The sequence below is a fragment of the Limnohabitans parvus II-B4 genome, assembly GCF_003063455.1.
GTDB classification, from domain to species: Bacteria; Pseudomonadota; Gammaproteobacteria; order Burkholderiales; family Burkholderiaceae_C; genus Limnohabitans_A; species Limnohabitans_A parvus.
This window is the reverse complement of record NZ_NESN01000002.1, coordinates 113519-335609: the sequence shown is the minus strand read 5'-3', so window position 1 is coordinate 335609 and position 222091 is coordinate 113519. Positions and strand designations below refer to the sequence as shown.

At 59.7% G+C, this 222091-nt stretch carries 233 protein-coding genes, 7 tRNA genes and 1 riboswitch (2 of these 241 cut by a window edge); of the genes, 169 read left to right on the top strand and 71 right to left on the bottom strand.

Annotated features, from left to right (window positions below; all coding sequences use genetic code 11):
- The 7 genes from atpA to B9Z37_RS06255 form a co-directional block, all read left to right on the top strand.
- A protein-coding gene (gene atpA, locus B9Z37_RS06285) for a F0F1 ATP synthase subunit alpha (protein WP_108312157.1) crosses the window boundary here: on the top strand, positions 1 to 481 show its 3' portion. It extends 1073 nt beyond the left edge of the window; only the last 481 of its 1554 coding nucleotides appear in the window; the start codon falls outside the window, past its left edge; it ends in the stop codon at positions 479 to 481.
- Positions 482 to 508: 27 nt separating this feature from the next.
- On the top strand, positions 509 to 1396 hold the full coding sequence (gene atpG, locus B9Z37_RS06280) for a F0F1 ATP synthase subunit gamma (RefSeq protein ID WP_108312156.1): 888 nt from the start codon (positions 509 to 511) through the stop codon (positions 1394 to 1396).
- 38 nt (positions 1397 to 1434) lie between these two features.
- Complete coding sequence (atpD, locus tag B9Z37_RS06275; protein ID WP_108285753.1) at positions 1435 to 2838, top strand: F0F1 ATP synthase subunit beta; 1404 nt, start codon at positions 1435 to 1437, stop codon at positions 2836 to 2838.
- A gap of 70 nt (positions 2839 to 2908) precedes the next feature.
- A complete protein-coding gene (locus B9Z37_RS06270; RefSeq protein WP_019429181.1) occupies positions 2909 to 3322 on the top strand; it encodes a F0F1 ATP synthase subunit epsilon in 414 nt (137 codons plus the stop codon).
- Between the two features lie 117 nt (positions 3323 to 3439).
- A complete protein-coding gene (locus tag B9Z37_RS06265; RefSeq protein WP_108312155.1) occupies positions 3440 to 3889 on the top strand; it encodes a YybH family protein in 450 nt (149 codons plus the stop codon).
- A gap of 5 nt (positions 3890 to 3894) precedes the next feature.
- Positions 3895 to 4908: a YheT family hydrolase gene (locus tag B9Z37_RS06260; RefSeq protein ID WP_108312547.1), complete on the top strand. Its 1014-nt coding sequence runs from the start codon at positions 3895 to 3897 to the stop codon at positions 4906 to 4908.
- The gene (locus B9Z37_RS06255) at positions 4901 to 5446 is read left to right on the top strand and encodes a DUF2946 family protein (protein ID WP_108312154.1); all 546 of its coding nucleotides are present in this window, start codon (positions 4901 to 4903) and stop codon (positions 5444 to 5446) included. Before B9Z37_RS06260 ends, B9Z37_RS06255 begins: the two co-directional genes overlap by 8 nt.
- Positions 5447 to 5501: 55 nt before the next feature.
- Here the strand turns inward: B9Z37_RS06255 and B9Z37_RS06250 are convergent, their stop codons facing one another.
- On the bottom strand, positions 5502 to 6023 hold the full coding sequence (locus tag B9Z37_RS06250) for a c-type cytochrome (protein WP_108312153.1): 522 nt from the start codon (positions 6021 to 6023) through the stop codon (positions 5502 to 5504).
- A 139-nt stretch (positions 6024 to 6162) separates the two neighbouring features.
- Here B9Z37_RS06250 and B9Z37_RS06245 point away from each other — a divergent pair.
- Positions 6163 to 6238: transfer RNA gene (locus B9Z37_RS06245), tRNA-Arg, on the top strand.
- Positions 6239 to 6286: 48 nt separating this feature from the next.
- Here the strand turns inward: B9Z37_RS06245 and B9Z37_RS06240 are convergent.
- Both B9Z37_RS06240 and pyrE read right to left on the bottom strand, forming a co-directional pair.
- A complete protein-coding gene (locus B9Z37_RS06240; protein WP_108312152.1) occupies positions 6287 to 6808 on the bottom strand; it encodes a C40 family peptidase in 522 nt (173 codons plus the stop codon).
- Between the two features lie 181 nt (positions 6809 to 6989).
- Positions 6990 to 7694: an orotate phosphoribosyltransferase gene (gene pyrE / locus B9Z37_RS06235; protein WP_108312151.1), complete on the bottom strand. Its 705-nt coding sequence runs from the start codon at positions 7692 to 7694 to the stop codon at positions 6990 to 6992.
- Here pyrE and B9Z37_RS06230 point away from each other — a divergent pair.
- A complete protein-coding gene (locus B9Z37_RS06230) occupies positions 7693 to 8496 on the top strand; it encodes an exodeoxyribonuclease III (protein WP_205872553.1) in 804 nt (267 codons plus the stop codon). The genes pyrE and B9Z37_RS06230 overlap by 2 nt on opposite strands.
- Here the strand turns inward: B9Z37_RS06230 and B9Z37_RS06225 are convergent.
- The 3 genes from B9Z37_RS06225 to B9Z37_RS06215 form a co-directional block, all read right to left on the bottom strand.
- Positions 8485 to 9546, bottom strand: coding sequence for an oxidoreductase (locus B9Z37_RS06225; protein ID WP_108312150.1), 1062 nt, complete (start codon positions 9544 to 9546; stop codon positions 8485 to 8487). The two genes, B9Z37_RS06230 and B9Z37_RS06225, sit on opposite strands and share 12 nt — an antisense overlap.
- A 77-nt stretch (positions 9547 to 9623) precedes the next feature.
- Entirely contained in the window at positions 9624 to 10340 is a 717-nt protein-coding gene (locus B9Z37_RS06220; RefSeq protein WP_108312545.1) for a class I SAM-dependent methyltransferase, read from the bottom strand.
- Positions 10341 to 10474: 134 nt separating this feature from the next.
- Positions 10475 to 10957: a MarR family winged helix-turn-helix transcriptional regulator gene (locus B9Z37_RS06215; RefSeq protein ID WP_205872552.1), complete on the bottom strand. Its 483-nt coding sequence runs from the start codon at positions 10955 to 10957 to the stop codon at positions 10475 to 10477.
- A gap of 143 nt (positions 10958 to 11100) precedes the next feature.
- Between B9Z37_RS06215 and B9Z37_RS06210 the strand changes: the two genes are divergently transcribed.
- The 3 genes from B9Z37_RS06210 (at position 11101) to B9Z37_RS06200 (ending at position 13972) form a co-directional block, all read left to right on the top strand.
- Entirely contained in the window at positions 11101 to 12105 is a 1005-nt protein-coding gene (locus tag B9Z37_RS06210; protein WP_240606636.1) for an alpha/beta fold hydrolase, read from the top strand.
- Positions 12106 to 12216: 111 nt separating this feature from the next.
- On the top strand, positions 12217 to 13209 hold the full coding sequence (locus B9Z37_RS06205) for a Bug family tripartite tricarboxylate transporter substrate binding protein (RefSeq protein ID WP_108312148.1): 993 nt from the start codon (positions 12217 to 12219) through the stop codon (positions 13207 to 13209).
- A gap of 121 nt (positions 13210 to 13330) precedes the next feature.
- Positions 13331 to 13972 carry an MBL fold metallo-hydrolase gene (locus tag B9Z37_RS06200; RefSeq protein ID WP_108312147.1) on the top strand — a complete coding sequence of 214 codons (642 nt, stop codon included), beginning with the start codon at positions 13331 to 13333 and terminating at the stop codon, positions 13970 to 13972.
- A gap of 61 nt (positions 13973 to 14033) precedes the next feature.
- Here B9Z37_RS06200 and B9Z37_RS06195 read toward each other — a convergent pair whose 3' ends face one another.
- Positions 14034 to 14906, bottom strand: a complete 873-nt coding sequence (locus B9Z37_RS06195; RefSeq protein WP_108312146.1) for a M48 family metallopeptidase — start codon at positions 14904 to 14906, stop codon at positions 14034 to 14036.
- 73 nt (positions 14907 to 14979) lie between these two features.
- On the opposite strand from B9Z37_RS06195, the gene B9Z37_RS06190 reads away from it, so the two are divergent.
- The 3 genes from B9Z37_RS06190 (at position 14980) to B9Z37_RS06180 (ending at position 18411) form a co-directional block, all read left to right on the top strand.
- Positions 14980 to 16317 carry an AmpG family muropeptide MFS transporter gene (locus B9Z37_RS06190; RefSeq protein WP_108312145.1) on the top strand — a complete coding sequence of 446 codons (1338 nt, stop codon included), beginning with the start codon at positions 14980 to 14982 and terminating at the stop codon, positions 16315 to 16317.
- A gap of 66 nt (positions 16318 to 16383) precedes the next feature.
- Entirely contained in the window at positions 16384 to 17085 is a 702-nt protein-coding gene (locus B9Z37_RS06185; RefSeq protein WP_108312144.1) for a response regulator, read from the top strand.
- Between the two features lie 3 nt (positions 17086 to 17088).
- On the top strand, positions 17089 to 18411 hold the full coding sequence (locus tag B9Z37_RS06180; protein WP_108312143.1) for a sensor histidine kinase: 1323 nt from the start codon (positions 17089 to 17091) through the stop codon (positions 18409 to 18411).
- A gap of 51 nt (positions 18412 to 18462) precedes the next feature.
- On the opposite strand, the gene B9Z37_RS06175 is transcribed toward B9Z37_RS06180, so the two are convergent.
- The 5 genes from B9Z37_RS06175 to B9Z37_RS06155 form a co-directional block, all read right to left on the bottom strand.
- Positions 18463 to 18666 carry a zinc-finger domain-containing protein gene (locus B9Z37_RS06175; RefSeq protein ID WP_108312142.1) on the bottom strand — a complete coding sequence of 68 codons (204 nt, stop codon included), beginning with the start codon at positions 18664 to 18666 and terminating at the stop codon, positions 18463 to 18465.
- A gap of 11 nt (positions 18667 to 18677) precedes the next feature.
- Complete coding sequence (locus tag B9Z37_RS06170; protein ID WP_108312141.1) at positions 18678 to 19616, bottom strand: branched-chain amino acid transaminase; 939 nt, start codon at positions 19614 to 19616, stop codon at positions 18678 to 18680.
- 115 nt (positions 19617 to 19731) lie between these two features.
- The gene (locus tag B9Z37_RS06165) at positions 19732 to 20172 is read right to left on the bottom strand and encodes a glycerate kinase (RefSeq protein WP_108312140.1); all 441 of its coding nucleotides are present in this window, start codon (positions 20170 to 20172) and stop codon (positions 19732 to 19734) included.
- A gap of 45 nt (positions 20173 to 20217) precedes the next feature.
- On the bottom strand, positions 20218 to 21603 hold the full coding sequence (gene radA / locus B9Z37_RS06160; protein ID WP_108312139.1) for a DNA repair protein RadA: 1386 nt from the start codon (positions 21601 to 21603) through the stop codon (positions 20218 to 20220).
- 28 nt (positions 21604 to 21631) lie between these two features.
- Positions 21632 to 22681 (bottom strand): NAD(P)H-dependent flavin oxidoreductase, encoded by a 1050-nt coding sequence (locus tag B9Z37_RS06155; RefSeq protein WP_108312543.1) that lies wholly within the window; start codon positions 22679 to 22681, stop codon positions 21632 to 21634.
- An 82-nt stretch (positions 22682 to 22763) separates the two neighbouring features.
- Here B9Z37_RS06155 and hpaR point away from each other — a divergent pair, with 82 nt between their 5' ends.
- The 12 genes from hpaR (at position 22764) to B9Z37_RS06100 (ending at position 32736) form a co-directional block, all read left to right on the top strand.
- Positions 22764 to 23255 (top strand): homoprotocatechuate degradation operon regulator HpaR, encoded by a 492-nt coding sequence (gene hpaR, locus B9Z37_RS06150; RefSeq protein WP_108312138.1) that lies wholly within the window; start codon positions 22764 to 22766, stop codon positions 23253 to 23255.
- A 3-nt stretch (positions 23256 to 23258) separates the two neighbouring features.
- Complete coding sequence (locus tag B9Z37_RS06145; RefSeq protein WP_108312137.1) at positions 23259 to 23912, top strand: fumarylacetoacetate hydrolase family protein; 654 nt, start codon at positions 23259 to 23261, stop codon at positions 23910 to 23912.
- Positions 23909 to 24673 carry a fumarylacetoacetate hydrolase family protein gene (locus B9Z37_RS06140; protein ID WP_108312136.1) on the top strand — a complete coding sequence of 255 codons (765 nt, stop codon included), beginning with the start codon at positions 23909 to 23911 and terminating at the stop codon, positions 24671 to 24673. Before B9Z37_RS06145 ends, B9Z37_RS06140 begins: the two co-directional genes overlap by 4 nt.
- Positions 24674 to 24811: 138 nt before the next feature.
- Positions 24812 to 26281: a 5-carboxymethyl-2-hydroxymuconate semialdehyde dehydrogenase gene (gene hpaE, locus B9Z37_RS06135; protein ID WP_108312135.1), complete on the top strand. Its 1470-nt coding sequence runs from the start codon at positions 24812 to 24814 to the stop codon at positions 26279 to 26281.
- Between the two features lie 36 nt (positions 26282 to 26317).
- Positions 26318 to 27244 (top strand): 3,4-dihydroxyphenylacetate 2,3-dioxygenase, encoded by a 927-nt coding sequence (gene hpaD, locus B9Z37_RS06130; RefSeq protein WP_108312134.1) that lies wholly within the window; start codon positions 26318 to 26320, stop codon positions 27242 to 27244.
- Between the two features lie 134 nt (positions 27245 to 27378).
- Positions 27379 to 27810 (top strand): 5-carboxymethyl-2-hydroxymuconate Delta-isomerase, encoded by a 432-nt coding sequence (locus B9Z37_RS06125; protein ID WP_108312133.1) that lies wholly within the window; start codon positions 27379 to 27381, stop codon positions 27808 to 27810.
- 3 nt (positions 27811 to 27813) lie between these two features.
- Positions 27814 to 28635 carry a 2-oxo-hept-4-ene-1,7-dioate hydratase gene (gene hpaH, locus B9Z37_RS06120; protein WP_407067223.1) on the top strand — a complete coding sequence of 274 codons (822 nt, stop codon included), beginning with the start codon at positions 27814 to 27816 and terminating at the stop codon, positions 28633 to 28635.
- A gap of 143 nt (positions 28636 to 28778) precedes the next feature.
- Positions 28779 to 29594 carry an aldolase/citrate lyase family protein gene (locus B9Z37_RS06115; RefSeq protein ID WP_108312132.1) on the top strand — a complete coding sequence of 272 codons (816 nt, stop codon included), beginning with the start codon at positions 28779 to 28781 and terminating at the stop codon, positions 29592 to 29594.
- Between the two features lie 82 nt (positions 29595 to 29676).
- Positions 29677 to 30465, top strand: coding sequence for a class II aldolase/adducin family protein (locus B9Z37_RS06110; protein WP_108312541.1), 789 nt, complete (start codon positions 29677 to 29679; stop codon positions 30463 to 30465).
- 17 nt (positions 30466 to 30482) lie between these two features.
- Positions 30483 to 31478 carry a 2-dehydropantoate 2-reductase gene (locus B9Z37_RS06105; RefSeq protein ID WP_108312131.1) on the top strand — a complete coding sequence of 332 codons (996 nt, stop codon included), beginning with the start codon at positions 30483 to 30485 and terminating at the stop codon, positions 31476 to 31478.
- A 109-nt stretch (positions 31479 to 31587) separates the two neighbouring features.
- Positions 31588 to 31749 (top strand): hypothetical protein, encoded by a 162-nt coding sequence (locus B9Z37_RS14455; RefSeq protein ID WP_167394333.1) that lies wholly within the window; start codon positions 31588 to 31590, stop codon positions 31747 to 31749.
- 63 nt (positions 31750 to 31812) lie between these two features.
- Positions 31813 to 32736 (top strand): DMT family transporter, encoded by a 924-nt coding sequence (locus B9Z37_RS06100; RefSeq protein WP_108312130.1) that lies wholly within the window; start codon positions 31813 to 31815, stop codon positions 32734 to 32736.
- Between the two features lie 14 nt (positions 32737 to 32750).
- On the opposite strand, the gene rsmI is transcribed toward B9Z37_RS06100, so the two are convergent.
- Positions 32751 to 33650: a 16S rRNA (cytidine(1402)-2'-O)-methyltransferase gene (gene rsmI, locus B9Z37_RS06095; RefSeq protein ID WP_108312129.1), complete on the bottom strand. Its 900-nt coding sequence runs from the start codon at positions 33648 to 33650 to the stop codon at positions 32751 to 32753.
- A gap of 14 nt (positions 33651 to 33664) precedes the next feature.
- Here rsmI and B9Z37_RS06090 point away from each other — a divergent pair, with 14 nt between their 5' ends.
- The 3 genes from B9Z37_RS06090 (at position 33665) to B9Z37_RS06080 (ending at position 35359) form a co-directional block, all read left to right on the top strand.
- A complete protein-coding gene (locus tag B9Z37_RS06090) occupies positions 33665 to 34051 on the top strand; it encodes a YraN family protein (RefSeq protein ID WP_108312128.1) in 387 nt (128 codons plus the stop codon).
- 96 nt (positions 34052 to 34147) lie between these two features.
- A complete protein-coding gene (locus B9Z37_RS06085) occupies positions 34148 to 34732 on the top strand; it encodes an SIS domain-containing protein (RefSeq protein ID WP_108312127.1) in 585 nt (194 codons plus the stop codon).
- The gene (locus B9Z37_RS06080) at positions 34733 to 35359 is read left to right on the top strand and encodes a BON domain-containing protein (RefSeq protein WP_108312126.1); all 627 of its coding nucleotides are present in this window, start codon (positions 34733 to 34735) and stop codon (positions 35357 to 35359) included.
- Positions 35360 to 35435: 76 nt separating this feature from the next.
- Here B9Z37_RS06080 and B9Z37_RS06075 read toward each other — a convergent pair whose 3' ends face one another.
- Positions 35436 to 36341 (bottom strand): NAD(P)-dependent oxidoreductase, encoded by a 906-nt coding sequence (locus B9Z37_RS06075; RefSeq protein ID WP_108312125.1) that lies wholly within the window; start codon positions 36339 to 36341, stop codon positions 35436 to 35438.
- 144 nt (positions 36342 to 36485) lie between these two features.
- Here B9Z37_RS06075 and B9Z37_RS06070 point away from each other — a divergent pair, with 144 nt between their 5' ends.
- Positions 36486 to 37169, top strand: a complete 684-nt coding sequence (locus tag B9Z37_RS06070) for a YggS family pyridoxal phosphate-dependent enzyme (protein ID WP_108312124.1) — start codon at positions 36486 to 36488, stop codon at positions 37167 to 37169.
- 5 nt (positions 37170 to 37174) lie between these two features.
- Here B9Z37_RS06070 and B9Z37_RS06065 read toward each other — a convergent pair whose 3' ends face one another.
- Positions 37175 to 38191, bottom strand: coding sequence for an asparaginase (locus B9Z37_RS06065; RefSeq protein WP_108312123.1), 1017 nt, complete (start codon positions 38189 to 38191; stop codon positions 37175 to 37177).
- Positions 38192 to 38286: 95 nt separating this feature from the next.
- Here B9Z37_RS06065 and B9Z37_RS06060 point away from each other — a divergent pair, with 95 nt between their 5' ends.
- The gene (locus B9Z37_RS06060) at positions 38287 to 40116 is read left to right on the top strand and encodes a carboxyl transferase domain-containing protein (protein ID WP_338066587.1); all 1830 of its coding nucleotides are present in this window, start codon (positions 38287 to 38289) and stop codon (positions 40114 to 40116) included.
- 176 nt (positions 40117 to 40292) lie between these two features.
- On the opposite strand, the gene fahA is transcribed toward B9Z37_RS06060, so the two are convergent.
- From fahA to purU, 8 genes are all read right to left on the bottom strand, one after another.
- The gene (fahA, locus tag B9Z37_RS06055) at positions 40293 to 41648 is read right to left on the bottom strand and encodes a fumarylacetoacetase (RefSeq protein ID WP_108312121.1); all 1356 of its coding nucleotides are present in this window, start codon (positions 41646 to 41648) and stop codon (positions 40293 to 40295) included.
- A gap of 9 nt (positions 41649 to 41657) precedes the next feature.
- Positions 41658 to 42194: a VOC family protein gene (locus B9Z37_RS06050; RefSeq protein WP_108312120.1), complete on the bottom strand. Its 537-nt coding sequence runs from the start codon at positions 42192 to 42194 to the stop codon at positions 41658 to 41660.
- A 29-nt stretch (positions 42195 to 42223) separates the two neighbouring features.
- Positions 42224 to 42412, bottom strand: coding sequence for a DUF2783 domain-containing protein (locus B9Z37_RS06045; protein WP_108312119.1), 189 nt, complete (start codon positions 42410 to 42412; stop codon positions 42224 to 42226).
- A 9-nt stretch (positions 42413 to 42421) separates the two neighbouring features.
- Positions 42422 to 44110, bottom strand: a complete 1689-nt coding sequence (locus B9Z37_RS06040; RefSeq protein ID WP_108312118.1) for an FAD-dependent monooxygenase — start codon at positions 44108 to 44110, stop codon at positions 42422 to 42424.
- A gap of 21 nt (positions 44111 to 44131) precedes the next feature.
- Entirely contained in the window at positions 44132 to 44566 is a 435-nt protein-coding gene (locus tag B9Z37_RS06035) for a MarR family winged helix-turn-helix transcriptional regulator (protein ID WP_108312117.1), read from the bottom strand.
- Positions 44567 to 44721: 155 nt separating this feature from the next.
- Complete coding sequence (locus B9Z37_RS06030; RefSeq protein ID WP_108312116.1) at positions 44722 to 46230, bottom strand: FAD-linked oxidase C-terminal domain-containing protein; 1509 nt, start codon at positions 46228 to 46230, stop codon at positions 44722 to 44724.
- A 346-nt stretch (positions 46231 to 46576) separates the two neighbouring features.
- Positions 46577 to 47452 carry a LysR substrate-binding domain-containing protein gene (locus B9Z37_RS06025; RefSeq protein WP_108312115.1) on the bottom strand — a complete coding sequence of 292 codons (876 nt, stop codon included), beginning with the start codon at positions 47450 to 47452 and terminating at the stop codon, positions 46577 to 46579.
- A 47-nt stretch (positions 47453 to 47499) separates the two neighbouring features.
- Positions 47500 to 48348, bottom strand: coding sequence for a formyltetrahydrofolate deformylase (gene purU / locus B9Z37_RS06020; protein WP_108312114.1), 849 nt, complete (start codon positions 48346 to 48348; stop codon positions 47500 to 47502).
- 174 nt (positions 48349 to 48522) lie between these two features.
- Between purU and B9Z37_RS06015 the strand changes: the two genes are divergently transcribed.
- Complete coding sequence (locus tag B9Z37_RS06015; RefSeq protein WP_108312113.1) at positions 48523 to 49857, top strand: aminotransferase class III-fold pyridoxal phosphate-dependent enzyme; 1335 nt, start codon at positions 48523 to 48525, stop codon at positions 49855 to 49857.
- A gap of 57 nt (positions 49858 to 49914) precedes the next feature.
- On the top strand, positions 49915 to 51006 hold the full coding sequence (locus B9Z37_RS06010; RefSeq protein ID WP_108312112.1) for an AbrB family transcriptional regulator: 1092 nt from the start codon (positions 49915 to 49917) through the stop codon (positions 51004 to 51006).
- A 209-nt stretch (positions 51007 to 51215) separates the two neighbouring features.
- Here B9Z37_RS06010 and B9Z37_RS06005 read toward each other — a convergent pair whose 3' ends face one another.
- From B9Z37_RS06005 to B9Z37_RS05995, 3 genes are read right to left on the bottom strand one after another with little or no spacing between them, the layout of a single operon-like run.
- Positions 51216 to 51497, bottom strand: coding sequence for a BTH_I0359 family protein (locus B9Z37_RS06005; RefSeq protein ID WP_019429232.1), 282 nt, complete (start codon positions 51495 to 51497; stop codon positions 51216 to 51218).
- 53 nt (positions 51498 to 51550) lie between these two features.
- Positions 51551 to 52741 carry a DUF3108 domain-containing protein gene (locus B9Z37_RS06000; RefSeq protein ID WP_108312540.1) on the bottom strand — a complete coding sequence of 397 codons (1191 nt, stop codon included), beginning with the start codon at positions 52739 to 52741 and terminating at the stop codon, positions 51551 to 51553.
- Complete coding sequence (locus tag B9Z37_RS05995) at positions 52741 to 53568, bottom strand: IclR family transcriptional regulator (RefSeq protein WP_108312111.1); 828 nt, start codon at positions 53566 to 53568, stop codon at positions 52741 to 52743. Before B9Z37_RS05995 ends, B9Z37_RS06000 begins: the two co-directional genes overlap by 1 nt.
- A gap of 103 nt (positions 53569 to 53671) precedes the next feature.
- Between B9Z37_RS05995 and B9Z37_RS05990 the strand changes: the two genes are divergently transcribed.
- On the top strand, positions 53672 to 54685 hold the full coding sequence (locus B9Z37_RS05990; protein WP_108312110.1) for a fumarylacetoacetate hydrolase family protein: 1014 nt from the start codon (positions 53672 to 53674) through the stop codon (positions 54683 to 54685).
- 243 nt (positions 54686 to 54928) lie between these two features.
- Here B9Z37_RS05990 and gatB read toward each other — a convergent pair whose 3' ends face one another.
- From gatB to gatC, 3 genes are read right to left on the bottom strand one after another with little or no spacing between them, the layout of a single operon-like run.
- A complete protein-coding gene (gene gatB, locus B9Z37_RS05985; protein WP_108312109.1) occupies positions 54929 to 56428 on the bottom strand; it encodes an Asp-tRNA(Asn)/Glu-tRNA(Gln) amidotransferase subunit GatB in 1500 nt (499 codons plus the stop codon).
- A 4-nt stretch (positions 56429 to 56432) separates the two neighbouring features.
- Positions 56433 to 57914: an Asp-tRNA(Asn)/Glu-tRNA(Gln) amidotransferase subunit GatA gene (gene gatA / locus B9Z37_RS05980; RefSeq protein WP_108312108.1), complete on the bottom strand. Its 1482-nt coding sequence runs from the start codon at positions 57912 to 57914 to the stop codon at positions 56433 to 56435.
- A gap of 8 nt (positions 57915 to 57922) precedes the next feature.
- Positions 57923 to 58222, bottom strand: a complete 300-nt coding sequence (gatC, locus tag B9Z37_RS05975) for an Asp-tRNA(Asn)/Glu-tRNA(Gln) amidotransferase subunit GatC (RefSeq protein WP_108286170.1) — start codon at positions 58220 to 58222, stop codon at positions 57923 to 57925.
- A gap of 211 nt (positions 58223 to 58433) precedes the next feature.
- Between gatC and B9Z37_RS05970 the strand changes: the two genes are divergently transcribed.
- From B9Z37_RS05970 to mrdA, 4 genes are all read left to right on the top strand, one after another.
- Positions 58434 to 59477: a rod shape-determining protein gene (locus tag B9Z37_RS05970; RefSeq protein ID WP_108312107.1), complete on the top strand. Its 1044-nt coding sequence runs from the start codon at positions 58434 to 58436 to the stop codon at positions 59475 to 59477.
- A 72-nt stretch (positions 59478 to 59549) separates the two neighbouring features.
- Positions 59550 to 60503 (top strand): rod shape-determining protein MreC, encoded by a 954-nt coding sequence (gene mreC, locus B9Z37_RS05965; protein ID WP_108312106.1) that lies wholly within the window; start codon positions 59550 to 59552, stop codon positions 60501 to 60503.
- Positions 60500 to 61021 carry a rod shape-determining protein MreD gene (mreD, locus tag B9Z37_RS05960; protein ID WP_108312105.1) on the top strand — a complete coding sequence of 174 codons (522 nt, stop codon included), beginning with the start codon at positions 60500 to 60502 and terminating at the stop codon, positions 61019 to 61021. The genes mreC and mreD overlap by 4 nt, the downstream gene beginning before the upstream one ends.
- A 2-nt stretch (positions 61022 to 61023) precedes the next feature.
- Positions 61024 to 62997, top strand: coding sequence for a penicillin-binding protein 2 (gene mrdA, locus B9Z37_RS05955; protein WP_108312104.1), 1974 nt, complete (start codon positions 61024 to 61026; stop codon positions 62995 to 62997).
- 57 nt (positions 62998 to 63054) lie between these two features.
- Here mrdA and B9Z37_RS05950 read toward each other — a convergent pair whose 3' ends face one another.
- From B9Z37_RS05950 to B9Z37_RS05930, 5 genes are all read right to left on the bottom strand, one after another.
- Positions 63055 to 63654, bottom strand: a complete 600-nt coding sequence (locus B9Z37_RS05950; protein WP_108312103.1) for a MarC family protein — start codon at positions 63652 to 63654, stop codon at positions 63055 to 63057.
- A gap of 6 nt (positions 63655 to 63660) precedes the next feature.
- On the bottom strand, positions 63661 to 64074 hold the full coding sequence (locus B9Z37_RS05945; protein WP_167394347.1) for a VOC family protein: 414 nt from the start codon (positions 64072 to 64074) through the stop codon (positions 63661 to 63663).
- Positions 64075 to 64155: 81 nt separating this feature from the next.
- Complete coding sequence (locus B9Z37_RS05940) at positions 64156 to 64527, bottom strand: TraR/DksA family transcriptional regulator (RefSeq protein WP_167394332.1); 372 nt, start codon at positions 64525 to 64527, stop codon at positions 64156 to 64158.
- A 115-nt stretch (positions 64528 to 64642) separates the two neighbouring features.
- The gene (locus B9Z37_RS05935; RefSeq protein ID WP_108312101.1) at positions 64643 to 65293 is read right to left on the bottom strand and encodes a glutathione S-transferase family protein; all 651 of its coding nucleotides are present in this window, start codon (positions 65291 to 65293) and stop codon (positions 64643 to 64645) included.
- A 73-nt stretch (positions 65294 to 65366) separates the two neighbouring features.
- Positions 65367 to 67262: a sigma-54-dependent Fis family transcriptional regulator gene (locus B9Z37_RS05930; protein WP_108312100.1), complete on the bottom strand. Its 1896-nt coding sequence runs from the start codon at positions 67260 to 67262 to the stop codon at positions 65367 to 65369.
- Between the two features lie 331 nt (positions 67263 to 67593).
- On the opposite strand from B9Z37_RS05930, the gene adh reads away from it, so the two are divergent.
- The 18 genes from adh to B9Z37_RS05840 all read left to right on the top strand — a co-directional run bounded on the left by adh (position 67594) and on the right by B9Z37_RS05840 (position 83832).
- Positions 67594 to 69114 carry an aldehyde dehydrogenase gene (gene adh / locus B9Z37_RS05925; RefSeq protein WP_108312099.1) on the top strand — a complete coding sequence of 507 codons (1521 nt, stop codon included), beginning with the start codon at positions 67594 to 67596 and terminating at the stop codon, positions 69112 to 69114.
- Positions 69115 to 69187: 73 nt separating this feature from the next.
- Complete coding sequence (locus B9Z37_RS05920; protein WP_108312538.1) at positions 69188 to 69565, top strand: DUF779 domain-containing protein; 378 nt, start codon at positions 69188 to 69190, stop codon at positions 69563 to 69565.
- A 94-nt stretch (positions 69566 to 69659) separates the two neighbouring features.
- Positions 69660 to 70082: a BLUF domain-containing protein gene (locus tag B9Z37_RS05915; RefSeq protein WP_108312098.1), complete on the top strand. Its 423-nt coding sequence runs from the start codon at positions 69660 to 69662 to the stop codon at positions 70080 to 70082.
- A gap of 63 nt (positions 70083 to 70145) precedes the next feature.
- On the top strand, positions 70146 to 70511 hold the full coding sequence (locus tag B9Z37_RS05910) for a DUF2946 family protein (protein ID WP_108312097.1): 366 nt from the start codon (positions 70146 to 70148) through the stop codon (positions 70509 to 70511).
- A 132-nt stretch (positions 70512 to 70643) separates the two neighbouring features.
- Entirely contained in the window at positions 70644 to 71117 is a 474-nt protein-coding gene (locus B9Z37_RS05905; RefSeq protein WP_108312096.1) for a copper chaperone PCu(A)C, read from the top strand.
- Between the two features lie 26 nt (positions 71118 to 71143).
- Positions 71144 to 71530: a DUF2946 family protein gene (locus B9Z37_RS05900; protein WP_108312095.1), complete on the top strand. Its 387-nt coding sequence runs from the start codon at positions 71144 to 71146 to the stop codon at positions 71528 to 71530.
- A gap of 95 nt (positions 71531 to 71625) precedes the next feature.
- Positions 71626 to 72213, top strand: coding sequence for a Crp/Fnr family transcriptional regulator (locus B9Z37_RS05895; RefSeq protein ID WP_146179711.1), 588 nt, complete (start codon positions 71626 to 71628; stop codon positions 72211 to 72213).
- Positions 72214 to 72222: 9 nt separating this feature from the next.
- A complete protein-coding gene (locus B9Z37_RS05890; protein ID WP_240606635.1) occupies positions 72223 to 72768 on the top strand; it encodes a copper chaperone PCu(A)C in 546 nt (181 codons plus the stop codon).
- 20 nt (positions 72769 to 72788) lie between these two features.
- Entirely contained in the window at positions 72789 to 73673 is an 885-nt protein-coding gene (locus tag B9Z37_RS05885; protein ID WP_108312093.1) for an MbnP family copper-binding protein, read from the top strand.
- Between the two features lie 21 nt (positions 73674 to 73694).
- Positions 73695 to 74843, top strand: a complete 1149-nt coding sequence (locus B9Z37_RS05880) for a methanobactin export MATE transporter MbnM (RefSeq protein WP_108312092.1) — start codon at positions 73695 to 73697, stop codon at positions 74841 to 74843.
- Positions 74844 to 74852: 9 nt separating this feature from the next.
- Entirely contained in the window at positions 74853 to 75215 is a 363-nt protein-coding gene (locus tag B9Z37_RS05875) for a DUF2946 family protein (protein WP_108312091.1), read from the top strand.
- A gap of 95 nt (positions 75216 to 75310) precedes the next feature.
- A complete protein-coding gene (locus tag B9Z37_RS05870; RefSeq protein ID WP_108312090.1) occupies positions 75311 to 77191 on the top strand; it encodes a TonB-dependent receptor in 1881 nt (626 codons plus the stop codon).
- A 20-nt stretch (positions 77192 to 77211) separates the two neighbouring features.
- Complete coding sequence (locus tag B9Z37_RS05865; RefSeq protein ID WP_100120107.1) at positions 77212 to 77721, top strand: copper uptake system-associated protein; 510 nt, start codon at positions 77212 to 77214, stop codon at positions 77719 to 77721.
- A 105-nt stretch (positions 77722 to 77826) separates the two neighbouring features.
- Positions 77827 to 79962 (top strand): TonB-dependent siderophore receptor, encoded by a 2136-nt coding sequence (locus B9Z37_RS05860; RefSeq protein WP_108312089.1) that lies wholly within the window; start codon positions 77827 to 77829, stop codon positions 79960 to 79962.
- Between the two features lie 54 nt (positions 79963 to 80016).
- Positions 80017 to 80907, top strand: a complete 891-nt coding sequence (locus tag B9Z37_RS05855; protein WP_240606634.1) for a DJ-1/PfpI family protein — start codon at positions 80017 to 80019, stop codon at positions 80905 to 80907.
- A 39-nt stretch (positions 80908 to 80946) separates the two neighbouring features.
- Positions 80947 to 81816 (top strand): TauD/TfdA dioxygenase family protein, encoded by an 870-nt coding sequence (locus B9Z37_RS05850; protein ID WP_108312088.1) that lies wholly within the window; start codon positions 80947 to 80949, stop codon positions 81814 to 81816.
- A gap of 64 nt (positions 81817 to 81880) precedes the next feature.
- Entirely contained in the window at positions 81881 to 82591 is a 711-nt protein-coding gene (locus B9Z37_RS05845) for a PhaM family polyhydroxyalkanoate granule multifunctional regulatory protein (RefSeq protein WP_108312087.1), read from the top strand.
- Positions 82588 to 83832 (top strand): FIST signal transduction protein, encoded by a 1245-nt coding sequence (locus B9Z37_RS05840; protein ID WP_108312086.1) that lies wholly within the window; start codon positions 82588 to 82590, stop codon positions 83830 to 83832. Before B9Z37_RS05845 ends, B9Z37_RS05840 begins: the two co-directional genes overlap by 4 nt.
- On the opposite strand, the gene tgt is transcribed toward B9Z37_RS05840, so the two are convergent.
- Both tgt and queA read right to left on the bottom strand, forming a co-directional pair.
- Complete coding sequence (tgt, locus tag B9Z37_RS05835; RefSeq protein WP_108312085.1) at positions 83833 to 85005, bottom strand: tRNA guanosine(34) transglycosylase Tgt; 1173 nt, start codon at positions 85003 to 85005, stop codon at positions 83833 to 83835.
- A gap of 28 nt (positions 85006 to 85033) precedes the next feature.
- The gene (queA, locus tag B9Z37_RS05830; RefSeq protein WP_108312084.1) at positions 85034 to 86125 is read right to left on the bottom strand and encodes a tRNA preQ1(34) S-adenosylmethionine ribosyltransferase-isomerase QueA; all 1092 of its coding nucleotides are present in this window, start codon (positions 86123 to 86125) and stop codon (positions 85034 to 85036) included.
- A 214-nt stretch (positions 86126 to 86339) separates the two neighbouring features.
- Here queA and B9Z37_RS05825 point away from each other — a divergent pair, with 214 nt between their 5' ends.
- From B9Z37_RS05825 to ubiA, 6 genes are all read left to right on the top strand, one after another.
- On the top strand, positions 86340 to 87335 hold the full coding sequence (locus B9Z37_RS05825) for an ABC transporter substrate-binding protein (protein ID WP_240606660.1): 996 nt from the start codon (positions 86340 to 86342) through the stop codon (positions 87333 to 87335).
- Position 87336: 1 nt separating this feature from the next.
- The gene (locus tag B9Z37_RS05820) at positions 87337 to 88152 is read left to right on the top strand and encodes an ABC transporter ATP-binding protein (protein ID WP_108312082.1); all 816 of its coding nucleotides are present in this window, start codon (positions 87337 to 87339) and stop codon (positions 88150 to 88152) included.
- Between the two features lie 12 nt (positions 88153 to 88164).
- Positions 88165 to 89001: an ABC transporter permease gene (locus tag B9Z37_RS05815; RefSeq protein ID WP_108312535.1), complete on the top strand. Its 837-nt coding sequence runs from the start codon at positions 88165 to 88167 to the stop codon at positions 88999 to 89001.
- A 33-nt stretch (positions 89002 to 89034) separates the two neighbouring features.
- Complete coding sequence (recG, locus tag B9Z37_RS05810; RefSeq protein WP_205872551.1) at positions 89035 to 91104, top strand: ATP-dependent DNA helicase RecG; 2070 nt, start codon at positions 89035 to 89037, stop codon at positions 91102 to 91104.
- A gap of 16 nt (positions 91105 to 91120) precedes the next feature.
- Positions 91121 to 92083, top strand: coding sequence for a LysR substrate-binding domain-containing protein (locus B9Z37_RS05805; RefSeq protein WP_108312080.1), 963 nt, complete (start codon positions 91121 to 91123; stop codon positions 92081 to 92083).
- Positions 92084 to 92204: 121 nt separating this feature from the next.
- Complete coding sequence (ubiA, locus tag B9Z37_RS05800; protein WP_108312079.1) at positions 92205 to 93062, top strand: 4-hydroxybenzoate octaprenyltransferase; 858 nt, start codon at positions 92205 to 92207, stop codon at positions 93060 to 93062.
- 11 nt (positions 93063 to 93073) lie between these two features.
- Here the strand turns inward: ubiA and proC are convergent, their stop codons facing one another.
- A complete protein-coding gene (gene proC, locus B9Z37_RS05795) occupies positions 93074 to 93898 on the bottom strand; it encodes a pyrroline-5-carboxylate reductase (protein WP_108312078.1) in 825 nt (274 codons plus the stop codon).
- A gap of 88 nt (positions 93899 to 93986) precedes the next feature.
- Between proC and glpK the strand changes: the two genes are divergently transcribed.
- From glpK to B9Z37_RS05695, 20 genes are all read left to right on the top strand, one after another.
- Positions 93987 to 95489, top strand: coding sequence for a glycerol kinase GlpK (gene glpK / locus B9Z37_RS05790; RefSeq protein ID WP_108312077.1), 1503 nt, complete (start codon positions 93987 to 93989; stop codon positions 95487 to 95489).
- Between the two features lie 4 nt (positions 95490 to 95493).
- Positions 95494 to 97107 carry a glycerol-3-phosphate dehydrogenase/oxidase gene (locus B9Z37_RS05785; RefSeq protein ID WP_205872550.1) on the top strand — a complete coding sequence of 538 codons (1614 nt, stop codon included), beginning with the start codon at positions 95494 to 95496 and terminating at the stop codon, positions 97105 to 97107.
- Positions 97108 to 97380: 273 nt separating this feature from the next.
- A complete protein-coding gene (rplN, locus tag B9Z37_RS05780; protein ID WP_019427444.1) occupies positions 97381 to 97749 on the top strand; it encodes a 50S ribosomal protein L14 in 369 nt (122 codons plus the stop codon).
- A gap of 9 nt (positions 97750 to 97758) precedes the next feature.
- Positions 97759 to 98079, top strand: coding sequence for a 50S ribosomal protein L24 (gene rplX, locus B9Z37_RS05775; protein WP_108312076.1), 321 nt, complete (start codon positions 97759 to 97761; stop codon positions 98077 to 98079).
- Between the two features lie 2 nt (positions 98080 to 98081).
- Positions 98082 to 98621: a 50S ribosomal protein L5 gene (rplE, locus tag B9Z37_RS05770; protein ID WP_100174273.1), complete on the top strand. Its 540-nt coding sequence runs from the start codon at positions 98082 to 98084 to the stop codon at positions 98619 to 98621.
- 8 nt (positions 98622 to 98629) lie between these two features.
- Complete coding sequence (gene rpsN / locus B9Z37_RS05765; protein WP_090044604.1) at positions 98630 to 98935, top strand: 30S ribosomal protein S14; 306 nt, start codon at positions 98630 to 98632, stop codon at positions 98933 to 98935.
- 18 nt (positions 98936 to 98953) lie between these two features.
- Complete coding sequence (gene rpsH, locus B9Z37_RS05760; protein WP_108285857.1) at positions 98954 to 99349, top strand: 30S ribosomal protein S8; 396 nt, start codon at positions 98954 to 98956, stop codon at positions 99347 to 99349.
- Between the two features lie 13 nt (positions 99350 to 99362).
- Positions 99363 to 99896 carry a 50S ribosomal protein L6 gene (gene rplF, locus B9Z37_RS05755; protein WP_026036520.1) on the top strand — a complete coding sequence of 178 codons (534 nt, stop codon included), beginning with the start codon at positions 99363 to 99365 and terminating at the stop codon, positions 99894 to 99896.
- A gap of 11 nt (positions 99897 to 99907) precedes the next feature.
- Positions 99908 to 100273 carry a 50S ribosomal protein L18 gene (gene rplR / locus B9Z37_RS05750; RefSeq protein ID WP_019429273.1) on the top strand — a complete coding sequence of 122 codons (366 nt, stop codon included), beginning with the start codon at positions 99908 to 99910 and terminating at the stop codon, positions 100271 to 100273.
- Between the two features lie 17 nt (positions 100274 to 100290).
- Positions 100291 to 100809 carry a 30S ribosomal protein S5 gene (gene rpsE / locus B9Z37_RS05745; RefSeq protein WP_019429274.1) on the top strand — a complete coding sequence of 173 codons (519 nt, stop codon included), beginning with the start codon at positions 100291 to 100293 and terminating at the stop codon, positions 100807 to 100809.
- A gap of 14 nt (positions 100810 to 100823) precedes the next feature.
- Entirely contained in the window at positions 100824 to 101006 is a 183-nt protein-coding gene (gene rpmD / locus B9Z37_RS05740; RefSeq protein ID WP_019429275.1) for a 50S ribosomal protein L30, read from the top strand.
- A gap of 10 nt (positions 101007 to 101016) precedes the next feature.
- Positions 101017 to 101448 carry a 50S ribosomal protein L15 gene (gene rplO, locus B9Z37_RS05735; protein WP_108312075.1) on the top strand — a complete coding sequence of 144 codons (432 nt, stop codon included), beginning with the start codon at positions 101017 to 101019 and terminating at the stop codon, positions 101446 to 101448.
- A gap of 25 nt (positions 101449 to 101473) precedes the next feature.
- Positions 101474 to 102793: a preprotein translocase subunit SecY gene (gene secY / locus B9Z37_RS05730; protein WP_108312074.1), complete on the top strand. Its 1320-nt coding sequence runs from the start codon at positions 101474 to 101476 to the stop codon at positions 102791 to 102793.
- Positions 102794 to 102990: 197 nt separating this feature from the next.
- Positions 102991 to 103104: a 50S ribosomal protein L36 gene (gene rpmJ, locus B9Z37_RS05725; protein WP_011481465.1), complete on the top strand. Its 114-nt coding sequence runs from the start codon at positions 102991 to 102993 to the stop codon at positions 103102 to 103104.
- 24 nt (positions 103105 to 103128) lie between these two features.
- A complete protein-coding gene (gene rpsM / locus B9Z37_RS05720; RefSeq protein WP_062407210.1) occupies positions 103129 to 103494 on the top strand; it encodes a 30S ribosomal protein S13 in 366 nt (121 codons plus the stop codon).
- A gap of 19 nt (positions 103495 to 103513) precedes the next feature.
- Positions 103514 to 103918, top strand: coding sequence for a 30S ribosomal protein S11 (rpsK, locus tag B9Z37_RS05715; RefSeq protein WP_108285861.1), 405 nt, complete (start codon positions 103514 to 103516; stop codon positions 103916 to 103918).
- Positions 103919 to 104003: 85 nt separating this feature from the next.
- A complete protein-coding gene (gene rpsD / locus B9Z37_RS05710) occupies positions 104004 to 104627 on the top strand; it encodes a 30S ribosomal protein S4 (protein ID WP_100174230.1) in 624 nt (207 codons plus the stop codon).
- A gap of 104 nt (positions 104628 to 104731) precedes the next feature.
- Entirely contained in the window at positions 104732 to 105724 is a 993-nt protein-coding gene (locus B9Z37_RS05705; RefSeq protein ID WP_108285862.1) for a DNA-directed RNA polymerase subunit alpha, read from the top strand.
- An 80-nt stretch (positions 105725 to 105804) separates the two neighbouring features.
- Positions 105805 to 106191, top strand: a complete 387-nt coding sequence (gene rplQ / locus B9Z37_RS05700) for a 50S ribosomal protein L17 (protein ID WP_108312073.1) — start codon at positions 105805 to 105807, stop codon at positions 106189 to 106191.
- A gap of 18 nt (positions 106192 to 106209) precedes the next feature.
- A tRNA-Met gene (locus tag B9Z37_RS05695) sits at positions 106210 to 106286 on the top strand.
- 67 nt (positions 106287 to 106353) lie between these two features.
- On the opposite strand, the gene B9Z37_RS05690 is transcribed toward B9Z37_RS05695, so the two are convergent.
- Genes B9Z37_RS05690 through apaG form a run of 4 tightly spaced genes read right to left on the bottom strand, consistent with a single transcriptional unit; the run spans position 106354 to position 108748 of the window.
- Complete coding sequence (locus B9Z37_RS05690; protein WP_108312533.1) at positions 106354 to 106833, bottom strand: CinA family protein; 480 nt, start codon at positions 106831 to 106833, stop codon at positions 106354 to 106356.
- Positions 106833 to 107372 carry a phosphatidylglycerophosphatase A family protein gene (locus B9Z37_RS05685; protein ID WP_407067222.1) on the bottom strand — a complete coding sequence of 180 codons (540 nt, stop codon included), beginning with the start codon at positions 107370 to 107372 and terminating at the stop codon, positions 106833 to 106835. The genes B9Z37_RS05690 and B9Z37_RS05685 overlap by 1 nt, the downstream gene beginning before the upstream one ends.
- Complete coding sequence (thiL, locus tag B9Z37_RS05680) at positions 107369 to 108328, bottom strand: thiamine-phosphate kinase (RefSeq protein WP_108312071.1); 960 nt, start codon at positions 108326 to 108328, stop codon at positions 107369 to 107371. Before thiL ends, B9Z37_RS05685 begins: the two co-directional genes overlap by 4 nt.
- Before the next feature lie 27 nt (positions 108329 to 108355).
- Positions 108356 to 108748: a Co2+/Mg2+ efflux protein ApaG gene (gene apaG, locus B9Z37_RS05675; protein WP_108312070.1), complete on the bottom strand. Its 393-nt coding sequence runs from the start codon at positions 108746 to 108748 to the stop codon at positions 108356 to 108358.
- A gap of 29 nt (positions 108749 to 108777) precedes the next feature.
- Here apaG and rpe point away from each other — a divergent pair, with 29 nt between their 5' ends.
- The 34 genes from rpe to B9Z37_RS05510 all read left to right on the top strand — a co-directional run bounded on the left by rpe (position 108778) and on the right by B9Z37_RS05510 (position 141569).
- Entirely contained in the window at positions 108778 to 109458 is a 681-nt protein-coding gene (gene rpe, locus B9Z37_RS05670) for a ribulose-phosphate 3-epimerase (RefSeq protein ID WP_108312069.1), read from the top strand.
- Positions 109459 to 109460: 2 nt separating this feature from the next.
- A complete protein-coding gene (gene gph / locus B9Z37_RS05665; RefSeq protein WP_108312068.1) occupies positions 109461 to 110195 on the top strand; it encodes a phosphoglycolate phosphatase in 735 nt (244 codons plus the stop codon).
- A gap of 262 nt (positions 110196 to 110457) precedes the next feature.
- Entirely contained in the window at positions 110458 to 111957 is a 1500-nt protein-coding gene (trpE, locus tag B9Z37_RS05660; protein ID WP_108312067.1) for an anthranilate synthase component I, read from the top strand.
- A 2-nt stretch (positions 111958 to 111959) separates the two neighbouring features.
- Positions 111960 to 112541, top strand: coding sequence for an anthranilate synthase component II (locus B9Z37_RS05655; RefSeq protein ID WP_205872549.1), 582 nt, complete (start codon positions 111960 to 111962; stop codon positions 112539 to 112541).
- Positions 112538 to 113605: a low-specificity L-threonine aldolase gene (ltaE, locus tag B9Z37_RS05650; RefSeq protein ID WP_108312065.1), complete on the top strand. Its 1068-nt coding sequence runs from the start codon at positions 112538 to 112540 to the stop codon at positions 113603 to 113605. Before B9Z37_RS05655 ends, ltaE begins: the two co-directional genes overlap by 4 nt.
- Positions 113606 to 113617: 12 nt before the next feature.
- Positions 113618 to 114295, top strand: coding sequence for a LysE family translocator (locus B9Z37_RS05645; RefSeq protein ID WP_108312064.1), 678 nt, complete (start codon positions 113618 to 113620; stop codon positions 114293 to 114295).
- 37 nt (positions 114296 to 114332) lie between these two features.
- Complete coding sequence (trpD, locus tag B9Z37_RS05640; RefSeq protein WP_108312532.1) at positions 114333 to 115361, top strand: anthranilate phosphoribosyltransferase; 1029 nt, start codon at positions 114333 to 114335, stop codon at positions 115359 to 115361.
- A gap of 3 nt (positions 115362 to 115364) precedes the next feature.
- Positions 115365 to 115505, top strand: coding sequence for a hypothetical protein (locus B9Z37_RS14450; protein ID WP_167394331.1), 141 nt, complete (start codon positions 115365 to 115367; stop codon positions 115503 to 115505).
- Positions 115498 to 116286 (top strand): indole-3-glycerol phosphate synthase TrpC, encoded by a 789-nt coding sequence (gene trpC / locus B9Z37_RS05635; RefSeq protein WP_108312063.1) that lies wholly within the window; start codon positions 115498 to 115500, stop codon positions 116284 to 116286. Before B9Z37_RS14450 ends, trpC begins: the two co-directional genes overlap by 8 nt.
- Entirely contained in the window at positions 116286 to 117047 is a 762-nt protein-coding gene (locus B9Z37_RS05630) for a uracil-DNA glycosylase (RefSeq protein WP_108312062.1), read from the top strand. Before trpC ends, B9Z37_RS05630 begins: the two co-directional genes overlap by 1 nt.
- A gap of 62 nt (positions 117048 to 117109) precedes the next feature.
- Positions 117110 to 117195 (top strand) — tRNA-Tyr (locus tag B9Z37_RS05625).
- A gap of 86 nt (positions 117196 to 117281) precedes the next feature.
- A tRNA-Gly gene (locus B9Z37_RS05620) sits at positions 117282 to 117355 on the top strand.
- Between the two features lie 30 nt (positions 117356 to 117385).
- Positions 117386 to 117460, top strand: a tRNA-Thr gene (locus tag B9Z37_RS05615).
- Positions 117461 to 117538: 78 nt separating this feature from the next.
- Positions 117539 to 118729: an elongation factor Tu gene (gene tuf / locus B9Z37_RS05610; protein ID WP_108312061.1), complete on the top strand. Its 1191-nt coding sequence runs from the start codon at positions 117539 to 117541 to the stop codon at positions 118727 to 118729.
- A gap of 11 nt (positions 118730 to 118740) precedes the next feature.
- Positions 118741 to 118816, top strand: a tRNA-Trp gene (locus tag B9Z37_RS05605).
- A gap of 98 nt (positions 118817 to 118914) precedes the next feature.
- On the top strand, positions 118915 to 119298 hold the full coding sequence (gene secE, locus B9Z37_RS05600) for a preprotein translocase subunit SecE (protein ID WP_108312060.1): 384 nt from the start codon (positions 118915 to 118917) through the stop codon (positions 119296 to 119298).
- Positions 119298 to 119879, top strand: coding sequence for a transcription termination/antitermination protein NusG (gene nusG / locus B9Z37_RS05595; protein ID WP_108285878.1), 582 nt, complete (start codon positions 119298 to 119300; stop codon positions 119877 to 119879). Before secE ends, nusG begins: the two co-directional genes overlap by 1 nt.
- 121 nt (positions 119880 to 120000) lie before the next feature.
- Positions 120001 to 120432 (top strand): 50S ribosomal protein L11, encoded by a 432-nt coding sequence (gene rplK, locus B9Z37_RS05590; protein WP_019430860.1) that lies wholly within the window; start codon positions 120001 to 120003, stop codon positions 120430 to 120432.
- The gene (gene rplA / locus B9Z37_RS05585; protein ID WP_089951855.1) at positions 120433 to 121128 is read left to right on the top strand and encodes a 50S ribosomal protein L1; all 696 of its coding nucleotides are present in this window, start codon (positions 120433 to 120435) and stop codon (positions 121126 to 121128) included.
- Positions 121129 to 121386: 258 nt separating this feature from the next.
- Positions 121387 to 121893, top strand: a complete 507-nt coding sequence (gene rplJ / locus B9Z37_RS05580; RefSeq protein WP_108312059.1) for a 50S ribosomal protein L10 — start codon at positions 121387 to 121389, stop codon at positions 121891 to 121893.
- A 40-nt stretch (positions 121894 to 121933) separates the two neighbouring features.
- Positions 121934 to 122311 (top strand): 50S ribosomal protein L7/L12, encoded by a 378-nt coding sequence (gene rplL / locus B9Z37_RS05575; RefSeq protein WP_108312058.1) that lies wholly within the window; start codon positions 121934 to 121936, stop codon positions 122309 to 122311.
- Positions 122312 to 122563: 252 nt separating this feature from the next.
- Positions 122564 to 126688 carry a DNA-directed RNA polymerase subunit beta gene (gene rpoB, locus B9Z37_RS05570; RefSeq protein WP_108312057.1) on the top strand — a complete coding sequence of 1375 codons (4125 nt, stop codon included), beginning with the start codon at positions 122564 to 122566 and terminating at the stop codon, positions 126686 to 126688.
- A gap of 23 nt (positions 126689 to 126711) precedes the next feature.
- On the top strand, positions 126712 to 130926 hold the full coding sequence (gene rpoC / locus B9Z37_RS05565) for a DNA-directed RNA polymerase subunit beta' (protein WP_108312056.1): 4215 nt from the start codon (positions 126712 to 126714) through the stop codon (positions 130924 to 130926).
- A 100-nt stretch (positions 130927 to 131026) separates the two neighbouring features.
- Entirely contained in the window at positions 131027 to 131569 is a 543-nt protein-coding gene (locus B9Z37_RS05560) for a LemA family protein (protein ID WP_108312055.1), read from the top strand.
- A gap of 8 nt (positions 131570 to 131577) precedes the next feature.
- A complete protein-coding gene (gene rsmB, locus B9Z37_RS05555) occupies positions 131578 to 132933 on the top strand; it encodes a 16S rRNA (cytosine(967)-C(5))-methyltransferase RsmB (protein WP_108312054.1) in 1356 nt (451 codons plus the stop codon).
- Positions 132893 to 133528, top strand: coding sequence for a DUF4390 domain-containing protein (locus B9Z37_RS05550; protein ID WP_108312053.1), 636 nt, complete (start codon positions 132893 to 132895; stop codon positions 133526 to 133528). Before rsmB ends, B9Z37_RS05550 begins: the two co-directional genes overlap by 41 nt.
- Before the next feature lies 1 nt (position 133529).
- Complete coding sequence (locus B9Z37_RS05545; RefSeq protein ID WP_108312052.1) at positions 133530 to 135827, top strand: sensor histidine kinase; 2298 nt, start codon at positions 133530 to 133532, stop codon at positions 135825 to 135827.
- Positions 135828 to 135846: 19 nt separating this feature from the next.
- Positions 135847 to 136509, top strand: a complete 663-nt coding sequence (locus B9Z37_RS05540; RefSeq protein WP_108312051.1) for a response regulator — start codon at positions 135847 to 135849, stop codon at positions 136507 to 136509.
- Between the two features lie 53 nt (positions 136510 to 136562).
- Positions 136563 to 136638: transfer RNA gene (locus tag B9Z37_RS05535), tRNA-Phe, on the top strand.
- A 167-nt stretch (positions 136639 to 136805) separates the two neighbouring features.
- The gene (locus tag B9Z37_RS05530) at positions 136806 to 138008 is read left to right on the top strand and encodes a tyrosine-type recombinase/integrase (RefSeq protein ID WP_240606632.1); all 1203 of its coding nucleotides are present in this window, start codon (positions 136806 to 136808) and stop codon (positions 138006 to 138008) included.
- A gap of 66 nt (positions 138009 to 138074) precedes the next feature.
- Positions 138075 to 138767, top strand: coding sequence for a hypothetical protein (locus tag B9Z37_RS05525; protein WP_146179710.1), 693 nt, complete (start codon positions 138075 to 138077; stop codon positions 138765 to 138767).
- A gap of 204 nt (positions 138768 to 138971) precedes the next feature.
- Positions 138972 to 139451 (top strand): hypothetical protein, encoded by a 480-nt coding sequence (locus tag B9Z37_RS05520; RefSeq protein WP_146179709.1) that lies wholly within the window; start codon positions 138972 to 138974, stop codon positions 139449 to 139451.
- The gene (locus B9Z37_RS05515; RefSeq protein WP_108312047.1) at positions 139448 to 139720 is read left to right on the top strand and encodes a hypothetical protein; all 273 of its coding nucleotides are present in this window, start codon (positions 139448 to 139450) and stop codon (positions 139718 to 139720) included. The genes B9Z37_RS05520 and B9Z37_RS05515 overlap by 4 nt, the downstream gene beginning before the upstream one ends.
- 94 nt (positions 139721 to 139814) lie before the next feature.
- Positions 139815 to 141569: an ABC transporter transmembrane domain-containing protein gene (locus B9Z37_RS05510; RefSeq protein ID WP_108312046.1), complete on the top strand. Its 1755-nt coding sequence runs from the start codon at positions 139815 to 139817 to the stop codon at positions 141567 to 141569.
- A 70-nt stretch (positions 141570 to 141639) separates the two neighbouring features.
- On the opposite strand, the gene B9Z37_RS05505 is transcribed toward B9Z37_RS05510, so the two are convergent.
- The gene (locus tag B9Z37_RS05505; protein ID WP_108312045.1) at positions 141640 to 141933 is read right to left on the bottom strand and encodes an RNA recognition motif domain-containing protein; all 294 of its coding nucleotides are present in this window, start codon (positions 141931 to 141933) and stop codon (positions 141640 to 141642) included.
- 431 nt (positions 141934 to 142364) lie between these two features.
- Here B9Z37_RS05505 and B9Z37_RS05500 point away from each other — a divergent pair, with 431 nt between their 5' ends.
- Positions 142365 to 142694 carry a high-potential iron-sulfur protein gene (locus tag B9Z37_RS05500; RefSeq protein WP_407067221.1) on the top strand — a complete coding sequence of 110 codons (330 nt, stop codon included), beginning with the start codon at positions 142365 to 142367 and terminating at the stop codon, positions 142692 to 142694.
- Positions 142695 to 142766: 72 nt separating this feature from the next.
- Here B9Z37_RS05500 and B9Z37_RS05495 read toward each other — a convergent pair whose 3' ends face one another.
- Together B9Z37_RS05495 and B9Z37_RS05490 are read right to left on the bottom strand one after the other, a co-directional pair.
- The gene (locus B9Z37_RS05495; protein WP_108312044.1) at positions 142767 to 143690 is read right to left on the bottom strand and encodes an MBL fold metallo-hydrolase; all 924 of its coding nucleotides are present in this window, start codon (positions 143688 to 143690) and stop codon (positions 142767 to 142769) included.
- Positions 143691 to 143705: 15 nt separating this feature from the next.
- Positions 143706 to 145391, bottom strand: a complete 1686-nt coding sequence (locus B9Z37_RS05490) for an AMP-binding protein (protein WP_108312043.1) — start codon at positions 145389 to 145391, stop codon at positions 143706 to 143708.
- A 232-nt stretch (positions 145392 to 145623) separates the two neighbouring features.
- Here B9Z37_RS05490 and B9Z37_RS05485 point away from each other — a divergent pair, with 232 nt between their 5' ends.
- The 8 genes from B9Z37_RS05485 to B9Z37_RS05450 all read left to right on the top strand — a co-directional run bounded on the left by B9Z37_RS05485 (position 145624) and on the right by B9Z37_RS05450 (position 154361).
- Positions 145624 to 146292 carry a GNAT family N-acetyltransferase gene (locus tag B9Z37_RS05485; protein ID WP_240606658.1) on the top strand — a complete coding sequence of 223 codons (669 nt, stop codon included), beginning with the start codon at positions 145624 to 145626 and terminating at the stop codon, positions 146290 to 146292.
- 71 nt (positions 146293 to 146363) lie between these two features.
- Positions 146364 to 147257 (top strand): HlyC/CorC family transporter, encoded by an 894-nt coding sequence (locus tag B9Z37_RS05480; RefSeq protein ID WP_108312042.1) that lies wholly within the window; start codon positions 146364 to 146366, stop codon positions 147255 to 147257.
- A complete protein-coding gene (lnt, locus tag B9Z37_RS05475; protein ID WP_108312041.1) occupies positions 147254 to 148816 on the top strand; it encodes an apolipoprotein N-acyltransferase in 1563 nt (520 codons plus the stop codon). The genes B9Z37_RS05480 and lnt overlap by 4 nt, the downstream gene beginning before the upstream one ends.
- A gap of 176 nt (positions 148817 to 148992) precedes the next feature.
- Complete coding sequence (gene glyQ / locus B9Z37_RS05470; protein WP_089952531.1) at positions 148993 to 149898, top strand: glycine--tRNA ligase subunit alpha; 906 nt, start codon at positions 148993 to 148995, stop codon at positions 149896 to 149898.
- An 11-nt stretch (positions 149899 to 149909) separates the two neighbouring features.
- Positions 149910 to 152042 (top strand): glycine--tRNA ligase subunit beta, encoded by a 2133-nt coding sequence (gene glyS / locus B9Z37_RS05465; protein ID WP_108312040.1) that lies wholly within the window; start codon positions 149910 to 149912, stop codon positions 152040 to 152042.
- 13 nt (positions 152043 to 152055) lie between these two features.
- The gene (gene gmhB / locus B9Z37_RS05460; RefSeq protein WP_108312039.1) at positions 152056 to 152628 is read left to right on the top strand and encodes a D-glycero-beta-D-manno-heptose 1,7-bisphosphate 7-phosphatase; all 573 of its coding nucleotides are present in this window, start codon (positions 152056 to 152058) and stop codon (positions 152626 to 152628) included.
- Positions 152629 to 152641: 13 nt separating this feature from the next.
- On the top strand, positions 152642 to 153391 hold the full coding sequence (locus B9Z37_RS05455) for a lysophospholipid acyltransferase family protein (protein ID WP_108312038.1): 750 nt from the start codon (positions 152642 to 152644) through the stop codon (positions 153389 to 153391).
- Between the two features lie 73 nt (positions 153392 to 153464).
- The gene (locus tag B9Z37_RS05450; protein ID WP_338066581.1) at positions 153465 to 154361 is read left to right on the top strand and encodes a M48 family metallopeptidase; all 897 of its coding nucleotides are present in this window, start codon (positions 153465 to 153467) and stop codon (positions 154359 to 154361) included.
- On the opposite strand, the gene B9Z37_RS05445 is transcribed toward B9Z37_RS05450, so the two are convergent.
- Positions 154352 to 155476: an MBL fold metallo-hydrolase gene (locus B9Z37_RS05445; protein ID WP_108312036.1), complete on the bottom strand. Its 1125-nt coding sequence runs from the start codon at positions 155474 to 155476 to the stop codon at positions 154352 to 154354. The genes B9Z37_RS05450 and B9Z37_RS05445 overlap by 10 nt on opposite strands.
- A gap of 132 nt (positions 155477 to 155608) precedes the next feature.
- Here B9Z37_RS05445 and B9Z37_RS05440 point away from each other — a divergent pair, with 132 nt between their 5' ends.
- The 10 genes from B9Z37_RS05440 (at position 155609) to B9Z37_RS05395 (ending at position 163191) form a co-directional block, all read left to right on the top strand.
- Complete coding sequence (locus B9Z37_RS05440) at positions 155609 to 156013, top strand: MerR family transcriptional regulator (protein WP_108312035.1); 405 nt, start codon at positions 155609 to 155611, stop codon at positions 156011 to 156013.
- Between the two features lie 98 nt (positions 156014 to 156111).
- Entirely contained in the window at positions 156112 to 156546 is a 435-nt protein-coding gene (locus tag B9Z37_RS05435; protein WP_108312034.1) for a PaaI family thioesterase, read from the top strand.
- Between the two features lie 61 nt (positions 156547 to 156607).
- The gene (locus B9Z37_RS05430; protein WP_108312033.1) at positions 156608 to 157789 is read left to right on the top strand and encodes an isovaleryl-CoA dehydrogenase; all 1182 of its coding nucleotides are present in this window, start codon (positions 156608 to 156610) and stop codon (positions 157787 to 157789) included.
- 46 nt (positions 157790 to 157835) lie between these two features.
- Complete coding sequence (gene can / locus B9Z37_RS05425; RefSeq protein ID WP_108312529.1) at positions 157836 to 158492, top strand: carbonate dehydratase; 657 nt, start codon at positions 157836 to 157838, stop codon at positions 158490 to 158492.
- Between the two features lie 101 nt (positions 158493 to 158593).
- Positions 158594 to 159775 (top strand): acetyl-CoA C-acyltransferase, encoded by a 1182-nt coding sequence (locus B9Z37_RS05420; RefSeq protein WP_108312032.1) that lies wholly within the window; start codon positions 158594 to 158596, stop codon positions 159773 to 159775.
- A gap of 91 nt (positions 159776 to 159866) precedes the next feature.
- Positions 159867 to 160544, top strand: coding sequence for an SDR family oxidoreductase (locus B9Z37_RS05415; RefSeq protein ID WP_108312031.1), 678 nt, complete (start codon positions 159867 to 159869; stop codon positions 160542 to 160544).
- A 20-nt stretch (positions 160545 to 160564) separates the two neighbouring features.
- Positions 160565 to 161692, top strand: coding sequence for an acyl-CoA dehydrogenase family protein (locus B9Z37_RS05410; RefSeq protein WP_108312030.1), 1128 nt, complete (start codon positions 160565 to 160567; stop codon positions 161690 to 161692).
- Positions 161693 to 161704: 12 nt separating this feature from the next.
- A complete protein-coding gene (locus B9Z37_RS05405) occupies positions 161705 to 162136 on the top strand; it encodes a rhodanese-like domain-containing protein (RefSeq protein ID WP_108312029.1) in 432 nt (143 codons plus the stop codon).
- Positions 162136 to 162525, top strand: a complete 390-nt coding sequence (locus tag B9Z37_RS05400) for a YchJ family protein (protein ID WP_108312028.1) — start codon at positions 162136 to 162138, stop codon at positions 162523 to 162525. Before B9Z37_RS05405 ends, B9Z37_RS05400 begins: the two co-directional genes overlap by 1 nt.
- A gap of 18 nt (positions 162526 to 162543) precedes the next feature.
- Positions 162544 to 163191: an HAD family hydrolase gene (locus B9Z37_RS05395; RefSeq protein WP_108312528.1), complete on the top strand. Its 648-nt coding sequence runs from the start codon at positions 162544 to 162546 to the stop codon at positions 163189 to 163191.
- A 31-nt stretch (positions 163192 to 163222) separates the two neighbouring features.
- Here B9Z37_RS05395 and B9Z37_RS05390 read toward each other — a convergent pair whose 3' ends face one another.
- Positions 163223 to 164266, bottom strand: coding sequence for an AraC family transcriptional regulator (locus tag B9Z37_RS05390; RefSeq protein ID WP_108312027.1), 1044 nt, complete (start codon positions 164264 to 164266; stop codon positions 163223 to 163225).
- Between the two features lie 134 nt (positions 164267 to 164400).
- Here B9Z37_RS05390 and B9Z37_RS05385 point away from each other — a divergent pair, with 134 nt between their 5' ends.
- The 10 genes from B9Z37_RS05385 to B9Z37_RS05340 all read left to right on the top strand — a co-directional run bounded on the left by B9Z37_RS05385 (position 164401) and on the right by B9Z37_RS05340 (position 174560).
- Complete coding sequence (locus B9Z37_RS05385) at positions 164401 to 166008, top strand: carboxyl transferase domain-containing protein (protein ID WP_108312527.1); 1608 nt, start codon at positions 164401 to 164403, stop codon at positions 166006 to 166008.
- 10 nt (positions 166009 to 166018) lie between these two features.
- Positions 166019 to 166798 carry an enoyl-CoA hydratase/isomerase family protein gene (locus B9Z37_RS05380; protein ID WP_108312026.1) on the top strand — a complete coding sequence of 260 codons (780 nt, stop codon included), beginning with the start codon at positions 166019 to 166021 and terminating at the stop codon, positions 166796 to 166798.
- Positions 166799 to 166806: 8 nt separating this feature from the next.
- A complete protein-coding gene (locus B9Z37_RS05375) occupies positions 166807 to 168804 on the top strand; it encodes an acetyl-CoA carboxylase biotin carboxylase subunit (RefSeq protein ID WP_108312025.1) in 1998 nt (665 codons plus the stop codon).
- Positions 168805 to 168966: 162 nt separating this feature from the next.
- Positions 168967 to 169887 (top strand): 2-hydroxyacid dehydrogenase, encoded by a 921-nt coding sequence (locus tag B9Z37_RS05370; protein WP_108312024.1) that lies wholly within the window; start codon positions 168967 to 168969, stop codon positions 169885 to 169887.
- Between the two features lie 16 nt (positions 169888 to 169903).
- Entirely contained in the window at positions 169904 to 170812 is a 909-nt protein-coding gene (locus B9Z37_RS05365; RefSeq protein WP_108312023.1) for a hydroxymethylglutaryl-CoA lyase, read from the top strand.
- Positions 170813 to 170815: 3 nt separating this feature from the next.
- Positions 170816 to 171328: a YbaK/EbsC family protein gene (locus B9Z37_RS05360; RefSeq protein WP_108312022.1), complete on the top strand. Its 513-nt coding sequence runs from the start codon at positions 170816 to 170818 to the stop codon at positions 171326 to 171328.
- Positions 171325 to 171582: a DUF1289 domain-containing protein gene (locus B9Z37_RS05355; protein ID WP_108312021.1), complete on the top strand. Its 258-nt coding sequence runs from the start codon at positions 171325 to 171327 to the stop codon at positions 171580 to 171582. The genes B9Z37_RS05360 and B9Z37_RS05355 overlap by 4 nt, the downstream gene beginning before the upstream one ends.
- Before the next feature lie 33 nt (positions 171583 to 171615).
- Positions 171616 to 172257, top strand: coding sequence for a 2-hydroxychromene-2-carboxylate isomerase (locus B9Z37_RS05350; RefSeq protein WP_108312020.1), 642 nt, complete (start codon positions 171616 to 171618; stop codon positions 172255 to 172257).
- A gap of 99 nt (positions 172258 to 172356) precedes the next feature.
- The gene (locus B9Z37_RS05345) at positions 172357 to 173118 is read left to right on the top strand and encodes a metallophosphoesterase family protein (protein ID WP_108312019.1); all 762 of its coding nucleotides are present in this window, start codon (positions 172357 to 172359) and stop codon (positions 173116 to 173118) included.
- Positions 173115 to 174560: a serine/threonine protein kinase gene (locus B9Z37_RS05340; protein ID WP_108312018.1), complete on the top strand. Its 1446-nt coding sequence runs from the start codon at positions 173115 to 173117 to the stop codon at positions 174558 to 174560. Before B9Z37_RS05345 ends, B9Z37_RS05340 begins: the two co-directional genes overlap by 4 nt.
- Before the next feature lie 6 nt (positions 174561 to 174566).
- Here B9Z37_RS05340 and B9Z37_RS05335 read toward each other — a convergent pair whose 3' ends face one another.
- Entirely contained in the window at positions 174567 to 174839 is a 273-nt protein-coding gene (locus tag B9Z37_RS05335) for a DUF4212 domain-containing protein (protein ID WP_240606631.1), read from the bottom strand.
- Positions 174840 to 175062: 223 nt separating this feature from the next.
- Between B9Z37_RS05335 and B9Z37_RS05330 the strand changes: the two genes are divergently transcribed.
- From B9Z37_RS05330 to uvrA, 3 genes are all read left to right on the top strand, one after another.
- Complete coding sequence (locus B9Z37_RS05330) at positions 175063 to 176823, top strand: MFS transporter (RefSeq protein ID WP_108312016.1); 1761 nt, start codon at positions 175063 to 175065, stop codon at positions 176821 to 176823.
- Positions 176824 to 176912: 89 nt separating this feature from the next.
- On the top strand, positions 176913 to 177095 hold the full coding sequence (locus tag B9Z37_RS05325) for a hypothetical protein (protein ID WP_108312015.1): 183 nt from the start codon (positions 176913 to 176915) through the stop codon (positions 177093 to 177095).
- Positions 177096 to 177237: 142 nt separating this feature from the next.
- The gene (gene uvrA, locus B9Z37_RS05320) at positions 177238 to 183270 is read left to right on the top strand and encodes an excinuclease ABC subunit UvrA (protein ID WP_108312014.1); all 6033 of its coding nucleotides are present in this window, start codon (positions 177238 to 177240) and stop codon (positions 183268 to 183270) included.
- Here the strand turns inward: uvrA and B9Z37_RS05315 are convergent, their stop codons facing one another.
- From B9Z37_RS05315 to B9Z37_RS05305, 3 genes are all read right to left on the bottom strand, one after another.
- Complete coding sequence (locus tag B9Z37_RS05315; protein WP_108312526.1) at positions 183271 to 184434, bottom strand: methyltransferase; 1164 nt, start codon at positions 184432 to 184434, stop codon at positions 183271 to 183273.
- A gap of 63 nt (positions 184435 to 184497) precedes the next feature.
- Positions 184498 to 185283, bottom strand: coding sequence for an HAD-IIB family hydrolase (locus tag B9Z37_RS05310; protein ID WP_108312013.1), 786 nt, complete (start codon positions 185281 to 185283; stop codon positions 184498 to 184500).
- A 38-nt stretch (positions 185284 to 185321) separates the two neighbouring features.
- The gene (locus B9Z37_RS05305) at positions 185322 to 186950 is read right to left on the bottom strand and encodes a peptide chain release factor 3 (RefSeq protein WP_108312012.1); all 1629 of its coding nucleotides are present in this window, start codon (positions 186948 to 186950) and stop codon (positions 185322 to 185324) included.
- 148 nt (positions 186951 to 187098) lie between these two features.
- Positions 187099 to 187190, top strand: a riboswitch (S-adenosyl-L-homocysteine riboswitch).
- Positions 187191 to 187270: 80 nt separating this feature from the next.
- Here B9Z37_RS05305 and ahcY point away from each other — a divergent pair.
- From ahcY to B9Z37_RS05285, 4 genes are all read left to right on the top strand, one after another.
- On the top strand, positions 187271 to 188704 hold the full coding sequence (gene ahcY / locus B9Z37_RS05300) for an adenosylhomocysteinase (protein WP_108312011.1): 1434 nt from the start codon (positions 187271 to 187273) through the stop codon (positions 188702 to 188704).
- 180 nt (positions 188705 to 188884) lie between these two features.
- On the top strand, positions 188885 to 189733 hold the full coding sequence (locus B9Z37_RS05295; protein WP_108312010.1) for a TlyA family RNA methyltransferase: 849 nt from the start codon (positions 188885 to 188887) through the stop codon (positions 189731 to 189733).
- A 16-nt stretch (positions 189734 to 189749) separates the two neighbouring features.
- Positions 189750 to 190580: a methylenetetrahydrofolate reductase [NAD(P)H] gene (metF, locus tag B9Z37_RS05290; RefSeq protein WP_108312009.1), complete on the top strand. Its 831-nt coding sequence runs from the start codon at positions 189750 to 189752 to the stop codon at positions 190578 to 190580.
- Positions 190581 to 190746: 166 nt separating this feature from the next.
- On the top strand, positions 190747 to 191346 hold the full coding sequence (locus tag B9Z37_RS05285) for an OmpW/AlkL family protein (RefSeq protein WP_108312008.1): 600 nt from the start codon (positions 190747 to 190749) through the stop codon (positions 191344 to 191346).
- A 67-nt stretch (positions 191347 to 191413) separates the two neighbouring features.
- On the opposite strand, the gene paaE is transcribed toward B9Z37_RS05285, so the two are convergent.
- From paaE to B9Z37_RS05255, 6 genes are all read right to left on the bottom strand, one after another.
- A complete protein-coding gene (gene paaE, locus B9Z37_RS05280) occupies positions 191414 to 192517 on the bottom strand; it encodes a 1,2-phenylacetyl-CoA epoxidase subunit PaaE (RefSeq protein ID WP_108312007.1) in 1104 nt (367 codons plus the stop codon).
- 24 nt (positions 192518 to 192541) lie between these two features.
- Positions 192542 to 193099, bottom strand: a complete 558-nt coding sequence (gene paaD, locus B9Z37_RS05275) for a 1,2-phenylacetyl-CoA epoxidase subunit PaaD (RefSeq protein ID WP_407067220.1) — start codon at positions 193097 to 193099, stop codon at positions 192542 to 192544.
- Positions 193100 to 193102: 3 nt separating this feature from the next.
- A complete protein-coding gene (paaC, locus tag B9Z37_RS05270; protein ID WP_108312525.1) occupies positions 193103 to 193885 on the bottom strand; it encodes a 1,2-phenylacetyl-CoA epoxidase subunit PaaC in 783 nt (260 codons plus the stop codon).
- Positions 193886 to 193893: 8 nt separating this feature from the next.
- The gene (gene paaB / locus B9Z37_RS05265; RefSeq protein WP_108312005.1) at positions 193894 to 194190 is read right to left on the bottom strand and encodes a 1,2-phenylacetyl-CoA epoxidase subunit PaaB; all 297 of its coding nucleotides are present in this window, start codon (positions 194188 to 194190) and stop codon (positions 193894 to 193896) included.
- Positions 194187 to 195218 carry a 1,2-phenylacetyl-CoA epoxidase subunit PaaA gene (gene paaA / locus B9Z37_RS05260; RefSeq protein WP_108312004.1) on the bottom strand — a complete coding sequence of 344 codons (1032 nt, stop codon included), beginning with the start codon at positions 195216 to 195218 and terminating at the stop codon, positions 194187 to 194189. The genes paaB and paaA overlap by 4 nt, the downstream gene beginning before the upstream one ends.
- 127 nt (positions 195219 to 195345) lie before the next feature.
- Complete coding sequence (locus B9Z37_RS05255) at positions 195346 to 196236, bottom strand: 23S rRNA (adenine(2030)-N(6))-methyltransferase RlmJ (protein WP_108312003.1); 891 nt, start codon at positions 196234 to 196236, stop codon at positions 195346 to 195348.
- 197 nt (positions 196237 to 196433) lie between these two features.
- Here B9Z37_RS05255 and rplM point away from each other — a divergent pair, with 197 nt between their 5' ends.
- From rplM to erpA, 3 genes are all read left to right on the top strand, one after another.
- Entirely contained in the window at positions 196434 to 196865 is a 432-nt protein-coding gene (rplM, locus tag B9Z37_RS05250) for a 50S ribosomal protein L13 (protein WP_089953382.1), read from the top strand.
- A gap of 11 nt (positions 196866 to 196876) precedes the next feature.
- Positions 196877 to 197269: a 30S ribosomal protein S9 gene (gene rpsI / locus B9Z37_RS05245; RefSeq protein ID WP_108312002.1), complete on the top strand. Its 393-nt coding sequence runs from the start codon at positions 196877 to 196879 to the stop codon at positions 197267 to 197269.
- 168 nt (positions 197270 to 197437) lie between these two features.
- Positions 197438 to 197803, top strand: a complete 366-nt coding sequence (gene erpA, locus B9Z37_RS05240) for an iron-sulfur cluster insertion protein ErpA (protein WP_090137811.1) — start codon at positions 197438 to 197440, stop codon at positions 197801 to 197803.
- 32 nt (positions 197804 to 197835) lie between these two features.
- Here the strand turns inward: erpA and B9Z37_RS05235 are convergent, their stop codons facing one another.
- Both B9Z37_RS05235 and B9Z37_RS05230 read right to left on the bottom strand, forming a co-directional pair.
- Positions 197836 to 198972, bottom strand: coding sequence for an anhydro-N-acetylmuramic acid kinase (locus tag B9Z37_RS05235; RefSeq protein WP_108312001.1), 1137 nt, complete (start codon positions 198970 to 198972; stop codon positions 197836 to 197838).
- 91 nt (positions 198973 to 199063) lie between these two features.
- Positions 199064 to 200530 carry a M23 family metallopeptidase gene (locus B9Z37_RS05230; protein ID WP_108312000.1) on the bottom strand — a complete coding sequence of 489 codons (1467 nt, stop codon included), beginning with the start codon at positions 200528 to 200530 and terminating at the stop codon, positions 199064 to 199066.
- Positions 200531 to 200674: 144 nt separating this feature from the next.
- On the opposite strand from B9Z37_RS05230, the gene tyrS reads away from it, so the two are divergent.
- From tyrS to dbpA, 5 genes are all read left to right on the top strand, one after another.
- Positions 200675 to 201907: a tyrosine--tRNA ligase gene (tyrS, locus tag B9Z37_RS05225; protein WP_108311999.1), complete on the top strand. Its 1233-nt coding sequence runs from the start codon at positions 200675 to 200677 to the stop codon at positions 201905 to 201907.
- Between the two features lie 61 nt (positions 201908 to 201968).
- A complete protein-coding gene (locus tag B9Z37_RS05220; RefSeq protein ID WP_108311998.1) occupies positions 201969 to 202895 on the top strand; it encodes a cation diffusion facilitator family transporter in 927 nt (308 codons plus the stop codon).
- A complete protein-coding gene (dtd, locus tag B9Z37_RS05215; protein ID WP_108311997.1) occupies positions 202892 to 203344 on the top strand; it encodes a D-aminoacyl-tRNA deacylase in 453 nt (150 codons plus the stop codon). Before B9Z37_RS05220 ends, dtd begins: the two co-directional genes overlap by 4 nt.
- 38 nt (positions 203345 to 203382) lie before the next feature.
- Positions 203383 to 204633 carry a YncE family protein gene (locus B9Z37_RS05210; protein WP_167394330.1) on the top strand — a complete coding sequence of 417 codons (1251 nt, stop codon included), beginning with the start codon at positions 203383 to 203385 and terminating at the stop codon, positions 204631 to 204633.
- A 33-nt stretch (positions 204634 to 204666) separates the two neighbouring features.
- On the top strand, positions 204667 to 206076 hold the full coding sequence (gene dbpA, locus B9Z37_RS05205) for an ATP-dependent RNA helicase DbpA (protein ID WP_108311995.1): 1410 nt from the start codon (positions 204667 to 204669) through the stop codon (positions 206074 to 206076).
- A gap of 219 nt (positions 206077 to 206295) precedes the next feature.
- On the opposite strand, the gene ybeY is transcribed toward dbpA, so the two are convergent.
- On the bottom strand, positions 206296 to 206751 hold the full coding sequence (gene ybeY, locus B9Z37_RS05200; protein WP_108312524.1) for an rRNA maturation RNase YbeY: 456 nt from the start codon (positions 206749 to 206751) through the stop codon (positions 206296 to 206298).
- Between the two features lie 72 nt (positions 206752 to 206823).
- Positions 206824 to 207804 (bottom strand): PhoH family protein, encoded by a 981-nt coding sequence (locus tag B9Z37_RS05195; RefSeq protein ID WP_108312523.1) that lies wholly within the window; start codon positions 207802 to 207804, stop codon positions 206824 to 206826.
- 95 nt (positions 207805 to 207899) lie between these two features.
- Here B9Z37_RS05195 and ruvA point away from each other — a divergent pair, with 95 nt between their 5' ends.
- Complete coding sequence (gene ruvA / locus B9Z37_RS05190) at positions 207900 to 208475, top strand: Holliday junction branch migration protein RuvA (RefSeq protein WP_108311994.1); 576 nt, start codon at positions 207900 to 207902, stop codon at positions 208473 to 208475.
- Between the two features lie 14 nt (positions 208476 to 208489).
- On the top strand, positions 208490 to 209542 hold the full coding sequence (ruvB, locus tag B9Z37_RS05185; protein WP_090044825.1) for a Holliday junction branch migration DNA helicase RuvB: 1053 nt from the start codon (positions 208490 to 208492) through the stop codon (positions 209540 to 209542).
- Between the two features lie 44 nt (positions 209543 to 209586).
- Here ruvB and B9Z37_RS05180 read toward each other — a convergent pair whose 3' ends face one another.
- Genes B9Z37_RS05180 through B9Z37_RS05155 form a run of 6 tightly spaced genes read right to left on the bottom strand, consistent with a single transcriptional unit; the run spans position 209587 to position 213375 of the window.
- Complete coding sequence (locus B9Z37_RS05180; RefSeq protein ID WP_108311993.1) at positions 209587 to 210231, bottom strand: histidine phosphatase family protein; 645 nt, start codon at positions 210229 to 210231, stop codon at positions 209587 to 209589.
- 12 nt (positions 210232 to 210243) lie between these two features.
- Entirely contained in the window at positions 210244 to 210879 is a 636-nt protein-coding gene (locus B9Z37_RS05175) for a DUF4136 domain-containing protein (protein WP_108311992.1), read from the bottom strand.
- An 18-nt stretch (positions 210880 to 210897) separates the two neighbouring features.
- A complete protein-coding gene (gene ttcA / locus B9Z37_RS05170; protein ID WP_108311991.1) occupies positions 210898 to 211836 on the bottom strand; it encodes a tRNA 2-thiocytidine(32) synthetase TtcA in 939 nt (312 codons plus the stop codon).
- Positions 211837 to 211841: 5 nt separating this feature from the next.
- Complete coding sequence (locus tag B9Z37_RS05165) at positions 211842 to 212213, bottom strand: dihydroneopterin aldolase (RefSeq protein WP_108285955.1); 372 nt, start codon at positions 212211 to 212213, stop codon at positions 211842 to 211844.
- Complete coding sequence (locus tag B9Z37_RS05160; protein WP_108311990.1) at positions 212210 to 212605, bottom strand: dihydroneopterin aldolase; 396 nt, start codon at positions 212603 to 212605, stop codon at positions 212210 to 212212. The genes B9Z37_RS05165 and B9Z37_RS05160 overlap by 4 nt, the downstream gene beginning before the upstream one ends.
- Positions 212602 to 213375, bottom strand: coding sequence for an SDR family oxidoreductase (locus B9Z37_RS05155; protein ID WP_108312522.1), 774 nt, complete (start codon positions 213373 to 213375; stop codon positions 212602 to 212604). Before B9Z37_RS05155 ends, B9Z37_RS05160 begins: the two co-directional genes overlap by 4 nt.
- 207 nt (positions 213376 to 213582) lie before the next feature.
- Between B9Z37_RS05155 and B9Z37_RS05150 the strand changes: the two genes are divergently transcribed.
- From B9Z37_RS05150 to trxC, 5 genes are all read left to right on the top strand, one after another.
- The gene (locus tag B9Z37_RS05150; RefSeq protein WP_108311989.1) at positions 213583 to 214701 is read left to right on the top strand and encodes a class I SAM-dependent methyltransferase; all 1119 of its coding nucleotides are present in this window, start codon (positions 213583 to 213585) and stop codon (positions 214699 to 214701) included.
- Between the two features lie 18 nt (positions 214702 to 214719).
- Positions 214720 to 214914, top strand: a complete 195-nt coding sequence (locus tag B9Z37_RS05145; protein WP_108311988.1) for a DUF2905 domain-containing protein — start codon at positions 214720 to 214722, stop codon at positions 214912 to 214914.
- Positions 214915 to 215294: 380 nt separating this feature from the next.
- Positions 215295 to 215510, top strand: coding sequence for a hypothetical protein (locus tag B9Z37_RS05135; protein ID WP_240606630.1), 216 nt, complete (start codon positions 215295 to 215297; stop codon positions 215508 to 215510).
- A 14-nt stretch (positions 215511 to 215524) separates the two neighbouring features.
- On the top strand, positions 215525 to 215785 hold the full coding sequence (infA, locus tag B9Z37_RS05130; RefSeq protein WP_019426546.1) for a translation initiation factor IF-1: 261 nt from the start codon (positions 215525 to 215527) through the stop codon (positions 215783 to 215785).
- Positions 215786 to 215881: 96 nt separating this feature from the next.
- Positions 215882 to 216328 (top strand): thioredoxin TrxC, encoded by a 447-nt coding sequence (gene trxC, locus B9Z37_RS05125; RefSeq protein WP_108311985.1) that lies wholly within the window; start codon positions 215882 to 215884, stop codon positions 216326 to 216328.
- Positions 216329 to 216340: 12 nt separating this feature from the next.
- Here the strand turns inward: trxC and B9Z37_RS05120 are convergent, their stop codons facing one another.
- The 5 genes from B9Z37_RS05120 to B9Z37_RS05100 all read right to left on the bottom strand — a co-directional run bounded on the left by B9Z37_RS05120 (position 216341) and on the right by B9Z37_RS05100 (position 221701).
- Positions 216341 to 217591 carry a multifunctional CCA addition/repair protein gene (locus B9Z37_RS05120; protein ID WP_108311984.1) on the bottom strand — a complete coding sequence of 417 codons (1251 nt, stop codon included), beginning with the start codon at positions 217589 to 217591 and terminating at the stop codon, positions 216341 to 216343.
- Positions 217592 to 217604: 13 nt separating this feature from the next.
- Positions 217605 to 218288: a glutathione S-transferase family protein gene (locus B9Z37_RS05115; protein WP_108311983.1), complete on the bottom strand. Its 684-nt coding sequence runs from the start codon at positions 218286 to 218288 to the stop codon at positions 217605 to 217607.
- A 144-nt stretch (positions 218289 to 218432) separates the two neighbouring features.
- Positions 218433 to 219392, bottom strand: coding sequence for a complex I NDUFA9 subunit family protein (locus B9Z37_RS05110; RefSeq protein WP_108311982.1), 960 nt, complete (start codon positions 219390 to 219392; stop codon positions 218433 to 218435).
- Complete coding sequence (locus B9Z37_RS05105) at positions 219393 to 220478, bottom strand: M14 family metallopeptidase (protein ID WP_108311981.1); 1086 nt, start codon at positions 220476 to 220478, stop codon at positions 219393 to 219395. It lies immediately after the preceding gene.
- Between the two features lie 11 nt (positions 220479 to 220489).
- Complete coding sequence (locus tag B9Z37_RS05100; protein ID WP_108311980.1) at positions 220490 to 221701, bottom strand: M20 aminoacylase family protein; 1212 nt, start codon at positions 221699 to 221701, stop codon at positions 220490 to 220492.
- 144 nt (positions 221702 to 221845) lie between these two features.
- Between B9Z37_RS05100 and B9Z37_RS05095 the strand changes: the two genes are divergently transcribed.
- A protein-coding gene (locus B9Z37_RS05095) for a molybdopterin-containing oxidoreductase family protein (RefSeq protein WP_108311979.1) crosses the window boundary here: on the top strand, positions 221846 to 222091 show its 5' portion. Its footprint extends 1869 nt past the window's final position; 246 of the gene's 2115 nt are visible here — the first part of the coding sequence; it begins with the start codon at positions 221846 to 221848; the stop codon falls past the right edge of the window.

Sequence of the window (222091 nt, the reverse complement as noted above, 5' to 3'; positions counted from 1 at the left end):
CTTCTTGGAAACCTCGTTGTTCAACGCTGGTATCCGTCCTGCGATCAACGCCGGTATCTCGGTGTCTCGCGTGGGTAGCTCGGCTCAGACCAAGATCATCAAGGGCCAGTCCGGTGGTATTCGTACCGACTTGGCCCAGTACCGTGAATTGGCTGCGTTCGCGCAGTTCGCTTCCGATCTGGACGAGTCCACACGCAAGCAGTTGGACCGCGGTGCCCGCGTGACCGAATTGCTCAAGCAAGCCCAGTACAGCCCTCTGTCGATCAGCCTGATGGGTGCGAGCTTGTTTGCTGTGAACAAAGGCTTCATGGACGACATCGACGTCAAGAAAGTCCTGGCTTTCGAACACGGTTTGCACGCTTACCTCAAAGACAAGAGCGCAGCCCTGTTGGCCAAGATGGAAAGCTCGCAAGCACTGGACAAGGAAGCCGAGGCTGAATTGACCGCTGCCGTGGCTGCTTTCAAGAAAAGCTTTGCTTAATTTCTACCTGATCAAAAGGAGCCGCTGATGGCATCGGGCAAGGAACTACGCACCAAGATCAAATCGGTGGAAAACACCAAGAAGATCACCAAGGCCATGGAAATGATTTCCGTCTCCAAAATGCGCAAGGCGCAGGAGCGTATGCGCACGGCCCGGCCTTACAGCGAGAAGATTCGCACCATTGCGACTCATCTCGGGCAGGCCAACCCTGAGTACGTGCATGCCTTCATGAAGCAAAACGACGGCAAGTCCGTCGGCTTCATTGTCGTGACCACGGACAAAGGCTTGTGCGGTGGCTTGAACACCAACCTGCTGCGCGCCGTGACAGGTAAATTGCGTGAAACGCAGACTGAAGGCAAGACGCCTTTGGCCGTGGCCATTGGCGGCAAGGGTTTAGGTTTCCTGAACCGCGTCAATGCCAAAGTGGTGGCGCATGTGACCCATCTGGGCGACAAGCCGCATCTGGACAAGCTGATTGGCCCCGTCAAGGTGCTGCTCGACGCTTATGCCGCTGGTGAGGTGAGCGCTGTGTACCTGTGCTACAACAAGTTTGTCAGCACCATGGCACAAGTGCCCACCATCGACCAGTTGCTGCCACTGTCTTCTTCCGAGATGGAATCGGACACCAAGGCGGCAGGTGCTGTGGCCCATGGATGGGATTACATCTATGAGCCTGATGCCCAGTCGGTCATTGACGATTTGTTGATCCGTTATGCAGAGGCCCTGGCTTATCAAGCTGTGGCCGAAAACATGGCCTCAGAGCACGCTGCGCGCATGGTGGCCATGAAGGCCGCCACGGACAACGCTGGCAATGTGATTGGCGAGCTCAAGCTCGTTTACAACAAGACCCGTCAAGCAGCCATCACCAAAGAACTGTCGGAAATCGTCTCTGGCGCAGCTGCGATCAGCGGCTGATCCCCAGTTCAGCAAATTCAAATTATTTGGAGCGAAAAATGCAAGCCCAAGGAAAAATTGTTCAGTGTATTGGCGCTGTGGTCGACGTGGAATTTCCACGCAACCAGATGCCCAAGGTTTATGACGCACTCAAAATGGAAGGCTCTGCGCTGACCCTGGAAGTGCAGCAGCAACTCGGCGATGGCATCGTGCGCACCATTGCGCTCGGTTCTTCCGACGGTCTGCGTCGTGGCCTGATCGTGTCCAACACCGGTAAAGCCATCACCGTTCCAGTGGGCAAAGCCACACTGGGCCGAATCATGGACGTGTTGGGTGCGCCCATCGACGAACGTGGTCCTGTCAGCCAGGAACTCACTGCCTCCATTCACCGCAAAGCGCCTGCTTACGACGAACTGAGCCCATCCCAAGAACTGCTGGAAACCGGCATCAAGGTGATTGACCTGGTTTGCCCGTTCGCCAAAGGCGGTAAGGTCGGTCTGTTCGGTGGTGCCGGTGTGGGCAAGACTGTGAACATGATGGAACTCATCAACAACATCGCCAAGGCGCACAGCGGCTTGTCCGTGTTCGCCGGTGTGGGTGAGCGTACCCGTGAAGGCAACGACTTCTACCACGAGATGGCCGACTCTGGCGTCGTGAATTTGGAGAACCTGCCTGAGTCCAAAGTGGCCATGGTGTACGGTCAGATGAACGAGCCACCAGGCAACCGTTTGCGCGTCGCTTTGACCGGCCTGACCATCGCCGAATCCTTTCGTGACGAAGGCAAAGACGTGTTGTTCTTCGTGGACAACATCTACCGCTACACCTTGGCCGGTACCGAAGTGTCCGCCTTGTTGGGTCGTATGCCTTCTGCTGTGGGTTACCAGCCCACATTGGCCGAAGAAATGGGCCGTTTGCAAGAACGTATCACGTCGACCAAAGTCGGTTCGATCACTTCCATCCAGGCCGTTTACGTGCCAGCCGATGACTTGACCGACCCATCGCCAGCGACCACTTTCGCTCACTTGGACTCCACTGTCGTGTTGTCTCGTGACATCGCTTCGCTCGGTATCTACCCAGCGGTCGATCCACTGGACTCCACCAGCCGTCAGCTGGATCCATTGGTTGTGGGTCAAGATCACTACGAAACAGCCCGTGCTGTGCAGGGCACACTGCAGCGCTACCGTGAACTGCGCGACATCATCGCCATCATGGGCATGGACGACCTGGCCCCTGAAGACAAGCTCGCCGTGGCCCGTGCCCGCAAGATCCAGCGTTTCCTGTCGCAGCCATTCCACGTTGCTGAAGTGTTCACCGGCTCCCCTGGCAAGTACGTCACATTGGCCGAAACCATCCGTGGTTTCAAGATGATTGTGGCTGGCGAGTGCGATCACCTGCCAGAGCAAGCCTTCTACATGGTCGGCACCATCGACGAAGCTTTCGAAAAGGCCAAAAAGGCAGCGTAAAGCAGAGCCCCGGGGTGGCTGAATAAGCCGCCCCCTAGCCCGCTTCAACGCACCTTTTTAAGGAGTAAACATGAACACCATCCACGTTGATGTGGTCAGTGCCGAAGAGTCCATTTACTCGGGTGAAGCCCGGTTTGTGGCCTTGCCCGGCGAGTCTGGCGAACTGGGCATTTACCCACGCCACACCCCGCTGATCACCCGCATCAAAGCCGGTTCGGTTCGCATCGAGACGGCTGACGGCGGCGAGGAATTTGTTTTCGTTGCTGGTGGCATTCTGGAAGTGCAGCCCGACTGCGTGACCGTGCTGTCTGACACAGCCATTCGCGGTAAAGACCTCGACGAAGAGAAAGCCAATGCGGCCAAAGCAGCCGCAGAAGAAGCTTTGAAAAATGCCAAAAGCGAAATCGACTTGGCCCGTGCCCAGTCCGAATTGGCAGTTTTGGCGGCCCAGTTGTCGGCCTTGCGGAAATACCGCAAGAAATAAGACGCTGTTCAAAGCGGTGACTGCATCACAGCAGTCACATTCAAAACCCGGCGCAGCCATGTGGCCGGGTTTTTTGTTGCCCGGCGCACCATCGGCACGTGTAGACTTGGTTGCATCATGAAACGCGCCAAACTGCAAGCCGCCATCGTGGGTGGCACCCCCGACGATATTGAACAAAGCTTTTACGAGGCGCTTCACAACGCCGACATTGAGCAGCTCATGGCTTGTTGGGCAGAAGAAGACGACATCGTTTGCGTGCACCCGGGTGGCCCGCGCATCATCGGGCCTGGCGCCATTCGCGCTGCGTTTGAAGCCATGTTTGCCAATGGCAGTGTGCAAGCCCATCCGGAAAGAATTCATAAAGTGGTGTCGCTTGCGTGCGCCGTGCATCACCTTGTAGAGCGAGTTGAGGTGATCACACCGCAAGGGGCCAAACAGGCCTTTGTGATTGCCACCAATGTTTATCAAAAAATGCCACAGGGTTGGCGCATGGTGGCCCACCATGCCAGCCCCGGCACCCCAAATGACTCGGCTGATGTGGGCGTCAAGCCCACGGTATTGCACTGACGATGCTGCAATACCGAGCACCTGCATGGCTGCCCGGCGGGCATGCCCAGACCATTTGGCCTGCGCTGTATGCGCGCAGACGCTGGGGCCCGGCATTGCCAAAACAGCGCGAGCGCTGGCTCACACCGGACGCAGACTTCATCGATGTCGATCGACAAAACGCCAGCCGACAAGACCGCCCCATGCTGGTGCTGTTCCATGGCCTAGAAGGTTCATCGGACAGCCATTACGCGCAGGCCTTTGCCGACTGGGCGGCTGCGCATGACCTCAACTTCGCGTTGCCGCACTTTCGCGGCTGCAGTGGCGAACTCAATCACGCACCGCGTGCTTACCATTCAGGCGATCATCAGGAAATCGATTGGGTGTTGAGCCGTTTGCGCAAGCAGCACCAATCGGAAGGGGGTCAAACGCTGATCGCCGCAGGCGTGTCCTTGGGGGGCAATGCCTTGATGCGGTGGGCCGCAGAGCATGGCTCATCAGCCATGCAAACTGCAGATGCGATCGCTTCGATTTGTTCGCCGCTTGATTTGGTGCAAAGTGGGCACGCCATAGGGCGTGGTTTGAACCGACAAATTTATACGCGCATGTTTTTGCACAGCATGAAGCCAAAAGCCTTGGCCAAGTTGGCACAGCACCCGGGCTTGTTTGATCGACAGCGGCTCATGGCTGCGCGAGACTTGTACGAGTTTGACAATGTATTTACGGCACCATTGCATGGGTTCAAAAACACGGACGATTACTGGTCCCAAGCATCCGCCAAACCGTTGATGCAGAACATCCGCCTGCCAGCCTTGGCATTGAATGCACGCAACGACCCCTTTGTGCCGGCGAGCAGTTTGCCCCAAAAGACCGATGTATCGAGGTCGGTCACGCTTTGGCAGCCCGAGCACGGAGGGCATGTTGGATTTGCCGAAGGCGGTTGGCCGAGCCATGTCCGTGGGTTGCCTGATGCCGTGGGAGGCTGGCTCCTAGCGGTTACAGGGCAGCCGTTTCATGAAGGGCCTACGCCCCATGGATGACATCGTTCGCCAAGCCATGGCCAAGTGGCCGAATGTGCCTGACTGCTTTGGTTGGTTGGGTTTGGACAGTCGCGGGCAATGGCACATGCGCGATGATCAGGTGCAGCATTTGGGTGCGTTTCAAAGCGGTCAAACAGGCGCCAAGGGCTCGGTACTGAGGCATGAAAAACTGATTGACTTCATCCATCGTAACTACGATGCCGATGCGCAAGGCCGATGGTATTTTCAGAATGGGCCTCAACGGGTCTACATCGAGCTGGAAGTCGCGCCCTACATTTGGCGACTGAGCGAGACCTTCGAGCCAACCGCGCACACAGGGCAAGCCACGCAAGTGCTCGCCTGCCTGGTGGATGAAACAGGGCGGGTTTATTTGCAGACCACGGCGGGTTTTGGTTTGGTTCACACCCTAGATGTGGGTCTGGTCGCCGAAGCCATAGAAAAAGGTCTTTGGACGACTGAAGACTGCTTGTCGCGGGAATTGCCTGAGCGCTTTGGATTTGTCATCAGCCCACAGCAAGGCGAGATCACCAGCCCGTGAAACGGGCATAAAAAAACCGACCACAAGGATCGGTTTTTTTAAAAGCACTGGTGCTTTATTTCTTTTCGCCTTCGGCAGCAGGGGCCTTGGGTTCGTCAAACTTGCCACCGGCATTGTTGGCCATGTAGACCACTGCACGGGCAATCTCGATGTCGTTGAAATCGCCACCACCTTGCGCACCCATGGCCCCTTTGCCTTTGAGTGCAGAGGTGACCAAAGTTTCCAGACCTTGTTTGATGCGGACACCCCAAGCACCTGCATCGGCAAACTTGGGTGCACCTGCAGCACCAGTGGCATGGCACGCGGAACACTGTGCTTTGTAAACTTCTTCACCGCCTTTCAAAGGACGATTGGCGTCACGAACTTCAACGGTGCCGATTTTTTGAATGCGCTGGGCAACAGATCTTTCGGAGTCGCTGGCACCCGGAGCCGTCTTGTTGGCTGAGGTCACATAAAAAACCAAGCCGATGATGATGAACACCGGAATGATGAACGAAGCCAAACTCAGTAAAAGCATTTGCTTGGGCGTTTTCACTGGGCCGGTGTGTGCTTCGTGTTGATCGTGGTTGTCGCTCATGAGATCCTCTTGTTGGGCTTGGCCGTTAGGCCTGGGTGTTGACCGGAATCAACCCAAGATTATAGCGGCCCACCCTTCACCGGACTTGCAACTGCCAACGAGAAACGCAAGCCGTGACATAATCCGTGCAACATGCAGTGCGGCTGTAGCTCAGTGGATAGAGTATTGGCCTCCGAAGCCAAGGGTCGTGGGTTCGATCCCCGCCAGCCGCACCAAATTCAAGTTCGCCACCCTTTGCGGTGGCGTTTTTGTTGCTGTTTTATTCAGCGGTTGGCCGTATCAGCGGCGGGTGCTTCTTGAACCCGGCGTGCACCTGTGAACCGCTTGGTCCAGTAGGCGGCGCGCAAGTCGTCTACGCGCACGGATTTGCCTGTGCTGGGTGAATGGATGAATTTGCCATCGCCGATGTAGATGCCTACGTGGCTGAATGTGCGGCGCATGGTGTTGAAAAAGACCAGATCACCCGGGTGGAGGTCATTGCGGTCAATTTTGTCTGTCACCGCAGCTTGTTCTTCCGCGCGCCTTGGAAGCAAGCGACCAATCGACGTTTCATACATGTGGCGCACGAAGCCGCTGCAATCAAAGCCGGTTTCAACCGTACTTCCACCCCGCTTGTAGGGAACACCCAGCAAGGTCATGGCTTGGCCCAGCATCTGGTTGGTTTTTTCACCCACGCTGGTCTTCATCTGGTCACCCAACTGCATCAGGTTGACCAATTCAGACCCGCGCTTGACCCCGCCCGCTTGATCGTCTTCAGGTGCTGCATGAACCAAGGTGGCGGCCATCAGCAAACATGTTGCGATGGAAAGAAGCTTAAATTTCACAATATAAAAAACTGTTACTTAGCCCACCATAATACCCGCTCAAGCTGATTCGGCCAATAGCCTTTAAAAGCTTGTTACACCTTGGTGTTTTGAATGTCTTTTCTCTTGAAGGAGAAGGGGCTTGCGAGCTTGTGAGTCCGTGTCAAACGCCGTAACGGTCGCGGTAGGCCTGTACTCTTGGCAGATGGTCGCCGAGGGTATTTCCGCTTTGGCTTGATAAATAAGCCAGCAGGTCAGACAGTTGGGCAATGGTGCAGACCTGCATGCCCAGTGTACCGCGCACGTATTGCACAGCGCTATGGGGCACGTCTTGCACTGAGCCGTCGGCCTGTTTTTCGGTGGCCATTTCCTGGCGGTCCAGCGCAATGGCGATGGCATGGGGTGTGGCCCCTGCGGCCTGGATCAGCGCAATCGACTCGCGGGCGGCTGTGCCGGCGCTCATCACATCGTCCACGATCAGCACGCGACCCTTGAGAGGCGCGCCCACCAGCGAACCGCCTTCGCCGTGGTCTTTGGCTTCCTTGCGGTTGTAGGCAAAAGGCACGTTCTTGCCCAGGCGGGCCAGTTCGACCGCGACTGCAGCACCCAGCGGGATACCTTTGTAGGCTGGGCCAAAGATCATGTCGAACTCGATGCCGCTGGCCAACAAGGCTTTTGCATAGAATTGCGCGAGTCGACTCAGCTTGGCGCCGTCGTCAAACAGCCCGGCATTGAAGAAGTAAGGGCTCATGCGCCCGGCTTTGGTCTTGAATTCGCCAAAGCGCAGCACGCCCGAATCGACCGCAAACTGCACAAATTCCTGAGCGAGCGCCTGCATTTCGGCGCTGCTTGCCTGTCCTGTCACCATGGGGAAATCCTTGTTCAAACTCACCAGCCTCAACCTCAACGGCATCCGTTCAGCCACGACCAAAGGGGTCGAAGCCTGGTTGGCGCAAGAAAAGCTTGATTGTATTTGCGTGCAGGAGGTCAAGGCCCAAGCGCCCGATGTGGCGGGCAAGTTTGAGGAGCTTGCAGGACTCAAAGGGCATTTTCAGTTTGCCGAGAAAAAAGGCTATTCGGGTGTTGGCGTGTACACCCGGCATGAGCCCAGCGATGTGGTCATTGGCTTTGATGGCGGCGAGTTCGATGCAGAAGGGCGCTATGTGGAGTTGCGCTTTGATACACCGGCCCGCAAGTTGTCCATCATCAGCAGCTACTTCCCCAGCGGCTCGTCCGGGCCAGAACGGCAAGAGGCCAAGTTCCGTTTTCTGGACAAGATGTACCCGCACCTCATGGCCCTCAAAGCTGAGCGGGACTTCATTGTTTGCAGCGATGTGAACATCGCGCACCAGCAGGCCGACCTGAAAAATTGGAAGGGGAACCTCAAGAACAGTGGCTTTCTGCCTGAAGAGCGTGCTTGGATGACTCAGCTCACCACCGAAGGCGGTGTGGTCGATGTGTATCGCCGACTGAAGCCTGACGCCACAGAGGCTTGCTACACCTGGTGGAGCAATCGGGGGCAGGCTTATGCCAAGAATGTGGGCTGGCGTCTGGACTACCATTTGGCGACCCCAGCGTTGGCTGACAAAGCCCGAACCGAGTCCATCTACAAGGACGAAAAGTTCTCGGACCACGCCCCCTTCACAGTCGAGTACGACTTAGACCTGTGAGTCCCGTGCAGGGTTGACCCGTCTGCCTTCTTTGGCGCTGATGAAGCCCAGCTCGATCAGTTCCATGACCCTCAAGGCATCTTCTGCCGGGACCGGATTGGGCCCTCCTTGTTGCACCGCATCCCGAATGCCTTCGTAATACCGCATGTAATTGCCGGGCACGCAAACTTGCTGGCTTTCAGTCAGTTGCTGGTTGGTGTCAGACAGTGTCAGTAAAAGGGGGGTGGGGTCCTCGCCCCAGTTGGTTTGGGGTGGATACAGCCTTGATTTCAGCGCGGTTTCCTGAGTGTCCAGTCCGAACTTGGTCAGCGATCCGCTGGTGCCATGCACGGTAAATCTGGGTGCAACTTGGGCGGTGAGTGCGCTGGCATGCAGCACCACCCGCAATGGGTCGTAATGCAGCACGGCATGAAACCAGTCGTCGGCACGGCTGTTGTCGCGTTGTTGCGCCAAGTCCAGCGAAAGTGTTTGGGGCAGGCCAAACAACTGCAGCGCCTGGTCCAGCAGATGGGGGCCGAGGTCGTACCAAAGACCACTGCCAGGCTCACCGGAGTCACGCCAACGCTGTGGCACGACTGGGCGATAACGGTCAAAGTGCGACTCAAAGTACACGATTCGCCCCAAGGCTTGGCGCTTCAACAGCGCCTGAATCGACATGAAGTCCCCATCCCAGCGGCGATTGTGGAAGACCGATAACAAGCGTTGCTGTTGGTCGGCCAGTCCGATCAAGTCGCGAGCCTCTTGCACGTTCAGGGTAAAGGGCTTGTCGACCACCACGTGTTTGCCCGCCAGCAGCGCTTGAGTCGCGAGCGGAGCATGGGTGTTGTTGGGTGTGGCCACCACCACCAGGTCAATGTCAGACCTCGCGATCAGTTGTTCGGGCGTGTCGCAGACGGAGACACCAGGCCAGGCAGCGTGCACATTGTTTGGGCGGCTGCTGGAGATGGCCTTCAGCCGTAAACCGGGTACCGCAGCGATCAGTGGCGCGTGGAAGGTGGCCGCAGCGTAGCCAAAGCCCAAAAGGCCTACGTTCAAGGGGGTGGTTGTCATCGGGTTTTCAGTTGAGCCATCCAGAATGGATGGCTAGCTTAAACCACGCCATTTGACATGGTTCCCGGCCGTCCTGTTCAGCCCCGTGTATACGTCAGCATGCGCCCCTTGTAAGCCAATGCATCTTCATGTGCGGGTTGGTCCAGCACCTGCTCGTGCATGGCAAAACCCACGCGTGCCATGTGTTTGTGAAAGGCGGACCGGTTGCCTCGGTTCGGGTCCACCACCCAGATCTCCGAAACCCCTGCGGCATGGGCGTTGATGAAGCTGGCCAGTGTGCCTTCGTCGTCGCGCTCGTACAGGATGTCGCTGCCCACAATCAGGTCAAACAGCCCGCTGACGCCGTCGTCCTGTGCCGAAGTCAGCACCGGCAAACCGTCTTCGCGCAAAGCTGCGGTGCCCCATAAACCATGGCGGTAAGCCATCGGGGGCAGTCCGTTCAATCGGGTGTTTTCATCCAGAAAGGCATGGGTCAAAGGATGACAATCGCTGGCTGTGACGTTGGCACCGCGTCGATGCGCCACCAGGCTGGACAAACCTAAGCCACAGCCAATCTCCAAAATGCGCTCGCCAGTCACAGGCCGCTTGGCTATGCGCTCGGCCATGCGCTGACCCGAGGGCCACAACAAACCAAACAAAGGCCAAGTGGCTGAAGAAATGCCCAAATTCAGGGCCTCATCCAACGGGTCGTGGAACTGATTTTTGTCGAGCAGGGAGCGGATGAGCAGGTCATCCACGCCCAAAACTGCGATGCGTTCCTGTTTGGTCAGGTAGCCGGGAGATGAAAGGTGCAAAAGGGCAATCGTTGCAGCGCAAAAGCCGATGTTCAACAGCGCTGACTGGGGCTGACTGTACACCTTCGCCTCTGATGAGGTCTGGCCGCTTGCCACCCCTGCTGCGAATCAATGGCCAAGTGCGGATGGTTCAATCAGATGTGTTCAATATCCCGCCAGGATGCGGAGTTCGCACAAAGCTTCCTGAGCAAATTTTCCAGTGTGGCTTGCTCGTCCTTGCTGAGACACGCCATCATGGCGGCCTCACGTTTTTTGAGTCCAGGCATGAAGAGGTTGTGCATTTTCCGACCCTCTTTGGTAATTAACAGGACCAAGCGGCGTTGGTCTTTGGGGTGGGACTCTCTTTTGATGAGCGCTTTTTTTTCAAGAGCAGTGACCGCACGGCTGATGTTGTTTTTCAAGTGACCCGAAAAATCACAAATTTCACTGGCAGAAATACCATCACGGTGGTACAAAAAAATCAGTGTCAATATTTCAGGTCGAGTTAAACCAAATTTGGCTTCTATAGATCGAAATGACGGCTCCCTGTAAGAGTTGATCATGTAGCCCATCTTGTACGCAAATGGGATCGATACGCCGTCGATGATCTCACTCAGTGGGTTGGATGCTGTTGCCATGTCTGTCAAGTTCACTGTGGGTGCTTGAATGCTGAAAATCCAGCGTTCAAATGATGGTTTCGCATCCTACCAGTGCTGCTGCTTGTGAACGAAACAGATCTTCAGTCACGCTTTTTTGGGATTTTCAAGGGTTAATCCCAGTCTTGAATAAAGTTCCACTTGATACCATTCTGTTCCATATGGAACAGAATCCAACGAATGTTTTGAGCAGCTGGAGTGAAGAAGTGCAAAGCATTTCAGCGCCTTGGCCTGCTCAGTCGACGTTTGTCGCTGGGAGTCAAGGGCATCCCATCTCTGCGGTTGAGGTGTCCTCACCGCAAGCAGCCGGTGACAAGTTGCCCGTCATCATGATCCATGGTGGCTTTCATACGGGACAGGCGTATTTGGGCACACCGGACCATCGAAAAGGGTGGGCTCAATTGTTCGCAGAGCGCGGACATCGAGTTGTTGTGCCAGACTGGCCTGCACATGGCAAATCGCCGGGGCTGGAAAATATTCAGCGACTGCATACCCAGGATGTCGCACAAGCCATGGGCGAACTGGTGAGCGATGTCGGGCGATGCATTCTTGTGGCGCATTCTGCGGGTGGCCCACTGGCCTGGTGGTTGGCTGAAAATTTTCCACAACACATCGTTGCCATTGCAGGCATCGCGCCGGGGCCCCCTGCAAATATGCTTCCAGCGTTGCCCAATGATCCCATCGCCGTTAATGCGTTGCGGTTTGACTCGCAAGCAGGCTGCCCTGTTTATTCTGAACAAGGCAAGGCAGTGGTCGTCGATGCGCAATTCATCAAGGATTTTTGGGCCAACAGCTCTCGCTTTCCGCTGTCTCATTTTGATGAGTACGCACACACAGTCGTACCTGAGAGTCCGCTCATTCTCAATGAGCGGTTCAACATCGGTGGTGCAGGTTTGAAACTGAATTCGCCGCATGTTGTGGGTCGAAGGCCCATTTTGATCGTGACAGGTGAACACGATCTCAGGCACCCCAAACATGTGGACAGTGCTTTGGCCGATTATTTGGGTGCCAAGTTTATGTGGCTACCCGATGCCGGGGTTTGTGGAAACGGCCACATGCTGATGATTGAAGACAACAGCCATGCCATTGCACATCTGTTGCTGCAGTGGCTTGCCGAAGAGGGGCTGTGAAATGAGGCATGAAAACCCAACATGGCACATGGTGTTCTTTGTGCTTTTGAATTCCCGATATTTTTTCTCTAGCCCGTTCGAATATTTATCACCACTCCAAAGGAGATCATCATGAAACATCAAATTTCTCGCCGCACCTTGATTGCTGGCGTTACCGCTGGCGCATTGCTTCCGCTCAGCAGCTTGACGCAAGCGCAGTCAACTGCGTATCCCAATAGGCCTGTCAAGATCATCATGCCCTGGGCCGCAGGTGGCGGCGGGGATGTTCTGGTGCGAGCCATGACGTCGGCGTTGGCTCAACGACTTGGTCAGCCCGTGGTTGTAGAAAACCGACCGGGAGCAATTGGCACAATTGGTAGCCAGGCTGCAGCCCGCAGTGCTGCAGATGGCTACACCTTGGTCTACGGCACGGCGGATTCACACTCCATTGCGCCCCACATTTTGAAGTCCATTCCATACGATTCGCGCAAAGAATTCACGGCAGTGGCACCGATTGGTTTTACCCCTTTGGCTTTGGTCGTTCATTCGTCTCATCCAGCGAAAAGTTTTTCACAATTCCTGCAAATGGCCAAGCAAGCCAAACAGGCTTTGACATATGGCTCATGGGGGCAAGGCAGTTCTGGGCAGATCACGATGGAGGCCTTGAAGCAAAAGGCAAAGATTGATCTTTTGCATGCGCCCTACAACGGGACAGCGCCTTTGATGCAAGGGACGTTGGCCAATCAGCTGGATTGTGCGATCGTGCCAGTTTTGGTTGCCGATCAGCATGTGAAGGCAGGCAGTGTTCGCATGCTCGCGGTGACCGCGCGTGAGCGGTTGGCCGCCTTCCCTGATGTGCCGTTGATGAAGGAAGTGGGAGTCGAGATCGATATGGGGCCGTGGCTTGGATTCTTGGCACCTGCAGGCACGCCCAGCGATGTCGTTGAAAAACTCAACGCAGCCATCGCCGCTTCAATTGCAGAACCACAAGTGGCAGAAGTCATGAAAAAAATGACAATGGTCATCGACAAAATGTCACCTTCGGAATATCAAAAATTCGTTAATTCCGAATTCGATCGATGGGGTGCATACATCCGCACTGCCGGAGTCTCATTGGACCAGTAACGCGATCCTTTGGACAGGCGGGGCAATGCGATGTGCGTTGCCCCTGATCGCTAAGTCATGCGTGCATGAAAACAGCCATACCCGCAGAGTTCGATGCTGTGTTTTCAACTACCATTTGGGAATGCTGCAATACCAAACCATCCCCGTCACCCCCTTTCAGCAAAATTGCTCCCTGATCTGGGACGATCAGACCCGCCAGGCGGCGGTGGTCGATCCGGGGGGGGATCTTGATTTGATCCTCGGTGCGGTCAAGACGCTGGGCCTTCAGCTCGAACAAATCTGGATCACCCACGCCCATGTGGACCACGCCTCGGGCACGGCCGATCTGGCTGAGCAATTGGGTGGCTTGCCCATCATCGGGCCCCACCCGGCCGACCAGTTCTGGATCGATGGCTTGCCTGCCGCGGCGGCGGCCTATGGTTTCCCGCCAGCACGGGTCTTCAAGCCCACGCGCTGGCTGGCCGATGGCGACACCGTCACGCTGGGGGCGCACACTTTGCAGGTTCGCCACTGCCCAGGGCACACGCCGGGCCATGTGGTGTTTTATTCACCCGAAATCAAGCGTGCTTTTGTGGGCGATGTGCTGTTTGCCGGCAGCATTGGCCGCACCGATTTTCCGCAAGGCAACCACGATGATTTGATCGCCAGCATCACCCAGCGTCTGTGGCCCATGGGCAACGACACGGTGTTCATTCCCGGGCATGGCCCCGAGAGCACGTTCGGTCGTGAACGCCAGTCGAACCCCTATGTGCGGGATGTTTGAAGGCATGGATTCCCGATCAAGTCGGGAATGACAGCCACTGGGGCTGATGCGCTAGTCACACTCAGCCTTTGATGGCTTGCTGATACAGGTGTTGTACCTTGGGCAAGTTGGCTTCAAGTTCCTGAATGCGGTTGGCACCGCTCGGGTGCGTCGACAAGAATGACGGGCTGCCGTTGCCACTGGCTGCTTGCATTTTTTGCCACAGGCTCACACTGGCTTCGGGTTTGTAGCCGCCACGCGCGGCGATTTCCAGGCCCACCAGGTCCGACTCGGTTTCGTCGTCACGGCTGTATTTCAGGGTGAGCAATTGGGTGCCCACGTTGGCCGCGACATCGCCCAACGAGCCCAAGCCCAACAGTTGCGACGCAATCGACAGGCCGAGGCTTGTGGCCTGGCTTTTGGCCAGACGTTCGCGGGCGTGTTCACGCAAGGCATGCGCCATTTCGTGTCCCATGATCATGGCCGCTTCGTCATCGCTCAGTTTCAGCTGGTCCAGGATGCCGGTGTAGAACGCGATCTTGCCGCCGGGCATGCACCAGGCGTTGATTTGTTTGCTGCCAATCAGGTTGACCTGCCACTTCCAGTCGCGCGAACGCGGGTTCCACTGCGCGGTGTGCGGAATCAGTTTTTGGGCGATGGTGTGCAAGCGTTGCAGTTGCGGGTGGCCATCGGGGGCCAGCGCACCTTTGGACCGGGCATCTGCCAAAACCTGTGTGTATTGTTGCCGTGCCGAGGTTTCCAGCGTCTCGGCGGGGACCAGTTTGCGCAGGCCAGAGGATGAGCCTACATCCACCTGGGCCAAAACCGAGCCTGCGGCTGTGGCACCGGCCGCCAACATGAATGCGCGCCGGGCATGCCAGCGTGGCGCTGTCAGCTCGGGCGCGTCTGGGGCTGCATCGGCAGAGGGAGATTTGAGGTTGCAAATAAAGCACATGGTTTGCAAATGATAGCGAGTTGCCTGGATTCGAGGTGATCGATGCCCGGCGCAGGCATCCGATAATGGCCCCATGTCCGAAATTGCCCCTCCTTACGAGATGCCCCCCCGCACTGTGCGCACCTGGCGCGAGGCCTTGCGCTTGTATTTGCAGCCTGCCAGTTTGCGCATGTTGGCACTGGGCTTCGCGGCGGGCTTGCCGCTGCTGCTGGTGCTGGGCACGTTGAGCTTCAGGCTGCGTGAGGCGGGCATTGACCGCAGCACCATTGGTTACCTGAGTTGGGTGGGCTTGGCCTACGGGGTCAAATGGATGTGGGCGCCCTTGGTTGATCGCATGCCCATTCCTTGCCTCACACGCCGCTTGGGGCGTCGCCGCAGCTGGTTGTTGCTGTCGCAAACGGTCATCGCTTGCGGTTTGGTGGGCATGGCATTGAACGATCCCTCTCAACTCCTTGGCCCATTGGTGGCCTGTGCTTTGGCGGTGGCCGTGGCATCGGCCACGCAAGACATTGCACTGGACGCCTACCGCATCGAATCGGCCGAGGTGGATGCCCAAGCCGCCCTGGCCGCCAGCTACCAGACGGGCTATCGCTTGGCCATGATCTGGGCGGGCGCGGGTGTGCTGTGGATTGCTGCTTGGGCCCAAGGCGAACAAGCCACAGGCTATGCCCAAGCCGCATGGCAAGTGGCCTACTTGGTCATGGCGGCCAGCATGCTGCCAGGCATGCTCATGGTATTGGGCTCGCCTGAACCGGTGCCCGCACCGATCAAGCCTGCACGTAATTTGGTCGAGTGGTTGCAGGGAGCCTTGGTGGATCCTTTTGCAGACTTCTGGCGTCGTTACCGCTGGCAAGCACTGCTGGTGCTGGCCTTGATCGCGGTGTACCGCATCAGCGATGTGGTGATGGGCATCATGGCCAACCCGTTTTATGTGGACATGGGTTTCACCAAATCCGAGGTGGCCAGCGTGACCAAGGTGTATGGCGTGATCATGACCCTGGTGGGGGCTTTTGTGGGGGGCGTGCTGTCGGCGCGTTGGGGGGTCATGCGCATCCTCATGCTGGGGGCGGTCCTCAGTGCCGCCAGCAACATGTTGTTTGTCTGGCTCAGCGGTGTGGGGCACGATGTGAGTGCTTTGATCTGGGTGATTTCTGCCGACAACTTGGCCAGTGGCATTGCTTCAGCGGCGTTCATTGCTTATTTGTCATCGCTCACCAACATCAGTTATTCGGCCACGCAATACGCCTTGCTCAGCTCCATGATGCTGCTCTTGCCGAAATTCATTGCTGGTTTTTCAGGCGACTTCGTGGATGCCTACGGCTACGCCAGTTTCTTCACGGCCACAGCCTGGTTGGGGGTGCCGGTGTTGCTGCTGGTCGCGCTCGCATCACGCGTTCACGCCAGACCTTGAGGTCAGATTTACCGATCTTTACCCGAGCGACACGATGGGCCTTCAAACGCAGGCGATGATGATCCGATGCAACACATTTTGATGATCGAAGACGATGCCCGCCTGGCAGCCATGGTGTCTGACTATCTGGGTCAAAACGGCTTTGACGTGGCTCCCGCGCCGGATGCCCAAAGCGGCTTGGCCCGTCTGCAAACCGCAGGGGTTGATCTCGTCATTTTGGACTTGATGCTGCCCGACATGGATGGTTTGCAGGTTTGTCAGCGCATCCGTGCGTTGCCGGGTGCGCTGGGACAGGTGCCGGTGCTCATGTTGACGGCCAAAGGCGACCCTATGGACCGCATCATCGGGCTGGAAATGGGGGCGGATGACTATTTGCCCAAGCCCTTCGAGCCCCGAGAGTTGCTGGCCCGCATCAAGGCCATCTTGCGCCGCAAAGGCAGCCCGGCCGAAACCAGTGCGCAGGTGATGCAATTTGGCTCTCTCGAAATTGACCGGGACGCCCGCCGCGTCTCTGTGGCTGGGCAGGCCTGCGATTTGACCTCTTACCAATACGATGTGTTGGTGGCTTTGGCCGAACGTGCGGGCCGTGTGCTCACGCGAGACCAGATCATGGAAGCCGTGCGCGGGCGCGAACTGGAGGCGTTTGACCGCTCCATCGATGTCCACATGGGCCGCATCCGTGCCGCGATTGAGTCCGACCCGAAAGCGCCGCAACGTATCCTCACGGTGCGGGGCGTGGGCTATGTGTTTGCAAGGCAGCAGGACTGAAGCATGGCGCTCAAAGCTTTGTCGCGGCAGTGGTCACGCCATTTGTATTTGCGCATCTGGCTGGCGGTGGTGGCGGGCGTGGCTTTGCTCATGCTGGTGGTGGGCTGGGCCTGGCGTGCCAGTGTGGAGCACAACAGCCCGGCACCTGCACCACGTGAATGGGTGGTGCTCAATGCCGATGGCGAGGTGCTGGCCACCACGTCCCGACGCCCCGGACCCGGTGCCCCACTGGAGTTTGACCTGACGCTGCCCGATGGGCAACAGCTCCAGTTGCGTGTTCAGCGCAACGGGGAGCGCGCAGACCCACCCGACATGGGCCAGCCGCCTGGTGGGCGCATGTCGTCGCCCCACAGGGCTGCGCACCCCTCTGCGCATGTGCCGCCTCATGTGCGCAACGAGCCGCCTTGGTGGGCCAAGCCGCCCTACGGATTTTTCTGGATGCTGGGCTTGATCGGTTTGGCGGTGGCGCTGGGCTTGTACCCGGTGGTGCGGCGGCTGACCCTCAGGCTGGAGGGTTTGCAGCGCGGCGTGCAGCGCTGGGGCGATGGCGATTTGTCCGTGCGTGTGCCTGTGCAGGGCGACGATGAGGTGGCTGATTTGTCGCAGCGATTCAATGCCGCGGCTGAACGCATCGAAGGACTCATGGCCTCGCAAAAGTCCTTGTTGGCCAATGCTTCGCATGAGTTGCGCTCGCCTTTGGCCCGCATACGCATGGGTCTGGAGTTGATGGCGGCACCTGCCGCTGACGCAGCCGTGCAGCAGCGCACCCGCACAGAAATTCTGCGCAACATGAGCGAGCTGGATCAACTGATCGATGAAATCTTGCTGGCCAGCCGTCTGGATGCCAAGGAGGTGGACATCGGCAAGGTGGAGGCGGTGGACTTGGTGGGCCTGTGCGCGGAAGAGTGCGCACGCGTGGGGGCCATGCTGGAAGTACCCCAGGGCCTGGCCCAACTGGAGGTTCAGGGCGTTACCAAGTTGTTGCGTCGCATGGTCCGCAACCTGCTGGAAAACGCCAGGCGCTACGGTGCCGCCGGGGCAGATGGCGGTGACGTGGTGTTGTCTTTGGCGCAGCAAGGCCAACAGGTCCACATTCAGGTGAGCGACCAAGGGCCAGGGGTCCCCTTGGCTTGGCGTGACCGGATTTTTGAGCCCTTCTTCCGCTTGCCGGGTGCCAGTGAGCGCGTGGGTGGGGTGGGCTTGGGGCTCTCGCTCGTCAAATCGATTGCCGAGCGGCATGGCGGTGCCGTGCATTGTGCAGACCGTGCCGGTGGGGGGGCTTGTTTCGAGGTGGACTTGCCCCAAAGCAAAACGGCGAACACCTGAGTGTTCGCCGTTGGCTTGCCATGCCGTCGCCAGGGCGGCAGCGCTTGAATCTCAGTGGTGGTGGCCCACCACTTCGCCTGCTTTCAGTTTGTACACCGTGCCGCAATAAGGGCACTTGGCTTCGCTTGTTTTAGCCACATCTAGGTACACCTTGGGGTGGCTGTTCCAGAGTTTCATGTCGGCTTTGAGGCTGGGGCAAAAAACACCGCCCTGGGGGTTCAGGTCGGCGGCCAGCAGTTCAACGGTATTGCTCATTGTTTCTTTCCTTAAACCAGCGTCAGCCAGTGGGCGTATTTCGGGTTGCGGCCGTTGACGATGTCAAAGAACGCAGACTGGATTTTCTCGGTGATCGGGCCACGGCTGCCTGCGCCGAGTTCGATGCGGTCGAGCTCGCGAATCGGCGTGACTTCAGCGGCGGTGCCGGTGAAAAAGGCTTCGTCGGCAATGTAGACCTCGTCGCGGGTGATGCGCTTTTGCACGATCTCGAGGCCCAGGTCTTTGGCGATGTGGAACACCGTGTTGCGGGTGATGCCATTCAGCGCGCCAGCAGACAAGTCAGGGGTGTAGATCACGCCGTCCTTGACCACAAAGATGTTCTCGCCAGCACCTTCGGACACAAAGCCCGAGGTGTCGAGCAACAGGGCTTCGTCGTAACCTTCATCGGTCACTTCCATGTTGGCCAAGATGGAATTGGTGTAATTGCTCACCGCCTTGGCCTGCGTCATGGTGATGTTGACGTGGTGGCGGGTGTAGCTGCTGGTCTTGACGCGGATGCCGCGCTTCATGCCTTCCTCTCCTAGGTACGCGCCCCAGGTCCAGGCGGCCACCATCAGGTGGATGGTGTTGCCCTTGGGGCTGACGCCCAGTTTCTTGTCGCCGATCCAGGTCAGGGGGCGGATGTAGCCGCTTTCCAGCTTGTTCTCACGCACCACGGCGCGTTGGGCTTCGTTGACCTGGTCCTTGGTGAAGGGGATCGCCATGCGCAGGATCTTGGCGCTGTTGAACAGACGGTCGGTGTGCTCTTGCAGGCGGAAGATGGCGGTGCCTTGCTCGGTTTTGTAAGCGCGAACGCCTTCAAAAGCGCCGCAACCGTAATGCAGGGTATGGCTCAGCACGTGGATCTTGGCATCGCGCCAGTCAACCATCTGGCCGTCCATCCAGATTTTGCCGTCACGGTCTGACATCGAAGGAATGACAACGCTCATGAAAGTGTCCTTTAAAGAAGGGGCATTGAACAGTGCAAAAAAGTATTTTAAGGGCTCACACACGGCATCGCAGCCGCGTGGGGCGCTTGGATCGCGGCTTTAGGTGGGGCCGGTTTCAGTGGGCCGAGTTCGAGGCATTGGTGGGCGGTTCGTCCACGGTCTCTTCAGAAGCCGGGCGCTTCATCGCCCAATCGCTCAGTTTGCCGCCCACAAAGGTGCATGTCACGTGCGATTGGCCTGCATCGGTCCAGCGGTAGACCTCGGGCTGGGTGTCTTTTTCGCTCAGCAGTTCGCCCAAAGATTTGGTCATGGCGATCACATGCATCAAGGTCGCGCCTTTTTGGAGTTTGGCGTTGAGCATCACGGCGCTGGACACATGGCCGATAGGGCGGTTGGCCGCTTTTTTGAGGATCGTCACCATGCGGGTGAAGTGCAGCAAGATCCACATGACCACGCCGCCCGCAGCCAAGGCAATGCCAGCCCACTGAAAGGCGTGCCACGCACCCACTGTGAAAACCACGATGGCCACTGGGGCCAGTATTTTGTTGAAATTCATGGGGGCAGATTGTGCCTTGATTGCCCGGTCACTTTGTGCAGTGCTTCAGTCCAGCCCCCGCACCACCTGCATGGCTTCTTCGATGCGCTCGACCGGGTAGATGGTTAGGCCTTCAAAGGCCTTGTCGTTCTTCTTGGGCGCGTTGGCCTTGGGCACCACGGCCACCTTGAAGCCCAGTTTGGCCGCTTCTTTCAGCCGGTCTTGCCCACGCGGTGCGGGGCGCACTTCACCGGCCAGACCGACCTCGCCAAAGGCGATGAAGCCTTTGGGCAGGGGCTTGCCGCGCAGGCTGCTGGTAATCGCCAGCATCACCGCCAAGTCGGCGGCCGGTTCGCTGATGCGCACGCCACCCACCGCGTTCACAAACACGTCCTGGTCCATGCAGGCCACCCCCGCATGGCGGTGCAGCACTGCCAGCAGCATGGCCAGGCGGTCGCGGTCCAGACCCACGCTCAAACGGCGGGGCGATGGGCCACCGCTGTCCACCAGGGCCTGAATTTCGACCAACAGCGGGCGGGTGCCTTCGAGGGTGACCATCACGCAGCTGCCGGGCACGGGCTCGGCATGCTGGCTCAAGAAAATGGCACTGGGGTTGCTCACGCCCTTGAGGCCTTTTTCGGTCATGGCGAACACGCCGATCTCGTTGACGGCACCAAAGCGGTTTTTGATGGCGCGGATCAGGCGGAAGTTGGAGTGCGTGTCGCCCTCAAAGTAGAGCACCGTGTCCACCATGTGCTCCAGCACGCGGGGGCCGGCCAGCGCGCCTTCCTTGGTCACATGGCCGACCAGCACGATGGTGGTGCCGGTCGATTTGGCTGTGCGCGTCAGGTGCGCCGCACATTCGCGCACCTGCGCCACCGAGCCGGGGGCGCTGGTCAATTGGTCCGAATACACCGTCTGAATCGAGTCGATGATGGCGATGCCCGGTTGGCGTGATTGCAGGGTGTGCAGGATCTTTTCAAGCTGGATTTCGGGTAACACCGGCACTTGCGAGTCGGGCAAGCCGAGGCGTCTTGAGCGCATGGCCACTTGCGCGCCACTTTCTTCGCCCGTCACATACAGGGTGTTCATGCCGCTGCGTTGCAGGGCATCGACCGCTTGCAACAGCAAGGTCGATTTGCCGATGCCCGGGTCGCCGCCGATCAGCACCACGCCGCCTTCGACCATGCCCCCGCCCAGCACCCGGTCCAGCTCATCAATACCAGTGGGGTGGCGCTCGAAGTCGGCTGCCTCGATCTGAGCCAGCGGCAGCACTTCGGAGGTGGGGGCCAGCGAGGCATGCACCGAGCCAAAGCGGTTTTTGCCGCCTGCAGGTTCGGCAGAGGCTTCGATCAGGGTGTTCCAGGCATTGCAGCTGGGGCATTTGCCCATCCAGCGTGCGCTGGTGCCGCCGCATTCGGTGCAGGTGAATATCGATTTGTCTTTGGCCATAGGACGCAAGTGTGCCTGACAGTCGCACTCAGGCTGCGCGCCAGGCTTGCAGAAATTCGCTGGTGATGTCGCCTGCAGGCAGTGATCGGCAGTTGCTGGCGTTTTGGCCTGCCCACAAGGGCGTGAAGTCGCTGCTGCCCCGCGCTTCGGCGGCTGCGCGCAGTGGTGCCATGTCGGCGGTGGCCAGCGGAAAAGCCGGAGCTTGTGGGTGTATCGCCCCCAACTCGCGCATGGCGCGGTTCACGATGCCTCGTGCCGGACGCCCCGTGAACAAGTTGGTCAGCGCCGTGTGCTGCGCCGCACTGGACTGCAGGGCGGCTCGGTGCAAGGCGCTGGTTGTGGCCTCGTGGCTGCACAGGTAAGCGGTGCCAATTTGCACAGCTGCTGCGCCCAGTGCCTTGGCCGCAGCCACCCCCGATGGCGTGGCGATGCCTCCCGCTGCAATCACCGGCAGTCGCACGGCCTGCACGATTTGCGGCAGCAGTGCCAAGGTGCCGACTTGTGTGCTCAGGTCTTCGGTCAGGAACATGCCCCGGTGTCCGCCGGCCTCCAGACCTTGCGCAATGATGGCATCGGCCCCATGGGCTTGCAGCCACAGCGCTTCGGGCACCGTGGTAGCCGATGACAGCACCAGACTGCCCCAGCCTTTGACTCGGGCCAGCAAGTCAGCGGCGGGCAGGCCAAAGTGGAAGCTCACCACGGCCGGACGGAAGGCCTCCAGCACATCGGCCGCGTCATGGTTGAAGGGCACGCGCGCCACGCCATTGCTGGCCGTATTGGGTGCAAGCCCCATGGCTTGGTAATAAGGGGCCAATGTTTCTCGCCAAGCCGCCTGAGCTTGCGCATCGGGTGTGGGCGGGGTGTGGCAAAAAAAGTTGACGTTGTAAGGGCGTTGGGTGGCTTGTTGCAGGGCCTGCAGCTCGCTGTGCAGGTCGGCAGGGCTCCACATGGCCGCAGGCAGCGAGCCCAGACCACCTGCTTCGCAAACGGCGACGGCGAGCCGGTGGTTTTGTACCCCGGCCATGGGGGCTTGAATGATGGGGGCGTTCAGATCCAAGAGGTCAAAACATGTTGTCATGTGCAAACTGTAGCGGTTTGGGCCGGTGATCAGGGTTGTCCCGAGGACTGCGAGGAGGAAAATCATTTAATATATTAAATAAATGAAATCCCAACCTTCTTTTTTTCACCGCAACTTGCCCCGGCTCTTGCTTGAAGCACGCGAGGCGGTGATGCTTCACACCCGACCCAGCCTGCGTGAGCACGGCTTGTCGGACCAGCAGTGGCGCGTTTTGCGTGTGTTGGGCGAACATGCCGACGAGCCCGGTGGCATCGAAACCGGGCGCGTGGCGCGTGAGGCCTATTTGCTGGGTCCCAGCCTCACCGGTGTGCTGACCCGTATGGCGCGTGACGGCCTGATCGAGCGCCAGCGTTGCCCGCAGGATGCCCGCCGCACCGTGGTGCGGGCTACCACAGCGGGTCTGGCCAAAGTGCAAGCCCTGTCGCAAACCATCGAAGCGCATTACGTGTGGATGGAGCAGCAACTGGGCAAGGCGCGCCTGACGGCCTTGTATGACTTGCTGGACAAGGTGATTGCATTGGAAGTGCCTGAACCCGGCGCATCAGAAACTGAACAAGAGACCTTTGAGGAATAAGCGATGCAAACGACCCGAACGCCACACCAGCCCTGGCAACCCCAGGGAACGGTCTATGGCACCTTGCTCAACTTTCGCCGCGAGTGGGACCTGTGGATCCCTCGCATGACGCAAGACCCGCACAAGGCCGCGCCCAAAGAGCCCGTGCTCTATGTGAAAACCGCCAACACCTTCAGCCCCGCCGGGCAAGACCTTTTGCTGCAAGACGGCGTAACAGAAGTCGACATAGGCGCAACGCTGGGCCTGGTGATCGGGGGTGACGGCCAAGTGGCTGGCGCTGTGCTGCTGAATGACTGGAGCGTGCTGCACGCGAGCTATTACCGCCCGCCGGTCAAGTTCCGCTGCCGCGACGGCTTTCTGGCTTTGCCGCAGCAGGTCACGCCTGGTCAGGTGCAGGACTGGGCCACGATGCAGATCGCCGTGCGCCGCAATGGCGATCTGGTGCAGACCGTTGACCTGCGCGAGTTGATGCGCGCCATGCCTGAGCTGCTGGCCGATGTGGGTGAATTCATGACTTTGCAGCCCGGGGATGTGCTGATGGTCGGCACCGACTGCCTGGCCGATGGCACACGCCCACGCGCCAAGGCGGGGGATCGGGTGGAGATTTCTGCACCTGGCTTTGCTTCTGTTGTCACCATGGTTGGAGGTGCCGCATGAAGCACGCACGCATCGCCTGGTCCGGCGCCATTCAGCAAGCCGTTGAATCCGATGGCCAGCTGCTCATCACCCAAGGCCCGCACAAGGGCCGCCGCGTCGGTTTTGACGAGGTCGTCTGGCTGCCGCCGCTGGCCCCCGTGCCGCAGGCACGCACCGTGATCGCGCTCGGCCTGAACTATGCCGACCACGCCAAGGAACTCGCCTTCAAGGCGCCTGAAGAACCGCTGGCTTTCATGAAAGGGGAGGCTTCGCTGATCGGGCACAAGGCCTTCACGAAGCGCCCCGCTGAAGTGAAGTACATGCACTACGAGTGCGAGCTGGCCGTGGTTGTGGGCCGCACCGCCCGCCGCGTGAAAAAAGCCGATGCGTATGACTTCATCGCGGGCTACACCGTGGCCAACGACTACGCCATCCGCGACTACTTGGAAAACTGGTACCGCCCCAACCTGCGCGTGAAAAACCGCGACACCTGCACACCGATCGGCCCGTGGCTGGTCGATGCAGCGGATGTGCCCAACCCCATGGCCTTGAAGTTGCAGACCACCGTGAACGGCAAAGTCACGCAAAGCGGCAGCACCGCCGACATGATTTTTGACGTGCCCACGCTGATTGAGTACTTCAGCAGCTTCATGACGCTCAACCCCGGCGACCTGATCCTGACCGGCACGCCCGACGGCATCGTCGACTGCCAACCCGGCGACGTGATCGTCACCGAGATCGAAGGCATCGGGGCGCTGCACAACACCATCGTTGCTGCGTGAACATGACGAATACAGACGACAAACCACTTATCGTCATCCCCGCGCATGCGGGGATCCATGGTGTTGGCGCCATGCATGCATGGATTCCCGCCTGCGCGGGAATGACGGTGCCATGACGACAGCGACAGGAGACAGAACATGAAAATAGACCACCTCATCAACGGCAAAAGCGTCGCGGGCAGCGACTACTTTGAAACCATCAACCCCGCCACGCAAGAGGTGCTGGCCGAAGTCGCCTCGGGCGGCGAAGCCGAGGTCAATGCCGCCGTTGCCGCTGCCAAAGCCGCCTTCCCCAAGTGGGCCGCCACGCCTGCCACCGAGCGCGCCAAGATCATGCGCAAGCTGGGCGAGCTGATCGCGAAACATGTGCCTGAAATCTCGGAGACCGAGACAAAAGACTGCGGCCAAACCATCAGCCAGACCGGCAAACAGCTGGTGCCGCGTGCGGCCGACAACTTCCACTACTTTGCCGAGATGTGCACCCGTGTGGACGGTCACACCTACCCCACGCCCACGCACCTGAACTACACGCTGTTCCATCCGGTGGGCGTGTGCGCGCTCATCAGTCCCTGGAATGTGCCATTCATGACCGCCACCTGGAAGGTCGCGCCGTGCTTGGCCTTTGGCAACACCGCTGTGCTCAAGATGAGCGAGCTCTCACCCCTGACGGCCGCCCGCCTGGGCGAGCTGGCGCTGGAGGCGGGTGTGCCCGCTGGCGTGCTCAACCTGGTGCACGGCTACGGCAAGGTAGCGGGCGAACCGCTGGTCTCGCACCGCGATGTTCGCGCCATCAGCTTCACCGGCTCCACCGTCACGGGTAACCGCATCGTGCAAAGCGCGGGCCTCAAGAAGTTCAGCATGGAGCTTGGCGGCAAGAGCCCCTTCGTGATCTTTGAAGACGCTGACCTCGACCGCGCTCTGGACGCCGCCATCTTCATGATCTTCAGCAACAACGGCGAGCGCTGCACCGCTGGCAGCCGCATCTTGGTGCAGCAAAGCATCTACGCCGACTTTGCGGCCAAGTTCGCCGAGCGGGCCAAACGCATCACCGTGGGCGACCCGCTCGATGACAAAACCATCGTCGGCCCCATGATCTCCAAAGCGCACTTGGCCAAAGTGCGCAGCTACATCGAACTCGGCCCCAAAGAAGGCGCGACGATGCTGTGTGGCGGACTGGACCAGCCCGGCTACGCCGCAGACCTGCCCGCGCATGTGAAGCACGGCAACTTCGTTTGGCCTACGGTGTTTGCCGATGTCGACAACCGCATGCGCATCGCCCAAGAAGAAATCTTCGGCCCCGTGGCCTGCTTGATTCCCTTCAGAGACGAAGCCGACGCGATTGAAAAAGCCAACGACATCGAATACGGCCTCTCCAGCTACGTTTGGACCGAGAACCTGGGCAAGGCCCACCGCGTGGCGGCAGCTGTGGAAGCGGGCATGTGCTTCGTCAACAGCCAGAACGTGCGCGATCTGCGCCAACCCTTTGGCGGCACCAAAGCCAGCGGCACGGGGCGCGAAGGCGGCACCTGGAGCTACGAAGTGTTTTGCGAACCCAAAAACGTGGCGGTCTCAATGGGTTCGCACCACATTCCGCATTGGGGAGTTTGACCATGGGACAACTTGAAAACACCAGGAGTGCTCGCCATGGGTAAGCTCGCATTGGCCGCCAAAATCACCCACGTGCCCAGCATGTACCTGAGCGAAATCCCGGGGCCACGTTTTGGCACGCGGCAAAGCGCCATCGATGGTCACAAAGAGATCAGCCGCCGCTGCCGCGCCTTGGGGGTGGACACGCTGGTAGTGTTCGACACGCACTGGTTGGTCAACGCGAATTACCACATCAACTGCGCGCCGCACTTCAAAGGCAGCTACACCAGCAACGAGTTGCCGCACTTCATCAACCACATGGCTTTCGAGTCACCGGGCAATCCCGAGTTGGGCCACCTGCTGGCCAAAGTGGCCAACGAGCACGGGGTAGAAACCCTGGCGCACGACAACACCACGCTCGACCCGGAATACGGCACGCTCGTGCCGCTGCGCTACATGAACGAAGACCAGCACTTCAAGGTGGTCTCGGTGTCGGCTTTGTGCATGGTGCATTACCTGAACGACAGTGCCCGCCTGGGCTGGGCCATGCGCGAGGCGGTGGAAAAGCATTACGACGGCAAGGTGGCCTTTCTGGCCAGCGGCTCGCTCTCACACCGCTTTGCACAAAACGGTTTGGCCCCGGAGTTTGCCCACAAGATCTGGAGCCCGTTTCTGGAGCAGCTCGACAAACAGGTCCTGCAGATGTGGGGCAACCGCGAATGGAAGGCGTTTTGCGAGATGCTGCCCGAGTACGCCAGCAAAGGCCACGGCGAAGGCTTCATGCACGACACCGCCATGCTGATGGGCGCTTTGGGCTGGACGGGGTATGACGGCGGCGTGGACATGGTGACGCCGTACTTCGGCGCCAGCGGCACGGGCCAGCTCAACGCGATTTTTGAAGTCACACCGCAGGACGGCTCCAAAGTGCCCGAGGCCGTGGCCAGCCATGTCGAGGGTTACACGGCGGTGAGCACCAGGCTGTGAAATGAGCCAGCGGGATGTCTCTCCTTGTCATCCCGGACTGGATCCGGGATCCATCTTCGGTTCACCATGGATCCTCGGGTCAAGCCCGAGGATGACAAATTTGAAGCTTCAACGACAAAGTCAGAAGGCCCACCATGCCCCATCTTGTGATCCTCTACACCGGTCAGCTAGACGCTGAAGTCCACATGACCACGCTGTGCCGCCAGATGGCGGACGCCATGCTCACCGTGCAGGACGAGGAAGGCAAGCAAGTCTTCCCCACAGGTGGCACGCGTGTGCTGGCCTACCCGGCACCGCACTACGCCGTGGCCGATGGCGGTGCAGCAGGCCAGGCGGCGGGTGGCACAGGTGACTACGCTTTTGTGTACCTGAACCTGCGCATGGGCCGTGGCCGCAGCGAGGCCACCCAGCAAGGCGCTGGGCAGACTTTGCTCGAAGTAGCCAAAGCCTTTTTCGCGCCCGTGATGGCGCAGCGCCACATCGGCATCACGCTGCAGGTCGATGTCGGCCCCGAGGTGTTTGACGCCAAGCACAGCAATCTGCATCCACTTTTCAACAAGGTTTGAGCCATGTCCGTGTTCACCGAAGACCAGATCCAGCAGCTCGCGCACGAGCTCAATCAGTCCGAAAAATCCCGTGTGCAGATCGAGCACTTTTCCAAGCGCTATCCGGGCATGACGATCGAAGACGGCTACCGCATCAACCGCGCCTGGATGCAGATCAAGTTCGCCGAGGGGCGCACCATGATCGGCCACAAGATCGGCCTCACCAGCCGCGCCATGCAAGTCTCCAGCCAGATCGACGAGCCCGACTACGGCACGCTGCTGGACAACATGCGCTACGACTGCACGCCGGGCCAGGTGCTGGACATTCCACATGCCCATTTCATCGCGCCCCGTGTGGAAGTGGAGCTGGCCTTCATCCTCAAAAAAGAACTGCGCGGCCCCAACGTGACCGTGCAGCAGGTGCTGGAGGCGACCGACTACGTGACCCCTGCCATCGAGATCATCGACTCGCGTATCGAGCAGTTTGACCGCCACACCAAAGTCATGCGCAAGGTGTACGACACCATCAGCGACAACGCCGCCAACGCGGGCATTGTGCTCGGGGCCAAGCGGGTTGCCCCCTTGACCACCGACCTGCCCTGGTGCGGCGCGGTGCTGCGACAAAACGGCGTGGTCGAAGAGACGGGTCTCGCTGCGGGCGTGCAAGGACACCCGGCTGTGGGCATCGCCTGGTTGGCCAACAAACTCGCGCCCTGGGGTGAACACTTGCAAGCGGGCGAAATTGTGTTGGCGGGCTCGTTCACCAAACCGGCGCTGGCCAAAGTGGGTGATGTGTTTGACGTGGACTACGGACCTCTGGGCAAGTTGGCGTTCAGATTCATTTGACACCAGAACGCTTCGCACACCCACGCTGGTCGGGTCTGGCGGGCCTGGCTGGGCGATGTGGCAAAGCGAAGCGCCTCTGAGCCCGGGCAGGCCCGCCGGACACGAACAGCCTCCCCATCGAAGGCACAACACAAGGAACCATCATGCAAACTCCAAGCAATTTGTTCAAACAAGCCCTCAAAGACAAACGCCCCCAGATCGGCCTGTGGATGGGCCTGGCCAGTGATTACAGCGCCGAAATCTGTGCGCTGGCTGGCTTCGACTGGCTGGTCATCGACGGCGAACATTCACCCAACAACCTGAGCAGCATCATGGCTCAGCTCAAGACGCTCGCCGCTTACCCGGGCAGCCATGCGGTGTGCCGCGTGCCCGTGGGTGACACGGCGCTCATCAAACAGTATTTGGACCTGGGCGCGCAGAACATCCTGGTGCCCATGGTCGACACGCCCGAGCAGGCGGCCCAGCTGGTGCAAGCCATGCGCTACCCGCAGGACGATGGCCAAGGCGGGGTGCGCGGCATGGCAGGCGCCCGTGCGTCGCGCTGGGGCCACTACACCGACTATTTCCAGCGCGCCAACGAAGAGGTGTGCCTGCTGGTGCAAGTCGAGTCGCTCGATGCGCTGAAAAACCTCGACGCAATCGCTGCCACGCCCGGTGTGGACGGTGTGTTCATCGGCCCGGCCGACCTCTCGGCCAGCATGGGCCATGTGGGCAATGCCGCGCACCCCGATGTGCAGGCCGCGATTGCCGATGCGATTGCCCGCATCCTCCAAGCGGGCAAGGCCCCCGGCATCCTCACGCCGGATCGTCAATTGGCCGCTCAGTACCTGCAGCTGGGTGCGGTGTTCGTGGCGGTGGGCCTGGACACGCAAATCTTGATGCGCCAGACCACCGATCTGGCCGCGCACTTCAAAGCCGAGGTCACCGCCATCGCCCCCGCTAAAGGTGCGACATATTGACCGACGATGGACCAGGCCCCCTGTTTCCCTGCGGTGGCTCTCTCCCACATAAAAACCAACAGTCAATTGATAGGAGATCATGATGTTCCCCACTCCCCAACCCGTGGTGCCATCTTTGCAAGCACGTGTCCACCCAGACGAATGGCAGGCGCGGCTGCAGCTGGCGGCTTGCTACCGCGTGTTCGCCATGCTCGGCTGGACCGAGATGATCTACAACCACATCACCGTGCGCCTGCCCGACAGCGTGACCGGGGGTGATAAGCAGTTTTTAATCAACCCCTTTGGCCTGCATTACAGCGAGGTCACGGCCAGCAACCTGGTCAAAATCAACCTGCAAGGCGAGGTGCTGGACGGTTCGCCCTACAAGGTCAACCCGGCCGGGTTCGTGGTGCATGCCACGCTGCACGGTGGCATGGACGGCGCGCATTGCGTGATGCACACCCACACCACGGCGGGCGTGGCGGTGGCCTGCTTGCAAGACGGCCTGTCGCAAAGCAATTTCTATTCGGCCCAGCTGCACGGCATGGTGGCCTACCACGACTTCGAGGGCATCACCATCCACGCCGAAGAGGGCCCGCGTGTGCTGCAAAGCATTGGCAATAAGCCTGCGGTGATCTTGCGCAACCACGGCTTGCTGGCCTGGGGGCAAACGCTGCCGCAGACCTTTGCAATTTTGTGGACGCTGCAACGCGCCTGCGAAATCCAGTTGGCCACGCAAAGCATGGGTGCGCCGATTCCGGTGCCCGAGGCGATTGCGGCCAAATGCACCCGCGATGCCTTGCAGTTCAACCCGAACCACGGGGCAGGGCAAGACGTGTTCGAGGCGCTGGTGCGCCGGATGGACAAACAAGACACAGGCTGGCGCGCATGAGCTTGATGAACAACCCAATGACATTTAACAAAATTGCCATTGTTGGCGCAGGTGCCATCGGCGGCTGGATGGGTGTGCACTTGGCGCGAGCCGGGGCGCAGGTCAGTGTGCTTGCCCGTGGCGACACGCTTGCCGCCTTGCAAGCCCACGGCCTTCAACTTCACCAAGGGGGCGAGCTGCACACCCTGCCTGTGACCGCATCCAACGCCGCAGCCGCTTTGGGTGTGCAGGACTTGGTGGTGATCTCGGTCAAAGCGCCTGCATTGGCCTCGGTGGCGGCGCAAGTCGGTCCCCTGATCGGTCCGGACACCGTGGTGCTGACCGCCATGAACGGTGTGCCTTGGTGGTTTTTGCAAGGTTTTGGGGGGCCGGTGGCGGGCCGCTCGCTCGCCACGGTGGACCCTCAAGGCGCGATTGCCCTGGCCTTGCCCGCGACGCACATCGTGGGCTGCGTGGTGCATGCAAGCTGTTCAGTCGATTCGCCGGGCGTGATCCGCCACCACTTTGGTGATGGACTCATTGTGGGCGAGCCTTCCGGGCAGGCCACTGCGCGGGTGCAGGCCTTGCATGCGCTGCTGCAAAAGGCGGGCTTCAACGCCAGTGTTTCGGCGCAAATCCAGAAAGACATCTGGTACAAACTTTGGGGCAACATGACCGTGAACCCCATCAGCGCCATCACGGGTGCGACCACGGACCGCATCATGGACGACCCTTTGGTGCGCCAATTCATTTCCAGCGTCATGCTCGAAGCCAAAGCGATTGGCGAAAAAATCGGCATCCCCATCGACCAGCAACCCGAGGACCGCCATGCGGTGACCCGGAAACTGGGCGCATTCCGGACCTCTATGCTGCAAGACGTGGACGCCGGCAAGCCCGTCGAACTGGACGCTTTGGTCAGTGCCGTTCGCGAATTGGGGCAGCTGACCCATGTCGCCACACCGTTCACCGATGCTTTGCTGGGGCTCAGCCGTCTGCATGCGCAGGGCCGTGGGCTGTATGGGGTGACCGATTGAATCGCCAATGCCGAGACATCTAACAATTTTTAACAACCCTGCTGGGAATTTTCTCTCATAATCGCACCAACGGACAAATTTAAGTACTTCGGTATTAAAAGGAATTAACATGTTGATGCTGACAGTTTTTGCGATTATTTTGATGTTGGGTCTCGGCGTTTTGTATTTCAAAACGGTTCAAGACATTGAGCAGGACGACATCAATGAGGCCATGGCCCGCGCTCAGCGATTCAAAAACAAACGTGCTTCCAACGAGTGGGCCGGTGCCTGAGCCTTCAGGTCACCAGTCGCTTTCTTGTCATCTCCTAGGCGAATGGGGCGTTAAATTGCCCCCATGTCGTCTCACCCCACTCCCCCCGCTTCCTTTTCCCGCCTGAGCCTCACGGGGTTCCTGACGCTGCTGTTGATCGCCCTGATGATGGGTGCCAACCATGTTGCAGCCCGCACGGCTTTCAACCATGGCGTCGACGTGGTGACCGCAGTCACCTTTCGCAGCAGTGTCACGGCCTTTGTGGTGGCCTTGATTCTTTGGCAACAAAAAGTGTCGCTCCAGCTGTCGGGGCGGCACCAAAAAAACCTTCTGCTGATTGGCGCATTGATCGCCGTGCAAAGCGTTTGTCTGTATTCATCGGTCGCCCGACTGCCAGTGGCTTTGGCGTTGCTGGCGTTCAACACCTATCCATTGCTCACGGCGTTCTGGGCGCGGGTCTTGTATGGCCATCGTCCGGAGCGTGCCGTTTTGTTGGCCATGCCCGTGATGCTGTTGGGGTTGGCTTTGGCGCTGGATGTGCTGGGTGCCGCTTCAGGGCTGGGTGCTGCGCAGCAATGGGGGCAGATTGGTGCCGGTGTGGCCTTTGCACTGGCCGCATCCGCCACATTTGGTTTGGCGCTGGTCATCACCCAACATGAGGCGGCTGATGTGGATGGCCGTCTGCGCACATTCACCACCATGACCACTGTTGCCGTGCTGGCTGCCGTGGTGGCATCTACCCAAAGTGGCTTTCATTTGCCCACGGCGACGGCGGGCTGGTGGGGCTTGGGGGCACTCACCTTTTTGTATGGAACCGCCTTCACCATCATGTTCACCGTGTTGCCCAAGCTGGGTGTGGTGGGCAACTCGGCCATTATGAATGTGGAGCCGGTGTTTGCCCTGGTGCTGGCTTGGGCTGTGCTGGGGCAGTCGATTGCCCTGATGCAGCTGGTCGGTGCCTTGGTGGTGGTGGCCACCGTCATGTGGCTGGGTTTGCGCAGGCGCTGACGACTGAGGCGGGGTCAGGCTTTCTTCAGGGCCAGAGCCTTGTCATACAGCTCGTTTTTGGATTTCCCCGTGATTTCGGCTGCGAGTTTGACGGCGGTTTTCAGGGGCAATTCAGGCAGCAGCAGTTGCAACACGCGCAAGCCTTCGCCTGTGGATTCAGCCACTGGCGCATCGTGCAGCACCAGCACAAATTCACCGCGCTGGCGGTCTGGCTTTTCGGCCAGCCAGCCAGGCAAAGCCTGTGCCGTGACGGTTTCAATTTGTTCAAATTGCTTGGTCAACTCGCGCCCCACGGTGATGCGGCGCTCACCGAGCACCGACAGCGCTTGTGCCAAAGCCTCGATGCGGTGCGGCGCTTCCAGCAGCACCACGGCCCGGCTTTCTTGAGCCAGGGCCTGCACGGCGCGCTCGCGTTCACCCGATTTGCTCGGCAAAAAGCCTGAAAACACAAAACCATCTTCACCCGTCATGCCCGATGCACTGAGTGCGGTGGTCACACTGCTGGCGCCCGGCAAGGGCAGCACGCGGTAACTCGCTTGCCTGACGGCGGCCACCAGCCGTGCGCCCGGATCGCTGATGGCCGGGGTGCCTGCATCGCTCACGTAGGCCACGCGTTCACCTTGCGCCAAACGGGCGATCACGGTTTGTGCCGCCTCGGCTTCGTTGTGCTGGTGCACCGCCAGCAGCTGTGAGCCGGGGCGGTCCAGGCCATAGGCCCGCAACAGTTGTTGGGTGTGGCGTGTGTCTTCGCAGGCCACGGCGTCGACCTTGGCCAGCACATGCAGCGCACGCAGGCTGATGTCGGCGAGGTTGCCAATCGGTGTCGCCACGACATACAGTGTGCTGGCCGGGTTGTTTTGCGATCCGGCAGCGTCGTGCGCGGCCTCCAGGGCTTTGGCAAACGAGGCAGACAAGGGAGACGGAGTCAATGCAATTCCTCAAAAAGAACACGGTGGGCCAGACCACCAAAGCCCGGGGCGATGCGGGCGAAGACGAGGCGCTGGCTTATTTGCAAGCGCGCGGTTTGCGCTTGCTGCAGCGCAATTATCGGACGCCCGGCCGAGGGGGTGGCGAAATCGACCTGATCATGCAATCACCGGACGGCACGGTGGTGTTTGTCGAAGTCCGACAACGCAGCCGCACCGACCATGGCGGGGCAGCTGCCAGCATCGGGTATCAGAAGCAGCGGCGCATCATCTTTGCGGCGCAGCACTACTTGTTGCGCTGGCGCCGTTTGCCTCCGGCGCGATTTGATGTGGTCACCATTGAGGCCGCCGGGCCCGAATGGTTGCAAGCGGCTTTTGATGGCGCATGATGTGCACATCCAAAGGATGGAGCGGCCCCAAATAGCCGTGTAAATAACTGTTTTTCCGGGGCGATGCGGTGTTGTGGGGGTTATCATCGCCATCGCATGTTAGACCTCCGAATCCAACAACATTTCATCGACAGTGCCGATTTGCACTACCAGGTGGCCGAGACTTTGGCCAAGCCTGTGGACGCGGCTGTCCAGGCGGTCCTGGCGTGTGTCACGGGGGGCGGTAAGGTGCTCGCCGGTGGCATGGGTCCTTCGGCCGCATTGGCGCAATACTTGGTGAATCTGCTGGTGGGTGGCTTTGAGCGGGAGCGCCCGGGCTTGGCCGCCATGGCCTTGTCGTCGGATGCCTTGATGGCCAGCCGTTGGGCCGACGGCCAGGCTTTGGCCCGGCAGGTGCTGGCGCTGGGTCAAACCGGCGACGTGTTGGTGCTGATCAGCGTGGATGGCGGCGAGCCTGCTTTGGTAGAGGCGGTGCAAGCCGCCCATGACCGGGAAATGACCGTGCTGGCTTTGACCGGTCACCACGGCGGTGGTTTGGCTCGCCAGCTGCGCGAGACCGATGTGCATGTGTGCGTGCCGCATGAGCGGGCCGCCCGAATTCGTGAAGTGCAGCATTTGGTGCTGCACTGTCTGTGTGATGGAATCGACACCCAGCTTTTGGGTGAACAGGAGCCTCTTTAAATGAAACGCAATCTTCAATCTCTGGTTTTTTCGGGTGCTGTTTTGGCGGCGGCCTTGTCCAGCTTGTCTGCCTGCGCCCCCTTGTTGGTTGGCGGAGCGGTCATGACTGGCATCGTGGCCACCGACCGCCGCACCACGGGCGCTCAGGTCGAAGACGAGGGCATTGAGCTCAAAGTGGCCAGTGCCGTGCGTCAGGACCTGGGCGATCGGGTTCACCTGAACGTGACCAGCTTCAACCGCAAAGTGCTGCTCAGCGGCGAGGCGCGCTCACAGGCTGACAAAGACCGGGCCGAGAAGTTGGCGCAAAACCAGGAAAACGTTCAGTCTGTCGTGAACGATTTGGCTGTTGCGCCTGCCAGCAGCTTGACCCAGCGCTCCAAAGACACCGTGATCACCAGCCAAGCCAAAGCGGCCTTCATTGATGCGAAAGACCTGCAGGTCAACTCGATCAAGGTCGTGACCGAGCGCGGCATTGTGTATTTGATGGGCCGCGTGACAGCACGCGAAGCCAAACGCGCCAGCGACATCGTGCGTGGCATCGGAGGCGTGACCAAGGTGGTGCGCGTGTTTGATGAAATTTCTGAAGAAGAGCTCAAGCGCTTGAGCCAGCCACCTTTGTCCAAGTAAAGCCTTGCTGCTTCATGAAAAAGAGCGACCTTTGGGTCGCTCTTTTTCATGGTTGGCGTTTGAACGCCGTGGCCGTTTACCGCAAGCGGCGGATCAGGCTGGAGGTGTCCCAGCGGCCACCGCCCATTTTTTGCACATCGGCGTAAAACTGGTCTACCAAGGCCGTGACGGGCAGGCGAGCGCCGTTGCGCTTGGCTTCGTCCAGCACCAGGCCCAGGTCCTTGCGCATCCAGTCCACGGCAAAGCCAAACTCGAACTTGTCGTCGGCCATGGTCTTGCCCCGGTTGTCCAGCTGCCAGCTTTGCGCGGCACCTTTGCCGATCACGTCCAACACCTGGTGCATGTCCAGCCCCGCCTGCTGGCCAAAGGCCACGGCCTCAGACAAGCCCTGCACCAGCCCGGCGATGCAAATCTGGTTGACCATCTTGGCCAACTGGCCCGCGCCCGACTCGCCCAGCAGGGTGAAGGCACGCGAAAACGCCATGGCCGCAGGCTTGACGTTGTCAAAAGCCGCAGCGTCGCCGCCGCACATCACGGTGAGCATGCCGTTTTGTGCGCCTGCCTGGCCGCCAGAGACGGGGGCGTCGATGAACTGCAGCCCGAGCTTTTGCGCCTGGGCCGACAGCTCGCGCGCCACCGAAGCCGAAGCGGTGGTGTGGTCCACAAAGATCGCGCCGGGCTTCATGCCAGCAAAGGCACCGTCGGCGCCGAGCACCACGCTGCGCAGATCGTCGTCGTTGCCCACGCAGGCGAACACGATGTCGGCGCCCGCAGCCGCTTCGCGCGGGGTCGGGGCGCTGGCGTTGCCAGGGCACTCGGCCACCCAAGCAGCGGCTTTGGTGGCACTGCGGTTGTACACGGTGACATGGTGTCCCGCGCGGGCCAGGTGCCCGGCCATGGGGTAGCCCATGACGCCCAGGCCCAAAAAGGCCACTTTGCGGGCGGGTGCGGGTTCGTAGGTTTTCGCGGCGATTTGGCTCATCGGTGTCTCGGTTCAAAATGAATAAGCGGCTAATTTAGCAGCCTGGACAAGAGCCGGTGCGCACCGGGTGCTTTGGGTTGCCTGGTTGGCGACACCTGAATGAGCGCAAGGACGATTCGCGTCAGGTTTTGGTACGCTCAGGCCATGAACCTTTCCATTGCCGACAACCTTAAGCATGTCCAGGCGCAAATTGAGATGGCTTGCCGGGCGGCAGGTCGCCCGGTGGGCCGTGTGCGTTTGCTCGCTGTCTCCAAGACCTGGGGGCCAGAAGCCGTGCGGGCTGCCCACGCGGCCGGGCAAACCGCGTTTGGCGAAAACTACATCCAGGAAGCGGTGGACAAGATCACGGCCTTGCAGGATTTGCCACTGGAATGGCATTGCATTGGCCCGATCCAGAGCAATAAGACGCGCCTGGTGGCAGAGCACTTTGACTGGGTGCACAGCATCGATCGGCTCAAAATCGCGCAGCGCCTGTCTGAGCAGCGTCCCGCGCATTTGCCACCACTGCAGGTGTGCATTCAGGTCAACGTGGACGGGGGCGAGACCAAGTCGGGTGTGAGCCCGCAAGAGTTGCCTGCCTTGGCGCAGGCCGTTGCCGCCTTGCCGCGTCTTCAGCTGCGGGGGCTCATGACCATCCCCGAACCCGCCGAGACCGATGAACAGATGCGGGCTGTGCACCGGCAAGCCAAGCAGTTGTCCGAGGCATTGCGCCAGCAAGGCCTGCCGCTGGACACCTTGTCGATGGGCATGAGCGCCGATCTGGCCGCCGCCATTGCCGAAGGCAGCACCATGGTGCGGGTGGGCACGGCCATTTTTGGCAAGCGCTGAGGTCCTCAGCTGCGGGTGCCCGATTGCAGTTTGAACACGCTGCGCCGCGCGCCCACAGGGATGCCCGCCACGTTGAGCAGCGTGGCCGCTCGCCAAGGGACCAATTGCTGGCGTTGTGCCTCATCGAGCCAGCCCAATTGGTCCAGGGCCTCTACCGTGGCTGCAAACAGGGCGGCCTTGTTGCCGTCCATCACCTTGACCGCCAGGGCCTGTCCACGCGCACGGCTGGCCACCACCTGCACACCGTCGGCACCCACTTTGGTGACCCAGTCGCCCCGGCCTGCGCGCATGAAGTCGGCGTCGTTGCGGCCGGTGCCCGAGACCAGTTCGGGGTGGGTGCTCATGGCTTCGCCCAATTGCCGCAGGCTCTCGCCGTACAGGCCATCCGATTCGGGTTGTGCCAGGCGGGTATAACTGCGGGCCAGACGCGACAAGGGCATCGCGTAGTTGGGGGCCGAACAGCCGTCGATGCCCAGCGCCAGTTCTTCTTCGCTCAAGCCAGCCAGGTGCGCCACGGCCTGGCGAACCTGCTGCTGCAGTGGGTGGTCCACTTCGGTATACGTCTCAGTGGGCAGGCCGTGTTGCACGCAATACGCCAAAAAGCCGCTGTGCTTGCCGCTGCAGTTGTGGTGCCGCTCGTCGTAGGCAAAGCCTTCGGGCATGGGGCGGTCGAAAAACGTGAAGCGGTAGGGCACATGGCAGCCGCAGCGCATTTGCCTTGTGGTGGTGCCGCTTTTTCGCAAGATGGACGCAACTTGCTCGACATGCATCTCTTCGCCGTTGTGGCTGGCGCACATCATGGCCAGTTCCGACGGCGTGAAGCCAAAATGCGCCACGCCGCCGGACTGCACCAGTGGCAGCGCCTGCATGGCCTTGAGGGTGGATCGGGTGAAGCACAGCCAGTGCGGGTTGCCCACCTGGGCCAGCACACGGCCTTCGGTGTCGGTCACAGCAAGGGCGCCCAGATGCAGGCATTCCTGCACACCGTTGCGGGTCAGTTCGATCAGCGGTTCGAAGTTCATGGGTTTGTCTCTTGACTTGGAAAACCCAGTTTAAATTGTCCCGGACTTGACCTGCTGTCGCCGGGGCAGCACCTCACAATGGTCGCATGCAAAAAATTCATTCCCCCCTTCAGGCACAAGTGGTGCAGTGGCTGGTACAGACTGGCGATGCCGTGGCCGCAGGCGATGTGCTGGTGATTTTGGAGGCCATGAAGATGGAGCACGAAATCCGTGCGAGCCATGCAGGCCGCTTGGCCGAGCTGTATTTCCGGGCGGGTGAGACGGTGGCAGAGGGCGATGTGTTGGCGATGCTGTCTGCTGCCGATGCGCCCGTGAGCATGAGCGCAAGTGCTCCTGAGGGCGTACCTGCCGCACCTGCCGTGGCACCTGCGGCAGGCTCAGCGGCAGCCCCCGTGCAAACGCGCGCTGACCTGCACAAGCTGCAGGCGCGTCTGGCCTTCACGCAAGACGCCGCACGCCCGGAAGCCGTGGCCAAACGCCACGCCTTGGGGCTACGAACCGCCCGCGAAAACATCGCTGATCTCTGCGATCCCGATTCCTTTGTGGAATACGGTGCACTGGCCGTTGCCGCGCAAAGCCGCCGCCGCAGTGCCGATGATCTGATGCGCAACACGCCCGCCGACGGCATGGTCACCGGTATCGGTTGCATCCATGGCCAACGCGTCGTGGTCATGGCCTACGACTTCACCGTGCTGGCGGGCACACAAGGCATGCGCAACCACCAAAAGACCGACCGCATGCTGGGCGTTGCCTTGCAAAACAAGTTGCCCGTGGTGCTGTTCGCCGAAGGCGGCGGGGGCAGGCCGGGTGACGTGGACGTGGCCATCGTGGCGGGCCTGAACTTGGCCACTTTTGCATCATTTGCCAGGCTCAATGGCCGGGTGCCGGTGGTGGGCGTGGTGGCTGGGCGCTGCTTTGCGGGCAATGCCGCTTTGCTGGGCTGCTGCGACGTGATCATCGCGACACGCGGCAGCAACATCGGCATGGGCGGCCCGGCCATGGTCGAAGGCGGCGGCTTGGGCGTGTTCAAACCCGAGCAGATCGGCCCGAGCAACGTGCAGCACGGCAATGGTGTGATCGATGTGCTGGTCGATGACGAGGGGCAAGCGGTGGCGGCGGCTCGCCACTACCTGTCGTTTTTTCAGGGTGCAGCGCCCAGCTGGCAAGCGCCACGCGCCGAGGCCCTGCGCGACGTGGTGCCCGAGAACCGCCTGCGCGTGTACGACACCCGCGCCGCCATGCAGGGCGTGGCCGACGAAGGCAGCTTGCTGGCCCTTCGCACCGGGTTTGGCGCGGGCATCCACACGGCCCTTGCGCGCATCGCGGGCCGCCCGGTGGGTCTCATGGCCAACAACCCGCTGCATTTGGGCGGGGCGATCGATGCCGATGCTGCCGACAAGGCCGCACGCTTCATGCAGTTGTGCAACGCGCATGGGCTGCCCATTGTGAGCCTGGTGGACACGCCCGGCTTCATGGTCGGGCCCGACACCGAAGCCACGGCGCAGGTGCGCCATGTTTCGCGCCTGTTCGTGGCCGCCGCGCATCTGCGGGTGCCGCTGCTCAGCGTGGTTTTGCGCAAAGGCTATGGCCTGGGCGCGATGGCCATGACAGGCGGCGGCTTTCACGAAACCCTGGCCACAGTGGCCTGGCCCACGGGCGAGTTTGGCGGCATGGGCCTCGAAGGTGCGGTGCGACTGGGCTACCGCAAAGAGCTGGAGGCCGTGCCCGAAGGCCCCGAGCGCGAGGCCTTGTTTGACCAGCTGCTGGCGCAGCAATACGACAACGGCAGCGCCATCAACATGGCCGCCACGTTGGAAATTGACGCGGTGATCGACCCGGTCAGCACGCGTGAATGGTTGGTGGCGGGCTTGGAGGCTGGGCAGACCCGGCCCGCCGATGGCACCCTGGCCATCGACACTTGGTGATGGCCGTCATGGGCCCCCGATCAAGTCGGGGGCGACAAAGGTCTGTCATGCCCGCGCACGCGGGCATCCATGCACCACCGAAGGCATGGACACCCGATCAAGTCGGGCGTGACAAGTGGAACTGTCATACCCGCGAACGCGGGTATCCATGGTGATTGAAGGCATGGACCCCCGATCTAGTCGGGGGTGACAAGGGCCGATGTCGGACGTGACAAAGGTGCCCGCGCAGGCAGCACCGTGCCCACGCATTCGCCAAAGCCGATGCGAGCCGCGCCTTCGCGTTCGCACCAGCCGCGCAGCACCACGCTGTCGCCGTCTTCCAGCCAAGTGCGTTGCTCGCCGTTCGGCAAAGCAATCGGGTTCTTGCCGCCGGTGGTCAGCTCGATCAGGGCTGCGGCCTGGTCCAGCGAAGGGCCGGACAGTGTGCCGCTGCCAAACAGGTCGCCCGGCTGCAGGTTGCAGCCGTTGACCGTGTGGTGCGTGACCATTTGCGCCACCGTCCAGTAGGCATGGCGGTAGCTGGTGCGGCAGATGCTGGCCTCAAGCTGACCGTCTGCGCGCATCTTGGGCGTTTGCAGGCCCACTTGCAGCTGGATGTCGAACGCGCCTTCGGCCCGGTTGGCTGCTGAGTCCAGATAGGCCATGGGCTGCGGGTCACCCTCGGGCCGAGTGAAGGCTGTGCGGTAAGGGGCCAGGGCTTCCAGTGTCACCACCCAGGGCGAAACGGTGGATGCAAAGTTCTTCGACAAGAAGGGGCCGAGCGGCTGGTATTCCCAACCCTGAATGTCACGCGCCGACCAGTCGTTGAGCAGGCAGATGCCAAACACATGGTCTTCGGCTTCGGTGATGTCCACCGGCTCGCCCAAAGCGTTGCCGCTGCCGATGAAGATGCCCAGCTCCAGCTCGATGTCCAGCCGCTTGCAGGGGCCGAACGATGGGGCTTCTGCGCCCGGCGGCATGGTCTGGCCCACAGGGCGGCGGAACTGCTGGCCCGAGATGCCGATGCTGGACGCGCGGCCGTGGTAACCAATCGGCACCCATTTGTAGTTGGGCAACAGCGGGTTGTCAGGGCGGAACTGTTTGCCAATGTTGGTGGCGTGGTAGACCGAGGTGTAGAAGTCGGTGTAGTCGCCAATGCGGGCGGGCACGTCGTATTCGGCTTCGGGTTGGGGCACCAAGCAGGCTTGCAATCCAGCCTGCTCCGCCGAGCCTTCGCGCAGGGTGCGTGACAGTGCCAGGCGCAAGGCGCTCCAGGCGGCCGAGCCCAAGGCCATCAGGGCGTTGAGTTTGTCTTGCGCACCCGCTTGCGCAGCGTCAGCGGCTTCGCCTTTCAGGATGCCGGACTTGGCGACAGCCGCCAGGTCCACGATCTGGTCGCCAATGGCCACGCCGCCACGGAAGGCTTCGACTGAGCCCTTGCGGCGGAACACCGCGAACGGCAGGTTCTGGATCGGGAAGTCGCAGCCTGCGGTGTTGGCCGATGCGAGCCAGCTTTTGAGGGCCGGGTTGTGGGTTTCGTTGAGCAGGGTCATCGCCAATCCTCAGACCGCCATGCTGCCGTCGTGCATCCAGGCGGCGTGCTTGGGGGCGCGCTTGGTTTTGCTCCACTCTTCGAGCATGTCCCATTTCACATCGTCGAGCTTTTTCATCATCTCGGGCGTGCCGCAGTCGGCGGCCAGCTCCAGGCGGTGGCCGCTCGGGTCAAAGAAGTAGATGCTCTTGAAGATGGTGTGGTCCACCGGGCCGAGCACATCGATGCCGCCCGCGACCAGTTTGTCTTTGGCGGCCAGCAGCGTTTCCATGGAATCGACTTTCAGCGCCAGGTGCTGCACCCAAGCAGGGGTGTTCTGGTCGCGGTCCATCGGCGGCTGGCTGGGCAGCTCAAAGAAGGCCAGGATGTTGCCGTGGCCCGCATCGAGAAAGATGTGCATGTAAGGGTCCGGTGCTTTGGTCGAGGGCACTTCGTTTTCGGCAATGGCCAGCACGAATTTCATGTCGAGGTGCTTTTGGTACCACTCGACGGTTTCTTTGGCGTCTTTGCAGCGGTAAGCCACGTGGTGAACGGATTGAACAAGCATGGGAGTCTCCTGGTGAATGGTGTGGTGGATCAGAGGTCTTGCAGGGCAGCGGTGATTTGCTGCTGGAACAGGTGTTCGTCGGCCAGCGCGTTGGCGTTGAGCAAAGCGAGCTTGACGAGGAACAGCTGGGCCTTGTCGGCCCCGGCCTGGTCGATGGCGGTGGCCAGCGCGTCGTACACGGTTTCGAGGCCGTCGATGGTGAGGGCTTGTTGTGACATGGTGTGTCCTTATTGAGGCAAGGCGGTGGTCAGGGCGGCTTGCAAGCGGGTGGCGTCCAGCGTGAGCCAGCGGGCGCAGATGTGCTGGTCTGGGCGGAGCAAATAAGCGCCTCCGTTGGCAGGCACACCGTAGCGCTGGCGCAGGTGGCCGTCGGCATCGGGCAGGTGTTGGTCGGCCCCGGCCACAGCTTGGGTCGCGCCGACCGCGATCACGTTCAGGGGCATGCCTTGGGCGCGAGCGGTCTGGATGGCCTGTTGCAGCGCCTCGGGCAAGGCGGTGTCGGTGAAATACAGCAGGTCGAATCCGCCACCCAAGTGGTCGAGCAGGAAGTCATTCGCCGCCAAACGCACGTTTTGCGGCGGTGCCCCGTGGGCGGGGCCGCTCTTGAACAGGCCGTTGTCGTCGCCCGCACTGTTGAGCAGGGAGTGGGTGTACTCGTGCGGCCGCGAGGTGCGCCAGTGGTAGAGCGGGCGCACGAATTCTTGCGTGAGCGAGAGCGACAAGACCGCGTCGCGCAGCAACCTGAAACCCGGGCTGGGCGGGGCCATGAAGCGGGTGCTTTTCCCAGCTTCGGTGATGATTTCGCGGGCCGCGCCCACGCGCTCGGTGCTGTGGTTGGCCAGCAGCGTTGGGCCTGCCAGACCTTTGACCACAAAAGCCAGGTGCCAGCCCAGTGACTGCGCATCCTGGAAAGCGGTGTTGGCCCCGCGCACGCCAAAAATGGGCAGCAGGTGGGCTGCGTCGCCCGTGAAGATCACGCTGCCGTGCACAAAGTCGGGCAAGGTGAGTGTGCGGGCCGAGTAGACCGAAGACCAGTCCATCTCCCACTTCAGGCCCGCGTGGCCGATCATGGCCAGCTGCGCGTCGATGCGGGCCTTGAGCGATTCGGGGCGCAGCGCCTCTTCGGGCGTTTCGCCCGCAGGCAACTGGTAGTCCACGCGCCAAATGCCATTCGGTTCGCGGTGCATCAAGATGGTGTTGCCGGGGTTCCAGTCGGGGTCAAAATAGGCCAGGCGCTCGGTGGGCAAGGGCAGGTTAATTTTGATGTCGGCGATCACGAAAAAGCCTTCGTAGGACGCGCCTTCCATTTGCAAATTCAACGCAGTGCGGATGCCCGAGCGCCCACCGTCGGCGGCCACCACCCAGTCGCTTTCCACCGCGTAAGGGCCTTCGGGTGTGTCGACTTCGAGCACGGCGTAGCCGTCTTTCTGGTCCACCTTGTTGACCTTGTTGCCCCAGCGGAAATCAATCAGCGGGTTGGCTTTGCAGGCGTCGTGCAGGTATTCCTCCATGAACTGCTGCTGCACGTTGATGATCGGGAAGAAGCGGTCGTCAGCGTCGTGCGGCGCTTCCATGCGGAACACGCGCTGGCCCCGGTAAAACGAGTTGCCAAAACGCCAGGGCAGGCCGCCCTCGGTCATGCGCTCGGCCACGCCCACTTGTTGCAGGATTTCCATCGAACGGCGTGTGAAGCAAATCGCCCGGCTGCCTTGCGAGAACTGCAACTCGGCGCTCAGCACCACGCTGGCCACGCCGTGGCGGGCGAGTTCGAGCGCGGTCACCATGCCAGCCGGGCCAGAGCCGACGATCACGACTTTTTGGCGGTCTTGCTTGGGGTGCTCCGAGGCCAGCCAGGGCTTGAAAACTTCGTAGGTGTAGTAAATCGAAGGACGGGCTTCGGTGCTGGGGGTGTGCATGGTGTTGTCGTCGTGTGGGGTTCAGCGGGGACGTGCGTGCGATATCAAGCGGTCGAACAGGCCGCTCAATGTGGCTTGTTCCTTGTCGCTCAGGCAACCAAAAATGTCCTGATTGCGTTGGTGGACCATGGCCATGGCGCGCTCGAACACTTCGTGCCCGGTGGGCGTCAGCGTCAGCACCACGCCCCGGCCATCACCCGGGTGGTCGGCTTTGAGCACCAGTCCTTGATCGACCAGCGCCTGCGCGGCGCGGCTGGCCTGTCCTTTGTTCAGGTTGGCCTTGTCGGCCAGCTCTTTCACCGACAAAGGCTCAAAAGTGCCAATGGTTGTCAGGCACCGCCCGTCGCTCATCGACAGGCCCGTGCGCTCCGGATAGACCGACTGGCTGTCCATATCGGTCAGCTTGTGCAGTTGGTGCAGACGGTAGGTCAGCGTTCGGTCGAGTGGCTTTGGCATTCGGCTCTTCAGTCTGAAGGGGGTTGAAAGGACACCTGATCTTAGGTTGATTTGGTTGCGCGCGCAACTAAGTAGAAACACGGATGGTTGTGTACACAACCAAAATGGGCAAAAAAAGCCTGAGGACTGCTCAGGCTTTGTAGGGGCGCTTTAGATCAGAACCGTTCTAGGTCTGGGTGCTTGATCGCCCCCGCCCGCACCAGCATCTTGCCGTATTCGGCGCAGCGGTTCAGGGTCGGGATCACCTTGCCTGGGTTCAAAAGGCCTTGCGGATCAAAAGCGCGTTTGACGGCGAACATTTGTTCGTTTTCTTCGGCGGAAAACTGCACGCACATGCTGTTGACCTTCTCGATGCCCACACCGTGCTCGCCCGTCACCGTGCCGCCCATGGCCACGCTGGTTTCCAGAATCTCCGCACCAAACAGCTCGCAGCGGCGCAGCTGGTCGGCGTCGTTCGCATCGAACAAAATCAGCGGGTGCAGGTTGCCGTCGCCCGCATGGAACACGTTCAGGCAGCGCAGGGCGTATTTGGTTTCCATCTCACTGATGGCTTGCAGGATATCGGCCAGGCGCTTGCGCGGGATGGTCGAGTCCATGCACATGTAGTCGGGACTGATGCGCCCCGAGGCAGGGAAGGCGTTTTTGCGACCGCTCCAGAACTTCATGCGCTGGGCTTCGTCGCGGCTCACGGTGATGGCGGTGGCGCCGCAGCCGCGCAGCACCTCGCTCATGCGGCCGATTTCTTCTTCCACCTCTTCGGGCGTGCCGTCGCTCTCGCACAGCAAAATCGCCGCCGCACTCAGGTCGTAGCCCGCGTGCACAAAGTCTTCCACGGCAATCGTCATGGGGCCGTCCATCATCTCCAGCCCGGCGGGGATGATGCCTGCCGCGATCACGGCGGCCACGGCGTCACCGGCTTTGCGCACATCGTCAAAGCTGGCCATGATGCAGCGCGCCAGCATGGGTTTGGGCACCAGCTTGACGGTGACTTCGGTCGTCACGGCCAGCATGCCTTCGCTGCCGACCAGCACGGCCAGCAGGTCGTAGCCCGGGGTGTCCAGTGCATCGCTCCCAAGCTCGATTGGGTCGCCTTCGATGGTGAAGCCTTTGACCTTGAGAACGTTATGCACCGTCAGGCCGTATTTGAGGCAGTGCACGCCCCCAGAGTTTTCCGCCACGTTGCCGCCAATCGTGCAGGCGATCTGGCTCGACGGGTCGGGTGCGTAATACAGACCATAGGGCGCGGCCGCCTCGCTGATGGCCAGGTTGCGCACGCCACACTGCACCACGGCCGTGCGGCTGACCGGGTCCACGGTTTTGATTTGGTTGAAGCGGGCCATCGACAGGGTCACGCCCATGCGGTGGGGCATGGCCCCACCCGACAGGCCTGTGCCCGCACCGCGTGCCACCACCGGCACTTGCAGGGCGTGGCAGGCTTTCAACACGGCCTGCACTTCGCCTTCGGTTTCGGGCAGCGCCACCACCAGCGGCCGCTCGCGGTAGGCGGTCAGGCCGTCGCACTCGTAGGGCGTGGTGTCTTCCGGGGTGTAGAGGATGGACGACGCGGGCAAGACCTTGAGCAAGGCCTGCACCACGGCGCGTTGGCGCTCGGCACGTTCGGTGGCGGTCAGTTGCTGGGTTTCAACGGGGGTGCTGGCGCTCATGGCATTCAAAACCTGGAGTTAATGCCATCACTGTAAGCGCAAGGAGCGCGGGGCGGGCTGAAGAAACTTTGACGGCTGTGTGAATTTAGCCCCGCGCTTGTTGTGTGCAAGATGATTTTTGTGGGAGGCTGCCCCTGCAGCCGAATGCAGACCCTGCCAACGCAGACATTCGCAAGCAGGGGCTCGCTCCCACGGGGAATTTGTCACCCCCGACTTAGGCCTTTGTCACCCCCGACTTGGTCGGGGGTCCATGCCTTAGGGGTCATGGATACCCGGTCAAGCCGGGTATGACGGTGCAGGATTCAAGCCGGGTATGACGCGTGAGCCGGGTATCGCAAAGCGTTTGTCAGGCCAGCGCTTTTTTCAACCAGTCGGCAAAGGTGGCGCATTCCCAGCGTTCCATGGTGCCGGTGCGCCAGCACAGGTAATGGGCGTGGGGGCTGGGCACGCTGCGCTCGAACAATCGCACCAGTTGGCCGCTCTCCAGCCAAGGGGCACCCAGCTTGGTGCGGATCAGGCCCACGCCCAGGCCTTGGGCTGCGGCGTCGCACATCAGACCAATGTCGTTGAACGACGAGCCGTCTGTGGGCTCGGGCCAATCGAGGTCGTGCGCGGCAAACCAGGTGCGCCAGGGCTCCAGGGGGCTGCGCAGCAGCGCCACACCTTGCAGTTCTTCGGCGCTGGCAAAGGGGCCGTTTTCGCGCAACCAGGCGGGCGACGCCAAAGGCGTGACCTCGTCCTTGGCCAAGCAGACGTGCTCGACGTCCGAATAGCGCCCGGTACCAAAGCGCACCGTCAGGTCAGCGTCTTCGGCGACCACGTCCAAAAGCGGAATGCTCACTTGCAGCGTGATGTCGATTTCGGGGTAAGCGTCCAGAAAGTGTTTGAGGCGCGGCATCAAGACCGAGCGCGCAAAGGTGGGCGTGACCGCCAGGCGCAGTTTGCGCCGCCCCGGGGTGTTGCTGGCGCTCGGGAAACGCTGCAGAGATACCAGCCCTTCGCGCACATGCGCCAGGTATTCGATGCCTTCGGTGGTCAGTGAAAAATCGGCCCGACCAAACAGCTTGGTGCCGATGATTTGTTCCAGTTGCTTGACGCGGTGGCTCACCGCGCTGGGCGTCACGCACAACTCTTCGGCCGCTTGGGTCACGCTGCGCAAGCGCGCCAGTGCCTCAAAGGTCAACAGGCACTGGATGGGCGGGATGCGTGAGGTGGCGGACATGTTGAATCAGTTGGGGTCAGAGCTAAAGAGCTGTCCCGCAAGGTTATTTATTTGAAAATCACCGTCTTGTGACCGTTGATCAGCACGCGGTGTTCGCTGTGCCATTTGACAGCGCGGGCCAGCACTTGACTTTCGGTGTCGCGGCCAATCGTGGTCAGGTCTTCCACGGTTTTGCTGTGGTCCACGCGGGCCACGTCCTGCTCGATGATCGGGCCTTCGTCCAGGTCGGCCGTCACATAGTGGGCGGTGGCCCCAATCAGTTTCACACCCCGGTCGTGTGCCTGGTAATAAGGCTTGGCCCCCTTGAAGCTGGGCAAGAAGCTGTGGTGGATGTTGATGGCACGCCCGGCCAGTTTGCGGCACAGGTCGTCGCTCAGAATTTGCATGTATCGGGCCAACACCACCAGCTCGGCACCTTCGGCCTGGATGATCTCGTACTGTTTGGCCTCCGCTTGCGCCTTGTTGTCTTTGGTCACCGGGATGTGGTGAAACGGCACGTTGTAGCTGGCGGCGAGTTGGTAGAACTCGCGGTGGTTGCTCACGATGGCGCGGATGTCCAAAGGCAGCAGGCCGCTCTTCCAGCGGAACAGCAGGTCATTCAGGCAATGGCCTTCTTTGCTGACCATGAGCACGGTGCGCATGGGCTGGGTGGTGGCGTGCAGGTCCCACTTCATCTGGAAAGTCTGGGCAAACTCGCCCCATTGCGCGCTCAGTGCGGCGCCATCGGCTTGGCCGCACGCAAACTGCACACGCATGAAAAACAGACCCGTATCGTGGTCGTTGTATTGCGCCGCTTCTTCGATGTTGCCTCCCCGCTCCAGCAAAAAACCCGACACGGCATGCACGATGCCGGTGCGGTCAGGGCAAGAGAGGGTCAGGATGTAAGTCGTGGTCATGGGTAAAAGCTGCAGGTTTCGCCGTGCCCATTCAAGGGGTTGGGGTCGGGCATTTCTGGACTGGCTATTGTAGAGACACCCGTTTCTTTGTCGCCCGGCTTGTCGCGTGAGGGCGAACAGGGACCACTTTGCCCTTTAAACTGATCGGCTGGATCGATCTCAAGGAGTTTTGCCGTGGCCCACACCGACCTGAACATGGACAACCAGTGGTTGCCCTTCACGCCCAACCGCACTTTCAAACAGGACCCCCGCGTGTTCGTGGGCGCAGAGGGCATGCACTTCACCACGCACGACGGCAAAAAGGTGATCGACGGCATCTCCAGCCTGTGGTGTGTGGGCGCGGGCCACAACCGCAAACCCATCAACGAAGCCATCAAAAAGCAGCTCGATACGCTGGACTACGCCACGGCTTTTCAGGCCAGCAACGACAAGGCCTTCAAAGCCGCGCAGATGATCGCCGAGATGGCCCCCGGCGACCTGAACAAGGTGCTGTTTTGCAACTCCGGCTCAGAAGCCGCTGACACCGCCCTCAAAGTGGCGCTGGCCTACCACCGTGCTCGGGGCGAAGGCCACCGCACGGTGTTCATTGGCCGCGAAAAGGGTTACCACGGCGTCAACTTTGGCGGCATGAGCGTGGGCGGCCTGCCCGCCAACCGCAAAGCCTTTGGCGCGCAGCTGCTGCCCCGGGTGGACCACATGCGTTTCATCCACGACCCGGTGAACCACGCCTACATCCACCACGAAGAGCCTGTGTGGGCCGAAGACCCGCTGCTGGAGCTGGAAAACCGTATTCTGGTACTGCACGACCCGAGCAACATCGCGGCTGTGATCGTCGAGCCGATCGCTGGCAGCGCGGGCTGGTACATCCCACCGCAAGGCTATGTGAAACGCCTGCGCGAGATTTGCGACAAGCACGGCATCTTGCTGATTTTTGACGAGGTCATCACCGGCTTTGGCCGCTTGGGCGTGAACTTTGCCGCTGATTACTACGGCGTGGTGCCTGACATGCTGAACTTCGCCAAGGCGGTGACCAACGGCGTGATCCCGCTGGGTGGCGTGATCTGCCGCGACTTCATTTACGACGCGATGATGAACGCCAACTCGCCGCAGCACGCCATCGAGTTCTTCCACGGCTACACCTATTCGGGTCACCCTGTGGCTTGCGCGGCCGCCATTGCCACGCTCGATTTGATGAAAGAAGAAAACCTGTTTGCCCGTGCTGGGCAGCAAGGCCGCGTGTTGGGCGACGCGATGCACAGCGCCCTGAAAGGCCTGCCCAATGTGATCGGCATCCGCACGCTGGGCCTGGCTGGGGCGGTGGAGCTGGCCAGCATCGCGGGCTCGCCCGGCAAGCGGGCTTACGACATCTTCATGGACTGCTTCCACAAAGGCGTGTGGGTGCGTCCGGCAGGCGAGAACCTGGTGATTTGCCCGCCCTACATCGTGGAAGACAGCCACATCGATCAGATCGTGCAGACGGTGGCCGACAGCATCCGCCGCCACGCCTGAAGCGGCCTCTCTTGACTTGACCCCGACCGCCCGCGTGGGCGGTCTTTTTTTGACCCGATGAATTTTCGTGAACTGACCCGCACCGCGCTGACCTTGTTGGTGGCGCTGACTGCTGCCGAGCTGTGCGTCTGGCTGCACACGCCCATTCCCTGGATGTTGGGCCCGTTGCTGGCCACGGCGGTGGCATCGGTGTTGGGCGCGCCCACCCGCAGTGCAGCCTTGCTGCGCAATGGCGGGCAATGGGTGATCGGCGCGGCTTTGGGTTTGTATTTCACGCCGCAAGTGGCGGCCTTGGTGACCAGTCTGTGGTGGGCGATTGCGCTGGCCGTGGTCTGGGCGTTGGCCCTGGGGGCCTTGTTTGGCTTATGGCTGCAGCGCCAGCATGCCGCTGATTTTGCGCACCTGCCGCCGGGGGCCTGGCGGGCCACCAGCTACTTTGCCAGCGCGATTGGCGGCGCATCCGAGATGACTTTGCTGGCCGAGCGCCATGGTGCCCGCACCGATCTGGTGGCGGCCGCGCACAGCGTGCGGTTGGTGATCGTGGTGGTGTCGGTGCCTTTTGCCATGCAATGGGCGCAAAACCACTGGGGCTTGCAGGTCGATGCCCGCCTGTTGCCCGGGCCACGTGTGGCGCAGTGGCCTGGCTTGCTGTGGCTGGCGCTGGCCACCGCGGGCGGCGCGCTGCTCATGACTTGGCTCAAACGCACCAACCCTTGGTTCATGGGCGCTTTGCTGGTGTCGATGGGGCTCACCTTGTCGGGCGTGTACTGGTCGGCCGTGCCCACGGCCTTGTCGAACGCGGCGCAGCTGGTCATCGGTGTGAGCCTGGGCGTGCGCTTTCAGCGTGAGTTTGTGCACACCGCGCCGCGCTGGCTGGCCTCGGCGGCCACGGGCACGCTGGTCATGATGGTTCTGTCTGTGGGCTTTGGCCTGGCGCTGGCATGGGCCACGGGGCTGCATCCGGCCACCTTGATTTTGGGCACCTCACCGGGCGGCATTGCCGAAATGGCGATCACGGCCAAGGTCTTGCAGCTGGGCGTGCCGGTGGTCACGGCCTTTCAGGTTTGCCGTTTAGTGGCCGTGCTGATTTTGGTGGGGCCGATTTTCGAATGGATCGGTGGTGTCAGCGGACAAGAAAAAGCCGTCTGAAGTGGTAGGCGGCTGGTGGAAGGTGCGAAGATCGAGCGACAAGACCTGTCATGCCCGCGAATAAACCTGTCATGCCCGCGAATGCGGGTATCTACGGCTCGAACCACATGGATACCCGATCAAGTCGGGTATGACAAAACTGGGTCGGGTACGACAAAACCAAGTCGGTGTATGGCAAAAGAGCGAGTCAACGACGCCAACAAGCGGTGTCAGTGCACCACCACCGGCTGCTGTGCCAGGCCGGTGTAACCCTCGAGGGTGTCTTCGACTTCTTCTTGCGTCGGGGTGTGTTGCTGCCAAGCCTGGATTTGCTGCTGGAACATTTCTGCCCATGAGCCGTCTAAGTACACCTCTTTACCCGAACGTTTGTCCACGATTTCGAAACCATGGCGTTCCAGCATCGGCTTGCTGGTCACGGGGGCCGGTTCGGCAGGTGCGTTGGCCAGCACATGCATCACAGCAAAGGTCTCGGATTCGTACAGCAGGTTCATGTCTTCATTCTCCCTCAACTTGTGGTGAACACTTGGGGCTTTTTGGATGAACTTCAAGATGGTGTGGTTTTCTCGACGGGCAGATTTGTCGTGGGCAAGGGCGGTAGCGGCTCTTGCCCACTGAACATCAGGTCAATGTAGTCACCGCTGATCTGGGTGATGCGGATGCGCACGGGCATCCAGGCGTATTTTTCGGCCATCCAGAACTCCACCTTGGCGTCAAAACGGTTACGCGGTTGGCACACCCATTTGGCGGTGGGCAAGGTTTGCGCGTCCAGTTTCAGCGTTTCGGCAGGCCCCATGGTCAACAACCACGGCAAGGCGTCGCGTGTGGTGGCGGTCTGAATTTGCAGGCGCGTCCCCGGCTGAAAGCGCTGGGGCTCGCCCGCCATGGCCGCTGCCAGTTGCACATACAGGCTGATCTGGTCTTGTGCGCCCGGCTCCAGTGTGGCCACGGGCGCGTTGTTGCTGAAGACCACCCGGTTGTTTTCGCGGTCAAAGTGCGCAGCGCGTTCGTTGCGCCAGCTGTCTGAAAAGCGGGTAGGGGCCAGGCCGGAGGCGTTCACGGCACCCACGCTGCGCCAGTGCCGCGAGCCGAGCAAAAAGGCCTTGACCGACAAGTTCATGGCGTAAGCGCTGTCGTTGGCTTGCCAGCGCAGTTCGCCTGTGGCGTGGTACGTGAGGCCCTTGGCCAAACCCGTCAGTCGGTAGTTCAGCAAGCTCGAAGGGGGCAAGGCCCCCAGCGGAATGAGCGGCATGGCCGAGGTGGCCGTTTGCGCTGTGGCCTCGCTGGCGGGCGTGGCGGGAACCGGGGGTGTCAGCGCCTGGGTTGGTGCGCTTTCAACAGGTGCGGCCAAGGGAGCCGTCGGTGTGGGCTCCACGGCCGTGTTTGCTTGCTGTGGTGGGGGCAACTCCGCGGCTTCTGGTGAGGGTGCTGGGGTGTGTGCGGGTGTGTCTGTCGGTACAGTCGTTTCGGTGGCGATGCGGGTGCGCGGCTTGACCGTTTTCGGTCGGGGTTGTGCAGGTGCAGCAGCAGGCGGCGGCACCCAGCGCGTTTGCAGCGGGCCAGTCCGCACAGCGTCGTCGGCAGGCAAACGCAGATCCAGTGAGCCCGACACGCTCAACAGTGCCACAGCGTGCGCCACCAGCACGGCCAGCACCAAGGCCAGCAAAGCCCGGCGCGAGGGTGGCCCCGACAACGCGGCTTTGTCGTCAGCAGTGGGGGTGGCCAGCTTGGCGCGCATCAACCACGCCAGCCCAGATCGGCCGACAGTTGCCGTGCAAACTGGCGCAAGCTTTGGGCAATCGGCCCGTTCCATGCCGTGTCGAGTGTGGCGGACGAACCCAGCGCCACCACACCCAGCACCAAGTGCCCGTCGGCATCAAAAACCGGGGCACAAAAGCCCGAAATGCCGGGCAACAACACATTGACCACGCGGCCCAGGCCTTGTTGTCGCGTTTCTTTCACCATGGCCTGCAGTTGTGCGGGCGTGCTGGGCAAATCGCTGCGACCCACTTTGCGGGCCAAGGCCAATTCTTCTTCGATCATGGGGCCTGCTTTTTCGGCCGCACCACCATGGCTGTTGAAGGCGGCAAAGCACCGCCCCGTGGCCGAAGACAAAAGCGGCATCACATCGCCCAAGCGCAAGCTGACCGGCATGGCCAGTGGGGTTTCTTGCCAGTGCACCAGGGTTGGTCCCCGGTTGCCCCAGACGGCCAGGGCCATGGTGTGGCCGGTGGCTTCGATCAAAGCAGGCAAGCGCTCGCGGGCCATCTTGACGGCGTCCAGCCGCGACAAGGTGGCCAGGCCCAGACGCAAGGTGGCGGGGCCCAGCTCGTAGCGGGTGCTGGTGCTGTCTTGCACCACCAGGCCCAAGCGCTGGAAGCTGACCAGATACCGGTGGGCTTTGGCGGCGCTCATGTGGGCCGCGGCCGCGAGGTCTCGCAGCATCAAAGGGGCGGGCGCTTGCGCCAGGACATCGAGCAGCGCAAAACCGACCTCGACCGATTGAATGCCTGCGCGTTCCTTGTCACCGTCTTTGGGGTTGGAGGCTGTGCTGTCTGAGTCCATATCGCCTAGAATCTGGTTTCGTTTAGTTAAATGAGTTTAACAATGCGTAATTTCTCGCTGATGCACACTGTAGCGCATCGCGACCAGAACGGACACATTCAACATGAAATTGGCGACTTACAAAGACGGCTCACGCGACGGACAACTCGTGGTGGTCTCGCGCGACCTGAGCACCGCCCATTATGCGACCGGCATCGCCAGCAAACTGCAACAGGTGCTGGACGACTGGAACTTTCTGGCCCCCCAGCTCGAAGACCTCTACACCACACTGAACCAAGGCAAGTCCCGCCACGCTTTCCCGTTTGACCCGGCGCAATGCATGGCCCCGCTGCCCCGCGCTTACCAATGGGCCGACGGCTCAGCCTACCTCAACCATGTGGAGCTGGTCCGTGCGGCCCGCAGCTCGGAAGTGCCTTCCAGCTTTTATACCGACCCGCTGATGTACCAAGGCGGCAGCGACGACTTTATCGGCCCTTGCGACCCGGTGGTGTGCGCCAGCGAAGCCTTTGGCATCGACTTCGAGGCCGAAATCGCCGTCATCACCGGCGATGTGCCCATGCAAACCAGCGCCGACGACGCCATCGAAGGCGTGCGCCTGATCATGCTGGCCAACGACGTGAGCCTGCGCAACCTGATCCCGAACGAGCTGGCCAAAGGCTTTGGCTTCTTCCAGAGCAAACCCGCCACCGCCTTCAGTCCCGTGGCCGTGACGCCCGATGAACTGGGCGAAGCCTGGCAAGGCGGGCGCGTGCACCTGACGCTGCAATCGACCTGGAATGGCCGAAAAGTGGGCATGTGCGAGGCCGGGCCTGAGATGACCTTCCACTTCGGCCAGTTGATTGCCCACATTTGCAAGACTCGCAACGTGCGCGCCGGCTCCATCGTGGGCAGCGGCACCGTGAGCAACAAGAGCGTGGAAGTGAACGGCAAACCCGAGTGGCCCAAAGGCTACAGCTGCATCGCCGAGAAACGCGCCATCGAAACCATCCTGGATGGCAAGCCTTCAACCGAGTTCATGAAATACGGCGACACCATCCGCATCGAGATGAAGGGCCAAAACGGCGAGAGCTTGTTTGGGGCGATTGAGCAGGAAATTGTGCCGCTGAACCAGGCTTGAGTCGGTGGTGATTGGTCACCCAGCCCTGCGCTTTTTCACCCGACCTTTGTCATGTCACTCCTGACTTGATCGGGGGTCCATGCCTTCGCTCACCATGGATACCCGCGTTCGCGGGTATGACAACCACGACTGTGTCACCCCGTAATGGGGCTTGCACCCTTCACGCTCATTTTGACTTGAAGCGTAAAAAAGCCGTTTACGCTTCATCAATGAAGCGCAAACGGCGATGGTGGCAGAGGACGGTCAGCCCAGCTTCTTCATCAACAACGCATTCACCTGCCCCGGATTGGCCTTGCCCTTGCTGGCTTTCATGATCGGTCCCACCAAGCCGTTCAGGGCTTTGGTGTTGCCGGCCTTGAACTCTTCCACGTTCTTGGGGTTGGCGGCCAGCACCTCGTCGATGATCTTTTCCAGCTCGCCGGTGTCGTTCATCTGCTTGAGGCCTTTGGCTTCGATGATTTCATCGATTTCGGAAATCGCCCGTTCAACGTAGTCAGCACCAAGTGGTTCGCCAAGGATGCGGCCTGCAGCCCAGAGTAAATCGAAGATTTGCTTTGCCGCATTGTTGTTGATGGTTCCATCCTGAATTCTGGTGATCACGGCGGCCAGTTGGGCCGCGCTCACCGGTGCTTGCTCAATCGCCATCTCGCTCGCGTTCAAGCGGCGCGAGACTTCGCCCATGATCCAGTTGCTTGCCAGCTTGGGCTGGCCGCAGGCTTTGGCCGTGGCTTCAAAGTAGGCGGCAACCGCCTTGCTTTGCGTCAGCTGCGTGGCGTCGTATTCGGGCAGGGCGTAGTCTTTGACAAAGCGTTCGGCCATCACGCGAGGCAGCTCGGCCATCTCGCCTTTGACGCGCTCGACCCAGCCGCGGCCAATCACCAGCGGTGGCAGGTCCGGGTCAGGAAAATAACGGTAGTCGGCGGCGTCTTCCTTGGTGCGCATGGCGCGGGTCTCGCCCGTGTCGGGGTCGAACAGCACCGTGGCTTGCTGGATGGCGTGGCCGTCTTCGATCTGGTCGATCTGCCAGCGCACTTCGTAGTCGATGGCCTGCTGCATGAACTTGAAGCTGTTCAGGTTCTTGATCTCGCGGCGGGTGCCCAAAGGGCCACCGGGCTTGCGCACCGACACGTTGGCATCACACCGGAAGCTGCCTTCTTGCATGTTGCCGTCGCAGATGCCGACCCAGGTCACGATCTTGTGCAGCTCTTTGGCGTAGGCCACGGCCTCATCACTGCTGCGCATGTCGGGCTGGGTCACGATTTCCAGCAGGGGTGTGCCTGCGCGGTTGAGGTCAATGCCGCTCTGACCAATGAAATCCTCGTGCAGCGATTTGCCCGCGTCTTCTTCGAGGTGGGCGCGCTCCAGGCGCACGGTCTTGCGCACGGTCTCTTTGCCTTCTTCCAAGAAGAACGACACCTCGCCGCCTTGCACCACCGGGATCTCGAACTGGCTGATCTGGTAGCCCTTGGGCAGGTCGGGGTAAAAGTAGTTTTTGCGCGCAAAAATGCTGCGCTCGGCGATGTGCGCGTTGACGGCCAGGCCGAACTCGATGGCGCGTTCGACCGCGCCCACGTTCATCACGGGCAGTGTGCCGGGCAGGGCCATGTCCACCGCGCAGGCTTGCGTGTTGGGCTCGGCGCCAAACGCCACGGGGGCGCGGCTGAAAATCTTGCTCTGGGTCGAGAGTTGGGCGTGTGTTTCGAAGCCGATGACGACTTCGTAGCCTTGGACGAGTTTGCTCATGGTCTTAAACCCCCGCTGGTTTCTGGAGGTGGAAATCGGTCGCTTGTTGCAGGCGGTGCGCGGCGTTCAGCAACTGGGCTTCTTTGAAGTAGTTGCCGATCAGCTGCAAGCCCACGGGCATTCCCTGTGCGCCAAAGCCTGCGGGCAGGCTCATGCCGGGCAGGCCGGCCAGCGAGGCTGGCAGGGTGAAGATGTCGGCCAGGTAGTCGGCCACCGGGTCGTTGGCGTTTTCGCCAAACTTCCAAGCCACCGACGGGGCCACGGGGCCTGCGATCACGTCGCACTCAGTGAAAGCACGCTGGAAATCGTCGGCAATCATGCGGCGGATTTTTTGCGCTTGCAGGTAGTAGGCGTCGTAATAGCCGTGAGACAGCACATAAGCGCCCGTCATGATGCGGCGCTTGACCTCGTTGCCAAAGCCTTCTGCCCGGGTCTTTTTGTACATGTCCACCAAGTCGGTGTAGTCCTTGGCGCGGTGGCCGAACTTCACGCCGTCAAAGCGGCTGAGGTTGGAGCTGGCTTCGGCCGGGGCAATGATGTAGTACACCGGAATCGACAACTCGGTGCGCGGCAGGCTGATGGGCACCAGCTTGGCGCCGAGCTTTTCGTATTCGCGCAAAGCGCTGTCCACGGCGGCGCGCACATCGGCGGCCAGGCCTTCGCCAAAAAACTCTTTGGGAATGCCAATGCGCAGGCCTTCCAGGGATTGGTTCAGCGAAGCGGTGAAGTCTTCGGCTGCCACATCGAGCGAGGTCGAGTCGCGGTCCAGGTCCGGCCCGCACATGGCGCTGAGCAACAAGGCGCAGTCTTCGGCGTTGCGGGCCATGGGGCCGCCTTGGTCCAGGCTGGAGGCGTAGGCGATCATGCCGTAGCGGCTGGCGCGGCCATAGGTCGGCTTGATGCCGGTGATGCCGCAAAAGCTGGCGGGCTGGCGGATCGAGCCGCCGGTGTCGGTGCCTGTTGCGGCGGGCGTCAGGCGCGCAGCCACGGCGGCGGCGCTGCCGCCCGAGGAGCCGCCGGGCACGCGGGCTGTGTCCCAAGGGTTGGTCACTTTGCCAAAAGCCGAGTTTTCGTTGGACGAACCCATGGCGAACTCGTCGCAGTTGAGCTTGCCCAAAGACACCATGCCCGCGCCGCCTTGCGCGGATGCGCCGAGTTTTTGCACCAGGGTCGCGTCAAACGGCGAGCGGTAGCCGGTGAGGATTTTGGAGCCCGCAGTGGTGGCGAAGTCGCGGGTCACAAACACGTCTTTGTGCGCCACAGGCACGCCTTCGAGCAAGCCACCAGTGCCAGCGGCCAGTCGGGCGTCGCTGGCTTGCGCCTGGGCCAGCGTCACTTCGCTGTCGATGTCCAAAAACGTGTTGTGCGGGTTGCCGCCCAAACGGGCCAAAAAGCCGGTGGCCACTTCCACGGCGCTGACTTGTTTGGATTTCAAGGCTTGGGCCAGTTCGGCCACGGTCATGTCGTGCAGGTTGGATGTCGTCATGTTCCGGCTCACTCGATCACCTTGGGCACCAAAAACAGGCCGCGCTCGACGGCGGGGGCGCTGCGCTGGTTCAGGTCGCGTTGGTTGGGCTCGCTGGCCACGTCGGGGCGTAGGCGCAGCGTGATGTCCTGGATGGCGGCCACAGGGTGGGCCATGGGCTCGATGCCGGTGGTGTCCACCGCCTGCATGGCTTCGACGATGCCAAAAAAACCATTAATCTGTGTGAGCATGCGCTCACTCTCGTCGGGCTGCAGTTCCAGTCGGGCGAGGTTCGCGATGCGGGCAATATCCTGCGGGGTCAGGGACATGGTTTGAAAAGAGTTGTAAATGACGGGGTTTTCCAAGCTAAACGGGGCTTGAATGCACCTGTTTTGCCGGGGGATCGGGTATTATCCTGTGTTTGGCGCAGCTCACCGCACAGCCTCTGAGCCAGCCCTTACGACACACCAGATTTGACAGCCGCGCCGTCCCCGATATGCCCTCAGCGGGCCTTGGGTTTGAGCGTCAAAGGACTCCCTAATGTTTTCTTCATTTCGCCGTTATTTTTCCAGCGACCTGGCCATTGACCTGGGCACCGCCAACACCCTGATTTTTGTGCGCGACAAGGGCATCGTGCTCGATGAACCTTCTGTTGTGGCCATCCGCCACGAAGGTGGCCCTCAGGGCAAGAAAACCCTGCAAGCCGTTGGCCACGAAGCCAAGGCCATGCTGGGCAAGGTGCCTGGCAACATCGAAGCCATCCGCCCCATGAAGGACGGCGTGATCGCCGACTTCACCGTCACCGAGCAGATGCTCAAGCAGTTCATCCGCATGGTGCACCCGCGCAGCACTTTCCGCCCCAGCCCCCGCATCATCATTTGCGTGCCCTGTGGCTCCACCCAAGTCGAGCGCCGTGCCATCCGCGAATCGGCTTTGGGTGCAGGCGCATCTGAGGTGTATTTGATCGAAGAACCCATGGCCGCAGCGATTGGCGCAGGCTTGCCGGTGTCAGCAGCTTCGGGCTCCATGGTGGTGGACATCGGTGGTGGCACGACCGAAGTCGGTGTCATTTCCTTGGGCGGCATGGTCTACAAGGGCAGTGTGCGCGTGGGTGGCGACAAGTTTGACGAAGCCATCATCAGCTACATCCGCCGCAACTACGGCATGCTGATCGGCGAGCCCACCGCAGAAGCCATCAAGAAAAACATTGGCTCGGCCTTCCCCGGCAGCGAAGTCAAGGAGATGGAAGTCAAGGGCCGCAACCTGTCCGAAGGCGTGCCGCGCAGCTTCACCATCAGCTCCAACGAAATCCTCGAGGCATTGACAGATCCGCTCAACCAGATCGTCTCGGCCGTCAAAACCGCGCTGGAACACACGCCGCCTGAATTGGGTGCCGACATTGCCGAGCGCGGCATGATGCTGACCGGCGGTGGCGCACTGCTGCGCGACCTGGACCGCTTGCTGGCCGAAGAAACCGGCTTGCCCGTGCTGGTGGCCGAAGACCCGCTGACCTGCGTGGCCCGCGGTTGCGGCATGGTGCTGGAGCGCATGGACCAGCTGGGCAGCATCTTCACCAGCGAATAAGCGATGCACCTGGCTGCTTGCCCACGGCCAGGGTTCAAGCTTTACCCAACCTGAATCCGGCGCAACTCCTCCATGGCTCTGGATACCCTCGAACGCAGCGCACCCCCGATTTTTCGGCAGGGCCTGTCTGCGACCACCAAACTGGTGCTCTTGGCGCTGCTGTCGATTTTGTTGATGGCCTCGGACCACCGGTTCAAGATTTCTCAGCCGCTGCGCTCGGGCATCGCCATCGTGCTGGCTCCTTTGCAGTGGTTGTCCTTGCAACCCGCGCGGGCAGTCAACGGCTTGGGGCAATATTTCGGCAATCTCGAAGAGGCGCAAGATGCGGCACAAAACTTCCAGACCCGCACCATCGCGCAAGCCCAGCGTTTGCAGCAAGTCGAGCAGTTGACACAAGAAAACGCCCAGCTGCGGCAGTTGCTGGATCTGCGCAAGCAAATGGCGGGGCCATCCCAGGCGGTGGAGGTGCTTTACGACACCGCCGACCCCTATACCGATCGCGTGGTGGTGGACCGTGGACAGATCGGGGGCATCGTGCAAGGCGCTGCCGTCATCGATGCCGGAGGTGTAGTGGGGCAAGTGACGCGGGTGTACCCCTTGGTCAGTGAGGTGACTCTGCTGACGGACCGGGACCAAAGCATTCCCGTGATGAATGCCCGTACGGGCAGTCGGCATGTGGCGATGGGCGACCCGTCGATGCCAGGCGGGGCGCTGGAGCTGAAATTTGTACCGGCCAGCACCGATGTCAAGCAAGGTGACTTGCTCACGACCAGCGGCATTGACGGTGTGTATCCGCCGGGCCTGCATGTGGGCATCGTGAGCCAGATCGACCGCCGTGTGGATTCGTCATTTGCGCGGGTGCATGCCACCCCTGCAGCCAAAGCCCGCGGTCGGCATTTGCTGGTGCTGATGCCGGTCAAGGACTGGCCACCAGCGCCCGCTGCGCATCCTGAACCCAAGCGCAACGGCAAAGGCCGGTCGCCCGCGCCTTCTGCCGCACCCGCATCTTCAGGAGCCAAGCCATGATCATGCCCGCAGGCCGACCGCTGCTGCTGCCCGCCAATCCCCGCTTCATTGCCTTGACTTTGGTGGTGGGGCTGCTGATGAACATGTTGCTGGGTTTGACGGGGTGGCGCTGGCTGCCCGATGTCCTGGCCATCGTGGTGGTGTTCTGGAACGTGTACCAACCCCGGCGCGTGGGCTTGGTGTTGGCCTTTGTGCTGGGCTTGGCGCTGGATGTGCACGAGTCGGCCTTGCTGGGGCAAAACGCTTTGTCGTATGTGGTGCTGAGCAGCATGGCCATTGCCGTGCAACGGCGCTTGCTTTGGTTTCCGCTGCGCGAGCAGACCTTGCAAATTGCGCCGCTGTTCGTGATCGCTTCTTTGTTGGAGTGGGCGACCCGCCTGATCGTGCAGGATGCCTGGCCGCATTGGAGCCAGCTGTTTGCGCCCTTGATGCAGGCGGCCCTGTGGCCCATGATCGGCGCATTGCTGCTCGCACCCCAGCGGCGAGCGTTTGACCCTGACAACATCCGGCCTCTTTGACCATGTCACTGTGGCTGCCTTCACTTGCCGAGTTGCGTGATAACGAGGCCGATCTCTACCGGTTTCGCAGCCGTGTGCTCGTTGTTCAGGTGGTCGTGCTGGTGTGCTTTGTGCTGGTGGCGGTTCGTTTGTCTTATTTGCAAATCGTGCGCCATGAAGACCTGCTGGAGCAGGCTGAAAACAACCGCACGGCCGTGATTCCGACCGTCCCGCCACGCGGCACCATTTTGGACCGCAACGGTGTAGAACTGGCCAGCAATTACTCGGCTTACACGCTGGAAATCACGCCCTCCAAAGTGGCCGATCTGGAAGCCACGATCGATGCACTGGGCGAGCTGGTGGACATTCAGAGCAAAGACCGCCGCCGTTTCAAGCGCCTGCGAGAAGAGTCGCGCAGTTTTGACTCTTTGCCCATACGCACCCGCTTGAATGACGCAGAGGTGGCCCGTTTCAGTGCGCAGCGCTACCGGTTTCCGGGTGTTGAAATCAAGGCGCGCTTGTTCAGGCAGTACCCCTATGGCGAGTTGGCCAGCCATGTGGTGGGCTATATCGGTCGGATCAATGCACGCGAAAAAGAACGCATCGAAGACGACGACGATGTGGGCAATTACCGGGGCACGGAATACATTGGCAAGCTGGGTGTTGAGCAACGTTACGAACGGGAGTTGCATGGCATCACGGGCGTGAACCGGGTTGAAACCTCGGCCGGTGGTCGAGCCACGCGAAGCCTGTCCAGCCGTCTGGCCACGCCAGGGCAGAACGTGGTGTTGTCGATCGACATCCATCTTCAAAAGATGATCGAAGATTTGTTTGGCAATCGCCGTGGCGCACTGGTGGCGATGGACCCTGAAACGGGTGAGGTCTTGGCATTTGTCAGCAAGCCCACGTTCGATCCCAATTTGTTTGTCGAGGGCATTGATGTCGAGAGTTGGCAGTCCCTCAACGAGTCGCCCGACAAACCCTTGCTCAACCGCGCCTTGCGTGGCACCTATCCGCCTGGCTCGACCTACAAACCCTTCATGGCGCTAGGCGCATTGACCACAGGCAAACGCAGTGCCAGCACCATCATCAACGATGCGGGTTCGTGGTCTTATGGTGGGCACACTTTTCGAAGTCATGGCGATTCCGGGCTGGGGCCTGTTGACATGGTGCGTTCGATCACGCTGTCCAGCAACGTTTATTACTACTCGCTGGCCAATGAGATGGGGGTCGATGCGATCCATGACTTCATGAAGCCTTTGGGCTTTGGTCAGATCACTGGCATTGATTTGCCTGGTGAGGTGCGTGGTGTGCTGCCCAGCACCGAGTGGAAGCGCAACTATTACAAAAGGCCCGAGCAGAAAAAATGGTTCGGCGGCGAAACCATCTCGCTGGGCATTGGCCAGGGCTACAACGCTTTCACCATGGTGCAGCTGGCATCGGCCACCGCCACCATTGCCAGCGGGGGGCGCAAATTTGCCCCTCGCGTGGTGCGTGCCACGCAAGATGCCCTGACCCATGCCCAAGCGTCAACCACCACGACGGAGCCGGTGGAGTTGGGTTATGCGCCCGATCACATTGCGGTGGTGCGCAATGGCCTTGTCGGGGTGGTGACCTCGGGGACATCGGCACAGGTGTTTGCCGGTGCGGGCTACCAGAGCGCTGGCAAAACCGGTACGGCGCAAGCTGTCACCATTGGCCAAAAAGACAAATACAACGCCGCTAAACTGGCCGAGTACCAGCGCGACCATGCCTTGTACATGGCCTATGCGCCCGCTGATGCCCCCAAAATTGCGCTGGCGGTGGTGGTGGAGAACGCTGGTTTCGGCGCAGCGGCGGCGGCCCCCATTGCCCGGCGTGTTTTTGACTATTGGCTGTTGGGCCAATACCCCAGCGAAGAGGACATTGCTGCGACCCAAAAAGGCCAATCGGGCAGGCCGATTGGTACACCCCGATCCAAAAAGGATGTGCCACTGGAAAGCAGCAGGACGAACTGATCGCTGGCCTTTGTTCTGCGGGGGCGAGCTTCAGAACTCAGGGGCGGAACACTGGGTTCAGTGGGGCCAACTTTGCGCCAGAGACTTCAGGCCCCGGATCAGCATCTCCACCGAGATGGAGACCAGAATCAGCCCCATCAAGCGCTCAAAAGCCGAGACCACGCGCAAGCCCACCACGCGCTGCAAACGCTCGGCCAACAGCAGCACCACAGCACAGACGGCCATGGTCACGGTCAGGGCGGCTACCCACTCCAGCCGACGCTCGGGCGCTTGGCTGACCAACAACAACACGGTGGCCATGGCCGAAGGGCCGGCCAAGGCGGGAATGGCCAAGGGCACGATCAAGGGCTCAGCCAAAGGCACGGGGGAGTCTTGTGGCGGTGGCGGAAAGATCATGCGCAGTGCGATCAAAAACAGCACGACGGCCCCGCCAATTTGCAAAGACACATCCGACAGGCTCATGGCCTTCAAGAACGATTGCCCGACAAACATGAACGACAGCAGCAGGCCAAAGGCAATCAGCACTTCACGCACGATGACGCGGGCGCGCCGCTCAGGGGGCACGGCCCGCAAGGTGTTGACAAAAATGGGGATGTTGCCCAGCGGATCGGTGATCAACAGCAGCAAGATGGTGGCAGAAGCAAAAGTGTGTTCCATGACCGATCAGCTCGCGTAAACCGTGTTCAGGTCGGCAAAGCCTTTGACCTCGATCGGGTTGCCAAACGGGTCCATGAAGAACATCGTCCATTGCTCGCCCGGTTGTCCTGCAAAGCGCAGGTGGGGTTCGACCACAAATTGCATGTGTGCCGCTTGCAGGCGGTTGGCCAGTGCTTGCCAGTCGTCCTTTTGCAAGACCAGACCGAAGTGCGGCATCGGCACCAGATGCTCGCCGACATGGCCTGTCAGGGTGGTCTTGAAAGGCTCGCCCAGGTGCAGGGAAATCTGGTGCGTGAAAAAGTCAAAGTCCACCCAGGTGTGGGTAGAGCGACCCTCTTGGCAACCGAGCACGCCCCCATAAAACCGGCGGGCCTCGTCGAGGTCGGTGACGTGAAAAGCGAAGTGGAACAGGCTGTGCATGTCCGAAAGCATATCAGCGATCTTGAGCCCAAGATGGGCTTGAGCCATGCACAAGCTCAAGCAGGGGGCCTCCTTGCAAAGTCAGCGGTGTTGTTCTTTCAATGTCTGGCAATCGATGCAGCGCTTTGCGGTGGGATAGGCATTGAGCCGAGCGGACGGAATGCGCACGCCGCAGTCGGTGCACTGGCCATAGGTGCTCGCATCTATGCGTTCCAGTGCGGCTTCGATGTCTCCCAGCTCAGCCGTTTCGTGTTCGTTCATGGCGAACTCGTCATTGCGCTCGGAAATGGCTTGGGCCCGGTCGTCAAAACTCCGCACATCGTGTTCAGCGGCCATGTCGGCGCGAGAGACCAGACCGCCACGCTCTTGGGCGATGCGCTGCAACAGTTGCGTGCGCTCATGCAAAAGGCGCTCGCGGTGGGCGGAGAGGGAGGGTGGGTGGGATGAAGTCATGGCTTCATCCTAGGCGCCTCTTGTGGCGCGGTATTGATGTGGGTCAACCCCCGCTGCCGCGTGACATGAGCCACGGGCCGGGGTTGATCTGCATCAGGTGCTCAAGCGCACAGACTCAGCTCTTGGCTTTCATGCGCGACATCATCAAATCCATATTGGCTTTGCGGTCGGCGTTGACTTTTTGCATGTGCGGGCGCTCGCCCATCATTTTGAGGTAGTCACGTACCGGCAGATCGGCGAGGAAGTCTTTCCCGTAAACCAGCTTGGTGGCGCCCGAGACCAGAGGCAAATGCGTGACGGCGGCGCAATCGGCCAGCGTCAGGCTGTCGCCCGCTACAAAGGGGGCGAACTTGGCGAGTTTGGCAAAGGCCGCGACGTTTTTCTCAAGCTGCGCACCGACTTTTTCTTTGACCGAATCGCTCACCTTGCCGCCAAAAAAGGCTTCGGGGTAGAGGTTGCGTGCAACCAGTTCCAAGTGCAGGTCCAGAAACAGAGCCAGCTCACGCACCTTGGCGGCGGCAAAGGGATCGGCAGGGATCAGGGGGTTTTGCGGGTACTTTTGCTCGATGTACTCGAGCATCACAGCCGACTCGCACATCGCGCCATCGGGTGTCTTCAGGTAAGGCACTTTGCCCAAGGGGCTGGCCGAAGCGTCGGTGGCACCGACCCAGGCCAGTTCTTCTTCAAATGGCACGCCCTTTTCGAGCAAGGCGAATTTGACTTTGTTGTGGTAATTACTGGCTGCGAAGCCGCAGAGTGTGAGCATGGGAGTCTCCAAATAGTTCGCAGGCCAGTTTAAAGAAAGTGCATCAAAGGATCGGTCGCGCAGATGACCGAATTCATTGGAGCTTGCGGTACAGCGTTTGGCGGCTGATCCCCAGCTGCCTGGCCGCCGCTGAGACATTGCCCCTTGCATTTTCAAGGGCGTGCTCGATCGCTTTGAGCGACAGTGCATGCAGGTTTTGGGCAGGTGCCTGCGGCGTCAGGGTTTGGGCGCAGCGCTGTAAATCCTCGGCCAAATCGTCGGGCAAATGGACCCAGTTGATTTGTGTTTCATGCGGGTCCAACAAAGCAACAGCAGTACGCAAAACATGGCTAAGTTGCCGCAAATTTCCGGGCCAGTCGAATGCTGCCATGGCCGTGCTCACTTCAGGATGCAGGCTCAGATCAGCATCAGGGGCGAATTTTTGCAGGATCGTTTGCGTTAGCGTTTGCAGGTCGGTGCGTTCACGCAGGGCGGGCAGGTGCAAACTCAGACCGTTGATGCGATAGTACAAGTCACTACGGAAGCGTCCCTGATCGATGGCTTGACGCAAATTTTGGTGGGTCGCACCCATCAGCGCAAAGTCCACGGCAATGGCGGCACTGCTGCCCAAAGGCGTGACCGTGCGTTCTTGCAGCACTCTCAGCAAGCGCGTTTGCAAGCCCAGTGGCATGTCACCAATTTCATCCAGAAACAGGGTGCCGCCGTGGGCTTCGCGCAGTTTGCCGGGCATGCCGTTTTTGGCTGCGCCTGTGAATGCGCCTCCCACATAGCCGAAAAGTTCGGCTTCGATCAGGTGCTCAGGCACGGCTGCGCAATTGACGGCGATGAAAGGTTTGTCTTTGCGAGCAGAGCATTGGTGAACAGCTTGGGCAAAAAGCTCTTTGCCGACACCTGACTCACCCGTGATGAGCAAAGGGATGTTTTTATCCATGACTCTGCGAGCTTTGTCGGCCGCCTGCTGCCACAGAGGGTCACCGCTGTTCAGTTGGCTCAGTGCATCGCGAGTCGGGGCAAGGGTGATGGTGACACTTTGTTGGGCCTGGCTCTGACTGTGCAGTTGCGCATAAAAAATGCCGCCTTGCACGGTGTGCAGTTGGCTGGGGCGGCCTTTGTTGCGCTGTTGTGCGCTCAGCAATCGCTCGAAGGCTTCTTCAAACAACTGAGGCCAGCTGACGGTGTGCATGTCGGCATGGCGTAGACCGAGTAAATCGAGCGCTTTGCGGTTGGCCCCCACCAGCCAGCCATCTTCGGAGAAAGCCAGCACGCCTTGTGCAACGGTGCCAATGCCTTCCGCCTTGGCATGGAGTTGAACCAGTATTTGCTGACGACAAGAAGACAGGACCAGGCTGTTTTCGATCATGCGTGCAGCGGTCGAGACCAAACCCAAGGTGTGAGGATGTCGACTGCGATGATCGCCGGAAATATCCAGAATACCCATGAGCTTGCCTTGAGCCGACAGGATGGGTGCGGCCGCACACGTCAGAAAGCCATTGCGGTCGAGATAGTGTTCAGCGCCGTTGATTTCCACCTCATTGGCTTCTGCCAAGGCTGTCCCGATCGCGTTGGTGCCGCGTTGATTTTCTGCCCACGATGCGCCGCAACGCAGGGCCACACGATCTGCTTTGTTCAAGAAATCCAGGTCACCCAGTGTGTGCATCAACACCCCTTGGGCATCGGCCAGGATCACCATGCTGTGGCTCTGTCGCACTTGTTCGAACAAGTATTCCATGACCGGCTCTGAATGGCTGATCAAGTCGTGGTTGAGGGTCCGTGCACGTTGCAGGCTGCTGCCTGCCAGGTTGTCCAAGCAGTCCAGACGCCCGATGGGTGAAAGGCCTGCCGCCAAGCTGCGATGCCACGATCGGCTCACCAAGGCATCGATTTGCGCTGTCGGGGTAATGCCATGCTCGACCAGTTGTAGTCTGGCCTGCCTGAGTTGGGGGGTGGGCAATATGGCGTGGGTGCGCATGGCTTGTCTCCGTAGGCGTGTGGCCTCATTTTTTATGTCCTCAGTCTAGGGGCCAGTACCTGCAACGCAAGGACTCGCAGCAAAGACCGTGATCAAGTGTCTCAATTTGTGACAGGTGTCGCTGACAGCAGGCGGACAGTGGACATTGTTTAGCGCACTTTGTCTGGGCAATGGGGCGCTGTTTGACCTGTGTCAGCTCAATTTCAGTCTGGGCCTCGGTGAATACCCTGATGTGCGCCGTGTTGGCATTGCACTTGCAAAGAAGCAGGCGTGTGCAACACCCTGAGTGCTGCACCAAGTCTGAATCAAACATCTGAAACTGGAGACACACATGATTTACGCAGCACCCGGCGCCGCAGGCGCCAAAGTCCAATACAAAGCCCGTTACGACAACTTTATCGGCGGCAAGTTCGTGGCCCCGGTCAAAGGCCAATACTTTGATGTGATCACGCCCATCAGCGGCAAGGTCTACACACAGGCTGCGCGCTCAGACGCCGCTGACATCGAACTGGCACTGGACGCCGCCCACAAAGCCGCTGACGCTTGGGGCAAGACCGATGCGGCCACCCGCGCCAACATCTTGCTGAAAATTGCCGACCGCATTGAAGCCAATCTGGAAATGTTGGCTTACGCCGAAACCGTGGACAACGGCAAAGCGATTCGCGAAACGCTCAACGCCGACATTCCACTGACGGTGGACCACTTCCGTTACTTCGCCGGTTGCCTGCGTGCGCAAGAAGGCGCGCTGTCCAACATCGACGAGAACACCGTGGCTTATCACTTCCAGGAACCCCTGGGCGTGGTCGGTCAGATCATTCCTTGGAACTTCCCCATCTTGATGGCAGCCTGGAAACTGGCCCCCGCCATTGGTGCGGGCAACTGCGTGGTTTTGAAGCCCGCCGAGTCCACCCCTATCAGTATCTTGATCATGGCCGAGCTGATCGCTGACTTGCTGCCCCCCGGCGTGCTCAACATCGTCAACGGCTATGGCCGCGAAGCCGGCATGCCACTGGCCACCAGCAAGCGCATCGCCAAGATCGCCTTCACAGGTTCGACCTCCACAGGCCGTGTTATCGCCCAAGCCGCTGCCAACAACCTGATCCCCGCCACGCTCGAACTCGGCGGCAAGTCGCCCAACATTTTCTTTGCCGACATCATGGACAAAGACGATGGTTTCCTCGACAAAGCCATCGAAGGTTTGGTGTTGTTCGCGTTCAACCAAGGCGAGGTCTGCACTTGCCCATCGCGTGCCTTGATCCAAGAAAGCATCTACGACAAGTTCATGGAGCGTGTCTTGAAGCGCGTGGCCGCCATCAAGCACCAAAACCCACTCGACACCGACAGCATGATGGGCGCACAAGCGTCCAAAGAACAGCTGACCAAGATCTTGTCTTACCTGGACTTGGGCAAGCAAGAAGGCGCTGAAGTCTTGGCCGGTGGCTCACAAGCCCACTTGGGTGGTGACCTCGAAGGCGGCTACTACGTGCAGCCCACCTTGTTCAAAGGCCACAACAAAATGCGCATCTTCCAAGAAGAGATCTTTGGCCCCGTGTTGGCCGTGACCACCTTCAAGGACGAAGCCGAAGCCCTGGAAATCGCCAACGACACTTTGTATGGTTTGGGCGCTGGCGTGTGGAGCCGCAACGGCAACGTCGCCTACCGCATGGGTCGCGCCATCAAGGCCGGTCGTGTGTGGACCAACTGCTACCACGCTTACCCCGCACACGCTGCGTTTGGTGGCTACAAAGAGTCCGGCATCGGCCGCGAAACCCACAAGGTCATGCTCGACCACTACCAGCAAACCAAGAACCTCTTGGTCAGCTACAGCGAGAGCAAGCTGGGCTTCTTCTGATCGATTGAATCGGTCATCCTCACAGGGGCGGAGTGATCCGCCCCTTTTTGTCTTGGCATGTCAGGAGATGAACATGGTTGAACGTGTGGTGGTCACGCCCGAAGCGCTGGCCTTGATCGATGAACTCAAAGCCCAATACGGCGAGCTGATGTTTCACCAAAGTGGTGGCTGCTGCGACAACAGTGCGGCCAATTGCTATTTGCCCACCGACCTGACGATTGGGCCTTACGACGTGTTGTTGGGCCATGTGGGCGGGGTGCCTTTTTACATCAGCAAATCGCAATACGAGTACTGGAAGCACACCCAGCTGATCATCGATGTCATCGAAGGCTCGGGCGGTACCTTTTCGCTGGAAGGCAACACCGGCAAAGCGTTTCACACCCGTTCGCGGCTGTTTACCGACGAAGAGTGGGCCGCCATTGAGCCGCAGGTGTTGCGCGATTTGGCCTGATCACGGGGTGCGGGGTAAACCCTTAAGGGATGGATTTTTGTAAGGTTGGCATCAAGCCCGTCGACAAAAATGACCGGTTGGTCCTGGAGCCTATATGTTGGAACGACTTGTTTACCGTTCAAAAGCCACCCACAAACTGGGCAGTCTGCACCTGTTCAATTTGCTGGTGCAGTGCCGCAAACGCAACCTGAGCTTGGGCATCACGGGGCATTTGCTCTACACCGAGGAAATCTTCGTTCAGTGCATCGAAGGCCCCTCTGGCTCGATCGATGCTTTGTGGAAAAGCCTGCAGCGCGATGAGCGGCACCACAACGTAGAACTTTTGGCGCGAGGCCCTATCACCGATCGGCAGTTTTCAGATTGGGCCATGGCCTTTTCCTCCTATGCGCACTTCGATAAATACGACATTCCCGGTTTTTTCCCGGTGGATGCCCAAGGGATGTCCAGTGCGGCTGTTCGTTGCGCACAGTGGGCAACCGAACAATTACCAGGCGAAAAAGCCGATACAGCCATCTGAAAAGACGGGTGCATTGACCGCGTGTGCCCAGATGCCTCAGCCTTCGATGCCATAATTCCAAATATGTTCAGTCTGCAATCCCTGCGCAACGCCCCCCACCTCACCCGCCTCGTGCTGGTGTGGTTTGCGTTGTTTGTGGGGGTGGCCGTGGCTTCGCCGCTGGTTAACCCTGAGGGCGTGCAACTGGTGTGCACCACCGCGGGCAGCGTCAAGTTGCTCCAGCTCGATGCCGATGGCGAGGAAGCGCAAAGCAGCCACCAAGGCCTGCACTGCCCCTTGTGTTTGCCGGTGGCCGCGCCCCCGGTGTTGTCTGTTTCAGCGCCAGTCCACGTTGGGCTGTCTCATGCGCTGCGTCCTCTAGAGCAGGCCCGGCTGGCCTCGCTCATCGGTCTGCCTTGGCAGGCCCGCGCTCCCCCCTCTTTTTCCTGATCACGGCAGCTGTTTGACGGCCAAGTGCGGCGTGCCCGCGTGGGCCAGTCCACCTGCCCGTGATCCGGTGCGCTGGCTTGCAAGCGTCGCCACACCCTTTCCCCTCGTGTCTTTTTTTAACTGGAGTTCGCCATGAAACGCGTTGTTGTCTCTTTTGCCGTCCTGATGTCGGCCTTGTTCAGCCAGGCCCAAGCCCAAGTCACCGTCAAAGACGCTTGGGTACGTGCCACCGTGGCGCAACAAAAAGCCACGGGTGCTTTCATGCAACTGCAGTCGGCGCAAGACGCCAAGTTGATCTCGGCCCAGTCGCCTGTGGCGGGTGTGGTTGAGGTGCACGAAATGGCCATGGACGGCGGCGTCATGAAAATGCGCGCCATTCCCAGTTTGGCCTTGCCCGCTGGCAAAGCGGTGGACCTCAAGCCCGGCGGTTACCACGTCATGCTGATGGACCTCAAAGGTCAGGTCAAAGACGGTGACACCGTGCCTGTGACCCTGGTGGTCGAAGGCAAGGATGGCAAGCGTCAAAACATCGAAATCAAAGCCTCTGCCCGCACCGCTGCCGCGCCCGCCATGAAGCAGGGCGACGGCCACATGCACAAGCATTGATTTCGTGACTTTTTCCTGATCCATCCATGACTTGGACTTCTGCCCAACTGCGCAGGCTCAGCCTGTGGCTGCTGTGCGCGATGCTGCTGGCGGCTTTGGCCCCCACGGTCTCGCGTGCGCGGGCATGGAGCCAAGGCAGCGCCGTGCCATGGATGGAGGTGTGCACCACCGCAGGCGCTCAGCGCACGGCAGCCGACACGCCAAACGACGAAGCGCCACAGCCCGGGATGGGCATGCTCGACCATTGCGCTTTGTGCGTGCTGGCCAGCGACCGCTTGGCACCACCAAGCCCCGACTTTGTGTGGCAAGCGCAGCCGCAAGCGCCGCCCTTGCTGGCTCAGTTGGATCTTCGGGTCCCTGAAACCGTCCTGCACTGGACGGTCCACTCCCGCGCCCCACCTGTCCACGCCTGATTTCAGCCGTGGCAGGCCGGGCACATGCCCGACTGCTGTTTGCCAGATGTCCGCTTCTCATCGCGGGCACTGGCCCATTCAGTCCGGAGCATCGTGTGAAATTTTTGAATCCAATCCCGGTGGGTGAGCCCATCGAAGTCAAGCGCGGTCAATGCTTGTTGACCGCAGGTGGCGTAGGCCCAGTATGGCGCGTGACCCAGGGTGTCTTTAAATTAGAGCGCCAAGGCCAAGACGGTCCAATTCTGGTGCAGCTGGCCCAGGCCGGTGACCTGATCGGTGTGGAGGCCTTGTGTGCCGAGCCTTATGCCTTCACGTCCGTGGCCTTGGTGAATGCCCAAGCGGTACCCCACCCGGTGAGCCAAGATCTGGACCGCTACACCACCATGACGCAGGGCTTTATGCAGCAGCAACGTCAGACCTGCGACATGCACCGTTTGCGGACAGGCCCGATTGCGCAAAGACTGGCTTACTTGCTCACCATGCTGGGCAAGCAAGCCGACGGTCGCGTGCTGCCTTTGCCGCGCAAAGAACTCCCCACACTCAAAGAGATGGCCCGCGTGGTCGATTCCACCTTTGAAACCGTGTGCCGTGAGCTCAACACTTTGTTGCCCGAGCGCAAACAAGCCCGACCCGCCTCTACCGGTCTTTGGGCCGTGGGGCCGGCCTTTGCCATGGCGGTTTGAAAGCAAGACATGCAGCACTTGATTCTTAGACTCTGGCAAAGCGCACAAAAAACCGGCTTTGGCCTGGGCTTTGTGGCAGGCGGCTTGTTCATGGGGCTGGTAGCCCTGGCGCTGTTGGGCATGGGCTCTGCCCAAGCCCACGACTTTCGCCATGGCGATGTGGTGATAGACCACCCCTATGCCACGCCCAGCCTGGCAGGCACGACCACAGGCGCTGTGTATTTCAAGTCCATCCGAAACAAAGGTAAAACGCCTGACCGCCTGCTGTCGGCCCGCACCGCTGTGGCTGCGCGGGTCGAAATCCACCACATGCAGATGGACGGCAATGTCATGCGCATGCGCCAAGTGCCCGCCTTGGAGCTGCCCGCACAAACCGAAGTGTCCTTGCGGCACGGCGGCGCAGGCACGCATCACCTGATGCTGCTGGACATGGCCCAACCCCTCAAAGACGGTGACCGCTTCGATCTTGAGCTGGTCTTTGAAAAAGCAGGCACCCGGCGTGTGAACGTCTGGGTGCAAACACCGCGTGCAGGTGCGCCTGCGCACAAGCATTGATTTTTGAACTGGAGAACACGATGAAAAATCTTTTCACCCTGACGGCATTGGCCTTGACCGTGAGCGCCTGCAGCACCTTGCCCAGCCCACCCACTTCCCAAGCCGTTGAGCTGAAGTTTGCTGCCCAAATCAACGGCCAGCCCTTTGCCTGCGGCCAGCGTTACGAAGGCGTGGGCAGCACGCGCTCGACCATCACGCCCAGCGACTTTCGCATGTACGTGAGCGAGGTCAAGCTGGTGCGCCAAGACGGCAGCACCGTGCCCTTGCAACTCGCACAAGACGGCGTGTGGCAACAGCAATCGGTGGCGCTGCTGGACTTTGAAAACGGCGCAGGCCCTTGCCGCAATGGCACAGAAGCCACCAACACCAGCGTGCGCGGCCAAGCGCCTGTGGGCGAGTACACCGGGGTGGAACTCACTGTGGGCGTGCCCTTTGCACAAAATCACCAAGACCCCACGGTTGCACCCGCGCCACTCAATTCCACAGCCATGTTCTGGAACTGGCAAGGCGGCTACAAGTTCATCAAGTTCGACACCGCCAGCAGCGGCATCAGCACAGACAAACCCGCAGCAGCCAACGCCATGGGCCCGGTCACGCGCTACTCGGTGCACCTGGGCAGCACGGCATGCGCGGGCGAGAGCAAAACCCAGGCCCCCAGCGCTTGCCAAAACCCCAACCGCATGACGGTGCGCTTCGATGGCTTTGACCTGCGCAAAAACACCGTGGTGGCCGACATGGGCGCGGTGCTGGCACAGGCCAATGTGGACGTCAACGCCAAAGGCACATCGCCCGGCTGCATGAGCTTCCCCAAAGACGGCGACTGCCCACCTGTGATGCAGGCGCTGGGCCTGGCCTATGACGGCGTGGCCGCTGCAGGCCCTCAACGCCTTTTGTCCAAGCGCTGATCTGCACCCCAGAGCTCGACCATGAACCCTTTGCGCAAAACCCTGAGCACCTGCCTGCTGGCCCTGGCCGGTTGGGCTGTGCTCACGGGGAGTTCCACAGACGTTTTTCATTGGGACTTGCCTGCCTGGGTGCCACGCCCTATGGTGCCCGCAGGCAACCCGATGAGTTCGGCCAAGGTCGAGCTGGGGCGTCACCTGTTTTACGACCAGCGCCTGTCGGCTGACAGCAGCATGTCGTGCGCCACCTGCCACCACCAGGACAAGGCCTTCACCGACGGACTGGCCGTGGCCAAGGGCGTGACCGGGCAAGCGGGTCAACGCAGTGCCATGGCGCTGGCCAATGTGGCCTATCTGCCTGTGCTCACTTGGGCCAACCCCAACCTCACGGCTTTGGAGGTGCAGGCGCTCATTCCGCTGTTTGGCGAGCACCCGGTCGAGATGGGCATGGCTGGGCGAGAGAAAGAACTGTTTGCACGCCTGCAAGCCGATGCGCGTTACCGCGACTTGTTTGCCAAAGCCTTTCCGGTCGAAGCCGCAAAAGGCAGAGAGGCTTTGTATTCGCTGGGCACACTGACCAAAGCCTTGGCCAGTTTTCAGCGCAGCCTGCTCTCGTTTGACAGCCCGTATGACCGCTACAAATACGGCGGCCAGCCCACGGCCATATCCCCAGCGGCCAAGCGCGGAGAAAGCCTGTTCTTTGGCGAAAAGATGGAGTGCTACCACTGCCACGGCAGCTTCACCTTCACCGACAACATCCGCCACAGCAAGCTGCCATTGGCCGAGCGCGGCTTCCACAACACGGGCTTGCACAACCTGGATGGCCGGGGTGCTTACCCCGCAGACAACCCGGGCATCAGCGAGTTCACGGGCGACCCCGATGACATGGGCAAGTTCCGCACGCCCAGCCTGCGCAACATTGCGCTGACCGCGCCCTACATGCACGACGGCTCGATCGCCACGCTCGACCAAGTCATCCGCGCCCACTACGCGCAGGCCGGCCGCGCAGGCGGCACGGCCAACGGGTCCAGCCCCTTGCGCAGTTCATTGATCGCGGGCTTCGAGGTCAGCGAACAAGAAGTCAGCGACCTGGTCGCTTTCTTGAACACCTTGACCGACCACACGTTTGTTCACAACCCTCGCCACGCGAATCCGTGGACTGTCAGTCGTTGAGGCCTTGACATGCACCGTTCACACCCCCTCTTTCGCTCACTGAGCCGCCTCGTGCTGGTTTGGTACGTGCTGTTTGTGGGTGTGTCGGTTTTGGCTGCTACGCTGCAGCCCAAAACCATGGACGTGGTGTGTTCCACCATGGGCATCATGAAGGTGGTGGTGCAAGGCGAGGGGGAAGCCGCCGCCTTGAGCAGCAGCATGGACTGCCCGCTGTGCGCTCACGCCACACCCGCATTGCCGCCGCCCACGGTGGCGGCTTTGGCCCATGTGCCAGATGCACGCGCCTACATCGTGCAAGCCTTGCCCGAGGCGCTGCTGCTGGCCCGCACCGCGCCGCCTCTGCCTTCTCGCGGGCCACCTGATCTGATTTGAACGCCGTAAGGCGCATTTCCTCCGCTCGAGAAATCTCTTGGGCGTTGCTCTTTCGCGTGCACGGCAGCGCCTGCGCGCACAGATTTCATCAGACTATGCAAAAACAATTCAAATTCTCGCCCGTTGCAATCGCCCTGTGGGGCTTACTGCCTGCCGCAACGGTATGGGCGCAATCGCCGCAAAATGATGTGCTCATCATTGCGCCCGCCGTGATCGACAGCAACAGTGCCGATGACATGGCAGGTTTCCGAACGACAGTGACATCGCGTCAGATCGAAGACCTGAATGCGATCGATGCCGCCGCCGCATTACGCCGTACACCGGGCGTCAGCATTTCTCGCTTCAATCCAGTGGGCTCCTTCGGTGGTGAAGAAGGTGGTGCGGTTTATATCCGTGGCATGGGCTCCAGCCGCCCCGGCAGTGAAATCAAGACCTACATCGATGGCGTCCCTTTTTACATGGGCATCTGGAACCATCCTTTGCTGGACCTCTTGCCACTCAACGGCATGGCCCGATTGAATGTCATCAAAGGTCCGCAACTGCACGAATTTGGCAACACGTTTGGGGCCATTGCCCTGGAGCCCAAAAAGGCACGGGCCGCAGATGGCGTCTCGGGTGAGGTTAGTGTGCGTGGCGGGAGCTTTGGTACCGTGGCAGAGCAGTTGGATGTCAGCGGCCGGCAGGGCGACTGGAACTTCGCGTTGGCTCAGGGGCATGCTTCTTCCGATGGCCATCGGCCGGACGCCAAAGGTCGCTTGAACAATGTCATGGGCCAATTGGGTTACAGGATTGACAGCCAGTGGTCGATTCGCCTGCTGGCCATGAACAGCAGCAATACCGCGACCGATCCTGGCCATCAGGATACGCAGGCCAACAAGGGACAGACTTTCAATACCCGTGGCGATTTGTTGGCGTTGACTGTCGCACATCAGCATGACAAAGTTCAAGGCAGTTTCAAGGTGTACAGCACCGAAGGCTACGGGGAACAAAATCCTGGATTGAAGTCGAACTTCAAAACAACGGGCTTGCGTTGGCGTGAAAGCCTGCAGCCATGGCAAGGTGGGCAGGTGCAGGCAGGCCTGGATGTCGACAAGATCGGTGGTGATGTGCCTACCGTTGGGTTCGTGGCCGCTGATTTGCGCGTGAGCTCTCCCTTTGTGGCGGTCAGTCACAAGTTGGACTTGACTGGCGGCTGGTCGGCCACGCCGTCCGTGGGTGTGCGCCACTACAGCCACAATGTTTTGAAGTCAGAGTCCGCGCACCAGGCGGGCTTGGTACTGGCGCAGGGGGAACGTTTGGCATTGCGGGTTCAGATGTCGAAAGGGGTCAACTACCCAGGACTGGATGCCGCTGTGTTGTCGCACCTCATGGCTCCTGCGCTGGGAAATACTTGGAAATCCTTGGGCGCAGAACGGCTTGACCATCAGGAGTTGGGTGTGAGCTGGAAACCCTCGAGCGATACCTCGGTGGACTTGGCCCTGTTCAAAGACCGTGTCAAGGACCGTTACATTTTTGCTTTCCCTCCTGCAGTATCGGCCCCTGGTTTTGTCCACTTGGGCACCTATGACGTGACAGGGACAGAGCTCACCTGGGCTCAATCCATGGGCAAGTCTTGGCAGATGTTTGCGGGATGGACGCACCTGAACAGCAGCAAGTCAGATTTGCCGTATGCACCACAAGACAGCCTCAGTGTGGGCATCAATTGGCAAGAAGGCCCGTGGCGTGCCAGTGCTGATGCACAACACCAGACCCGCATGACGGTGTTGGGTCAAGCGCGTACGGTTAGCACCAATACCGTTCAGGTCAATGGATTCACTGTGGCCAATCTGCGCTTGGGATACAAGGTCCCGCAACTCGGACAGCGTGGCGAAGTCTTTGCAGCGATTGAGAATCTTTTGGATAAAACCTACACGTTTCGCGAGGGCTACCCCATGCCTGGACGTTCTTTGCAAGTGGGTGTGAAAGCCAGTTTCTGACGCCAAAAGGAATAAGTACCATGACAAAAATTTTCTTTTCCGCATTTTTGGCGGCTTGGTTGGCATCTGCCAGTGGCCATCAGGTTGCTGGGGATCATCACTCTTCCAAGGTCAGTCCGGCAAAAGACATGCAGACCATCGTGCATGTCATGAAGAAGCAGTTTGACCAACCCAAGTCTCCTTTGCAGGTCGCGCCTGTGGTTGTAGAGGGCGACTGGGCATTGGCGGGTTGGTTGCAAGGCGAACGCGGTGGGCGTGCGTTGCTGCAAAAACGGCACGCTCATTGGGTGATCGTGGTTTGTGCCGGGGATGGCCTGCGACAAGCAGACGCTTTGGTGCAAACCGGCATGCCCAACGATGTCGCGACTGCATTGTCGAAAAAGCTGCAAACGGCCGAAAGCCGACTGCCTGCTGACACTTTGAAGAAGTTCGCTTCCTTTGAGGGCATGTTGCGGGTGGATGGTGATGCCGGTCATGGCGCTCCACATGGGTCCCATGGGGCTCATCCCAAAAACAATTCACCGCGCTGAATTTGCGCACGGGAAAGGGACGCACTGCTTCGGGATCCAGCAGGCGTCAACACCTTGAGGGCTGCGCAGTCTTCTCGCCATCAATTCAATCTATGGAATAAAAAAATGTCTTTTCAAATTTCACGTCTTTCTCCTGTCGCGTTGGCCGCATGGGCTTGCTGCGCCGCTTTGGCGCAAGCCCAAACACAAACCATCGAAGTCACGGCTGACAAAGACCGATATCAGCCAGCCTTGACGCAAGCCGCCACCCGCTCAGCGGTGCCTGTCGAGCAGGTGCCTCAGTCCATCGTGAGCATTTCGCGTTCGGTCATCGAGGACCAGGGCAGCAAAACGGTTTCGGACGCCTTGCGCAATGTCAGCAATGTGAACGAAATCGATCCACGCGACAGCAACAACGTGGGCTTCAAAATCCGCGGTTTCAATGCGGCCATGGTGGTCGATGGTGTCTCGGTGCCAGGCTGGTTTCAGAATCAAGAGAGTCTGGTGGGCGTTCAGCAAATGGATGTGATCAAAGGCCCAGCGGGTGGCCTGTATGGCAGCGGCCAGGCGATTGGCAATTATTCGACGGTGGGCGGCACGATTGCCGTGACTACCAAAGACCCTGTTGCCAAGGCCTCGCGTGAAGTGGGTGTCAAGTTGGGTAACTTTGGCCGCCGCAATGCGCACGTTGATTTGAATCAGCCGATCAACGAGGCATGGGCGTTTCGGGTCAACGGCGAGCATGACCGCTCTGACAGCGAAACCCAAGGCGTGTTCTTCCGCAAGTCGGCGCTGAACCCGAGCCTGTCCTGGTCGGCCGATGCCAAAACCAAAGTGGTCATCAAGGCCCGCATGTTGGACAACACCACGGTGGATTATTCGGGCTTGCCACGCGCCAGCGCCTCGGCCACCGAGCCTGCTGCAGGCGTAGGCCGCAGCACCTTCGTCACCGCCACCGGCTTGCCCGACACCACACAAAAGTCACGCGGTCTGAATGTGCAGTGGACGCAAGTCTTGAACGATGACTGGACGCTGAAGGCCCTGGCTGCACACAACACGGCTGAGGTGGATCAGCGAGGGGCATTTCCATACCCATATGGCAGTGCTGGTAGCTTTGGTTCTTCGGTGAGTTTGTATGGAGTGCGTTTGTGGGAGAAGTTGACCTCGGACACCCTCCAAGTCAGCTTGAACACATCCATCAAATCAGGGAGTGCTTTGCACCGCATCAGTTTTGGCCTTGATCGAGACGAAACCCGTGACGATGCATTCATGGCTTACGCAGACCCTTATCCATTCGGGTATGGGTTTTCTCCTCTCGACGGGCTGACTCCAACGGACTTATCAAGCAACTTAAGGCCCGTTTGGTTTGAGCCCACGGTACCTAATGAATCAAACCGACAACATAACCGAAGCACTTCAACCGTGGCCTTTATTCAGGACCAAGTTCAGATCGGCAATTTGCATTTACACGGCAGCTTGCGTCACACCCGCACCACTGGGAAAGATTATTACGTTGACCCGGTCATGATGATCAACATCAACACCCCTCGCAGCAATAGCAAGGTCACGCCTCGCTTCGGAGCTGTTTTTGACGCCAGTGATGTCGTGTCCTTCTTTGGTGGTTACAGTGAAATGTCACGCGTACCCTTTGGCCTACGTTTTAGAACAGCACCCAAAATGGAGGAAGCCGTTCAAAAAGAATTGGGTCTTCGCATCAAGGGCTGGAATGGTCTAAGCGCCACTGCTGCAGTGTTTGATATTCAACGTAAAAACGCGGCAGTGTCTGACGGTATGTTTTCGGTGCAGACAGGTGTTCAGCAAGCAAAAGGCCTCGATGTTGACTTGCGCTGGCAAGCCGCACCTTCACTGGCATGGATTGCAGCCTATACGCACCAAACCGCAGAAATCACTCAGGACACCACGGACCTGGTGGGCAAACGCCTGTTCAATGTGCCTGAACAAACACTGCGCGTGGCAGCACGTTACGACGTGCGACAAGGCGAGTGGAGTGGCCTGGGTCTTGGCTTGGGCGCGTCGCATCGCTCCAACCTGGCTGGTGACACCAGCAACACCTTCTTGATGCCCGCGGTCACCTTGTGGGATGCACAGGCCAGTTACAAACGCGGCGACATCCAGTACAGCGCCAGCATCAGCAACCTGCTCAACAAACAGTATTACGCGCCCATGGCCTATTTTGGTGGTGGCCAAGTCGTACCCGGTTTGCCGCGCAACCTGGTGGTGGGCATCAGCACGAAATTCTGATTCATCCACCACGCCACAGGAGGGGGCATCCGCAAGGGTGCCCCTTGAGCTCTCATGAACCGTCGTTATTTCTCTCGTTTGTTGTCCTGGCCCTCTGTGGCGCTGGGCTACTTGGCCATGCAGACGTCCCAAGCGTCGGCCAAGCCCGCTGCCGTGCAAGCGCCCTCAAAGCAAGCTGCTGATGAGCACCACTTGGCCACCATGGACCGTTACGCGCCGCTCATTGGCGGCCCCAAAATCACCATCGGCATGTTGGTTTATCCGGGCATGTTTTTGCAGGATTTGGTCGGACCCTTGACGGTGTTCGAGTCCTTGATGAACAAGGAAATTCACCTGCTCTGGAAAGACCTAGAGCCAGTGGGCAATGAAAGCCCGGGGCCTGCCGCGCTGATTCCGGTCAAACCCACCACCACCTTCGCGCAATGCCCCGAGCAGCTGGACGTGTTGTTTGTGCCCGGCGGTGTGCCGGGTACCTTCACCATGATGGAAGACCCGGAAGTCCTGGCCTTTCTCAAGGCCAAGGGTGAAACCGCCCGCTATGTGACCAGCGTGTGCACCGGCTCCTTGATTTTGGGGGCAGCGGGTTTGCTCAAGGGCTACAAAGCCACCTCGTATTGGGACACCCGTGATGTGCTCAAGGAGCTCGGCGCGATTCCCACGCGGGGCCGCATTGTGGTGGACCGCAACCGCATCACAGGCGGCGGCGTGACGGCCGGGATCGACTTTGGTCTCAAGCTGGTGGCACTGCTGAAAAGCCGGGTCTATGCCGAGGCGGTGCAGTTGTACCTGGAGTACGACCCGCAGCCCCCCTTCAATGCCGGTTCGCCCGAAAAAGCGCAGCCACTGGCCAGACAGTTCCTAAAAGACATGTTTGCCGGGATGCGGGCCAATGCGTTGGCGACGGCCAAGCGGGCGACGCAGAGACTGCTGAGTGGGCCAACCTGAGGTGGTCACCCCACGTAAACTGTTGGCAAAGGAAAAGTCATGGTCCATTCGATCCAATTGCCGCATGTTTACGAGTCATTTGTTGCCACGCCCTTCACCCCCAACATCGGGGCCACGCTCCATGGTTTGGACTTGTCGCAGCCACTGAGTGATCTCGCTCAAAGCGAGTTGAAGGCCGCTTTGGCCCGGTACGAGGTGCTCTTTTTTCGGGATCAAGTGCTCACCCCTGTTCAGCAGGTGGCCTTCACCCGCAGTTTTGGCCAAGTCAACGAAGTCAAAGCCTTCTTTCCCCGAGTGGAGAGCCAGCCCGAGATTGAAATTGTGGAAAGCACCGCCGAGCGCCCGGCTGCCAACAACAACTGGCATTCCGACATCACTTGGCAGGCCAACCCACCCATCGGCACCAGCTTGTATGCGCAAGTCATTCCGGCCAGCGGTGGCGACACCGTCTGGGCCAGCATGACCACCGCCTACGAGGCTTTGCCTGCTGACTTCAAAGCCTATCTGGAAACCCTGAGTGCCATGCACACTTGGGAGGTGACCGGCTGGACCGAATACTTGCTGCGCCAAGATGCCACGGGCGAACAGCTGCAGGCTGCTCGCGCCAAATACCCGCCCGTGACGCACCCGGTGGTGCGTGTGCACCCCGTCACAGGCAAAAAGATTTTATACGTCAACCCGACCTTCACCACCCACATCCACGGCCTGCCGCGCACGCAAAGCGACGCCTTGTTGGCGCAGTTGTTTGGGCTGATCACAGCGCCCGAAGTGCAGGCTCGGTTTTGCTGGCAGCCCCATTCATTGGCGGTTTGGGACAACCGCTCGACCCAGCACTACGCCGTGGCCGACTTTTATCCGCAGCACCGCAAGCTGCACCGCATCACGTTCACGGCAGACCATGCGTTTTGAGTGCGTCAGATTGTTTGAAAGCGTCTTCGGGTAAGCTTTGCTCAGTCCTTTTTCAGGAGACACCATGAGCGACTCATCCGCCTTCGGCTTTGGCAAATTCGTACCAGGCTTTGACTTCTTGCAAAACCTGTCCAAGACGGCAGCGCAAGCCACACCTGGCGCCAGTGCGGGCGCTGTGCCTGGCATGGCCAGCTGGGTGGCGCCCACGCTCAGCATCGAAGAAATCGACAAGCGCATTCAGGAGCTCAAGTCGGTGCTGTTCTGGTTGGAGCAAAACACCACGGCGCTCAAGGCCACCATCCAGGCGATGGAGGTGCAAAAGATGACCCTGTCCACGCTGCAAAGCATGAACGTGAGCATGGCCGATTTGGCCAAGGCCTTCACGGCCAAAGCACCTGCTGCTGGGCCACAAGCTGCTGCGCCCCAGCAGGCCGCACCGCAGCCCGAACCCGTTCAGCCAGAGCCTGATGTGGAGAAAGAGGCGACTGAAGAACCTTCGACGGGGGCCGCCTCAGCCAAGCCTGCTGTGGACCCGATGCAGTGGTGGGGGGCATTGACCCAACAGTTCCAAAATATTGCAGCGGCTGCTGTCAAAGACGTGGCCGCTGAAGCCATGAAGACGGGCATGACGGCCAAAGGGGCCAGCACGTCAGCTGCAGGCAAAAAACCGACCCCTGCCAAAAAGGCAGCAGCCAAGAAGACTGCCGCTGCCAAACGCAAACCGACTGCCAAATCTGCGCCGCGTCAGGCGGCCTCCAAGCGCAAAACGTCATGAAACTTTTTCCCTACGGCCACGCCACCCATCCGCAGTGGCGCATGGCCGCAGGATTGGTGCTGGCGCAGTTGCGAGCGCAGATGACCTTGCCCGACTATGCGGCGGAGCCCCGTTTGGCGCTGGTCTACATCACCGACCACTATGCCCACGAGGCACAAGCGCTGCTGGACCATTTGCGCCAGGAGTTGCCCGAAGTCACCGATTGGACGGGCACGGTGGGCGTGGGCATCGCGGTGAACAACGCCGAATACTTTGACGAACCGGCCTTGGCTGTCATGCTGTGCAATGTGCCTCCAGCGCATTACCGTGTGTTTTCGGGGGTGTCGCCATTGCCTGCCCACTGGGCCGACGCTGCTCTGGTGCATGCCGATCCGGCCACGCTCGATTTGGCAGAGTTGATTGATGAGATGGCCGCACGCACGCGGCAAGGGTATTTGTTTGGCGGCTTGACTTCCAGCCGCACCCGCAGCGTGCAGTTCGCCATCAGCGCCGACCAACCCCAAAGCTTGGTGGCGGGCGGCGTATTTGAAGGGGGCCTCAGCGGTGTGGCTTTTTCATCGCAGGTGAATTTGCTGTCTCGTGTGACGCAAGGCTGTCAGCCCATAGCCCCCGAGCGCGAGATCACCGAAGTCGACCAGCACCTGGTGCTCAAGCTCAACGGCGAGGCTGCACTGGATGTGCTGCTGGATGAATTGAACATCAACTTGAGTGAGCCGCAAAAAGCGATTCCGGTGGTGCGTTCAACATTGGTGGGGCTCAGCCCCTCTGGTCAGTCGGGCGTGGGCCGAACAGGTAATTTGGGCAACGATGTGTTGGTGCGTCACATTGTGGGTCTGGACCCCGCGCGCCAAGGGGTCGCTGTGGCCGAGCATTTGGAATTGGGCATGCGCTTGACGTTTTGTCGACGTGATGTGCACGCTGCCCGTGCCGATCTGGTGCGCGTGTGTGCCGAAATTCGCGAAGAACTTGAACCGGAAATGTTGTCGATACAGGCCATCAGCGCGCTCAGTGATGACCCAGTGCCCACCTTGCCGCAGGGGGGGCAACGCATTGCAGGAGCGGTTTATGTGAGCTGTACCGGAAGGGGCGGCCTTCACTTTGGTGGCCCCAGCGCCGAGCTGCAGATCATCCGCCACGCCTTGGGCGATGTGCCTTTGGTGGGGTTTTTTGCTGCAGGAGAGATTGCCCGCAACCATCTGTATGGTTACACCGGGGTGTTGACGGTATTCACGGCCGATTGATCACACCCCACGAGCTCTATCTGTCTTGAACTGCGCCCGGAACTGCGCGAACTGGCCCACGTCCAGCGACTCGCGCACTTCGCGCATCAGGTTCAGGTAGTAGTGCAGGTTGTGGATGGTGGTCAGCATGGGGCCGAGCATTTCGCCGCAGCGGTCCAGGTGGTGCATATAAGCGCGGCTGAAACCGTCTCGGCCACCGTTGTCCCACGACACGCCAGACGCTCCCGCACAGGCATGACAGGTGCAACTGGTGTCCAGTGGCTGCGGGTCGTTTTTGTGGCGGGCGTTGCGCAGCTTCAGGTCGCCAAAGCGGGTGAACACCGTGCCGTTGCGGGCGTTGCGGGTGGGCATCACGCAGTCGAACATGTCCACGCCATCGGCCACGCCTTGCACCAAATCCTCAGGGGTGCCCACGCCCATCAGGTAGCGTGGCTTGTTCGCGGGCAGGCGGTGCGGCGTGTGCGCCATGATCTGCAGCATCAGGTCTTTGGGCTCGCCCACGCTCACGCCGCCGATCGCGTAACCCGGAAAGTCCATCTCGACCAGCGCGTCCAGCGATTCCTGGCGCAGGTTTTCAAACATGCCGCCTTGCACGATGCCAAACAGTGCGTTGGGGTTTTCCAGGCGGGCAAATTCGTCTTTGGAGCGCACGGCCCAGCGGCGGCTCATCTCCATCGACTTGCGCGCTTCGGCCTCGGTGGTGAGGTGTCCCTTGGTCTCGTAAGGCGTGCACTCGTCGAGCTGCATCACGATGTCGGAGTTCAGGATGGTTTGGATCTGCATGCTGACTTCGGGCGACATGAAGAGCTTGTCGCCGTTCACGGGAGAAGCAAAGGTCACACCTTCTTCGGTGATCTTGCGCATGTCGCCCAGCGACCAGACCTGAAAACCGCCCGAGTCGGTCAGGATGGGCTTGTCCCATTTCTCGAACTGGTGCAGGCCGCCAAAGCCCTTCATGATGTCCAGCCCTGGGCGCATCCACAGGTGGAAGGTGTTGCCCAAAATGATCTGTGCGCCCATCTCGTGCAGGCTGCGCGGCATCACGCCTTTGACGGTGCCGTAAGTCCCCACGGGCATGAAGATCGGCGTTTGCACCACGCCATGGTTCAGGGTCAGCGTGCCGCGACGGGCGTGGCTGGAGGGGTCGGTTTTGAGCAGGTCGAATTGGAGCATGTCGAATTTTAGGCAGGGTGGTTGGGGTTCAGCGTGGCTGGGTGCGTGTCAGCAGCATCGCATCGCCATAGCTGAAGAAGCGGTATTGGTTCGCAATCGCGTGCCGATACAGGCCCATGATGTGTTCGTAGCCTGCAAACGCACTCACCAGCATCATCAGGGTGCTTTTGGGCAAGTGAAAGTTGGTGATGAGCCGATCCACCAAATGAAACTCAAAACCCGGTGTGATGAAGATTTGCGTGTCGCCGCTGGCTTGGCTAAATTTGGCCCACGACTCCAACGTGCGCACAGTGGTCGTGCCCACGGCCACCACTTGACCGCCTCTGGCTTTGCAGTCGGCGATGGCTTGTTGCGTGGCTTCGGGCACTTCATACCACTCGCGGTGCATGGTGTGGTCCGCAATGTTTTCGGTCTTGACCGGCTGAAAAGTGCCCGCGCCCACATGCAGCGTCACGCTGGCGCGTTGCACGCCCCGGGCCTCCAGTTGGGCCAACAGCGCTTCGTCAAAGTGCAACGCGGCTGTCGGTGCGGCCACAGCCCCCGGTGCACGCGCAAAAACGGTTTGGTAACGTCGGGCGTCTTCTTCGGTGTCTTGGTGTTCGATGGCGCCTGCTGGGCGTTCGATGTAAGGGGGCAGGGGCACCACGCCGTGCTTTTCCATCAAGGCGTGTGGCTCGTCGCTCAGCTGCAAATGGAAAAGTTGACCTTTTTCATCGGGCCAGCGACCCAGCAAAACGGCATCAAAGCCACCGTTGCGGGCACCGCCCGCCATGAACATCTTGCCACCCACCAAAGGCTTTTTGCTGACCTTCATGTGCGCCACGACCTGATGACCGGGCAAGACGCGCTCGATCAGCAGCTCCAGTTTGCCGCCCGAGGCCTTCTCGCCAAAGATACGGGCCTTGACCACTTTGGTGTCGTTGAAGACCAGCAAATCGCCCGCTTGCAGCAGGCTGGGCAGTTCATGAAAGATGCGGTCCACCACGGTGGCTGCTGAGCCATCCAGCAAACGCGAGCTGCTGCGCTCGGTGGCAGGGTGTTGGGCAATCAGTTCGGTGGGGAGTTCGAAGTCGAAGTCACTGAGGGTGAATTCGCGGAGGGATGAAACAGAGGCAGTCATGCTTCAGGGCCGGACAGGCCCGTTCGAAGTTGAAGAAGGGCATGATTTTCGCACGTTCAAAGGGGCGTTTGGCCTGTTTCAATCGCGTCACTGGGCAAGGGAATGCTCGGGGTCATGGATTAGACTGCATGCGCAATAATTCAGTGCATTAGCAGCACCCCATCAGGAGACAAAAACAATGACCTTCACCCGCCGTGACTTCATCGTCGGCAGCATGGCTGCCGCCGCTTTGCCCCAGCTGGCCCAAGCGCAAGCGCTTGAAAAGACCAAGCTCACCATTGCCGTGGGCGGCAAGAACCTGTTTTATTACCTGCCCTTGACCATTGCCGAGCAGCTGGGCTACTTCAAGGCCGAAGGCTTGGACGTGACCATCGTGGACTTCGCGGGCGGCTCGCGTGCCTTGCAGGCGGTGGTGGGCGGCAGTGCCGACGTGGTGTCGGGCGCGTTTGAGCACACCATCAACATGCAGTTCAAGGGCCAGCCCATGCGGGCCTTTGTGTTGCAAGGCGCGGCGCCCCAGATCGTGCTGGGTGTGAATCCCAAGACCCTGCCCAACTTCAAATCGGTGGCAGATTTGAAGGGCAAGAAAATCGGCGTGACAGCGCCAGGCAGCTCCACCAATGTGCTGGCCAATTTCGTGTTGGCCAAGGCGGGCCTCAAGCCCAGTGATGTGAGCTTTGTGGGCGTGGGGGCGGGCAGCGGCGCCGTGGCCGCCATGCGTGCCGGGCAGATCGATGCCATGAGCAATCTGGACCCGGTCATCACCCTCTTGACCCGTTCGGGCGACATGAGAATCGTCACCGACACGCGCAACATGGCCGAGGCCGAAAAGGTGTTTGGCGGGCCCATGCCTGCCGGGTGCCTGTATGCCCCCCAGCCTTTCCTGGACAAACACCCTCACACCGCGCAAGCGCTGGCCAATGCCATGGTTCGCGCCAACAAATGGATTCAGCAAGCCGGGGGCGGAGACATCATCAAGGCCGTGCCCGAGAGCTATTTACTGGGCGACCGGGCGGTGTACATCGACGGTTTCTTGGCCGCCAAGCAAGCCATGTCGGTGGACGGCAGCTTCCCGGCCAAGGGCGCAGAGACCGCCTTCAGGGCGCTGGCCAGTGTGGACGACAAACTGGCCGCCGCCAAGTTGAACCTGAACGCGGTCTACACCAACGACTTCGTGAAAAAAGCCAACGCCAAATACCCCAGGGGCTGATGTGAACCTGGCATCGATCGCGCTGCAGGGCGTGGCCTGCACCTTTGTCAGCCCCGATGCGCCGGGGCAGCGCTACACCGCTGTGCAAAACGTGTCGCTTACGGTGGCCGATGGCGAGTTCGTCAGCGTGGTGGGCCCCACCGGTTGCGGCAAGAGCACCTTGCTCAACATGGCGGCCGGTTTGTTGCAGCCAAGCCAAGGCTCGGTGCACATTTATGGCGAACCCTTGACAGGTGTGAATGCCCGAGCGGGCTACATGTTCCAGGCCGAAAGCCTGATGCCTTGGCGCACCGCTGTGCAAAACGTGATGGCGGGTCTGACGTTTCGCGGTGTGGACAAAAGCACCGCACAAGCGCAGGCCGAAGACTGGCTGCGTCGTGTGGGTCTGGGCGGTTTTGGCGACCGTTACCCGCACCAAATGAGCGGCGGCATGCGCAAGCGCGCGAGCCTGGCGCAGACCCTGGTGATGGACCCGGACATCATCTTGATGGACGAGCCCTTTTCTGCGCTCGACATCCAAACCCGCCAGCTGATGGAAAACGAGTTGCTGGCGCTGTGGCAGTCCAAAAAGAAGTCGGTGCTGTTCATCACGCACGATCTGGACGAAGCCATTGCCATGAGCGACCGTGTGGTGATCTTGAGTGCGGGGCCCGCGTCGCACCCGATTGGCGAATTCACCATCGATTTGCCGCGCCCGCGCGATGTGGCCGAAATCAAAATGACACCCCGCTTCATGGAACTGCACCAGGCCATCTGGGCGGTGCTGCGCGAAGAAGTGCTCAAGGGCTACCAACAACAACTGCAAAAAGCGATCTGAGTGCCCCCCATGATGACCACTGTTTGGAACCTGATCAAACCCCGCAAAGCCACATTGCGTCTGTGGCAGTTGGGTTTGCTGGTGCTCTTGTTTGTGGTCTGGCATGTGCTGACGCAGCCGGGGCTGGTCCCTCCCTTCATGTTCGACAACGACCGGCAAGCGGCGTTTTTCTTTGGCGAGCCGGTGCAGATATTTGAGCGCATCTGGGCCTGGTTTGTGGGCGATGCCAACATCTACCAGCATCTGGGCATCACCCTGATCGAGACCCTGCTGGCGTTTGCCATTGGCGCGAGCACGGGGCTGTTGGGCGGCTTGTGGCTGGCACTCTCGCCCATGGCCTCGGCCATTTTGGAGCCCTACATCAAGGCGCTGAACGCCATGCCCCGCATCATCTTGGCGCCGATTTTCTCGGTGTGGTTTGGCTTGGGCATCGGCTCCAAAGTGGCGCTGGGCGTGACGCTGGTGTTTTTCATCGTCTTCTTCAACGTGTACCAAGGTGTCAAGGAGGTCAGCCCCGTGGTCCTGGCCAATGCCCGCATGTTGGGCGCCAGCCAGCGCCAGTTGCTGCGCCACGTTTACCTGCCCAGTGCCACCAGCTGGGTGTTCAGCTCGCTGCACACCTCGGTGGGCCTGGCCTTTGTGGGCGCCGTGGTGGGCGAGTATCTGGGCTCCAGCCAAGGCGTTGGCTACTTGATTTTGCAAGCCGAAGGCAGTTTCGACATCAACACCGTCATGGCCGGCATCCTGGTCCTGACGGTCTTTGCCCTGGCCATCGACGCTTTGGTGGGCCTCATCGAAAAGCGTTTGATGAAGTGGCAGCCCAAGGTGGGTGAGACCGAAAAGCTGTGACCGATGGGCCTGGCTTCGCGGCACAATCACCCCATGCCCGCCAAGCCTGCTGCCACCCCCGCCAAAACGCTGTCTGCGCCTCAAAAAGCGCTGATCAAGCTGGGCTTGGTGCGTGACATCGATCTGGCTTTGCACCTGCCTTTGCGTTACGAGGACGAGACCCGCATCGTCAAGCTGCGCGATGTGCGCGAGGGCGACACCGCGCAGATCGAGGCCACCGTGACGGCTTGTGAGATCACGATGCGCCCGCGCCGCCAGTTGCTGGTGACGGTGGATGACGGATCAGACACTTGCGTGATGCGGTTTTTCAGCTTTTACCCCTCGCATCAGAAGGCGCTGGCGGTGGGCAACCGCATTCGGGCGCGGGGCGAGGTCAAGGGTGGTTTCATGGGCTTGACCATGATGCACCCCACGTTCAAGGCGGCGGGCGGCAATCTGGCCGAAGCGTTGACACCTGTTTACTCCACCGTCGCAGGACTGGCCCAGGCCTATTTGCGCCGGGCAGTCATCACGGGCCTGAACCATGCCGATCTGAGCGAGACCCTGCCCCCCGGCATCCCCTGGCCAGACCCGCGTGGGGCCTGGTCGTTGCGCGAGGCCTTGCAGTTCTTGCACCACCCTACGCCCGATGTGTCGTTGGCCTCGCTGGAAGACCGTAGTCACCCGGCCTGGATTCGCCTGAAATGCGAGGAGTTGCTGGCGCAGCAGCTGTCTCAACTGACCGCCAAGCGCGAGCGCGATTTGTTGCGGGCCCCTGCCCTGAAGCACAAAGCCCAAGGTTTGTATGGCCAGCTGCTCAAGGCATTGCCTTTTGGCCTGACCAATGCCCAGCAGCGTGTGGGCCGTGAGATCGCCCAGGACCTGGCCCGCCAGGTGCCCATGCACCGATTGCTCCAAGGCGATGTGGGTGCGGGCAAAACGGTGGTCGCGGCGCTGGCGGCCATGGTGGCGGTCGATGCCGGTTGGCAATGTGCCCTGATGGCCCCCACTGAAATTTTGGCCACCCAGCACTTTGCCAAGCTGGTGGGCTGGCTGGAGCCTTTGGGCGTCAAGGTCGCTTGGCTGATTGGCAGCCAAAAGAAGAAAGAACGCGCGGCCATGTTGGCGATGATCGAGTCGGGCGAAGCCGCGCTGGTGGTGGGCACCCACGCGGTGATTCAGGAGCACGTCAAGTTCAAAAATTTGGCGCTGGCCGTGATCGACGAGCAACACCGCTTTGGTGTGGCGCAGCGCCTGGCTCTGCGCGGCAAGATGCAAGAAGGCGGCATGGAGCCGCACATGCTGATGATGACGGCCACGCCCATTCCGCGCACCCTCGCTATGAGCTATTACGCCGACTTGGATGTGTCGGTCATCGACGAGCTGCCCCCAGGGCGCACGCCCATCGTCACGCGGGTGGTCTCCGATCACCGCCGCGACGAAGTGGTTGCGCGCATTGGGGCGCAGCTGCAACAGGGGCGGCAGGTGTACTGGGTGTGCCCGCTGATCGAAGAAAGTGAAGCGCTGGACCTGACCAACGCCACGCAAACCCACGCCGACCTGAGTGAGGCGTTACCGGGCGTGATGGTGGGGTTGCTGCACTCGCGCATGCCGGTGGCCGAAAAAAAGGCTGTGATGGACTTGTTCACCGCCGGTCAAATGGGCGTGTTGGTCAGCACCACGGTGATCGAGGTGGGGGTGGATGTGCCCAATGCCTCGCTGATGGTGATCGAACACGCCGAGCGCTTTGGCCTGAGCCAGCTGCACCAGTTGCGCGGCCGGGTGGGGCGGGGTGCGGCGGCATCGGCTTGTGTGCTGCTGTATGGCACGCCCGAAGGCGGGCGCTTGAGCGAGACTGCGCGTGAGCGCTTGCGCGCGATGGTCGAGACCAACGATGGTTTCGAGATCGCCCGGCGAGATTTGGAGATTCGCGGGCCGGGTGAGTTTTTGGGGGCACGCCAGTCGGGCGCGCCCTTGTTGCGCTTTGCCGATCTGGAAACCGACAGCCATTTGCTGGACTGGGCGCGTGCGCTGGCCCCACAGATGCTGGACCAGCACCCGTATTTGGCCGAGCGGCACATTGGCCGTTGGTTGGGCGGGAAATCTGAGTATCTGAAGGCTTGATGTTCAAATACGCCGCATGACCCTGACCGAACTCAAATACATCGTGGCTGTGGCCCGCGAAAAGCATTTTGGCAAGGCGGCCGAGGCTTGCTTTGTGTCGCAGCCCACTTTGTCGCTGGCCATCAAAAAGCTCGAAGAAGAGCTGGAGGTCAAGTTGTTTGAGCGCAGCGCCAGCGAGGTGTCTGTGACCCCGCTGGGCGAAGAGATCGTGCGCCAGGCGCAAAGCGTGCTGGAGCAGGCCAGCGAGATCAAGGAAATTGCCAAGCGCGGCAAAGACCCCTTGGCCGGCACCATGCGGCTGGGCGTGATCTACACGATTGGCCCTTACCTGCTGCCCGATTTGGTGCGCCAGATCATCACGGACATGCCGCAAATGCCTTTGATGCTGCAAGAAAACTTCACCGTGCGATTGCTGGAAATGCTGCGCACGGGCGAGCTCGATTGCGCCATTTTGGCGGAGCCGTTTCCCGAGTCGGGTTTGGCCGTGGCACCTTTGTACGACGAGACCTTCATGGCGGCTTTGCCCTTGAACCACCCCTTGGCCCAGGAAGCATCCATCACGCCTGAGCAGTTGAAAAACGAAACCATGCTGTTGCTGGGTGCGGGGCACTGCTTTCGTGACCATGTGCTGGAGGTGTGCCCCGAATTTGCGCGCTATGCGAGCCAGACCGATGGCATCCGCAAGACCTTTGAGGGCTCGTCCCTAGAGACGATCAAGCACATGGTGGCGGCAGGCATGGGCGTGACCTTGGTGCCGCGCCTGTCTGTGCCCGAGCTCAAGCCGGTGCACAAGCGTTCAGGCGGGCACCACGATTCACCCGTGCGTTACCTGCCCATCGTGGACCCGGCAGGTGGCAAGCCGCCCACCCGTCGTGTGGTGCTGGCCTGGCGTCGCAGTTACACCCGCTACGAAGCCATTGCCGCCGTGCGCAACGCCATCTATGCATGCCCGCTGCCCGGTGTGACGCGCTTGTCTTGAGGCCTTACATGTGTTTGTGGCATGTCATCCCGGGCGAAGACCCGGGATCCATCTGCGATCCTGGACAGTTGTTGCGCACGGCCATGACGCTCAGTGGTCGACTCGCACAGATAATTCCCGCATGACCGACAAACTCAAGCTCTACCTGGATCTGATTCGCTGGAACCGGCCTGCAGGTTGGTTGCTTTTACTGTGGCCGTCTTTGGCGGCTTTGTGGGTAGCCGCAGGCGGATTTCCCGGCTGGCATTTGATGGCGGTGTTCACTTTGGGCACCATCCTCATGCGCAGCGCGGGTTGTTGCATCAACGATGTGGCCGACCGTGACTTTGACAAGCATGTCAAACGCACGGCCAACCGCCCGGTGACCAGCGGGCGCATTGGTACCAAAGAAGCTTTGGGTGTAGGGGCGGTGCTGGCGTTGTGCGCGTTTGGCTTGGTGCTGACGACCAACGAGGCGACCATCCGCTGGTCGTTCGCGGCGCTGGCTGTGACGGTGATGTACCCCTATGCCAAACGCTTTGTGTCCATGCCGCAGGCGGTGTTGGGTGTGGCGTTCAGCTTTGGCATTCCGATGGCGTTTGCCGCTGTTCAAGGCCAGGTGCCGCTGTTGGCTTGGGCGCTTTTGTTGGGCAACCTGTTTTGGGTGTTGGCTTATGACACCGAATACGCCATGGTCGACCGCGATGACGACCTCAAAATCGGCATGAAGACCTCGGCCATCACGTTGGGTGACAACGATGTCCCCGCCATCATGGGTTTTTATGCAGCCTACCTCTTGATCTGGGCGTGGCTGCTCCATGCCCCCCTGCAAGGTCTGTGGTTTTGGCTGGCTTGGACCGTTTCTGCTGGCCAGGTAGTCTGGCATTATTTTCTGATACGCCAGCGCAGCCGCGAAGGCTGCTTCAAGGCATTTCGATTGAACCACTGGCTGGGATTGAGCGTGTTTGCGGCGGTGGTGTGGAGTGACCGCTTGGTCTGAGCTCAGCGTTTTCAGGCCTTGCCGAATTCGTCACCCAGCTCGCGGGCCCGCACTTCGGCCGCTTGCATGGCTTTCACAAACGAGGCTTTCACACCCGCGTCATCCAAGGATGTGATGGCCGCATAGGTGGTGCCGCCTTTGGAGGTGACCCGCTGGCGCAGCACTTCGGGGGATTCGGTCGATGCCGCAGCCAATGACGATGCGCCCGAAAAAGTGGCCACAGCCAGTTGGTAGGCTTGCTCGGCGCTCAGCCCCATGCCCACGCCTGCTTGGGTCATGGCTTCAAGGAAATAAAACACATAGGCAGGGCCAGAGCCCGACAAGGCGGTCACAGCATCCAGTTTGGACTCTTGGTCGACCCACACATATTGCCCTGTGGTGCCAATGACTTGTTCGACCAGTGCTTTGTCGGAAGCGGAGACCAAGGGGCATGGGAACAAGCCGGTGATGCCTTGGCCCACCAAGGCGGGTGTGTTGGGCATGCAGCGCACCACGCGCTCGGTGCCCACCCAGCGACAAATGCTGTCGGTGCGGATGCCTGCGGCCACGGACAGGTGCAGTGCACCTCGGGTGTGCGACATGACAGGCTCAGCCGCCTGACTGAAAATCTGGGGTTTGACCGCCCAGACCACCAAGGTGGCTTGAAGCAGTTCTGCACTGGCCGTGGGCAAGGCGGTGATGCCGAAATTTTGGTGCAATTTGGCGGCTGTTTCAGCAAAGGGTTCGACCACAGTGATTTGGTCAGGCTTCATGCCTTGGCGGATCAGTCCGCCGATGATGGCGCTGGCCATGTTGCCGCCGCCGATGAAGGCGATGTGTTGTGAGGGCGTGGTCATGACGGGTGTCTCAGGTGTGTCTGTGAAGTGGGCTCAATCGGAGCATTGTCGCTGTTTGTGAGCCGCAGTTTGCGTTAGTCTCTGCGCCATGGAATACATCCTTTCTTTGGACCAGGGCACGACCAGTTCGCGCGCGGTGGTGTTTGACCACTCGGGACAGGCCGTGGCGATCGCTCAACGCGAGTTTGCTCAGCATTTTCCCCGTCCGGGCTGGGTGGAGCATGACGCGCGCGAGATCTGGCAAACGCAGTTGGCCGTCATGCAGGACGTCATGGCGCAGGCCGGTATTGGGGCGGCTCAGTTGCGTGCGATGGGCATCACCAACCAGCGAGAGACAACGGTGCTTTGGGATCGCCGGACGGGTGAGCCCGTTGCGCCAGCTATCGTCTGGCAAGACCGCAGGACAGTGGCGTATTGCGAGACCTTGCGGGCGGCGGGGCATGCGGGCGCGATAGCGCGCAAGACGGGCTTGGTGCTGGATGCTTATTTTTCGGGCACCAAGCTGGCCTGGCTGTTGGATCATGTGCCGGGCGTCCGCGCTCGCGCAGAGCGTGGCGAGCTGGCCTTCGGCACGGTGGACAGCTGGCTGGTTTGGCAGCTCACCGGGGGACGTGTGCACGCGACGGATGCGAGCAACGCCTCTCGCACACTGCTGTTCAACTTGAAAACCGGGGGCTGGGACAACGACTTATTGGCCTTGCTGAACATTCCCGCGTCTGTGTTGCCGCAGGTGTTGCCTTCCTGCGGCATCGTGGCCGAAACCGAACCGTATTTATTGGGCCAAGCTGTTCCGATCGCAGGTTGGGCGGGCGATCAGCAAGCCGCCTTGTTCGGTCAGGCCTGCTTTGAGCCCGGCATGGCCAAGAATACATATGGCACAGGGTGCTTCATGCTGATGAACACGGGGGATCGGCCTGTGGCGAGTCGCCATCAGTTGCTCAGCACCGTGGCTTGGCGCGGGCCTGTCAATGCCGCTCGCCCTATGGCGTATGCGCTGGAAGGCTCGGTGTTCATGGCGGGTGCCACGGTGCAATGGCTGCGCGATGGCTTGCAGATCATTCAGAGCGCGCCAGAGGTGGAGGCGCTGGCGGCCAGCGTACCCGATACGGGTGATGTTTTTCTGGTCCCCGCCTTTGCGGGCTTGGGAGCACCCGACTGGGATGGGCAGGCGCGCGGCACCTTGGTGGGCATGACCCGTGGCACACGGTGTGCCCATATCGCCAGGGCCGCCTTGGAGGCCATTGCCTTGCAAACGGCCGATGTGTTTTCAGCCATGGCCGCGGACAGCGGCTTGGCGCTGACAGAGTTGCGGGTGGATGGGGGGGCATCCCGCAATGACTTGCTGATGCAAATTCAGGCCAACGTTCTGGGTGTCTCTGTCGTTCGCAGTCGGGTGACTGAGACCACGGCGCTGGGCGCTGCCTATTTGGCAGGGTTGGCGACGGGTTATTGGGCGGATGCTCAGGAGATTTCGACGCAATGGCAAGAAGATCGCCGTTTCGAGCCCGAATGGGGTGACGAGCAACGGCAGCAAATGACACAACGTTGGCGTGAGGCGGTGGCTCGTTCTCGCGCTTGGGCCAAGGATTGATGTGGTGAACAAAGACCGAGACGCGTTGACCGCCCCGTTGCAAAGCCTGCGGGAGGATTTACTGACCCGTTTGCAAGCGCCCGTGATTTGGGATTTGGTGGTGGTCGGCGGTGGGGCGACTGGCTTGGGCGTTGCGCTGCAAGCGGCCAGTGAAGGGCTGACCGTGGCGTTATTGGAGGCGCAGGATTTGGCGCAAGGCACGTCATCCCGGTCTACCAAATTGGTGCACGGCGGGGTGCGTTACCTGGCGCAAGGCCATTGGCCTTTGGTGCGCGAGGCGCTGCATGAGCGTCGGGCTTTACTCGAACGTGCGCCCCATCTGGCGCAACCCTTGGCCTTTGTGATGCCCACCTACCGCTTTGGAGAGCAGGCGTTTTATGGGATGGGGCTTAAGCTGTACGAGTGGTTGGCCGCTTCGGCCAGTTTGGGCAAGACTGAATTTTTGGATGCCCAGGCGACGCAGGCTGTTATTGCGGGTGTTCGCACCGACGGTTTGCGCGGCGGCGTGCAGTATTGGGATGGGCAGTTTGACGATGCCCGTCTGGCTGTCGCTTTGGCTCGCACCGCAGCCCGAGAGGGCGCGTGCGTGATCAACCATGTGGCCGTACAAAGCCTCATGTATGAAGATGGGCGTGTCGTGGGGGTGCGAGCGAAAGATGCAGAACAAGGTGCCGAGTTCGATGTCAGAGCCCAATGCGTGGTCAATGCCACCGGGGTGTGGGTCGATGGCTTGCGTTTGGCAGATGGCCGTCAGCGTGGGCAGGTCTTGCCCGATCTGGTGGCTCCCAGTCAAGGGGTGCATTTGGTGGTCGATGCATCGTTTTGGCCTGGTGAAAAGGCTTTGCTTGTGCCTAAAACAGCCGATGGTCGGGTGTTGTTTGCGGTACCCTGGATGGGCAAAGTGCTGTTGGGTACAACCGATACGGCGCGCGAAGATGCCCCCCAAGAACCCCGCCCGGTCAGCGAAGAGGTCGATCTGATCCTGAACGAAGCGGGTCGGTATTTGCAAAAAGCCCCCCGACGGGAGGATGTATTGAGTGCATGGGCTGGGCTGCGCCCCTTGGTCAAGGCCGAAGCGACTGTGGCCGCATCTGCGGGGGCAACCCAAAGCATCAGCCGTGAGCATCATGTGGAGGTTTCCCCTACGGGCCTGGTGTCGGTGACCGGTGGCAAATGGACCACATACCATGCCATGGCAGAGGATGTGCTGCGCCAAGCTCGACGTCAGGCGGGTCTGAAAATGCCTGTCCGCGTGATGGCCGCTGCCGACCAATTGGTTGGGGCCCCCCGAGCAGATGGTCTTGGCGTAGCTTTGGCCCGTTCGGCAGGTTTACATCTATATGGAACAGAGCAGGGGTGGGTCACTGCCTTGCCCGGTGGTGAAACCTCGTTGGCACCGGGTTTGACGGAGGGCATGGTTCGGTTCGCGGCGCGTTATGAATACGCGAGGAGTGTCGAGGATGTCTTGGCCAGGCGCTCCAGGTGCCTGTTCCTGGATGCTGCACTGGCCAAAGCCCTAGCACCCAGAGTCGCGCAGATTCTGCAAGAAGAATTGGGCATTGACCCCGGTTTGGCTGCATTTGAGGCTTTGGCTGAGGACTATGCGCGGTGTCCGTGAGTCCGGCTAAATGGCTGTGGCCGCCCGAAATGCCCCCTTTGCACACGCCAAAGGCGCGGGAACTGGGTGGGTCATGGGAAATTATTTTCAAAAGACGTTGCATCCCTTGATTTTTTCAGACATAATCGAGGGCTTCGCTTTGCAAAAGGCGTAAGTATCTGCCCAAACAGAAGCGCTGCGAGTGGTTCGCGGTGTGAATGACGGGTCCAAGACTGATTTCTGTTGGTTGGCTGTAAGGCTGGCTGGCAAGAAATACAAGTTGGGAATAAAGAAATGATCCAGACAGAATCTCGGTTGGATGTGGCCGACAACACCGGCGCCAAGTCCGTGCTGTGCATTAAGGTGCTCGGCGGGTCTAAGCGTCGCTATGCAAGTGTTGGCGACATCATCAAAGTGAGCATCAAAGAAGCCGCTCCACGTGGTCGCGTCAAAAAAGGCGAGATCTACAGTGCTGTGGTGGTTCGTACGGCCAAGGGCATCCGCCGTGGCGATGGCTCCCTCATCAAATTCGATGGCAATGCTGCTGTGTTGCTGAATGCCAAGTTGGAGCCTATCGGCACCCGCATCTTCGGCCCGGTCACGCGTGAACTGCGTACCGAGAAGTTCATGAAGATCGTGTCCCTGGCTCCTGAAGTACTGTAAGGACGCGCCATGAACAAGATTCGCAAAGGCGACGAGATCATCGTCATCACAGGTCGTGACAAAGGCAAGCGCGGCACAGTGTCGTTGCGCGCCAGCGATTCACACCTCGTGATTGAAGGTGTGAACCTCGTTAAGAAGCACGCCAAGCCAAACCCTATGAAGGGCACAACTGGCGGCATCATCGAAAAGGCCATGCCGATTCACCAATCCAATGTGGCGATTTTCAACGTCGCAACAGGCAAGGCTGATCGCGTGGGCATCAAGCTGCAAGCTGACGGCAAACGCGTTCGCGTTTACAAGTCGAGCGGCGAAGAAATCAAGGTGGCATGAGCATGGCACGTTTGCAACAAATCTTCCGCGAGAAAATCGCTGCCGAATTGACAGCCAAATTTGGCTACAAGTCGCCTATGCAGGTTCCTCGCATCACCAAGATCACCTTGAATATGGGTGTGTCTGAAGCGGTGGCTGACAAAAAAGTCATGGACCACGCTGTGAGCGACTTGACCAAAATCGCAGGCCAGAAGCCTGTGGTGACCAAGGCCAAGAAAGCCATTGCCGGTTTCAAGATCCGTGAGCAACAGCCTATCGGTTGCATGGTGACATTGCGTGGCGTTCAGATGTATGAATTCCTGGACCGTTTCGTGACCGTGGCTTTGCCTCGCGTTCGTGACTTCCGTGGTATCTCTGGTCGCGCATTTGATGGCCGTGGCAACTACAACATCGGCGTTAAAGAGCAGATCATTTTCCCTGAGATTGAGTACGACAAGGTTGATGCCTTGCGCGGTCTCAACATCAGCATCACCACAACGGCCAAGTCTGATGAAGAGTGCAAAGCGCTCTTGACAGCTTTCCGCTTCCCCTTCAAGAACTGAGGTGTCACGTGGCTAAAGTAGCTTTGATCGAGCGTGAGCTCAAGCGTGAAAAACTGGCAGCAAAGTACGCGAAAAAATACGCGGAATTGAAAGCCATCGCCAACGATGCCAAGCGCAGCGATGAAGAGCGTGCAGCCGCCCGTCTGGGTCTGCAAAAGCTCCCGCGCAACGCCAACCCGACCCGCCAACGCAACCGCTGTGAAATCACCGGTCGCCCACGCGGTACGTTCCGTCAATTTGGTCTGGGCCGCGCCAAGATCCGTGAATTAGCCTTCGCAGGCAACATTCCGGGCGTGACCAAGGCCAGCTGGTAATCGGCAGGAGATAACAACATGAGCATGAGTGATCCTATTGCCGATCTGTTGACCCGCATCCGTAACGCACAAATGGTGTCAAAAGCCAACGTGTTGGTTCCATCTTCCAAAGTGAAGGTCGCCATCGCCCAAGTGCTGAAAGATGAAGGCTACATTGATGGCTTCCAAGTCAAAACCGAAGATGGCAAAGCCACCCTCGAAATCGCCCTGAAGTACTACGCTGGCCGTCCGGTCATCGAGCGTATTGAGCGCGTGAGCCGTCCTGGCCTGCGTGTGTACAAAGGCCGTGATGCTATTCCTCAAGTCCAAAACGGCTTGGGCGTGGCCATCGTCACCACGCCTCAGGGTGTGATGACTGATCGCAAAGCACGTGCAGCCGGCGTCGGCGGCGAAGTGCTGTGCTACGTCGCTTAAAGGGAGAAAAAGAATGTCCCGCGTAGGAAAAATGCCTGTGACCATCCCCGCTGGTGTGGATGTGTCGATCAAACAAGATCAAATCAGTGTGAAGGGCGCCGGTGGTCAATTGGCCATCGCATCCAACATGCTGGTGACCGTGAGCAACGAAGGTGGCAAGCTGAGCTTTGCCCCTGCCAATGATTCGCGTGAAGCCAATGCCATGAGTGGCACCTTGCGTCAGCTGGTGAACAACATGGTGACTGGCGTGACCAAAGGCTTTGAGAAGAAGCTGAACCTGGTCGGTGTGGGTTACAAGGCGGCTGCCTCTGGCGCCAAATTGAACCTGGCTGTTGGTTACTCACATCCTGTCAACATCGATATGCCTGCTGGCATCACGGTGGCCACCCCAACCGCGACTGAAATCGTGATCAAGGGTGCCGACCGGCAACGTGTTGGCCAAATTGCTGCTGAGATCCGTGCTGTTCGTCCTCCTGAGCCTTACAAAGGCAAGGGCATCCGTTATTCGGATGAGAAGATCACGATCAAAGAGACTAAGAAGAAATAAGGAGCTGCATCATGTTGACCAAGAAAGAGCAGCGTCTCCGTCGTGCACGTCAAACACGCATCCGCATTGCACAGCAAGGCGTAGCCCGTTTGACCGTGAACCGCACCAACCTGCATATCTACGCCAGCGTTATCTCTGGCTGCGGTACCAAAGTGTTGGCCAGTGCATCCACTGCCGAAGCCGAAGTGCGCACGGCTTTGGGCGCTACAGGCAAAGGCGGCAATGCCGCTGCTGCCGCCGTCATTGGCAAGCGCATTGCTGAAAAAGCAAAAGCTGCTGGCGTTGAGAAGGTCGCCTTCGACCGCGCAGGTTTCGCTTACCACGGTCGTGTCAAGGCTTTGGCCGAAGCAGCCCGTGAAGCAGGTCTGCAGTTCTAAACGGATCGGAATTACAAATGGCTAAATTTACAGCAAAACCGCAGAGCGACGGTCCTGAAGACGGTCTGCGCGAAAAGATGATCGCGGTCAACCGCGTGACCAAAGTGGTCAAGGGTGGCCGTATCTTGGGTTTCGCCGCATTGACCGTGGTGGGTGATGGCGATGGCAAAGTGGGCATGGGCAAAGGCAAGTCAAAAGAAGTGCCTGCAGCTGTGCAAAAAGCGATGGAAGAAGCCCGTCGCAACCTGGCCAAAGTCCACCTCAAAAATGGCACGATTCACCATGCTGTGCACGGTCATCACGGCGCAGCCCGCGTCATGATGGCTCCAGCGCCGAAGGGTACCGGCATTATCGCTGGTGGTCCTATGCGTGCTGTGTTCGAAGTGGTGGGTATCACCGACATCGTGGCCAAGAGCCATGGTTCGTCCAACCCTTACAACATGGTTCGTGCCACTTTGGACGCTTTGTCCAATTGCACGACAGCTTCCAACGTGGCTGCCAAGCGTGGCAAGTCTGTTGAAGAGCTGTTCGGCTGAACCGGAGAACGAACATGACGACACAATCAACCGTGAAAGTCCAACTGGTTCGCAGCCCGATTGGCACCAAAGTTTCGCACCGCGCCACTGTTCGTGGCTTGGGTCTGCGCAAGCTCAACTCCGTGAGTGAGCTGCAGGACACACCCGCAGTGCGCGGCATGATCAACAAGATCAGCTATCTGGTCAAAGTTCTCTAAGAGGCCGATGATGGAACTCAATAGCATCAAGCCCGCAGAAGGCTCCAAGCACGCACCTCGCCGCGTAGGCCGTGGTATCGGTTCGGGTCTGGGTAAAACCGCAGGCCGTGGTCACAAAGGTCAAAAATCCCGTTCGGGCGGCTACCACAAGGTGGGCTTCGAAGGCGGTCAAATGCCTTTGCAGCGCCGTCTGCCCAAGCGTGGCTTCAAGTCGCATTTGCTCAAGTACAACGCAGAAATCACTTTGACTACCCTGGCCCGTTTGGACTTGGCTGAAGTCGATGTGTTGACTTTGAAGCAAGCTGGTCTGGTGTCGCAAATGGCCAAAGTGGTCAAAGTGATCAAGTCTGGTGAGCTCGCAAAAGCTGTCAAATTGACAGGTATTGGTGCGACAGCAGGTGCCAAAGCAGCGATTGAAGCTGCCGGTGGCTCCGTCGCCTGAATGTTGACAAAAGTCGAGAAGCATCGTGGCAACCAGCGCTAATCAGACAGCCAAAGCAGGCAAGTTCGGCGACCTCCGTCGTCGGCTGGTCTTCTTGCTGCTCGCGCTGGTCGTTTACCGTGCTGGCGCGCACATTCCTGTCCCGGGTATTGATCCTGCGCAACTGAAGCAGTTGTTCAACGGACAACAAGGCGGCATCCTGAGCTTGTTCAACATGTTCTCGGGTGGTGCTTTGTCGCGGTTTACCGTGTTCGCCTTGGGCATCATGCCTTACATCTCTGCATCCATCGTGATGCAATTGCTGACGTACGTTCTTCCTGCTTTTGAGCAAATGAAGAAAGAAGGCGAGGCAGGGCGTCGCAAAATTACCCAATACACGCGTTTTGGCGCATTGGGCTTGGCGGTGTTTCAGTCTTTGGGTATTGCTGTAGCGTTGGAAGCTTCTGCAGGCTTGGTGATCAATCCTGGATTCGGTTTCCGTATGACTGCGGTGGTTAGTTTGACTGCTGGAACGATGTTCCTGATGTGGTTGGGCGAACAAATTACAGAGCGTGGCCTCGGGAATGGTATTTCGATCCTGATTTTTGCAGGTATTGCTGCAGGTTTGCCAAGTGCATTGGGTGGGCTGTTTGAGCTCGTGCGCACAGGTGCCATGAATCCACTGGTGTCAATTCTGATCATTGCTGTGGTTGTTCTGGTGACTTATTTTGTGGTGTTCGTTGAACGCGGCCAGCGCAAGATATTGGTCAACTATGCACGCCGTCAGGTAGGTAACAAAGTTTATGGTGGCCAGTCTTCGCACTTGCCATTGAAGTTGAACATGGCCGGTGTGATTCCTCCCATTTTTGCTTCATCGATCATTTTGTTGCCGGCGACAGTGATCAATTGGTTCAGTTCTGGTGAAACAGACAGCGTGGTTGTCCGTTTCTTCAAGGATGTTTCAAGCAGCTTGACACCAGGTCAACCGATCTATGTCATGTTGTATGCAGCAGCCATTGTGTTTTTCTGCTTTTTCTACACAGCGTTGGTTTTCAACAGCCGTGAAACAGCAGATAACCTCAAGAAGAGTGGCGCGTTCATTCCCGGCATTCGCCCAGGTGATCAGACTGCTCGATACATCGACAAGATCTTGCTGCGTTTGACAATGGCTGGTGCTGCATACATCACGTTTGTTTGTTTGCTGCCTGAGTTCTTGATTCTGAAATATAATGTTCCGTTTTACTTTGGTGGCACATCGTTGCTCATCATTGTGGTCGTGACCATGGATTTCATGGCGCAAGTACAAAATTATTTGATGTCACAACAGTACGACTCGCTTCTAAAGAAAGCCAGTTTCAAGTCCTGATCGTTTCGCAAGACTTTAATCTTGCAGCAACAAAGGTCTGAGAAGTTGTCTGTTGTGATGGTGTGTTGAAAGGCGGGGCAGTAAAGCCTGATTTCAACCAGATTGTTTCGGTAAAGAATCCCCGTGCTTTGGTGTGGGGCCACAAATTTCACCTGGTCTGAAAAAGTCCGGGTAACGATGAGTTTTAGGAGAAAACCATGAGAGTTTCGGCTTCGGTGAAAAAAATTTGCCGCAACTGCAAAATCATTCGCCGTAAAGGCGTTGTTCGTGTGATTTGCACAGATCCACGTCACAAGCAGCGTCAAGGCTGATTGAATTAGTTTTAGAGGACGAAAATGGCACGTATCGCTGGCATCAACATTCCGCCGCACAAACATGCTGAGATTGGCTTGACCGCCATCTTCGGTATTGGTCGCACCCGCGCTCGACAAATTTGCGAGGCCTCTGGCATCGCTTATTCCAAAAAGATCAAAGATCTGACGGACGCTGATCTCGAGAAAATTCGCGATCAAATCGCAGCTTTCACCATCGAAGGTGATCTGCGTCGCGAAACTACCATGAACATCAAGCGTTTGATGGACATTGGTTGCTATCGTGGTTTCCGTCACCGTCGCGGTTTGCCAATGCGCGGCCAGCGTACACGTACCAATGCACGTACTCGTAAGGGTCCGCGCAAAGGTGCAGCGGCTCTGAAGAAATAAGCAGGATTGAGAGACCACTATGGCTAAAGCACAATCAAGCAGCGCATCGCAACGCGTTCGTAAAAAAGTCCGCAAGAACATTGCTGACGGCATTGCACACGTTCACGCTTCTTTCAACAACACCATCATCACGATCACCGATCGTCAAGGCAATGCCTTGTCGTGGGCTTCATCGGGTGGCCAAGGCTTCAAAGGTTCGCGTAAATCGACACCTTTCGCCGCACAGGTTGCCTCCGAAGTCGCTGGTCGTGCAGCACAAGAACAAGGCATCAAAAACCTGGACGTCGAAATCAAGGGCCCCGGTCCTGGTCGCGAGTCTTCGGTTCGTGCCCTGGGTGCATTGGGTATCCGCATTACATCCATCGCTGATGTGACACCCGTTCCGCACAACGGCTGCCGCCCTCAAAAGCGCCGTCGTATCTAATTACCAACCAAGCCCACCGCCAGGCCATGCTTGCATCGCCTGGCTCCCGCATTTTTGATGCGGCAGATGCATAAAAGGATTTCAAGTGGCACGTTACCTCGGCCCCAAGGCCAAACTTTCTCGCCGTGAAGGCACTGATTTGTTCCTGAAGAGCGCACGTCGCTCCATCGCGGACAAGTCTAAATTTGACACCAAGCCTGGCCAGCACGGCCGCACTTCGGGTCAACGCACTTCGGACTACGGTCTGCAATTGCGCGAAAAGCAAAAAGTCAAGCGCATGTACGGCGTGTTGGAGAAGCAGTTCCGCCGCTATTTTGCTGAAGCCGATCGCCGCAAAGGCAACACAGGTTCCAACTTGTTGGGCTTGCTCGAGTGCCGTCTGGACAACGTGGTTTACCGCATGGGCTTTGGCTCTACTCGCGCTGAAGCACGTCAGATGGTGTCACACAAAGCCATTACGGTGAACGGCCAATCCGTGAACATCCCTTCGTACCTGGTCAAGGCTGGTGACGTGGTCGCTGTTCGTGAAAAGTCTAAAAAGCAAAACCGTGTGGTTGAAGCTTTGCAATTGGCTTTGCAAGTGGGTATGCCTGCTTGGGTCGAAGTCAACGCCGACAAGGCAGAAGGCACCTTCAAGAAGGTTCCTGATCGTGATGAATTCGCTGCAGACATCAACGAATCCTTGATCGTCGAACTGTACTCGCGTTAATTCTGAGTCGTTTCAATCGTTCCCGGGCTGTCTTTCTAAGCGGCACCGGGTGCTTCATCAGCCTTACCGGTGTAACGGACCGGGGGTATTGAGAGGAAGTCTGAATGCAAACCAATCTGTTGAAACCCAAAGCCATCCAAGTCGAGCAATTGGCCGCCAACCGTGCAAAAGTCACGTTGGAGCCTTTCGAGCGTGGCTATGGTCACACACTCGGTAACGCGCTGCGTCGTGTTTTGTTGTCTTCTATGGTCGGTTACTCCGCCACTGAAGTCACGATTGCCGGTGTCGTGCATGAGTATTCATCTATCGATGGTGTCCAAGAAGATGTGGTCAACATCCTTTTGAACCTCAAAGGTGTGGTTTTCAAACTGCACAACCGTGACGAAGTGACACTGAGTTTGCGCAAAGACGGTGAAGGTGCCGTGACTGCCGCTGACATCCAGACACCTCACGATGTTGAAATCATCAACCCTGAACACGTCATTGCCAATTTGTCGCACGGCGGCAAACTGGACATGCAGATCAAGGTCGAAAAAGGTCGTGGCTATGTGCCCGGCAGCATGCGTCGCTTTGCTGACGAGCCAACCAAAGCCTTGGGCCGCATTGTTCTGGATGCGTCTTTTTCACCGGTAAAGCGCGTGAGCTACACCGTTGAAAGCGCTCGTGTTGAGCAACGTACCGATTTGGACAAGCTGGTCATTGAAATCGAAACCAACGGTGCCATCACCGCTGAAGATGCTGTGCGTTCTTCGGCCAAGATCTTGGTTGAGCAATTGGCTGTCTTCGCACAGCTTGAAGGCAGCGAATTGTCTGCGTTCAATGAACCAGCTCAGCGCGGTGGTGCAGGCAGTTTCGATCCGATCCTGTTGCGTCCCGTGGATGAGCTCGAACTCACGGTTCGTTCGGCCAACTGCCTCAAAGCAGAAAACATTTACTACATCGGTGACCTCATCCAGCGTACCGAGAATGAGTTGCTCAAGACCCCTAACCTGGGTCGCAAGTCACTCAACGAAATCAAGGAAGTCTTGGCTTCCCGCGGTTTGACTTTGGGCATGAAGCTCGAAGCTTGGCCACCAGCTGGTCTGGAAAAGCGATAATACAAAGTTCCCGGAATACCCGGGGTGTGCACGGGCAGTACCTGATACGGCTGCCTGTTTAATAAAGAAAGGTAAGCACCATGCGTCACGGACACGGCCTCCGCAAACTCAACCGCACCAGCGAGCACCGCCTCGCCATGCTGCGTAACATGATGAACTCGCTCATTGAGCACGAAGTCATCAAAACCACACTCCCTAAAGCCAAAGAGCTGCGTCGTGTCATTGAGCCGATGATCACTTTGGCCAAAGAAGACAGCTTGTCCAACAAGCGTTTGGCATTCAATCGCCTGCGTGACCGTGACAGCGTCGTCAAATTGTTTGCCGATCTGGGGCCTCGTTTCGCCAAGCGTCCTGGTGGTTACACACGTATCCTGAAAATGGGTTACCGCGTGGGTGACAATGCACCAATGGCATTGGTTGAATTGGTTGATCGTGCTGATTCTTCTGCCGAACAAGCAGCAGAGTAAGGTATAATTCAAAGATACCGCGGGGTGGAGCAGTCTGGTAGCTCGTTGGGCTCATAACCCAAAGGTCGTTGGTTCAAATCCGGCCCCCGCAACCAAATTTCAACTTCGGTTGAATATCAAAAAACCCTCTTCGGAGGGTTTTTTCGTTTCTGGCTTCCTCGTTCAACTCACAAGAGGCAGACGGATGAGTAGCCCTTCCAGCGCGTGTGCCACGGTCGCTTGCCTGACTTGCTCGCGGCTGCCTTCAAAGTGCTTGAGCTCGGTTGTGATGGTTCCGTTGATGCACCAGCCGAACCAAACGGTGCCCACGGGCTTTTCAGGGCTACCACCGCTCGGGCCTGCAACGCCTGTGACCGCAACAGACACTTGCGCTTTGGACCTGTAAATCGCACCGATGGCCATGGCCTGAGCGACGGCTTCACTGACCGCTCCCTGTGCTGCAATCAACTCCGCGGGCACGCCCAGCATTTGAATCTTGGCGTCATTGGAGTAGGTGACAAATCCACGGTCAAACCAGGCACTGGAGCCCGCCAAGTCCGTGCAGCTAGCCGAAATTAGACCGCCTGTGCAGCTTTCTGCGGTGGCCATTTGCCATTTCAGAGTGCTGAAGCGTTCCGCCAATTGGGCAGGCGAATCAGACATCAGAACCACCGCCACAATGCCATCACACACAGTGTGCAAAAAGCAGCCACGAGGTCATCAAAAATGATGCCAAAACCACCGCGCCAGCCAAAGCCCTTGAACAGTTGGTCTGCCCAAGCAACTGGGCCGGGTTTGGCTGCATCGAAAAATCGAAACAAAGCAAAGGCAGTCAATTGGCCCCAGAAGTTTGTCGGCATGACCAAATACAAAATCAGCCACATGGCAATGATCTCGTCCACCACGATGGCACCTGGGTCGCTGATGCGCATGTGGCGTGCGGTGACTGTACATGCCCACCAACCGGCAAAGAATGCTGTGGTTATCAGCAAGGCTTGCTGAGGCAAAGAGAGGTAGTTTTGAACGACAAGCCAAGAGAGCCACCCCCACAGACTGCCAACCGTTCCGGGTGCCTTAGGCGCTAGACCCGAGCCCAGACCCAGGGCGATGGTGTGGGCAGGGTGCGCCAGCATGAACGCGGCCGTCGGCTTGATAGGGCGATTGACGGCACCTGAGTCGAAAGAAGAATGGGGCATCGTCATGCAAAGTGATCAAAAGAGCGGAACCGCGAATGCACAACTTGCCCTTGGGCGTCCAGAAGAACCAGTGCCGGTTCCGCGGTGATGCGACCAATCCGTGTGACGCGCGTACCCGAGGCTTGTGCCGCAGCATGGACGCTGGCAGATGCCAATGGAGGTGCGCAGAAGACGAGTTCGTAGTCGTCGCCTCCAGACAGTACACAGGTCTGCGCCAAGTCAGGGGGGCATGACCAGTGGTGCGTGGTTTGCATAAGGGCCGATGTGGAAGGCAGTTCAATTTCGGCACCCACATGGCTGGCTTTGAGGATGTGCCCCAGATCGCCAAGCAAACCATCGCTGATGTCGGCCATGGCGTGTGCAATACCGCGCAGGGCAATGCCCAGAGCCACGCGGGGGGAGGGCATCTCCATGCGCAGACGTGCTGCATCGAATACCGCTTGCGGCAAGCTGATTGCGCCGCGAAAAGCTTCCAGTGCCAAGCGTGCATCACCCAAATGACCGCTCACGTACAAGTCATCGCCCGCTTGGGCACCGCTACGCAAAATGGATTGCCCTTGTGGGAGCTCTCCCATCACCGTGATCGCAATGTTCAAGGGGCCTTGTGTGGTGTCGCCGCCGATCAGCTCGCAGCCATGCGCATCGGCCAATTGAAACAGGCCTTGCGAAAAACCAGACAGCCAGCTTTCGTCCGCCCGGGGCAAGGACAAAGACAACAAGAAGGCTTGAGGCGTGGCGCCGCAAGCGGCCAGATCGCTCAAATTCACAGCCAGCGCTTTGTGGCCTAGCCGAGCTGGCTCAACAGTCGATAAAAAGTGCCGACCTTCGACGAGCATGTCGGCAGAGAAAGCCAATTGATGACCGGCACGAGGTGACCACACCGCGCAGTCATCCCCAATGCCCACATCCGCTCTAAGAGGCGGGCGCTTGAAAAAACGTTCAATCAGGTCAAATTCACCCATGACCAAGAGCTTAACCGCAAGGCGGTATCAATGAAGAGTTCGACCTGTCAGGCCTGAGCCAGAAGATTCGAGCACCAAAGTGGAGATAGGGGCATCAAAACGATGCCCATCTTCGGCGACAAAGAAGTAGCTGCCGTGCATGGTGCCGCTGGGCGCCTGCAAGCGACAGCCACTGGTGTATTGAAAAGACTCGCCCGGACGCAGCAGGGGTTGCTGACCCACAACCCCCAAACCTTTGACCTCATGGGTGTGGCCGCTTTCGTCCTGAATGACCCAATGCCTTGAAATCAGTTGCGCCGCGACCGTACCGGTGTTGGTCACGGTGACGGTATACGCAAAAGCAAAAACTTGTTGAAGCGGATTGCTCTGGTCAGCCACGTATTCGGGCTGCACATCAATTTGAACGTTGTAAGAAGACATTTGCGCATGTTAACTGCGACAATTCAGGCATGACGACGACCTACAGAATTGCCCCTTCTATCCTCTCTGCTGACTTTGCACGCTTGGGCGAAGAAGTCAAAAGCGTCATCGACGCGGGAGCTGATTGGATTCATTTTGACGTGATGGACAACCATTACGTGCCCAACCTCACATTTGGCCCGATGATTTGCCAAGCCCTCAAGCCGCATGCGAAAACGGCGGCAGGGGTGGCGGTCCCGATCGATGTGCATTTGATGATTTCACCCGTGGATGCGTTGGCGGCGTCTTTTGCCGAGGCGGGGGCCGACCTGATCAGCTTTCATCCTGATGCCAGCGGCCATGTGCACCGCAGCATCCAGGCCATCAAAAGCAAGGGCGTAAAAGCAGGCTTGGTGTTCAACCCAGCCGAGCCGCTGGATGTGCTGGAGTGGACCCTCGACGAAATCGATTTGATCCTCATCATGAGCGTCAACCCTGGCTTTGGGGGGCAAAGCTTCATTGATTCAGCCCTGCGCAAGATTGAACAAGCGCGCAAACTCATTGATGCAAGTGGTCGCGACATTCGCCTGGAAGTGGACGGCGGCATCAAAGTCGACAACATCCGCCGCGTGGCCGACGCAGGCGCGGACACGTTTGTCGCAGGCAGCGCCATTTTTGGCAAATCCGATTACAAAGGGGTGGTCGACCAGATGCGCCTGGCTTTGGGCTGAGCATGACCGTCTTCGCCCATGATCTGACGCAGATTGAAGCGGTCATTTTTGATCTGGACGGCACCATGGTTCACACCTTGGGAGATTTCCAAGTGGCCTTGCACCGCACCATGGCCGATCTGGACTTGCCCCCGGTCTCCAACGCCCTGATCGAACAGACCATTGGCAAAGGCTCGGAGCACCTGATCCGTACCCTGCTGGCCCACCAGATAACCCGGCCCGAGGTCAAGGGCGTGGGGCAGGCCTGTCCTGCATTGTCGGTAGATGCCTTGTTTGATAGGGCCTGGCAGCGGTATCAGCACCATTACCTCCAGATCAATGGCCAGTTTGCCGATGTGTACCCAGGTGTGCTGTCCGCTTTGCAGGCATTTGCACAGCAGGGCTTGCCCATGGCGTGTCTGACCAACAAGCCCTTGTCGTTTGCTGAGGCCTTGCTGAAAGAAAAATCGTTAGACCATTTCTTTGCACACGTCTTTGGCGGTGACAGCTTTGAGCTCAAAAAGCCCGATCCCTTGCCCATCCTTAAAACCTGCGAGGCCTTGGGCACGGCAGCAGGTAGAACCTTGGTGGTGGGTGATTCCAGCAACGACGCACAAGCTGCCCATGCCGCAGGGTGCCCCGTGGTGTTGGTGACTTATGGCTACAACCACGGGCAACGCATACAAGACACCCCCGCAGCCGCTTGGCTGGATTCTCTGGCCCAGTTGCCCGATTGCCTGCGCGCAGCCGTGCAATGAGTGCGATGCGGGTGGTTGTAAAACCGCCCGCCAGCTTTGCTACACTTGGGCATCATGTTCATCATCCAAAGCCACTCCTGCGCAGCCAGCCTGCCGAGCCATTCCCCAGCGGAAGGCCGGGGAGCTTGGCCCTGGCGTCAGCCAGCCTGACACTTTCGACCGTGCGGCCTTGCCCGCCACCCGCGCCCGGCATCGGCTGGGCAACTGGATGAATGAAAAGCACCTCGCCAGAGGTCGCTGAGCGCTTTGGAGGCTCTTGCCCGTGATCACCGAACTTGAATTCAAAAGCCTGGCCAGTCAAGGCTACAACCGCATTCCGCTCATGCTGGAAGCCTTTGCGGACCTGGAAACCCCTCTGTCGCTTTATCTGAAGCTGGCCCACACCAAGGACAACGGCAAATACAGCTTTTTGCTCGAATCGGTGGTGGGCGGTGAGCGCTTTGGGCGCTACAGCTTCATTGGCTTGCCTGCCCGCACCCTGCTGCGCGCCAGCGGCTTTGGTGCCGATGCCAAGACCGAAGTGGTGCGCGATGGTGTGGTCACCGAAACCGCCACGGGCAACCCGCTGGACTTCATTGAGGCGTACCAAAAGCGTTTCAAGGTGGCCTTGCGCCCCGGTTTGCCACGTTTTTGTGGCGGCTTGGCAGGCTATTTTGGTTACGACGCCGTCCGTTATATCGAGAAAAAACTCGAAAAATCCTGCCCGCCCGACACCTTGGGCACGCCCGACATCTTGTTGCTGCAATGCGAAGAACTGGCCGTCATCGATAACTTGTCGGGCAAGCTCTACCTGATTGTTTATGCCGACCCGGCCACGCCCGAGGCCTATGTGGGCGCAAAAAAACGCTTGCGTGACCTGAAAGAGCAGCTCAAGTACTCGGTCAGCGCGCCGGTGGTCAAACCCACCCAGTCTTACCCGGCCGAGCGTGACTTTGCCAAGGCCGATTACATCGCTGCCGTGGAAAAGGCCAAAGAGCTCATCGCCGGGGGCGACTTCATGCAGGTGCAGATCGGACAACGCATCAAAAAGCGCTACACCGAGAGCCCGCTGTCCTTGTACCGTGCCTTGCGTTCGCTCAACCCCAGCCCGTACATGTATTTTTACAACTTTGGCGACTTCCATGTGGTGGGGGCCAGCCCTGAGATTTTGGTGCGTCAAGAGCAAACCGAAGAGGGCGCGAAAGTCATCATCCGTCCCTTGGCGGGCACACGCCCACGGGGCGCGACGCCCGAAAAAGACAAGGCTGCCGAGCAAGAGCTGATCAACGACCCGAAAGAGCGGGCCGAGCATGTGATGCTGATCGACCTGGCCCGCAACGACATTGGGCGCATCGCCCAGATTGGTTCCGTCAAAGTGACCGAGGCGTTTGTGGTCGAGCGCTACAGCCATGTGATGCACATCGTGAGCAACGTCGAGGGCGTGCTGAACGATGGAATGACCAACATGGATGTGCTCAAGGCCACTTTCCCGGCAGGCACGCTGACGGGTGCCCCCAAGGTCCATGCGATGGAGCTGATCGACCAGTTCGAACCCGTCAAACGCGGCATTTACGGGGGCGCTTGCGGCTACATCAGCTATGCAGGTGACATGGACGTGGCCATTGCGATTCGCACCGCCGTCATCAAAGACCAGACCCTGTATGTGCAGGCGGCAGCCGGTGTGGTGGCCGATTCGGTGCCCGAGATGGAATGGCGCGAAACCGAGCACAAGGCCCGCGCCTTGTTGCGTGCGAGTGAGTTGGTGGAAGAAGGGTTGGAGTGATCATGGCTAAAAAAATCAAACTCCTGATGGTCGACAACTACGACTCGTTCACCTTCAACATCGTTCAGTACTTTGGAGAACTGGGCGCTGACGTCGACGTGTTTCGCAACGATGAAATCACCCTCGAAGGCATTGCCGCGCGCCAACCGGATCGCCTGGTGATTTCACCGGGCCCCTGTTCGCCTGCTGAGGCCGGTATTTCGGTGGCGGCTATTCGGCACTTCGCGGGCCAGTTGCCGATTTTGGGGGTGTGCCTGGGGCACCAAAGCATTGGTGCGGCATTTGGCGGCAAGATCGTTCGGGCGCAAGAGCTGATGCACGGCAAAACCAGTGTCATCACCACCACGCAAGAAGGCGTTTTTGCAGGCTTGCCGCAGCAGTTCACCGTCAACCGTTACCACTCGCTGGCGATTGAGCGGGCCAGCTGTCCTCCGTGCCTGAAGGTGACCGCGTGGACCGAAGATGGCGAAATCATGGGTGTGCGCCACACCGAGCTCGACATCGAAGGTGTTCAGTTCCACCCTGAATCCATCCTCACCGAGCACGGCCACGCCATGCTCAAGAATTTTCTGGAGCGGCCATGATCGATTTGCGCAGCGACACCGTCACGCAGCCCACGGCGGCGATGCGTGAGGCCATGATGAACGCCCCTTTGGGTGACGATGTGTTTGGCGACGACCCTGCGGTCAATGCCTTGCAAGAACGCATCGCCCAGATCACCGGCAAAGAGGCGGCTTTGTTCATGCCCTCGGGCACGCAGAGCAACTTGTGCGCTCTGATGGCGCATTGCGAACGCGGCGACGAATACATCGTGGGCCAAAACGCGCACACCTACCGTTACGAAGGCGGCGGCGCTGCGGTGCTGGGCAGCATTCAGCCGCAGCCGCTCGCGCAAAACGCGCAAGGTGAAATGGCGCTCGCCGACATCACGGCGGCCATCAAGCCCATCGATTGCCACTTTGCGCGGACCCGCCTGCTGGCGCTGGAAAACACCTGGAATGGTCACGTCATGTCACAAGACTACTTGGCGCAAGCCACCGGGCTGGCCAGGCGACATGGCTTGGCCACACATCTGGATGGTGCCCGCTTGTTCAACGCGGCCGTGGCGCAAGCCGAAGGCGAGCCGGTCACGGCCAGCGTTCGCCGTATCGTGGACCACTTTGACAGCGTGTCCGTGTGTTTCAGCAAAGGTTTGGGCGCCCCGGTGGGCTCTGCCTTGTGTGGCTCGCGTGAACTGATCGCCAAGGCGCTGCGCTGGCGCAAGGTTTTGGGTGGCGGCTTGCGCCAGTCCGGCGTGTTGGCTGCAGCGGCTTTGCATGCGCTGGACCACCATGTGGAGCGGCTGGCCGATGACCATGCTTTGGCCCAACGCCTGTCGCAAGGCCTGCAGGGCATCGCTGGTCTGAGCGTGCGCTCAGCGCAGACCAACATCGTGTTTGTAGACGTGGCCGATGGACGGGGGCCAGCGCTGCTGGAGGCGTTGAAAGATCAGGGTGTTCTGGCCACGGGGCTGATTGGCTTGCGCTTTGTCACGCATCTGAATGTGGACGCCGCAGGCATTGACCATGCGCTGGCCTGCATTCGCCAGTTCATGCAAACGCAATCGCCTGATGCGGTGCAAGGCCTCACGCGTTCGGGCGTGTACTGAGTCGTTCCACCCATGCCGGACGCTCAGCAACTTTGGATGTTCATGGCGGCGGGCGTGCTGCTCAACCTCACCCCAGGGCCGGACGTGCTTTTCATCGTCAGCCAGTCTTTGCGTGGTGGTGCTCGTGCAGGCGTGGTGGCCGCATGGGGCATCACCGCCGGGTGTTTTGTGCATGTGTGTGCTGCAGCCTTGGGTGTGGGCGCTTTGCTGGCCACTTCTGCCGCAGCGTTCAATGCGATCAAGTGGTTGGGGGCGGCTTACCTGATGTGGATCGGTTTACGCTTGTTGTGGACCACGGCCAAAGCAGGTGTGGTGTGGGACGTCGGCAGTGCCTTGTCGGCCCGCGGTGTGAGCGACAAGCTGGCCGAAGCCCCCGGTTTGCCTTCGGTCTTCGTCAAGGCGTTTGCCACCAATGCCGTGAACCCCAAAGTGGCGCTGTTTTTTCTGGCCTTCATGCCGCAATTCATTCCGGCCAACACGCCCGATCCTGCCTGGACCTTTGTGTGGCTTGGGTGCTTGTTCAATTTCAATGGCTTGCTGATTTGCATGGCTTGGGCGCTGGCAGCCGCATGGTTGTCTCAACGTACCCGCCTGCTCCAGCGCGGCCTGCAAAATCTGGACCGATTGGCGGGCTGTATGTTTGTGGGCTTCGGTCTCAAGCTGGCCTTCACGGATGCCCCCGTGCATTGACGCCTTCAACCTCTTCGATTTACAGCAAGGAAACCCCATGCCCATCACCCCTCAGGAAGCGTTGCAACGCACCATCGAGCATCGCGAAATTTTTCATGACGAGATGCTCAAGATCATGCGCATGATCATGAATGGTGAGCTCTCGCCGGTCATGACAGCGGCGCTGATCACCGGCCTGCGCGTGAAGAAGGAAACCATTGGCGAGATCACCGCCGCAGCGCAGGTCATGCGGGAGTTTTCGACCAAAGTCCACGTGGCGGACCCCAAGCATCTGGTGGACATTGTGGGCACGGGTGGTGATGGTGCTCACACCTTCAATATCTCAACCTGCGCCATGTTTGTGGCGGCTGCTGCCGGCGCCAAAACCGCCAAGCATGGCGGGCGCAGTGTCAGCAGCAAATCAGGCAGTGCCGACGTGGTCGAGGCACTCGGGGGCAACATCAACCTCAAGCCTGAGCAGATTGCGCGCTCTATTGAAGAGGTGGGCATTGGCTTCATGTTTGCGCCGAACCACCACCCGGCCATGAAGAACGTGGCCCCTGTGCGCAAAGAGTTGGGCGTGCGCACCATCTTCAACATCCTGGGGCCGTTGACCAACCCTGCCAGTGCCCCCAACATCCTGATGGGGGTGTTCCACTCGGATCTGGTGGGTATCCAGGTGCGTGCCTTGCAGCGCTTGGGCGCTGAACACGCGGTGGTGGTTTATGGTCGGGACGGCATGGATGAAATCAGTCTGGGTGCCGCCACGTTGGTCGGTGAATTGAAAAATGGTCAGATCACCGAATACGAAATTCACCCAGAAGATTTTGGTTTGACCATGTCCAGCAACCGGGCTTTGAAAGTGGACACACCGGAGCAGTCCATGGCCATGTTGCGCGGCGTGCTGGACAATCAGCCTGGCGCGGCGCGGGACATCGTCATGATCAATGCGGCGGCTGCCTTGTACGCGGCCAATGTGGCCAGCAGCATCGCCGATGGCCTGGAGCGCGCTCGTGTTGCCATCGAATCCGGCGCGGCCAAAGCCAAACTGGCGCAGTTCGTGGCCTTTGGCCAGTCGGCTGTTTGAGCCATGTGGCATGACGAAGGGGTCTGGATCGCTGTGGGCGTTTCGGCCTTGTTTGTGGTGGTCGGGCTGGTGATGCACCGCATTTTTGTTCAAATTTTGAAAAACGGCGCCACTGAGCCCGGACAGGAAAAAAACCATGAGTGACATCCTCGACAAAATCGTCGCAGTCAAACGCGAAGAAGTCGCTGCAGCCTTGGCCAAGAAATCTTTGGCAATGGTTCGTGCTGATGCCGAAAGCCGTGTGCTGACGCGCGACTTTGAAGGCGCTTTGCGCAACAAAATCGCAGCAGGGCAGGCTGCTGTGATCGCTGAAATCAAGAAAGCCAGCCCCTCCAAAGGTGTCCTGCGGCAAGAGTTCATTCCGGCTGACATCGCACAAAGCTATGCCGAGCACGGTGCCGCTTGTTTGTCCGTCTTGACGGACAAACAGTTTTTCCAGGGCAGTGTGGATTTTCTGAAGCAAGCCCGCGCCAGTTGCGACTTGCCCGTGTTGCGCAAGGATTTCATGATCGATGTCTATCAGGTCTACGAAGCGCGAGCGATGGGCGCTGATGCCATTTTGCTGATTGCCGCGTGTCTGGACGATGCGCAAATGGTCGAGATGGAAGCGGTGGCCCGCAGTCTGGACATGGCGGTGCTGGTGGAGGTGCACGACCGGGCCGAATTGGACCGTGCGCTGAACTTGAAAACCCGTCTGGTGGGCATCAACAACCGCAACCTCAAAACATTTGAAGTGTCTTTGCGGACCACATTGGACATGCTCCCGGCGGTGCCAGCCGACCGTTTGCTGGTGACCGAGAGCGGTATTTTGTCCGCCGACGATGTCAAGCGCATGCGCGAAGCCCATGTCAACGCTTTTCTGGTCGGTGAGGCTTTCATGCGCGCAGCCGAGCCGGGTGAGGCGCTGGCGAAACTCTTTGCCTGATGTCCAGCACTGCGGCTCAGCAAACCTTGGGCTTTGGCGATGCCGCCATGGATGCCGACTGTTTGCAGCAATGGCCGCCTGATTTGCATGATCTGGACGAGGGCTGGGCACCCTTGGTGCAGAATTTTCTGGCCTCTTGTGCTGGGCAATCTTTGTCTGTGCGTTTAACGGATGCGCTGAAGACCGGGAAAACCATGTACCCCGCAGCGCCGTTCAGGGCGCTCACCTTGACGCCACTGAGTCAAGTGCGTGCAGTGATACTGGGGCAAGACCCGTATCATGGGCCTGGTCAAGCCGAAGGCTTGGCCTTTTCTGTCGCGCCAGGGGTGCGTCTGCCGCCGAGTTTGCGCAACATCTTCAAAGAGTTGCAGCAAAGTCTGCACATGCCTGTCCCGACCCAGGGCTCATTGGTGCGTTGGGCCGAGCAGGGGGTGCTTCTGCTGAACACTTGTTTGACGGTGGAGGCGGGGCAGCCGGCCAGTCATGCGCGTTGGGGTTGGGAGACCTTGACCGATGAACTGGTTGTGGCGGTGGCGAAAAGCCCGCGCCCTGTGGTGTTCATGCTGTGGGGTGCCCATGCGCAGGGCAAAAAACAGTTGATTGAGGCCGTCGGTGGCTCGGAACGCCATTTGATTTTGCAGGCCAATCACCCCTCACCTTTGTCTGCGATGCGACCGCCAGTGCCATTTTTGGGGTGCGGGCATTTTGCACAAGCCAACGAGTTCTGGGTACGAATTGGAGAAAAACCAGTTGAATGGTGAAAAACTTGTGCGTAAATTTGCGGTGCGTCATAAAAAGATGGCATAATCTAAGACTCGCTTCTGGAGGGGTGCCCGAGTGGCTAAAGGGGGCAGACTGTAAATCTGTTGGCTTACGCCTACACTGGTTCGAATCCAGTCTCCTCCACCAGCAAACTGGCTTATGCCGGTTGATTTGAGCAATTGGAAATGGTTTCCAAGCATTGGCGTCGCATCCACTCGTGCGGCGCAATCAGTGCGGGAGTAGTTTAATGGTAGAACCTTAGCCTTCCAAGCTAATGACACGGGTTCGATTCCCGTTTCCCGCTCCAGTCATTCGGTTGAGTTTGCAAGAAGATTTTGCCCTTGTGGCTCAGTGGTAGAGCACTCCCTTGGTAAGGGAGAGGTCGCGGGTCCGATTCCCGCCAAGGGCACCAGTTTTGGGGCGCGCAACGAGAGTTGGGCGCCCTCTGTCTTGGTTGTTTTGTTGACCACTACTTTTCGGAGTCGAAGATATGGCAAAAGAGAAATTCGAACGGACCAAACCCCACGTGAACGTGGGCACCATCGGTCACGTTGACCACGGCAAAACCACACTGACTGCTGCCATCACCACTGTGTTGGCTGCCAAGTTCGGCGGTGCTGCCAAAGCGTACGACCAGATCGACGCGGCCCCCGAAGAGAAGGCTCGTGGTATCACGATCAACACCGCTCACGTTGAGTACGAAACAGAAAACCGTCACTACGCTCACGTGGACTGCCCCGGCCACGCTGACTATGTGAAGAACATGATCACCGGTGCTGCCCAGATGGACGGCGCTATTTTGGTTTGCTCCGCTGCTGACGGCCCTATGCCTCAGACCCGCGAGCACATCTTGTTGGCTCGCCAAGTGGGCGTGCCTTACATCATCGTGTTCCTGAACAAGTGCGACATGGTCGACGACGCTGAGTTGTTGGAGCTTGTCGAGATGGAAGTGCGCGAATTGTTGTCCAAGTATGACTTCCCAGGCGACGACACCCCCATCATCCAGGGTTCCGCCAAGTTGGCTTTGGAAGGCGACAAGGGTCCTTTGGGCGAGCAAGCCATTTTCAAGTTGGCTGAAGCTCTGGACACTTACATCCCTACGCCTGACCGCGCAGTGGACGGTGCTTTCCTGATGCCTGTGGAAGACGTGTTCTCCATCTCTGGCCGCGGCACTGTGGTGACTGGCCGTATCGAGCGCGGTATCGTCAAAGTCGGCGAAGAAATCGAAATCGTGGGTATCAAAGACACTGTCAAGACCACTTGCACAGGCGTTGAGATGTTCCGCAAGCTGCTGGACCAAGGTCAAGCTGGCGACAACGTCGGTATCTTGTTGCGCGGCACCAAGCGCGAAGACGTCGAGCGCGGCCAAGTGCTGTGCAAGCCAGGCTCGATCAAGCCGCACACCCACTTCACGGGCGAGATCTATGTCTTGTCCAAAGACGAAGGTGGCCGTCACACGCCTTTCTTCAACAACTACCGTCCTCAGTTCTACTTCCGTACGACTGACGTGACTGGCGCGATCGAATTGCCAGAAGGCAAAGAGATGGTGATGCCTGGTGACAACGTGTCGATCACTGTGAAGTTGATCAACCCCATCGCGATGGAAGAAGGCTTGCGTTTCGCCATCCGCGAAGGTGGCCGCACGGTTGGCGCTGGCGTGGTTGCCAAGATCATCGCTTAAGAGGTTTTTGTAGGGGTATAGCTCAATTGGCAGAGCGTCGGTCTCCAAAACCGAAGGTTGTAGGTTCGATTCCTACTGCCCCTGCCACCTGAAAAGGTGGATTTTCAAGCCCGCTAGTCTCTAGCGGGCTTCCTTGTCTGATAAGAGTCTTCTTGAAAGAGGGCTCAACAAAGGTTTCAAGCCGTATGGCAACGTCCGAAGTTCAAACCGTGAGTGCTGCTGGTGACAAGATGCGTCTGGCATTGGCTGCTGCACTGGTCATTGCTGCATTGGTGGCTTATTACCTGCTGGCCGGTCAAGGCAGTTTGGTGCAGTGGGCGGGTCTGTTGGCTGGCCTGATGGCTGCGACGGTGGTGTTCCTGACCTCTGAGTCGGGTCGTCAATTGATTGCTTTTGGCCGCGATGCTGTGCGCGAAGTCAAGAAGGTGGTCTGGCCCGAGCGAAAAGAGGCCATGCAGATCACGGCTTATGTGTTCGCCTTTGTGGTGGTGATGGCACTGTTCTTGTGGCTCACCGACAAAACTCTGGAATGGGTTTTCTACGATCTGATTCTTGGGTGGAAAAAATAATGAACGATGCAGTAGTCAACGCCCCAATGGCGGGCTCCTCGACCAACCCAGACCTGAAATGGTATGTGGTTCATGCCTATTCGGGCATGGAGAAGGCGGTTGAGCGCAACATCATTGAACGCATTGCGCGTTCGGGCATGGAGTCCAAGTTCGGCCGTATTTTGGTTCCAACCGAAGAGGTTGTAGAAGTCAAGAACGGACAAAAGCGGACCACTGAACGCAAATTCTTCCCCGGTTATGTGCTGGTGGAGATGGTGATGGACGACGAAACTTGGCATTTGGTGAAACACACCAACAAGGTCACGGGCTTCGTGGGCGGCGCCAAAAATCGTCCGGCGCCTATTTCTGAAGCAGATGTTCAGAAAATCGTGAGCCAGATGCAAGAAGGTACCGACAAGCCTCGCCACAAGGTCGAGTTTGAAGTGGGCGAATACATCCGCGTCAAAGAAGGTCCATTCACTGACTTCAACGGGACCGTTGAAGAAGTCAATTACGAGCGCAACAAGATGCGTGTCTCAGTCACCATTTTCGGTCGCGCGACACCTGTTGAGTTGGAGTTTGGCCAAGTCGAAAAGACCTGACCTGTTTCCCTTTTCTGTTTGGCGCTTACCGACTCGGTGCCAAGCAATATCTCAGAGTCGTTAACCCCGGGGAGCACAAGATCAAAGTGTCTTGAGCGTTGGTACCCGAAAGGAGAAAAGCATGGCGAAAAAAATCGTCGGCTTCATCAAGCTGCAAGTGCCAGCTGGTAAAGCCAATCCATCACCACCTATTGGTCCTGCACTGGGTCAACGTGGTTTGAACATCATGGAATTCTGCAAGGCGTTCAACGCCCAGACCCAAGGCGTTGAGCCCGGTCTGCCATTGCCAGTGGTGATCACTGCGTTTGCAGACAAGTCGTTCACCTTCATCATCAAGACGCCACCTGCAGCGACCTTGATCAAGAAGTCCATCAAGATTGACAAGGCTTCGACCAAGCCTGGTCTGGAAAAAGTGGGCAAGATCACTCGCGCTCAGCTGGAAGAAATCGCCAAGACCAAGATGAAAGATCTGACTGCCGCCGATATGGATGCAGCCGTTCGTACCATCGCTGGTACTGCCCGCTCCATGGGCGTGAATGTGGAGGGCGTGTAAATGTCCAAACTCACTAAAAAGCAAAAAGCCTTTGTCGGTAAAGTGGACAGCAACAAACTGTACCCCTTGGCCGATGCCTTGGTGATCGTGAAAGATTGCGCCAATGCCAAGTTCGATGAGTCCATCGATGTGGCTGTGCAACTCGGTATCGATGCCAAGAAGTCTGATCAAGTGGTTCGTGGTGCTGTCGTGTTGCCTAACGGCACGGGCAAAACTGCGCGCGTTGCTGTGTTCGCTCAAGGCGCCAAGGCCGAAGAAGCCAAAGCCGCTGGTGCTGACGTGGTCGGCATGGACGACTTGGCTGCCCGCGTGAAAGCTGGCGATATGCCTTTCGATGTGGTCATCGCCGCCCCTGACGCCATGCGCGTTGTGGGTACTTTGGGTCAAATCCTGGGCCCACGCGGCCTGATGCCTAACCCCAAAGTCGGCACCGTCACTCCTGACGTTGCTACCGCTGTGCGCAACGCCAAGGCTGGTCAAGTCCAGTTCCGTGTTGACAAGGCCGGTATCGTGCACGGCACCATTGGTCGCCGTTCTTTCGAAAATGACAAGTTGCAAGGCAACTTGGCTGCCTTGATCGAAGCTTTGGTGAAAGCCAAGCCCGCCACCAGCAAGGGTGTTTACCTGCGCAAAGTGGCCGTGTCCTCGACCATGGGTGTGGGCGTTCGCGTCGACACACAATCCATCGCAGCTTGATTGCGATAAAAATTTGAGTGGGCTGTCAAGCTTGCTCAATGTGGTGGGCTGCAGTCCTTGCAAGAGGACGGCAGGCCATCCAAGACCGTTGGTGCACACAGGGTTGTGCTTAATCAACAGACCGACAAGTTCACTTGAAGGTTTGGGCCAACGCAGATGGCGATCCCGCTGCAGATGGATGAAGATCCTGAACAGTTGGTCGCTGCAAATAGGCGTGCTTCAGGGGAGACCCGAAAAGCACATATAAAGGAGTAGACCTTGAGTCTGAATCGCAGTGAGAAAGAAGCGGTCATTTCCGAAGTGACCGACCTCGCCGCTAAAGCTCAAACGCTTGTGATGGCGGAATACCGTGGTATCACGGTCGCTGACATGACCAACCTGCGCGTCAAAGCTCGCAGCCTCGGCGTTTCGCTGACGGTGTTGAAAAACACCTTGGCTCGCCGTGCTGTGACAGGTACGCAGTTTGAAGTTGTCGCCGACCAGATGACCGGTCCGCTGATCTATGGCTTCTCTGAAGATGCAGTGGCTGCCGCTAAGGTGGTGGCCGACTTCGCGAAAACCAACGACAAGTTGGTCATCCGCGCAGGCGCATTTGCAGGTAAAGCTTTGGACGTGAACGGCGTTAAGCAATTGGCAAGCATCCCTTCGAAAGAAGTGCTGTTGGCCCAGTTGTGTGGCTTGTTGATGTCGCCTATGTCCCGCACCGCAGTGGTGTTGGGTGCTTTGGCGGCCAAAAAAGGCGAAGGCGAAGCTGTTGCCGCTTAAGGCCAGCGTTCGTGTTTTAACCAATTGTTAGGAAATAAAAATGGCATTCGATAAAGACGCATTTTTGACCGCGCTGGACAGCATGACGGTCATGGAACTCAACGAACTGGTGAAAGCCATCGAAGAGAAATTTGGTGTGAGCGCTGCCGCTATGGCTGCTCCTGCTGCTGGCGGCGCTGCTGCTGGTGGTGCTGCTGCTGAAGAGAAAACAGACTTCAACGTCATGTTGCTCGAGGCCGGCGCCAACAAAGTGTCCGTGATTAAAGCTGTGCGCGAAATCACAGGCTTGGGCTTGAAAGAAGCCAAAGACCTGGTGGACGGCGCTCCTAAGGCGGTCAAAGAAGGCCTGCCAAAAGCTGATGCTGAAGCCGCTAAGAAAAAGCTGGAAGAAGCCGGCGCCAAGGCCGAACTCAAGTAATTCGGTTTTGTTCCAAGGCTGGAGTGCCCGAAAGGGCCTCCAGCCTTTGGTGCTTGAAGAGCACACCGAAAAGCAGACTCCATTCAGTCTTCTTTCCAGTGTTTTCTGACCCGACTGCAGAAGACCCTTGGTTCGGGTTGCGTGCAATGCGCAATCGTCCGCCAAAGCTGGTAGAGGCCAGCCGCCAAGCCCGTTGTGCGAGTCTAAAACTCGCGCAATACACAGTTCTGAAAGATCAAGCCCGGAGATCTCATGGCCTATTCATACACCGAACGCAAGCGAATCCGCAAAAGTTTCGGCAGCCGCGAAAGCGTGCTCGAAGTTCCTTACCTGCTGCAAATGCAAAAAGACGCTTATACGTCCTTCCTGCAAGCAGGTGTTGTTTCATCCAAACGCACACACGAAGGTCTGCAAGCCGCATTTGAGTCGGCATTCCCGATCGTGTCCCACAACGGTTTTGTGGAGATGAAATTTGTCGAGTACAACTTGGCCAAACCTGCGTTCGATGTGCGCGAATGCCAGACGCGAGGTCTGACCTTCTCGTCGGCTGTGCGCGCGCGCGTGCAGCTCATCATTTACGACCGTGACTCTTCGACTTCACAGAACAAAGTGGTCAAGGAAGTCAAAGAGCAAGAGGTCTACATGGGCGAAGTGCCCCTGATGACCGACAAAGGCTCGTTCATCATCAACGGCACTGAGCGTGTGATCGTGTCTCAGTTGCACCGTTCACCTGGCGTGTTCTTTGAACACGACAAGGGCAAGACCCACAGCTCGGGCAAATTGCTGTTTTCCGCCCGCATCATCCCTTACCGCGGTTCGTGGCTGGATTTCGAATTCGACCCGAAAGACATCCTGTACTTCCGCGTTGACCGTCGTCGCAAGATGCCCGTGTCGATTCTGCTCAAGGCCATTGGCTTGAACCCTGAGTCGATCTTGGCGAACTTCTTCGTCAACGACAACTTCCGTCTGATGGACAGCGGTGCACAAATGGAATTTGTGGCCGAGCGTCTGCGCGGTGAAGTGGCGCGTTTTGACATCACCGACAAGTCCGGCAAAGTGGTGGTGGCCAAAGACAAGCGCATCACCGTGCGCCACACCCGTGAACTCGAGCAATCGGGCACTACCCACATCAGCGTGCCAGAAGACTACTTGCTCGGCCGCGTGGTCGCACGCAGTATTGTGGAAGCCGACACTGGTGAGATCATTGCCAAGGCCAACGAAGAGTTGACCGAAGCGCTGCTGAAAAAGCTGCGCACATCGGGCATCCAAGACCTGCCTTGCATCTACACCAACGAGTTGGATCAAGGTGCGTACATTTCGCAAACCCTGCGCATCGATGAAACCGTCGACGAGTTCGCGGCGCGTGTGGCCATCTACCGCATGATGCGTCCCGGCGAGCCGCCAACAGAAGATGCTGTGCAAGCCCTGTTCCAGCGCTTGTTCTACAACCCTGACACTTACGACTTGTCGCGTGTGGGCCGCATGAAGTTCAACGCCCGTGTGGGTCGTCCAGACTCCACAGGCCCTATGGTCTTGACCAACGAAGACATCTTGGCCGTGGTCAAGATTTTGGTGGACTTGCGCAACGGCAATGGCGAAGTCGATGACATCGACCACCTGGGCAACCGCCGCGTGCGTTGTGTGGGCGAATTGGCCGAAAACCAATACCGCACCGGTCTGGCACGTATCGAAAAAGCCGTGAAAGAGCGTTTGGGCCAAGCTGAGCAAGAGCCGCTTATGCCACACGACCTGATCAACTCCAAGCCGATTTCTGCGGCCTTGAAAGAGTTCTTCGGCGCATCGCAGTTGTCGCAGTTCATGGACCAGACCAACCCTCTGGCCGAGATCACCCACAAGCGCCGCGTATCGGCCCTTGGCCCAGGTGGTTTGACCCGTGAACGTGCAGGCTTTGAAGTGCGTGACGTGCACGTGACCCATTACGGTCGCGTTTGCCCTATCGAGACACCTGAAGGTCCAAACATCGGTTTGATCAACTCGCTGGCTTTGTACGCCCGCTTGAACGAGTACGGTTTCATCGAAACCCCGTACCGCCAAGTGATCGACGGTAAAGTCACGATGAACATCGACTACCTGTCGGCCATCGAAGAAGGCAAGTACGTCATTGCCCAGGCCAACGCCACATTGGACAAAGACGGCAAGCTGACCGGTGACTTGGTCTCTGCCCGTGAAAAGGGTGAATCCATCCTGTGCGGTGCCGAGCGCATCCAGTACATGGACGTGTCGCCAGCCCAGATCGTGTCTGTGGCCGCCTCGCTTGTTCCGTTCTTGGAGCACGATGACGCCAACCGCGCTTTGATGGGTGCCAACATGTCGCGTCAGGCTGTGCCTGTGCTGCGCCCTGAAAAGCCCATGGTCGGTACCGGCATCGAGCGCGTTGCAGCGGTCGACTCGGGTACTGTGGTCACGGCCACTCGCGGCGGTATCGTGGACTATGTCGACGCCACCCGCATCGTGATCCGCGTGAACGACGCTGAAGCCCTGGCCGGCGAAGTGGGTGTGGACATCTACAACCTGATCAAGTACCAGCGTTCCAACCAGAACACCAACATCCATCAGCGCCCTATCGTCAAGCGTGGCGATAAGCTGGCCAAAGGTGACGTGATTGCCGACGGTGCATCGACCGACTTGGGCGAAATCGCCATTGGTCAGAACATGCTGATCGCCTTCATGCCATGGAACGGTTACAACTTCGAAGATTCGATCTTGATCTCTGAGCGTGTCGTGTCGGAAGACCGTTACACCTCGATCCACATCGAAGAACTCGTGGTCATGGCCCGTGACACCAAGTTGGGTGCCGAAGAAATTTCGCGCGACATCCCCAACTTGTCCGAGCAGCAACTGGGCCGTCTGGACGACTCCGGCATCATTTATGTGGGTGCAGAAGTGCAGCCTGGCGATGTGCTGGTCGGTAAAGTCACTCCGAAGGGCGAGACCACCCTCACGCCTGAAGAAAAGCTGCTGCGTGCCATCTTCGGCGAAAAAGCCAGCGATGTGAAAGACACCTCGCTGCGTGTTGACCAAGGTAGCTCCGGTACCGTGATCGATGTGCAGGTCTTCACTCGTGAAGGCATCGTGCGTGACAAGCGCGCTCAGCAGATCATTGACGACGAACTCAAGCGTTTCCGCTTGGACTTGAACGACCAGCTGCGCATTGTGGAAGCCGATGCATTTGACCGTATCGAGAAGTTGCTCGTGGGCCGTGTGGCCAATGGCGGCCCTCAGAAACTGGCCAAAGGCACCAAGCTCGACAAGGCCTACATGGCATCGGTCGAGAAGTTCCACTGGTTCGACATCCGTCCAGCCGAAGATGACGTGGCCATGCAACTCGAGTCCATCAAGAACTCGCTGGAGCAGACCCGCCACAGCTTTGACTTGTCGTTTGAAGAAAAGCGCAAGAAATTGACCCAAGGCGACGAGCTGCCCGCAGGCGTGCTCAAGATGGTCAAGGTCTACTTGGCCGTCAAGCGTCGCTTGCAGCCTGGTGACAAGATGGCCGGCCGTCACGGCAACAAAGGTGTGGTCTCCAAGATCGTGCCTGTCGAAGACATGCCTTACATGGCCGACGGTACACCTGCCGACATCGTGTTGAACCCCTTGGGCGTTCCTTCACGTATGAACGTGGGTCAGGTGCTCGAAGTCCACTTGGGTTGGGCGGGCAAAGGTATCGGTCAGCGCATTGGCAACATGCTGCAGGCCGAAACCCAGCGCATGGAAAAGATTGCCGAATTGCGCAAGCTGTTCGAGCAGTTGTACAACAGCATGGGCCGTAAGGAAGACCTGTCGCAGTTGAGCGATGACGAAGTGTTGGCCATGGCCGACAACCTCAAAGAAGGTTTCCCGTTCGCCACCCCCGTGTTCGACGGTGCAGCCGAAGAAGAAATCCGCGCCATGCTGCACCTGGCTTACCCAGAAGACTTGGCCAAGGCCAAGGGCCTGACAGCCACACGCACGCAAGCCAACTTGTTTGACGGCCGCACAGGCGACGCCTTTGACCGTCCAACCACCATTGGCTACATGCACTTCTTGAAACTGCACCACTTGGTGGACGACAAGATGCACGCCCGCTCGACCGGTCCTTACAGCTTGGTCACGCAGCAGCCGCTGGGTGGTAAGGCGCAGTTCGGTGGTCAGCGTTTCGGTGAGATGGAAGTGTGGGCGCTGGAAGCGTATGGCGCTTCTTACGTCCTGCAAGAGATGCTCACCGTGAAGTCCGACGACGTGCAAGGCCGTACCAAGGTGTACGAGAGCATCGTCAAAGGCGAACACTCCATCGAAGCGGGCATGCCCGAATCGTTCAACGTGCTGGTCAAGGAAATCCGTTCGCTGGGCCTTGACATCGAGCTCGAGCGTTCTTAATTCACAGGCAAAGGATTTAAACCATGAAATCACTACTCGACCTGTTCAAGCAGTTCACGCCCGATGACCACTTCGATGCGATCCGCATCGGCCTGGCATCGCCCGAGAAGATCCGTTCGTGGTCTTTCGGCGAAGTGAAAAAGCCAGAAACCATCAATTACCGTACCTTCAAGCCTGAGCGCGATGGTCTGTTTTGTGCCAAGATTTTTGGCCCTATCAAAGACTACGAATGCTTGTGCGGCAAGTACAAGCGTCTCAAGCACCGCGGCGTGATCTGCGAGAAGTGCGGCGTTGAAGTCACACAAACCAAAGTGCGTCGCGAGCGCATGGGTCACATTGACCTGGCCGCGCCTTGCGCCCACATCTGGTTCCTGAAATCGCTGCCATCGCGTTTGGGCCTGGTGCTCGACATGACGCTGCGCGACATCGAACGTGTGTTGTACTTTGAAGCGTATGTGGTGACCGACCCTGGCATGACGCCGCTGAAAAAATTCGGCATCATGTCTGAAGACGACTACGACGCCAAAGTCAAAGAGTACGGCGACGAATTCGTGGCCAAGATGGGTGCCGAAGGCATCCGCGAGTTGCTCGAAGGCATTGACATCGAAAGCGAGATCGAGCGCCTGCGTGGCGACTTGACCGGCTCCGAACTCAAAGTCAAGAAGAACTCCAAGCGCCTCAAAGTGCTGGAAGCCTTCAAGAAGTCGGGCATCAAGCCCGGTTGGATGGTGCTCGAAGTGCTGCCCGTGTTGCCGCCGGACCTGCGTCCGCTGGTGCCGTTGGATGGCGGCCGCTTTGCGACCTCCGATCTGAACGACTTGTACCGCCGTGTCATCAACCGCAACAGCCGTCTGCGCCGTTTGCTGGAATTGAAAGCGCCCGAGATCATTGCGCGCAACGAAAAGCGCATGCTGCAAGAAGCCGTGGACAGCTTGCTGGACAACGGCCGTCGCGGCAAGGCCATGACCGGCGCCAACAAGCGCGCCCTGAAGTCTTTGGCCGACATGATCAAAGGCAAGAGCGGTCGTTTCCGTCAAAACTTGCTGGGTAAGCGCGTCGACTACTCCGGTCGTTCCGTCATTACCGTGGGTCCAACCCTCAAACTGCACCAGTGCGGTTTGCCCAAGTTGATGGCCATCGAGCTGTTCAAGCCTTTCATCTTTGCGCGTCTCGAAGCCATGGGCATCGCGACCACCATCAAGGCTGCCAAGAAAGAAGTTGAAGCCGGCACCCCCGTGGTGTGGGACATTCTTGAAGAGGTCATCAAAGAGCACCCCGTGATGCTCAACCGTGCGCCTACGCTGCACCGTTTGGGTATTCAGGCATTCGAGCCTTTGCTGATCGAAGGCAAAGCCATTCAGTTGCACCCCCTCGTTTGCGCGGCCTTCAACGCCGACTTCGACGGTGACCAGATGGCCGTTCACGTGCCCTTGTCGGTCGAAGCGCAGATGGAAGCCCGCACTTTGATGCTGGCCTCGAACAACATTTTGTTCCCTGCTTCTGGCGAGCCTTCCATCGTGCCGTCGCAAGACGTGGTGCTGGGTTTGTACTACGCGACCCGTGACCGCATCAATGCCAAGGGCGAAGGTCTGATCTTCTCCGACATCGGTGAAGTGCAGCGCGCCCTGGACGCCAACGCTGTCGAGTTGACTGCCAAGATCAACGTGCGCATGACCGAGTGGACCAAAGACAAAACGACCGGTGAATTCACCTCGTCCGTGTCGATGGTGGAAACCACCGTGGGCCGTGCACTGCTGTCGGAAATCTTGCCCAAGGGCCTGCCTTTCTCGAACCTGAATAAGGCGCTGAAGAAGAAAGAAATTTCCAAGCTGATCAACACGTCTTTCCGCAAGTGCGGCTTGAAAGAGACCGTGGTGTTCGCTGACAAGCTGTTGCAAAACGGTTTCCGTCTGGCCACACGCGCTGGTATCTCGATCGGTATCGACGACATGCTGGTGCCGCCAGAGAAGCCCGCCATCATTGAAGCCGCTGAAAAAGAAGTCAAAGACATCGAGCAGCAATACGTCTCCGGTCTGGTGACCGCTGGCGAGCGCTACAACAAGGTCGTTGACATCTGGGGCAAAGCTGGTGACGTCGTCTCCAAGGTGATGATGGACCAACTCCGCAAAGAGAAGACCATTGACCGTCATGGCAAGGAAGTCGATCAGGAATCGTTCAACTCGATTTACATGATGGCCGACTCCGGTGCCCGTGGGTCTGCTGCGCAGATTCGACAGTTGGCCGGTATGCGTGGTTTGATGGCCAAGCCCGACGGCTCGATCATTGAAACCCCCATCACGGCGAACTTCCGTGAAGGTCTGAACGTGTTGCAGTACTTCATCTCGACACACGGTGCACGTAAAGGTCTGGCCGACACGGCTTTGAAGACCGCCAACTCGGGTTACCTGACCCGTCGTCTGGTGGACGTGACCCAAGACTTGGTCGTGACCGAACTCGATTGCGGCACTTCTGACGGCTCGCTGATGCGCGCCATCGTTGAAGGCGGTGAAGTCATCGAGTCGCTGCGTGACCGTATCCTGGGCCGCACCGCTGCTGAAGACGTGTTGCATCCTGAAACCCGCGCTGTGCTGGCCTCTGCCGGCACCATGCTGGAAGAAGACCTCATCGACGAACTCGAAGCCGCTGGCGTTGACGAAGTCAAGGTCCGCACCGCACTGACTTGCGAAACCCGTTTCGGTCTGTGCGCCAAGTGCTATGGCCGCGATCTGGGCCGTGGTGGTCTGGTCAACGGTGGCGAGGCCGTCGGTGTGATCGCTGCGCAGTCCATCGGTGAGCCGGGTACCCAGCTGACCATGCGTACGTTCCACATCGGTGGTGCGGCTTCGCGTGCGGCTGTGGCTTCCAGCGTGGAAGCCAAGTCCAACGGCATCATTGGCTTCAATGCCACGATGCGTTATGTGACCAACACCAAAGGTGAGCTGGTGGTGATTTCCCGTTCTGGTGAAATCGTGATCAGTGAGCATGGCCGTGAGCGCGAGCGTCACAAAGTGCCTTACGGCGCGATCCTGTCGATCAAGGCCGACCAGACCATCAAGGCTGGCACCATCTTGGCCAACTGGGATCCATTGACCCGCCCGATCATCACCGAATTCGCCGGTCAGGTGAAATTCGAGAACGTCGAGGAAGGCATGACCGTTGCCAAGCAGGTCGACGAAGTGACCGGTTTGTCTACGCTGGTGGTCATTGATCCCAAGCGCCGTGGCGCCGCCAAGGTCATTCGCCCTCAGGTCAAACTGATCGATGCGCAAGGCAAAGAAGTCAAGATCCCCGGCACCGACCATTCGGTGACCATCGGCTTCCAGATCGGCTCGCTGATCCAGGTGCGTGACGGCATGGATGTGGGCCCTGGCGAAGTGCTGGCCCGTATCCCGGTCGAAGGTCAGAAGACCCGAGACATCACCGGTGGTTTGCCACGTGTGGCCGAACTGTTCGAAGCCCGTACGCCCAAAGACAAAGGCATGTTGGCCGAGATCACGGGTACCGTGTCCTTTGGTAAGGAGACCAAAGGCAAGGTCCGCTTGCAGATTACAGACCCTGAAGGCAAGGTCTGGGATGAATTGATTCCCAAAGAGAAGAACATCCTGGTGCACGAAGGCCAAGTGGTCAACAAGGGCGAGAGCATTGTGGACGGTCCGGCCGATCCGCAAGACATCTTGCGTTTGTTGGGCATCGAAGAGCTGGCCCGTTACATCGTTGACGAAGTGCAGGATGTTTACCGCTTGCAAGGCGTGAAGATCAACGACAAGCACATCGAAGTGATTGTTCGCCAGATGCTGCGTCGCGTGGTGGTCGAGAACATTGGTGACTCCACCTACATCTCCGGCGAGCAGGTCGAGCGTTCTGAAATGCTCAACACCAACGATGCATTGCAACGTGAAGGCAAGATCCCTGCGACATTCAGCAACTTGTTGCTGGGTATCACCAAGGCTTCTTTGTCGACCGATTCGTTCATTTCGGCCGCTTCCTTCCAGGAAACGACACGTGTGTTGACCGAAGCGGCCATCATGGGCAAGCGCGACGAGCTGCGTGGTCTGAAGGAAAACGTGATCGTGGGTCGTCTGATCCCTGCGGGTACGGGTTTGGCTTACCACAAGGCCCGTGCCGTCAAGGATGCGATGGACGACGCCGAGCGTCGCGCTATTGCCGACGCCGAGGCTGCAGACTTGGCCGGTCAGTCGGCTGAAGATGCCGTCACCGACGCAGGCGAAGCCGCCTGAGTGATGGGTTCACCTTTCATCGGGTGAACACGGATCAGCCCCTGCACCGTATCGCGGTCAGGGGCTGTTTTTATGGCGAGGATTCCACGGAGGTGAAACCATGGGCGCGTTGATCTTTGGCTTGCTGCTAGCGGTCACCCTGTTTTGGGCTGTCGGTGCGCACAACCGCTTGGTGCGTTTGCGCGCAGAGGTGGTTCGCCAGTGGAGCAGCGTCGATGCCGTCTGGATTCGCTTGCTGGTACGCATGCAAGGCGGTATCGCTGCGCGGCAGTCATTGATGATGGACGCGGGGGCAGATGAATTACAGCCCTTGCAGATGGCATGTGACGAGTTGTTGGAGGCTTTGTCTCAAGCACGTTTGCAACCCCTGGATGGTGAAAGTCAAAAACAAGTGGTGACACAGCATTTGAAGGTGCTTGCAGAGATCCGTCTGATGCTGCAAACGCCCAACGATGCGGTCAAGCCTGACCTGGACATCGCCCTGAACCGGATGCGGCAAACGCTGCCTGCGGCACTCATTCCTTACCATGTGGCTGTGGCCGCTTACAACGATGCGCTGGCCATGCGGCCGGCCTCCTGGTTGGCCGGACGCCTGAACTTCAAACCCGCCATGCGCATGGACTTGTCCATGGGGGCTGCTTGACGCTGAACATGACAACCATGCCCTCATTGACCGGACAGACCTCGTCGGGCCAGTCCCCGCCTTTGTGGCGTTTGCTGCAAGCAACGGCCGCTGCCGTACAGGCCACACGCCAGGGCCGTTCATTGACTGCACAACTGGAGAGCGTTCCCCATGAGCTGAGGCCAGGGGTTCAGGCTTTGAGTTTTCAGGTGCTGAGGCAACTGGGCCGGGCCATGGCTTTGCGTGAGCTGCTGGCTTCCAAAGCACCACCGCCTGCGGTGGACGCCTTGCTTTGTACAGGCTTGGCCTTGTGCTGGAACGATGCGGATGCTCCGTACCCTGTCCATACCCTGGTCAACCAAACGGTTGAGGCCGCACGCAAGCAACGGCAAACTCAAGCCCAAAGCGGGTTCATCAATGCCTGTCTGCGCCGTTTCATGCGGGAGCGTGATGATTGCGTGTCTCAGACCAACGGCAACCTTCAGGCGCAATGGAATCATCCGCGCTGGTGGGTCGAACGTCTGCAGGCGGATCACCCACGCCATTGGCAGTCACTGCTGGACATGGCCCAAAAACCAGCCCCTATGACGCTGCGCGTCAACAGCCAGCAACACCAAGTGACCGCTTACCAGCAGCAGTTGGATGCGATCGGCGTGTCATCTCACGTGGTGGGTTTGCAAGGACTGCAATTGAGCAAGGCACTGCCCGTGCACTTGTTGCCCGGTTTTTCGGCGGGCCATGTGTCGGTTCAAGATGCCGCCGCGCAATTGGCAGCGCCCCTGCTCATGCATGGGCTGGACACGGCCAAGCCGTGGAAAATCCTGGACGCATGTGCTGCACCCGGGGGGAAAACCGGACATTTACTGGAGCTTTATCCTCAGGCAAATGTGCTGGCCCTGGATGTGGACGAATCCCGTTGCGAGCGCATTCACCAGAACTTGCAGCGCTTGGGACAGAGAGCCCAAGTGCGGGCCGCAGACGCTGGGCAGCCTGGACAATGGTGGGATGGTGAGCTGTTTGACGCGATTTTGCTGGATGCACCCTGTACAGCATCGGGCATCGTGAGGCGGCATCCGGATGTGCGATGGCTGCGCAGACCGACAGACAGTAGACAATTGGCCCAAATTCAGGCCACTTTGCTTGAAACCCTTTGGCCTCTGTTGAAGTCTGGCGGGCGCATGCTTTATTGCACTTGCTCGGTTTTCAAGGCGGAGGGGGATGAGGCGGTGCAAGCGTTTCTTCAACGCAACACCGATGCCTTATTGCAGCCTTCGCCAGGACATTTGATACCCGGACAGTCCCCAAGTGGGCTGTCAGTCGAGCACAATCCATTGGGTGAACATGATGGGTTTTATTACGCACTGCTGGAAAAGCGCCAAAGCTGAGCTGCGGCGCCTTGCTCGCTGGGCCCTGGGGGCCTGGCTGCTTGTCGCCTCATGCGCCTGGGCTCAAACCTCGGTTGCTGAGCTGACAGAGCTGCGCGCCGAGCGCCGGGACGCCGCTTTGTACGTGACCGCACAGCTGAAACTCGAGTTGGGTCCGGCTGTTGAGGATGCACTGGTCAAAGGCTTGGCGGTGCACTTTGTTGCCGAGGCTGAGGTCATGCGTGACCGTTGGTATTGGTATGACCGAAAAATCGGCATCGCAACACGTTACTACCGATTGGCTTTTCAGCCCCTCACCCGCCGTTGGCGGTTGAACGTTTCGAATGAGCCCATTTCAGGTGCTGGCTTGGGCGGCAGCATCTCGCAGAATTTTGAAACCCTGTCTGAAGCGCTGGGCGTCATCCGACGTCAGTCCGGCTGGAAAGTGGCCGAAATGGCCGAATTGGATCTGGATGCCCGGCAATACATCGCTTACCGCTTCCGGCTGGATATCTCTCAGCTGCCACGCCCTTTCCAGATTGCCGCAGGTAACCAGGCCGAGTGGACTTTGGTGGCGAGCCGGCAATTGCGTTTGACAACAGACATGGTGCGCTGACGTGGGTTTGTCTGTCCGTCGATCCGAAAAGCAAGTGCTGCAGGCATCGCGCACCAGCCGATGGCTTTTGGGCTTGGGTGCGTTGGCGATGGTGGTGATCGGTTTGGGCTTGCTGGTCTTGATGACCCAAGCCACAGGCAACCGAGAGCGGTACAACCAGAATTACGAATGGCTCACGCTCATCAACGCTGTCGTGGCCAGCGGGCTCTTGATCACCATCTTGTGGGGGGCTGTGCGGCTGTTGCTCAGACTTCGCCGTGGGCAATTCGGCTCCAGGTTGCTGGTCAAATTGGCGGGCATCTTCGCGTTGGTGGGCGTCATTCCCGGCGTCTTGATTTATGTGGTTTCCTACCAGTTCGTTTCACGTTCGATTGAAAGCTGGTTTGACGTCAAGGTTGAAGCGGCGCTGGTGGCTGGCCTGAATCTGGGGCGGGCCACACTGGACACGCTGAGTACGGATCTGGCCAAACAATCGCGTGTCGCAGCAGCCCAACTGAGCGATGTTGCCGATGTGAGCGCTGGCGTTGCCTTGGAAAAGATACGCGAACAGCTGGGCGTCAGTGACGCGGTGTTGTGGACGACCAGCGGGCGCATGGTGGCCAGCGCAGGCCAGTCGCGGTTCCAGATCAGACCGGAGTTGCCTCCGAGTCAACAAATCAAAGAGGCCAGGCAGAAGGGCCACATCGAATGGGTGGAGGGCTTTGACGAAGCCATCCCCGGTGGCGACAAGGGGCGCATCAAGGCACTGGTTTTGTTGCCTCAATCTGGCCTGGCCTTCGATGAAGACCGACGCTTGTTGCAAGTGACGCAGGACTTGCCGCCGACGCTGGTTAACAACGCGCTGGAGGTGCAGTCCGCCTACCGTGAATACCAAGAGCGTGCCTTGGCGCGTGAAGGCCTCAGGCGCATGTACATCGGCACGTTGACCCTCAGCTTGTTTTTAGCCGTTCTCGGCGCCATCTTGCTGGCGGTGGTGTTGGGCAACCAGTTGGCCCGACCTTTGTTGTTGCTGGCGCATGGCATGCGCCAAGTGGCTGCGGGCGACTTGACACCCAAGCTGGCATTGCAAGGCAACGATGAACTCGGCGGTTTGACGCGTTCGTTTGCCGACATGACGCAACAGTTGTCGGATGCCCGCTCCAATGTGCAGCGCAGCCTGGTTCAGCTGGACACAGCCCGCGGCAATTTACAAACGATTCTGGACAACTTGACCGCCGGTGTCATGGTGTTCGATGCACAAGGTGTCATTCAGTCGGCCAATCCGGGTGCAACGCGCATCTTGCGTGTGCCGGTTGCGGCGCACAACGGCTTGTCACTGCTCAGCTTGCCTGGCCTTGAAGGGTTTGCGCAAGGCGTCGTTGAACAATTTGCAATGTTGCGCTCTGACAGCGGCACCCATGAGTTGGACCATTGGCAAAAATCTTTTGAAATTCACGCTACCGGCCAAGGCTTGTCTGAGACAGCGGTGACCTTGTTGGCCCGTGGTGCGGTATTGCCGGATGGCATGCGGCTTTTGGTGTTCGATGACATTTCAGAAATCGTGTCTGCAGAGCGGGCCCAAGCTTGGGGTGAGGTGGCCAGGCGCTTGGCTCATGAAATCAAAAATCCGCTGACCCCCATCCAGTTGTCTGCAGAAAGATTGCAGAGAAAACTGATGGGCAAACTCGATGCCCAAGACGATGCTGTGCTGGCCAAGTCTGTCAAGACCATCGTGGACCAAGTTGATGCCATGAAGCGATTGGTCAATGAATTTCGTGACTATGCCCGACTGCCTTCAGCCGACTTGAAGCCTGTCCAGCTCAATGTCCTGATTGCGGATCTGATGGTGTTGTACGCGAATGAACCAGCAGATCAGATCCATCGCGCCACGGTGGTTACCGAACTTGACCCCACGTGCCCACCCATATTGGGCGATGAACAGCAACTCCGGCAAGTGATCCACAACCTGCTGCAAAACGCACAGGATGCCTGCGAGTCCAAAGGCGAACTTGCGCAGGACGCACGCGTTGGCGTGCGCACCGAATGGAATGCCTCGCGCAACCGAGTTCGTTTGACGGTGTCCGATACGGGGCCAGGTTTTGAGACCAATATCCTCAAGCGTGCATTTGAACCCTACGTCACCACCAAGGCCAAGGGCACTGGATTGGGCTTGGCCGTGGTGAAGAAAATTGCCGATGAACATGCGGCCAAAATTGAGCTGAGCAATGTGATGCAAGACGGCGAAATCAAAGGCGCGCAAGTCTCGCTATCATTCGCACTGGAAACACCCAAGGGCAAATTGAATCAGCCCGCTTATTGAACAGAGACACGCAGACAATATGGCAAATATTTTGGTCGTTGACGATGAGCTTGGGATCCGTGATCTGCTCTCTGAAATCCTGTTCGATGAAGGGCATCAAGTTGAGCTTGCCGAAAATGCCGCCAGGGCGCGCGAAGCACGCATGCGCATGCGCCCCGACCTGGTGCTGCTCGACATCTGGATGCCGGACACCGATGGTGTGAGCCTCTTGAAAGAATGGGCGACCGCAGGCTTGCTCAACATGCCCGTGATCATGATGAGCGGCCACGCGACCATCGATACGGCGGTGGAGGCGGTCAAGATCGGTGCTCAAGCCTTTCTGGAAAAACCCATCACCTTGCAAAAACTGCTCAAAGCCGTTGAGCAGGGTTTGGCCAGAGACCAAGTCAAACAGGCGGTGAGCTCTTTGATGGCCACGCAAGTCACCAGCGTGATGCCAGCCGCTTTGGTTGGCAACGATATAGCCAGCGCTGTGTTGGAGGTTCAGCAAAGTTTTGATTTGGATCGACCTTTGCGAGAGGCCCGCGATGCCTTCGAGAAAGCCTACTTTGAATTCCACCTGGCCCATGAAGCTGGCTCCATGACCAAAGTGGCGGAGAAAACGGGTCTGGAGCGAACACACCTGTACCGAAAGCTCAAACAACTGGGCGTGGATTTGTCTCGCAGCAAACGCAATGGCTGATTTGTGTTCGATACATCAGAACAATCTTTTTCCTCTGCTATAATTTTGCTTCCGGCCCGGTAGCTCAGTTGGTAGAGCAGCGGATTGAAAATCCGCGTGTCGATGGTTCGATTCCGTCCCAGGCCACCATTTGAAACCGTCGTTTTACTTTGTAGAACGGCGGTTTTTCTTTTGGGGCAGCGTCGTTTAAAACGACAGCCCTACGCTGCGGGCACTTTTCCCTTACTTTGCTGTCGCTTTGTCCTATGACGCACAGCACAGATACAGGGGCAGTGACACGGGATACGAAACTCCGCGTGTCAATCGCCAGCCTTGCCCAAGCACAACCCAGCATCCTGTACCTACGCGACGGCGACGTTGTGTTGTACAGACGCAGCCGCAGTCTGCTGTATCAGTGCCGCTACCGTTTGGCTGACGGCAGTTGGGTAAGACAGACGACTGGCAAAGCGGCTTTAGAACACGCCATAGCCCGTGCTTGCGACATATACGACGAAGCCAGATACAGACAAAGGCTGGGTTTAGCACACCGCACACACTCTGTCGCACAAATTGCCGCCGTTTGCTGTGTTGACTTGCGGCAGCAGATTGACGCGAAGGGCAAGAAGACGGCGTTGAATGACTATCTAAGCATCATCGAACGCTACTTCGTGCCTTACTTTGGGGAGCGTCAGTTGGAGACATTGACGCACACGGACATACGGGAGTTTGAACTGTGGCGAGATAGGCAAATGACACGCCGTCCCAAAACATCAACACTCAACAACTTCACAAGTGCGTGGAGCCGTGTGATTGAAACGGCAGTAAGTCGTGGCTACATCAGTGAGCGTGTGCCAGTACCCAAACTCACCAGCAAAGGCGAGAAGGGCAAAACACGCCCAGCGTTCAGCAAAGAAGAGATAGAGCAGTTGTTGGCGTTTATGGAAGGGTGGAGCCAGCAAGGCAGGCTGGCTGTAGAACGCGAGATACGCCCGCTGTTGCGTGACTATGTGGAGATGTTGCTTTACACGGGTATGCGGCACGGTACGGAGGCAATGGGCATACGGTGGCGGGACTTGGAGTGGCACACAAAAGATGGTGTGCGTTATCTGCGAGTGTGGGTAGATGGCAAAACCGGCGGGCGTTGGTTGATTGCCAAGCACAAGGCAGTAGATGTGCTGCGTAGGCTACACGCGAGGCAGAAGGACATTTGCGAACTGTCGTTTGAAACGACATTCACAGAGCGTGTGCCGCACCTGCTGTTCCGCTTTAGTGATGGTCATCAGCCGCATAGTCTTGTTGGCACATTCCGCAAGTTGATGCGAGATAGTGGCTTGTTGGTGGACGGTGCGGGACAAACACGCACCTTGTATAGCCTACGGCACACCTACGCCACGCTGGCTCTGTTGGAGGGTGGGGCTGACATACACACTCTGTCTAAACAGATGGGCAACTCTGCGGTAATGATTGAAAGGCACTACAGCAAGTTGACGGCAACAATGGCGGCGGACAGATTGGCTTGAGGCTTGAGGTTGATTGTAAAAATGAGATGTGTATGATGGATAACAGACACTTACAGGATGTTGATGATGAAGAAAATATTCCCACTTGTTGCTATCGTGACGATTATGAGTGGTTGTGCTCAAAATCTTTGGTACAAGCCAACAGCCAGGCAAGGAGAGTTTGAGGTTGATCGGTATGCGTGTGTTCAACAGTCACAGCAAAGACTGGGAATGGCAAGTGTTAACAGATACGGCGGAAGTGCCATTGACCAGCAAATCACGAACGATCAAGTGTTTTCCACTTGTATGACTTCCAAGGGATGGAGTCTTGGCAGGAAAGAAGTTGTAGATAGCCAAATTGCTCAAGCAACAGCAGTCAACAACTCAGTAAAGCAACAAGTGGCACAAGTAGTCGAGAAGATTAAAGCCGCATGTGCGTCGCAGGAATTTAGAGAATACTATTCCAAAACTGCTTGTAATACCAATGACATGTCGTTAGCACAACTTGCTGATAACTCCAAGATTACTGAAGCACAAAAAATTGTTTTTTTAAAGCAACAAGAAGTTATTTTGGCATACAACAAAGAAATGTATGAGGTAATTCGAACCGCTGGACCAAACGGAATTAGAGAGGCTGAAAATTTCAAAAATTTCGTTCAGCCATTGTCTGAGAAAAATAGTCTGAATTTATATATGGGGAATATAACTTGGGGTGAATATAATCAAAGACGAAAAGAGATTGCTCGTGAAGGTCAAGAAGCAATGAGAAGAAATCCATGAATGGAATAATTCAAATAATCGCAGCACAATAAAGAGTGAGAGAAGTTGGATTAAAAGAAAGAGCACCTGCTGAGAAAGAAGCGGTCAAATAAAATAATTTTACGTGACAACAATAGCATTGTTGGCTATCTGTCGCATGACGGCTAATGCTGAATACGGAAAATGTTTGAATGAGGCTGGCACTACGGGATACAAGAAAGTCTAGTGAAAATGGCTCGAAAATCAGTAAAAGAGTGGTTGATTGCTTCTAACGGATGGCAGCGAATCTGGTTTGTCTGCTCCATTGTTTGCTTTTTGTACTTCACTGTCATTTTTCCTTTGACGGAATCCAACAAAGGAAGTTCATTCAGATATGAGATGAGGTGGGCGACGGAAAGGGAAATGAAGAACCCAATGTGTGCTCCGTATATGGCTATCGAGTTCAGCAAACTTATTGAGCCAGAGTACTCTACTGATGGAAGCACTTGCTATCACATACATAGTCATCGTAAGTACTCTGACGATAAGAGCCCAATCACTGAAAAAATCTATCAGCAGAGTTTTGACAGTAATGAAAGAGAAAAGTGGCTGATGTTCATTGGAATGGGTGCTTTCATTTCTACTCTCTTAATAGCGTTTGTTTATGGTGTTGGTGTTGTTATATCTTGGATCACTAAAGGTTTTAATAGAAATGAACAGCAATGAGTGCCGATAGTGATGACTTGGTAAAGTTCATTTCCGCACTTGCGTTGCTTGTTGGTGGGTTTTGCGTTGTTGGCTGGCAAGTTTACGAATATTTGCGGTACAACATTTGGACCCCAGTTTCTGTTGTCACTGCTTTGGAATGGATGAAAATTCAATGGGCATTGAATCCAACAGACTGGGTTGGTCTATACAATATTCTGAGAAAAGTTCCGCTATCAGTTGCGATGATTGTCAGTGGATGGATGGTAGTAATGAGTGAGCAAAAATGAAAGTGATTGCTCAAACGAAAAAGCCCGCACATTGGCGGGCTTTTTTTATTGGTGTCAACATACTGCACCTACGCTGTGCTTGCTGGGTATACACATGTCTGCATCTCCTCAATCGCTCACAGGGCTCGCCCCATTTTTGAAGCCATATCGGTGGGCGCTTGTCCTGGCGGGCTTGTTTTTGCTGTTGGCCGCAGGCACTACGCTGGCATTTCCCTGGGTCTTGCGCCAGTTGATTGACCAAGGCCTGTCCACCGGGGCCACGGCCGATCAGTTGTCGGGCAATTTTTTGCAGTTGTTTGGCGTGGCAGCGGCTTTGGCGGTGTTTTCTTCAGGGCGTTACTACACCGTGAGCTGGCTGGGCGAGCGCATCACCGGCGACCTGCGCAATGCGGTGTACGGCCATGTGCTGAAACAAAGCCCGGCATTCTTTGAAACCACGCAATCGGGCGAAGTGCTCTCGCGCCTGACCAACGACACCACTTTGGTGCAGACCGTGGTGGGCTCGTCGTTTTCGATGGGCTTGCGCAACCTGGTCATGGGTGCGGGTGCGTTGGTGATGCTGGTCTGGACCAATCCGGTGCTCATGCTGCAGGTGGTGGTGGTCTTGGCTGCGGTCATCTTCCCCAGTGTGTACCTGGGCCGGCGTGTGCGCCGCCTGTCTCGGGCCAACCAGGACCGGGTGGCCGATTCGAGCGCCATCGCCTCCGAGGTGCTGAATGCCATCAGCGTGGTGCAAAGCTACACGGCCGAGGGCCGTGAAACCCGCCGCTTCATCGATTCGACCGCCCGAGCTTTGGGCACCGCACTGGGCCGCATCCGCGCACGGGCCGTGCTGGTGGGCTTCATCATCATGGCATCGAGTGCGGTGCTGCTGTGGGGGCTGTACATGGGCACGCTGGCGGTGCGGGCGGGTACCAGCACGGCGGGACAGCTGGGCGAGACGGTGTTTTATGTGATCTTGCTGGCCAGCGCCTTTGCAGTGCTGGGCGAGGTGTATGGCGATTTGCTGCGCGCAGCGGGCGCGACCGAGCGACTGATGGAGTTGCTGCACACCGAGTCCAACCTCAAGATCGCAGCCCAACCGCAACAAGCGCCCTGGCCGCAGGGCGGTTCTTCGCTTCAGCTGGAGTCGGTGCGGTTTCACTACCCCTCACGCCCCGACACCTGGGCGCTAGACCAATTGACAGGTCAAATCCACCCGGGGCAGACCGTGGCCGTGGTGGGCCCAAGCGGCGCAGGCAAGACCACGCTGTTCGATTTGCTGATGCGCTTTCATGACCCGCAGTCGGGCCGCATCGTGCTGGACGGCTTGCCCATCGACCAGATGGACCTGCATGACCTGCGCGAGCGTATGGCCATCGTGCCGCAGGATCCGGTGATATTTTCTGGCACGGTGATCGAGAACATCCGCTACGGCCGCCCCGACGCCAGCCTGGACGACGTGCACGCTGCTGCTGAAGCCGCTTATGCGCAAGAGTTCATCCGCGAACTGCCGGAGGGCTTTGATACTTACCTGGGCGACCGGGGTGTGCGCTTGTCGGGTGGGCAGCGCCAACGCATCGCGATCGCGCGGGCCATTTTGAAAAACCCGCCGCTCTTGCTGCTGGACGAAGCCACCAGCGCGCTTGACGCACAGAGCGAAAAAATGGTGCAGGCTGCACTGGACAAAGCCATGGTCGGCCGCACCACGCTGGTCATTGCGCACCGCCTGGCCACGGTGCAGCGCGCTGATGTGATCTGGGTGCTCGAGCGTGGGCGCCTGATGGAGCAGGGCGCCCACGCCGAACTGCAAGCCAAGGGTGGGCTGTACGCCAGCTTGGCGGCGCTGCAGTTCAATGCGGTGGTTTGATGGCCGAGCCCGATTCACCAAAGAAAAAGCCGCTCACAGGAGCGGCTTTTTCATGCGCAACTGAAAAGGATCAGTTGCGGTTGTCGCGGTAACCGCTGCCGTAGCCGGTGGTCGGCTCTTTGGGCTTGGAGATGTTCACCACGATCGAACGACCGCTGACCGACATGCCGTTCAGACCGGCGATGGCGGCTTGGGCTTCTTCGGCGCTGGACATTTCGACAAACGCGAAGCCTTTGGAGCGACCGGTGTCGCGGTCCATCATGACTTTGGCCGACAGAACGCCGCCAAATTCAGAAAAGTTTTGACGCAAGCTGGCGTCGTCGATGGTGTAAGGCAAGTTGCCCACGTAAATTTTGCTGCTCATGGTTGAGCCTTTCAGAGAGGTGGCGTGCAGGTTTTCAAATCAACCTGTCCGCATGGAATGGCGGTTTCCTGAGAGATTCCGCCGGGAAAAGTGCCTTGCCTTGCAGGCAAGGGCACCTTTATTGGGGTGTTGGTGCATTGGCAAGTCGTGGCGTCTGTCCATGACGCGGTTTCTTGCTGTTTGCGTGGTGGGACTTTGGCGAGCCCCTCGCTGGTTGTGACTCGCGAAGTCGCAAGCAAATCTCATTATATTCTTAAATTAAATATAGAGGAATTTTCTTATTCATTTCAGTTTTAAGTGTGGGTATTGGCCGCAAAGGGCGATTCGCCATGCAAATTGCTCAACTATCGCTGTCTTGCAGACAGTGGTGCTGGCATGGCTCACAATTCGGCATCCAGTATGTTCTGGCAAATTGCGCTAAGGAGTGCCCTATGTCTTCACGTTTCATGTCTTCTAATTCCAGCCGCCGTGTCTTCATGATGCAAGTGGCCACAGCGGCCAGCACTTTGGTGGTGGCCAGCGAGGCTTCTGCGCAAGCCATGGTGGACGAAAAAGACCCTCAAGCTGCAGGCTTGGCTTACAAAGCCGATGGCACCAAAGTGGACAAGGCCAAAAATCCTAAGTTCGTCGCCGGCTCGAATTGCGCCAACTGTGCGTTGTTCCAGGCCAAAGCCGGTGCTGCAGCAGGTGCTTGCCCGCTGTTTGCAGGCAAACAAGTGGCGGCCAAAGCCTGGTGCTCTGCTTGGGCCAAAAAAGCCTGACCACCTGCGGTGCCTGACCAGGCATTCAGTGTGTTCAAACCGCCTTCGGGCGGTTTTTTTTGTACCCCTCAATCAGGCGTCGTGCAATGTGTCGCCGTGAACTTCCAGGGCCCCACTGCGTTCCAGTTCAGAGAGCATCATGTCCAGCCAGGTGTTCACGTCGTGGCCTTGGCCAAAGCGGCGGTGCAAGTCATTCATGTAGGGCACGCCCAAAGCCCAGGCGCTGAATTCGGCTTTGGAGATTTGCCCCCATTCCAGCAGTTTGAATTTGAGCAACACCTTGGTGCCGTAGCGCGCATGGCGCTCGGGATTTTGGGCAAAGCTTTCGAGTTTGCTGCGGGCCAGCGCCAAGGCGGGCGCGATTTCGGTGAAGACGGCACCATGCCCTGGAATGATGGTGGCCGGTTGGAGCCTTTCAATCAGGTCGAGGGTCTGTCCCACTTCGTCAAATGCATCCACCCCGACCAATTCGGGGAACACCACGCCAAAACCGTTTTGCCAAAGTGCATCGGCCGACATCAGCAAGCGGTGTTCCGGGGCGAACAAGATGACGGAATGCGGGTCATGCCCCGGCGCCGCATGCACTTCCCAGTCCATATTCGCCCAGCGGTGCGAGGAGCCTGGCTGGAGCAAGCCGGTGAATGAGAAAGGGGGGCAGTTTTGTCCCGTGGGCTTGTAGCTCAACTCGTCTTCGCACCAGGTGTGAACGGCAGGAGCCAAGCCAGGGGGTATCCAGGTTTTCAGCGCAGGGTAGCGCGCTTGCAAGGCCTGATTGCCGCCGCAATGGTCACTGTGTAAGTGCGTGTTCGCCAATTGGTCGAGCGTGCGGCCTTGCAAGGCTTGCGCCACCAAGGCCAAGGTTTGCTCCTGGTGGGTGACGTAACCGCTGTCTACCAGCGTGGCGTTGTCTGCATCGCACAGCAAAACGTTGTTGGCAGACAGCCAGCCGCGTTCCAATACGGTCACGCCTGCAGGCAAAGAAACGAGGGTGGTCATTCGTGTGCAGCTGCGTTATTTGTTGCTGCGCAATTCCCGGCGCAAGATTTTGCCGACGTTGGATTTGGGCAGTTCGTCACGGAATTCGATGTATTTGGGGCGCTTGTAGCCGGTCAGGTTGTCGTGACAGAAGCGCGACACGGCTTCTTCCGTGAGCAAGGGGTCGTTGCGCACCACAAACACTTTGATGGTTTCACCCTGCATCGTGTCGGCGATGCCCACCACAGCACACTCCACAACGCCCGGACAAGTCGAGATGACGTTTTCCAGCTCGCTTGGGAAGACATTGAAGCCGCTGACGATGATCATGTCTTTCTTGCGGTCCACGATGCGCGTGAAGCCCTCATGGTCCATGATGCCCACATCGCCTGTACGCATGAAGCCATCGGCGGTGAAGGTTTTGGCGTTTTCTTCGGGCTGCTGGTAATAACCCGTCATCACGTTGGGGCCACGGATGCAAATTTCACCCGAGCTGCCCACGGGCAAGGTTTGGCCCGCGTCGTCCTTGATGGCGATGTCGATGCTGGGCAGGGGCAAGCCGATGTTGCCGCTGAAGTGGGTTTGTGTGACGGGGTTGTTCGTGCCAATGGCGCAGGTTTCGCTCATGCCCCAACCTTCGATCATGGCGCTGCCCGTGGCGGCTTGCCAGTGCTTGGCCGTTCCCTCGGATGCCGCCATGCCGCCCGCTTGGGTCAAGCGCAGCGAGGAAAAGTCGATCGTCTTGAACATGGGGTGTTGCATCAGGGCGTTGAACAAGGTGTTCACGCCTGGCAGCATGTGGAAGGGGCGTTGCTTGAGCACGTCAATGAACTTGCCAAAATCGCGCGGGTTGGGCACCAGTGTGAGGTGCGAGCCTTGGCGGATGGCCAGCAAGCACAGCGTCAAAGCAAAGATGTGGTACAGCGGCAAAGCGGCAATGCTGTTGACTTTGCGCAGATCGCCAATGCTGGCCAGGGCCGGGGTGAACCAGCCTTCAGCTTGCAAGATGGCCGCCACGATGTTGCGGTGCGTCAATACTGCGCCCTTGGACAGTCCGGTGGTGCCGCCTGTGTACTGCAAGAAGGCGGTGTCATCCAAGGTCTGTGGCACGGGCTTGAGGCTCAGGTGGCGACCTTGGGCAATGGCTTTCTTGAATGGGGTCACGGTACGCCCACCCGCCAAAGGCAGCTCGAACTCGGGCACCATTTTGGCCAGATGGCGAACGGCAAAGGTCATCCAGCGGCCATACCAGGGCCCGAGCAGGTCGCCAATGGAGGCCACCACCATATGTTGAATGGACGTGTGCTCGATCACATCTTGCAAGGTGGACGCAAAATTTTCGAGAATCACAATGGTTGTGGCGCCCGAGTCTTTGAGTTGGTGCTGCAGCTCCCTTGCGGTGTAGAGCGGGTTGACGTTCACGCAGGTGTAACCGGCGCGCAAGATCGCCGCCATGGTGACTGCAAACTGGGGCAAATTCGGCAGCATGATGGCCACGCGGCTGCCGGGTGCCAAACCTTTGTCCTGAAGCCACGCCCCCAGGGCTTTGGACAGCTCGTCCAGCTCCTTGTAGCTCATCCAGCGGTCCATGCAGACCGAAAACGGGCTGTTGCCGTGCTCACGGAAAGCGGTCTCCAGCAAGTCGGTCAGGCTGCTGTATTGGTCCGGGTCAATGTCATGCGGGACGCCGGGGGGGTAGTTCTTCAGCCAAATACGTTCCATCGTTTGTTCTCCTCGATCCTTTCATTGTCACCATCTGTTGGCCAAAGTGTGATCGGGCAATTCCCCATCGAGGCTGGATAAGGTCTCTCAGGCGACAAATAACCAGCACAGACAAGGGCGAGAGATTGGGTGCAAAATAAGGGAAAACCCGAGCCACTCTATGAACACCCCTGCAACCTCCCCTCCCGGATTCTGGCGCCGACTTTGGCGACGCTGGATCTCGGGCGTTGACATGGGCGGTCCTGTGGGGCGTGGCACGCCACGTTTTTTCGGGGGGTGGATTCCCATCCGGTCTTTGTCGCGACGCCACAAGCCCCGCATCCTCAAGCATTTGCTGTCCTTGGCGCCGGAGGACCGTTATCTGCGTTTTGGTTACCCCGCGACCGACGAGCAGATTGAGCGCTATGTGCTGGGCCTGAACTTTGACCGCGATGAAATTTTCGGGGTGTTCAACCGCCGGTTGGCGTTGGTGGCCATGGCGCATTTGGCGTTTTCGGTTGATCCGCAGTGGGCCACTTGTGCCGAGTTTGGTGTGTCGGTCGCGTCGCACCAGCGCGGCAAAGGCTTGGGGGCCCGTCTTTTTAAACACGCCGTGATGCATGCCCGCAACCAAGGCGTGAGCATGATCTTCATTCATGCGCTGAGTGAAAACGTGGCCATGCTCAAAATTGCGCGCCACGCCGGAGCCAGGGTGCAACGCGATGGCAGCGAAAGCGAGGCTTACCTGACCTTGCCCGAGGCCACGCTGGACAGCCAGCTGAGCGGCTTGATGCAAGAGCAGATGGCCGAATTGGATTACCAGCTGAAAAACCAGGCGCAGCAATTTCGCAAATGGCTGGCCACGGTGCAAGAGATTCGCCAAGGGGTGCGTGATGCCCGTCACACGGTGCACAAGCCTTGAATGGCTGAGTGTCATGTGAATCCGCTATCCTAGAGGCTTAGCCATAACAGCATGTCCTGCACTCTCTGACTGTGTCCGACCCCCATCCTGCGCGCCACCCCGAGCGCGAAGACAAGCGCAGTTTCTTGCAAAAACTCGCCGAATTCATCCACCCCGGTCCTGACTCTGCCGACGAGCTGATCGAAACCTTGGCCGAAGCCGAGGACAACCACATCATCAATGCCGAGAGCCGTCTGATGCTCGAAGGCGTGATCCGCATGGCCGACATGACTGCCGGCGATGTGATGGTGGCCGCACCCCGGATGGACCTGCTGGACATTGAAGACCCATTTGACCAGTTGTTGCACCAGGTCATTGAGACCGCGCACTCGCGCTTTCCGGTCTTTGAGGGCGAAAAAGAAAACATCATCGGCATTTTGCTGGCCAAAGATCTGCTCAAACTGCAGCGTGCGCCCGAATTGAACATCCGCGCGCTGTTGCGCCCGGCTGTTTTTGTGCCTGAGAGCAAAGGCCTCAACGATTTATTGCGCCAGTTCCGCGACAACCGCAACCACCTGGCCATCGTCATCGACGAGTTTGGGCGCACGGCAGGCCTCATCACGATTGAGGACGTGCTGGAGCAAATTGTGGGCGAGATCGAAGACGAATTCGACATTGCCGACGATGAAGGCGATATTTTTGGTCTGCCCGACCGCAGCTTTCGGGTCAGTGGCGACACGTCGCTGGACCGGGTCAGCGAGGCGTTTGGCGTGAATTTGCAAGAAGCCCGTGAGGACGCGGAGGGCCCTGACTTTGACACCATCGGCGGCCTGATCGCCCACGAAATGGGCCATGTGCCGCGCCGTGGCGAAAAGTATGTTTTGGCGGGCCTGCAGTTTGTGGTCTTGCACACCCGTGCGGGCGCTGTGCGCTGGTTCAAGGTGTCGCCGGTTTCCCTCACCTCGACGCCAGAGCCCAAGGCATGAATTTCGGCCCTGAGCGCGCTCGCGGCTTGCCAGCCGTGTGGCCCGCTTTGGCCGGTGCCGCACAGGCGGCGTCTGTTGCCATGCCGGGCAGTGGTCAGGCGCAAGGCTGGCTGCAGGTCTTGAGCCTGACCGTGTTGGCCGCAGGTCTGGCGCGCATCGCCCATCCTGTGAATCGAGCACGGTCTTCAGGCAAACAAGCGGCTTGGGTCGGGGGTTTTTTTGCCACCGCGTGGCTCACAGGGTGTTTTTGGTGGCTGTATGTGTCCATGCATGATGTGGGCGGTTTGCCTGCCCCTTTGGCTGGGCTGGCGGTGTTGGCTTTGGCGTCCGCCTTGGCGCTCTATTACGCCGCAGCTTGCGCGGTGTGGGTGGGTTTGGCAGGGAAGGGGCTGCGCCATCGGCCAGGATTGGCCAGTGCCTTGTTTGCGGCTTTGTGGACTTTGGCCGAACTCATGCGGGGGCGCTGGTTAACGGGCTTTCCTTGGGGTGCGGGCGGTTACGCACATGTCGATGGTGTGTTGGCGGTTTGGGCACCTTGGGTGGGGGTGTATGGCATGGGGGCCTTGGCTGCCTGGTTGTCCATGCGCTTGGCCTTGTCGGGTTGGCGGCTGCGGGCGATCAAGCCCTTGGTCGCTGTGCTGGCCGTCTCCTGGGGGCTGCAGTCTTTTGCCCCCCCTTTGACCACTTCGGCCGGGTTCGGGCAGGTGGAGTTGCTGCAGGCCAATATTTCCCAAAATATCAAATTTGACGTGGGCAGCGGCATCCGCGATGCGCTGCAGTGGTACGACGCTCAGCTGCGTAACAGCCAACAAGCGCTGGTGGTGGCGCCCGAGACGGCCGTCCCTTTGTTGCCTCGGTATTTGCCTGAAGGCTATTGGTCCGGTTTGCAGCAGCATTTTTCCCGGCCTGGTCGGCCTCTGGCCCTTGTGGGCGTGCCTCTGGGCAATGTGGCGCAGGGCTACACCAACTCGGTGGTGGCTTTGGGGCCTGCCGGTTTGCCGGATTACCGCTACGACAAATCGCACCTGGTGCCTTTTGGTGAGTTCATGCCGCCTGGTTTTGTCTGGTTTGTGCGCATGATGAACATTCCTTTGGGTGATTTCCGCTCGGGCGGATGGGATCAGCCCTCGGTTTCCTGGCAAGGTCAGCGCTTGGCCCCCAATGTTTGCTACGAAGATCTGTTTGGCGAAGAGTTGGCTGCACGGTTCAAAGACCCCGTTCAGGCCCCCACCGCCTTGGTGAACGTGAGCAACATCGCCTGGTTTGGCGACACCTTGGCGGTTGACCAGCACCTGAATATCTCGCGCATGCGTGCCATGGAGCTGGGCCGGCCCATGCTGCGCGCCACCAACACAGGCGCCACCGCCATCATTGACCACCAAGGTCGCGTGACCGACCAATTGCCGCGCTTTACCCGTAGCAGCCTGGTTGGCCGATACGAAGGTCGTGAGGGCTTGACACCCTACGCGCGTTGGGCAGCTGCTTGCGGCTTGTGGCCGTTTTGGGGTCTGTGCTGTGCGGTGGTGGGGCTTGCCCTGTGGCGTCGCCGGTCGGTCTGACGGCCTGATTTCCGGGGCGCTGGACGGGCTTGGGCTGGACAGACTTGATCTGACGGGTGCAGTGGCGTCCGCGCGATCAGGCCGTTTGCACCCAGCAAAGACCGTAAAATCAAGGGTTTGCGCAAAGCCTGCGCCCATCCAACCCTCGCCAGCTCGCTGCTGGCAACGCTTCGGCCATGTTGACCTTCCAGCAAATCATTCTCAAATTGCAGCAATACTGGGACGCCCAGGGTTGCGCCTTGCTCCAGCCCTACGACATGGAAGTCGGTGCGGGCACCAGCCACACCGCCACGTTCTTGCGCGCCATCGGCCCCGAGCCATGGAAGGCCGCCTACGTGCAGCCCAGCCGCCGCCCCAAAGATGGCCGCTATGGCGAAAACCCCAACCGCCTGCAGCACTACTACCAGTTTCAGGTCGTTTTGAAGCCTGCACCCAGCAACATCCTCGAGCTCTACCTGGGCTCGCTCGAAGCGCTGGGCTTTGACCTGAAGAAAAACGACATCCGCTTCGTCGAAGACGATTGGGAAAACCCGACGCTCGGCGCCTGGGGCCTGGGCTGGGAAGTCTGGCTCAACGGCATGGAAGTGACCCAGTTCACCTACTTCCAACAAGTGGGCGGCATCGACTGCAAACCGATCACGGGTGAGATCACCTATGGCCTGGAACGCCTGGCCATGTACCTGCAAGGCGTGGACAACGTCTACAACCTGCAATGGACCGACGGTTTGACCTACGGCGATGTGTACAAGCAAAACGAAGTCGAGCAGTCGACTTATAACTTCGAGCACAGCGACGCCGAGTTCTTGTTCACCGCCTTTGGTGCGCACGAAAAGCAAGCCCAGCACCTCATGGGCGCGCAGCTGGCGCTGCCCGCCTACGAGCAAGTGCTCAAGGCCGCGCACACCTTCAACCTGCTGGACGCGCGCGGCGCGATCAGCGTGACCGAACGCGCAGCCTACATCGGCCGCATCCGCAATCTGGCCCGCAGTGTGGCCCAGAGCTATTACGAAAGCCGCGAACGTCTGGACTTCCCGATGGCCCCGCGTGAATGGGTTGCTCAAATGCCCAAGAAAGCAGCGTGAGGGAGAACGACATGACGACACAAAATCTGCTGGTAGAACTGTTTGTGGAAGAGCTGCCGCCCAAGGCGCTCAACAAGTTGGGTGCGGCCTTTTCGGGCGTGCTGGCCGAACAACTCAAGGCCCAAGGCCTGGCCGCTGCCGACGCAGTGGTGACGGCATTCGCCTCGCCTCGCCGTCTGGCTGCCCATGTGCGCGGCGTCCTGGCGCAGGCCGCCGACAAAGCGGTTCAGCAAAAGCTGATGCCTGTGGCTGTGGGCTTGGACGCAGCTGGCAACGCGACACCTGCACTGTTGAAAAAACTGCAAGCCTTGGGCGCAGACGTGAGCGACCCGGCTGCCGCTGTGGCCGCGCTCAAGCGCGCACCCGACGGCAAGGCCGACGCCTTGTTTTACGACAGCGTGGTCAAGGGCGCGACCTTGGCTGCTGGCCTGCAAAAGGCGCTCGATGAAGCCTTGGCCAAACTGCCGATTCCCAAAGTCATGCAGTACCAGCTGGAAACCGACTGCGAGTTGCCCGGCTGGAGCAGCGTCAATTTTGTGCGCCCCGCGCACAGCCTGATCGCCCTGCACGGCAGTACCGTGGTGCCGGTCAAGGCGCTGGGCCTGACGGCGGGCAACAGCACGCAAGGTCACCGCTTTGAAGCCAAGGTCTCGCCCGTGGTTTTGCCGCACGCCGACCAGTACGACGACGTGCTCAAGCGCGACGGCTCGGTCATTGCCAGCTTTGCCGAGCGCCGAGCCGAGATCGTGCGCCAGCTGAACGCGGCAGCCGCCGAGGTGGGCAACGGCGCCCGTCCGATCGAAGACGAGGCCCTGCTGGACGAAGTGACCGCGCTGGTCGAGCGACCCAATGTGCTGACTTGCCAGTTCGAGACCGAGTTCTTGGATGTGCCGCAGGAGTGCCTGATCCTCACGATGAAGGCCAACCAGAAATACTTCCCGCTGATCGATGCCTCGGGCAAGCTGACGAACCGCTTCTTGGTGGTGAGCAACATCACCCCTGACGACGCATCGTTTGTGATCGGCGGCAACGAGCGCGTGGTGCGCCCGCGCCTGGCCGATGCCAAATTCTTCTTCGATCAGGACCGCAAAAAGACGCTTGAATCGCGCGTCGAAGGCCTGTCCAAGGTGGTCTATCACAACAAGCTGGGCACGCAGGGCGAGCGCATGGCGCGGGTTTGCGCCATCGCCAAGGCCATTGGCCAACAAGTGGGCGGTGACGCCCTGGCGCAGCAAGCCGAGCAGGCCGCCCGCCTGGCCAAGACCGATTTGCTGACCGACATGGTGGGTGAATTCCCAGAGCTGCAAGGCATCATGGGTGGCTATTACGCCCGCCACGACGGCCAGTCCACCGAAGTGGCCGAGGCGATTGAAGACCACTACAAGCCGCGCTTTGCGGGCGACGAGTTGCCGCGCAACAATGTGGGCCTGGTGGTGGCGCTGGCCGACAAGCTCGAAACCCTGGTCGGCATGTTCGGCATTGGCAACGTACCCACGGGCGACAAAGACCCGTTCGCGCTGCGCCGTCATGCCTTGGGCGTGATCCGCATGCTGATCGAAAAAGACGTGGCGCTGGGCTTGCCCGAATTGTTGGCCCTCTCCACGCCCGTGTTCGGCGACAAGATTTCGGGCAACGCCGATGCGCTGATCGACTTCATTTACGACCGCCTGTCTGGCAGCTTGCGCGAGCAAGGCTTCAGCGCGCAAGAGGTCGATGCCGTTATGGCCCTGCGTCCGGCCCGCTTGGGTCAGGTCAACCAGTTCCTGTCGGCCGTGCGCGCCTTTGCTGCCCTGCCCGAAAGCCCCGCTTTGGCTGCTGCCAACAAGCGCATCGGCAACATCCTGAAAAAAGCCGGGGAGGTGGACGCGCATGTGAACACAGCCTTGCTGCAGGAAGACGCCGAGAAAAACCTCTACGCCGTCATGCAAAAGCTGTTGCCCGAATCCGAGGCGCAGTTCAAGGCCGGTGACTACACCGCCAGCTTGCAAACCTTGGCCGCGCTGCGCGCGCCGGTCGATGCCTTCTTTGACGACGTGATGGTCAACGCCGAAGAAATGGACCTGCGCCTGAACCGCCAGGGCCTGCTCAAAAGCCTGCACGTGGCGATGAACCGCGTGGCCGACTTGTCGCGTTTGGCTGCTTGATCCCGCAACGGCCATGCAAATCAAACTCGTCATTCTGGACCGCGATGGCACCATCAACCGGGCCAGTGACGAGTTCGTCAAGTCCCCTGATGAATGGCACCCCTTGCCTGGCGCGCTGGAGTCCATCAGTCGCCTGAACCATGCCGGTTTTCACGTGGTTTTGGCGACCAACCAGTCGGGCTTGGGTCGTGGCTTGTTTGACATGGCGGCGCTGAATGCGGTGCATGGGCACATGCTGAAAAATCTGGCCGCAGCTGGCGGGCGCATTGACGCCATTTTTTATTGCCCGCACGCGCCGGACGAAGGCTGTGCCTGCCGCAAACCAGCGCCCGGTTTGTTGATGCAGATTCAGGAGCGTTACGGCATCGATTTGGCGGGGGTGCCTTATGTGGGTGACAGCTTGCGTGACATGGAGGCTGCGCAGGCCGCCGGGTGTGCGCCGCACCTCGTGCTGACGGGACGCCACCCTGACATGCAGAACCAGGCTTTGCCACCGAAGTTCCCGGCCAACACCCGAGTGCACGCCGACCTGGCTGCCTTTGTGGATCACCTCTTGGGTGATGCTTCTTCCATGTCTCAGCTCTGAATCGCCATACGCCATGAATTTTCTTCGCTCGATCGCTCACCTTGTCTGGATGACCATCACGGTCATCCCTTGGGCGCTGTTTGTGGTCGTCATCTCTTACTTTGTCAGCAGCACACGCCTGTACTGGATTTGTGCCGCATGGCTGCGTCTGGCGGTGAACAGCGGCACTTGGATTCTGGGCATTCAAAACCGCATTCAGGGCATGGAAAACCTGCCTCAAGGCAGCAAAGACCCGGCGGTCTTGCTGGTCAAACACCAGTCCACCTGGGAGACCTTTGTCATGCCTGCGATCATGCCGCACCCGCTGGCCTATGTGTTCAAGAAAGAGCTGCTCAGTGTGCCGTTTTTTGGCTGGGCCATGGGCCGCTTGGACATGATCCACATTGACCGCAAGCAGCGCTCGCGCGCCTTTGCCAAAGTGGTGCAGCAAGGCCGCCGCCTGATGGAAGAGGGCGTTTGGGTGATCATGTTTCCGGAGGGCACGCGCATTCCTCGGGGCCAAAAAGGCGAGTACAAAAGCGGTGGCGCACGCTTGGCCATCGCAGCCGGTGTGCCCGTCATCCCGATTGCGGTCACATCGGCCCGCTGCTGGCCGACACGTGCGTTCGTGAAGACCCCCGGCGTGGTGGACATCTCGATCGGCAAAGCCATCTCCAGTGAAGGTCGCAGTGCTGAAGAGTTGATGCTGGAAGTCGAGATCTGGATCGAGTCCGAAATGCACCGCCTCGACCCCGAGGCTTATCCGCAATCCGTGGTCCACTGAGGCCCGGGGCAGGCAAACCATGCGTGCGCCTTTGCAATTTGTGCTGGATTTTTTCACGGGGGGAGATCCCGTGATGCCAGCGTCCGGTCGTGCGTCCGGGCCTGCACAGACCATACCCGCCACGCCAGCCCCATCGCAACGGGATGCGGATGCGCCGCCGTCAGACCACCGTTCTCCTGTGGTTGATTCGGGCTTGGCCGCAGGCGCGCTTGTTCCTGTTTCCTCTGGCTTCACACACCCCGCAGCCAACCGCCATGCGCAGTTGCAAGAGGTGCTGGTGTCTTACCGTTTTGAGCGCTCGCGTCGCAAGAGCATCGGCTTCATGGTGGGCGCCGATGGCTTGGTGGTGCGCGCGCCCAACTGGGTGCCGCTGCGCGAGGTGGATGCCGCCGTGCAGGAAAAAGGGGCCTGGATCGTGGCCAAGCTGCAGCAGTTCAAAGAGCGGCAGACCGAGCAATTCCAAAAAGCCATCGAGTGGCGCCATGGCGCCGAGGTGCCTTTTTTGGGGCGCACGGTTCAGCTGTGTGTGCTCGAGCGCGGCGTGGGCCGGGTGTTGGGGCAAGACATTCCACCGGATCAGGTGTTGCCTGTCACGGTGCCGCCAGGGGCTTCGGTGACCCAGGTGCGCGATGCTGCGCAGGTGTGGCTCAAGAAGCAGGCCAAAGCTTTGTTTGAGCAGCGTCTGCACCACTTTGCCCCCCTGCTGGGTGTGCGCTGGCAAAAGCTCAGCCTGTCGAGTGCCAGCACCCGTTGGGGCAGTGCGCGCAACGATGGTCACATCCGCCTCAATTGGCGGCTGATCCACTTGCCCATCAGCCAGATCGACTATGTGGTGGTGCACGAGCTGGCGCACTTGCGCGAGATGAACCACAGCCCCCGCTTTTGGGAAACCGTGGGTGAGGTCATGCCGGACTACGCACAGCGGCGCAAAGCCCTTCGGCAAGCGCCTGTGGACTTGGCTCAGGATTGAGCGGTGCTGAAACGGTAAATGCCGTCAGTGCCGCGATAGCGTGCCAGTCGGCCAGCCAGCCAAAGCAAATTCAGATGGGCCACGGCTTCGCCCATGGCAAAGGTGGTCTGGTGGACATCCAGAGCGCGTCTGAAAATCAAAGGCAGTGCATCGTGCGCGCTGAGCGCCTGCTGGCTGCAGGCTTCCAGCAATTCGCTCAAACGCTCGTCATGGTGGGCGCGCAATTGCGCAATGCGGCTGGCAGCCCCTTTGAATGGCCGCCCGTGCGAGGGCAGGATCAGCGTCTCGTCCGGCAGGTGGGCCATTTTGTCCAGCGAGTCCAGAAACAGCTGCAGCGGGTTGCTGTCGGGCTCCATGGCGTACACGCTGACGTTGGTGGAAATCGAGGGCAGCAACATGTCGCCGCTGATCAGCAGCTGGTGGTGGGCATCGTGCAAAGCCATGTGCTCAGGTGAATGGCCAAAGCCGCTGATGCATTGCCAGGTTCGCTCGCCGATTTTGACCGGTGCGCCCGCCATGAGACGCACGAAACTGGGCGGTATCTTGGGCACCATGCTGGGGTAGTAGCCCACGCGTGAGGTGACCACGGCCAATTCGTCGGGTTTGATCCAGCCGTGGGCGGCAAAGAATTTCACGGTCGCGTCGCCACCAAAGTTGGATTGACCGCTGCAAGCCAGCATGGCCGATTGGTATTCGCTGGTGCTGATCCACAAAGGCGCTTGCCAGCGTTCACACAGCCAATGCGCCAGGCCCATGTGGTCCGGATGCATGTGGGTCACCAGCACGCGCAGGATGGGCAGATCTTGCAGCACCGATTGCGCCACCTGCAGCCAGGCCTCTCGTGTGGCCGGGTTGTCGATCCCGCAGTCCACCGCCGTCCAGCCCTCTTGCATCACGCCCGCTTCTGTGGGGTGGGGCATGCGGTCGCGCAATAACCACAAGTTGATGTGGTTCAGCGCAAAGGGCAGGCCCATGCGCAACCAGAAAATGCCTGGCGCCACCTCGGTGGCTGAACCCGAGGCGGGCAACTGTTCGCCCAGGGGGTAGTGCAGAGGTGGGGTTTGGACGCTGGCCTTTGGTCGATGCATCACGGGGGCTGTGGGCAATGTGGACATGCGTCAGGTGGTTTGGGTTAGCATTCGGATCATTGACGTTAACGTTAACGTCAAACATGAAATCACATTCTAGGGGGCGGTTTTTGACCCAGCTGTCTCCGTTGCGCAAGCAAGCGAAGGACCCTCCACGCCATGGCGAACACGTACACGATCAGCGATCTGGCCCAGGAATTTGACCTGACCACCCGCGCCATCCGTTTTTACGAAGACATGGGTTTGCTCGAGCCCGAGCGCTCCGGTCCGGGTGGGCGCAACCGGGTTTATTCGGCCAGGGACCGCACCCGCCTGAAGCTGACGCTCAGGGCCAAACGCCTGGGCTTGTCGCTCACCGAGGCCAAGGACCTGATCGACATGTACGACAGTCCGCGTGACACGGGCCCTCAGCTCAAGAAATTTCTGGTGGTGCTGGCCGAGCACCGCCGCCAGCTCGAATCGCAACTGGCCGACCTGCAGGCGACGCTGGACGAGGTCAAAACCCACGAAAAAGAGACCCGCAGTTTGCTGAACAAGGCGTCCAAAGCCACAAATCCCGCTTGAATTCGGCGCAGACAAGGCGTGCATTTGGGTGTTTTCCTGATTGACGTTTACGTAAACGTCAATTAAAGTTCTGCCCTGAACTGCTTTCAGGATTTCATGTGACCACAGCCCCATCTCCTCATGAGCGCGTAGCCCTCAGCCTGGCCCGTCAAGGCATGATGACCCACTTGGGCGTGCGCTTGGTGTCGGCCACGCCCGGGCAGGTTGAGTTGGCCCTGTCCTACAGCGACAAGCTCACCCAGCAGCAAGGTGGCTTCCATGGTGGCGCCATTGGCGCACTGGCGGACATTGCCGGCGGCTACGCCGCTCTCACGGTGGCGCCCGAGGGCATGGAGGTGGTCACCGTGGAATACAAAATCAATTTTCTGAACAGTTTGCAGGGGGGCGAAATTCGCGCCATCGGCAAAGTGCTCAAAGCGGGACGTCGCGTCATCGTCACGTCGGCAGAGGTGGTTCACATCGATGCCGATGGCAAAACATCGCCCTGCGCGGTGATGCAGCAGACCGTGGCACCCGTTCCCCAAACGTATTAACCCCTGTTTCAAGACGCAGCGTAGCGCGCTGAACCTCAAAAGACCCCCACAAGGAGACCCCATGAACAACCTGCCCGGCCTGAATTTCCAACTCGGTGAAGACATCGACGCCCTGCGCGACGCGGTGCGTGACTTCGCCCAATCCGAAATCGCCCCCCGCGCCGCCGAGATCGACAAGAGCGACCAGTTCCCGATGGACCTGTGGCGCAAGATGGGCGACTTGGGCGTACTGGGCATCACCGTGGGCGAGGAATACGGCGGTGCCAACATGGGTTATCTGGCGCACATGATCGCGATGGAAGAAATCTCGCGTGCCAGCGCCTCTGTGGGTCTGAGCTATGGCGCGCACTCCAACCTGTGCGTGAACCAGATCAAGCGCAACGGCACGCCCGAACAACGCGCCAAATACCTGCCCAAGTTGATCAGCGGCGAGCATGTGGGGGCATTGGCCATGTCCGAACCTGGCGCGGGCTCCGACGTGCTGAGCATGAAACTCAAGGCCGAAGACAAGGGCGGTTACTACCTGCTCAACGGCTCCAAAATGTGGATCACCAACGGCCCTGACGCCGACACCTTGGTGGTCTATGCCAAGAGCGAACCAGAACTCGGTGCGCGGGGCGTGACGGCCTTTTTGATCGAAAAGGGCATGAAGGGTTTTTCGATTGCGCAAAAGCTCGACAAGCTGGGTATGCGCGGTAGCCACACGGGCGAGCTGGTGTTCAACAACGTCGAAGTGCCCGAAGCCAATATTTTGGGTGGCCTGAACAACGGTGCCAAGGTGCTGATGAGTGGCCTGGACTACGAACGCGCCGTGCTCACGGGCGGTCCGCTGGGCATCATGCAGTCCGTCATGGACAACGTGATCCCCTATATCCACGACCGCAAGCAGTTTGGCCAAAGCATTGGCGAGTTCCAACTGATCCAGGGCAAAGTGGCCGACATGTACACCGTGCTGCAAGCCGGTCGCAGCTTCGCCTACACCGTGGCCAAGAACCTGGACCTGCTGGGTGCCGAGCATGTGCGTCAGGTGCGCAAAGACTGCGCCAGCGTCATTTTGTGGACGGCCGAAAAAGCCACTTGGATGGCGGGCGAGGGCGTGCAGATTTTTGGCGGCAACGGGTACATCAACGAATACCCGCTGGGTCGTCTCTGGCGCGATGCCAAGTTGTACGAAATCGGCGCGGGCACCAGCGAAATCCGCCGCATGCTGATCGGCCGCGAGCTGTTTGCCGAAACCTGCTGAAATCCGCAGTCATCAAAAGTTTTTGCTGCACTGCGACAATGACCGCATGAGCACCTCACTACAGCACCTTTTTGACAACAACCGGGCCTGGGCCGAACGCATGGTTCAGGAGAACCCGGCGTATTTCTCGCGCCTGGCGAATCAGCAGAACCCCAAATATTTGTGGATCGGCTGCTCGGACAGCCGTGTGCCCGCCAACCAGATCACCGGGCTGGACCCGGGCGAGGTGTTTGTGCACCGCAACGTGGCCAACGTGGTGGTGCATTCCGACCTGAACGCCTTGTCGGTCATCCAGTATGCGGTCGATGCCCTCAAGGTCGAGCACATCATGGTGGTCGGCCACTACGGCTGCGGCGGTGTGCTGGCCGCCACCAGGGGCACCCGCGTGGGCTTGGCCGACAACTGGCTGCGCCATGTGCAAGACGTGCGCCTGCGCCACCGCCAACGCCTGAACCATTTGCCGCAAGAAGAGCTTGAATCGGTCATGTGCGAGATGAACGTGATTGAGCAGGTGGGCAATGTGGCCCTGTCCAACGTCATGCAAGACGCCTGGAGCCGTGGCCAGAAGGTCACCGTGCACGGCTGGATTTATGGCCTGGACAATGGTCTGGTCAAAGACTTGGGCGTGACCATGAGCAACGCCAGTGAAGTGGTCAATGTGTTCCGCAGCGCTTTCAAGCGTTATCCACGCGGCGGCATGTGAAGCCGATGACGGACATGCGCGGCGTACACCTTCAGGCATCTTCCCTTCGTGGCTTCAGCCAGCGAAAGTTGATTTCTTTTTGAGTTTTTTGGAGAACCCCCATGTCCGATCCCATCGTCATCGTCAGCGCTGCCCGCACCCCTATGGGCAGCTTTCAAAGCGACTTCGCCAGCCTGGCCGCCCATGACCTGGGTGGCGCAGCCATCAAGGCGGCCGTCGAGCGTGCCGGTATCAGCCCGGAACTCGTCACCGAAGTGCTGTTTGGCAACTGCCTGATGGCAGGCCAGGGCCAGGCCCCTGCGCGCCAAGCCGCTTTCAAGGGCGGTTTGCCCAAGAGCGCGGGTGCGGTGACCCTGTCCAAGATGTGCGGCTCGGGCATGCGTGCAGCCATGTTCGCGCACGACATGCTGGTCGCTGGCACGCACGACGTGCTGGTGGCCGGGGGCATGGAGAGCATGACCAATGCACCGTATTTGATGCTCAAAGGCCGCAGCGGCTACCGCATGGGCCACGACCGCATCTTTGACCACATGATGCTCGACGGCCTGGAAGACGCTTACGAGCCCGGCCGCAGCATGGGCACTTTTGGCGAAGATTGCGCTGCCAAATACAGCTTCACCCGCGCCGAGCAAGACCACTTTGCCACCACCAGCGTGCAGCGCGCCAAAGCCGCCACCGAGTCGGGCGCGTTTGCCACCGAGATCACGCCTGTGACGGTGAAAGACCGCAGCGGCGAGCGCGTGGTGTCCATCGACGAAGGCCCGGGCAAAGTCAAACTCGATAAGATCACCAGCCTCAAACCTGCCTTCAAGAAAGATGGCACCATCACCGCCGCCAGCAGCTCGTCCATCAACGACGGCGCGGCCGCCATGGTGCTGATGCGCGAAAGCACCGCTGCCAAGCTGGGTTGTAAGCCGCTGGCCCGCATCGTGAGCCACGCCACCCACGCGCAAGAGCCCGAGTGGTTTGCCACCGCCCCGGTGGGCGCGACGCAAAAAGCGCTGGCCAAAGCCGGCTGGAAGGTCGAAGACGTCGATCTGTGGGAAGTCAACGAAGCCTTTGCCGTGGTGCCCATGGCGCTGATGAAAGAGCTGAACGTGTCGCACGACAAGGTCAACGTGAATGGCGGCGCCTGCGCATTGGGCCACCCGATTGGCGCGTCCGGTGCCCGCATCATGGTCACGCTGATCCACGCGCTCAAGGCCCGTGGCCTCAAGAAGGGTCTCGCCACGCTGTGCATCGGCGGCGGCGAAGGCACGGCGGTGGCGCTGGAACTCGTGTGATGTTCCCTGTAGGTCGGAGCTTCAGCTCCGACATCTTTCTTTCAGAGGCACATGTCGGGGCTAAAGCCACCGACCTACAAGACGCGGCAACATGAACACCGTCCTCCTCATCGGCGCCTCACGCGGCATCGGCCACGAGCTGGCCCGTCAGTACTTCGCAGACGGCTGGCGCGTGATCGCCACCGCGCGTTCTGATGAGGGGCTTGCCAGTCTCAAGGCCTTGGGCGTGCAAACCTTGCGCCTGGATGTGGCCAACCCAGCCAGCAACTCGGGACTGTCCTGGCAGCTGGACGGCGAAAAAATCGACCTGGCCCTTTATGTGGCCGGTGCCATGGACCGCGCCAGTGCCAACACGCCGCCCACCCGCGACAGTTTTGACGGCGTCATGCACACCAACGTGATGGGTGCGATGCAGGTCATCCCCCAGGTCGTGCCCATGGTGCAGGAGACGCATGGCGTGATCGCTTGCATCAGCTCGGTCATGGGCAGCCTGCAAGAGACCACCAGCGGCAATGCCGCGCTTTACCGCGTGAGCAAGGCGGCGCTCAACATGGTGGTGCGTTGTACACAGGCCGAGCAACCCGACATCACCGTGCTGGCCATCCACCCCGGCTGGGTGCAGACCGATATGGGTGGCGAACAAGCGCCCCTGACGCCCGAGCAAAGCGCGAGCAGCCTGCGCCAGACCCTGAGCCAAGTGCTTGAACAACGCGACCCGAAACACCGAGGCGCATTTTTGAACCACGACGGCCAGCCGCTGCCGTGGTGAACCGATAAAGAAAGACCGACATGCTGTTGACCTCTGACCAGGAAATGATCCGCGACGCCGTGCGCGACTTTGCCCAGCGCGAGTTGTGGCCCCATGCCGCTGAGTGGGACAAAAAACACCACTTTCCCAAAGGCGTGCACAAGGGCCTGGCCGAGCTGGGTGCGTATGGCATTTGTGTGCCCGAAGAGCTGGGCGGCGCGGGCCTGGACTATGTGACGCTGGCGCTGGTGCTCGAAGAGATCGCGGCCGGTGACGGCGGCACCAGCACCGTGATCAGCGTGACCAATTGTCCCGTGAACGCCATCTTGATGAAGTTTGGCAACGCACAGCAAAAGAAGCAGTGGCTCGAACCACTGGCGCGCGGTGAGATGCTGGGCGCGTTCTGCCTGACCGAGCCGCATGTGGGCAGCGATGCATCGTCTTTGCGCACGACGGCGGTGAAAGACGGCGACAGCTACGTCATCAACGGCGTCAAACAGTTCATCACCAGTGGCAAGAACGGAGACGTGGCCATTGTGATTGCCGTGACCGACAAGGGCGCAGGCAAAAAGGGCATGAGCGCCTTCCTCGTGCCGACCAACGCCCCGGGCTATGTGGTGGCGCGCCTCGAAGACAAGCTGGGCCAGCACAGCAGCGACACCGCACAGATCAACTTTGACAACTGCCGCATCCCGGCCGAGAACCTGATTGGCAAAGAAGGCGAGGGCTATGGCATTGCCCTGGGCGGCCTGGAAGGCGGTCGCATCGGCATCGCCGCGCAAAGCCTGGGCATGGCCCGCAGTGCGCTCGAAGTCGCCATCGACTACGCCAAGCAGCGCGAGAGCTTTGGCACCGCCATCTTCAACCACCAGGCGGTGGGTTTTCGCCTGGCCGAATGCGCCACGCAGCTCGAAGCGGCCCGCCAGCTGATCTGGCATGCGGCCAGCCTGCGCGACGCAGGACGCCCTTGCCTGAAGGAAGCCGCCATGGCCAAGCTGTTTGCCAGCGAAGTGGCCGAAAAGGTATGTTCTGCCGCCATCCAGACGCTGGGTGGTTACGGCTATGTGAGCGACTTCCCGGTCGAGCGCATCTACCGCGATGTGCGCGTGTGCCAGATCTACGAAGGCACCAGCGACGTGCAAAAAATCATCATCCAGCGGGCGCTGTAAGAGGAGCCCGGCATGCCCATTACCAAAGGTTTTCAGGCGCTGGTTGACGAAGCCATGGCCCAGGTCACCACCTACAGCGTGGACGAGGTCCGTGCCCGGTTGACTGACCCGAAAGTGCAGATCGTCGACATCCGCGATCCACGCGAGTTGGAACGCGAAGGCACGCTCCCCGGCGCCTTGCTCGCGCCACGTGGCATGCTCGAATTCTGGGTCGACCCCGAGTCGCCGTACTTCAAGCCCGTGTTCGCTGACGAAAGCAAGGAGTTCATCCTGTTTTGTGGTGCGGGCTGGCGCAGCGCACTGGCCACCAAAACCCTGCAAGACATGGGCATGACCAACGTGGCCCACATCGACGGCGGTTACGCCGCCTGGAAGCAGGCCCACGCCCCCATGGTCACACTGGAGCAGCACAAAGCCGAAAGCGCTTCGCGCAAAAGCCATTGATGGCATCGCCTTGTCCCTGCGGCCGCACCACCCCCAAAGGCCAAGCACTGAGCTTTGACGCGTGCTGCGGCCCATGCCACGCCAAGCAAAACGCACCCGATGCCGAAAGCCTGATGCGCTCGCGCTACAGCGCTTTTGTGCGCGGTGACGCGCCGTATTTGCTGGCCACTTGGCACAGCAGCCAACGGCCCGCCACGCTGGAGTTGGACGCTGGTGCCAAATGGCTAGGGCTTCAGATCAAGCAGCGCCGCACTACGGGCCAGGACACCGCCGAAGTCGAGTTCATCGCCCGCTTTCGCGTGGGCGGCAAGGCCATCCGCCAGCACGAACGCAGCCGCTTTGTGCGCGAAGACGGTCGCTGGTTTTATGTGGATGGTGACGTGCTCTGAGCACTTATGATTCGTCGCATGAACTTTGAAGCCATCCTTTTTGACTGCGACGGTGTGCTGGTGGACAGCGAAGCCATCACCTGCGGCGTGCTGCGTGACATGTTTGAAGAGCAAGGCTGGCGCATGACGCTGGGTGAGTGCATGCAGCGCTTTGTCGGGCACACCGTCAAAAGCCAGCGCGACACCATCGAGGCGCATACCGGGCAGCCGCTGACCGATGCCTGGTTGGAGCAGTTTTTTGCCCGTCGCAATGAGCGTTTGACGCAAAACGTCACAGCCATCGACGGTGTGCACGATGCAGTGGCGCATTTGCATGACCACTGCCAGGGCCGCATCGCGGTGGCTTCAGGGGCGGACCGCTTCAAGGTCGAGATGATGCTCAAACAAGTGGGTTTGATGGACTTTTTTCAAGGCCGAATTTTCAGCGGCCACGAAATGGCCCGCAGCAAACCGCACCCCGATGTGTATTTGGCCGCCGCAGCACATTTGCAAATCGACCCGGCACGCTGTCTGGTGATCGAAGACAGCACCGTGGGCATCACGGCGGGTGTGGCGGCTGGCGCGACCGTGTGGGCCTATGCCGCGCCACTGGTAGACCATGCGCCATTGCTGCAGGCAGGGGCGCAACGGGTGTTTGCCGGCATGCACGAATTGCGGCTGGCTTGAACAAGGTGGCTTAGGCGTCAGTCGGGGCTGTTCAGTGTGTCTTGGTCGATCTGAACTCTTCGGGCGTCTGTCCCGTCCAGGTCTTGAACGCCCGCATGAAGCTTTTTTCGTTTTGAAACCCCACCTCTGAAGCAATCTGTTTGATGCCACGCGATGTGCGCAGCAGCAGGTCGATGGCCAGGTCCCGGCGCACAGCGTCTTTCAGCTGTTGCAGGCTGGCGCCTTCTTCCTTGAGTTGGCGGTGCAGTGTGCGTGCCGACAGGTTCAGCCAAGCGGCCAGGTCATCGGCATTGCGACTGTGTTCGGGGTGCTCGGCCAGGGTCTGTCGCACTTTTTCGACCAGCATGCGGTCGCGCCGGTAGGGGCGTACCGTGAGCAACAAGGCGCGTTTGAGCATGCGTTGCAAAGCAGCTTCGTCGCGGCGCACCGGCAGGTTCAGGTAGCCCGCATCAAACTGCAGGCTGTGCAGGGGAGCGTTGAATTGGCTTGGCCCGTCAAAAAGCACGCGGTAACTGTTCGCGTGTGGCGGCGATGCAAAGCGCAAGGTGGTTTGCAGCAGTGGAATGCGCGAGTCGGTCAGCCAGCAGGCCACGCCCAGCGCGTTGCGCAGCACCGAGACTACACAAAATTCCTGCAATGCGCCCAAGTCTCGGTGTTCGTGCAGTTCAAGACGTGCCACGCCATGCTCTTGGGTGATTTGCAAATGGATGTCGTCGGTCAACAGGCCGTGGTGGCGACACCAGCGTTGCAAGGCCACACCCAAGTTGGGTGCGGTCAGCGACGCGCGCACCAGCATGCCGTAGCTGCCCCAAGGCAAGCGGCGGCTGAACCAGCCCAGGGCTTCGTCGTCCAGCGCTTTCATGGCGGTGGCGGACAGCCATTCCATTTGCGTGGCGGTGATGCGTGCGTCTGCCTGGTTCAGTAAGTTTGGCGCAATTTGTGCCTCGTTCAGCGCCATCGACGGGTCCATGTCGCGCTGTGTATAGGCTGTCACTATGGCTTTGGCAAAAGCCATCGGCGTTTCGGCGCGGCCTGTCGTGTTCGGGCTGGGGAGGGCACTGATTGCGGTATTCATTGTGGCGATGATTGTGGCACGATTTGCAACCTCATTGACGCCATGCAAGACGCCTGCAGGCGGTAAGCTGGCAGGCATTGCACGTTTGATGCGCTGCTTGGCTTGGCCGAGTGGCGCGCTGCCAAGGAAGCACCATGACCGTTTTGTACTCCCAACTGAACCCGCGTTCCGCCGATTTTCAGCACAACGCCGCTGCCATGCGCGGCTTGGTTGACGACCTGCGCACCCACCTAGAGCGCGTGGCGCAAGGTGGTGGCGAGGCTCCTCGCGCCAAACACACAGCCCGCGGCAAGCTGCTGCCGCGTGACCGTGTGCAAATGCTGCTCGACCCCGGCACGCCCTTCCTCGAAGTCGCGCCGCTGGCTGCGCTCAACATGTACAACAACGACGCGCCCAGCTCGGGCGTGATCGTGGGCATTGGCCGTGTCAGCGGGGTGGACTGCATGATCGTGTGCAACGACGCCACGGTGAAGGGCGGCACCTACTACCCCATGACGGTGAAGAAGCATTTGCGTGCCCAAGAGATTGCGCAGCAAAACCACCTGCCTTGTATTTATCTGGTGGACTCGGGTGGTGCCAACTTGCCCAACCAGGACGAGGTCTTTCCTGATCGTGACCACTTTGGCCGTATCTTTTTCAACCAAGCCAATATGAGTGCGCAAGGCATCGCGCAGATCGCGGTGGTCATGGGCTCGTGCACAGCGGGCGGCGCGTATGTGCCTGCGATGAGCGACGAGACCATCATCGTCAAGAACCAAGGCACCATCTTTTTGGGTGGCCCGCCGTTGGTCAAAGCCGCTACGGGTGAAGTGGTGAGCGCCGAAGACTTGGGTGGTGGCGATGTGCACACGCGCCTGTCCGGCGTGGCCGACCATTTGGCGCAAAACGACCTGCACGCCTTGTCTTTGGCTCGTCAAGCGGTGAAGAATTTGAATGCGCAAAAGGCCCCCAATATCGCGACACACGACCCCGTGCCGCCCAAGTTCGATGCGCAAGAGCTGTATGGCGTGATCCCGACCGACACGCGCAAGCCTTTTGATGTGCGCGAAATCATCGCCCGCATCGTCGATGGCTCGGAGTTTGACGAATTTAAATCGCGCTTTGGCACCACCTTGATTTGCGGCTTTGCCCGCATCGAAGGCATGCCCGTGGGCATCATCGCCAACAACGGCATCTTGTTCAGCGAGTCGGCTTTGAAGGGGGCACACTTCATCGAGCTGTGCTGTCAGCGCAAGATCCCGTTGGTGTTTTTGCAGAACATCACGGGCTTCATGGTCGGCCGCAAGTACGAAAACGAAGGCATCGCCCGCAACGGCGCGAAGATGGTCACGGCCGTGGCCACGGCCGCTGTGCCGAAGTTCACCATCATCATTGGCGGCAGCTTTGGCGCGGGCAACTACGGCATGTGTGGCCGCGCATACAGCCCCCGCTTTTTGTGGATGTGGCCCAACGCCCGCATCAGCGTCATGGGCGGCGAGCAGGCGGCCAGCGTCTTGGCCACGGTCAAGCGCGACGGCATTGAAGGCAAGGGCGGCCAGTGGAGCATGGAAGAAGAAGAGGCTTTCAAAGCGCCGATCAAGCAGCAATACGAAGATCAAGGCCACCCTTATTACGCCACCGCCCGCATCTGGGACGACGGCGTGATCGACCCGGCCGACACCCGACGCGTGTTGGCGCTGGGCCTGTCGGCCTCGCTCAATGCCCCGATCCCTGAAACGAAGTTCGGCCTGTTCCGGATGTGAAGGGGGTCGCATGAGTGCTCTGAAAATTTCCACCCAAGGTGGCGTGCACACCATCACGCTGTCGCGCCCGGATGTGCGCAACGCCTTCAACGATGAGGTCATTGCCGAGCTGAAAAAAGCTTTTGTGGCGGTGGCGCAAGACAGCGCTGTGCGTTGCGTAGTCCTGGCCGCCGAGGGCCCTGCTTTTTGCGCAGGCGCAGACCTCAACTGGATGCGTCGCATGGCCGACTACACCCGCGCCGAAAACCTGGCCGATGCGGGCGAGCTGGCTGCCATGCTGCGCGCTATCTACGCATGCCCCCAGCCGACCATCGCCCGCGTGCAGGGCGATGTGTATGCCGGTGGCATGGGTCTGGTGGCTGCGTGTGACATGGCGGTGAGCGTGGACACGGCGAACTATTGCCTGAGCGAGGTCAAGCTGGGCCTGATTCCGGCGACCATCAGCCCCTATGTGATCCGAGCCATGGGCGCACGCGCAGCGCACCGCTACTTTTTGACGGCCGAGCGCTTTGGTGCGGACGAGGCTCACCGTATCGGGCTGGTGCACGAGGTGGTGACTGCCGATGTGCTGGACGGGAAAGTGGCCGAGCTGACGCAGGCGCTGGTGAACGCCAGCCCCAACGCTGTGCGTGCCTGCAAGAAGCTGGTGCAAGACGTGGCCGAACGCGAGATCAACGATGCGTTGGTGGCGCAGACGGTGGCGGGTATCGCCGACATCCGTTCAAGTGCTGAGGGCAAAGAAGGCGTGCAGTCTTTCTTGCAAAAACGCAAACCAAATTGGTTGGGCTAAGGAAAAACATGTTCAAAAAAATACTGATCGCCAACCGTGGCGAAATCGCGTGCCGCGTTGCGGCCACTGCCCGTCGGATGGGCATCCAAACCGTGGCTGTTTATTCAGACGCCGACACCGGGGCCAAGCATGTGCAAGCCTGCGACGAAGCGGTGCATGTGGGCGGCTCTGCGCCCAAGGACAGCTACCTGCAGTGGCAACGCATTTTGGAAGCCGCCAAGGCCACCGGGGCTGAGGCGGTTCACCCCGGCTACGGCTTTTTGAGCGAGAACGAAGACTTTGCCAAGGCCTGCGCCGCCGCAGGTCTGGTGTTCATCGGCCCGCCTGCCTCGGCGATTTTGGCGATGGGCCTCAAAGCCGAATCCAAGCGCCTGATGGAAGCCGCCGGTGTGCCGCTGGTGCCCGGTTACCACGGGGCCGACCAAGACCCGGCACTGCTGCAGCGTGAGGCCGACCGCATCGGTTACCCCGCCCTGATCAAGGCCAGCGCGGGTGGTGGCGGCAAAGGCATGCGCGTGGTCGAAAAGTCCGAAGACTTTGCCGCAGCGCTGGCTTCGTGCAAACGCGAAGCCATCAACAGCTTTGGCAGCGACGCGGTGCTGATCGAAAAATATGTGCAGCGTCCGCGCCACATTGAGATTCAGGTGTTTGGCGACACGCAGGGCAACTGTGTGTACCTGTTCGAGCGCGATTGCTCTGTGCAGCGCCGCCATCAGAAAGTGCTGGAAGAAGCCCCGGCCCCCGGCATGACCGAAGCCCTGCGTGCGCAAATGGGCGCGGCCGCTGTGGCTGCGGCTAAAGCGGTGAACTATGTGGGTGCGGGCACGGTGGAATTCATCGTGGAGCAAACGGCGTATGACCAGCCCGAATCCATGAAGTTCTTCTTCATGGAGATGAACACGCGTTTGCAGGTGGAGCATCCTGTGACCGAAGCCATCACCGGGCTCGATTTGGTGGAATGGCAACTGCGTGTGGCCAGTGGCGAGCCATTGCCCTTGCAGCAAAGTGAAATCCGCATGACGGGCCACGCCATCGAGGCGCGCATTTGCGCCGAAAACCCCGACAACAACTTCTTGCCTGCGACCGGTACGCTGCAGGTTTATCGCAAGCCGCAAGCTGCCAGTTTCGAGCGAAGCACGATTCGCATTGACGATGGCGTTCGCGAGGGCGACACCATCAGCCCGTTTTACGACTCCATGGTGGCCAAACTCATCGTGCACGGTGACACCCGCGAGCAAGCCTTGGCACGTCTGGACACTGCGTTGGCACAAACCCACATCGTGGGCCTGAACACCAACGTGCAGTTCCTGCGCCATGTGGTGCGCAGCCAGGCCTTTGTCGCCGCTCAGCTGGACACCGCACTCATTCAGCGCGAAAGCGCTGTGCTGTTCAAACAAGACCCGGTGGGCCTACAGGCCGCTGCAGCAGCGGTGATTGCCAACGCCTTGCAGGCCGAAGCCGCCGCCCAGGGCGCCGACCCGTTCAGCCGCCGCGACGGCTGGCAATCGCACGGCAACACACGCCGCCGATTTGAGCTGGAGTACGACGGCCAGCCCGTGCGTGCGGTGCTCACCTATGGTCCGCAGCTGTTGCTGCAAGTGGGTGAGGGCGCAGAAAGCGTCTTTCTGTTCACGCCCCAAGGTGATGGCCTGTGGGTGCAGTTCAACGGTCAACGCACCCACAGCACGGTGCATGCACAAGGTGAAACCTGCCATGTGTTCACCCCACAAGGGGCCACGCGCATCGGCCTGCTCGACCCGCTGGCCCATGCCGGTGAGACTGCGCAAGAAGGCGGACGCCTGACGGCACCCATGCCGGGCAAGGTCGTGTCGTTTGCCGTGAAGGCCGGTGACAAAGTCAAAGCGGGTCAGCCGCTGGCGGTGATGGAGGCCATGAAGATGGAGCACACCATCAGCGCGCCCAAAGACGGCACCGTGGCCGAACTGTTGTACGCCCCTGGCGACCAGGTCGCCGACGGGGCCGAGCTGCTCAAACTGGCGGTGTGAAGCGCTGGCCTGCAAGCTATGGCCAGCAGCAGACCACAAGCGCCCGAATCGCCAGCAGGGCTGGCTCCTACGAGGTCAAAGGTATTTGTAGGAGCTTGCCCTGCAAGCGATGCGCTAACCCATGCGACATCGCGGGCTTGGCCTTGCTGACAAAATCACCCCATGAAAATCACCATCTGTTTCGCCGGCCTGTCACCAGAGCCTTGGGTGCAGGGCCTGCAACAAGCTTTTCCGCAGGCTGAAGTTGATGCATGGGCACCGGGCGTCCCCCAAGCTGACCACGCCATTGTCTGGGCCCCGCCCCAGCAGTTCATCGACGAACAGCGCGGCCTGAAAACGCTGTTCAACATTGGCGCAGGCGTGGACGCCTTGCTGCAGCTGAAATTGCCGCCAAGCCTCAAGGTGGTGCGGCTGGACGACGCGGGCATGTCGGTGCAGATGGCCGAATACGTGTGCCATGCGGTGATCCGACACTTTCGCGAGTTCGATGGCTACGACGCCGACATCAACTCGGGTAAATGGTCCTACCGCAAGCCGCGCAGCCGGGCCGATTTTGCGGTCGGCGTCATGGGCCTGGGCGTGCTGGGCGAGCGTGTGGCCAAAGCGCTGCAGGTGTTTGAATTCCCGGTCAACGGCTACAGCCGCAGTGCCAAAGACCTGCCCGGTATCCGCTGCTTCAGCGGGGCGCAGGGCTTGCCCGAATTCCTGGCGTCCACACGCGTGCTGGTCAACCTGATGCCGCTCACGCCTGAGACCCAAAACATCCTGAACAAAACCACCCTCTCGCAGCTGCAGCCCGGCGGCTACCTCGTCAACGTGGCCCGAGGCAAGCACCTGGTGGAAGAAGACCTGATCTCCCTGATCGACAGCGGACACATGGCCGGTGCCACGCTCGACGTGTTTCGCACCGAGCCCTTGCCTGCGGACCATGAGTTCTGGAAACACCCAAAGATCACGGTCACACCACACACCTCTGCCCGCACCTTGCGTGAAGAAAGCATCTCGCAAATCGTGGGCAAAATTCAGGCTTTGCAGCGCGGCGAACCGATCAACGGCATCGTGAACCACCAGCGCGGCTATTGAGCAGAAAGAGAACACCATGCCCATTCCCCAACGCGTTCAACTCATCGATGTCGGCCCTCGCGACGGCTTGCAAAACGAAAAACAGCCTGTGCCCGCTGCGGTCAAGATCGAGCTGGTGCACCGCTTGCAGGCCGCAGGCCTGACCGAGATCGAGATCACCAGTTTTGTCAGTCCCAAATGGGTGCCGCAGATGGCCGACAACGGTGAGGTGATGGCGGGTATCCAGCGCCAGAGCGGCGTGCGCTATTCGGTGCTCACGCCCAACCTGCAAGGCTTTGAGGCGGCCCTCCAAACACGGCCTGACGAGATCGTGGTTTTTGGTGCGGCCAGCGAAGCCTTCAGCCTCAAAAACATCAATTGCTCGATCGCCGAGAGCATCGAGCGCTTTGCCCCCGTGGTGCAGGCGGCGCTGGCCGCAGGCATCGCGGTGCGCGGGGCCATGAGCTGCACGGTGGGCTGTCCTTACGAGGGCGATGTGGCGCCCGAGCGCGTGGCTTATCTGGCGGGCCTCATGAAGCAGATTGGCGTGCAGCGCGTGGACGTGGCTGACACGATTGGCGTGGGCACCCCACTCAAGGTGCAAAAAGCCATTCAGGCAACGCAGCAGCATTTCGGTGTGGACCACATTTGCGGCCACTTTCATGACACCTACGGACAGGCCTTGTCCAACACGCTGGCCGCGTTGCAAATGGGCGTCTGGAATTTCCAGTCATCGGTTGCGGGCTTGGGTGGCTGCCCCTATGCGAAGGGGGCCACCGGCAATGTGGCGACCGAAGACGTGGTCTACCTGTTGCACGGCATGGGCATTGAAACGGGCATCGACCTTGACAAACTGATCGATGCAGGTGCGTTCATCAGCGATTTTCTGGGCCGACCCTCCGGTTCGCGTGTGGCCAAAGCCATCCTCAACAAGCGGGCGGGCTGAGCCATGTGCGGATCAGAACTCCATGCCTTGCCAGAAGGCGTTCAGCGCGTTGCGCAGGCCTTGCAGGACGCGGCGCATTCCCATGCCCCGGTCATGCTCGATGGCGCGGCCCGCACTGCGCAAGAGGCCGCCGACGGCCTGGGTGTGCAGCTGGGCCAAATTGCCAAGAGCGTGATCTTCAAGCGCAAGGAAGATGGTATGGCCGTGCTGGTGGTCACCTCGGGCGACCGCCGGGTGGACGAAAAGAAAGTGTCGGCCCTGGTGGGCAAGATCGGGCGGGCCGATGCCGATTTCGTGAAAGCCCAAACGGGCTTCACCATCGGTGGCGTGTCACCCCTGGCGCACCTGAACCCGCCCGTGACCTTGCTCGATCAGGACCTGTGGCGCTTTGAGGAAGTCTGGGCAGCGGCCGGGCACCCGCACGGCGTGTTCCGCTTGCAGCCCGAAGACCTGAAACGACTGACGGGTGCGCCGGTGGCCGATGTGGTGCAAGCAGCACCTGAGGCGCTTGCATGAGCCAACATTATTGGAAAAAGCTCAGTGAGCGCGCTGAGCAGGTGCTGGCCGAGGCCACACCGCCTGCGCCAAATTCGGTGTCGTCGCCTTGTGTGTCGCTGTGCTTGATGCACCCCAGTGCGGGCTGGTGCGATGGATGCTTGCGGACACTGCCCGAGATCGGCGGTTGGAGCCGGGCCACCGACGAAGAAAAGCGTTTGGTCTGGGCGCAGATTCCCGAGCGTTTGCGCCAGCGCCAGGCGATGGACCGCTGACGCTGTTGATTTTTGGGCCATTGGCAGCACACCATGAAAACCATTCACTTTTATCTCGACTTCATTTCTCCCTATGCCTGGTTGGCTTTCGATGCTTTGCCCCAAGCCTTGCAGGGCATCAGTGTCCGGGTGGTGCACAAGCCGGTGGTGTTTGGTGCCATGCTCCAGCACCATGGGCAGTTGGGCCCGGCAGAGATACCCGCCAAGCGCGATTGGACTTATCGGCAGGTGCAATGGCAGGCCCGCGCACAAGACACGCCTTTGCAGCTGCCCGCCAGCCATCCTTTCAATTCTTTGGGTTTGCTGCGGCTGGCTACAGCGTGCGACCCTGCAGGCGAGCCCAACCGTTTCGTGTGTGACAAAATTTTCAGACATGTCTGGTGCAGCGGGCAGGAGGCGGCAAATGCAGAGCGTCTGGCCGCTCTGAGTGCCGATCTGGTGCCAGCGGCCGATGTGGGCAGCGCCGAAGTCAAACAGCGTCTGAAAGACAACACGGACGAAGCGATTGCCCTGAACTTGTTTGGTGTGCCGAGTTTTGTGGTCGATGGCCAAGTGTTCTGGGGCAACGATGCCTTGCCCATGCTGCGCGCATATTTGCTGGGGGACCCCTGGTTTGGCAGCGATGACTGGACGGCTGTGGGCGGTTTACCTGTCGGCATTCAGCGCAAAACCTGAGCCTTGTTCGGGCGGTGCGCGGACCGGTCTGTACCTCGAATTTGATCTGCGGCAAGTTTGGCATCAGCTGTGGCTGTCATCATGAGGCTGGAGACACCAATGAAACTGGCCCTGATTTCCGATATCCATGCCAACCGGCAAGCCTTGCAGGCCTGTTTGGCCCATGCGCGCCAGCAGGGGGCTGATCAGTTTGCCTTTCTGGGCGATCTGGTCGGTTATGGCGCAGACCCTGCGGCCGTCCTCGATGACATCATGCATTTGGCAGAGCAAGGCGCGCTGGTCTTGCGTGGCAACCACGATGACATGGCGCTGAACCCGCCCCAGGCGCAGGGGGGTGAGGCCACCCTGGGCTCGCAAGGCGCGCAATGGACACACGACCAGTTGAGCGATGCCCATCGCAATTTTTTGACCCGTTTGCCGCTCACTTTGTCGCACGATGGTTTGTTGCTGGTGCACGCCAGTGCCGACCGGCCGGAGTCGTGGCGCTATGTGGACGGCGAGAGTGCCGCCGGTCGCTGCCTGGAACAGGCTTTGGCACAGCAGCAAGGGCCACACGTGCTGGTGGGGCATGTGCATCACCAGGCCTTGTATTTCCGGGGGGCAGGCCGGGGTCTCATGAAATTTGAGCCCATGCCGGGATCGCCCGTGCCAACTCCGGCGCACAGGCCCATGGTGGCTTGCGTGGGGTCTTGTGGCCAGCCCCGTGATGGCGATCCCCGCGCCATGTATGCCCTGTGTGATCGCACGCTTCAAAAAATCACATTTCACCGGGTGCCTTACAACCACACCGAGGCTGCCGCCGCCATTCGCCGTGCGGGCTTGCCAGAATCATTTGCGCAACGACTGGAGCATGGACGTTGAAACTGTTGAACCCCGGACACCTGATTGATGGCTTTGAAGTGCAAACCTGTTTGCATGCCGGTGGCATGGCCCATATTTACAAGGTGGTGTATGCGCCGTCTCTGGATGGTTCTCGCCGTGCGGCCGAGTTCCCCATGGCGATGAAAATTCCGCGCATGACGGCGGGCGATGGTGCGGAAAACATTGTGAGCTTTGAGATTGAGCTGCAAATTCTGTCCGAACTCAAAGGAACGCATGTGCCGCGTTTTGTAGCGGCCGGTGATTTGTCGAGGCTGCCTTATCTGGTCATTGAATATGTCGAAGGCCAGACCCTGCAGCATTGGTTGGACCACCGTGAGACTGTGACGGTGCCCGAGATGGCCGCATTGGGGGCTGCGATGGCGCGTGCCGCCCACAGCCTGCACCAGCAAAATGTGTGTCACCTCGACTTGAAGCCTGCCAATGTGCTGATTCGCCCCGATGGGTCTGCGGTCATGCTGGACTTTGGTTTGTCTTGCCACGCGCATTACCCCGACTTGCTGGCCGAAGAGTTGCGCAAAGCGGTGGGTTCTCCCGTCTGGATTTCGCCCGAGCAGGTGGTGGGCGTGCGCGGCGATCCGCGCAGCGACATTTTTGCCATCGGCGTCATGCTGTACGAATTGGCCACAGGCGAACTGCCGTTTGGTGAGCCCGCGACCACTGGGGGCATGCGTCAGCGTTTGTGGATGGACCCGCCCCCTCCGAGAAAACACCGCCCTGATTTGCCGGAGTGGTTGCAGGAAGTGATCTTGCGTTGTCTGGAGCCGGTGGCGGCTTCACGTTATCCGTCGGCATCGCATCTGGCGTTTGACCTGACCCATCCAGACCAGGTCAAGGTGACCGAACGGGGCCGTAAAACCGAGGGCACGGGTTTCTGGACGCACTTCAAGCGCTGGGTCAGGGCCAGTGGCATGGCGTATCGGCCGAGTCCTGTGCCGGTGGAGCAGATCGAGCAAGTGCCGATCATCATGGTGGCCGTGCCGCACCACGACGTGAGTGACGCCACGCTGTATTCCCTGCGCGAAGCGGTGGCACGTTCGCTGGGCATCCGCCCGGGTGCCCGCTTGGCTTGCGTGACGGTGATTTCTTCAGGCCTGACCAGCAGCACCGAATCGGAAAAGAGCGAGACCCAAGTGCACCGGTGGCATTTGAGCCGGTTGCAGCAATGGGCTCAACCGCTTGACCTGGGTGGACACCAGACTTCTTTCCATGTGCTTGAGTCGGGTGATGTGGCGGACGCCTTGCTGCGCTATGCCGAGGGCAACCAGGTCAACATGGTCATCATGGGGGCGGCGACACATGGCTTGCAGATGCAGCGCGTTTTGGCCACGGTGCCGATCAAGGTGGCGATGCAGGCACCCTGCACGGTGATTCTGGTCAAGCAGGGTCTGCCTTTTGAGCGGCTGGCCGAGGTCACGGTCTGAACAGCATCAAGGCAATGAAGTGGGCGATTGGGCCTCTTTGTCTTGTTGTTCCTTTTCCCAGCGGTTGACGCACCAGGCATTCACAACGATCAGCAGCAGAAAAACCAGGAGGCTGCCTTGTGCCGCCATCCAGAAGTTGAATGTCCAGTCGCCGATCTTGAAATCCAGTGCTCTGGCAAACCAGACCCAGCCAAAAGAGACCAGCGCCCACACCAGCAGCAGCACGCCCGTCAAAAGGCGAATCTTCTGGCGAATGGACAAAAATCGGGCGGTGGTCACAAGCAGGGGCGTCTGAAAGAGGCGATGAGGTGGCCATTATCGTGTTGAGCCCATCTAGGGATTACCCGTGAAGTTTTATGATTTTTCACATTGCGGTAAAAATACCAAGGGTTTCTACTTGAACTGTAAGTATCTGTTGGTTCGCTGTCAGATGAGGGCAAGAGCCAAGCCCAAGAATCGCGCCAAGTTTCCGTGTCGGAGACTCTTTTTTGGAGACAGCTTTATGGCTACAACTGAACCCCGCCCGATGTCGGCGGAAGAGAAGAAGGTGATTTTTGCCTCTTCTCTGGGCACCGTGTTTGAGTGGTACGACTTTTACCTGTACGGCTCGTTGGCCGCGATCATTGCCAAGCAATTCTTCAGCGGCTTGGACGAAGGCTCTGCTTTCATCTTCGCTTTGCTGGCGTTTGCTGCTGGTTTCATCGTGCGTCCTTTCGGCGCGATCTTCTTCGGCCGCTTGGGCGACATGATCGGCCGCAAGTACACCTTCTTGGTCACCATCCTGATCATGGGTGCATCGACCTTCATCGTGGGCATCTTGCCCAACTACGCCAGCATCGGCGTGGCCGCTCCCGTCATCCTGATCTGCCTGCGCTTGTTGCAAGGCTTGGCTTTGGGTGGTGAGTACGGTGGTGCTGCCACTTACGTGGCTGAGCATGCACCTCACGGCAAGCGTGGCGCCTACACCGCCTGGATCCAGACCACAGCCACTTTGGGCTTGTTCTTGTCCTTGATGGTGATTTTGGGCACTCGTACCATCGTTGGTGAAGAAGCCTTCGCTGAATGGGGCTGGCGCGTACCGTTCATCGTCTCGATCATCATGTTGATCATTTCGGTCTTCATCCGCTTGAGCATGAACGAATCGCCTGCTTTCGTGAAAATGAAAGCCGAAGGCAAGACCTCCAAAGCCCCTCTGTCCGAGTCTTTCGGCCAGTGGAAAAACCTGAAAATCGTGATCTTGGCCCTGATCGGTTTGACCGCTGGTCAAGCTGTGGTCTGGTACTCCGGTCAGTTCTACGCTTTGTTCTTCTTGACACAAGCGTTGAAAGTGGACGGCGCCACCGCCAACATCATGGTCGCGATCTCCTTGATCATCGGCACACCGTTCTTCGTGGTGTTCGGCGCACTGTCTGACAAGATCGGCCGCAAGCCGATCATCTTGGCCGGTTGCTTGTTGGCCGCTTTGACCTACTTCCCTGTGTTCAAGGCCTTGACCAAGGCGGCTAACCCCGACTTGTTCGCTGCCCAAGCCGCATCGCAAGTGGTGGTCATTGCTGATCCAGCCGAGTGCTCGTTCCAGTTCAACCCCACAGGCACCAAGAAGTTCACTTCTTCTTGCGACATCGCCAAGCAACGTTTGGCTGGCGCATCGGTGAGCTACTCCAACGAAGTGGCTCCTGCCGGTACACCTGCCGTCATCAAAGTGGGCGAGACCGTGGTGAACATCAAGTACTCGGCTGAAGACATTGCTGCTGCCAAGGCCAAGGCCGAGGAAAAGCTGGCTGCTCTGAACGCTGCTGAACCCAAAGACGCCAAGGCCATCGAAGCTGCAACCAAGTCTGTCAAAGACCTGAGCAACGAGAAGACCGCTGGTGCGACCCTGTTGGGCTCCAACTTGGGTGCTGCTCTGAAGGCCGCGAACTACCCAGCCAAAGCCGACATGGCCAAGTTCGACAAGGTCACCGTCATCATCATCCTCACCTACTTGGTGATCCTGGTGACCATGGTGTACGGTCCTATCGCCGCCATGCTGGTCGAGATGTTCCCCACCCGCATCCGTTACACCTCCATGTCCTTGCCTTACCACATCGGTAACGGCTGGTTCGGCGGCTTGTTGCCTACCACCGCTTTCGCGATCGTGGCTCAGACCGGTAACATGTACAACGGCTTGTGGTACCCCATCATCATCGCTGGCGCAACCGTCGTGATTGGTGGCTTGTTCATCAAGGAAACCAAAGACGTCGACATCTACGCTGACGACTGATCTTTCTTGTAAGCATCCCGGGGTGACTCGGGTGCTACATTCTGGGCCTTCCCTCTGTGGAGGGCCTTTTTCATTATTGGAGATGAACTATGTGGAAAATTGCTGTTGGATTCGCGATCTTTGCTGCCTTGGGTATTTATGTGATCAGCAAGGGCGGTGACAAGTTGGACATGGGTGGTGAAAAGCATGGCGCTGACGCCGTGCATGTGGAGCCTGCCAAGACCGATGCGCCTGCAGCAGCACCCGCTGCAGATGCCAGCGCTGCCAAGTAAGCACTGAACCTGTTGGGCGTGCTTGACCACGGTCAGGCATTCCCACCCAAAGCCACGCACTTGCGTGGCTTTTCTTTTGGGTGAAAGAAATGTCACGGCCTGCGCCCTAGAATGTTTGGCCTCCACCCCAAAAAGCCAGCTCATGTCCCAAGGTCTCATTCGCATCCGTGGTGCCCGTCAGCACAATCTCAAAAACATCGACCTCGACATCCGTACCGGTGAGCTGACCGTCGTCACCGGCCCCAGCGGCTCGGGCAAATCCAGCCTGGTGTTTGACACGTTGTACGCCGAGGGCCAGCGGCGTTATGTGGAGACCTTCAGCGCTTACGCTAGGCAATTCCTGGACCGCATGGACAAACCGGCGGTGGATAAGGTCGAAGGTGTCCCCCCCGCCATTGCGATCGACCAGACCAACCCGGTGCGCAGTTCACGCTCCACCGTGGGCACTATGACCGAGCTCAATGACCACCTCAAGTTGTTGTTCGCCCGACTGGGCCAGTTGTTTGACAAGGACACAGCCCAGAGCGTTCGCCATGACACGCCCGAAACCATCTATGCGGAGCTGGCAGCGCGTGCTGCGCAGGAGCAAGACCCTCGCCTGTACCTGACCTTTCCGGTCGAGCTGCCTGCAGGCACCAGCGCCGAGCAAGTCGAGCAATGGCTGTCCGCCAGCGGCTTCACCAAGGTGCAGGCCGAGCGCGAAGTGGCCACGCCCACCGGCCCGCGCAAGGTGTTGGATGTGATCGCTGACCGCTTTCGCATCGGTCAAGCCGAAAAAGCCCGTGTGGTCGAGGCGATCGAGGTCGCTCTGAAACGGGGTGGCCGCCTCAATGTGTATGTCGAAAAGCCCGCAAACTCAGAGGCCTCCGATTCGGCCTTTGAGATCTGGCGTTTTTCCACCGGCCTGCATTGCCCCGACAGCGATCAGCGTTACACCGACCCGATCCCGTCGATGTTCTCTTTCAACTCGGCGGTTGGCGCGTGCGAGACCTGCCGGGGTTTTGGCCGGGTGATCGGCGTCGACTACGGCCTGGTCATTCCCAACCCCAAACTCACGCTGCGGTCCGGGGCCATCAAGACACTGCAAACGCCTGCCTGGCAAGAAAACCAGGACGACCTGATGCGTCACGCCGAGGCCGCAGGCATTCCGCGTGACACCGCGTGGGACAAGCTGACGAAAGCGCAGCAAGATTGGGTGATCAACGGCTCGCCCGAGTGGAAGGGCCGCTGGAATCATCAGTGGTACGGCGTGAAGCGCTTTTTTGAGTACCTGGAGAGCAAGGCCTACAAGATGCACATCCGCGTGCTCCTGTCCAAGTACCGCAGTTACACCGAGTGCCCAACGTGCCAAGGGGCGCGTTTGAAGACCGAGAGTTTGCTCTGGCGCATTGGCAGCCACTCGGATGCCGATGGCGTCTTGCCAGTGGAAAAGCGTTTCATGCCCGCTGGTGTGAAGTGGACCCGTGCGCAGTTGGAGGCGCTGCCGGGTTTGAGTCTGCACGACATGATGATCATGCCGCTCGATCGGTTGCGATTGTTTTTTGACCGGTTGTCTGCTTCTGGTTTTGCGTCTGTGGCTTCAGGGGAGGCTTCGGCCGGGGATGGGCTGGGCTCCTCACACGGCGGGGATACGCCAAAATCGTCGCCCAGCCCATCCCCGGCCGAAGCCGTGGGGGCAAGCGCAGAACAAAAAGCCCTCCAACTCTTGCTGGAAGAAATCACCACCCGCCTCAAATACCTGTGCGATGTGGGCATTGGTTACCTCACCCTCGACCGCCAAAGCCGGACGCTCAGCGGCGGCGAGGTGCAGCGCATCAACCTCACTACGGCCTTGGGCACATCGTTGGTCAACACTTTGTTTGTGCTGGACGAGCCCAGCATTGGCCTGCACCCACGCGACATGAACCGCATCACCCAGGCCATGCACCGCCTGCGCGACGCGGGCAACACGCTGGTCGTGGTCGAGCACGACCCCGCCGTGATGATGGCGGCCGACCGCATGATCGACATGGGCCCTGGACCGGGCGAGCGCGGCGGCGAGATCGTGTTTGACGGCAGCACCGCCGACTTGCGCAACGCCGACACGCTCACCGGCGCCTATTTGGGTGGGCGCAAGCAAGTGGGCCTGGGCTTCAAGCGCATGGTGACCGACAGCACGCCACGGTTGATTTTGGAAGGCGCACGCGAACACAACCTGCAAAACATCAGCGTGGACTTTCCGTTGCAGCGCCTGGTCACCATCACCGGCGTGAGCGGCTCGGGCAAATCGAGTTTGATCCAAGACGTGCTGGCCCCGGCACTCATGCGCCACTTTGGCAAAGCCACCGAAACCCCCGGCGCACACGACCGCCTGCTGGGGGCCGACCACCTGAGCGATGTGGTGTTTGTGGACCAGTCGCCCATCGGCAAAACCGCACGATCCAACCCGGTGAGCTATGTGGGCGCTTGGGACGCGATTCGTGAAATTTTTGCGACCGCGCCGCTGTCGCGCCAGCGCGGCTACACCGCCAGCAAGTTCAGCTTCAACGGTGGCGATGGCCGTTGCCCCACCTGCGGCGGTTCGGGCTTTGAGCACGTCGAGATGCAGTTTTTGAGCGACGTGTATTTGCGCTGCCCCGATTGCGATGGCAAGCGCTACCGTCCTGAAATCTTGGAGATCACCGTCGAGCGTCAGGCCATGGGGCAGGCGCAACCGCGCCACCTGAACGTGGCCGACGTGCTGGACTTGACGGTGAGCGAAGCCGCTGCCTTGTTCGCACAAGACCGCGACGTGATCCGCGCCCTGCAGCCCATCGTCGATGTGGGTCTGGAATACGTGAAGCTGGGTCAGCCCGTGCCCACCTTGTCGGGCGGCGAAGCGCAGCGCCTCAAGCTCGCGGGCTTTTTGGCTGAAGCCGCCAAGAGCGCGTCCAAGAGCCGCCAGAGTCTGGCCCGCAAAGGCACCTTGTTTTTGTTTGACGAGCCGACCACGGGTCTGCACTTCGACGACATCGCCAAGCTCATGCGGGCTTTGCGCAAGCTGCTCGAAGCGGGGCATTCGCTCATCGTCATCGAGCACAACTTGGACGTCATCCGCGCCAGCGACTGGCTGATCGACTTGGGGCCAGAGGGTGGTTATGCCGGGGGCCTGATTGTGGCCGAGGGCACGCCAGAAGACGTGCGCCAACACGCCACATCGCACACGGGGCTGGCGCTGCGGGAGTACGCCGAGTCGATGGGCGAGGTCCATTGGGCGAAAGAAGGTGTTCCTGTGCTGTCATTCCTGCGAACGCGGGAATCCATGGATTCCCGGGTCAAGCCCGAGGATGACAATCTTAAAAAGCCCGAGGATGGCACGGTTAAAAATCGCAAGGATGACAAGAAGAAAAAACCGATTCAGAACAACCACATCCAGATCGTCAACGCCAAAGAACACAACCTCAAAAGCCTGAGCGTGGACATTCCGCGGGGCAAGTTCAACGTCGTCACCGGTGTGAGCGGTTCGGGCAAGTCCACGCTGGCGTTTGACATCCTGTTCAACGAAGGCCAGCGCCGTTATTTGGAAAGCCTGAACGCCTACGCCCGAAGCATCGTGCAGCCCGCAGGCCGCCCCGAGGTGGATGCGGTTTACGGCATCCCGCCCACCGTGGCGATTGAGCAGCGGCTTTCACGCGGCGGCCGCAAATCCACCGTGGGCACGACCACCGAGGTTTGGCATTTCTTGCGCCTGCTCTATGTGAAGTTGGGCATTCAGCATTGCGTGCACGACAACACGCCCGTGCAACCGCAAACGCCCGACAGCATCATCGCGCAGCTCATGACGCAGTTCCGGGGGCAACACATCGGCCTGCTGGCCCCCTTGGTCGTCAACCGCAAAGGTGTATACACCGAGCTGGCCGACTGGGCGCGGCCGCGTGGCTTCACACACCTGCGCGTCGATGGCGACTTTTTGCCCACACAAGGCTTTCCGCGCATCGACCGCTTCAAAGAACACAACATTGAACTGCCCGTGGCCAGTCTCGATGTGTTGCCCACCAACGAGACTGCGCTGCGCCAAGCCCTGAGCAAAGCCCTGGAGCACGGCAAGGGCGTGGTGCATGTACTGAGCGACTTGGACGGTCTGCGCGAAGCCATGTTCAGCGGCGAATCCACCGCCCGCATCGGCCAGCACCGCGTGTTCTCGACCCTGCGCGCTTGCCCGGCTTGCGCTACCTCGTATGCCGAACTCGACCCGCGCTTGTTCTCGTACAACAGCAAACACGGTTGGTGCCCTGACTGCGTGGGCACCGGCGTCAAGCTCAGCAAGGACGAACGCAAGGTGTTTGACGACTCGGTGCAAGACGACAAGGACAAAGGCCGCGAGAAAACCTTTGCGGAACCCGAGATCGAAGACTTGGCCAACGTCGCCTGCCCCAGTTGCGAAGGCACTCGCCTGAACGCCACGGCGCGTGCCGTGCGCTTGGGCGCAGCACCTGGCCAGGGCTGGCGCATCACCGACATCGCCAGTTTGTCGGTGACCGATGTGCGGCATTGGGTGGACAAGTTGCAGCTCACGGGCCGCGACGCCGACATCGCCCGTGACCTGGTGCCCGAGATCAAGAGCCGCTTGGAGTTTTTGGAAGAAGTGGGTCTGGGTTACCTCACGCTCGATCGGGGTGCGCCCACGCTCTCAGGCGGTGAGGCACAACGCATCCGTTTGGCTGCGCAACTCGGCAGCAACTTGCAGGGCGTGTGCTACGTGCTGGACGAACCCACCATTGGTCTGCACGCCCGAGACAACCAGATCTTGCTCAACGCCCTGCACAAGCTGGGCGACAAAGGCAACACCTTGGTGGTGGTGGAGCACGACGAAGACACGATCCGCCGCGCCGACCACATCATCGACATTGGCCCCAGTGCGGGCAAACGCGGTGGCCGCTTGGTGGCCGAAGGCTCGGTGGCCGACATCACGGCCTCTGCAGATTCGCAGACGGGGCGGTATTTGCTGCATGCGATGAAGCACCCTATGCAAATGCGACGTGTGGTGGATGCTTCTTTGTGGGGCGATGGCGCGGGCTCCTCATACGTCGGGGGTACGCCAAAATCGTCGCCCACGCCACCGCCCCACAAAGAAGCTGCGGGTGGTGTGGATTTGCAATGGCTCACCTTGACGGGAGCCAACCTGCACAACCTGCGCCAGGTCGATGTACAGGTGCCGCTCAAGCGACTTGTGGCGGTCACCGGCGTCAGTGGCTCTGGCAAGTCCACGCTCGCCCGTGATGTGCTGCTGGCCAATGTGCAGGCGCTGGTCAGCCAGCGCGCCACGTTTGCTGGGCGCACCGCACAAGATGCGGGTCAACGCGTGGCCTTGACCGCGTGCAGCGATGTGCAGGGCTTTGAAACCATCGACCGCGTGCTCGAAGTGGACCAAACGCCCATTGGCAAAACACCGCGTTCGTGCCCGGCTACCTACATCGGCTTTTGGGACACCATCCGCAAACTGTTTGCCGAAACGCTGGAGGCCAAAGCCCGCGGCTATGCCGCAGGGCGCTTCAGCTTCAACACCGGCGAAGGCCGCTGCCCGAGTTGTGAAGGTCAGGGCATGCGCACCATCGAGATGAGTTTCTTGCCCGATGTGAAAGTGCCTTGCGAAACATGCCGAGGTGCCCGCTTCAACCCCGAAACTCTGGCGGTCACTTGGCGCGGCAAAAGCATTGGCGATGTGCTGCAGATGGAAGTCGACGAGGCGGTGGACTTTTTTGCCAGCATGCCCAGCATCACGCACCCGCTGCAGTTGCTCAAAGATGTGGGGCTGGGCTACCTCACCTTGGGCCAGCCCTCACCCACGCTCAGTGGTGGCGAAGCGCAGCGCATCAAGTTGGTGACCGAACTCACCAAAGTGCGTGACGAAGTGGGCAGGCGTGGCAACAAGGCCCCGCACACGCTCTATGTGCTGGACGAACCCACCGTAGGCCTGCACATGGCCGACGTGGACAAGCTCATCAGCGTGCTGCACCGGCTGGTGAATGCGGGGCACAGCGTGATCGTGATCGAGCACGACTTGGATGTGATCGCCGAAGCCGATTGGGTCATTGACCTGGGACCAGAAGGCGGCAACGCGGGAGGGCGCATCGTGGCGGCCATGACGCCCGAAGCGCTGGTGCGCTTGGGCACCCACACCGGCGTGGCGTTGGGGCCTGTGCTGGCGAGGGCTTGATCAGTCCGCCACACCCAAACGCCAAAGCGAGGTCACTTCGGCCGAGCGTGCGGCATGCAGCGGGTCGGTGACATCTTGGGCTTTGGCATGCACAGGTTTCACATCCAGGCGGCCCAACACCTGCAGGCCTGCCTCTTCGATCCAGCCCAGCAAGGCCTCGCGGGTGCGCAGGCCTAGGTGTTCGGCCAGGTCCGACAAGATGAGCCAGCCTTCGCCGCCTTCGCACAAGTGAGCGGGCAGGCCCGCCAAGAAGCCTTTGAGCATTTGGCTGCCTTCGTCGTAGACGGCTTGTTCCAGCAGTGTGGTGGGGCGTGCAGGCAACCAGGGGGGGTTGCAAACCACCACCGCTGCCCGGCCTTCCGGGAACAGGTTGGCGGGCTGCAGTTGCACCTGGTTTTGAAGGCCCAGTCGCTGCAAGTTGTCCAGGGCGCAGGCCAAAGCGCGCTCGGACATGTCCGTGCCCACCACTTGCGCCGCCCCCCGACGCGCCAGCACCGCCGATAAGACGCCCGTGCCCACACCAATGTCAAAGGCCACAGAGTGGGTCTTGAGTGCTTCGGGCAGTGGCGCGTTGGCCACCAGCTCCACATATTCGCCGCGTACCGGAGAGAACACGCCGTAGTGCGGGTAAATGCGCAAGGCTTCGCCCATGGCGGGCACTTCAACGCCGTTCTTGCGCCATTCAAACGCGCCGATCACGCCTTGCAAGCTGCGCAGCGAGATCACCGAGGCTTGCCCATTGGCCGAGCCAAAGGCTTGCAGGCAGGCGGCTTTGACGTCGGGGGCGCGGCGCAGGTCGATGCCATAGTCGCCGTTCAACTCAATCAAGACTTGGCTCAGAATGCGCGTGCGCTGGGCTTGTGCCTGGCGGTGGGTGTGAAAGGCCGCACCGGCGATCACGGGGGCGTGCGGGTCTTGCTTTTTGGCGCGGGCTTTTTTGGGTTTGTCGATGCGCCGTGTCAGCGCTTGCAGCATTTGCCGCGCGTTCTGAAAGTCGCTGCGCCACAGCAAGCCGGTGCCCGCACAGGCCAAGCGGTAAGCGGTGTCAGCGGTCATGGTGTCGTCGGCCAGCACCACGGTTTTGGGCAGCACTTGGTCGGAGCGCCACAGGGCCGAGCGTGGGGTGTCTTTTTCAGACCAAGTCAAAAGGGTGGGGGCGTTCATGCGCAGGTCCAGTCGGTGTTTGTGGGTGGGTTTCGCGCAGATTGCCACGAAAGGTAGAGTTGTTCAGGCCAGACCTGTCAGCAAGTGGCGCACCAGTTCGGCAAAGCCTGCACCGCGTTCACTCGGGGTGATGTAGCGCGGCGGGTGCGTCAGCTGCGCCTCAAAGCGCCGGATGTTGGCCACGCCCACGCTGTGCGGGAAGTTCTCAAACATCACTTGGTCATTGGTCGAGTCTCCCACATAAACCCAGCGGTCGATTTCGGCATCCAGATCACGGCCCCACAGTTCACGCACGATCCAGCGAGCCCCCGTGAGTTTGCTGTGCGTGCCAAACCAGCCGTTGATGTGGATGCTGCTCACGGTGGCGGTCATGCCTTCGCTGTGCATCATGCGCACCACTTCATCGATGGCGTGTTCTGGCAGTTGTGTGAACTCGCTGTGGTCAATGGCGATGTCGGTCTCTCGGCCTGCGCTGTCTTGCGAGCGCTGCGCACCGGGCAAGGTTTGCTCGATGTGCGCCAGCACCTGCTGCATGCGGGCGAAGTTGGCACTGCGGGTGGCCATGTCTTGCTGGTAGAACTTGCGCAGGCCACGTGCAGTGGTGTGTTGCAGCCCTACCGCCCCGTTTTCGGCCACGATGGCGTCCACCGGCCAACGGGCCGCAAAGGGCTCGCTCCAGCCCACAGGCCGCCCAGTGATCGGCACCACATGCAGGCCAGCGGCTTTCAGCTCGGCCAGCGCTTGCCGGGCGTCTGGCGTGATGGCTCCTTCGGTGGTCAGCGTGTCGTCGATGTCGGTGAAGACACCGACGACATCACGAGGAGGAAGCCAGTCAGAAAGCGGACGCATCTTTAATCGGGGTCAGATCCCAATTGATTTTCGCCATTTCAACCCGCCGACCCCAATGCCAAGCCCGCATGCTCGCGCAGCGGGTGGAAGTGGATCTTGGGAAAGCGCTCTTGCGCCAGCCGCACGTCGTACGGGCTGGTGCACAGGTAGGCCAGCGTGCCTGCCGCGTCGAGTGACATGCGCTGCGGATAGGCGTTGGTGAATTCGCGCAGTTCGGCCGGTGTGTCGGCGGTGATCCAGCGGGCGCCGGTGTACTGGCAGCCCTCCAGGCGCACGTCGCAGTCGTATTCGGCTTTGAGGCGGTGCTGCACCACTTCAAACTGCAGCTGACCCACTGCGCCCAGCAGCATGGGGCCACCGATTTCGGGTTTGAAGACCTGGATCGCGCCTTCTTCGCCGAGTTGGTCGAGGCCGGTTTGCAGTTGTTTGGTGCGCAGCGGGTTCTTCAGGATCACGGTCATGAAGAGTTCTGGTGCAAAGAAGGGCAGGCCGGTGAATTGCAAATTCGCGCCGTCGGTGATGGTGTCGCCCAGCTGCACGCCGCCATGGGTGGTGAAGCCAATGATGTCGCCCGCGTAGGCTTCGTCCACCGCCTCGCGCCGTTGCGACAAGAAGGTGACCACGCTGGTGGGGCGCAGTTCTTTGCCGGTGCGTTGCACCTTGAGCTTCATGCCGGGGGTGTATTTGCCAGACGCCATGCGCACGAAGGCGATGCGGTCGCGGTGGTTGGCGTCCATATTGGCTTGTACCTTGAACACCACGCCCGAGAACGCGCTGTCTTCGGGCTGGATTTCTTTGACCACGGGCTGCTTGTTGACCAGCAGGTTGCTGGTGCGTGGCTTGGGCGCGGGGGCCAAATCGACCAGGGCGTCCAGCACTTCCATCACACCGAAGTTGTTCACGCCGGAGCCAAAGAACACAGGGGTTTGTTTGCCTGCCAAGAACGCCGCTTCGTCAAACGCAGGCGATGCGCCGGTGGCCAGCTCCATGCTGTCCATGGCGGTTTGCCACTCCAGGCCAAAGCGCTCGGCCAGTTGGGCTTGCTCGGTGAGGGGAATGGTTTCGAAGTCTTGCGGCAGGCGTTCGCTGCCGGAGTCAAACACGGTCATGGCCTGTGTGCGCAGATTGACGATGCCGCCGAAGCTCTTGCCCTGGCCCACGGGCCAGGTCATGGGCACACAAGGCATGCCCAGCTCGCGCTCGACTTCGTCGAGGATGTCGAGCGGGTCGCGCACTTCGCGGTCCATCTTGTTCACAAAGGTGATGATGGGCGTGTCCCGCTGACGGCAGACTTCGATCAGGCGACGGGTCTGGGCTTCCACACCGTTGGCCGCGTCAATGACCATCAGCGCCGAGTCCACGGCGGTGAGCACGCGGTAGGTGTCTTCAGAGAAGTCCTTGTGGCCGGGGGTGTCGAGCAGGTTGATGACGTGCTCGCGGTAGAGCATCTGCATGACCGACGAGGCCACCGAGATGCCACGCTGCTTTTCGATTTCCATCCAGTCGGATGTGGCGTGGCGCGAAGCTTTGCGGGCCTTGACCGAGCCGGCGATCTGGATCGCACCCGAGAACAACAGCAGCTTTTCAGTCAGCGTGGTTTTACCCGCGTCGGGGTGGGAAATGATGGCAAAAGTCCGGCGGCGCCGGGTCTCGTTGGCGTAAGTCACAAGGGGTCCTGATCGGGAAAGCGCCGCAGGGGCGCCAAGCGGGCGGCCAGGCGTGGCCGCGATGAGGGAGATTTTACTTTGTAGGAGCCCTGCCCCGAGGCGATGGCGCCGCGCCCACAGCGGTCATCCCTTGCCTTTATAATCTGGGCATTCCGAGGAGCGTTGCAGCGCCCACCAGCCCCGAAGCTGGCAGCAGGCGTGAGGCTCGGAACCTTCAAACAGCAACGACGCTCATCCACTCGACGTGCGGTGAGCCTGTATTTCCCATTCAGTGCTTTCTCCACGCGTGTGGCTTATTCACATTGCTTTGGAGCGCACACATGAATGCACCTTTGAAAACCACTGTCAACGCCGACTGCGTGATCGCCGACATCGGCCTGGCCGATTGGGGCCGCAAAGAAATCAAGATCGCCGAGACCGAAATGCCCGGTCTGATGGCCATCCGCGAAGAATTCGCCAAGTCCCAGCCCCTCAAGGGCGCGCGTATCACGGGCTCGCTGCACATGACCATCCAGACGGCTGTGCTGATCGAGACCTTGCAAGCCCTGGGTGCCAATGTGCGCTGGGCGTCTTGCAACATCTTCTCCACACAAGACCATGCCGCCGCCGCCATTGCCGCCAAAGGCACACCCGTGTTTGCCATCAAAGGCGAAACCTTGGCCGATTACTGGGATTACACCCACCGCATTTTTGACTTCGGCGCGGCAGGCACCGAAGGCGAAGGCCCCAACATGATCTTGGACGACGGCGGCGATGCCACGTTGTTGATGCACTTGGGCAAGCGCGCTGAAACCGACGCTTCTTTGATCGCTAACCCCACCAGCGAAGAAGAAACTTGTTTGTTCAACGCCATCAAAGCCAAATTGGCTGTGGACCCCACTTGGTACAGCCGCAAGGGCGCACACATCATCGGCGTGACCGAAGAGACCACCACCGGCGTATTGCGCCTGAACGAGATGGCCGCCAAGGGCAGCCTGATGTTCCGCGCCATCAACGTGAACGACTCGGTGACCAAGAGCAAGTTTGACAACCTGTACGGCTGCCGCGAATCTTTGGTGGACTCCATCAAGCGCGCGACCGACGTGATGATCGCGGGCAAAGTGGCTTGCGTGGCCGGTTACGGCGACGTGGGCAAGGGCTCGGCCCAAGCCTTGCGCGCTTTGAGCGCCCAAGTGTGGGTGACCGAGATCGACCCGATCAACGCCTTGCAAGCCGCCATGGAAGGCTACAAAGTGGTCACCATGGAATACGCCGCTGACAAGTGCGACATCTTCGTGTCGGCCACCGGCAACAAGAACGTGATCCGCTACGAGCACATGGCCGCCATGAAAGACGAAGCCATCGTTTGCAACATCGGTCACTTCGACAACGAGATCGACGTCGCTTCGCTGGAAAAGCTGGAGTGGGACGAGATCAAACCTCAGGTCGATCACATCATCTTCCCCGATGGCAAGAAGATCACCCTGCTGGCCAAAGGCCGCCTGGTGAACCTGGGTTGCGCCACGGGCCACCCCAGCTTCGTGATGTCTTCGTCGTTCGCCAACCAGACCATCGCCCAGATCGAGCTGTTCACCAAACAAGACCAGTACGAAGCCGGCAAAGTCTATGTGTTGCCCAAGCATCTGGACGAAAAAGTGGCCCGCTTGCACCTGAAAAAGGTCGGCGCGATGCTGTCCGAGTTGAGCGACGAGCAAGCCGCTTACATCGGCGTGTCCAAGAATGGTCCTTACAAGGCGGACACTTACCGTTATTGATCGGTTCGACGCCATTGCGAGCAATGGCCGGTTTTCTGGTGGGAGCGAGCCCTTGCTCGCGAATGTCAGCCGAAGCCCGGCCAGCATTCGCCCGCAGCGGCGGCCCCCACATGGTTAACAAACGGCTTTCTTCAACCATCCCCATCGTTCACTTGAACCCTCTCGTCAGAACCTCAGCACATGCGCATTGATCAACTTCTCGTCGAGCGCGGCTTGGCCGCTTCTCGCTCTCAGGCTCAGCGACTGATCGCCGGAGGCGTTCAGTGGCAGCAGCCCGACGGGACGTGGCGTGCCATCGTGAAAAACCGTGATGAAGTGCCTGAAAGCGCGGCCTTGGAGTTGCTCGACGACGCCGAGTCGCGCTATGTCTCGCGCGGCGGACTCAAACTCGAAGGTGCGTTGAAGGCCACGGGTGTCCAGGTCGAGGGCTTACGTTGCCTCGATGTGGGACAAAGTACCGGTGGGTTCACCGATTGCTTGTTGCAGCAAGGCGCAGCGCAGGTGGTCGGTATCGACGTCGGGCATGCCCAAGTGCATCCGCGCATCCGTGACGACGAGCGTGTGGTGTGCATCGAAGGTGTGAACGCCCGTGAGCTGGAGCCGGGCGACGAGCGGATTCCAGAGGCGCTGGAAGGCTTTGACCTGATGGTGGGCGATGTGTCCTTCATCTCGCTTACCTTGGTGCTGCCGGGCGTGGTGCATTTGCTCAAACCCACGGGGCGGTTGCTGATGCTGGTGAAACCCCAGTTTGAATTGCAGCCGGGCCAAGTGGGCAAGGGCGGCATCGTCAAAGACGATAGCCATTACCCTTTCATCGAAAACCGCGTGCGCACCGCCTTGACCGATCTGGGCATGCAGGTGCAGGCATGGCTGGACAGCCCGATTGAAGGCGGTGACGGGAACCATGAATTTTTTGTACAAGCCTGCTGGCCTGACCCGGCGGCTGTGTTGCCTGCGCGCGAGAAAACGCGCATGGCACACGAGGCCGATCTGGCCGCCAAGGCCTATGCCAAGGCCAATGACTATTGAATTTGAAGGTGAAGTGATGTCTGGTTCGAAATTGCCCATCAGTCTGGAATTTTTCCCACCCAAAACGCCAGATGGCGCAGAGAAGTTGCGCGTGGTGCGCCAGCAGCTTTATGGCTTGAAGCCTGAATTTTGCTCGGTGACCTATGGCGCAGGTGGCTCCACGCAAGAGGGCACGTTTGCCACCGTGGGTGCCATCTTGGGTGAAGGCGTGGCTGCGGCCTCGCACTTCTCGTGCATCGGCGCGACCAAAGCCTCGGTGCGCGCAGAGCTGGCCACTCTCAAGGCCATGGGCGTCAAGCGCTTGGTGGCTTTGCGCGGCGACTTGCCCAGCGGTTATGGCGCGGGTGGTGAGTTTCAATATGCCAGCGATCTGGTGGCTTTCATTCGGGCGGAGACCGGTGACGATTTCCACATCGAAGTGGCAGCCTACCCCGAAATTCACCCGCAAGCCAAATCGCCGGAGTCCGATTTACAGGCCTTTGCCACCAAGGTCAAAGCCGGAGCCAACTCGGCCATCACGCAATATTTCTACAACAGCGACGCGTATTTCCGCTTTGTGGACGATGCGTACAAGCTGGGCGCAGATGTGCCCATCGTGCCCGGCATCATGCCGATCACCAGCTCGACACAGTTGCTGCGCTTTTCAGACGCTTGCGGTGCCGAGATTCCCCGTTGGATCCGCTTGCGATTGCTGGGGTTTGGCGACGACATCGCCTCCATCAAAGCGTTTGGTCTCGATGTGGTGGCCGACTTGTGCGAGCAGCTCGTCAACGGCGGTGTACCTGCCTTGCATTTCTACACGATGAACCAGAGTGCAGCCACGACGGATATTTTGCGTCGGTTGTGAAGCGCACACAGCGTGTGCCTTTGACGAACTCGGTTGATGTGACGCAAGCCCACAGAAGATGGTGCGCTTGCGTGCTGAGAGGTTTGATGAACCTCAAATGAGCAGTGGTGGTGTGAGCGTCCAATGAACTTGAGCACAAAGCTCTTTGTTCATAAGGAAAATCAACATGAAAAAACAAACCATTGTTGCAGCCGTGTTGGCTGCTTGCTCTGCCACGGCGGCCATGGCGCAAGCTTCAGGTGAAGGCCTGTGGCTCATTCGGGCGCGCGCTGTGCATCTGGACATGGCCAACAAGGATGGCACGGGTTTGGGCTTGTCGGTCAACAACAAGACCATTCCTGAGGTGGATGTCAGTTACTTCTTTACCCCGAATATTGCGGCTGAACTGGTTTTGACCGTGCCGCAAAAGCAAACCGTTTCCATGGGCGGTGCATCGATTGGCACGTTCAAGCATTTGCCCCCCAGTTTGCTGCTGCAATACCACTTCACAGGCCTGAATGGGTACAAGCCTTATGTCGGTGCGGGCGTGAATTACACCAGGATCACCAGCATCAATCTGCTTGATGGCGGTGCAACATTGGAGGACCACAGCTGGGGCGGGGCTTTGCAAGTGGGCTTGGACATTCCTTTGGACAAAAACTGGTCCTTGAACTTTGACCTCAAGAAGGTTTTCATACGCTCTGATGTGTTTGTTGGCACGGCCAATCAGGGCACTTTGAAGCTCGACCCCGTTTTGGTGGGGGTGGGCCTCGGTTATCGCTTCTGACCCTGACTTGGATTCAACGCAAAACGCCCTGCATTGCAGGGCGTTGTTGATGCTTTTGAAATGGGTTTCAGCGTTCGTCGAAGCTCACCACCACCCGGTTGCTGGTGGGCCGTGCCTGGCAGGACAGGATGAAGCCTTGCTCGACTTCGGGCTTTTCGAGGGTGAAGTTTTTCTCCATCTCGGTCGTGCCTTCCACCACTTTGCAGCGGCAGGTGCAGCAGACACCGGCTTTGCACGAGTAGGGCAGGTCCAGGCCCAGTGACAAGGCGATGTCGAGGATTTTTTCATTCCGATTCATCGGCATGTCGTAGGGCTTGCCGTCCAGCACCACCGTGAGCTGGACTTCGCCTGCATCGCGTGTCCCCTGGTGGCCCAGCACGGCTTGGCTGCGTTGCTCAGGGCTGAGCGCATCGAGCGTGGGTGAGCTGAAACGCTCGGTGCGGATGCGTTCGCCTTTCACGCCAGCGCTCAGCAGCGCTTGTTCAGTGGCTTCGATCATGGCCTCGGGGCCGCACACAAACACTTCGTCCATGCTGCCCACGGGCAAAAATGCGTCGATGATGGCCTGCACTTTGGCGGCGTCGATGCGACCTTCGAGCAGGGGCACTTCTTGCGCTTGGCGTGACAGGATGTGGATCAGCGTCAGGCGGTCGGGGTAGCGGTCTTTCAGGTCTTGCAGGGCTTCGTTGAACATGACGCTGTCCATGCGGCGGTTGCCGTAGACCAGGGTGAACTTCGATTCGGGCTGGTCTTCTAGCGTGCTCGACAGGATGGACAGGATGGGCGTGATGCCCGAGCCTGCGGCAAAGCCCACCCGGTGGATGGCGCGGGGGCGCTGCACCACGAAACGGCCATCGGGCACCATCACGCGCAGGGTGTCACCGGCTTTGAGTTGGGTTGCAGCCCAGTTGGAGAACACGCCCCCCTCGACAGGTCGGATGCCCACTTCGAGCACGCCTTGCTTTTGTAGTTGGCTGCGGGCCGAGCTGATGGAGTAGCTGCGGCGCACGTCAGCGCCGTTGATGTCGGCGCGCAAGGTCAGAAATTGGCCGGGCTGAAAGTCAAAGCTGCTGCGCAGGTCTTGTGGAACCGTCAGCGAGATGGCGACGGCGCCTGCAGCTTCGGGTGTGACGCGTGCAACTTGGAGGTCATGAAAGCGGGGTGCGGACATGGTGCTTCACTGCGGCAAGGCAGCTCAGTAAGGTTTGAAGTAATCGAAAGGCTCCATGCAAGCCAAGCACCGGTAAAGTGCTTTGCAGGCGGTGGAGCCGAAATGGGAGGTTTCGGTGGTGTTGGCCGAGCCGCACTGAGGGCAGTTCACCACCTCGGGTTTGGCGCTGCGCGCCGCAAACTGCACCACGCTGGACGCGCCCGGTTTTTCGGTGGCGCAGGCGTGCGGTGGGGCGATGCCGTAGGCGCGCAGTTTGTCCTTGGCGGCTTCGGTCATCCAGTCGGTTGTCCAGGCCGGGGCCAGTTGCGTGACCACACGGCCTTGCAGCCCGTGGGCTTGCAGCAGGGCTTTCACGTCGTCCTCGATCTGGCCCATGGCCGGACATCCGCTGTAGGTCGGGGTGATGATCACTTCCAGTCCTGCGGTGCCTTCACGCACATCGCGCAGAATGCCCAGCTCGCGCAACGTGACGACCGGAATTTCCGGATCGGTCAGTGCGTCGAGCAGGTCCCAGGCGCGGTCCACATCGGCTGTCCGGGTGGGAGAAGCAGAGGACAAAGAGGCGGCCGGGGTCATTGGCATGAATTACCAGGTCGCTTCGGGGTGCGCGCGGGCCAGGCTTTGCATTTCTGCCAGAACAAAACCCAAGTGCTCCGAGTGGAGGCCTTGCTTGCCCGTGGGCACAAAGCCGCCTGCAGCGGGGCGTTGCAAGGTGGCTTCCTTCAAGGCTTCGTTCACGATCTGGTTCCAGTCGTTTTGCAGGGCCGCCATGTCGATGCCGGTGCCGGTGGCCAGCGCCGCAGCTTCTGCGGGGCTGGTGGTCCAGAACTCTTGCGTGTAGGACATGAATTGGTCGAGCGCGGTCTGCGCCTTGGTGTGCGACTCGGCGGTGCCATCGCCCATGCGCACCAGCCAGTCACGCGAGTGGCGCAGGTGGTAGCGCACTTCCTTGAGCGATTTAGCGGCTATGGCGGCCAGCTGCGCGTCTTTCGAGTTTTGCAACTGGTCCCACACCAGCACCATCAGGCTGCTGTACAAGAAGTTGCGCACGATGGTGGTGGCAAAGTCGCGGTCGCCCGCCGAGGTGGCCGCCATCAGCGGCATGTGGGGCAATTCACACAGCGTGTAGTTTTTGAAGTCAGGCACATCGCGGAAGTACGCCAGCGTGTCTTCGGTGGCACCGTTGCCTTGCAGCTCGGCCGCGTGCTGGTAAAGCATGCGGGCCTGCCCGATCAGGTCCAGGCTGTTGTTGGACAGCGCGATGTCTTCTTCAAGAATGGGGCCGTGTCCGCACCACTCGGCGTTGCGCTGTCCGAGGATCAGCGCGTTGTCGGCGAGGTGCAGCAAATAATCAATGGGTGCATTCATGGTCGCGCTCACATGTGTCCGACTTCGTCGGGGATCACGTAAAACGTTGGGTGCCGGTACACCTTGTCGCTGGCCGGATCGAAGAACTCGGGCTTGTCATTGGGTTCGCTCGCCGAGATGCTGGCCGAGGGGACGACCCAGATGCTCACGCCTTCCTGGCGGCGGGTGTAGACATCGCGAGCCATTTGCAAAGCGTGCTCGGAATCCGATGCATGCAGGCTGCCGCAGTGTTTGTGCTCCAGGCCTTGCTTGCTGCGAACAAAAACTTCCCACAGGGGCCATTCTTTGAGTGCGGGGGTGCTCATGCTGCTTCCTTCATTTGGCGTGCTTGTTGTTTTTTGGCGTGGGCCAGAGCTGCTTCGCGCACCCAAGCTCCGTCGTTCCATGCCTTGACGCGGGCGCCCAGGCGTTCCTTGTTGCAGGGTCCGTTACCGTTCACCGTGGCCCAGAACTCGTCCCAGTCGATCTGGCCGTAGTCGTGGGCTTGACGGGCTTCGTTCCATTTCAGGTCGGGGTCGGGCAAGGTCACACCCAGCACCTTGGCTTGGGGCACGGTAGCGTCCACAAATTTTTGACGCAGGTCGTCGTTGCTGATGCGCTTGATGCCCCAGCGCATGCCTTGGGCGCTGTTGGGGCTGTCGGCGTCGGGCGGCCCGAACATGGCCAGGCACTTCCACCACCAGCGGTTCACGGCGTCCTGCACCATGGTTTTTTGCTCGGCGGTGCCTTGCATCATCACCAGCAAGGCTTCGTAGCCTTGGCGCTGGTGAAAGCTTTCTTCCTTGCACACGCGCACCATGGCGCGTGCATAGGGGCCATACGAGCAGCGGCACAAGGGCACTTGGTTCATGATGGCCGCGCCATCGACCAACCAGCCGACCACGCCCACATCGGCCCAGTTGAGCGTGGGGTAGTTGAAGATGGAGCTGTATTTGGCTTTGCCGGTGTGCAGGGCGTCCAGCATTTGGTCGCGGCTGGTGCCCAAGGTCTCGGCGGCGCTGTACAGGTACAGGCCGTGACCGCCTTCGTCTTGCACTTTGGCGATCAAAATGGCTTTGCGCTTCAAGCTGGGCGCGCGGCTGATCCAGTTGCCTTCGGGCAGCATGCCGACGATTTCGCTGTGGGCGTGTTGGCTGATCTGGCGCACCAGGGTCTTGCGGTAGGCCTCTGGCATCCACTCGCGTGGCTCGATGCGGCCGTCAGCGTCGATGCGGGCGTCAAATTGGGCCTGCAAGGCGGCGTCTTGCGCGCTCAGGGCTTTGGGAACGGCCTTCAGGCCGGCCGACTTGGCGTCGTCGGATCCGTCCGGGACGCTGAAAGATTGCGTGTACATGGCTTCTCCTGCGCCTGACAGGATGGAATGATCGTGGCGCGGGAGGAAGTATAACAATTAACCGACCGATCGGTCGGTTAATTGAAGACAAAGGGATCGGGACTTTCCCTGAGCTTTGACGCGGGGGTCAGTTGGAGCCTTCCACTTTCCATTCTTTGCCGTTGCCGCGTGCCAAGGCAGGGCCGACCAAGTCGAGCGCTTTGCGGACTTGGTCTTTCAGTGTGAAGGGCGGGTTGATGACGAACATGCCGCTGGCCGTGAGGCCGCCTTCATCGCCTGGGCCGCGTCCAATGGCCAATGTGGCGTTGAGCCACGGTTTTTGAGATTGGTTGGCCAAGGTGCGCAGGCGGCGAGGCAGCTCATGCGCCTCAGGTCTTGGAATGATGGGGTACCAGACCAGGTAGGTGCCGGTAGAGAAGCGCTTGAGGTATTCCTGAATGACGTTGGCGACCTTGACGTAATCCGACTTGATTTCGTAACTGGGGTCGATCAGCACCATGGCGCGTTTCGAGCCGGTGGCTGATGGTGGCGGTGGCAGGAGTTTTTTGAGGGCCTCAAAGCCATCTTCACGACTGACGGTGATGGTGCGACCGGCTTCCAGCTGGGCGATGTTGGACATCAACGACTTGCTGTCCGTGGGGTGGAGTTCAAACAGGCGCAGCCGGTCACGCGACTCGTGGCGCATCAGTTTGTGCATCAAAAAAGGCGACCCAGGGTAGATCTTGGCCTGCCCGTTCGGGTTGAAACTGGCGATTTGCTCCAGATAGTCCTGAACGGGTTCGGGCAAGGCATCCAGTTTTTCGGCCGCAGCCAAAAGCTTGAACAGGCCGTCCTCAGCTTCCGCACCTTTTTGGGAATAGTCCCCGTCCAGGCGGTACAAACCGGCCCCGGCGTGGGTGTCAATGAGGGTGATGCCGGCCTCTTTTTGCATGAGGTGGCGCATGGTCGCGAGCAAGGTGATGTGTTTGAGCACATCGGCATGGTTGCCCGCGTGAAAAGCGTGTCGATAACTGAACATGCCTTGATGGTAACCAATAACGCCCGCAAGTCCTTGATTTTTCGTATAATAGAAGGCTTCGCAGCGATTCAGTGGTCCCGCGGCGAAGACGCCAGATGCCGCAATGCATTGGCAAATTCCCACCTAAGAGGCTCCCAAAAGAGGAGCACCGACCGTGGAAAAGGACCCGCCAAACCTTTCTTTTAAAGAGAAAACTCATGACAACAACTTTCAGCGCCAAACCCGCTGAGGTCGTGCACGAGTGGTTTGTGATTGACGCGACCGACAAGGTCCTCGGACGAGTAGCCAGCGAAGTTGCTCTCCGTTTGCGCGGCAAACACAAGGCCATTTACACGCCTCACGTCGACACCGGTGACTTCATCGTCATCATCAATGCTGCCCAGCTCAAAGTGACTGGCACAAAGACCATCGACAAAGTGTATTACCGTCACTCGGGCTATCCCGGCGGTATCACTGCAACCAACTTCCGCGACATGCAAGCCAAGCACCCTGGCCGCGCACTCGAGAAGGCTGTCAAGGGCATGCTGCCCAAGGGCCCACTCGGTTACGCCATGATCAAGAAACTCAAGGTGTATGGTGGCGCTGAGCACCCACACACCGCCCAACAGCCTAAAGTGCTGGACATCTAAGGAGCCTTGAGATGATTGGTGAATGGAACAATGGCACAGGCCGTCGCAAATCGAGCGTCGCCCGCGTGTTTCTGAAAAAAGGCACTGGCAAGATCACGGTCAACGGCAAGGACATCCAAGCCTATTTCGGCCGCGAAACTTCGATCATGATCGCCAAGCAACCCCTCATGTTGACCAACCATGCCGAAACTTTCGACATCATGATCAACGTGCACGGCGGTGGCGAATCCGGTCAAGCCGGTGCATCGCGCCACGGTATCACCCGCGCCCTGATTGACTACGACGCATCGCTCAAGCCTATGCTGAGCCAAGCTGGTTTCGTCACTCGCGACGCCCGTGAAGTCGAACGTAAAAAGGTTGGCTTCCACTCAGCCCGCCGTCGCAAGCAGTTCTCCAAGCGTTAATCCGCTTTTCTGCTTCGCCAAGAAAGCCGCACCGGTTCGCCGTGGCGGCTTTTTTGTTTGGTGCCTGAGCTGTGCAATGCCCACAAGCGCAGTAGCGTTACTGCCCGACAGCGGCCGTAATTCCCGACCAGCGCGCTATACTATTTGGCATTGAACCGGAGAAACACCATGAGCGCTGTTGCTGAAAATATCCAGACCGAAATGCCTGCCCCGATTGTCTTCACCGACAGCGCAGCAGCCAAAGTGGCTGACCTGATTGCCGAAGAAGGCAACCCTGATCTGAAACTGCGCGTGTTTGTGCAGGGTGGCGGTTGCTCTGGCTTCCAGTATGGTTTCACCTTTGACGAAATCACCAACGAAGACGACACCACGATGAGCAAGAACGGCGTGTCTTTGTTGATCGATGCCATGAGCTACCAGTACCTGATTGGTGCCGAGATCGATTACAAGGAAGACTTGCAAGGTGCGCAGTTTGTGATCAAGAACCCGAATGCCACATCGACTTGCGGCTGCGGCTCTTCTTTTTCGACCTGATTTGATGCAAGGCGAGCAGCGCTCGCCTTGCATCAACGGGGGTAAATCGCCCCCAACACACGGGCGCCTCTGGCGCCCGTGACGCTTGGCAGGCTCGATGTTTCGCGGCGCATGGTTTTGAAGGCCAGCCAGGCAAAGGCCGCTGCTTCGACTTGCAAGGGCGGCAAGCCCCGCGTTTCGCTGCTCAGCACCTGCAGCTGGGGCAAATGCAGGGCCAAGCGCGCCATGAGGTGGCCGTTCAATGCGCCACCACCACACACGATCAATGACGTTGCATCGCTGGCATAGCGCTTCACATCGCTCGCACACGCCAAAGCGGTGTATTCGGTCAGTGTGGCCTGCACGTCGATGGCCGACAAGTCGGCTCGACTTTGCACATGCTGCTCTAACCAAACCGGGTTGAACAAGTCGCGGCCAGTGCTTTTGGGGGGCGCACCATGAAGGAATGGTTCCGTCAGCAATGCCGCCAACAAGGACGCGTTGACTTGACCTGTTGCAGCCCAACCTCCATTTCTGTCGAAGGGCTGGCCGGTATGGGTGGCACACCAGAAGTCCATCAGGGCGTTGCCAGGGCCGCAGTCCCAGCCGGTCACCACGGCACCAGGGCGCAGCACGCTGATGTTGGAAATGCCGCCGATGTTGAGCACGGCCACGCACGCGTCTGGCCGTGCAAACACGCCATGGTGAAAGGCGGGCACCAAAGGCGCGCCTTGGCCACCCGCTGCCAAGTCGCGGCTGCGGAAGTCGGCCACCACATCGATGCCTGAGAGTTCGGCCAGCAAAGAAGGGTTGTTCAGCTGAAGTGTGTAACCCACAGCGGCTTGTTGCTTGGCTGCGTCGCCATCAAAAGCCAGAGGGCGGTGGCGCACGGTTTGCCCGTGCGCACCGATGGCGGTGATGTCTCGTGCTTTCAGACCACTTTGTTGCAGCAGGTCATGAACCACTTCGCCATAGTGGCGTGCAATCTGGTTGCCTGCCAAGGCGCTGAGGTGCAGTTCGTCCGGGCCACTTTGGTTGAGCGCCATCAAGGTGGCTTTGAATGGCATATCAAAGGCCACAAAGGCATGGACTTTGACTCGAATGTGCCCGTGTGCATCGATGCAGGCCAAGACGCCATCGGCGCCATCGAGTGAGGTGCCCGACATCAGGCCAATGAAGTGCTCAGTCATGTGAAGAGGCGGTCAAAGATGTGCGTGGGTGGGTTGGCTTGACGATGCCAGGCGGCTGGGCATCAAAAAAGGGCCTTGCGGCCCTCGAAGATCACTGCGCCGCGCCTTCGCGCATTTGCGCTGCGGCTTCAAGTTGTGCTCTGGCCTCAGCCGATGTGGATCTGAAGCGTGCCATGGCCGTGGGGCTGATGGGTGTGCTTTGCGCTTGCTGAATGACTTTGTCAGGGTCCATGTGCACCCCATTGACGCGGAATTCAAAGTGCAGGTGCGGGCCTGTGGACCAACCGGTGCTCCCGACGGCACCAATCGTTTGACCTTTTTGTACGCTTTGGCCAGACCGAACCAGAATTCGGCTGAGGTGGGCATAAACCGTGGAGTGGTTGCTGCCATGGCGAACAATCACCACGTTGCCAAAACCACCTTGAACGCCCGCAAATTCAACCACGCCATCGCCAACGGTTTGTGCCGGAGTGCCTGTCGGGGCCGCATAGTCCACACCCAAGTGGGCTTTCATGGTCTGGAAAATGGGGTGCAGGCGCATGCTGAAGCCACTGGTCTTGCGTGAGAAAGCCACAGGCGATGCCAGGTAGGCGCGGCTCAGGCTTTTGCCATCCAAGCTGTAATAGTTGCCTTTTTGGCCTGGCTCTTGGTGCCACACGGCTTGGTAAGTCTTGTTGCCATTGTTGAACTCGGCTGTCAATACGCGGCCAGTTCGGACGGGCTCGCCATCGGCTTCCAGCACTTCATAGACCACAGAGAATCGAGCCCCTTTGCGCAGGGTGCGGTGAAAGTCAATTTGGTTAGAAAAAATCTGGGTCAGTTGGCCAATGACGGCGTCCGGCAGTCGGGCCTCGTCGGCTGCGTCATACAAGGAGCTGGCCACCGTGCCACCCGTCATGCGGATGCTGGTGTTCATGGGTGATGTTTCCAGTGCCGCTTGCATGCCTTGGGGCGTGCGCTTGACGACCAGGCGTTGGAAAAAGGTGTCTGTGTCGTTGTTGAGCCAGCGAACAGTCAATTGGCGCAAGTGTTGTTGGCTGTCTGCTTCTGCCAGGACCGATCTGCCATCGATTCTCAAGCCTTGCTTGGCCAGCGGGTTGCTGCGCAAGAAGTTGGCTGCTTGCGGATCGACCAGGCCCAGGCGACGCAACAAACTTTCAGGCGTATCCGACGCGCGAGTGCTGTCGGTGCGTGTGAGATTGATGTCGACCAGATCGAGCGATTTCGCCTGCTCTTGCAGGCTGGCAATTTCGACGGGCATCGTCACCGTGACGATGGGTTGATCTGAAATGTCCGGGCCCAGGTTGGCAATGGCAAATGCCCCGCCACCGCCTGCCAGCAAAACGCAGGCGAGTGTGGTGCTGATGGTTTTGGGGTGTCGGCTCAACCAGCGGACACTTGCTTGGAGGGCGCGGGTCAGTTGGGGGTGTTGTCCGTCCAGCCAAGCGAGCACGCGTTGGGTGGCGATCAGCACCGCGCCCAGCACGGCGGTGCACAGGAACAGAAAACCGATGAACAGAGAGACCAGTCGGGACTGGATGGAAGAGAAAAATCGCATCAATTCGGGGGTGTTTCACAGGCCTCATGCAGGACGCCGTGAGGTGTTGTGAGGGGCGAAGTCAGGCCGCCCCTAAAATGGACGACTTGGAGAATATAGGCCATTGTACCGGTCTGTACCCATCTGACTTTAGAAAAAACCCTTATGAATCAAGCGCTTGTTACAAAATTCCCGGTCACGGACAAGACCCGTCATGCTTTGGAAGTCACCTTGCGGGGCTGTGAGGAGTTGATTCCCAAGGAGGATTGGCTGCAAAAACTGGCCAAATCTGAGGCCACAGGTGTGCCCTTGCGCATCAAGCTCGGACTGGACCCTACGGCGCCAGACATCCACATTGGTCACACCGTGGTGCTCAACAAGATGCGACAGTTGCAAGATCTGGGGCATCAGGTGATCTTTCTGATTGGTGACTTCACCAGCCTGATCGGTGACCCCTCGGGCCGCAACAGCACCCGCCCACCGCTCACGCCCGAGCAGATCAAACTCAACGCCGAGACTTACTACAAACAGGCCAGCCTGGTGCTGGATCCCTCGAAAACAGAGATTCGTTACAACAGTGAGTGGTCGCTACCATTGGGTTCGATGGGCATGATCCAGCTGGCCGCCAAGTACACCGTGGCTCGCATGATGGAGCGCAACGACTTCCATGACCGCTTCAAGGCTGGTACCCCAATTTCGGTGCACGAGTTCCTGTACCCGCTGATGCAGGGCTACGACTCGGTCGCGCTCAAGAGCGACCTGGAGCTGGGTGGCACCGACCAAAAATTCAACTTGCTGATGGGTCGTCACCTGCAGGCCGAGTACGGGCAGGAGCCGCAGTGCATTTTGACCATGCCACTGCTCGAAGGGCTGGACGGCGTGGACAAGATGTCCAAGTCGAAGAACAACTACATTGGTATTGCCGAAGAGCCCAACACCATGTTCGCCAAGGTGCTGAGTATTTCCGATGTCCTGATGTGGCGCTGGTTCACCTTGTTGTCCTTCAAGTCGATGGCCGAAATCGAGGCGTTGAAAAAGGAAGTCGAAGGCGGTCGCAACCCCAAAGACGCCAAAGTCATGCTGGCCAAGGAGATCACGGCACGTTTTCACAGCGCAGCCGCAGCCGATGCCGCCGAGCAGGATTTCATCAACCGCAGCAAGGGCGGCGTGCCTGACGACATCCCTGAAGTCTCATTGACCGGCGCGCCCTTGGGCATTGGCGCTTTGCTCAAGGCGGCCGGGCTGGCCCCATCGACCACCGAAGCTGGTCGATTGGTGGATGGCGGTGGTGTGCGTGTGGACTCCAGCGTGGTCAGCGATAAGGGACTGAAACTCGAAGCGGGCACTTACATTGTGCAAGTCGGCAAGCGCAAGTTTGCCAAGGTCACCTTGGCTTGACCAAGCGCTTGGCCCTGCAGGCGTTCATCGCGGGTTCATTTTCCAAAGGTATCCTTCGCGCATGAAAATTCTTGACTCCTGGGTGACGCCCACCCGCATGTTGTGGGCCTCTGTGGTGGTGGCGTTGATCACGATTGGCCTGAAAACGCTGGCTTGGTGGTTGACCGACTCGGTCGGCCTGCTGTCGGACGCCATGGAGTCACTGGTGAACCTGGCCAGCGCGATTTTTGGTTTGATGATGGTCACCGTGGCGGCTATGCCTGCCGATGACGACCACCCTTACGGGCACCACAAAGCGGAATATTTTTCTTCGGGTTTTGAGGGCATTCTCATTTTGGTGGCCGCTTTGGGCATCATTTGGGCCGCCGCCCATCGCATTTTTGACCCGCAACCCATAGAACAAGTGGGTTTGGGCTTGGCTTTGTCGGTGGGCAGTTCGGCCCTGAACGGCTTGTTGGCCTGGCTGATGTTTCGCGCTGCCAAACAGCACCGCTCGCTGGCGCTGGAGGCGGACGCCCGGCATCTGGTGACCGATGTCTGGACGTCAGCCGGCGTGGTGATGGGCATCGCTTTGGTCAGCGTGACCGGCTGGTTGTGGCTGGACGCGCTGGTGGCCATTGGCGTGGCCCTGAACATCCTGAAGGAAGGCTGGCACCTGATTTGGGTGTCTTCACAAGGGTTGATGGACGAAGCACTGGAGCCTGAGGTTTTGGCCGAAGTGCAAAAAGTGCTGGATGGTTTCGCACACCAACGAGGCGAAGTGGAAATCATCCGCTTTGACCACCTGCACACCCGCAAAGCCGGGCAGCGGCGTTTTGTCGATGTGCACATGCACATGCCTGCGAGCTGGACATTGGGGCGCGCGGCGGCATTGCGCGGCAGCGTCGAGCAAGCCTTGATGAGCGAGGTGCCCGGACTGCGCGCCACCATCCAACTTTTGCCCAGCGATGTGGAAGCGCATTTTCACGATGCCCGGGATTTGAAATGATTGCGGTTTTGCAGCGCGTGAGCGAAGCCAGCGTGCGGGTGGATGGCACCGTGATCGGCCAGATTGGCGCGGGCTTGCTGGTGCTGTTGTGCGCAGAAAAGGGCGATACCGATGATGTGGCCGACAAAATGCTCGCCAAGATCCTCAAGCTGCGCATCTTCGGTGACGACGCTGGCAAGATGAATTTGAGCGTGCAGGACGTGCAGGGTGGGTTGCTGGTGGTCAGCCAGTTCACTTTGGCTGCAGATGTGGCTTCGGGGACCCGTCCGGGTTTTTCGGCGGCTGCTGCACCCGAAGAAGGTCGGCGACTTTATGACCACTTCGTGGCCCGCGCACAGCAGTTGCATGCGGTGGTTCAGACCGGGCGTTTCGCAGCCGACATGAAGGTCGCTTTGGTCAATGATGGCCCGGTGACAATCCCCATGACGATGCGCGCCTCCGGGGCTTGAGCAAACAATGGATGGCTGATTTTTGTGAGTTCTTCAAAATGAAAAAACTTTTTTGGACCGGGTGTATTACCGGCATGTTGTGGGTGTTTGGCGCGCAGGCGCAAGAGTCATTGGTTCGCGTGGGGCGTATCCAGGCGCTGGGCAAGACAAATGCCCCCCAGGACATCTATGACGTGCGGATTCAATCCCCCAAGTCCGCGATGTTTTCGCAAGATGGCAAAAAGCTCTACATCAATGCCCTGGAAGGCGGGCAAACGCTGGTTTACAGTTTTCCAGACCTGCAACCGCTGCGGTCGATTGACCATACATTTGGCCCCGCAGATGCTGCGCTTTTCCAAAACGAAACCACGGTCTTCGGTTACCCCTATTTCCATGGCAAAGCCGGACAGTACAACCACTTCCTAGGCAAGCCCGTTGAAATGGCAATGTCGCACAACGGCAAATACCTCTGGGTGCCGTATTACCGACGCAGCTTTGACCTGAACGCCTCGTCGCCATCGGCGTTGGCCATCATTGACATGCAAACCGACAAGGTGGTGCGGGTCATGCCCACAGGTCCCTTGCCCAAATATGTCGCCATTTCTCCTGATTCCCGGCAAGCGGTGGTGACCCATTGGGGCGACAACACACTGGGCGTTCTGGACATCAGCGCAGAGCATCCCAAAGACTTCCGTTACAGCGGACACTGGGTGGTGGAGCGCAAATTGCCCACGGAAGGCATCAAAGGCAACCGGGACAACAATTGCGGATTTTGTTTGCGCGGCACGGTTTATACGCCAGATGGGCAGACCGTGTTGGTGGCCCGCATGGGGGGTGGTGGCGTGGCTGGTTTCGATGCTGCAACAGGGCGTTACTTGGGGACTGTGACCGACATCGTGCCCAATCCCCGGCATATGGTGGTCAGTCACGATGGACGCACCCTGTATGTCAGTGGCAACCAAAGTGGGCTGGTGGGGCGTTACGACCTCGCGGCCGTGGTGCAAGCCCTCAAGGCCGCTGGCGCGCAACGCGTTGCAGGTCCTGGAGGTCGCAGTTTGAGTGTGGGCATGGGGGTTCGCACCATCGAACTGAGCCCAGATCAGCGCAGTCTCTATGCCGCCATCAACAACGAAGCCAAACTGGTGAAAGTGGATTTGGCTTCATGGTCGGTGGTCGCGCGCAGCGATGTGGACCCATTTACCGTCGGTTTGGCGGTCAGTCCGGATGGCAAGACCATCGTGACGACCAGCCAAGGGCGTGAGATGGTGGGTGGCTACTCGGTCGGCTTGTACAGAGACGCGGCACGTTGACCTTGCCTACAGCCGGAGAACGATAATCCCCGGATGACTGCAACTTCTCCTGCCGCGACATCGACTCGCTTTGACCAGCTCACGCTGGCGCCTGCCACCCTTCAAAACCTCGAGCAACTGGGCTACACCCAGATGACGCCCATCCAGGCGGCCAGCTTGCCACTGACGCTGGCAGGGCAAGATTTGATTGCCCAAGCCAGCACCGGCAGTGGCAAAACAGCCGCTTTTGGCTTGCCTCTGATTGAGCGCCTGCAAAGCGCTGGCTCACCCAGTGCCGCCATTCAGGCGGTCATCTTGTGCCCCACCCGCGAGTTGGCAGATCAGGTCACCCAAGAAATCCGTCGCTTGGCCCGTGCCCGACAAAACGTGAAGGTTGTCACCTTGTGCGGTGGCGTGGCTTTGAGAGGCCAGACCGTTAGCCTGGAGCATGGCGCCGATGTCGTGGTGGGCACGCCCGGCCGCATCCTGGACCACTTGGAGCGCGGCTCGCTGAGTTTGGCGGGTGTGAACACGCTGGTGCTGGACGAGGCCGACCGCATGCTGGACATGGGCTTTTTTGACGACATCGCCAAGGTGGTGCGCCAGTGCGCCAAAGACCGCCAGACGCTGCTGTTCTCCGCCACTTACCCCGAGGGCATCGCCAAGTTGGCGGCGCAGTTCATGCGCTCGCCGCAGACGGTGAAAGTCGAGGCGCAGCACAGCGCACACAAAATCCGGCAGGTGTTTTACGAGGTGGGTGAGACCCAGCGGCTGGATGCCGTGTCCAAACTGCTGGCCCATTTCCGCCCCGAGCGCACGCTCGCTTTTTGCAACACCAAGCAGCAATGCCGCGATCTGGTGGCGGTGCTGCAGGCGCAGGGTTACAGCGCGCTGGCGCTGTTTGGTGAGTTGGAGCAGCGCGAACGTGACCAGGTGCTGGTGCAGTTCTCCAACCGCAGTTGTTCGGTGCTGGTGGCCACCGATGTGGCCTCTCGCGGACTGGATGTGGAAGGGCTCGAAGCCGTGATCAACGTGGACGTGACGCCCGACCCGGAAATCCACATCCACCGGATTGGCCGCACGGGCCGTGGCGATGCCGAGGGCTTGGCGCTCACGCTGGCCAGCATGGACGAGATGGGCTCGGTCGGCAAGATCGAGGTGATGCAAGGCCGCGAATCCAACTGGGAGCCTTTGTCGGGCTTGACGCCTGCCGCAGGTGGACCTTTGCAGCCGCCTATGCGGACGCTGCAGATCGTGGGTGGCCGCAAAGAAAAAATTCGCGCTGGCGACGTGATGGGCGCGTTGGCGGGCGAATGTGGTTTGACCCGTGAGCAGGTCGGCAAGATCAATGTGAACGAGTTCTCCACCTATGTGGCGGTTCAGGCTGAACTGGCCAAAAAGGTGGAGGCGCAGCTGTCACACGGCAAGATCAAGGGCAAGAGTGTGAAGGTGCGGTTGCTCTGATTGTTTTTTGAGAGCGGTGAATGGGGCGATGCGGCGGGCACCTCATGACGGGGTACCGAAAATCGGCGCCCGCCGCATCGCCCCATTCCCCTTGGTGTTCATTGGAAAACCTAAGAGTGTTTCACGCCCACAACGGTTTCGGTTTGGGTAGGGCCGGGTGACGATTTTCGGTACCCCGTCATGAGGAATCCGGCCCTACCCAAACCGAAACCTCACTCGTTATCGATAGGGATTTTTCAACCCCAATCCCGCCAAAATGGCCACCTCATAGGCCTCCATCTCCTCAGCATCGGCTTCGCTGGTCTCGTGGTCCCAGCCTTGGGCGTGCAAGGTGCCGTGCACCAGCAAATGCGCGTAATGCGCTGCCAGGGTCTTGCCTTGCTCCTTGGCCTCGCGTGCCACCACCGGGGCACACAGCACCAGGTCGGCCATCACCACAGGTTCTTGCGCATAGTCAAATGTCAGCACATTCGTGGCGTAGTCTTTTTTGCGGTAACTCTGGTTCAGCGCACGGCCCTCTTCCTCGCCCACGATGCGCACCGTGATTTCGGCGTCATCGGCCAGTGCGTGCCGAATGGCGCGAGTCACCGCGTGGCGGGGCAGGGCGGCACGGTGACGGGCTGCGTAGGGAATGTCACCGAATTGCAGCGACAGTTGGAGTTGTTTCAGGGCCATATTGATCTTGTGGAGCTTGTTCAAAGAGGGGCGCAGGGGCATGCGTGAGAATGCCGTGATGCCGCTGGCAGGTCAATCGTCGGTGGGCAAAGGCTTGCGGCGGGTGGTCACGCCCGCGCGCAGCGCGGCGCTGCCTTGCGCATCGTAGGCGTCAACGATGCGGGCCACCAGCGGGTGTCGCACCACGTCGGCGCTGCTGAACCGCGTGAAGGCGATGCCCTTGACGCGCTTGAGCACCCGCTCCGCATCGATCAGTCCACTCAGTTGCCCTTTGGGCAAGTCGATCTGGCTCACATCGCCTGTGACCACCGCCTTGGCCCCAAAGCCAATGCGCGTCAAAAACATCTTCATCTGCTCGGTGCTGGTGTTTTGAGCCTCGTCCAGAATCACAAAGGCGTTGTTCAGCGTGCGCCCGCGCATGAAGGCCAGCGGCGCAATCTCGATCGCGTTGCGCTCAAACGCCTTTTGCACCTTGTCGTAACCCATCAGGTCATACAGCGCGTCGTACAGCGGGCGCAAATACGGGTCCACCTTTTGTGACAGGTCGCCGGGCAAAAAACCCAGTCGTTCGCCCGCTTCGACGGCCGGGCGTGTCAGCACGATGCGCTGCACGCTGGCGCGTTCCAGGGCGTCCACCGCGCAGGCCACGGCCAAATAGGTCTTGCCAGTGCCCGCAGGCCCGATGCCAAAGCTGATGTCGTGGGTGGCGATGCTTTCCAGGTACGCAGCCTGCACTGGCGTGCGGGCCTTCAGGTCGGCTCGGCGAGTTTGCAAGGCGGGCAGGTCGGCTTCTTCGCCCCCGCTGTCGCCCACCAGCATGAGCTGCACCATGTCCGGGGCAATGGGGCGGTCGGCCCGCTCGTAAATCGCCTGCAAAATCTCCATGGCCCGCATGGCCACGGCCTTGGGGCCGTCCACTTTGAATTGCTCATGACGGTGCGCAATGCTCACTTGCAAGCCCGCTTCGATGGTGCGCAGGTGGGCGTCCATGGGCCCGCACAGGTGCGACAAGCGGGTATTGTTGTGCGGGATAAAAGTGTGTCTGACGATCAAGTGGATAATCCTGTTCGTGGTGGTTTCGACCGGTTTGTTGCAGGCCGCGGAGCCCTGATTTTCCTCTATACCGCGCAACCCAAGGGCTTCCCTCCATGATTGGCAAACTCACCGGCATCCTGAGCGACAAAAACCCACCCGAGGTGATCGTGGACTGCCATGGCGTGGGCTACGAAGTCAATGTGCCCATGAGCACGTTCTACAACTTGCCTGCCACGGGTGAAAAAGTCAGTCTGGTCACGCACTTTGTGGTGCGTGAAGACGCGCAAATTCTCTACGGTTTTGCCACCTTGAGCGAGCGCGAGGCCTTCCGCCAGCTCATCAAAATTTCCGGTGTCGGCCCCCGCACGGCACTCAGCGTGCTGTCGGGCATGAGCGTGACCGACTTGGCGCAAGCCATCACCACGCAAGAAGTCGGGCGTCTGGTCAAGGTGCCTGGCATTGGCAAAAAGACCGCCGAGCGCCTGCTGCTCGAACTCAAGGGCAAGCTGGGTGGTGACTTGGGCGGCTTGTTTGCGGTCAATACCCCCGATGCGCAAAGCGACATCCAGCAGGCTTTGCTGGCGCTCGGTTACAGCGACAAAGAAGCAGCGGCTGCACTCAAGAGCTTGCCTGTCGACGTGGGCGTGAGCGACGGCATCAAGCTGGCACTCAAAGCCCTGAACAAATGAAGATGAACTGAGCCATGAGCATCCGCACCGACGATTTCGCCCCCCAACCCGAACCCCGGGTCATTTCAGCGGCCCCCGTGTCCCACCAAGAAGAGGCCATTGAGCGCGCCCTGCGCCCCAAACTGCTCGACGAATACGTCGGCCAGGTCAAGGTGCGCGAGCAGCTGGAAATTTTCATCAGCGCCGCCAAGATGCGCGAAGAACCGCTGGACCATGTGCTGCTGTTTGGCCCGCCTGGCTTGGGCAAAACGACGCTCAGCCACATCATCGCGGCCGAGTTGGGCGTGAACCTGCGCCAGACCAGCGGACCGGTGCTCGAAAAGCCCAAAGACCTGGCCGCGCTATTGACGAATCTGGAGCGCAACGATGTGCTCTTCATCGACGAGATCCATCGCCTCTCGCCTGTGGTCGAGGAAATCTTGTACCCCGCGCTCGAGGACTACCAGATCGACATCATGATCGGCGAAGGCCCGGCGGCCCGCAGCATCAAGCTCGACTTGCAACCCTTCACTCTGGTGGGCGCGACCACCCGTGCGGGCATGCTCACCAACCCGCTGCGCGACCGCTTTGGCATCGTGTCGCGGCTGGAGTTCTACACCCCTGAAGAGCTGACTCGCATCGTGACCCGCAGCGCCGGTTTGCTCAAAGCGCCGATTGACCCGGAAGGCTCGTTTGAGATCGCCCGCCGTTCACGTGGCACACCGCGCATCGCCAACCGTTTGCTGCGCCGGGTGCGTGACTATGCCGACGTGAAGGGCGACGGCACCATCCACAAAGGCCTCGCACAAAAAGCCCTGGTCATGCTGGACGTGGACCCTGAAGGCTTCGACCTGATGGACCGCAAACTGCTCGAAGCGGTGATTCACCGATTTGATGGCGGCCCGGTCGGCCTGGACAACATCGCCGCCAGCATCGGTGAAGAGCGCGACACGATCGAAGACGTGATCGAGCCGTATTTGATCCAGCAAGGTTATTTGCAGCGCACACCACGGGGGCGCATGGCCACGCTGGCGGCTTTCAGGCATTTGGGTGTGACGCCACCGAAATCGTTTGGTGAACGGATTTAAAGCCTGAAGCCATCGAGGGCTGCCGGTCGACGGCCCTCAAGGCTTCAGACCGAGGTTTCGTCTTTCCCCAGTGCAGCCAGATGGGTGGTGTCGCCCCAGCCGACCAAGGAAAGCCCTTGCGGCGTCCACAGCAGCCGGTTGACGGCGGTGTTGGTCAGTTGCCAGGTGCGAGGTGCTTGCAGTTCAAGGCGGGTGGCTGCGCGGTACAGGATGTCCATCACGCCGCCATGGGCCACCATCACGACTTGCTGGCCAGGGTGCCGGGCTGCCAGCTCGTCCACGGTGGCCACAATCCGTTCGCGCAACGCGATCAGGGATTCACCGCCGTCAGGCGGCGTCCAGTCCGGCGTGCGTTTGCGCCAGTGCCAGGCGTGCTCGGGCAACTCGACTTCGATCTCGGCAAAGGTGCGCCCCTGGAACGCACCAAAGTGACGCTCGCGCAGGCCGACATGTGTGGTCACGCTTTGACCGACAAGCTGCGCAACCGCCTGGGCCGTGGTATGGGCGCGAGACAGGTCGCTGGCGTAAATCGCATCGATGGCATCACGCTGCACCAGCGCCCGGGCCAAATGCTGGGCTTGGCGCAAGCCCACGTCGTTGAGCGGGATGTCCAGATGGCCTTGCAAGCGTGTGTCCACGTTCCAGGCGGTTTCTCCGTGGCGAATCGCCAGAATGCGGGTGGGTTCCATGAAGTCCTAGGTTCAGCGCGGCAGTTCGATGTTGACCCGGCGCAAGCCTGCAGGCGGGTTGGGGAAGTTGGCCAGTGCGGCCTGAAACAGGGTGGCAAAAATCGGCACGCTGTCGCTCCATGGGCCCGCGTGGCTGGCGCGGGTTTCGTAGACCACTTGGCCTGATTTCAAATCGCGCATGACCAAGCTGACCTCGCGGCGGTACTGCGTGGGCGGCGGAAAGCGCATGCCCGTGCCCAGTCCGATGTGCGAGCCAGCACCAATGCCAATACCAATGCCGACGCTGCCGTAAGGTGTCCAGCCCGGCCCGATCGGGCGTCCCCAAGGGTCTGCCTGGTATTGCGTGCCACTGAAGCCCACCATCACGCTCAGGCTGGCACCCGCATCGTCGCGCACCAAACCCACAGCCGTCATGGCGGCTTGTGCTTGTTGCTCGGCCAGTCCGGCCTCGGGGTTGTTGACCTGTGACGGCAGGCGCTCAAAGCGGTATCGGGCGCCTTGCAAGCTCATGCCCGACGGCACGGCTGCCACCGAGACGACATCACTGTCGACCAGACGCATCGAGGCGCAGCCCGTCAAAAGCGTCAAGGCCAGTGCGGCCATGGCCAACGACAAGCGCCGAGTGAGTGGCTGTGAGCTTTTGCGCATGACCCGTTCTCCTGAGGTTTACACCGAGATGACCTGGATGCCCGGTAAGGACGCTTCCTTGAACTCTTCTTCGTCAAAGGCTTTGTCGCCCGCCTCATCGGCGATGCCGGTGATCTTCAGGTCTTTGAAGCCGTGCAGCTTGGCATCCATCAAATGCGAGGGCACGACATTTTGCAGGGCAGCAAACATGTTTTCAATGCGACCAGGGTGCTTCTTTTGCCACTCGCGCAGCATGTTGCCCACCTGCAGGCGTTGCAGGTTTTCCTGGCTGCCGCACAGGGTGCACGGGATGATGGGGAACTGTCGGTGCTCTGCCCAACGGATCAAATCGGATTCGGCCACATAGGCCAGTGGGCGAATGACCATGAACTCGCCGTTGTCGCTCACCAACTTCGGGGGCATGCCTTTGAGCTTGCCGCCAAAGAACATGTTCAAGAAGAAGGTTTGCAGCATATCGTCGCGGTGGTGGCCCAGCGCCAGCTTGTTGCATTTGAGCTCACGCGCCACGCGGTACAAAATGCCCCGGCGCAGACGCGAGCACAGGCTGCACATGGTCTTGCCTTCGGGAATTTTGTCTTTCACGATCGAGTACGTGTCTTGCGTCTCGATGTGGAACTCCACGCCCAGCTCTTTCAAATACGCAGGCAGGATGTGATCCGGGAAGCCCGGCTGCTTTTGGTCGAGGTTGACCGCCACCAGCTCGAAGTCGACCGGAGCGCGGGCTTTCATCTTGAGCAAGATGTCGAGCATGCCGTAGCTGTCTTTGCCGCCCGACATGCAGACCATGATGCGGTCGCCCGCCTCGATCAGGTTGAAGTCGCTGATGGCCTGGCCCACTTGGCGGCACAGCCGTTTTTCGAGCTTGTGGGTTTCGCGTTCGATCTTGACGGCCTTGGCGGCCGCTTCGCTGGCTTGGGCTTCAGCGTCCACCCAGGTGTTTTCAGTTGTTGTGTTCATGGGGTTCACCACTGTCCGGTTTCCATGCGAATGGCCACTTCGCAGTCTTCAAAAATTTCAAGTTTGGCAATCTTGACGCGCACGCCCAACACACCCGGCAATTGCATCAGGCGGTTCGAGAGTTTGCCGATCAGTGTCTCGAGCAGGTTGATGTGCTCGGCCGTGCATTCGTCGATGATGATTTTGCGCACCTTGCGGTAGTCCAGCACATGGTTGATGTCGTCGTCGCTGGGCAGCAGGGGTTGCGTGCCCAAGTTCAGTTCGGCATCGACCTGGATCGGCTGCGGGTCGGTTTTTTCGTGTTCCAGGATGCCTAGGTTGGCGTCAAAGCGCAAACCGGTCAGCTCCAAGGTTTGGTGTCCTGCGGGTGTTTTCATGGCGCGGGTTTGATTTGGAAAATTTCGACCCCGACGGCTTCGCAATCCGGGTACACATCGGGTTTGCAGGTGGACAGGCGCACCGCCTGCACCTGTGGGTGCGCGATCAGCTCGCGCATCAGGTCGTCGCACAGGGTTTCTTGCAGCACGATGTGGCCTTTTGCCACGCGCTGCGCGATCACCTCGCGGATGAAGTCGTAGTCCACCACCTCGGCCAGGTCGTCTTGCGTGGGGGTGGACGCGCTGTAGGGCACGAACAGCTCGACGTTGAAGACGATTCGCTGGGGCCCGAGCTTTTCAAAGTCGTGCGCACCAATGCGCACGTCCACCGTGTGGTTGCGCAAAAACAGGCGGCGGCAGTTCAGTGCCAGTTGACTGAGAACATTGCTCATGGCGCGTCCTTGGGGTCGGTCAGGAACATCACATCGCGCTCAAGCGGCACCAGGTGCTGGCCGTTGTCCACGCACACCGTGGTGCCGGTGATGCAGGGGTTTTGCGCCAGAAACAGGCAAGTGGCGGCCACCTGCGCCGGGTCAATGGGCTGGCGCAGCAGGTTCACGCGGCTGGCGCGGTCAAAGTTGTCTTGCGTTTGCGGGCCGCTCAAAAACATCAGGCCCGGCGCGACGCCACACACACGCAATGGGGCCAGGGCCTGCGCCTGCAAGGCCACCGAGCGCTCCAGCGCTAATTTTGTGACGGTGTATGAAAAATAGTCCGGGTTCAGGTTGAACACCTTTTGGTCCAGGATGTGGACCACGCTGCGCTGGCCCGGAAGGGCATCAGGGGCAGCTTGCTTGGCCATCAGCGATGCCAGCAGCATGGGCGCGATCAGGTTGACTTCGAGTTGCTGGCGTGCGCCGGGCAGGTCCATAGCGGCCCCGGTGTCGGGCTCGAACAGCGAGGCGTTGTTCACCAGACAATCCAGCGGGCCGTGGCTTTGTGCGATGTGCGCCATCATGCGTTCTACTTCGGCGCTTTGCGTCAGGTCGGCTTGCACCAGCTCAATGTGTGCACCGGTGGTTTGCAGTTCGGCCTGCAGCAACTGCGCCGCATCGCCCGAGCGCTGGTAATGGCACCACACGCGCCAGCCCGCCGCCGCAAATTGGCGAACGATCTCTGCGCCCAGGCGGTGAGCGCCTCCGGTGACCAGAACTTGTTTCATGAATGTGAGCAGCTTGCGGTAGAGGGGATGACTGGCCTGTGAAGGTCGGTTCAAGAAGTTTGTCACCCCGGACTCGATCCGGAGTCCATGCTTGTTCAACCATGGATGCCGGGTCAAGCCCGACATGACAGATTGCCAAGCAAGCGCCTAATTATCGGTGAAGCGCCTGGCTCGGGTCGTTTGCACCCACCCAAGACCCCGTGTGGCATGGGCGACAATCGGGGGGTGACGACCGACCCATCTGCCCCTTCCGAACTGACCCGACGCATTCACCAAGCCATCGCGCAAGCCGGTGGCTGGCTGGGGTTTGACCGTTTCATGGCCATGGCGCTCTACGAACCGGGCTTGGGTTACTACACCAACAGTTTGCAAAAATTCGGGGCCATGCCCTCGTCGGGCAGCGATTTTGTGACCGCGCCAGGCATGTCACCGCTCTTTGGCCAGACGCTGGCCGTGCAGGTGCAAGAGGCGCTGCAGGCCACGGGCACCGACGAGGTGTGGGAGTTTGGCGCAGGCACGGGCGCTTTGGCCTTGCAGCTGCTGGACAGCCTGGGCGATGCGGTGCGCCGCTACACCATCATCGACTTGTCGGGGACCTTGCGCGCCCGGCAGGCCGACACCTTGCTCAAGCATGCCGACAAAGTCCGCTGGCTGGATGCTTGGCCCGACGCCATCGAGGGCGTGGTGGTGGGCAACGAGGTGCTGGACGCCATGCCGGTGCAGCTGCTGCAGCGCACGCAGGGCGTCTGGCACGAGCGCGGCGTGGTCACCGCAGGCCAAGGTTTTGCCTGGCAAGACCGCCCAACCGCCTTGCGCCCGCCCGTGGACGTCGAAGGCGAACACGATTACCTGACCGAAATCCATCCCCAGGCCGAGGCCTTTGTGACCAGCTTGGCCGAGCGTTTGTTGGCCGGACGCGGCGGCGCAGCGATTTTTCTGGACTACGGCTTCCCCGAGGGCGAGTACTTCCACCCCCAGCGCCACATGGGCACCGTCATGTGCCACCAGCTGCACCAAGCCGACGACAACCCCTTGCTGGCTGTTGGCCAAAAAGACATCACGGCCCACGTCAACTTCACTGGCGTGGCCTTGGCCGCGCAAAACGCCGGGCTGGACGTTTTGGGATATGCCAGCCAAGCCTGGTTTTTGCTGAATCTGGGACTGGCCGAGCGCATGGCTGCAGCCACATTGGCCGAACGCAGCCAAGCCCAGCGCTTGGTCAACGAGCATGAAATGGGCGAGTTGTTCAAGGTCATCGGGTTCGCCACATCGTCGGATTGGGCGGCTCAGGGCTTTGCCCGGGGCGACCGGTCTCACCGCCTGTGATCGGCATCAAGGCAAGTTATGTTGCGCTGGCTGATCGTCGTTTTGCTGGCACTGATTATTTTCAGTGGCCTGCAGCCTTGGCTGCAAAAGCTGGGTTTTGGCCGTTTGCCGGGGGATTTTCGTTTCAGGCTGTTCGGGCGTGAATGGTTCATCCCCATCACCAGCACCTTGCTGTTGAGCATGCTGGCCGCTGCGGTGGCCCGGTGGTTGTGAGTCGGAAAGCTTGCAAAAGCACCAAAACCGTGAACGTGGTACAGTGCGGCACGCCATTGGCGACTTATGCCCATCTCGCTCTCCCAGAGCCGATAGCGCATCCCGGCAGAGGGATGCCAGTCTTGTCCTCCACTGTGCACATCGCCCGCCATGCTCATTATGAGCTGGGCCCAGACGATTTTTTGCTTCCTTTTGACGCACCTCTGCACGGTGATGTTCTGTGGCAGACCCCAGGGTCTGCACATCGGGGGCGTTTTTTGGCACCAGGACATGCCAAGACCCGTGCCGCTGCACAGCCCCCAAGAGGGCCGAAAAAAGCGGTTCGACCCCCTTCGTTAAAATACATGACTATTTCATATTGTTCACACCAACCCATCTCCATGGGAAAATTTCGAATTCAACCGTGCTCCAGGGCTTTGCCCAATGGCGCATTTGGCGCTCAAGTGTCCGTGGCCAGTGGCCGCGGCAGTGCCAGCACCGACCGCGTGATGCGCTTTGTGCCCGAATTTGCAACACCTGCCGCCGCCAACCAATACGCCCTCGATGAAGGCATGTTGTGGGTAGAGCGCCAGACCTCCAAACCGATCCTGCTTTGAGAAAGACGTTTTAAATGGCTAAAGAAGAACTGATTGAACTGATGGGCGTGGTGAACGAAGTTTTGCCCGATACGCGTTTTCGCGTGACGCTGGACAACGGCCACCAATTGATCGCCTATTCCGCTGGCAAGATGCGCAAAAACCACATCCGCATTTTGGCGGGTGACCGTGTGACGCTCGAGCTCTCGCCTTATGACCTGAGCAAAGGCCGCATCAGCTTCCGTCACCTGGCCGGTCGTGCCCCGATGGCCCCGCGCCGTCCACCAGCGCGTTGATCCTGTCGTGATCTTTGCGTTGACCTGAGTCAACGCGCAAGGCCCTTGAATCGCGCAGCATGATCCCCAAGTGGTTTTCAACACACAGGGGAATTCATGAGCGCTTCAGCAGACGCCTTGCACATTGTTTGTCCGCACTGCCACACCACCAACCGGGTGCGTGTGGCCGACATGCGCAACGCACCCAGTTGCGGACAATGCCACCAAGCACTTTTTGACGGCCATCCGCTGGCGCTGGATCAGGCCAGCTTTGACAAGCACATTGGCCGCAGCCATGTGCCTGTGCTCGTGGATTTCTGGGCACCCTGGTGCGGTCCGTGCCGCATGATGGCCCCGGCTTATGAGCAGGCCGCAGGCCTTTTGGAGCCCCAGGTGCGGGTGGCCAAACTCAACACCGAAGACGCGCAGGCCATCGCCGCCCGTTTCAACATCCGCAGCATCCCCACACTCGCGTTGTTTGTCGGTGGCCAAGAAGTCGCCCGTCAGGCGGGGGCTTTCCGCACGGCAAAAGACATCGCCGATTGGACGCGGTCGCACCTCTGAGCTGCAGGACGCTTACAAGATGGGCGCGATGGCCTGCACCCGGGCGCGGGTGATTTGTGCGCCGATCTCCGGACCCTTGAGGCCCTGCGCAGCGGCCGCTTGGGCAATGGGCGCCGTCTCAACCGACAAGGCGGCCTGCTGGGCTTGCCGCAAGCGCGCCGCTTGCGGGTAAGCCGTTTCCTCAAAACCCAAGCGCCCCCGTGCATCGCATTCGCACGCTTGCAGCATCAGCGCAAAGCGTTCGGCTTGGCGGATGGCGTCGCAACGCTCGAGTAAGCGCATCAGGGCTTCGGCATTCAAGTCCCCACTGCGGTGGATGTTGCCGTGCTCGCGCGCCACCACTTCGGCCAGCTCCTTGCAGTCGCTGGGTACGCGCAGGCGCTCACACACCTTTTGCAAAAGCTTGACGCTGCGGCCTTCGTGGCCGATGTGGCGGGGCAGCACGTCGGCGGGCGTGGTGCCTTTGCCCAGGTCATGCATCAGGCAAGCCACGCGCACAGACATCGGCATGTTCAATCGTGCAGCCATGTCCATCACCAGCATCATGTGCACGCCTGTGTCCACCTCGGGGTGGTGTTCGGCCCGCTGGGGCACGCCCCAGAGCCGGTCCAGCTCGGGCAGCAGCACTTTCAGGGCGCCGCAGGCGCGCAGCACCTCGAACATGCGCGAGGGTTTTTCGGCCATCAGGCCTTTGGCCAGCTCCTGCCAGACGCGCTCGGGCACCAGGTGGGCCACCTCGCCGTCGTCCACCATCTGACGCATCAAGGCCATCGTTTCATCGGCCACGGTGAAGTCGGCAAAGCGCGCCGCAAAACGGGCCAGCCGCAGGATGCGCACCGGGTCTTCGGCAAAGGCCTCGGTCACATGCCGCAGCACCTTGGCCTGCACGTCAGCCTGGCCGCCATAGGGGTCGACGATGTGGCCTGCCCAGCCGTTGGGTGGCTGGTGCGCTAGGGCCTCGGGCACGGCCATGGCGTTCACCGAGAGGTCACGCCGGGCCAGATCCTCTTCGAGCGTGACGTCGGGCGCGGCCTGCACCGCAAAGCCTTTGTAGCCTCGCGCCGTCTTGCGCTCGGTTCGGGCCAAGGCGTATTCCTCGCGGGTCTGTGGGTGCAGAAAGACCGGAAAGTCCTTGCCCACGGGCACATAGCCCTGCGCGCTCATGGCCTCGGGCGTGCTGCCCACCACCACCCAGTCGCGGTCGTTGACGGGCAGCCCCATCAAGGCATCGCGCACCGCACCGCCGACGACAAATACGTTCATTTCAGCGCTTTATTCAGCGAGCCACCCGGAAAGGCTCTTCAAAGTCGATGAAGTCCTTTTCGGCCAATGCGTCGTCGATCCAGGCCTTCACGCCGGGCAGGGCGCACACGCGGTCCATGTAGGCGGCCACATCGGCAGGTACGGGCAGGGCATAGGTTTTCAGGCGCATGACCACCGGGGCGAAGTAGGCATCGGCCACGGTAAATTGGCCAAACAGCATGGGGCCGCCGTGTTCTTGCAGCAGACCACGCCAGAGGCTGCAGATGCGCTCCAGATCGGCGCGCACGGCGGGTTTGTCGCGCAGGGCCAGAGCGCCGATATCAGTCAGGTGCGCTTCGATGTTCATCGGGCAGGCGCTGCGCAAGCCCGTAAAACCGCTGTGCATTTCGGCGCAGACGCTGCGGGCACGCGCACGGGCAGCGCGGTCTTGCGGCCAAAGCTGCTTGTCGGGGAACTGCTCAGCAACGTACTCTGCAATGGCCAGGGTGTCCCACACGGCCAAGCCATCGTGCACCAGCACAGGCACTTTGCCCACAGGGTTTACGGCTTTGAGGCTGGCCTTGAAGTTGGAGTCGGGCGCAAAGCTGTCAAAGCGGACATAGACCTCTTCAAAGTCGATGCCCACCTGGCGCAGCAGCACCCAGGGGCGCATGGACCAGGACGAATAATTCTTGTTGGCGATGTAGAGCTGGATCATTGTTTATCTCCCGAGGTGAGGGCTGCATGTTAACGGGTGCCGCCGCCTGTACGGGAGTGGCCTATTCCCCACTGTCATGCCCGCGCATGAGGGTATCCAATGCGGTCGACGGTATGGACACCCGATCCAGTCGGGTGTGACAAGTCAGCGCCCAGCGCGTTCGCGCCATCCATTCAAGCGGCTGCGTGGACCGCGGTGGCCCAAATAAGTGGGGGCAACACCTGCAGCAGACGCGGCGGCGATGCCCAAGTCTTTCAAACCCGGGTATCGGCCCGTCGCGATGTTGTCCACCTTCATCGACGCCAAGTTGTCGCGGCTCATCAGCGGCTCACCTGGGGCCATTTCCATCGCCAGAGCCTGCAGCCAGCCCACCCACATGGGCAAGCCGATCACCGGGCGGCCTCTGCCGTGGTTAACGCCCGCCCACTGTCCGGCGCACTCCACCAACTCGCCCAAGGTCATCACGTCCGGGCCGCAGAGTTCGTAGGTTTGGCCCATGGTGACCGGCTTTTGCAGGCAAACCACCACGGCCCTTGCCACATCGGCCACCCAGACGGGCGCAAAGCGCGTGCCACTGCCCGCGAGTGGCATGAAAGGCACCACAGCTTGCAGGTCGGCAAACAGGTTCAGAAATTTATCTTCAGCGCCAAAGATCACGCTCGGGCGCAACACCGTCAGCTGCAGCCCCGCGTTGTGCAGCACCGTCTCGCCCCGGGCCTTGCTGCGCTGGTACATCGAAGGGCCTTGCGGATCTGCGCCCAAGGCGCTGATGTGCACCAATCGCTGCACACCTGCTTTTTCCATGGCGCTGGCGATTTTTCCGGGCAAGTCAACATGCACCTGCTCGAAGCGCTCTTCGCGGCCATGCAGCACGGCCACCAGATTCACCACCGCATCATGGCCGGGCATCAAACGGGCCAGATCGGCTTCTTGGTGAACATTGGCCTCGATCACCGTCAGCCCAGGCAGGCTTTGCACGCTGGCCGCATTCACGGCGCGGCGGGTGGGCACGGTGATTTGCCAGCCCAGGCGGGCGAGTTGTTCGCAGACGTGGCGACCCACAAAACCGCTGCCACCCAAAACCAGGACGCGAGGCGCGGCCATTCAGGCGCTCAGACCATTGACGGCCTGGTGCATCGCGTCCATGGCCTGGTCCACGATTTGGGTGCGCCAGGTGTCGGTGTCGGTGTAGAAGGCGTCCATCAGGTCTTGCTTGATTTTTTGGCGCAGGGGCTCGGGCGCTTCGGGGTGCAAGTGCAGCCAATGGTCACCGCGCAGGGCGTTCATGACCTGCAACTGAGGCTGGGTGCCATATTCCATGGCAATGCCGGTGTACTCGGCTTGCGGGCACTCTTGGTAAGCCGCCATCCACATCAAACCTGTGAGGAAGGCCGAGGTGGATGAGCCGTCATAAATGGACGTGATGCCCTGGCCCCACCAGGCTTTGGCACGCGAGTAAGCCGCTGCATCGTCGGCGCAGGCAAAAATGCGCTCGCCCAGCCCGTTGGGTCCCAGCCCGGTGTGCAGGTCAATCCATGCCAATTTTTGGCATTTTTGACCGTATTTTTGAAGCACTTGGCGCACCGTCAGGTTGCTCCAAGTGGGTGCTTTGCCGCCGAAGAAGAGGCCTTCCGGAAAGTCGTGCTGGCCTTTAGAGACCGCCGCTTGCAGCGCGTCCATGCCACGCTCTGCGATGTACTTCTGAACAGCGGTCAAATTGGCGTTGTCGGGTGGCCAGACCTCAGGCAGCAAGAGCGGCTGCACTTCTTTGTAGGGCGCGTTCTCGGGTAAGGGCTTTGTGAAATCCTGAAAATTTCGGTTGATGTCCACGTTCTCGTGCGTCACGCGGCGCACATGCGAAAAGCCGTGCGGGTTGAGGGCGTGGATGTAGAGCACTGCCACGCCTTTGGCCTTGGCGGCATCGCGCCAGGCGGTGTTTTGCAGGGCGTGGATTTGCACACCTGATCCGCAATAGCCCTCCACGCCGTGGCAAGCGCTGCTGATGATCAGCAGCTGCTGGGCGTCGGGTGCGCCGTCCAGCACCACGTCCATGGCCAGCTCTTCGCCGTCCCGGCCCTTCAAAGGGTGGATGTTGGCGTCAACGCTCAAGCCAGCAGACTTTGCGGCGTTCAGGAACTTCTGGCGGGCTTCGGCGTAGCTTTTGGAGAAGCCGGTCTGGATATCTGTCATGCGTGTTCCTGTCAGACGGTTTGTGTGGGATTGGCCAGCCACTGTGTGGCCAGTTCCACCCAATAAGTGCCGCCCAAGGGGATCAGGTCGTCGTTGAAGTCGTAGCTCGGGTTGTGCAGCGTGCAGGGGCCACCGCCGTGGCCCATCTCGCGGTGCGCGCCGTCACCGTTGCTGATGAACACATAAGCGCCTGGCTTGGCCTGCAGCATGTACGAGAAATCTTCAGCGCCCATGGTGGGCTCTTGGTCAATGACGTGCTCTGCGCCCACGATGCCCGACATGACCTGGCGCGCAAACTCGGCTTCGGCAGCACTGTTGATGGTGGGGGGGTAGTTGCGCTCGAATTCGAATTCACACTGCGCACCAAAAGCGGTGCAAATTGACTCGGCCACCAGCTTCATGCGGGTCTCGATCAAATCGAGCACTTCGATGCTGAAGGTGCGCACCGTGCCCTGCAGTTCGCAAAAATCAGGCACCACATTGGTGGCTTCGCCCGCGTGGATCATGGTGACCGAGATCACGCCTGCGTCCACGGGCTTCTTGTTGCGGGTGATGATGGTCTGAAAGCCTTGCACCATTTGGCAAGCGATCGGCACCGGATCGATGCCGTTGTGCGGCAGCGCGGCGTGGCTGCCTTTGCCGCGGATGGTGATCTTGAACTCGTTGCTCGACGCCATCACGGGCCCTGCACTCACGGCAAAGGTGCCCACGGGGGCGCCCGGCCAGTTGTGCATGCCGAACACGGCTTGCATCGGGAACTTGTCGAACAGACCGTCCTTGATCATTTCGCGGGCACCGCCGCCGCCTTCTTCGGCTGGCTGGAAGATCAAGTACACCGTGCCGTCAAAGTCGCGGTGCTTGGCAAAGTGCTTGGCCGCTGCCAGCAGCATGGCCGTGTGGCCGTCGTGGCCGCAGGCGTGCATCTTGCCCTGGTGTTTGCTGGCGTGGGCGAAGGTGTTGAACTCCTGCATGGGCAGGGCGTCGATGTCGGCGCGCAGGCCAATACCACGCCCGCAAGCGCCGCCGTCACGCCCGTGCACGATGCCCACCACCCCCGTGGTGCCCATGCCGCGGTGGATGGGGATGCCCCAGTCGGTCAGTTGCTGGGCCACCACATCGGCTGTTCGCACTTCTTGAAAGCACAACTCGGGGTGAGCATGGATGTCTTTGCGGATGGCCGCGATGCTGGCCGCGTCGGTGAGGATGGAATCGAGGATTTTCATGGGTACAGTCTAGCCACACTTGACCAGTGTTGCCAACACCCCTGCGCACATGGGGGACAAGTGTGTCAACCGCCTCAAACCAGGTTTGGGCCACAATAGGTTCGAACCTTCGTCTCCAGTCAGACCGCCTCTTTGCACAGCCCCATGACCGACCCCCTTTTGGCCCCCCAGACCGTTCGTGGCGCCTGCCCGCACGATTGCCCCGACACCTGCGCCCTGCTGACCACCGTCGAGAATGGCCGCGCCACCAAGGTGCAAGGCAACCCGGCCCACCCCATGACCGACGGCGTGCTGTGCACCAAGGTCTCGCGCTACGCCGAACGCACCTACCACCCAGACCGATTGCTGCAACCCTTGCGGCGTGTCGGCCCCAAAGGCTCAGGTCAGTTT

Excerpts from the sequence above, each read along its gene's own strand:
- atpG (WP_108312156.1), top strand. The coding sequence starts at position 509 with ATGGCATCGGGCAAGGAACTACGCACCAAGATCAAATCGGTGGAAAAC.
- atpD (WP_108285753.1), top strand. The coding sequence starts at position 1,435 with ATGCAAGCCCAAGGAAAAATTGTTCAGTGTATTGGCGCTGTGGTCGAC.
- B9Z37_RS06270 (WP_019429181.1), top strand. The coding sequence starts at position 2,909 with ATGAACACCATCCACGTTGATGTGGTCAGTGCCGAAGAGTCCATTTAC.
- B9Z37_RS06265 (WP_108312155.1), top strand. The coding sequence starts at position 3,440 with ATGAAACGCGCCAAACTGCAAGCCGCCATCGTGGGTGGCACCCCCGAC.
- B9Z37_RS06255 (WP_108312154.1), top strand. The coding sequence starts at position 4,901 with ATGGATGACATCGTTCGCCAAGCCATGGCCAAGTGGCCGAATGTGCCT.
- B9Z37_RS06250 (WP_108312153.1), bottom strand. The coding sequence starts at position 6,023 with ATGAGCGACAACCACGATCAACACGAAGCACACACCGGCCCAGTGAAA.
- B9Z37_RS06240 (WP_108312152.1), bottom strand. The coding sequence starts at position 6,808 with ATGGCCGCCACCTTGGTTCATGCAGCACCTGAAGACGATCAAGCGGGC.
- B9Z37_RS06230 (WP_205872553.1), top strand. The coding sequence starts at position 7,693 with ATGGGGAAATCCTTGTTCAAACTCACCAGCCTCAACCTCAACGGCATC.
- pyrE (WP_108312151.1), bottom strand. The coding sequence starts at position 7,694 with ATGGTGACAGGACAGGCAAGCAGCGCCGAAATGCAGGCGCTCGCTCAG.
- B9Z37_RS06225 (WP_108312150.1), bottom strand. The coding sequence starts at position 9,546 with ATGACAACCACCCCCTTGAACGTAGGCCTTTTGGGCTTTGGCTACGCT.
- B9Z37_RS06215 (WP_205872552.1), bottom strand. The coding sequence starts at position 10,957 with ATGGCAACAGCATCCAACCCACTGAGTGAGATCATCGACGGCGTATCG.
- B9Z37_RS06205 (WP_108312148.1), top strand. The coding sequence starts at position 12,217 with ATGAAACATCAAATTTCTCGCCGCACCTTGATTGCTGGCGTTACCGCT.
- B9Z37_RS06200 (WP_108312147.1), top strand. The coding sequence starts at position 13,331 with ATGCTGCAATACCAAACCATCCCCGTCACCCCCTTTCAGCAAAATTGC.
- B9Z37_RS06195 (WP_108312146.1), bottom strand. The coding sequence starts at position 14,906 with ATGTGCTTTATTTGCAACCTCAAATCTCCCTCTGCCGATGCAGCCCCA.
- B9Z37_RS06190 (WP_108312145.1), top strand. The coding sequence starts at position 14,980 with ATGTCCGAAATTGCCCCTCCTTACGAGATGCCCCCCCGCACTGTGCGC.
- B9Z37_RS06185 (WP_108312144.1), top strand. The coding sequence starts at position 16,384 with ATGCAACACATTTTGATGATCGAAGACGATGCCCGCCTGGCAGCCATG.
- B9Z37_RS06180 (WP_108312143.1), top strand. The coding sequence starts at position 17,089 with ATGGCGCTCAAAGCTTTGTCGCGGCAGTGGTCACGCCATTTGTATTTG.
- B9Z37_RS06175 (WP_108312142.1), bottom strand. The coding sequence starts at position 18,666 with ATGAGCAATACCGTTGAACTGCTGGCCGCCGACCTGAACCCCCAGGGC.
- B9Z37_RS06170 (WP_108312141.1), bottom strand. The coding sequence starts at position 19,616 with ATGAGCGTTGTCATTCCTTCGATGTCAGACCGTGACGGCAAAATCTGG.
- B9Z37_RS06165 (WP_108312140.1), bottom strand. The coding sequence starts at position 20,172 with ATGAATTTCAACAAAATACTGGCCCCAGTGGCCATCGTGGTTTTCACA.
- radA (WP_108312139.1), bottom strand. The coding sequence starts at position 21,603 with ATGGCCAAAGACAAATCGATATTCACCTGCACCGAATGCGGCGGCACC.
- B9Z37_RS06155 (WP_108312543.1), bottom strand. The coding sequence starts at position 22,681 with ATGACAACATGTTTTGACCTCTTGGATCTGAACGCCCCCATCATTCAA.
- hpaR (WP_108312138.1), top strand. The coding sequence starts at position 22,764 with ATGAAATCCCAACCTTCTTTTTTTCACCGCAACTTGCCCCGGCTCTTG.
- B9Z37_RS06145 (WP_108312137.1), top strand. The coding sequence starts at position 23,259 with ATGCAAACGACCCGAACGCCACACCAGCCCTGGCAACCCCAGGGAACG.
- B9Z37_RS06140 (WP_108312136.1), top strand. The coding sequence starts at position 23,909 with ATGAAGCACGCACGCATCGCCTGGTCCGGCGCCATTCAGCAAGCCGTT.
- hpaE (WP_108312135.1), top strand. The coding sequence starts at position 24,812 with ATGAAAATAGACCACCTCATCAACGGCAAAAGCGTCGCGGGCAGCGAC.
- hpaD (WP_108312134.1), top strand. The coding sequence starts at position 26,318 with ATGGGTAAGCTCGCATTGGCCGCCAAAATCACCCACGTGCCCAGCATG.
- B9Z37_RS06125 (WP_108312133.1), top strand. The coding sequence starts at position 27,379 with ATGCCCCATCTTGTGATCCTCTACACCGGTCAGCTAGACGCTGAAGTC.
- hpaH (WP_407067223.1), top strand. The coding sequence starts at position 27,814 with ATGTCCGTGTTCACCGAAGACCAGATCCAGCAGCTCGCGCACGAGCTC.
- B9Z37_RS06115 (WP_108312132.1), top strand. The coding sequence starts at position 28,779 with ATGCAAACTCCAAGCAATTTGTTCAAACAAGCCCTCAAAGACAAACGC.
- B9Z37_RS06110 (WP_108312541.1), top strand. The coding sequence starts at position 29,677 with ATGTTCCCCACTCCCCAACCCGTGGTGCCATCTTTGCAAGCACGTGTC.
- B9Z37_RS06105 (WP_108312131.1), top strand. The coding sequence starts at position 30,483 with ATGACATTTAACAAAATTGCCATTGTTGGCGCAGGTGCCATCGGCGGC.
- B9Z37_RS14455 (WP_167394333.1), top strand. The coding sequence starts at position 31,588 with ATGTTGATGCTGACAGTTTTTGCGATTATTTTGATGTTGGGTCTCGGC.
- B9Z37_RS06100 (WP_108312130.1), top strand. The coding sequence starts at position 31,813 with ATGTCGTCTCACCCCACTCCCCCCGCTTCCTTTTCCCGCCTGAGCCTC.
- B9Z37_RS06090 (WP_108312128.1), top strand. The coding sequence starts at position 33,665 with ATGCAATTCCTCAAAAAGAACACGGTGGGCCAGACCACCAAAGCCCGG.
- B9Z37_RS06085 (WP_108312127.1), top strand. The coding sequence starts at position 34,148 with ATGTTAGACCTCCGAATCCAACAACATTTCATCGACAGTGCCGATTTG.
- B9Z37_RS06080 (WP_108312126.1), top strand. The coding sequence starts at position 34,733 with ATGAAACGCAATCTTCAATCTCTGGTTTTTTCGGGTGCTGTTTTGGCG.
- B9Z37_RS06075 (WP_108312125.1), bottom strand. The coding sequence starts at position 36,341 with ATGAGCCAAATCGCCGCGAAAACCTACGAACCCGCACCCGCCCGCAAA.
- B9Z37_RS06070 (WP_108312124.1), top strand. The coding sequence starts at position 36,486 with ATGAACCTTTCCATTGCCGACAACCTTAAGCATGTCCAGGCGCAAATT.
- B9Z37_RS06065 (WP_108312123.1), bottom strand. The coding sequence starts at position 38,191 with ATGAACTTCGAACCGCTGATCGAACTGACCCGCAACGGTGTGCAGGAA.
- fahA (WP_108312121.1), bottom strand. The coding sequence starts at position 41,648 with ATGACCCTGCTCAACGAAACCCACAACCCGGCCCTCAAAAGCTGGCTC.
- B9Z37_RS06050 (WP_108312120.1), bottom strand. The coding sequence starts at position 42,194 with ATGCTTGTTCAATCCGTTCACCACGTGGCTTACCGCTGCAAAGACGCC.
- B9Z37_RS06045 (WP_108312119.1), bottom strand. The coding sequence starts at position 42,412 with ATGTCACAACAAGCCCTCACCATCGACGGCCTCGAAACCGTGTACGAC.
- B9Z37_RS06040 (WP_108312118.1), bottom strand. The coding sequence starts at position 44,110 with ATGCACACCCCCAGCACCGAAGCCCGTCCTTCGATTTACTACACCTAC.
- B9Z37_RS06035 (WP_108312117.1), bottom strand. The coding sequence starts at position 44,566 with ATGCCAAAGCCACTCGACCGAACGCTGACCTACCGTCTGCACCAACTG.
- B9Z37_RS06030 (WP_108312116.1), bottom strand. The coding sequence starts at position 46,230 with ATGAGCGCCAGCACCCCCGTTGAAACCCAGCAACTGACCGCCACCGAA.
- B9Z37_RS06025 (WP_108312115.1), bottom strand. The coding sequence starts at position 47,452 with ATGTCCGCCACCTCACGCATCCCGCCCATCCAGTGCCTGTTGACCTTT.
- purU (WP_108312114.1), bottom strand. The coding sequence starts at position 48,348 with ATGACCACGACTTACATCCTGACCCTCTCTTGCCCTGACCGCACCGGC.
- B9Z37_RS06010 (WP_108312112.1), top strand. The coding sequence starts at position 49,915 with ATGAATTTTCGTGAACTGACCCGCACCGCGCTGACCTTGTTGGTGGCG.
- B9Z37_RS06005 (WP_019429232.1), bottom strand. The coding sequence starts at position 51,497 with ATGAACCTGCTGTACGAATCCGAGACCTTTGCTGTGATGCATGTGCTG.
- B9Z37_RS06000 (WP_108312540.1), bottom strand. The coding sequence starts at position 52,741 with ATGCGCGCCAAGCTGGCCACCCCCACTGCTGACGACAAAGCCGCGTTG.
- B9Z37_RS05995 (WP_108312111.1), bottom strand. The coding sequence starts at position 53,568 with ATGGACTCAGACAGCACAGCCTCCAACCCCAAAGACGGTGACAAGGAA.
- B9Z37_RS05990 (WP_108312110.1), top strand. The coding sequence starts at position 53,672 with ATGAAATTGGCGACTTACAAAGACGGCTCACGCGACGGACAACTCGTG.
- gatB (WP_108312109.1), bottom strand. The coding sequence starts at position 56,428 with ATGAGCAAACTCGTCCAAGGCTACGAAGTCGTCATCGGCTTCGAAACA.
- gatA (WP_108312108.1), bottom strand. The coding sequence starts at position 57,914 with ATGACGACATCCAACCTGCACGACATGACCGTGGCCGAACTGGCCCAA.
- gatC (WP_108286170.1), bottom strand. The coding sequence starts at position 58,222 with ATGTCCCTGACCCCGCAGGATATTGCCCGCATCGCGAACCTCGCCCGA.
- B9Z37_RS05970 (WP_108312107.1), top strand. The coding sequence starts at position 58,434 with ATGTTTTCTTCATTTCGCCGTTATTTTTCCAGCGACCTGGCCATTGAC.
- mreC (WP_108312106.1), top strand. The coding sequence starts at position 59,550 with ATGGCTCTGGATACCCTCGAACGCAGCGCACCCCCGATTTTTCGGCAG.
- mreD (WP_108312105.1), top strand. The coding sequence starts at position 60,500 with ATGATCATGCCCGCAGGCCGACCGCTGCTGCTGCCCGCCAATCCCCGC.
- mrdA (WP_108312104.1), top strand. The coding sequence starts at position 61,024 with ATGTCACTGTGGCTGCCTTCACTTGCCGAGTTGCGTGATAACGAGGCC.
- B9Z37_RS05950 (WP_108312103.1), bottom strand. The coding sequence starts at position 63,654 with ATGGAACACACTTTTGCTTCTGCCACCATCTTGCTGCTGTTGATCACC.
- B9Z37_RS05945 (WP_167394347.1), bottom strand. The coding sequence starts at position 64,074 with ATGCACAGCCTGTTCCACTTCGCTTTTCACGTCACCGACCTCGACGAG.
- B9Z37_RS05940 (WP_167394332.1), bottom strand. The coding sequence starts at position 64,527 with ATGACTTCATCCCACCCACCCTCCCTCTCCGCCCACCGCGAGCGCCTT.
- B9Z37_RS05935 (WP_108312101.1), bottom strand. The coding sequence starts at position 65,293 with ATGCTCACACTCTGCGGCTTCGCAGCCAGTAATTACCACAACAAAGTC.
- B9Z37_RS05930 (WP_108312100.1), bottom strand. The coding sequence starts at position 67,262 with ATGCGCACCCACGCCATATTGCCCACCCCCCAACTCAGGCAGGCCAGA.
- adh (WP_108312099.1), top strand. The coding sequence starts at position 67,594 with ATGATTTACGCAGCACCCGGCGCCGCAGGCGCCAAAGTCCAATACAAA.
- B9Z37_RS05920 (WP_108312538.1), top strand. The coding sequence starts at position 69,188 with ATGGTTGAACGTGTGGTGGTCACGCCCGAAGCGCTGGCCTTGATCGAT.
- B9Z37_RS05915 (WP_108312098.1), top strand. The coding sequence starts at position 69,660 with ATGTTGGAACGACTTGTTTACCGTTCAAAAGCCACCCACAAACTGGGC.
- B9Z37_RS05910 (WP_108312097.1), top strand. The coding sequence starts at position 70,146 with ATGTTCAGTCTGCAATCCCTGCGCAACGCCCCCCACCTCACCCGCCTC.
- B9Z37_RS05905 (WP_108312096.1), top strand. The coding sequence starts at position 70,644 with ATGAAACGCGTTGTTGTCTCTTTTGCCGTCCTGATGTCGGCCTTGTTC.
- B9Z37_RS05900 (WP_108312095.1), top strand. The coding sequence starts at position 71,144 with ATGACTTGGACTTCTGCCCAACTGCGCAGGCTCAGCCTGTGGCTGCTG.
- B9Z37_RS05890 (WP_240606635.1), top strand. The coding sequence starts at position 72,223 with ATGCAGCACTTGATTCTTAGACTCTGGCAAAGCGCACAAAAAACCGGC.
- B9Z37_RS05885 (WP_108312093.1), top strand. The coding sequence starts at position 72,789 with ATGAAAAATCTTTTCACCCTGACGGCATTGGCCTTGACCGTGAGCGCC.
- B9Z37_RS05880 (WP_108312092.1), top strand. The coding sequence starts at position 73,695 with ATGAACCCTTTGCGCAAAACCCTGAGCACCTGCCTGCTGGCCCTGGCC.
- B9Z37_RS05875 (WP_108312091.1), top strand. The coding sequence starts at position 74,853 with ATGCACCGTTCACACCCCCTCTTTCGCTCACTGAGCCGCCTCGTGCTG.
- B9Z37_RS05870 (WP_108312090.1), top strand. The coding sequence starts at position 75,311 with ATGCAAAAACAATTCAAATTCTCGCCCGTTGCAATCGCCCTGTGGGGC.
- B9Z37_RS05865 (WP_100120107.1), top strand. The coding sequence starts at position 77,212 with ATGACAAAAATTTTCTTTTCCGCATTTTTGGCGGCTTGGTTGGCATCT.
- B9Z37_RS05860 (WP_108312089.1), top strand. The coding sequence starts at position 77,827 with ATGTCTTTTCAAATTTCACGTCTTTCTCCTGTCGCGTTGGCCGCATGG.
- B9Z37_RS05855 (WP_240606634.1), top strand. The coding sequence starts at position 80,017 with ATGAACCGTCGTTATTTCTCTCGTTTGTTGTCCTGGCCCTCTGTGGCG.
- B9Z37_RS05850 (WP_108312088.1), top strand. The coding sequence starts at position 80,947 with ATGGTCCATTCGATCCAATTGCCGCATGTTTACGAGTCATTTGTTGCC.
- B9Z37_RS05845 (WP_108312087.1), top strand. The coding sequence starts at position 81,881 with ATGAGCGACTCATCCGCCTTCGGCTTTGGCAAATTCGTACCAGGCTTT.
- B9Z37_RS05840 (WP_108312086.1), top strand. The coding sequence starts at position 82,588 with ATGAAACTTTTTCCCTACGGCCACGCCACCCATCCGCAGTGGCGCATG.
- tgt (WP_108312085.1), bottom strand. The coding sequence starts at position 85,005 with ATGCTCCAATTCGACCTGCTCAAAACCGACCCCTCCAGCCACGCCCGT.
- queA (WP_108312084.1), bottom strand. The coding sequence starts at position 86,125 with ATGACTGCCTCTGTTTCATCCCTCCGCGAATTCACCCTCAGTGACTTC.
- B9Z37_RS05825 (WP_240606660.1), top strand. The coding sequence starts at position 86,340 with ATGGCTGCCGCCGCTTTGCCCCAGCTGGCCCAAGCGCAAGCGCTTGAA.
- B9Z37_RS05815 (WP_108312535.1), top strand. The coding sequence starts at position 88,165 with ATGACCACTGTTTGGAACCTGATCAAACCCCGCAAAGCCACATTGCGT.
- recG (WP_205872551.1), top strand. The coding sequence starts at position 89,035 with ATGCCCGCCAAGCCTGCTGCCACCCCCGCCAAAACGCTGTCTGCGCCT.
- B9Z37_RS05805 (WP_108312080.1), top strand. The coding sequence starts at position 91,121 with ATGACCCTGACCGAACTCAAATACATCGTGGCTGTGGCCCGCGAAAAG.
- ubiA (WP_108312079.1), top strand. The coding sequence starts at position 92,205 with ATGACCGACAAACTCAAGCTCTACCTGGATCTGATTCGCTGGAACCGG.
- proC (WP_108312078.1), bottom strand. The coding sequence starts at position 93,898 with ATGACCACGCCCTCACAACACATCGCCTTCATCGGCGGCGGCAACATG.
- glpK (WP_108312077.1), top strand. The coding sequence starts at position 93,987 with ATGGAATACATCCTTTCTTTGGACCAGGGCACGACCAGTTCGCGCGCG.
- rplN (WP_019427444.1), top strand. The coding sequence starts at position 97,381 with ATGATCCAGACAGAATCTCGGTTGGATGTGGCCGACAACACCGGCGCC.
- rplX (WP_108312076.1), top strand. The coding sequence starts at position 97,759 with ATGAACAAGATTCGCAAAGGCGACGAGATCATCGTCATCACAGGTCGT.
- rplE (WP_100174273.1), top strand. The coding sequence starts at position 98,082 with ATGGCACGTTTGCAACAAATCTTCCGCGAGAAAATCGCTGCCGAATTG.
- rpsH (WP_108285857.1), top strand. The coding sequence starts at position 98,954 with ATGAGCATGAGTGATCCTATTGCCGATCTGTTGACCCGCATCCGTAAC.
- rplF (WP_026036520.1), top strand. The coding sequence starts at position 99,363 with ATGTCCCGCGTAGGAAAAATGCCTGTGACCATCCCCGCTGGTGTGGAT.
- rplR (WP_019429273.1), top strand. The coding sequence starts at position 99,908 with ATGTTGACCAAGAAAGAGCAGCGTCTCCGTCGTGCACGTCAAACACGC.
- rpsE (WP_019429274.1), top strand. The coding sequence starts at position 100,291 with ATGGCTAAATTTACAGCAAAACCGCAGAGCGACGGTCCTGAAGACGGT.
- rpmD (WP_019429275.1), top strand. The coding sequence starts at position 100,824 with ATGACGACACAATCAACCGTGAAAGTCCAACTGGTTCGCAGCCCGATT.
- rplO (WP_108312075.1), top strand. The coding sequence starts at position 101,017 with ATGGAACTCAATAGCATCAAGCCCGCAGAAGGCTCCAAGCACGCACCT.
- rpmJ (WP_011481465.1), top strand. The coding sequence starts at position 102,991 with ATGAGAGTTTCGGCTTCGGTGAAAAAAATTTGCCGCAACTGCAAAATC.
- rpsM (WP_062407210.1), top strand. The coding sequence starts at position 103,129 with ATGGCACGTATCGCTGGCATCAACATTCCGCCGCACAAACATGCTGAG.
- rpsK (WP_108285861.1), top strand. The coding sequence starts at position 103,514 with ATGGCTAAAGCACAATCAAGCAGCGCATCGCAACGCGTTCGTAAAAAA.
- B9Z37_RS05705 (WP_108285862.1), top strand. The coding sequence starts at position 104,732 with ATGCAAACCAATCTGTTGAAACCCAAAGCCATCCAAGTCGAGCAATTG.
- rplQ (WP_108312073.1), top strand. The coding sequence starts at position 105,805 with ATGCGTCACGGACACGGCCTCCGCAAACTCAACCGCACCAGCGAGCAC.
- B9Z37_RS05690 (WP_108312533.1), bottom strand. The coding sequence starts at position 106,833 with ATGTCTGATTCGCCTGCCCAATTGGCGGAACGCTTCAGCACTCTGAAA.
- B9Z37_RS05685 (WP_407067222.1), bottom strand. The coding sequence starts at position 107,372 with ATGACGATGCCCCATTCTTCTTTCGACTCAGGTGCCGTCAATCGCCCT.
- thiL (WP_108312071.1), bottom strand. The coding sequence starts at position 108,328 with ATGGGTGAATTTGACCTGATTGAACGTTTTTTCAAGCGCCCGCCTCTT.
- apaG (WP_108312070.1), bottom strand. The coding sequence starts at position 108,748 with ATGTCTTCTTACAACGTTCAAATTGATGTGCAGCCCGAATACGTGGCT.
- rpe (WP_108312069.1), top strand. The coding sequence starts at position 108,778 with ATGACGACGACCTACAGAATTGCCCCTTCTATCCTCTCTGCTGACTTT.
- gph (WP_108312068.1), top strand. The coding sequence starts at position 109,461 with ATGACCGTCTTCGCCCATGATCTGACGCAGATTGAAGCGGTCATTTTT.
- B9Z37_RS05655 (WP_205872549.1), top strand. The coding sequence starts at position 111,960 with ATGGCTAAAAAAATCAAACTCCTGATGGTCGACAACTACGACTCGTTC.
- ltaE (WP_108312065.1), top strand. The coding sequence starts at position 112,538 with ATGATCGATTTGCGCAGCGACACCGTCACGCAGCCCACGGCGGCGATG.
- B9Z37_RS05645 (WP_108312064.1), top strand. The coding sequence starts at position 113,618 with ATGCCGGACGCTCAGCAACTTTGGATGTTCATGGCGGCGGGCGTGCTG.
- trpD (WP_108312532.1), top strand. The coding sequence starts at position 114,333 with ATGCCCATCACCCCTCAGGAAGCGTTGCAACGCACCATCGAGCATCGC.
- B9Z37_RS14450 (WP_167394331.1), top strand. The coding sequence starts at position 115,365 with ATGTGGCATGACGAAGGGGTCTGGATCGCTGTGGGCGTTTCGGCCTTG.
- trpC (WP_108312063.1), top strand. The coding sequence starts at position 115,498 with ATGAGTGACATCCTCGACAAAATCGTCGCAGTCAAACGCGAAGAAGTC.
- B9Z37_RS05630 (WP_108312062.1), top strand. The coding sequence starts at position 116,286 with ATGTCCAGCACTGCGGCTCAGCAAACCTTGGGCTTTGGCGATGCCGCC.
- tuf (WP_108312061.1), top strand. The coding sequence starts at position 117,539 with ATGGCAAAAGAGAAATTCGAACGGACCAAACCCCACGTGAACGTGGGC.
- secE (WP_108312060.1), top strand. The coding sequence starts at position 118,915 with ATGGCAACGTCCGAAGTTCAAACCGTGAGTGCTGCTGGTGACAAGATG.
- nusG (WP_108285878.1), top strand. The coding sequence starts at position 119,298 with ATGAACGATGCAGTAGTCAACGCCCCAATGGCGGGCTCCTCGACCAAC.
- rplK (WP_019430860.1), top strand. The coding sequence starts at position 120,001 with ATGGCGAAAAAAATCGTCGGCTTCATCAAGCTGCAAGTGCCAGCTGGT.
- rplA (WP_089951855.1), top strand. The coding sequence starts at position 120,433 with ATGTCCAAACTCACTAAAAAGCAAAAAGCCTTTGTCGGTAAAGTGGAC.
- rplL (WP_108312058.1), top strand. The coding sequence starts at position 121,934 with ATGGCATTCGATAAAGACGCATTTTTGACCGCGCTGGACAGCATGACG.
- rpoB (WP_108312057.1), top strand. The coding sequence starts at position 122,564 with ATGGCCTATTCATACACCGAACGCAAGCGAATCCGCAAAAGTTTCGGC.
- rpoC (WP_108312056.1), top strand. The coding sequence starts at position 126,712 with ATGAAATCACTACTCGACCTGTTCAAGCAGTTCACGCCCGATGACCAC.
- B9Z37_RS05560 (WP_108312055.1), top strand. The coding sequence starts at position 131,027 with ATGGGCGCGTTGATCTTTGGCTTGCTGCTAGCGGTCACCCTGTTTTGG.
- rsmB (WP_108312054.1), top strand. The coding sequence starts at position 131,578 with ATGACAACCATGCCCTCATTGACCGGACAGACCTCGTCGGGCCAGTCC.
- B9Z37_RS05550 (WP_108312053.1), top strand. The coding sequence starts at position 132,893 with ATGGGTTTTATTACGCACTGCTGGAAAAGCGCCAAAGCTGAGCTGCGG.
- B9Z37_RS05540 (WP_108312051.1), top strand. The coding sequence starts at position 135,847 with ATGGCAAATATTTTGGTCGTTGACGATGAGCTTGGGATCCGTGATCTG.
- B9Z37_RS05525 (WP_146179710.1), top strand. The coding sequence starts at position 138,075 with ATGAAGAAAATATTCCCACTTGTTGCTATCGTGACGATTATGAGTGGT.
- B9Z37_RS05515 (WP_108312047.1), top strand. The coding sequence starts at position 139,448 with ATGAGTGCCGATAGTGATGACTTGGTAAAGTTCATTTCCGCACTTGCG.
- B9Z37_RS05510 (WP_108312046.1), top strand. The coding sequence starts at position 139,815 with ATGTCTGCATCTCCTCAATCGCTCACAGGGCTCGCCCCATTTTTGAAG.
- B9Z37_RS05505 (WP_108312045.1), bottom strand. The coding sequence starts at position 141,933 with ATGAGCAGCAAAATTTACGTGGGCAACTTGCCTTACACCATCGACGAC.
- B9Z37_RS05500 (WP_407067221.1), top strand. The coding sequence starts at position 142,365 with ATGTCTTCACGTTTCATGTCTTCTAATTCCAGCCGCCGTGTCTTCATG.
- B9Z37_RS05495 (WP_108312044.1), bottom strand. The coding sequence starts at position 143,690 with ATGACCACCCTCGTTTCTTTGCCTGCAGGCGTGACCGTATTGGAACGC.
- B9Z37_RS05490 (WP_108312043.1), bottom strand. The coding sequence starts at position 145,391 with ATGGAACGTATTTGGCTGAAGAACTACCCCCCCGGCGTCCCGCATGAC.
- B9Z37_RS05485 (WP_240606658.1), top strand. The coding sequence starts at position 145,624 with ATGGGCGGTCCTGTGGGGCGTGGCACGCCACGTTTTTTCGGGGGGTGG.
- lnt (WP_108312041.1), top strand. The coding sequence starts at position 147,254 with ATGAATTTCGGCCCTGAGCGCGCTCGCGGCTTGCCAGCCGTGTGGCCC.
- glyQ (WP_089952531.1), top strand. The coding sequence starts at position 148,993 with ATGTTGACCTTCCAGCAAATCATTCTCAAATTGCAGCAATACTGGGAC.
- glyS (WP_108312040.1), top strand. The coding sequence starts at position 149,910 with ATGACGACACAAAATCTGCTGGTAGAACTGTTTGTGGAAGAGCTGCCG.
- gmhB (WP_108312039.1), top strand. The coding sequence starts at position 152,056 with ATGCAAATCAAACTCGTCATTCTGGACCGCGATGGCACCATCAACCGG.
- B9Z37_RS05455 (WP_108312038.1), top strand. The coding sequence starts at position 152,642 with ATGAATTTTCTTCGCTCGATCGCTCACCTTGTCTGGATGACCATCACG.
- B9Z37_RS05450 (WP_338066581.1), top strand. The coding sequence starts at position 153,465 with ATGCCAGCGTCCGGTCGTGCGTCCGGGCCTGCACAGACCATACCCGCC.
- B9Z37_RS05445 (WP_108312036.1), bottom strand. The coding sequence starts at position 155,476 with ATGTCCACATTGCCCACAGCCCCCGTGATGCATCGACCAAAGGCCAGC.
- B9Z37_RS05440 (WP_108312035.1), top strand. The coding sequence starts at position 155,609 with ATGGCGAACACGTACACGATCAGCGATCTGGCCCAGGAATTTGACCTG.
- B9Z37_RS05430 (WP_108312033.1), top strand. The coding sequence starts at position 156,608 with ATGAACAACCTGCCCGGCCTGAATTTCCAACTCGGTGAAGACATCGAC.
- can (WP_108312529.1), top strand. The coding sequence starts at position 157,836 with ATGAGCACCTCACTACAGCACCTTTTTGACAACAACCGGGCCTGGGCC.
- B9Z37_RS05420 (WP_108312032.1), top strand. The coding sequence starts at position 158,594 with ATGTCCGATCCCATCGTCATCGTCAGCGCTGCCCGCACCCCTATGGGC.
- B9Z37_RS05415 (WP_108312031.1), top strand. The coding sequence starts at position 159,867 with ATGAACACCGTCCTCCTCATCGGCGCCTCACGCGGCATCGGCCACGAG.
- B9Z37_RS05410 (WP_108312030.1), top strand. The coding sequence starts at position 160,565 with ATGCTGTTGACCTCTGACCAGGAAATGATCCGCGACGCCGTGCGCGAC.
- B9Z37_RS05405 (WP_108312029.1), top strand. The coding sequence starts at position 161,705 with ATGCCCATTACCAAAGGTTTTCAGGCGCTGGTTGACGAAGCCATGGCC.
- B9Z37_RS05400 (WP_108312028.1), top strand. The coding sequence starts at position 162,136 with ATGGCATCGCCTTGTCCCTGCGGCCGCACCACCCCCAAAGGCCAAGCA.
- B9Z37_RS05395 (WP_108312528.1), top strand. The coding sequence starts at position 162,544 with ATGAACTTTGAAGCCATCCTTTTTGACTGCGACGGTGTGCTGGTGGAC.
- B9Z37_RS05390 (WP_108312027.1), bottom strand. The coding sequence starts at position 164,266 with ATGAATACCGCAATCAGTGCCCTCCCCAGCCCGAACACGACAGGCCGC.
- B9Z37_RS05385 (WP_108312527.1), top strand. The coding sequence starts at position 164,401 with ATGACCGTTTTGTACTCCCAACTGAACCCGCGTTCCGCCGATTTTCAG.
- B9Z37_RS05380 (WP_108312026.1), top strand. The coding sequence starts at position 166,019 with ATGAGTGCTCTGAAAATTTCCACCCAAGGTGGCGTGCACACCATCACG.
- B9Z37_RS05375 (WP_108312025.1), top strand. The coding sequence starts at position 166,807 with ATGTTCAAAAAAATACTGATCGCCAACCGTGGCGAAATCGCGTGCCGC.
- B9Z37_RS05370 (WP_108312024.1), top strand. The coding sequence starts at position 168,967 with ATGAAAATCACCATCTGTTTCGCCGGCCTGTCACCAGAGCCTTGGGTG.
- B9Z37_RS05365 (WP_108312023.1), top strand. The coding sequence starts at position 169,904 with ATGCCCATTCCCCAACGCGTTCAACTCATCGATGTCGGCCCTCGCGAC.
- B9Z37_RS05360 (WP_108312022.1), top strand. The coding sequence starts at position 170,816 with ATGTGCGGATCAGAACTCCATGCCTTGCCAGAAGGCGTTCAGCGCGTT.
- B9Z37_RS05355 (WP_108312021.1), top strand. The coding sequence starts at position 171,325 with ATGAGCCAACATTATTGGAAAAAGCTCAGTGAGCGCGCTGAGCAGGTG.
- B9Z37_RS05350 (WP_108312020.1), top strand. The coding sequence starts at position 171,616 with ATGAAAACCATTCACTTTTATCTCGACTTCATTTCTCCCTATGCCTGG.
- B9Z37_RS05345 (WP_108312019.1), top strand. The coding sequence starts at position 172,357 with ATGAAACTGGCCCTGATTTCCGATATCCATGCCAACCGGCAAGCCTTG.
- B9Z37_RS05330 (WP_108312016.1), top strand. The coding sequence starts at position 175,063 with ATGGCTACAACTGAACCCCGCCCGATGTCGGCGGAAGAGAAGAAGGTG.
- B9Z37_RS05325 (WP_108312015.1), top strand. The coding sequence starts at position 176,913 with ATGTGGAAAATTGCTGTTGGATTCGCGATCTTTGCTGCCTTGGGTATT.
- uvrA (WP_108312014.1), top strand. The coding sequence starts at position 177,238 with ATGTCCCAAGGTCTCATTCGCATCCGTGGTGCCCGTCAGCACAATCTC.
- B9Z37_RS05315 (WP_108312526.1), bottom strand. The coding sequence starts at position 184,434 with ATGAACGCCCCCACCCTTTTGACTTGGTCTGAAAAAGACACCCCACGC.
- B9Z37_RS05310 (WP_108312013.1), bottom strand. The coding sequence starts at position 185,283 with ATGCGTCCGCTTTCTGACTGGCTTCCTCCTCGTGATGTCGTCGGTGTC.
- ahcY (WP_108312011.1), top strand. The coding sequence starts at position 187,271 with ATGAATGCACCTTTGAAAACCACTGTCAACGCCGACTGCGTGATCGCC.
- B9Z37_RS05295 (WP_108312010.1), top strand. The coding sequence starts at position 188,885 with ATGCGCATTGATCAACTTCTCGTCGAGCGCGGCTTGGCCGCTTCTCGC.
- metF (WP_108312009.1), top strand. The coding sequence starts at position 189,750 with ATGTCTGGTTCGAAATTGCCCATCAGTCTGGAATTTTTCCCACCCAAA.
- B9Z37_RS05285 (WP_108312008.1), top strand. The coding sequence starts at position 190,747 with ATGAAAAAACAAACCATTGTTGCAGCCGTGTTGGCTGCTTGCTCTGCC.
- paaE (WP_108312007.1), bottom strand. The coding sequence starts at position 192,517 with ATGTCCGCACCCCGCTTTCATGACCTCCAAGTTGCACGCGTCACACCC.
- paaD (WP_407067220.1), bottom strand. The coding sequence starts at position 193,099 with ATGCCAATGACCCCGGCCGCCTCTTTGTCCTCTGCTTCTCCCACCCGG.
- paaC (WP_108312525.1), bottom strand. The coding sequence starts at position 193,885 with ATGAATGCACCCATTGATTATTTGCTGCACCTCGCCGACAACGCGCTG.
- paaB (WP_108312005.1), bottom strand. The coding sequence starts at position 194,190 with ATGAGCACCCCCGCACTCAAAGAATGGCCCCTGTGGGAAGTTTTTGTT.
- paaA (WP_108312004.1), bottom strand. The coding sequence starts at position 195,218 with ATGTACACGCAATCTTTCAGCGTCCCGGACGGATCCGACGACGCCAAG.
- B9Z37_RS05255 (WP_108312003.1), bottom strand. The coding sequence starts at position 196,236 with ATGTTCAGTTATCGACACGCTTTTCACGCGGGCAACCATGCCGATGTG.
- rplM (WP_089953382.1), top strand. The coding sequence starts at position 196,434 with ATGACAACAACTTTCAGCGCCAAACCCGCTGAGGTCGTGCACGAGTGG.
- rpsI (WP_108312002.1), top strand. The coding sequence starts at position 196,877 with ATGATTGGTGAATGGAACAATGGCACAGGCCGTCGCAAATCGAGCGTC.
- erpA (WP_090137811.1), top strand. The coding sequence starts at position 197,438 with ATGAGCGCTGTTGCTGAAAATATCCAGACCGAAATGCCTGCCCCGATT.
- B9Z37_RS05235 (WP_108312001.1), bottom strand. The coding sequence starts at position 198,972 with ATGACTGAGCACTTCATTGGCCTGATGTCGGGCACCTCACTCGATGGC.
- B9Z37_RS05230 (WP_108312000.1), bottom strand. The coding sequence starts at position 200,530 with ATGCGATTTTTCTCTTCCATCCAGTCCCGACTGGTCTCTCTGTTCATC.
- tyrS (WP_108311999.1), top strand. The coding sequence starts at position 200,675 with ATGAATCAAGCGCTTGTTACAAAATTCCCGGTCACGGACAAGACCCGT.
- B9Z37_RS05220 (WP_108311998.1), top strand. The coding sequence starts at position 201,969 with ATGAAAATTCTTGACTCCTGGGTGACGCCCACCCGCATGTTGTGGGCC.
- dtd (WP_108311997.1), top strand. The coding sequence starts at position 202,892 with ATGATTGCGGTTTTGCAGCGCGTGAGCGAAGCCAGCGTGCGGGTGGAT.
- B9Z37_RS05210 (WP_167394330.1), top strand. The coding sequence starts at position 203,383 with ATGAAAAAACTTTTTTGGACCGGGTGTATTACCGGCATGTTGTGGGTG.
- dbpA (WP_108311995.1), top strand. The coding sequence starts at position 204,667 with ATGACTGCAACTTCTCCTGCCGCGACATCGACTCGCTTTGACCAGCTC.
- ybeY (WP_108312524.1), bottom strand. The coding sequence starts at position 206,751 with ATGGCCCTGAAACAACTCCAACTGTCGCTGCAATTCGGTGACATTCCC.
- ruvA (WP_108311994.1), top strand. The coding sequence starts at position 207,900 with ATGATTGGCAAACTCACCGGCATCCTGAGCGACAAAAACCCACCCGAG.
- ruvB (WP_090044825.1), top strand. The coding sequence starts at position 208,490 with ATGAGCATCCGCACCGACGATTTCGCCCCCCAACCCGAACCCCGGGTC.
- B9Z37_RS05180 (WP_108311993.1), bottom strand. The coding sequence starts at position 210,231 with ATGGAACCCACCCGCATTCTGGCGATTCGCCACGGAGAAACCGCCTGG.
- B9Z37_RS05175 (WP_108311992.1), bottom strand. The coding sequence starts at position 210,879 with ATGCGCAAAAGCTCACAGCCACTCACTCGGCGCTTGTCGTTGGCCATG.
- ttcA (WP_108311991.1), bottom strand. The coding sequence starts at position 211,836 with ATGAACACAACAACTGAAAACACCTGGGTGGACGCTGAAGCCCAAGCC.
- B9Z37_RS05165 (WP_108285955.1), bottom strand. The coding sequence starts at position 212,213 with ATGAAAACACCCGCAGGACACCAAACCTTGGAGCTGACCGGTTTGCGC.
- B9Z37_RS05160 (WP_108311990.1), bottom strand. The coding sequence starts at position 212,605 with ATGAGCAATGTTCTCAGTCAACTGGCACTGAACTGCCGCCGCCTGTTT.
- B9Z37_RS05155 (WP_108312522.1), bottom strand. The coding sequence starts at position 213,375 with ATGAAACAAGTTCTGGTCACCGGAGGCGCTCACCGCCTGGGCGCAGAG.
- B9Z37_RS05150 (WP_108311989.1), top strand. The coding sequence starts at position 213,583 with ATGGGCGACAATCGGGGGGTGACGACCGACCCATCTGCCCCTTCCGAA.
- B9Z37_RS05145 (WP_108311988.1), top strand. The coding sequence starts at position 214,720 with ATGTTGCGCTGGCTGATCGTCGTTTTGCTGGCACTGATTATTTTCAGT.
- B9Z37_RS05135 (WP_240606630.1), top strand. The coding sequence starts at position 215,295 with ATGGGAAAATTTCGAATTCAACCGTGCTCCAGGGCTTTGCCCAATGGC.
- infA (WP_019426546.1), top strand. The coding sequence starts at position 215,525 with ATGGCTAAAGAAGAACTGATTGAACTGATGGGCGTGGTGAACGAAGTT.
- trxC (WP_108311985.1), top strand. The coding sequence starts at position 215,882 with ATGAGCGCTTCAGCAGACGCCTTGCACATTGTTTGTCCGCACTGCCAC.
- B9Z37_RS05120 (WP_108311984.1), bottom strand. The coding sequence starts at position 217,591 with ATGAACGTATTTGTCGTCGGCGGTGCGGTGCGCGATGCCTTGATGGGG.
- B9Z37_RS05115 (WP_108311983.1), bottom strand. The coding sequence starts at position 218,288 with ATGATCCAGCTCTACATCGCCAACAAGAATTATTCGTCCTGGTCCATG.
- B9Z37_RS05110 (WP_108311982.1), bottom strand. The coding sequence starts at position 219,392 with ATGGCCGCGCCTCGCGTCCTGGTTTTGGGTGGCAGCGGTTTTGTGGGT.
- B9Z37_RS05105 (WP_108311981.1), bottom strand. The coding sequence starts at position 220,478 with ATGACAGATATCCAGACCGGCTTCTCCAAAAGCTACGCCGAAGCCCGC.
- B9Z37_RS05100 (WP_108311980.1), bottom strand. The coding sequence starts at position 221,701 with ATGAAAATCCTCGATTCCATCCTCACCGACGCGGCCAGCATCGCGGCC.